Source organism: Pandoraea sp. XJJ-1, assembly GCF_026802345.1.
GTDB classification, from domain to species: Bacteria; Pseudomonadota; Gammaproteobacteria; order Burkholderiales; family Burkholderiaceae; genus Pandoraea; species Pandoraea cepalis.
Genome location: NZ_CP113827.1, coordinates 3,778,999 through 4,005,817, shown reverse-complemented (window position 1 = coordinate 4,005,817; position 226,819 = coordinate 3,778,999). Strand labels below are relative to the sequence as shown.

Sequence of the window (226,819 nt, the reverse complement as noted above, 5' to 3'; positions counted from 1 at the left end):
GCTGTTCTTCGAGAACGTGAAGATCCCGGTCGACCACGTACTGGGCGCGCCGGGCGAGGGCTTCGTGCAAGTGATGCAGGGCTTCGACTTCTCGCGCGCGCTCATCGGCTTGCAGGTGCTGGCCGTCGCCCGCGCCTCGCTCGACGAGACTTGGGAATACGTGGCCCAGCGAGAAGCGTTCGGCAAACCGCTGTCGGCGTTTCAGGGCGTCTCGCATCCGCTGGCGGATTTCGACACGCAGGTCGAAGCGGCGCGTCTGCTCTGTCTTCAAACGCTGTGGCTCAAGGACCGCGGCCTGCCGCACAGCGCCGAGGCGGCCATGTGCAAATGGTGGGGGCCGAAGCTCGCTTACGACGTCATCCATCAATGCCTGCTGATGTTCGGCCATGGCGGTTACGACCGGGGCGTGATGGAGCAGCGTTTGCGCGACGTGCTCGGTTTCCAGATCGGTGACGGCACCGCGCAGATCATGAAGACGATCATCGCGCGCACGCGCGCCGGCCGGCAGGCAGTGCCGGTTTGACCGGCCGGCGGCTGGATGACATCCGCGACAGCATAGGAGACGATGCGATGGAGTTCGATGCGGTATTGCTTCCCCCTCGACGTGAGCACAGTGTGGCGCGCGGCTGGTGGCCCGAGCGCACAATCAACGACGCGCTCGACGCGGCGCTCGCGGCATGGCCCGACAAGGTGGCACTCACGGCGGTCTCGACGGCCACCGGGCAGACCACGCAACTGACCTACGCCGCGCTCGCCGATGCGGCGGAGCGTCTCGCGCTGGGTCTGTTGCGACGTGGCGTCGGACGCGGCGACGTGGTCGCGTGCCAACTGCCCAACGGCTGGCCGTTCGCGGTGACCTACTTGGCCTGCGCCCGTATCGGCGCGGTGCTCAATCCCCTCATGCACATCTTCCGCGAGCGCGAGCTGTCCTTCATGCTGCGCCATGGCGAGGCGAAAGTGTTCATCGTGCCGCAGCAGTTTCGCGGCTTTGATCACGCGGCGATGGCGCGCGCGTTGCAGCACGAGCTTGACGCGCTCCGGCATGTGATCGTCGTCGGGGAGGCTGCCGCAGAGGAGAGTTTCGACGCCGTGCTCATGGCAGGCGAACCTGCGGCGACCGACGCGGAGCGCGCGCAGATGCAGGCGTCGCGCGCGCGTCCGGACGACGTCATGCAATTGATGTACACGTCCGGCACCACGGGCGAGCCGAAGGGTGTGATGCACAGTGCGAACACCACGTTCTCGAACATCGACGCTTACGCGCAGCGCATGCGCCTCGGTTGCGACGACGTGATTCTGATGGGCTCGCCGCTCGCGCACCAGACCGGCTTCATGTACGGCCTGATGATGCCCATCATGCTCGGCGCGAGTGCGGTCATGCTCGACGTGTGGGACCCGTCGAACGCCGTGCGTCTGATCCAGGCGCACGGGGTGACATTCACGATGGCGTCCACCCCGTTTCTCACCGATCTGACCAAGACCGTGGCGGCTGGCGGCGAGACTGTGCCGAGCTTGCGCGCGTTCCTGTGCGCGGGGGCACCCATTCCCGGCCCGGTGGTCGAGCAGGCGCGCAAGGTACTCGGCGCGAAAATCGTGTCGGCGTGGGGCATGACCGAGAACGGCGCCGTGACGCTAACACGCCTGGAAGACGACGACACGCGCGCCTCCACGACGGACGGTTGTCCGCTGCCGGGTGTCGAGCTACGCGTGGTCGACGTAGACGATCATGACCTGCCCACAGGCGAAACCGGCCGTTTGCTCGTGCGCTCGTGTTCGAATTTCGGCGGCTATCTCAAGCGCGCGCAATGGAACGGCACCGACGCCGCCGGGTGGTTCGACACGGGCGATATGGCGTGGCTCGACGCCACAGGCTACGTGCGCATCGCCGGTCGCAGCAAGGACGTGATCATTCGGGGAGGCGAGAATATCCCCGTCGTCGAAATCGAGGCGCTGCTGTACCGCCATCCGGCGGTCGCGACAGTGGCCATCGTGGCGTATCCGGACGAGCGGCTCGGCGAACGCGCGTGTGCGGTGGTGGTGCCGCGCCCCGGGCAGTCGATCGATCTGCCCGCGCTCACCGCTTTTCTGGCGTCGCACAAGGTCGCCCGGCAGTATTGGCCGGAACGGCTCGAAGTGCGCGAGGCGCTGCCGACCACCCCCACGGGTAAGATACAGAAATTCAAATTGCGCGAGATGCTGCAGACGGGCGAGTGAAAGCCCGCACGCGGCGCGGCGTACTTCAAGGATGAAAGGTCGATGACATCGAAGGGACTGGATAGCGAATCGTTCGAGCTGTTGCTCGCCGCGGTGCAACGTTTCATTCGCGAGCGGCTGGTGCCCGCCGAGAACGACGTGGAAGAGCACGACGACGTGCCGGCCACGCTCGTCAATGAGATGAAGGAGATGGGCCTGTTCGGCCTGTCGATTCCCGAGGCATTCGGCGGCATCGGCTTGTCGATGACGCAGGAAGTGCGCGTGGCCTATGAGTTCGGGCAGACGTCGCTCGCATTTCGCTCGGTGTTCGGCACCAACGTGGGCATCGGCTCACAGGGCATCCTGATGGACGGTACCGAAGCGCAAAAGCGCGACCTGCTGCCGCGCGTGGCGAGTGGGGACCTGATCATGTCGTTCGCGCTCACGGAGCCTGACGCGGGATCGGACCCGGCCGCGCTCAAGACACGGGCCGTACTCGACGGCGACACCTATGTGCTCGATGGCGTGAAGCGCTTCATTACCAACGCACCGCGCGCCGGGGCGTTCACGCTGATGGCGCGCACGGGCGGCGAGGGCGCGGGCGGGATCTCGGCGTTCATCGTGCCGGCCGACACGCCGGGCCTGTCGCTGGGCAAGCCCGACAAGAAGATGGGGCAGCGCGGAACGAAGACGTGCGACGTCGTGCTGCAAGGCGCGCGCGTGCCGGCGGCGAACATCATCGGCGGCGAGGCGGGCAAGGGCTTCAAGACGGCGATGAAGGTCCTCGACCGTGGGCGCTTGCACGTGGCGGCGCTGGCGTGCGGCATGGCGCAGCGAATTCTCGACGAGTCCGTGGCCTATGCACGCGAACGCAAGCAATTCGGGCAGCGCATCGGCGACTTCCAGCTCGTGCAGGCGATGCTCGCGGACAGTCAGGCGGAACTGTACGCCGGATGGTCGATGGTGCAGGACTGTGCCCTGCGTTACGACGCGAAGCCCGAAGGCAAGCGCGACGCCGACGTCAGCACGCGGGCCTCGTGCGCCAAGCTGTTCTGCACCGAGATGGTCGGGCGCGTGGCCGATCGTGGTGTGCAGGTGCACGGCGGCGCGGGCTACATCAACGAATACAAGGTCGAGCGCTTCTATCGCGACGTGCGCCTGCTCCGTCTCTATGAAGGCACCACGCAAATTCAACAACTGATCATCGGGCGGGCCCTGATGCAGGACGATTGAGGTCGCGCGCACCGCTGGCGGTGCGCCGAGTCGTACACGCGGCGCATCATGCTGGTGCGCGTGATGTCAGGGCCGCACCGCCTTGCACTGCTGCGGTGCAACAGATTCCACTCGATTTTCGGGCATTTCCCATAGACAAACCACCTGTTCTGCGTTGACCAGCAACGCTTTGTCGAACTTTCTGCGTCACTTGGCACGCTTGTTGCATTAGTGTGTGTGCCAGCGGCAAAGACGTCGCCGGCCATGAATTCCGGTACGGCGTCAGGCGAGAGCGCCTGCGACGTACCCACAGGACAACGGCGTCCCTCCGTGCTTCGGCACGGTCGGACGCCGTTTTGTTTTTCGGGCGCTGCAAGCGCTGCAACAGGAGAAGACAGCATGCGCAAACCTCGTCTGGTCGTCATCGGCAACGGCATGGCCGGCATCCGCACGCTCGAAGAGCTGCTGGAAATCGCACCGCATCAGTACGACATCACCGTATTCGGTGCCGAGCCGCATCCGAACTACAACCGGATCCTGCTCTCGCCGGTGCTCGCCGGCGAGCAGTCGTTCGCCGACATCGTGCTCAATCCGCTCGACTGGTATGCCGAGAAGGGCATCACGTTGCATCTGGGCAAGGAAGTCACGCAGATCGATCGACCGCGCCGTGTCGTGCGTTGCGCCGACGGCACCGAGGCGCCGTACGACCGTCTGTTGATCGCCACCGGGTCCAGCCCGTTCATTCTGCCGGTGCCCGGCAAGGATCTCGATGGCGTGATCAGCTATCGCGACATTCGCGATACCGAGATCATGATCGAGACGGCGAGCATGAAGCGTCATGCGGTTGTGATCGGCGGCGGTCTGCTCGGCCTGGAGGCGGCCAACGGTCTCAAGCTGCGCGGCATGGACGTGACCGTCGTGCATCTGGCCGAGACGCTGCTCGAGCGCCAACTCGACAGTACGGCGGGCAAGCTGCTGCAACAATCGCTCGAAGCGCGCGGTCTCGCGTTCCGACTGTCGCATCAAACGGCAGCGATTCTTGACGACGGCAACGGCAACGTGCGGGCCGTGAAGTTCAGCAACGGCGAAGAAATTGACGCGGACCTCGTTGTCATGGCCGCAGGAATTCGGCCGAATACGACGCTGGCCGAAGCGGCCGGTCTGTATTGCGCCCGTGGCATTGTCGTGTCCGACACGCTGCAAACCTACGATCCGCGCATCTACGCGGTGGGCGAATGCGTGAGCCATCGCGGCGTAGCCTACGGTCTCGTGGCCCCGCTGTTCGAGCAGGCCAAGGTCTGCGCCAACCACCTCGCGCTCATGGGCATCGGCAGCTATCGCGGCTCGGTGCTGTCGACGAAGCTCAAGGTCACGGGCATCGACCTGTTTTCGGCGGGCGACTTTCTCGGCGGCGAAGGCACCGAGGAGATCGTGTTGTCCGATCCCGCGAGCGGCGTCTACAAGAAGCTGGTGATTCGCGACGACAAGCTCGTCGGCGCGTGTCTGTACGGTGACACGGCTGACGGCGCCTGGTACTTCAAGCTGTTGCGCGACGGGCGTGCGCTGGGCGAGTTGCGCAGCAGCATCATGTTCGGCGAGTCGAGTGTGGGCGACGTCGGCACGCAAGGGCAGAACCGCGCGTCGGCCATGTCCGATACCGATGAAGTGTGCGGCTGCAACGGCGTGTGCAAGGGCACGATCGTCAAGGCGATCACCGAGAAGGGCTTGTTCACGCTCGATGAGGTCAAGAAGCATACGAAGGCTGCCAGCTCGTGCGGTTCGTGCGCCGGGCTGTGCGAACAGATCCTGATGAGCACGCTGGGCTCGACCTACGACGCGACACCGAAGGAGAAGGCGGTGTGCGGTTGCACGGATCTGTCGCACGCCGACGTGCGTCGCGCGGTGCGTGAGCATCACCTCACGTCCCATCGTGCCGCCTTCGACTTCCTCGAATGGCGCACGCCCAACGGGTGCGCCACGTGCCGTCCCGCGCTGAACTACTACATGCTCAGCACGTGGCCGAAGGAAGCCGTTGACGATCCGCAAAGCCGCTTCGTCAACGAGCGCGTGCACGCCAACATCCAGAAGGACAACACGTTCTCCGTCATCCCGCAGATGAAGGGCGGCGTGACGAACCCGAGCGAGCTGCGCCGCATCGCCGACGTGGCGGACAAGTACCAGATTCCGATGGTCAAGGTCACGGGCGGTCAGCGTATCGATTTGCTCGGCGTGAAGAAGGAAGATCTCGTAAGCGTCTGGCGCGACCTCGGTATGCCGTCAGGGCATGCCTACGGCAAGTCGATCCGCACCGTGAAGACGTGCGTGGGCAGCGAATTCTGCCGCTTCGGCACGCAGAACAGCACGCAGATGGGCATTGATCTGGAGACCATGCTCGCGAACATGTGGTCGCCCCACAAGGTCAAGCTGGCCGTGTCCGGCTGCCCGCGCAATTGCGCCGAGGCCGGGATCAAGGACGTGGGTGTGATCGCGGTCGACTCGGGGTGGGAGCTGTATGTCGGCGGCAACGGCGGCATCAAGACCGAAGTCGCGCAGTTCCTCGTCAAGGTGAAGACCGCCGACGAGGTCAAGGAGTACACGGGCGCGTTTCTCCAGCTCTATCGCGAGGAAGCCTATTACCTCGACCGCACGGTGCATTACCTCGACCGGGTGGGCCTCGACTACGTGAAGCAACGCGTGGTGAACGATGCCGCCAATCGTCGCGCGCTGTACGAACGGTTGCTCTTCTCGCTCGATGGCCTGCCCGACCCGTGGCAAGCGCGTATCAACGGGGCGCAAGCCAATGAATACCGTCCGCTGACCTCGACCGTGCCGATGAGCGTCGAGCCCGCGACTGCCTGAGGAGAACACCATGACGCAATCCAAACCGATCTGGCTGCATGTCTGCGACGTGGACGCGATTCCGCGCCTGGGCACGCGCGTGCTGACCCATCCGAGCGGCGACATCGCCCTTTTTCGCGCCGAGAGCGACAAGGTTTTTGCGTTGCGCGACAAGTGCCCACACAAGGGCGGTGCGCTCTCGCTGGGCATCGTGCACGGCGAGAAGGTCACGTGCCCGCTGCACGCCTGGAACATTGACCTGACGACCGGCGAAGCCTGCGCACCCGATGTGGGCTGTGCAGAGCGCTTCGCCGTGCGGATCGACGCGGGCGAGGTGTATGTGTCGCTCGACGAGGCGATCGGTACCGAGGTGAGCGCGGCGACGGCTGCCGCTTGACCCGCTACCCCCGCCCCCCTGACCCCTCGCGATTGCCGGAGCCCCCCATGACAACCCTCACGCAAACCACCTGCTGCTACTGCGGCGTCGGTTGCGGCATGCTCGTCGAGAGCGACGGCGAGCGCATCGTCGATGTGCAGGGCGACCCGGCGCATCCGGCGAACTTCGGGCGTCTGTGCAGCAAGGGCATGACGTTGCCGCTCACCGCGCAGTCGCTTGCCGGACGCGTGCTGACGCCTGAGTTGCGCACCACGCGCGACGCCGAGCGCGCGCCCGCCAGTTGGGACGACGCGCTGGAGACGGTGGCGTCGCGCTTCGCCGACGTTATCCGTCGGCATGGCCCGGACGCCGTCGCCTTTTACGTGTCAGGACAGTTGTTGACCGAGGACTACTACGTCTTCAACAAGCTCGCCAAGGGGCTGGTGCGCACCAACAACATCGACACGAACTCGCGACTGTGCATGTCGAGCGCCGTGAGCGCCTACAAGATGGCGCTCGGCGCAGACGGGCCGCCCACCTGCTACGACGATCTCGAAGCGGCCCGCACCGTGCTGTTCGCCGGCAGCAACATGGCCTACGCGCACCCGGTGCTGTTCCGTCGACTCGAAGCGGCCAAGGCGGCCGATCCGTCGATTCGCTGGATCGTCGTCGATCCGCGCCGCACCGATACGGCGGCGATGGCCGATCTGCATCTGGCCATCGTGCCGGGCACCGACGTTGCGCTCTTTCACGGCATGCTGCACCACCTGATCTGGGAAGGACGCATCGACCGGCGCTACATCGACGCCCATACCGAAGGCTTCGATGCCCTCAAGCAGATGCTGCGCGGCTATACCCCGCAACTGGTGGCCGACATCTGCGGCATCGAAGAATCGGCGTTGCGTCAGGCGGCCGACTGGTTTGGCGAGAGCCCGGCGGCGCTGTCGCTTTATTGCATGGGGCTGAATCAATCGAGCCACGGCACCGAAAAAAATCTCGCGCTCATCCATCTGCATTTGGCCACCGCGCAGATCGGACGCCCGGGCGCCGGGCCGTTTTCGCTCACCGGTCAGCCCAATGCGATGGGGGGGCGTGAAGTGGGCGGGCTGGCCACCATGCTCGCCGCGCATCGCGAGATCGGCAACGCGGCGCATCGCGCCGAGGTCGAGCGCCTTTGGGGCGTGCAGGGGCTGTCGGACCGGCCGGGCCTGCCGGCTGTGGAGATGTTCGACGCCGTGCGCGACGGCCGTATCAAGGCGATCTGGATCGCGTGCACGAACCCCGTGCATTCGATGCCGGACAGCGAGCGCGTGCGTGAAGCGCTCGCCGCTGCGGAGTTCGTGGTGGTGCAGGAGGCGTTTCACCAGACCGACACCGTTCCTTATGCCGACGTGCTGCTGCCCGCAACGAGCTGGGGCGAGAAGGCGGGCACGGTCACGAACTCGGAGCGGCGTATCTCGCGCGTGCGGGCCGCCGTCTCGGCGCCGGGAGAGACCCGGGCCGACTGGTGGATTGCCAGCGAGGTCGCCCGGCGTCTTGCACCCAAGCTCGACGCGTCGCCCGAACCGTTCGCGTTCTCGTCCATCGAGGCCATCTTCGACGAGCATCGCGCGCTCACCGTGGGACGCGACCTCGACATCGGCGGTATCGATTACGCGCTGCTCGAGCAGCGCGGACCGCAACATTGGCCGTTTCCGGCCGGCGCGGCGCAAGGCGTTGCGCGCCGCTACGAGGACGGCGTGTTCGCTACGAGCGACGGACGTGCACGTTTTCATGCGTTCGAATATCAACCCGTGGCCGAGCCGATCAATGCCCGCCATCCGCTGCGACTGATTACCGGCCGCCTGCGCGATCAGTGGCACGGCATGAGCCGCACGGGGCGTGTGGGGCAGTTGTTCGAGCACGCCCCCGAGCCGGCGCTCACCATGCATCCGGCCGACGCGGCGCGTCGAAGCCTGCGTGCGGGCGATGTCGTGCGGCTATCGAGCCGTCGCGGCGAGCGGGTGTTGACGCTGGCGGTGAGCGACGACGTCGCCTCGGGCACGGTGTTCGTGCCGATGCACTGGAGCGGGCAGTTTCTCGGCGGCGGGGGCGTGAACGACACGACCCTCGGCGCCGTCGACAAGTATTCGAAGCAGCCCGAACTGAAGCACGCCGCCGTGCGCGTCGATCCGCTCGCACTGCCGTGGCGGGTGGCGGCGGTGCGGCGCGGCGACGCCCTGCAATTGCACGCGGCGGTGCAGCCATTGTTGGCCGAGCGTCGCTTCGCGACGGTGCGTCTGGAGGGCGACGACCGGATCGTGGTCATGGCCGCCGACAGCGAGCCGGACGCCGATTGGCTGGAGCGCCTGCACACGGCGCTGGCTCTGCCGCGCGACGAATCGCTGCTGGAGTATCGCGATGCGCGCCGGTCGATGACCAAACGCGTGGCATGGTGCGACACCTTGATCGATGGCGTGCTGGTGGCGGGCAGTGAAGCCGATGTCGCCGCGTCGACGTCGCTACTCGCGCGTGTTCGCGAAACGTCTCCCTGGACGCGCGCGCGCCATGCGGTCTTCGTGGCCGACAGCGGGCCGGCGGTTCCACGCGATCGCACGGTGTGCCAGTGCAAGTCCGTGACGGCGTCGAGCATCAACGCGGCGATCGGTGCGGGAGCGGACGTCGCACAGCTCAAGGCGAGGCTCGGCTGCGGGACGGTCTGCGGCTCGTGTGTGCCGGAGTTGCAGCGCATGTGCGCGGCGCCGCTCAACGCTGCGACGCAGCCGCGCGCGACGAATGTCGCTTGAGCCCGGGACATGGACAGCGCATCGTGAAGGTACCGACTGGATTTGAATTGGGCGACATGCAGACCATCGAGGAATTGAGGGAGAACGATCATGAACAACGGCAAAGTCACCCTGCTGAGCGCCGGTCCCGGCGCGCTGGATCTGCTGACGTTGCGCGCGGCACGCGTGCTCGGCGAAGCCGACGTGCTGCTCGTCGACGATCTGGCCAATCCGGAGATCGCCACGCTCGCGCCGCAGGCCCGCGTGATTGCCGTGGGCAAACGCGGCGGCTGCCGCTCGACGCCACAGGCGTTCATCGAGCGGCTGATGTGCCGCTTTGCGCGACGTGGCTCGCACGTGGTGCGCGTGAAGGGGGGCGACGCGCTGATGTTCGGGCGTGCGGGCGAGGAAATCTCGGCGCTGCGTCGCGCGGGGGTGCCGGTGGAGATCGTCAACGGGGTGTCGTCGGCGTTCGCGGCGGCGGCCGGTTTGGGGATGTCGCTCACCCATCGAGACCACTGTGCGGGCGTGACGTTCGTCACCGCGCACCGGCAGGACGGCAGTGCCCCCAACTGGGCGGCGCTCGCGGCGACCGGCACCACGTTGGCGATCTACATGGGCCTGCATCGGGTCGAGGAACTGAGCGAAACGCTACTGGCGCATCTCGATGCGGCAACCCCGGCGGGGGCGGTCCAGTGGGCGGGCTCGCCGCAAGAGCGGCGAATGGTCACGTCGCTGGGCCGGCTGGCGGCCGACATTCGCACCGCGGGGTTTGCCAGTCCGACTATCCTGCTCGTGGGCGGCGCGGTCGGTGAAGCGGCGCTCGCGGCGGTCGAACCGAGCACGGCAACGGGTGTCGATGAGAGGGATGCCGCCGCGGACACGGTGCGCGACGTCATCGCCAGAGCGGCCTGATGCGTTGTATCTTCACTACCTATACTGAACAGCGCGTGTTCGATTAGCACAAGAGACGTCGCCGACGGGGCGCAGCCGATGCAGCCCCGCAACGGCGACGCGGATGGAATTTCACTGACCGGCCGAGCGCATTGGCCCCCACGAACTTGCCGAAAACACCGGATGCCGGGGACGTCGATCCTCAGGCCGACACGCCCCGCAAAGCAGCAGCGCCTGCCGCCCCTGTCACGACAGCGGGGGCGCACGGCATGCTGCGCGTGCTGCTCGTCACCGATACCGACAAGCCGATTGGCGAGTTGCGGACTGCGCTCGCGCGTCTGGGGTGCGAGATGCTGGTGGAAGTCGCCAAGCCGCAGGCGCTGCCGCGTGTGGTGGAGAGCGAGCGCCCGGACGTCGTCATCATCGATACCGAATCGCCGTCGCGCGACACGCTGGAACAACTCGCGGTGATGAACGCGGCGGCGCCGCGTCCGGTGCTGATGTTTTCGGCCGACGGCAATCAATCGCTGATTCGTGCGGCCGTCGATGCCGGGGTGACGGCATACTCCGTCGAGGGACTGGCGGCAGACCGGCTCGCGCCGATTCTCGAAGTGGCGCTTGCGCGCTTCGCCCATGAGGAAAAGCTGCGCGCACGACTGGCCAAGGCCGAGACCGAACTGGCCGACCGAAAGCTGATCGACCGCGCCAAGCGGCTGCTGATGGACCGACGCAAGATTTCCGAGCAGGAGGCCTACGCCATCCTGCGCAAACGGGCGATGGATCAGGGCGAGAAGCTCGTCGAAGTGGCGCGCCAGCTCGTCTCGATTGCCGAATTACTGGGATAGACACTGCTCATGTCGACGTCATCATGGTTGACTTCTGACGCGCAATGGCCGGACGGCGTGCCAGAGAAACGTCATCTGCGCGTGGGGTTCATCGCGCTGTCCGATGCGGCGCCGCTGATCGTCGCGAAGCGTCTGGAGCTGGGGCACGAACATGGACTGACCCTGGAGCTGAGCCGCGAGTCGTCGTGGGCGGCCGTGCGCGACAAGCTGCTCACGGGCGAGCTGGATGCCGCGCACTCGCTGTATGGCCTTGTGTACGGGGTGCAGTTGGGCATTGGCGGCCCGCGTGAAGACATGGCCGTGCTCATGGTGCTCAATCGCAACGGGCAGGCGGTGACGGTCACGCCGTCGCTGGGCGAGGCGATGGCGCGCACGGGCGACTTGCGCGCGGCGCTGGCGTCGCTCGGGCGCAAGCCGGTTTTCGCGCAGACGTTCCCGACAGGCACGCACGCGATGTTCCTCAATTACTGGTTTGCCGCGCAGGGCATCGATCCGCTCACCGAGATCTCCAGCATCGTGATTCCCCCGGCGCATATGGTCGCCGCGATGGAAGAGGGCGGGCTCGACGGGTTTTGCTGCGGCGAGCCGTGGCATGCCGTGGCCCAGGCGCGCGGGCTGGGGCGCACGGTCGTGGTGTCGAGCGACATTTGGCCCAATCACCCGGAGAAGGTGCTGGCCTGCCGCCGGGACTTTGTGTCGCGCTATCCGAAAACGGCACAGGCGCTGGTGCGCACGCTGCTCAGCGCGTGCCGCTGGCTGGATATGCCCGGGCATCGGGCGGAAGCGGCGGGATGGTTGGCGGAGCCGGCGTGGGTCGGGGCGCCACGCGACCTGATCGCGGCGCGTCTGCTGGGCGACTTCGGCCGCCTGCAAGGACGGCACGCGTTGCTGCCCGTGAGCTTCTTCGACGAGGGCGTGGTGAATTACCCGCACCCTTCGGATGGCATGTGGTTCATCGCGCAATATCGGCGTTGGGGCATGGTGGGCGATGCGGCGGTGGCCGGTGCCGCGCAAACGGCGGCAGCGGTGAGCCAGACGGCGCTGTTCGAGGCGGCGGCACGTGCCGAGGCCGTGCCGGTGGAGGCCACGCCAGCGCACGAGGTGCTTTGCGACGGCAAGGCCTGGGATGCGGCCGTCGCCGGCGATTTACGCGCGTACGTCGATGGATTCGATATTCGGGCCCGGTGATGTCGACCGGCGTGGCGACCGGATCAGACCTTTTTGACGAATTCCGATTTCAGGCTCATGGCGCCAAAGCCGTCGATCTTGCAATCGATATCGTGGTCGCTGTCCACCAGCCGAATGTTCTTCACCTTGGTGCCCATCTTGATCACGCCGCCCGACCCCTTTGGCTTCAAGTCCTTGATAACGGTCACCGTATCGCCATTCTGCAGAAGGGTTCCGGTGGCGTCGCGATAGACGCGTTCGGTGGGTTCCGTTGATGCGGCAGCCTGGGCCGACCATTCATGCGCGCACTCGGGGCAAATGTAGACACCCCCGTCTTCGTACGTGAATTCGGAGTTGCATTTCGGGCAAGCGGGCAAAGTACTCATGTCGATGGGTCCTGAAAGGCCGACGAAGGCGATCAAAGCGCGAAATTATATCGCGGTCGGCGGATTCGCCCGGGCAGTGGTGTTCCCGCGGCAGGGCGCCGCGATCGCGGTCGGGCTTCGATGACATCCCTAATTGATTCAAGTAACCGGATTACGGACACTCGAACGATCGATAATGCAAATTCGATGTTAGTCCCGCCAACGCCCTCTGTTCGTATTCTATGGTCGACGAGACCCGCTTCCCAATCCGCAAGGAATGCCCCCCGGGCGCCTGTACCTGTGATCGGGATAGCCTCATGCAAGACCCGCACGGTGATCGCCGCCTCCTACTGTTGACGCAGGCGGAGGAGAAACGGCTGATCGCGCGCATCGAAGCCGTGACCAGTTACGCCGATCTGCAACGCGTAGCTGACCTGATGCAGGCCCAGCTCGGGATTTCGCTGCAGATCGCGCCGAGTGTGAACGAAGTCCGGACGGTCCGCGGCATCAGCATTCGGTTGGTGGCCAAACCGGGCCTTTGCCGGAAGCTCCACGCGTCGATTCCCGCCGCCGTTCGCCGATGCCTCGATAGTCGTCCCGGTATCGCCTACGCGATCCTGGATGCGCACGATTTGCTAGGTGGCGGTCAATGACGCCGTGACGGCGGGGCTCAGTCACGCTGGACGGTCTTCCTCGCTTGTCGAGCACGCGCAGGCACAATCAGCGACTTGCGCAAGTTGCGTATCGCAACTATATTGGTTGCGATACGCAACTGATAGGGGGTGAGATATGGATATCGTCGATCTACCTGGCAAGGCTCGCGAAGCGGAGATTCTGGAACTCCGCGACTTCTCGCGTCGACTGGTTCGCGAACTCGGCTTCATGCGAACGACGCTGGCCGACAGCGATCTCGCGCCGTCGGCGGTTCACGCCATCATCGAGATCGGGGCGACGCCCGGAATCAGTGCCAAGGACCTGGGCAACCTGCTGCGGCTGGATAAATCGAACACGAGCCGGCAAGTGGCGAAGCTCGAGGCCAGCGGGCTCGTGAGGCGCACGACGGCAAGCAACGACGCGCGTGCCTCCGAACTCTCTCTGACCGAAGCGGGGCAGCGGCTTCGCAGCAAGATCGACCGCTTTGCTACCGATCAGGTGTCCAGCGCGCTGCGGCGCATCGTGCCCGCGGATCAGGCGGCCCTGGTCCGGGCGCTTGCCCTGTACGCGGACGCGCTCGCACAGGACAACTCGGCCAAAGGCGTGATCGAGGGGGAAGTCTCCGCACAAGTGGTCGAAGGCTATCAGCCGGGGTGTATCGGCGACATTGCCAGCCTGCACGCGCGCTTTTACGCAGAGCACTGGGGGTTTGGCGTGTTTTTCGAGAAGAAGGTGGCAACGGAACTGGCGGCGTTCGCCAGCGGGTTGCCCGCCGACGGCAAAGCGCTGTGGCGCCATGTGGAGAATGGGCGCACGCTGGCCTCGCTCGCGATCGACGGCGACCTTGCTACCGGTGTCGCGCATTTGCGCTGGTTCATCGTCGACGATTCGATGCGTGGGTCCGGGGTTGGGCGGCGTCTGATGGCGCAGGCCATGGCCTTCGTCGACGCGCGCTATCGCGAAACGTACCTATGGACGTTCAAGGGGCTCGATGCCGCGCGGCATTTGTACGAGTCGTTCGGCTTTGCGCTGACCGACGAATCGGAAGGCGAGCAATGGGGGAGCCGGGTTGTCGAGCAACGGTTCTGTCGTCGTGCGGGTAGTGCGCCGTCATAGCGCTCGCGCCCTCAGGCTGCCGGGGGTGGTCCAATGCCGGCGTGCGCCATTTACGATGCATCGGCGGTCCAGGAGCTGCCGCTATCGCGCCGCCACGATCACATGCGCCTGAATTTTGCCAGCGACCGGACCGTTGCCGTGGCGCTGGGCTATCGCCTGCGTTGCCCGCTCGGTGGCGAGTTGAAGCAAGCTGGCGTCGCGCGCTTCGATTTCGTTGCGCAGCGGCGTTCCGAGGCAATAGGCCGTGGCGACGTCGCGCGCCGAGGCCCCGTAACTCACCTTCTCGCGAGTTTCGATCGTCATGTGGACGAACCCGGCGTGGCTTAGGTCCTCCCGGATGCGTGCGACATCGTAATATCCGTGCGGCGTGCGCGCGAGGAATCTTGGCGGGTCGTGCGGAAACAACGCGCCGATGGCTTGAGTGATCTCGTCGGCGAAGGCATTCTCTTCGATGCGATCCCATACGGTGAAGACGAAGCGGCCGCCCGGCGTCAGCATGCGACGCGCCTCGGCATAGCCGGCGGCTCTATCGGGAAAAAACATCGCGCCAAATTGGCAGCAAACGACGTCGAACGATGCATCGTCAAACGGTAGGGCGAGCGCATCGGCCTGCGTCCATTCGATCCGGGCGTCGGTCGGTTGCCTGCCGGCCGCATAGTCGAGCATTGGCTGATTGAGATCGGTGACCACGTAGCGCACGTCAGCGCCGAGCTTCGGCGCGAGCGCTCGCGTGAGCGCACCGCTGCCGGCGGCGGTCTCCAGGATGGATTTGGGCGAGGTGGCAGCGACAATCGCTGCCGTATCCACGGCGTAGGTCTCGAAGATCAACGGCACCATCAGCGTGTCGTAGCACTTCGGAATCGACCCTGCAAATACCTTGTCGGGCTCGAGCATGATGCCCCCTTGAATGCACTGACGATGGCCCCGGGTTACCCAACCGCCTGTTCATTCTAGGCGGACCAAGGCCAGCCCGTTGCCGCATTCGTCGGCGAGAAGGATCACCTGGAATGACAAAAGCCCGTCGACCTTGCGGCCGACGGGCTTTCGAATTTGGTTGCGGGGACAGGATTTGAACCTGTGACCTTCGGGTTATGAGCCCGACGAGCTGCCAGACTGCTCCACCCCGCGTCTGAGAACTGAATAATACGAGAGTTCCGCGCATCGTGTCAAGCATTTATGACATTAAATTTATGGACCTCGGAAAAACATGCGCGACGTGTGCATTTTCGCCGCGTCCCGCGCGCACGCCGTATCACTCGGAAGTGAACGTCGTGGCGGCGCTCACCAGCGGATCGTGGCGCCCGCCTGCACGGAGTGGGCGAGCGACGCCGGGTTCAGGCCGCGCTTGTAGCCGACGTCCAGATCGAGGTCCTTCGTCGGGCTGTAGATCGCGCCGACCAGCGCGTAAGCGGGCTTTGTCCGGGTCGTGGCGTCCGGATTGGTCGCGAGACCGATGTCGGCAACCAGGCGCACAGTGTCCGTCGCGCTGAAAAGCACGGCCGTGGACGCGTTCCACAGGCTCTGTCGGTTGCCGGTGCCGTTGTTGTTCCACGTATAGCCGGCGTTGGCGAGGAATGTCCAGCGATCGAGGTTGTATTGCATCAACAGATTCGCGCCGGTGGTCGCGCGCCCGTTGCCGAGGCCGCGATCCTGGCTGGCCGTCGGCAGCGAGACGAACGGCTTGAGGCCGAGGCTCCACTGATCGGTTTCGAGAAAGCGCCATTTGGCTTGCAACTGGAGGTCGGTGACGCCGCTGGTCCAGCCAGCGCCATCGGGTCGCGTGCGCTGGTAGGGCGCCTGGATGGCGACGTCGAGGTTGGGCATCACACCGTACGTCAGCGTGTTGTTCCATTGTTGCTGGCGGGCGCTCGGCATGGTTATCCACTCGCTGTTCAGCTCGAGTTGCCAGTTGCCGGTGTCCTGTGTGCCGGTGTCGTCCGTTACAAGCGGGTTGGTGGCGTGACCGGTAAGCGGCGCGAGCGCTGCGGCAAGCATCAGAAACTTCTTCATTGAAAACTCCTGCGGGGCGATTGATGTGTCCCGGTGCGAAAGACTGAAAATCCGTCGCGCGGATCGTACGGGGGGCATGTGACACGGTCAACCGAAACCCGCCGAATGTGCGGTATTCGAGATTCGTGTCTTGGGAGCGTTGCTCGTTGACGGGGCTTCGTGGTGGGAGGTAGGGAGGTAGGTAGGGGATAGAGGCGTGGAGACGTGGAGAGGCGCGGAGGTGGAGATGTGAGGGTGAAGAGGCGCACGAAAGGGACGCCGAGGCTGCCTACATCGTGTATCGAGTGGTAGACTTCGGGCCCATTTTTAGCGGGGCCGGGCGCACCGCCGCCGACTCACCATGCAAGCCAGAAGTCATCTCATTTTCGGTATCGGCGCAACTTGGCTGATGCATCGCACCGGGTGGGCCGCCAGCGTCCACGCCTGGCCCTTGACGCTCGTTGGCGCATTGCTGCCCGACATCGATCACCCGAAGAGCATGCTGGGACGCCGAGTCGCACCGGTGTCGCTCTTGGTCTCCGGTCTCTTCGGCCATCGTGGCATGACGCATTCGCTGCTGCTGCCGATCCTGGCGGTCGTGGGCTGCCTGTATGGCTGGGGCCATGTGCCGGCGTGGATGCTTGCGTTGGCGGCCGGATATTTGTCACATCTGCTGGCCGATTGGCTCACGCCGTCCGGCGTGCCGCTGTGCTGGCCGTTGCGAACGCGCTTCCGTTCGCCGCTTTACGTGACGACGGGGTCGGCGGCAGAGTGGTGCGTGGCCGCGGCACTCGCGTTCGCCATGTGGCGATGGTGGTGAGTGCGCACGGACGCGCCGGCGGAATCAGCGGAATCAGTGGTAGCGGCGTCGGCTGACACGGCTAACTCGGCTGACAGGCCCGCGAGTCGGCCCGCGCGGATGTCGGTCAGCGCCAGAACAACGGCGGCTCGTCCATGAGGGCAACCTGTTCGCGAAGCTCCAGGATGCGGTCCTGCCAGTAGCGCTGCGTGTTGAACCAAGGAAAGGCGGCGGGGAACGCCGGATCGTCCCAGCGCCGGGCCAGCCAGGCGCTATAGTGCAGCAGGCGCAGCGTTCGCAAGGCTTCTGTGAGATGCAGCTCGCGCGGGTTGAAGTCGGCAAAGTCCTCGTAGCCGGAGAGGACTTCATCGAGCTGGACCGTCATCTCTTCGCGCGTGCCCGAAAGCAGCATCCACAGATCCTGCATCGCCGGCGCCATGCACGTATCGTCGAAATCGACGAAGTGCGGGCCGGCATCGGTCCACAAGACGTTGCCGCCGTGGCAGTCGCCGTGTACGCGCAGCAGTTTCACGTCTCCAGCCCGCTCGTAAGCGCGCGCGACACCGGCGAGCCCCAGGTCGACAATACTGCGCCAGGCGTCGCGCAGGTCGTTCGGAATGAAGTCGCTCGCCCACAGGTAGTCGACCGGGGTGTGTCCGTACGTGTCGATGTCCAGGGTGATGCGGTGCCGGAACGGCTGGATGGCGCCGACTGCGTGGATACGGCCGAGAAAGCGACCGAGCCAATTGAGCGTGTCGGGATCCTGCAGTTCGGGGGCTCGGCCGCCGCGTCGAGGGAAGAGGGCGAAGCGGAAACCGTTGAAATGGTGCAGGGTCGTGCCTTGCGTCTCGAGCGGGGCAACGACCGGAATCTCCTGATGGGCGAGCGCTTGTGTGAAGGCGTGCTCCTCCAGGATGGCGTCGTCGGTCCAGCGCTGGGGGCGATAGAACTTCGCGATGAGCGGAGGGCCGTCTTCCATCCCTACCTGATAGACGCGGTTCTCATAACTGTTGAGGGCGAGCAGGCGCCCGTCGCTGAAATAGCCAAGCTGCTCGACGGCGGCAATGACGGTGTCGGGCAGGAGGGTGGAGAAAGGATGCGCGGGCGCGGAGGCGTCCTGTGAAAGATCAGTGTTCATGGGCGCTATTGTGCCAAAGGCGGTGCGACGGGCGCCGGTACTCTTCTCTATAGCGTCTGGATACAGATAGGACGCGGTGGGACAGGGACGCGAAAACGCAGAAAATTGCATCGCCTTCAAAAAAGTTTCACAAAGGGCTTGCGCGGTTCGTCGAACCTGTCTAATATTCCGTCTCTCGCAACGACGGCGACGCAGCGAAAGCGGCGAAGCGGTGGGGGCGGCGGGCTGGAAAGCCCGGTGGTTGGTGGTTTTGGAGCTGGTGAGTTGCTACGGCGACGAGCGAAGAAGGCGAAAAAAACTGTTGACGACGACGAGAAGCTGCGACATAATCTTGCTTCTCTGCTGCAGATGCAGCGACGCAGAAAACGAAGCGACGGCGCGGTAAGTGTGCGACGAAGCGAAGTTCGATGCGATTGATCTTTAAAAACTAGACAACCGATAAGTGTGGGCACTCGATGAATAGTGCGTCTGCTTCGGCAGATAAGCTTTAAATTTATTGAGGCTCACATAAGTAATAGGTAAGTTAAGTAATTAACTTGTCAGCATACTTTGAGAGCGACCGGTTCGAGTGATTTATCACGAAAAACCGAAAACAGTAACAGGTTTAAACTGAAGAGTTTGATCCTGGCTCAGATTGAACGCTGGCGGCATGCCTTACACATGCAAGTCGAACGGCAGCACGGGTGCTTGCACCTGGTGGCGAGTGGCGAACGGGTGAGTAATACATCGGAATGTACCTTGTAGTGGGGGATAGCTCGGCGAAAGCCGGATTAATACCGCATACGCTCTGAGGAGGAAAGCGGGGGACCTTCGGGCCTCGCGCTACAAGAGCAGCCGATGTCAGATTAGCTAGTTGGTGGGGTAAAAGCTCACCAAGGCGACGATCTGTAGCTGGTCTGAGAGGACGACCAGCCACACTGGGACTGAGACACGGCCCAGACTCCTACGGGAGGCAGCAGTGGGGAATTTTGGACAATGGGCGAAAGCCTGATCCAGCAATGCCGCGTGTGTGAAGAAGGCCTTCGGGTTGTAAAGCACTTTTGTCCGGAAAGAAATCCTCTGGGTTAATACCTCGGGGGGATGACGGTACCGGAAGAATAAGCACCGGCTAACTACGTGCCAGCAGCCGCGGTAATACGTAGGGTGCAAGCGTTAATCGGAATTACTGGGCGTAAAGCGTGCGCAGGCGGTTTTGTAAGACGGATGTGAAATCCCCGGGCTTAACCTGGGAACTGCATTCGTGACTGCAAGGCTAGAGTATGGCAGAGGGGGGTAGAATTCCACGTGTAGCAGTGAAATGCGTAGAGATGTGGAGGAATACCGATGGCGAAGGCAGCCCCCTGGGCCAATACTGACGCTCATGCACGAAAGCGTGGGGAGCAAACAGGATTAGATACCCTGGTAGTCCACGCCCTAAACGATGTCAACTAGTTGTTGGGGATTCATTTCCTTAGTAACGAAGCTAACGCGTGAAGTTGACCGCCTGGGGAGTACGGTCGCAAGATTAAAACTCAAAGGAATTGACGGGGACCCGCACAAGCGGTGGATGATGTGGATTAATTCGATGCAACGCGAAAAACCTTACCTACCCTTGACATGTACGGAATCCTGCTGAGAGGTGGGAGTGCTCGAAAGAGAACCGTAACACAGGTGCTGCATGGCTGTCGTCAGCTCGTGTCGTGAGATGTTGGGTTAAGTCCCGCAACGAGCGCAACCCTTGTCCTTAGTTGCTACGCAAGAGCACTCTAGGGAGACTGCCGGTGACAAACCGGAGGAAGGTGGGGATGACGTCAAGTCCTCATGGCCCTTATGGGTAGGGCTTCACACGTCATACAATGGTCGGTACAGAGGGCTGCCAAACCGCGAGGTGGAGCTAACCCCAGAAAACCGATCGTAGTCCGGATCGCAGTCTGCAACTCGACTGCGTGAAGCTGGAATCGCTAGTAATCGCGGATCAGCATGTCGCGGTGAATACGTTCCCGGGTCTTGTACACACCGCCCGTCACACCATGGGAGTGGGTTTTGCCAGAAGTAGGTAGCCTAACCGTAAGGAGGGCGCTTACCACGGCAGGATTCATGACTGGGGTGAAGTCGTAACAAGGTAGCCGTAGGGGAACCTGCGGCTGGATCACCTCCTTTCTAGAGCATGCACTGGAAGTTGAGTGTTCACGCTTATCGGTTGTTGACTGCGTAGATCTAAGTCGGGTCTGTAGCTCAGGTGGTTAGAGCACCGTCTTGATAAGGCGGGGGTCGAAGGTTCAAGTCCTTCCAGACCCACCAAACTCTTTCCACCGACGCCTGGTAGAAAGAAATCTGGCTGAGGCAAGGCACAAAAGGCCGCCGCATACATCGGTATGCAAGGTTTTTTGTAACGCCGCATCAGACTGATTTGGGGGGCATAGCTCAGCTGGGAGAGCACCTGCTTTGCAAGCAGGGGGTCGTCGGTTCGATCCCGTCTGCCTCCACCAATTCCTTAGATCGCACATCGATGTCAGTCAAAAGCTTTTACGTCTGTGGTAAATCCCCAAGTGTGAATGTTTTTGAATGACAGCAATGTCATGCAGTATTTGTTCTTTAACAATTTGGAAGAAGTAGTAGTACAACGGAAGCGCGTTAGAGATGGCGCGTGGAAATTGTACGGGTTGTGATTGTATCAACTAGTATTTAAGTGATCGAAAGATGACTTGGAATACGGCACAACGCGAAAACTCAACCTATAGGGAATGTGCCGAAAGACACACTCGTTATAGGGTCAAGCGAATAAGTGCATGTGGTGGATGCCTTGGCGATTACAGGCGATGAAGGACGCGATAGCCTGCGAAAAGTTGTGGGGAGCTGGCAAATAAGCTTTGATCCACAAATGTCCGAATGGGGAAACCCGGCCCTTTGGGTCATCCTAGACTGAATACATAGGTCTAGTGAAGCGAACGCGGCGAACTGAAACATCTAAGTAGCTGCAGGAAAAGAAATCAACCGAGATTCCCAAAGTAGTGGCGAGCGAAATGGGACCAGCCTTCAAGATTTAGCACCGGTGTTATCAAAACGGAATGGAAAGTCCGGCCATAGTGGGTGATAGCCCCGTATGAGAAAACCCTGGTGTGGAACTAAGCTTGAGAAAAGTAGGGCGGGACACGTGAAATCCTGTCTGAAGATGGGGGGACCATCCTCCAAGGCTAAATACTCGTAATCGACCGATAGTGAACCAGTACCGTGAGGGAAAGGCGAAAAGAACCCCGGGAGGGGAGTGAAATAGATCCTGAAACCGCATGCATACAAACAGTAGGAGCCTCGCAAGGGGTGACTGCGTACCTTTTGTATAATGGGTCAGCGACTTACATTCAGTGGCAAGCTTAACCGAATAGGGAAGGCGTAGCGAAAGCGAGTCCGAATAGGGCGTTCAGTCGCTGGGTGTAGACCCGAAACCAAGTGATCTATCCATGGCCAGGTTGAAGGTGCGGTAACACGTACTGGAGGACCGAACCCACTAATGTTGAAAAATTAGGGGATGAGCTGTGGATAGGGGTGAAAGGCTAAACAAACTTGGAAATAGCTGGTTCTCTCCGAAAACTATTTAGGTAGTGCCTCGTGTATCACCTTCGGGGGTAGAGCACTGTCATGGTTGAAGGGTCCATTGCGGATTACTTCGCCATAGCAAACTCCGAATACCGAAGAGTGCAATCACGGGAGACAGACATCGGGTGCTAACGTCCGGTGTCAAGAGGGAAACAACCCAGACCGCCAGCTAAGGTCCCTAAATATTGCTAAGTGGGAAACGAAGTGGGAAGGCTAAAACAGTCAGGAGGTTGGCTTAGAAGCAGCCACCCTTTAAAGAAAGCGTAATAGCTCACTGATCGAGTCGTCCTGCGCGGAAGATGTAACGGGGCTAAGCAATATACCGAAGCTGCGGATGCGAGCTTGCTCGCATGGTAGGAGAGCGTTCTGTAAGCCTGTGAAGGTGTCTTGTGAAGGATGCTGGAGGTATCAGAAGTGCGAATGCTGACATGAGTAGCGATAAAGGGGGTGAAAGGCCCCCTCGCCGTAAGCCCAAGGTTTCCTACGCAACGTTCATCGGCGTAGGGTGAGTCGGCCCCTAAGGCGAGGCAGAGATGCGTAGCTGATGGGAAGCAGGTTAATATTCCTGCACCGTCGTATGATGCGATGGGGGGACGGATCGCGGAAGGTTGTCCGGGTGTTGGAAGTCCCGGTCCCTGCAGTGGAGAAGGCGCTTAGGCAAATCCGGGCGCGTAATTCAAGGCTGTGGGGCGAGTACCTTCGGGTACGAAGCAATTGGAAGTGGTTCCAAGAAAAGCCTCTAAGCTTCAGTCATACGAGACCGTACCGCAAACCGACACAGGTGGGCGAGATGAGTATTCTAAGGCGCTTGAGAGAACTCGGGAGAAGGAACTCGGCAAATTGGTACCGTAACTTCGGGATAAGGTACGCCCTTGTAGCTTGACTGGCCTGCGCCAGGAGGGTGAAAGGGTTGCAATAAACTGGTGGCTGCGACTGTTTAATAAAAACACAGCACTCTGCAAACACGAAAGTGGACGTATAGGGTGTGACGCCTGCCCGGTGCCGGAAGATTAAATGATGGGGTGCAAGCTCTTGATTGAAGTCCCGGTAAACGGCGGCCGTAACTATAACGGTCCTAAGGTAGCGAAATTCCTTGTCGGGTAAGTTCCGACCTGCACGAATGGCGTAACGATGGCCACACTGTCTCCTCCCGAGACTCAGCGAAGTTGAAGTGTTTGTGATGATGCAATCTACCCGCGGCTAGACGGAAAGACCCCATGAACCTTTACTGTAGCTTTGCATTGGACTTTGAACCGGTCTGTGTAGGATAGGTGGGAGGCTTTGAAGCAGGAACGCTAGTTTCTGTGGAGCCGTCCTTGAAATACCACCCTGGTTTGTTTGAGGTTCTAACCTAGGTCCGTAATCCGGATCGGGGACAGTGCATGGTAGGCAGTTTGACTGGGGCGGTCTCCTCCCAAAGTGTAACGGAGGAGTACGAAGGTACGCTAGGTACGGTCGGAAATCGTGCTGATAGTGCAATGGCAAAAGCGTGCTTAACTGCGAGACTGACAAGTCGAGCAGGTGCGAAAGCAGGTCATAGTGATCCGGTGGTTCTGTATGGAAGGGCCATCGCTCAACGGATAAAAGGTACTCTGGGGATAACAGGCTGATACCGCCCAAGAGTTCATATCGACGGCGGTGTTTGGCACCTCGATGTCGGCTCATCTCATCCTGGGGCTGTAGCCGGTCCCAAGGGTATGGCTGTTCGCCATTTAAAGAGGTACGTGAGCTGGGTTTAAAACGTCGTGAGACAGTTTGGTCCCTATCTGCCGTGGGCGTTGGAAGTTTGAAGGGGGCTGCTCCTAGTACGAGAGGACCGGAGTGGACGAACCTCTGGTGTACCGGTTGTCACGCCAGTGGCATCGCCGGGTAGCTATGTTCGGAAGAGATAACCGCTGAAAGCATCTAAGCGGGAAACTCGCCTTAAGATGAGACTTCCCTGGGAACTCGATTCCCCTTAAGGGTCGTTCAAGACCAGGACGTTGATAGGTCAGGTGTGGAAGCGCAGTAATGCGTTAAGCTAACTGATACTAATTGCCCGTGAGGCTTGATCCTATAACCAGTGTGTTTTTCCTGGTGTGAGTGTCGTGCAGTGTGCCGATACAACTCACAACCCAACCAATGTAGTACTACGCTTCTTCCAAATTGGTTTTGTTGAGCCCCGCTCAGCAGAACATACAAGTTATGCCTGATGACCATAGCGAGTTGGAACCACCCCTTCCCATCCCGAACAGGACCGTGAAACAACTCCACGCCGATGATAGTGCGGATACCCGTGTGAAAGTAGGTAATCGTCAGGCTCCCCCTAAAAACCCCTTGCTAACTCGTGTAGCAAGGGGTTTTTGCTTTTCCCCGGCGATAACGCCCAGCCCAGCTTGTCGCGACTGACATCTGTCTGTAGTGGTCTAATCTCCCCGGACACCAATTTAGGCGAAAATACTCGCCACGAAGAGGTGTCTGATGAGCAAGCAACGTCGTACGTTTTCCCCTGAGTTCAAGCGCAGTGCTGCGTCTCTGGTCGTCGACCAGAGCTATAGCCACGTCGATGCCAGCCGGTCGGTCGGGGTCGCGGAGTCGGTTCTGCGCCGTTGGGTTCAACAACTGCACCAGGAACGCCGAGGCATCACGCCTCAGGGTCCTGCAATGACGCCAGAGCAGCAGCGGATCCAGGAACTGGAAGCGCGGGTTGAACGCCTCGAGAGGGAGAAGACCATTTTAAAAAAAGCTACTGCGCTACTGATGTCGGAAGGGATAGAACGTACGAAATAATCGACCAGTTCGGCGACGGCGTTCCGGTAGCCATGTTGTGTGAGTTGTTCGATATACCTCGGTCGTGCTTTTACGCATACAGACATCGTCGAGCGCGAGTTGATGCGGCACGAATGGCACTGCGCAGTCGCGTGCACGAGTTGTTTTGGACCGGCCAGCCTTTCGTAGACATCTTCGAGCCATAATTTATGGCAACCGAGGAGGTCAGTATGAGTGGCAAGCGGTATACGGATGAGTTCAAGATCGAGGCAGTTAAACAAGTGACCGAGCGCGGTCATTCGGTGAGGGATGTGGCACAGCGACTGGGCATCACGACACACAGTCTGTATGCGTGGAAGCTGAAGTTCGGCCAGCCCGATATCGTGCGGCAGACAGAGTTGGATCAAAGCGCCGAGGTTCGGCGACTGAAGGCCGAGCTTAAGCGCGTGACCGAGGAGCGCGACATTCTAAAAAAAGCCGCCGCGTACTTTGCAAAGGGGTAACGGCAAGGTACGCATTCATGCGATCCCATATCGGCGAGTTCTGTCTGAAGTCGATGTGCCGGATACTTGGCGTGCATCGCAGCGGCTATTACGTGTGGCAGCGTCAGGCGGTCAGCGCTCGCAAGCGCGAGGATGATCGATTGCTTGGTCTGATCAAGCACTCCTGGTTGGCCAGTGGTGGCGTCTATGGCTATCGCAAGATTACAGTGGATCTACGTGAGTCAGGCGAGACGTGCAGCCGTCACCGTGTCCATCGGCTCATGAAGGGCGAGGGTCTGCGGGCTGAGGTGGGCTACGGCAGCAAGCCACGTTATCGCGGCGGCCCCGTCGGCGTGGTTGCCAACGTGCTAAACCGCGAGTTCACACCGACTGCCCCGAACCGGGTCTGGGTGACGGACATCACGTACATCCGGACCTACGAAGGCTGGCTATATCTGGCGGCCGTGATGGACCTGTACTCACGCCAGATCGTCGGCTGGGCTGCGCGCTCGACGATGACCAGCGATCTGGTTTTACAAGCACTGTTGGCGGCGGTCTGGAAACGAAAGCCCGGACCCGGTGTCATGGTGCATTCGGATCAGGGCAGTCAGTTCACCAGCGATGACTGGCAGTCATTCCTGAAGGCGCACCACATGGTACCGAGCATGAGTCGTCGCGGTAATTGCCACGATAACGCTGTGGCCGAGAGCTTCTTCAGCGCCCTGAAAAAGGAGCGGATCAAACGACGTATCTACCCGAGTCGGGCAACCGCCACCTCGGACTTGTTCGATTACATCGAAATGTTTTATAACTCGGTTCGTCGGCATGGCTCCGCCGGCGATCTTTCACCGATTGAGTTTGAACGGCGCTACGCGCCAAACGGCTCGTGAGTGTCTATGAAACTCTGGCCGGTCCATTTGTCGAGAGCCGAAGCTCAGCAGGCAGCCGCAGCATCATGGGCATGCTGCGCGAGCAAGGCACGACGATTGGGCGCTTTAAGGTCAGCCGTCTGATGGACGAGCTCGGCTTGATTTGCAAGCAACCTGGCAACCACGCATACAAGCGCGCTACGGTGGAGCGCATCGACATTCCGAACGTCTTGAATCGCGAGTTCGATGTGGCGGCAGCGAATCAAGTCTGGTGCGGCGACATCACGTATTTATGGGCACAGGGGCGCTGGCTTTATTTGGCCGTGGTGTTGGACCTGTTCACTCGCCGCGTTGTCGGCTGGTCATTCTCGACGAGCCCCGATGCCGACCTGGTGGTGAAGGCATTAGACATGGCGTTCGAGCAACGCGGTCGGCCTACGGACTTAATGTTCCGCAGTGACCAGGGCGGTCAATATGTCAGCCGGAAATTCCGTCAGAGACTATGGCGCTATCGAATCAAGCAGAGCATGAGTCGGCGTGGAAATTGTTGGGATAACAGCCCGATGGAACGCCTGTTCCGAAGCTTGAAAACGGAATGGGTGCCGAGCACTGGATACATGAGTGCTGGAGAAGCGCATCGGGACATCAGCCATTACCTGATGCAGCGGTACAACTGGATTCGACCACATCAATTCAATAACGGTGTGGCGCCGGCAGTCGCAGAAGAAAAACTTAACGCAGTGTCCGGGATTGGTTGACCACTACAGTCTGGCTATTGGGACGGAATTCGGTCAGGGTCCCATACTGCAAACTTAAATGCGGGCGTGACGGCGACGGGGCCGAGGGTGCCCCGCAGACGGCGCATTAAGGCGGCCGTTGCCGACCGCCCGCGCTACTGAGCGTCGAACGGCAGCCGATATTGCGCAGGGTCTTCGGGGCGTGGTCGACGGCGACGCAACAGCGCCGCGCTGGGCTTGTCGGGTGCGGGGGCCGGTGGATCTAGCGAGCTGAGGCGAAACGCCGGGCGGCTTAGCGGCAGAACGGCCAGGAGTGCCGCCTTGCCGCGTACCGACGTCGGGATGTCGTCTTCCACTTCGGCCGACTGAGCGCCAGTGACGTCGTATACGACGGTATCGCTCGCCTGATGCAAGGCGGCAAGGCGTCGGCCCAGTAGTCGGTAAATGTCAGGATCAAAGCCGGTCACGGCAGGCAAGGTGTCGACGAAGGCGTCCAACGCGTCACGCGACGTCACAGTGCCCAGATACTGCCAGCGGTCGATCACGTGGTAGTCGACCTCCGAGGTATCGGCGCTGCGTTCTTCAACCGCGATAGGGCCTTCGTACGGCCACGTTTCCAACCGTAGCGTGGCGAGCGCTTGGCGAACGCGCTCGGTGTGCGCGGCGAGCGGCATATCGCCGACGCATACACCATCACAACGCTTGACCTGGTATCCGAAGCACGGCCGGCCGGCGCCCACAGTTTCCAACCCGAGCTGCGCGCAGCACAGACGATGTTCGTCCGCCAGCGTGCGCAGCGCGCTCTGCGCACGCGTGCGCGACGAGAAGGTGCCGTACAAGGCCTCGGCGCCGGCAAAATCGACCGCCTTCGCGCTGACGAGCTCGGGCATGTCGGCATCCGGCGTGAGTTGCCAGCTATAGAGTTGCGAAGCACGGCGCAGTTGACGGTTATGTACCGGCTGCAACTGCTTGACCAGTTGCGACTCCAGCAGCAACGCGCCAAGCTCGCCCACCGTGCAGCGCGCTTCCACACGCCGGATTTCCTGCGAGATACGCAGATCCTTGGCAACCTGATGATCGCTAGAGAAATGTGAACGCACGCGCGCGCGGATGTCGACGCTCTTGCCCACATACAGCAGCGTGTCGCCTTCGCCATAGAAGAGGTAGACGCCGGGGCGGTTCGGCAGGGCATCGATGGCGTCGTCCGGCAACTGCGGCGGCTGGCTCGAACGTTTGGTTACGCGTTGCACCGCCTGCTCGATCAGATCGGGCGTGTAAATCGTGTGAAGCTTTTGCCAGAACTGCCAGAGCAGATCGGCGTCGGCGAGCGCGCGGTGACGGCCCAGCGGGGCGAGGCCGAAGCGGGCGATCAGCGCATCCAGACCATGCCGCGCCGCCGAGGGAAACAGCAGACGCGATAGACGCACCGTGCACAAAACATCGGCTTGGAACGCGATGCCGGCACGCCGGAATTCGTTTTTGAGAAAGCCATAATCGAAGCGCGCATTGTGGGCAACAAACAACTTGCCTTGCAGACGTTCCGCCAATCCGTGCGCCAGCGACTCGAACGACGGCTGACCGCGCACCATCTCATTGGTGATTCCGGTCAGCTGCTGGATGAACGGGGGGATCGGTTCGGCCGGGTCGAGCAGGGTGCTCCACTGTTCCACGCCATGCGGGCCGACTTCGACCACGCCGATCTCGGTGATGCGGTCGCCGAGCGCATTGCCACCCGTCGTCTCCAGATCGACGAAGACCATCGGCGCCGGCAGCGAGCGGGCGAGCGCGTCGGGATCCATCACATCGCGGATCGCGGCGTCATAGGCGTGCTCGATTGCGATGTCCCGCATGTCATCGGTCGCGTTGCGCTTGCGCACTTCGGCCGCGCTCAGGCCGGGCATGCCGGCGCATTGGCGTGCGACGCGATCGGGCGGACGGATCGGTCGGACGGGAACGGCGCCGCGTCGTCGCCAGGCAGGTCGTCACCGGCGAATGCTGCGACGGCGGCACGGAATACCGCCGGTGCCGGGGCGTCGGGCCAGTGCAGATCGACGAGTGCATCGAGCTGCGGTAACGCGCCGTCACGACGCAGCGCCTCGTCGCCGGGCAGGCGCAGCAGCCGCGCCAGCGTCCACGCCTCATGCCGTGCATGCAGGCCAATATCCGCCTCTGCCTCGTCGGCAATGGCGAGGAGCGTGCGCCAGTCAAGCGTCAATGCCGCTGCCGCTTCGCTCGAATTATTCGCTTCGTTCGATTCCTCAGGGGCTGTCGCAACGGCGGCAGTGCGTGCCGATATGGCTTTCGCGGTCCCCGCACGCTGTTGCGCGTAGCGCGCGGCAATCGCTCTCACGATGCCAGCAAGGTCGCGTTCGGCAGCGCTCAGTGCCAGTTGATCCCAGTCGATGGTTTCCATAAGACATTCCTCGATTGGAGGCCATGATACTGTATAAAATCACAGTGCGCGAGTGACGTGACCCGACCGACCCGACGGGGTCGCCGCCGTCGTCGCCGCATGTAATACTTTGCGCCATGCCCACCCTGCGGGAACCCGACCTCGATGTTGACCCTGTATACCTTTGGCCCGTCGTTCGGGCTGCCCGACGCCAGCCCGTTTGTCGTCAAGGCGGAGATGCTGCTCAAGCTCGCCGGACTGCCCTATCGGACGGATCGCAGTGGATTTCGGCATGCCCCCAAGGGCAAGCTCCCCTATATCGATGACGAAGGTGAGATCGTCGCGGACTCCACGTTGATCCGGCTGCACATCGAGCGTAAGTACGGGTTCGATTTCGATGCCGGTCTCACGCCCGAGCGACGGGGCGCCGCGTGGATGTTCGAGAAGGCTGGAGTTGCCCCTGTAACTCAGGACACGCGGACACCGTTAGGTTGATGACACCGCATTACGCCTGAACTCGCGAGGCGAGCGGTATTTCAGGGCTTTGTGCGGATGGCGCTCATTGTAGTGTTCAAACGCGATAGCCAGACGCGAGAGCGCTGTTGGTGCGTCAGACTTGTCCATATAGGCGACGTAATTGTGCTTCATGGTCTTCACGAACGATTCGGCCATGCCATTGCTCTGCGGCGAACGAACCGGCGTGGTCAGCGGCTCAAGACCCAGTTCGCGAGCGAAGCTGCGCGTGCGGTGGTCGATGTAGGCCGAGCCGTTGTCCGTCAGCCATTCAATGGGCTGCGCGGCCTGCGTGGTGCCGAAGCGCTGTTCGACGGCGGCCAGCATCACGTCGCGCACCACATCACCGCTATGCCCGCTGGTCGTCGCTGCCCAGCTAATCGCCTCGCGGTCGCAGCAGTCCAGCGCAAACGTCACGCGCAGCGGCGTACCATCGTCGCACCGGAACTCGAAGCCATCGGAGCACCAGCGGGTGTTGCTGCGGTCCACGGCAACGCGACCGTCATGTCGCCGCTTGTCTCGCCGCACGCCAGGGCGGCGCAGCAGCAACTGATGCTCCCGCATGACCCGATACACGCGCTTGGCGTTGATGCACGGCGCACCGGTCTGCTCCCGACTGCGGCGCAGCAGCGCCCAGACACGCCGGTAGCCGTAGGTCGGCAGATGCGCCACATGGGCCTGAATCTCCTCGACCAGCCCGGCATCATTGGTCATGCGGGCACGGCGACCATCGCGCCAGTCAGACGAGCGAGTTCGCTTCACCGCCACGGCAGAGCGCGCCACGCCGAGAACTTCGCAGACCGTCTTCATCGGTCGTCCCCCGGCAGCAAGGGCGAGCGCGCAATCAGGTTTTTTGAACGGCCCCATTCCACGGCTTCTTTCAGGATTTCGACCTCCAGCGTCTTCTTCCCGAGTAGCCGTTGCAGTTCCTTGATTTCCTTGATGGCGGCGGCCAGCTCAGATGCCGGCACAACGGTTTCGCCTGCCTTCACCGCCGCCAGACTGCCTTCCTGGTATTGCTTGCGCCAGCCGAACACCTGGTTGGCATTGACGCCGTGCCGACGTGCAACGGCCGACACCGACGCTCCCGGCTCCAATGTTTCCTGCACGATGGCGATTTTTTCTTGCGCCGTGCGCCGGCGACGGCGCTCCGGCTCGGTCAGAATTTCGATGCTTTCCACGTAATGACTAGGCTTACTGATAGGCACAAGACTATCCCTTATTTTAAGAGAGTCCTCGTGTCCTCAGATACGTGGGGCCGCTCCAAAGGCGCTGGAAGATCATTTCTATTGGCACGTCGTGCAGGCGCGCTGGTGCGACGACGACAACTTCGCCAAGGGGCCGGCCTCGTTCTTCAAGGCGATTCCCTGGCCGGTGCGCCCACTTGCGCAAGCGTTCATCCGTCGCAAGATTCGCGGCACGCTGCACGCGCAGGGCACCGGGCGCTATACGCCTCAGGAGCAAACGCAACTGCTCAAACGCGGCGCACAGGCGGCGGCCGAATTGCTCGGCGACAAACCCTATTTTTTCGGTGATGCGCCGTGCGGCGCCGATGCCACGGCTTTCGGTTTCATCGGTAGCGCCGCGTCGCCGCATTTCCGCATGGCGCTGCGCGACGAAATCGCAAGCCATCCGAATCTGATGGCCTATGTCGCGCGCATGCGGCGCGAGTTCTTTCGCGACGCGGGCGAAGGCTCGAGCGTTTGAGGCGTAACGTCCGATAGGCAGATCGGCAAATCCGCGATTTCACGACGTCACATCGCCGCGAATTGACATCGACTCTGGAGGCCGACGCCGGGCTGGATCAGCCCGCCTCGGAGGCCGTTTCGTCGCTCGGCAGCACGTCGGAGAGCACGAGGTTGCGCCCGGAAATCTTCGCGGCGTACAGCGCGCGGTCGGCGCGCATGCAGAGCGCCTCGAGACTTTCATTCTCGTGCCACGTCGCCACGCCGCCACTGAGCGTGTATTGACACACGCCAAACGGACCGGCCACCAGATGTCGGCTAGCCTGACTGCGCAGGCGCTCGGCAATGCGGATTGCACCGGGTGTGTCCGTGCCCGGCAGCAGCACGGCAAATTCTTCTCCGCCCAGTCGCCCGAAGACATCGCCTTCGCGCAGGATATCGCGCACGAGCTTCACGAATTCGCGAAGCACCGTGTCGCCGCCCGCATGGCCGTGGGTATCGTTGATCTGCTTGAAATGATCGAGATCGATGACCACGATCGAGAGAGGCCAACCGCGGGCCACCGCCCGTGCCATCTCCTGACGCGCGAGGAGGTCGAAGTGTTTGCGCGAGAGCGCGCCGGTCAGATAGTCGCGGTTCGCGGCCTCTTCGGCGGTGGCGAGCATGGTGTCGTGAATCATCATGACCGCGCCCATCGTCATGGCGGGCATGACAATCGTGCCGATGGTGAGCATCACGGCGTTGAACATCGTGGGCGCGAACACATCAGGGCCGGGGGCCGGCGTCCAGCCGAAGACCACGCCGCGCACGGCATGCCCGATGGCGAACGCCGCAGCGAGGCCCGTGGTCAGCCAATAGTTGTAAGGATGCCGGCGCGGGGGAATATGTCGGGCAATGAGCACGGCCGTGGCCAGCAGCCACGCCGCGTGAAACGTCGAGACGATGACCACGCGTGCCTGTGGGTCGTCGGTGCCGTAACGCCAGAACACGATGGCGGCAGCGAGCACGCCGAGCGATGCGCCCAATGCCGGCCAATGCGGCGAGCGGCCGAGAAAGCGAGCACAGCCCGCGAAGTAAAGCAGCAGACCGCCCGCGAGGGTGACGTTGGCGACAGCAATCGACAGGAAGTCGGGGACGCCGCCGCGCAGCGCAAACAGCGGCAGGGCAATGAGCACCGCAACGTTGGCGAAGCACCACTCGCGAACGCCCGCCACGCGTGAGCGTAGAAGAGACCCCATGATCAGCAACATCATGAAGCTGAGCAGTGAGGTGATCGCGAGCAAAGACGTCGTCAACATGGCGATGACCAGCGGGGGGAAGCGGACATGTGTTGTGCATTGTAATGTACGCCGCTACGCGCGTTACATGCCCAGCACGCCAGTAGAATAGTCGGATCCGTCTTTTTTGTATCAAGGAGTTTGCGTCAATGCCGACGACCCGATCCTATCCGTCAAATCGCGCCCCCCGCTTTCGCCGGCTTCCCATGTTGGCGTTGACCGTCGTGGCCGTTGCCGGTCTTGCCGCGCGCCCGGCGCAGGCGCAGCAAGAGCCGCTGCAGCGCCGCGCAGCCCAGCCGCCACTTTTCTCCAGCCCAGCCAGCAGCGCAAGCGCACCGGCGGCCGATGTCAATCGCGACGTGCGTCCCGCGCTCGAGGCCGCCAATCTTTGGCTGGGACTCACGGACATCAACCGTGGAAAGCAGAGTTGGGAGCAGGCTGCCCCGGTGTTCCAGCGCGCGATCACGGCCGGCGACTGGGCGCAGCGCCTGCAAGCCGCGCGCGAGCCGCTGGGCCGGGTGAAGTCGCGCAAAACCGCGGATGCGGTGTTTACGCGCACCCTGCCCGGGCAGCCGGACGGCGAGTATGTGGTGATTCAGTACAACACAGTCTTTGAGCACAAGGCCGAGGCCCATGAGATGGTGACGATGGTCTTCGGCATCGACAGCCGTTGGCGGGTCGCGGGCTATCTGGTGCGCTGAGGCTGCGCTGGCGGGGCCGCCGGCGGCTGGCCGACGATATCGGCAGATTTACGCCGGTCAGCCCCCCACACGGTGAGCTCTCCCTTAGACGGTGGTGGTGTCGCAGCGCTTTTGCGACGGCGCGGGTCAGAGGTGCTTGTAGTAGAACGTCGTGGCACAGAAGGCCCCGTCGGGCATCAGTGCGAATTTCGGCACGTCGCCCGCGCGTTGCCAGCCGCAGCGCAGATATAGCCGTTCGGCATCGCCGCCAGTCACGGTATCGAGTACGAGCACCTGACGCCCCTCGGCGCTGGCGACCTCGTCAACGGCAGCCATCAATTGCCGAGCCACCCCCAGCCGCCTGGCCGAACGATGAACCAGCATCTTGGCGACGTCCGCTCGATGCGGTTGGTTTTCCGGCAAATCGAGCAACAACTGCACAGTACCGACGATTTCACCATCTTGAGCCGCGTCGGCTTCATGCCGACGGGCGACGAGCAACGCACGCTCACCACGCGCGACGCCTTCAGCCACGTTGCGCCAGAATGCGGTGGCGCGCTCACGTGTAAGCGGTAGCATGAAACTCACCGATGCACCGCCCTCCACGCAGTCGATGAGTATGTCGGCAAGCACATCGATCGCCGCCAAGGCTTGGGCCCCGTCGAGTCGTTGCACGGCGACGGGCGAGGCGACTGATGATAAATCAAGCGACATCACTGTACTCTCCTTGCAGCAACGAACGGTAGCGTGACGAGCCCGACCAGATAGCGTGCAGTGGCCGGCGTGGGATTGTGGAAGCCGATCGGTTGATCGAGCCGCATGGCCAGACAATCGCCAGTGTCGAGCCGCCACGCGACGTTGCCCAGCGTGACTTCGATGGTGCCATCGATGACCCAGATCTGCTGCCAGACCTCATTCTCGCGCGCCCCGGTATCGTAGGCGACGCGCTCACCCGCGAGAAACTGCACTTCGACAAGCTGCAACGGCGACGGCTGCGCCGGCGAAAGGTTGCGTCGCACGTAGCCCGAGTCCGGGTCCGTCCAGACCGGCTGGTCGGCACGGCGTGCGAGCGGCGACGGCGGCGTGTCTTCCCGCGCCCGGTCGTCGAACAACGACGCGAGCGTTACGTCGAGCGCAGTGGCAAGCTTATCGAGCACGTTGGCCGTCGGACTGGTCTGCGCCCGCTCGATGAGCGAGATGCTCGAGCGGCTCACGCCGCTGCGTTCCGCGAGCGTATCCAGCGAATAGCCGCGCTCGCTGCGCAGATCGCGCACACGGCGGGCGATACGTTCGTTAATGTCCATGGTTTCCAGTGTACTGGAAATTAATATCCAGTAAAATGGATGTCATTGTTCACGCCGTCATCCACGGCTTCTTGTTTGCGGGACCCCTCACATGACTTCCTCGCTCATCGTGCGCGACGCCACCGACGCCGACCTCCCGGCTATTCGCGACATCTATAACGACGCTGTCGAGCACACGACCGCCATCTGGAACGAGGTGCTCGTCGACGTGGACAACCGGCGCGAGTGGCTGGCGGCACGCGTGGCGCGCGGGTATCCCGTGATCGTCGCCGAGCGCGACGGCAAGGTCGCGGGATACGCATCGTTTGGCGACTGGCGCGCGTTCGACGGCTATCGTCACACGGTCGAGCACTCCATTTACGTGGACAAGAACGCGCGTGGCGGCGGCGTCGGCGAGACGCTCATGCGCGCGCTGATCGAACGCGCGCGCGCCATCGGCATTCACGTGATGATCGCGAGTATCGAAGCGCAGAACGCACCGTCGATTCGGTTGCACGAAAAGCTCGGCTTCCTTACGGTCGGCACGTTCAGCGAAGTCGGCACGAAGTTCGGTCGCTGGCTCGATCTCACGTGCATGGAATTGCGTATCGAGGCCACGCGCTGAAACGCGCGCCGCCGACCCCGTTCGATGCCGCTATGTCTGAAATGATATAGCGGCATTTCTCATTGGGCATAGGCAACATCACCCGCTTCGAATAACGACTGCCCGCGCCCGCTGCACGGTGTGCATTGGGCGACAGCACATGCGCATTCTCTCGCGGTGCCCCACGGCCAACCTTGTCATTCCTGGACTCGGCGTGTAGCCTTGCTACGTCCGGTGTCACTCATGAAGCGTCTTCTCACCGAACTTCACGAGCGCATCACGGCAGGTGAATGTCACGCATCGTGACCATGCCTCGTGGGTCGAGTCGGCAAGTGTCCGATATCTCGCCCCGGTGATCGTCGCGGTGCCGTTTTGTGCGCATTGGTGTCTGCGCGAGCTTGGTGATCGTGATACATCCCCCCAAAACAAGACGGACGGAACGCTTATGCCGCGCCTGCCAAGAAAGCCCGCTCCTCCCGCGGTTGTGTCGAGCGACGACGCTCGTCACGATACCGCCGCCGAATCTCCCGCGTCTTCCCGAAGCTCCCAGTGTACCGATGGCGCCCCCGGAGTCGCGGTGACGCGTCGCGGGTTTCTCAAGGCGTCGGTGATTGCGGGTATCTCCGTGTATATCGCCCCGTTGGGCAGCCGCGCGTTCGCCGCGCTGTTCGAAGACAAGAACCTCACGCCGGTCGCGTGGGACGCCGTCAAGGGACAAGCGAAGTTCCGTATCGACGGCACGGCCAAGGTGACGGGTGAAAAGATCTTCGCGCGCGACGTGCGCTCGCGCGACATGCCGGGCTGGCCCGTGCAGCAAGCCCATGCCTTCGTGCTGCGCGCGACGCATGCCGACCGCGCATATCTAGGCTTCGACCTCTCGCGTCTGAACGATGGTCTGCAACCCGATCGTGTTGTGACGGCCGACGATCTGGCGCGCGACGGGATCGCGTTCCCCGCATTCTATGGCGACGACATGTTGCTGCCGGCCGGCAAGACGCCGGCCTATCTCGGCCACGCCGTCGCGATCCTGATCTATCGCGACTTCACGCGCTTTCGCTTCGCCAAGGACAAGCTCAAGTTCCATGACGAGATCATTCGCTACGGCGACGTGACGGGCCCGCTCGAGCGCGATCCGTGGGGCAGCTTCCGCTTCGTGCGCGTAGGCGGCAAGACGGCGTATCACGATGACGTCTACTCGAGTCTGAAGGACGCGCCGATCTTCCCGAGCATGATGCGCAAGCATCTGCCCGTGTGGCCGGACGGCAACGACCACGGCAAGCTCGACGAGCAAGGCATGGCCTACGCGGCCAAGATCGGCGAATCGCTCTCGCACCCGCCGGCGAACTGGCTGGTGATGTCGCGCGAGTACCGCACGCAGTCGATCGACACGGCAGCGCTCGAACCCGATAACGCCAACTGCTGGTACGACGCCGCCACGCAGACGCTGCACATGGTGGTGCCCACCCAATCGCCGTCGGAAGTCGCGGAGAACGCGGCGGCCATGGCGGCCAAGGGCCACTTCCCGGTCAAGCGCCTGATCGTCTATCCGTGCTACACGGTGGGCTACGGATCGAAGGATCACTACAACATGCCGTTCTACGGTCTGGCCGCCGCGATGTATGGCGACGGCCTGCCCGTGCGCCTGGCCAACGACCGCTACGAGCAGTTCCAAACCTCGCTCAAGCGTCACGCGTTCACGCTGCGTTATCGTCTCGGCGTCGACAAGGAGAGCGGACTGCTCCAGGCGTTCGCGGCCGACATGGAATGCAACGGCGGCGGGCGGATGAATTTCTCGCCATCGGTGGCGATGGTCGGGGCGACGGCAGCGCAGTCGATCTACTACATCCCGCAAAGCGATCTGGCGAGCGTGGCAATTGCGTCGCGGGCCATCGATGCCGGTTCGGCGCGCGGTTACGGCACGTTGCAGTCGATGGCGGCCACCGAAATGATGATCGACGAGATGGCGGCGCAGCTTGGCGTCGATGCCATCGAGTTCCGTCTCAAGAACGCGCTGCGCTCGGGCATGAAGAACACGCAAGGGGCGATTCCGGCGGGCGCGGTGCGAGTGGATGAGGTGCTCGCTCGCGCGAAACGGCATCCGTTGTGGACGCAGCGCGAAAAGAAAAAAGCGGAGTTCGAGGCGGCGCATCCGGGACGCCGTTACGGGGTCGGATTCGCCTGCGTGCAAAAGGACTTCGGCACCGGTGCTGAGACCTCGTTCGCGCGTGTCGAGATCGACGAGACGGGCAAGATCGCGTTACATCACACGGCCGTGGAGATCGGTACGGGCACGTCGACGTCGCAGGCGGTTGCCGTGGCGAAATGGCTTGGCATGCCGGCCACGGAGGTGCATGTCGCGATCACCGACTGGCCGGAGTTGCCGGTCGTGACGAGCGGCGATCCGTATCTGATGTCGCAGGCCGATCAGGACAGGCTCGCCGCCAATCCGCGTTGGTCGCCGGGATACGCCTCGCCGTCGAGCGCGACGAACTCTGCCTACTACTTCACGCACAGCACGCGAGAAGCGGCGCGGTTGCTCTTCATGCAGGGATTGTGGCCGGCGGCGCTGTCGATCTGGCGTCGCGGCCTCGGCGGCGGACAGGCCGCACCGCTCGTGGTGCGCGCGGAAGACGCACGCTGGGTCGACGGCAAACTCACGGCCGCCGGGCTCGAAGCGCTGCCGTTACCCATGCTCGCGAAGGCGGCGCACGAACTGGGCCTGGTGACCGGAGCGACGGTGCATGTCTTCAATCGTTGGCAGTGGGCCGAAGCGGACTGGGATCTGGGCAACGGCGCGATGCAGCGACTGCCCGTCGATGGCATTGCGTTGCGCTTCGGACAGGGCGGGGCCACGCCGTCGACCGCCACTGCGTCGACGTCGTCCACCGGCTATCGCACCCTAGATCGCAAGCGCGTGTACTACCCGCCGGTGCAGCGTAACAACGCCGCGGTGACTTACTACAGCGCCGTCGGCACGCTCGTGGCGCTGTCGGTGCACGAGGCAACCGGCAAGGTCGAACTGCTCACCCATCATTCCATTGTCGAATGCGGCAACCAGATCTCGCCGCAACTCGTCTCGGGCCAATTGCAGGGCGGTCTCGCGATGGGCATCGGCCATGCGCTGCACGAGTATCTGCCGCTTTATGAAGACGGCCCGGGCAATGGCACATGGAACTTCAATCGGTATCACCTGCCGCGTGCGGTCGACGTCGCCGTGTGGACGCAAACCGGAGAAGTGTTGCCACCGATCTCCGAAACCGACGTTCCGAAAGGCATTGCGGAAGTGGTGATGATTCCCGTGGTTGGCGCGATTGTGAACGGCCTCGCGCATGCGATCGGCCATCGATTTACGACGTTGCCGGTGACACCGGAGAAGATCCAGGAGGTACTGGCATGACAAACGCTTCGAGCACACCGCAGGCCGCGTCGGACGCCACGGCGTCGACGGGCGCGGGACAACCCATGAGCGCGGCGAGTGCGGCAGCGGCACCGCTTACGGCGAATGCGGCGGCAGGCACGGCAGCCCCGGCAAACGGCAAAGCACCGTGGGAGACGTTGCCCGTCACCGTGAAGGTGAACGGTGTGTCGCATGGCCCGATGGACGTGCCGGCCGGTTTGATGATGATCGACTGGCTGCACGAGACCCTGGGCCTGACCGGCTCGCGTCTGGGCTGCGGGCAGGGCATCTGCCACGCCTGCGTGGTGATCGTCGATCACGCCGACGGCAGCAGCGAAACCGTACGCACGTGCATCACCGGGACAAACTATTTCGACGGCAAGACGGTGCGCACGGTGGAAGGCCACGCGGTGCGCGATGCCGACGGCAAGCTCACGCTCGCACCGATCCAGCAGGCGTTTCTCGATCACTTCAGTTTCCAGTGCGGCTACTGCACACCGGGCTTTGTGAATGCTGCAACGGTGTTGATCGAACGTCTGAAGCGCCACCCGGTCGCGCGTGCCGATCTCGAAGCGGCGATCACCGAAGGACTCAACGACCATATCTGTCGGTGCACGGGGTATGTGCGCTATTACACGGCCGTGCGCGATGTCGTGCTCAAGACGCCCGGTTGTATCAGGGATGCGAAATGAGGGGGGACGCCATGCGCCTGAATCGCGCCTCCCGCTGGAGCGCGCGCGCGGCTTGTCTTGTCGCGCTGCTGCTCGTCGCCGCCTGCAACGACTCGACGGTGCCCAAACCACCCAAGCCCGCCCAGCCGCCAATGCCCAAGACGACGGCGGCGCCCGCGCTCGTGACGAGCGGGATGGCTGCGGATGCACCGAGTCCCTCGGCATCGACGGCCAGCGGTGGGGCGGCGGCATCGCCTTCGCCGTCGCCGGTGGCGAAGGCATCGCCCGACCTGATCGCTCGCGGCCAATATCTGGCGCGAGCGGCCGATTGCGCCGCCTGCCACACGAGCGCGAACGGCGCGCCGTTTGCGGGCGGCGTGCCGCTCAAATCGCCCTATGGCACGTTCTACGGCACCAACATCACCCCGGACAGGACAAACGGCATCGGCGGCTGGACCGCCGACGACTTCTACCGCGCGCTGCATGACGGAATGGCCCCGGACAAGGCCCTGTATCCGGCCATGCCGTACACGTCCTATCGGCAGATGACCCGCGCCGACAGCGACGCCATCTACGCCTACCTGATGTCGGTGAAGCCGGCGGCCGTGCCCAATCGAAAGCACGATCTCTCGTTCCCCTACAACGTGCGCCCGGGCATGCGCGTGTGGGACTGGATGTTCCTGAAGGACACATTGCCCGATGCCTCGAAGGGACAGTCCGCCGACTGGCTGCGTGGACGCTATCTCGCGAACGCCTTGGGACACTGTGCCGAATGCCACACGCCGCGCGGCACGTTCGGCCAGCTCGACAGCGCGAAGCCGCTCGGTGGGGCGGCGCTCGCCCGGATTGCCGCGCCCGATCTGACGCCCGACGCCCTGGCAGCACGCGGCTGGACGGTGAAGGATCTGCAGTCGTTCTTCGGCACGGGAATCGCCCCGCAAGGGTCGGCATTCGGCGAGATGTATCCGGTGGTGCATCTGAGCACGCAATACCTCACGCCCGACGATCTGCGCTCGGTTTCGACGTATCTGCTGGGCGACGCGCCTCCCGCGCCGGCCCCACTCCCGGAGCGTCCTGACGCGAGCCAGTTGAAGGCGGGACGCAACCTCTATCTCGCCGTGTGTGCGGGCTGCCATGCGGCGGACGGCACCGGCAAGCCGCATGTGGCGGTGGCGATGCTGGGCAATTCGACGGTGCGTCAGAAGGATCCACGCAATCTGATCGTCGCGATTCTCGACGGCATCGAGCCGCAGCGGTTCCCGGGGCTGGAGGCGATGCAGGACATGCCGGGCTTCGCCCGCCAGTTCACCGACGCGCAGATTGCCGAGCTGAGCAATTACCTGCGTGTGGCCTACGGTGCTCAGCCGGGCGACGTGAATTCCGAGATCGTCAGACAGCTGCGCCAGAAGTGATCCGACGCACTGTCACGCGCAACGGCTTGGCGCATAATGTCGCGCCATGTCCCGCACACAACGTCTCTTCTCATTGATGCAGCTGCTGCGCCGCCACCGCTACCCGGTGGCGGGCGCGGCGCTGGCCGACTCGCTCGGCGTGAGCCTGCGCACGCTCTACCGCGACATCGCCATGCTTCAGGCGCAGGGCGCGCACATCGAGGGCGCGCCAGGGCTGGGCTACGTGCTGAAGCCGGGCTTTCTGCTCCCGCCGCTGATGTTCTCCGAGGAGGAGATCGAGGCCATCGTGCTGGGCTCGCGGTGGGTCGCCAAGCGCACCGACGGCGCCTTGGCCGAAGCCGGCGCGAACGCGCTGGCCAAGATCGCGGCGGTGTTGCCGCCGGACCTGCGCTCGTCGCTCGAGGCCTCGACCCTGCTCATTGCGCCGGGCGAACCGTTACCGCCGACGATCGTCGACATGACGGTCATTCGCGAAGCGATTCGCGCCGAGCGAAAACTCCAACTGTCCTATCGCGACGAAGCGGGTCGCCTGTCCGAGCGTGTCATCTGGCCGTTTGCGCTCGGCTTCTTCGACCATATGCGCATGATCGTCGCGTGGTGCGAGCTGCGCGACGACTTCCGCCATTTTCGCGCCGATCGCATCGAGGCGCTGACGGTGAGCGCGACGCGCTACCCGCGCGGGCGGCGCGCGCTGCTCAAGGCGTGGCGCGAAACGACAGGCAATCGGTGAGGTCCGCCGGCCTTCGCGATGCTTCGCAGGCGCCGGTCGACTGCTGACAAAAATTGACAGTATCGGTTCGTACGATGTGATGCATGACAGTGCACGACGGCACCGCGGATGCGGGGACCGGCCGGGCAAAACGTCATCCATCCCTATCGACAGGAGCGAGTCATGCTGCATCCGAACTTGGTCATTTTGTATGTTTCGAGTCCCCCCGAAAGCGCGGCGTTCTATGCCGAATTGTTCGACCTCGAGCCGGTTGAAGCATCGCCCGGATTCGCGATGTTCGTGTTCCCTTCGGGGATGAAGTTGGGACTGTGGGCGCGCTATGGCGTGGCACCGACGGCCATCGCGCCGCCCGGCGGCAGCGAAATCGTGCTGCCGGTGGCGTCGAACGCCCACGTGGACGCCACGTGGGAGGACTGGAGCGCGCGAGGCATCACGATCCTGCAGGCGCCGACGACGATGGACTTTGGTCGCACGTTCGTGGCGTCCGATCCCGATGGTCACCGGGTGCGCGTGTACAAGCTCGCCGACACGCCGCGATAAGCCGAGCGTGCGGCGGAGGTAGGGGGCGAGGGGGGCGCCAGCGTCGCGGGCCGCCCGCGCCCATCGCCCATCGCCGCGGCGACGCCTTACATCGCGGTGGCGGACTTCACGAGCACGGGCGTGTCGCGATACTGTGCAGGGAACAGACGCTTGAGGTCTTTCACCTTCGGCAGGTCGTTGATGACGATGTACGGATACGTCGGGTGCTCGGTCAGGAAATCCTGATGATAGGTCTCGGCCGGATAGAAGCCCGAATACTTTTCCAGGCGGGTGACGATGGGCTTGCTGTAGACATGCGAGGCGTTGAGCTGCGCGATATATGCGTCGGCGACACGGCGTTGCGCATCGCTCATCGGGAACACGGCTGAGCGATATTGCGTGCCGGTATCCGGTCCCTGGCGATTGAGTTCGGTCGGATTGTGTGCGACGGAGAAATAGATCTGCAGCAGCGTTCCGTAGGACACTTGCTGCGGGTCGAACGTCACTTCCACCGATTCGGCGTGGCCCGTCGCACCGCTGCTGACGGTTTCGTAATCGGCCGTCTTCGCGGTGCCGCCTGCGTAGCCGGACACGGCTTTCGTCACGCCCTTCACATGCTGGAATACCCCTTGCACCCCCCAGAAGCACCCGCCGGCGAACACGGCCGTCTCGGTGTGAGCCCCCGTGGCGGGCTCGTCGAGCTTGGGGGCGGCGATGACGACGGCCGCCTCGGCACCGCCGAAGGCGTACGCGCCAACTTGCCAAACGAGTACCCCGACGGCGGCGGTGCCAAGCAGCAGGCGTCGCACTCGCGAAGCGGGCGTCGTGCGGCGGGGCGATTGGCCTGGCATCTCGTCGCGGGCCTGCGACGGGTGAGTCGGATCGAACGGGTTCATCTGAAAACTCCCGGCGTCGGAGGACGCCTCGATGGCAGCGGTCTTGCGAAGTCGCTGCCGGGTCATTGGGTTTGAGGACGGGGCGCGGCGCTGTCTACCGAACGCCTTCGACCTCAGCCGAAGGTGAACGCGTAGGCCGACACGCCCGGATCGAGAAACTCGATGCTGAACGTACGGTCGCGCACGTCGCCTGACTGGCGCACCAACTGGTACAGGCGCTGGGAGGCGACGGTGCCGGTACCGTCAGCGCCCACGTCGGTGCCATGCGCGTCGCCCGGCGGCTTGCCGTCGACCGTTACGCGAAAGCGCACCGGTTCACCGCCGGCCTTCGGGCCGAGCACGAGATGCAGGTCACGCGCGTGGAAGCGATAGACGATTCGCGCCCCGGCCTGCATGGCGGTGGCCTGCTCCGGCCCCACGCGCCAGTCGCCGGTCAGCGCCCATTGGTTGAGCGACGGCGTTGATGGCGCGCGGTAGTCGCTGGCCTGATCGCGCACGGCCCCGCCGGGGGAGGCGAAGTGCTCCGCGCGCGTGTAGCCGACATAGGTCTCTGGCGAGCGCACGTCGCCCATGTCGGCCGCTTGCTGAATGCCACCGGCCTGCACGTCGGCAATGCCGCTCGCGACCTGCTTCGCTCCGGCCTCGCGCAACAACTGCTGGATCACGCGTTCCGACTCGGCGTAATTGCCTTCGCCGAAGTGGTGGTAGCGCACGCGCCCCTGGGCGTCGACGAAATAGTGTGCCGGCCAGTATTGATTGTGGAAGCCGCGCCAGATGGCGAAGTCGTTGTCGATGGCCACCGGGTAGTCAACGCCCAGATCGTGAACGGCCTTTTTCACGTTGCCGATGTCGCGCTCGAACGCGAATTCGGGCGCGTGCACGCCGATGACGACGAGCCCCTGGTCGCGATACTTCTGCGCCCAGGCTTTGACGTATGGCAACGTGCGCAGGCAGTTGATGCAGGAATACGTCCAGAAGTCGACGAGCACGACCTTGCCACGAAGGGCCTGCGCCGTGAGTGGCGGCGAATTCAGCCATTGCACGGCGCCGTCCAGCGAGGGCAACTGGCCTTCGACCGGCAACGGTGCTGGGGCATCGGCGGTGCCGCGCATCGTCGTATCGCGCACGGGCATCATGGTCGGGCCGGCGGTGTGGCTATCGACGCTCGCGTCGACCTGAGCGGCGGCGCGGCGTGTACCAAGCGCGTCGACGAGCCGCTGCTCGATACCCCCTGTCGACGCCGTCGAGAGTTGCGCCAGCGCGCCGGTGTCGAGCCCGAGGGCGATGGCGGCGACACCCGCGAGCATCAGCCCGCCGAGCCCGCGACGAATCCATTCGCCTGCGCCGAGCGAGCGTTTCATGGTGGCGAAGACGCGTCCGCCGACCAGGAGGGCCAGCCCAAGCGACGTGGCGGCGCCGGCCGCATAGGCGGCGAGCAGCAACGTGGTGCCGACGCTGGCGCCCTGCAGCGCCGCGCCGGTGAGCACCAGCCCGAGGATCGGACCGGCGCAGGGCGCCCAGAGCAGGCCGGTGGCGATGCCAAGCAGGAACGACGCGCCGGGACGGGCCCCCGTGTTCGCATTGCCCGTGGCGGCGCTGCGCCCTTGCGCGGACTGCGACAGACGATCACCCAACGACACGAGCGGATGCGTGAGCCGTTCGGCGAGTTTCGGGAAGAGGAGCGTCGCACCGAACAGGGCAACGAGGGCGAGCGCCAGCCAGCGGCCATACTGGTTCGCCTGCACGACCCAGCTTCCGCCTACGGCGGCGAGCGTTGCCACCAGCGCGAACATCAGCACCATGCCCGCAAGCATGGGCAACACGCTGCGCGAGAACGATTGGCCAGCCCGCGAGAAAACAAACGGCAGTACCGGCAGGATGCACGGACTGACGATCGTCAGAATCCCGCCGAGGTAGGCGAGGATGAGCAAAGTCATGAAGCGCTCCTTGAGCCGCACCCGTTGGCGGGGTGAAGCGGAGGTGGGTAACTCGACGCCGGCGGACGCATGGCGCTCAGGCGGGTTGCGGCTGGAACGTCATCGCAAGGCCGTTCATGCAATAGCGCAGGCCGGTCGGCTTCGGGCCGTCGTCGAACACATGGCCGAGGTGGCCGCCGCAACGTCGGCAATGGACTTCGGTGCGAACCATGCCGAAGGTCGAGTCGGTGTGCGTGCCCACGGCATGGTCCAGAGGCTTCCAGAAGCTCGGCCAACCCGTGTGACTGTCGAATTTCGTGCGCGACGAGAAAAGCGGCAGCGCACAGCCGGCGCAGGCGAACGTTCCGGCGCGGTGTTCGTCATTGAGCGGGCTGGAATAGGGACGCTCGGTGCCCGCCTGACGCAAGATCTCGTACTGGGCGGGCGTCAGACGCTTGCGCCATTCGGCATCGCTGTAGGCGACCTCGAAGTGCTCGGGATCCGTGGCGCGACGGGCATCGTCGGCGTGCGCGGGGCGCATGAGACGCGGCACCAGCCCGGCGGCGACGGCGGCGGCTGCCGCAGTGGCGCTCAGCAGGAACGCGCGGCGCGACAGCGCCGGGGCAGCCTTCGCGGCGTGCGTGCGCGACGGCTTGCGCGGTGGGTTATCGGACAAACGCATGACATCCTCCGGTCAGTAGGGCGATCCGGCGCGGGGCTGGCCCGCCGCCGCGTGTTCAGGGGAGCGCGACGGCCGTGGTTCGGCGCAGCAGACACAGCAGGCGTTCGCGCCGGATCGATAATTGAAGGGTAGTGCGCCGGCGATGGCAAAGTCCTCACGTAAAATTAAACAATTCGTGATACCTCGCGGTGCGGGAACTGCGCACAATGGGGCCTTCAAGACCCACTTTTCCGGGAGCCGTGCCAGCGATGGAATCGCCGCGCCGTGTTTTGCTCGTCGAAGACGACGTGCATATCGCCGACCTGCTCGCGCTGCATCTGCGCGACGAGCGGTTCGAGGTCGTGCATTGCGCCGACGGCGACGAAGGCCTTCGGCGATTGTCCGAGGGGGGCTGGGACGCGCTGGTCCTCGACCTGATGCTGCCCGGCGTCGACGGACTGGAAATCTGCCGTCGCGCGCGGGCGATGACCCGCTATACGCCGATTATCATCATCAGTGCGCGCGCGAGCGAAGTGCATCGTATTCTCGGGCTGGAATTGGGCGCCGACGACTATCTGGCCAAGCCGTTTTCAGTGCTGGAGCTGGTGGCGCGGGTCAAGGCGCTCATGCGGCGGGTCGATGCGCTGGCGCGCAACGCGCGCATGGACGCCGGCAGCCTGGCGATGGCGGGGTTGTTCATCGACCCGATTGCGCGGGAGGCATCGCTTGGCGGCAAGCGGCTCGATCTCACGCCGCGCGAATTCGATCTGCTGTACTTCTTCGCTCGCCAGCCCGGCAAGGTGTTCTCGCGCATGGACCTGCTCAACGCGGTCTGGGGCTATCAGCACGAGGGTTACGAGCACACCGTCAACACACACATCAATCGCCTGCGTGCCAAGATCGAGGCGGATCCGGCGCAGCCCGCGCGTATCCTCACGGTCTGGGGACGCGGCTACAAGTTCGCCAATGACGGTGGGCCCGACACCACGGGTGCCGAGGCGGGAGGCGCATGATGCGTCGCTGGAATCTCACCCTCACGCAGCGCCTGTCGCTGGTATTCGCGGGACTGCTGCTGGTGTGCTGCGGCACGTCGGCGTGGATGCAGGTGCGCGCCAATCGCATGCACGAAGCCGAAGTGATTCAGGGGCTCTCGCGCGGACTGGCGGAGCATATCGCCGCGAATGCCCAGCTCATGGACGCGAACGGCATGAAGCCCGACGCCGTGAGGCGTCTGTTCGGGCAACTCATGGTGGTGAATCCGAGCGTCGAAGTGTATCTGCTCGACATGCAGGGGCGCATTACGGGTCACGCGGCGCCTGAAGGCCATCTGCGGCGCATGCAGGTCGATCTGGCCCCCGTGCATCGGCTGATCGATGGCGAGGCGTTGCCGATCTATGGCGACGATCCCCGTAACGCTGATGTCCGTAAGGTATTCAGTGCCGCACCGCTGCGGGTGGACGGTCGCGAGGTCGGCTACGTCTACGTCGTGCTGGTCGGCGAGGCGCACGACCGCTTCGCGGCACGCGGGGCGACGAGCGCGGCGCTCGATACCGCGCTATGGTCGATCGGCCTGGTGGCGGCGCTGTGCCTGATTGCCGGTCTGGCGGCGTTCGCGCTGATTACGCGTCCGTTGCGCCGCTTGACGGATTCGGTGCGCGAGTTCGATATCGACGCGGCCCCGGTGCCGCTGCCCGCCGTCTCCGCGGATGAACTGGCGTCGCAGCAGGCGCGGCCGAACGACGAGATCGTGGTGCTCGAACGTGCCTTCCGACAGATGGTCGAGCGACTGGGCACGCAGTGGCGCACGCTCACGCGCCAGGATCAGGAGCGGCGCGAACTCATCGCCAACATCTCGCACGATCTGCGCACGCCGCTCTCGTCGCTGCACGGCTATCTCGAGACGCTCTCGCTCAAGGACGCCACGCTCACGCCCGCCGAGCGGCGGCGCTATCTGGGCATCGCCCTCGATCAGAGCCGCAAGGTCGGCGCGCTGGCGCAGTCGCTGTTCGAACTGGCTCGTCTGGAACATGGCTTCGTGCAGCCCGAGGCCGAGCCGTTCTCCGTGACGGATCTGATCCAGGACGTCTTTCAGAAATTCGAACTGAGTGCCGAGTCGCGCGGTGTCGCGTTGCGCGCGCAACTCGCGCCGCAAATTCCCGTTGCGCGGGCCGACCTCGGCCTGATCGAGCGCGTGTTCACGAACCTGCTCGACAACGCGCTGCGCTACACACCGTCGGGCGGTGAGATCACGGTGGCGGTGGCGCCGGTGGGCGCCGACATCGAAGTGTTGGTGAGCGACACCGGTCCCGGCATTCCCGAGACCGCGCGCGAAGGCCTGTTCGAGCGGCCATTCACGGTCGGCGGCGCTCGCCGTGAAGGTGGGCTGGGCTTGCGCATCGTGCATCGCATTCTGCAACTGCACGGACGGCGCATCACGCTGGTCGACACGCCCGGGCAGGCCGGGCGGGGGGCGACGTTCCGCTTTACTTTGCCGACGTGAGTTGGTTGGGCGCCGGGGCAGCCGGCGCCGCGTCGAAGTAGGTCAGCTTGCGCACGAAGACATTGGCGAACGGGTCGACCTTCTCGCCATGCGCGGCGGGCGAGGTGATCACGACGCGCACGATATTGCCGTGCGCGTCGTACTTGTAGTGGTACTCCGACACATGACGCTCGCCCGTGGCGGCGTCGGTGCGGGTCACGCGCGTGAGTTCGTGACGCGGTGAGTATTGCGCGACCTCGTTGTCCCACGCCAGCGCGAGCCATTGACCGTCGATGAGGGCGGCGGCGCCGTTGTCGCGAACGATGCGCTCGCCATCCGGCTTGCGCTCCACGCTGGCGAACGTCCGGTAGGAGACCCGCTTCGGCGCTGGACGCACCTTGCCGTCGGCCGTGACGACCTGACGTGCTGCGTTGGGCGCCGACCATTGACGCGAGAGCGCGAAGCACTCGTCGTCGAACCGTCGCGCCTGCAGGCTGCCCGCGCGGTGAGAATGTGCGCCGTTGGCGGCGGCGATGAGGCTGCGGGTCCATTCCCACTGCCCGTTGTTCTCCTGGCGCACTTGCTCCTTCCACGCGGCGCGACGTCCCGGGCCGTGCACAACCCAGGCGTCGGCGCTCTGCCACTCGACGGGGGCGCCATCGATGCTCTCCAACCGGCCGCTGGCGTCATACGAATAGTGGCCGCGGTCGGTGTTCGCGAGCAGGTGACCTTGTGCGTCGAAATCCATGACGAAGCGATTGCCGTTGTCGAGCGGCCCGACCTTGCCAGTGGCGCGATCGTAGCTGGCGATGAAGCGGGTTTCTTCGATCCGGCGAACGCCGGCGGGAATGCCGCCGAAGTTGCGCATCAAGTCATCCTCCTCGCGTAGCGAGGTCTGCACGCACCACGGCAGCGGCGCGGCCACCTGCGGCGCGTCGGCGGCGGGCGGCGGACTCGTCGGGGCGGGGGGCGACGTGCTGGCGGTTGGCAGGGTCTCCGGTGTGGCCTGCGGCCGGGGACCCGCGCAGCCGGCCAGGGCGGCGGCCAGTGCTGCCAGGGCAAGCGCTGCCCGGACAGGACGGGCGGAAGGAGCTGAACGGATGAGGCGGATGGATGAAACTGACATCATCGGAAGGGTTTGCCGAAGGTATTTTGTCCCGATTGTACCGGCTCCGGGCGACGCACCCGCCGGCATCGCTCGGAACAGTACCTGACGTCGTCCCACACCCGCGCCCATTTCTTGCGCCAGGTGAAGGGCCGGCCGCACGCTTGACACACCTTGCTGGGCAGAAACGCCTTGCCGTGCTGGGTCATTTGGCGGGATCGACACGATCATGAGACACCCAGACAAGCGACGCCGTATCGACCCCCAACGCTTGCGCACGCGCCACAATACGCTTCAGCTCGTCCGCGCCGAGATGCTTCTCCCTCGCGAGAATCCAGCAGTAACCGGTATTCGGCCCCACCACCAGCGCCCAGCGATAGTCGGGGTCGATCGCGGCCACGTGGTAACCGCCGTAGAACGGCCCGAAAAACGATACCTTCAGCGATGCGACAGACGGCGACCCGGTAAACAGCGCCTTGCCGGTCACCGCTTGCCACCGACCGTTCGACGTATCGAAGCCTCGGTTGAGCACGCGAATACTGCCATCTGACTGCGGCGTGTAGGTGGCGGACACGTCCGTCATGCCGCGCTCGAACGCATGGTCGAGGCGAGCCAGTTCGTACCAGCGGCCCTGATAGCGACTCGCATCGAATGGCGACACGGGGGAGACCCCAGGCGGCGGACGCGTATTGGCGCACCCGGAGAGCAGGAGGAACGCGAACGAGAACGAGAGCGCGCTCAGCCACCGCAGCGCGACGGATCGTTTGGCGGGAACAGCGTTGGTCATGGAAGTCCCTGTGTCGGTGAATGGAAAGCCTGTGTTTGCGTCCGTCGTCCATCAAGCACGTTGGCATCGACTATCGGTATGCGCAAGCGTGACCGCCGGCGCGAATTTTCAGGACTCGAGCACATCCCGGAGCTTGGCGAGGCCTCGACGAATCCAGCTTTTGGCAGTGCCCTCCGGTACACCCAGCGTTCGTGCAAGTTCCGTGTAGGTGAAACCGCCGAAGTAGGCGATCGTAATGGCCTGCCGCTGTTGCGCAGAGAGGGCGGTCATTGCCATCGAGAGTCGTTGCTTTTCGCGATCTCTTTCGGTCAGTTCCGGCGGCGGGGCGGAATCCGCAGCGATGGACGACATGAGGGTCTCGTCCAGCGGAATCGGTTGTCGTTTGCGTAGATAGCTGATGGCTCGGTTCCGGGCGATGGTCGACATCCACGGAAGCACGTCGCCGCGTTGCGCATCGAACACCAGACGACGCTGCCACAACGCCATATAGACGTCCTGAAGAATATCTTCGGCTTCGGCGCGATGATGAATCACGCGGAGGATGACGCCGAACAGCACGGACGAGGTGTGCCGGTACAGCTGCGCGAACGCATCCTCGTCGCCGAGCTGGGCAAGCGTCAGCAGACCCGTCAGGTCGGTGCAATCGCCGAGGGAAGGACGAGCCGACACGCGGACGGCACCCGCGCTGTCACCGGCCGCGCTCGAGCACGCACTCGCACTCGCGGGCGCGTTCTTCGACGCGCCACCCGCGACGCCCGAGTCCGTTGGACAAGCGTATTGACTGATGTCGATGGTTGTCATCGCGGCGTCTCCAGGGAGGATGCTGCGGGATCGATGCCTTTGCCTTTACTGCGAGCGGTCGGGCATCAGTGCCAGAAACTCGCGGCGCAACGCGGGATCTTCGAGGAAACGTCCCCGCATGACACTGCTTACCATGCGCGCCCCGTCGTCTTTGGTCCCCCGCCAATGCATGCAGAAGTGGTCCGCCTCCAACACCACGGCGAGTCCGTCGGGGGCGATTTTTTCTTCGAGCAAGTCGGCGATCTGCTTGACGGCTTCTTCCTGAATCTGTGGTCGTGCCATGACCCAATTCAGCAAGCGGGCGTATTTGGACAGACCGGGCAGGTTCGAATTCGCCGCGGGCAAAACGCCAATCCACGCGCGACCCATGATCGGACAGAGATGATGCGAGCATGCGCTCCGCACGCGAAGTGGCCCGATCAGCGTGAGTTCGTTCAGTTGCCCGATGTTCGGGAATTCCGTGACCGCGGGCGGCAGTTCGTAACGGCCCGAGAACACTTCGCGGACGAACATCTTCGCCACGCGCTTCGCGGTTTCACGCGTGTTGTGGTCGTTGTCGACGTCGATGACGAGCGCGCGAAGCGCGTTCTCGATATGCGTCGCGACTTCGCCCTGCAATGTGTCGACGTCGCCTTCGCGCAGGTAGGGGGCGATGTTGTCGTTGGCGTGAAACCGGACACCGGCGTTGCGCAAGCGCTGCCGGACGACTTGCGACAACGGGATGCCCTCTGCGGCACCCTTCGTGATGGCCGGTTGCGAATCGATAATCGCGCCCATGAGGTTCTCCGGAAAAGGAATGCGCCGTTGCGTCTCGCCGTTCAGCGGTCTCCGGGCGTGGTCGCCGGAATGGGCCAGCCTTCGTGCTCAGCCACGGCGGCGAGGGCGGCTTCGAACATGGCAACGGCCTTGTTGGCCGCGTCGCCGAGGTGTCGATGGAGCAGCGCGTCGGCCGGTGAGCGCGACTCGCATTCATCGCTATAACGCTCGAACGCGGCAATCTGCAGCACCAGTTCGGCGAGATGCTTGGGACACTCGCAAGCGATGGTCGTGGAGCGGGAAACCACGCTGATCAGCGTGTCGTTGTCGAACCGGCGTGGCGTCCTGCGCCAGATCCGTTCCTGGTCTTCGTTGCTGGAATCGCTGCGGCGCCACGTCTGCAGGTACTCGGCGAGGAGGTCGTTCGCGTGTAACAAGGCGTTGGGAGCTCGCCTGAGGTTGATGCCTTCCAAGCTCGCCAGTTCAGCCGCCCGAGTCGTGCCGAAGGAATAGACGACGAGCACGTCGTCACACATTAGTCGCTGCGCTGCCGTGACGATAGATAGGACAACGTCTTCGTGGAGTGCCTCAACCCGAATGACGAGGCAGTTCGCAACGGACTCGTTGCCGCCAGGGGAGGGGACATCTTGAACGGTGTCGAGCTGGACGGCATTGACGCCTTTCGGCATCTCAAGCGTCACGCTTTCGCCAAACCCCACGATGAAGAGGTTCGTGTCTCGCATGGGGGCGGTCGTAAGCGCGCGGTCGCTGTCTCCGCTCGCCAATTGTCTCAACTGATCGCCGTCCAAGTGGGCAATCGAGCTGATGGCGTGCCCTCGGTTCACCAGTGCCTTGATCGTCTTCAGACGATGGACATCGACATCGGAATATAAGCGCTGACCCGAGGCGCTGGTGGGCGGTGACACCACGCCATACCGTTGCTCCCAGATACGCAACGTCGCCGCAGGCATGTCGACGAGCTTGGCTGCCTCGCCGCTTCGATACCGTCGAACTGTGTCCACTGTCTCCTCCACCCTGAGGCCGTTGTCGTGCAAAAGCGACTCAATGAGCCGTAAATTAACTCAAATTATATTATGAGTCAATAAAGCAAACTCAATATATGGAATTTGTAATATATGAGTCTAAATATCGACTCGAATTGTCTATCTCCGTCGCCTACGTTCGAAACACGGCGTTGTCGGTATTACGCTGACGGATTGGCACGCAGCTAATTTGCGGTTTTCGATCGTTTGATTTTGGGTTCGGCGCGCCGATGCGTCCCGCGCCCCGCGCCTGATTTACGGACGGCCTCTTCGCCGGGTGTCGAGATTGGGGGCAAGCGTTCGGCGGTCTCACGAAACAGCGACCGTAGCCATGCGATGGCCGGATCACGTTCTTGATACTTGTGCCATTGAAGGTTCTCGGTGAAGGCCGGGATGCCGACAGGGCATCCCAGCACGCGAAGGGGGAAACGTTGCGCCATCTGATGCGCGAGCCGGGAGGGGAGCGTGGCGATGCGCGAGGTACCCACGAGCAACGCGGGTACCAGCGTGAACGTCGGCGCGATCACTGTCTGGCGCCGTGTGCGCTTGCTCGTGGACAGTAAGCGGGCGTCGAAAGTAATGCGACGCCCGCCCCCCCATTCGACACCCACATGAGCGGCGTCGAAGTACTCGTCTTCCGTCAGTCGTTCACCCGCCATTCGGTACTCGGCGCACACGAGACACGAAAACGTGTCGTCGAACAAAGGCTCCGCCGGATGGCCGGCAACCTTGGCGAACTCTGGTGCGATCAGCAGTTCTGCCTCGCCGTTCTCCAGATGCTCGGGCGTCTGCGGACTGATCGCGCGCAAATCGAACTGCATCAGGGGCGCCAGCGTTGTCGCCCGCTTGACCACTTCCGACAGGAACACACTGATCACATAGTCGGACGCCTCTATCGTGAAGCGACGTGTCGATGTCGCAGGATCGAACGTGGGACGCGCGCGCGTGATCGTCTGGATTTGGAGCAGGACGTCCCTCACGGGTTTTGCCAACTCCTCGGCTAGCGGCGTGAGTACCTGCGTTTTTCCCACCGGCACGAGCAACTCGTCCTCGAAATACTCGCGCAGGCGGGACAGCGAGCAACTGGTCGCGGGCTGGCTCAAGAACAAGCGCTCGGCGGCTTTGCCGACGCTGCGAGTGGATAGAAGGGCATCGAGTACCACGAGTTGGTTGAGATCGAGCTTATTGAATCGCATGACCTTTTTGATATTTACGGTGTGGATGCACCGTATTTAAACAATAAATTATATAAATGTCATGCGATACCTATAATCGGCTCAACAGGCAGCCATAGCCTGGAAACCAACAAGCATCACGGAGACATGAACCTATGCAGGCGTATCGTAAGGCGGGCTCGCGGTTTGCCCAGTGGGGGCTGGTCGGCACCTTGACACTGATGACCATGCTGGCCCAGATCGACAAGAACATCCTGGTACTCATGGTCGCGCCGATCCAGCGTGATTTCGGTGTGAGCGACGTGCAAATCAGCTTTTTGATTGGGGCGGCATTTGCGGTGGCCAATATCGTGGTGGGATTGCCGGCGGGCTGGCTGGCCGATCGATTCGACCGTCGTCTGATCATTGCCGCCGGGGTGTTGGTGTGGTCACTGGCAGTCGCGGCCAACGCTGCAGCGACCACCTTTGCCGTTCTGGTGGCCGCGCGCGTCATTGTGGGTGGGGCCGAGGCGTTGATTCCCCCGTCGTCGTATTCACTGATTCGCGACGGTGTGGACGAGGACCGCCGCGCGCGAGCGCTCTCCGTCTATACGATGGCGTTGATGCTTGGCACCGGACTGTCGCTGGTCCTTGGCGGTCCGTTGATGAGCGTGATTCAGTCGTCCGGCATGAACACCATCCCGTTCCTGGGAAATGTGACGGCCTGGCAGATGACGCTGTTCCTGATTGGGTTGGTCGGCGTGCCGATGAGCGTGATGATTTTCCTGAGCAAGGATCCGGGGCGTCAACGCGACGGCGCGACGAACCTGCCGCGGCGCACGCACCACCTCGCCACTTATCTCTGGGCGCATCGCGCCATCTTCGGACCGCTGTTCCTCTTTGTCGTGGCGAACGCCATCATCACGTTCGGCCTTGCGGCGTGGCTGCCAACCGTGATCGTTCGACGCTTTCATCTCGACATGAGGGAGATTGGGCTGATTCAGGGGGCCGTGCTGCTGACCATGGGGCCGCTCGGGCTCTGGTTGGCAGGAATGGCGATGGAGCGCAGAGCGGCGGCGCTGACCAGCGTCGCCCGGGTGGGCATGGTGACGAGTATTGCCGTTGCGGTACTCACGGTGGCGCTGGTGCTGACGGGAACGCTGCAGACGTTCTGGATCGTCGATGCGCTGGTTGTTCTTTTCTCCTGGACCTTCATGTCCGTCACCTCGACGATCGTGGCGCGCGTCGTGCCCACGCAGTCGATCGGCATCGTCATGGCGATCGTGCTCGTGTTGAATGGGTTGCTTGGTCAGGGCCTTTCGCCCACGCTCATCGCCCTCGTCGGGCGACTCCTGTTCGCCGGTAGTACCGATGCCTTGCCCAATGCAATGGCAGTTGTATTCGCCGTGTCAGGGGGGATCGCACTGGTGGCGTCTGCAGCGCTGTATCGGAGTGTGTCGCGTACCGAAAGCGTCATGTCGAACGTTGCGCCGCAAGTGGGTGCGCCTTGATTCGGTCTTGATCTTGCTTAACAACGCACCCGCGTGCGACTGCGCATTGCGACATGCGTGAGGTGGGAAACACAAAACAATAGCCAGGAGACGCTTCAATGAAGCTCGTAAAAATAAAATTTATTAGTACTGCGATATTATTATCGGCAAGCGCATCCATTCATGCTCAATCGAGCGTGACGCTCTCTGGGCTGCTTGGTATGGGTGTTTCGTACACCAGTAACGCCAGCCGAATCGGTGGCGGAGCACTGTGGCAAGCCACCAATACCCACGCCGTGCCGTTCTTTGCGATCTCGGGTAAGGAAGTGATCGACAGCGACACCTCCGCGGTATTCCGCCTGAGCCGCTACGCTTTTCTCAATAACGGAACCGACGCGCCATTCGAGAGCTTCGTCGGGTTGAGTTCCGCGAGCAAAGGTACGTTGACCATGGGTTCGATGTACGACTTGCTGGCCGACCTGGTGCCCTTCACCTCCGAGCGGTTTACGTCACTTCTCGCGACGCATCCGGGAAACCTTGACAGAACGGTCGGCAACGCCCTGAACAACTCGTTCAAATACAAGTCACCCCTCTATGGCGGATTTCAGTTCGGTCTGATGTACGGGATTGGGCAGGCGGGCTCGACCACCAACACGGGCCGCGTCGTCGGTGCCGAAGTGGCTTACACGGCGGGGCCGTGGCAATCCATTGCCGTTTGGGAGTCCGTCAATGGCGTTCCGTATGCGCCGGGGCTCAAATTGGGTGTGTCGCACCTGTACGGTCTGGATTTCACGAAGACGCCTGCGGTATCGGTATTCCAGAACCAGAACACCAGCACGGTGGGCGTCGCGTACGTGAACGACGGCTGGCGCGTGATGGGTAACTACAGCTACACGCGACTATCGGCTGCTGGCGCATCGGCCACGGCGCAATCGATTGATGTAGGCGCCTACAAATACGTGACGCCGCAGACGCGAATTGGCGGTGGCTACTCGTACACAAAACTCGAGTCTTACAAGTGGAATCAGTTTCACGGGCATATCGACTATGCCCTTTCGAAACGCACCAGTCTTTACCTCCTCGGCGTGTTTCAGTTCGCAGGGTCAGGCCAGTTTGCTGTGCTTCGAAATCAACCGCCGGCGTTGGCATCGCACCAGGCGGTGCTTGAGGCCGGTGTCACGCACTTCTTTTAACCGGCAACGTGAACATGTCGGCCAGTTCAGTCTCGGGTTCTGATGGAGAAAATGCAATGCAGTGGGATGTGATTGTTGTCGGCGGTGGCCCGTCGGGTTTGACGATGGCTGCCGAGTTGGCCGGCGCCGGCGTAAAGACGCTTGTCATTGAGCGACGCACCGAAGGCGTGCAGTCGCGCGCAGGCACGATTTTGCCGCGGGTTCTGGAGCTGTTCGATACCCGAGGCATCGCTGATCGACTGATCCGAAAGACGCGTGAAATTGCGGACTATCCGTATCGACCATCGCACATTTGGGCGGGATTCCATCCGATCGAATGGAAGTACCTCGAGACGCGCTTCGGCTTCACGCTGGGTTTGCCGCAGAACAAGACCGAGGAAGTCCTGTGGGAGTGGGCCGCTGAATCGGGAGCGGTGATCCGGCGAGGCGAGGAAGTCCGTGACGTGCGTGAGTTGCATGACGGCGTGGAGCTTGCGCTATCCGATTCCACCGGAAATCTCTCGACGCTGCGCGCCCAGTACGTTGTCGGCGCGGATGGCGGGCGTAGCGTCGTGCGTTCCAAGCTGGGTCTTCCGTTCGACGGGCATTCGGGGACGTTTCGCGGCATTGTTGTCGACGCTGAGCTTGAGGCGCCGTGGCCGGGGGGACGTATCAATGTGGACAACGAGATGGGGTGGGTGCGTGGCTACGTATTCGGCGAAGGCATTACGCGATTCAATATCGTGCATCGTGATCGGCGGCACGCACCGAAGGACGAGCCGGTGACGCTCGATGAGGTGTTGCAGTGCATTCGTGACGTGCATGGCACCGATTACGGCATCAAGGGATACCGCTGGGCTTCGCGTTTCGATGACCAGATGCGCGCGGTGCCAACCCTTCGGCAGGGGCGTGTGTTTCTGGTAGGGGAATCCGCCCGTATTCACTATCCGTCCAGTGGCGTAGGCATGAACTTCTGCTTGCAGGACGCGTTCAACCTTGGCTGGAAGCTGGCCAACGTCATCAACGGCGTGGCGGACGCCAAGACGCTCGACACCTACGATGCGGAACGCCTTCCGGTCATGCGCCGGCTGCTCGAGAGCGTAAAGGCGCAGTGCGCGTTGCAATTCAACTTCGGCCCCGAGGCCGTCGCGCTCAAGCGGCGGATGCAGGAGCACCTGATTCCGCTGCCGGAGGTGCAACGCAAATTGGTGCTCGAACTCAATGGTCTGGAGACGGCCTATCCGTGCGATCCCGGCAGCCATCCGTTGACCGGGCAGCGTTGCCCAGATATCGATCTGGTCCTGCTCGACGGCCGATCGGTGGCGATCACGCAGGCGTTGCGCGAGCGGAAATTCTTGCTGATCGATCTGGACGGCTTTGCACGTCAGTTCGAATCGATCGACGTTGCCGGTCGGCCGGTGAGTGTGCTCAGGGCTCGTGTCGCACGCATTCCTGCGGCGCTCGAAGCCGTCAAGGGATTGCTGGTGCGTCCTGATGGCTATGTCGCGTGGGCAAGCGAGACGTTGGCTCGCGAAGAAGACGTCGACGTGCAACTTGGCAAATGGCTGAAGCGGTGACCCCATGAGCGAACATCGACGATTATTGACGGGCGGCTGGGTGCTGAGCATGGACCCGGCGATCGGCGATCTGCGCGTGGGTGACGTGCTGATCGAGGGGGAGCGCATTCTGGCGGTGGCGCCACGCATTGACGCAGCGGACGCCGAACGCGTCGACGCAAGCGGCATGATCGTCCTGCCGGGGTTTGTCGATACCCACCGCCATACCTGGCAGAGCTGCGTGCGGCATCGCTACGCGGATATCGATCCGCAAATCTACTTCGCCGAAATGCTGGGTGCGAAGGGGGCCGCGTTTCGGCCGGAAGACGTTCACGTTGCCACGATGCTTGGTGCAGTGTCCGCGCTTGACGGTGGCATCACCACGATGCTCGATTGGTCTCATGTCCAGAACAGCCCCGATCACGCGGATGCCGCGATCCTTGGGCTGCGCGAGGCCAACATTCGGGGCGTGTTTGCACATGGCTGGCCGCTAGTGGACGGTGCGTCGTGGATGTTCGACAGTCAGCGGGGGCATCCGGAAGATATTCGCCGGTTGCGAACGCGGTATTTTTCGTCGGACGATCAACTGCTCACGCTTGCCATGGCGGCACGGGGCCCAGAGATGACGCGGCGAGATGTCTGGCTGGAAGATCTGCGCCTTGCGCGCGACCTAGGAATTCGATCGAGCATTCACATGGGGGCGTATGCGCGAAACGCCTCGGTACGTGCGATCGCGCAGATGCATGACGCCGGCGTGTTGGGCGACGACTTGACGTTCGTGCACTGCTGTTTTTCCAGCGCCGACGAGATCGCGATGATGGCGGATGCCGGCGTAAGCGCTTCGCTCGGCGTGCACTGCGAGTTGAACGCACAAGGCATTGGCGATATCCCGTTTGATCGCTTGCTTGCGGTGGGCATCCGGCCTAGCTTGAGCGGCGATACCGAGACCAAATGCTCGGGCGATATGTTCACGCAGATGCGTCATGCCTTCGCGTACTACCGTTCGTGGATGGGCGGGCAACACTCGCGGGTTCAGAACGCGCCCGCAACGCTCTCGATGCGCGAGGTGCTGGAGTTTGCCACGGTGGCGGGGGCGCGCGCCAACGGGCTGGATCACAAAGTCGGCTCGCTGACGCCTGGTAAACAGGCCGACATCATCATGATTCGTGGAGAGGACCTCAACCTCACCCCGGTGTCGGACGCCGTGGGCGCTGTCGTGCTTGCCGCGCATCCGGGCAATGTGGACTCGGTATTCGTCGCCGGGCGCGCAGTGAAGCGACAGGGCCGAATGACCGGTGTCGACCTGAACGTTCTGCGACAGCGTGCTGTTGCGTCCCAGCAATACATTCTTGAATTGAAATGAGTGACGCTAAATTGCCTCAGCCGTTGGACCGCGAGCTGGCGGATCTCGTGTCGGCGATGCGCGCCGCGCAAACGCTCCCGCCATTTTCCGGAACGCCGCAGCAAGCCCGTGAACGTATGCGCCGCGGCATTATGGCAGCGCGTGAACGAAATCCATTGCCGAAGGTCGGCGCGATGGAAGATGCGATCGCCGAGTCTGCGGGGGCGCACGTCCCAGTACGCGTCTACCGTCCCTTGGATGCGAGCGCAGTGATGCCTACGGTGGTGTTTTTCCATGGCGGCGGATTTGTTCTCGGCAGTGTCGAGCTGATGGATGACATCGCGCGCAAGCTCTGCCGCGACATGCGGGCGGTGGTGGTGTCGGTTGACTATCGACTGGCCCCGGAGCATCCGTTTCCCGCCGCACATCATGACGCGTTAACCGCGACGCGCTGGGCGATTCGCCATGTCGCGGCACTTGGCGGGGATCCGTCGCGGGTCGTGCTGGCGGGTGAGAGTGCCGGCGCCAATCTGGCAACGTCGGCGGCACTGTCGTTGCGCGGTTGCGGCGTCGGTATCTCCGCGCAACTGCTCGTTGTGCCCGGCGTCGACATGGCTCGTGACGTCGCGCGCATTGAGGCAAAGGGCATCGACTTCCCGATGCTTTCGCCATCCGACCTGCGAGACATCTCGCGGCTTTATATGGGTTCGGCTATGGCGCGTGCGCGGGAGTTTCCCCCGTCGCCACTGCGCGCTGCCGATCTGCGCGGCATGCCTGCCGCGTTGATCGCGATCGCTGGCCATGACCCGCTACGCGACGAAGGTATTGCCTACGCGCGGCGTCTTGAGGCGGCTGGTGTGCCGGTGCAACTCCTGTGCTTCGAAGACATGTTTCATCCGTTCTTCGGCTTCTTCGAAGCCTCACGTTCGGCGCGTCGCGCCAACGACACCATCTGCCGCGCTTTTTCAGCGTGGCTCGAACAACATGCGCGGCCCCGCGATCTGTGAGCGGGCGCGCCAACCCTAGAGTCTCTGGAGAACACCCATGCGTTATGTATCGTTCGTAAAAAATGGAAAGGCGACGCTGGGCGTTCGCGATGGCGACGCCATTCGCGTGCTCGGCGAGGACACCCTGGAATCGTTGTTGGCGAGCGGGGTCGATCTCGTCTCTCATGGCCGAGCGCAAGCCGGGCAGGAAAAGGTGAGCGCCGAAGGTCTCGTGTATCTCCCGCCGCTTGCCCGTCCCCCCAAGCTCATCTGTGTCGGCCTCAACTACGCTGACCACACGGAGGAAAGCCCCTACGAGCAACCGGATTACCCGACGATTTTTTTTCGCGTTGCAACCAGCCTGGTGGCGCATGAGCAACCGTTGGTGCGCCCGGCAGTATCCGATAGCCTGGGCCTCGACTTCGAGGGCGAAATCGCGGCCGTGCTGGGCAAGGGCGGTCGCCACATCCGCAAGGAGGATGCGCTCGATTGCGTTGCGGGCTACGCGCTCTTCAACGACGGGTCGGTCCGGGAGTACCAGTTCAAGTCGCCGCAATGGACGGTCGGGAAGAATTTCGACGGCACAGGCGCATTCGGTCCCGACCTCGTGACGGCCGACGAGTTGCCACCCGGCGCCAAGGGGCTGCTGCTGGAGACACGTTTGAATGGTGAGGTCGTGCAGTCCGCCAGTACCGACGACATGATCGTCGACGTCGCTCAACTGATCAGCATCGTCAGCCAGGCCATTACGCTCGAACCGGGCGACGTGATCGTGACCGGTACGCCTTCAGGTATCGGCTGGGCACGGACACCGAAACTTCTGATGAAGCATGGCGACCTTTGTGAGGTCAGCGTGGAGGGCATCGGCGTGCTGCGCAATCCTGTCGTTGACGAGGCCATCCGCTAAGGTGTTTCATGAACGATCGACCAACGAGTTGTCGCCGATGATTTCCGAGGAGCGAGTCATGACCGAATTCTCATCGACGCATCCGCGGGCAGCGGTGCATTCCATCGACCATTTCGCGCTGAATGTCCCGTCCATCGACGAAGCCCATCGCTTCTTCGAGGCTTTCGGCCTGACGGTCAACCGCGCCGGACTGCAGGGCGACGAACTCGAGATCAGGGCGACTGACGGCCATCGTTGGGGACGCGTGCTCGCGGGGGAGCGAAAGGAGATGGCATACCTTAGCTTCAACTGCTACGAGGACGATCTCGAGGACCTCCGTGCCCAGACGGTCGCGGCGGGCGCGAGCGTTGTCGCTTCGATGGCTGGAGGGGGCGGTGCCGGTTTTGAGTTCCGAGATCCCGACGGTAATCTGATTCAAGTGCGGGTGGGGCCGAAGACCAGCCCGAATAGCAAGACGGCGAGTCAGGCTGTCGTTGTCCCGGCGGACGCCCGCGGCGCTTGTACTCGGGCGGAGGTGGTGCGGGTGAAGCCGCGACGGCTATCGCATGTGTTGCTTTTTTCGCCAGATGTCCTGCGAGCGGTCTCGTTCTACGAACGCGCGCTGGGTCTTCGTTTGTCAGATAAATCGCTGGATCTGATCGCGTTCACGCACGCGCCGCATGGCTGCGACCATCATTTGGTGGCGTTTGCCAAAAGTCGCTCGCGTGGCTGGCATCATTCGTCGTGGGATGTCGAAGGCGTTGATCTTGTTGGGGAGGGGGCCGCTCAGATGCTGGCCGCCGGCTACGCGAAGGGGTGGGGGACAGGGCGGCATGTGTTGGGGTCGAATTACTTTCATTATGTTGAGGATCCATGGGGATCCTTTTGCGAGTACTCGGCCGACATTGATTTTGTTTCGGCGGGACGAGATTGGCCCGCCGGGGATTTCGCGCCGGAGGATTCGTTGTACCTATGGGGGCCGAACGTCCCGGAGAATTTTATTTGCAACACCGAGGCCCAGGATTGAAGAGACCCATGCCGCCGCAGCCTTGGCGCAGCACATGCCGGCCCTGATGTCGAGATCCATTGAACGTTGAACCGGACGTGTCCTAAAATCAGTGGGTTCCGACTGAGCCTGTCTGCCAATATTGAACTCAAAATTCTCCCAGGTTTGAACTACCCGATATTCGAATCTCGTCGCGTTGAACTTTCGAACCCCTATCCTTGCCCCTTCATCGGTTCCGAGCTTCCCGCAGCCTCCGGATCATTCGGTTGCCACCCCCCACCGAGTGCCTTGAATGCCGCGACCGCTGCGCGCGCCGATTCCGTTTGCGCCTGCACCCGGGCATCCGAGGCGCGCAAGAGGTTGTCGTCTGCCTGCAGCACTTCGACCAGGCTGACGACACCCTTTTGATATGCAGCGAATGAGGCTGCTCGCGCGCGTCCGAACGCGCTCACACCCTGCGCGAGAATGGCAGCCTGCGCTTCGCGCTTGACGAGCGCCGAGAAAGAATTCTCAACGTCCTCCGTTGCGTGCAATACGGTAAGCCGGTAAGCGGCAAGCATTTCGGCTTCCTGTCCTTTCGCCGCATTGATCTGCGCGTTGATTCGGCCAAAATCGAATAGACGCCAGCGCAGCCCCAGCACACCGGCCGCTTGACTGGCGCCGCTACTGAACAGGTTGCCGCTAGCCACTGAGGTGGCGCTCCCAATCAGTCCGCTGAGCGACACCTTGGGGTAATACTCTGCGATGGCCATGCCGATACGCGCGTTCGATGCAGCCAGGCGACGTTCTGCCACAATCAGGTCGGGCCGACGCCTGAGCAACTCGCCAGGCGATCCCGTGCCAGTGATTCGAGGGGCGACCGGGATATCGCCGCCCTCGAGCAGTACCGCCCGGTGCGTGCCGGGCTGTGAACCCAACATGACGTCCAGCGCGTTCATCGCTGCATCGAGCGCTGCCTCAAGGACCGGAATGGATGCCTGAACCTGAGCCAGCGCGCCTTCAGCCTGACTCACCTGGAGGTCGGCCGCCAACCCTTTTCCATAGAGGAGGTTAATGGTCGAGAGCAGATCCTGCTGCGTCTGCAACTGCTTGCGGGCCACCGCTAAACGAGCCTGCAATCCACGAATGGTGATGTAGATGTCCGCAGTCTGTGCTGCCACTGCCAGACGCGTCGCTACCTCGCCGGCCGCTGAAGCCTGATAGTCGGCAAGCGCCGCTTCCCGACCGCGACGCAGGCCACCGAAAACATCCAGCTCCCAGCTCGCGCTGAAATTGGCCTCGTAGTCGTTGCCATAGCGGTCGAAGCCGGGCGTCGAATTCAGGACGCGTCCCAGGGGGGTCTCGACCGACTGGTAGGCCCGCGCGCTCTGGCCGCTAACATTGCCGGACGGCAGCAGCGCGGCGTCCGCCGCGCCGAGTCCTGAGCGGGCCTGCGAGACGCGCGCGGCGGCCTGCGCGAGGTCCAGATTCTGTTCCAGCGCGAGCGTGACGAATCGTGTCAGTTGCGGATCACCAAAACCTGTCCACCACGTGACCAGGTCGGCAGCGACCGTCGCGTGCCGCTGATCCACCGCGGCTTGACCCTGAAACTGCTTTGGCATGGCGACATTGGGTCGGACATAATCTGGACCGACAGCGCAGCCTGTCGAGAGGCTGGCGACGATGACCGCAGCAAGGAAGTGTTTAGGTAGCATAAGCGTCTTCGCGAGGTTTCATTGGTGACTATAATACCAAATAGTCACTAGTTGTCCATTCCTGTATGCTATCCGCATGAAAAACACCATCACTCCCTCCGTCCCCGCGCGCGGCCCAGCCGATCACGAGGTGCGGGACCAGATCGTTGCCGCCGCCACGGAGCACTTCAGCCGGTACGGCTACGAGAAAACGACGGTCTCCGATCTTGCCAAGGCGATCGGGTTCTCGAAGGCTTATATCTACAAGTTCTTCGAATCCAAGCAAGCCATTGGCGAGATGATCTGCGCCAACTGTTTGCAAGAAATCGAACGCGAGGTTCGGGCAGCTATCGCAGACGCAGATCTGCCACCGGAGAAGCTGCGGCGGGTGTTCAAGGTCTTTACCGAAGCCAGCCTCAAGCTGTTTTTCCGGGATCGCAAGCTTTACGACATCGCCGCTTCGGCCGCCACGGAAAACTGGCAGGCCGTGCAAGCCTATGAAGCTCGGGTTCAAAAATTACTTCGCGAAGTACTGCAGGAAGGCCGGCAAAGCGGTGACTTCGAGCGCAAGACGCCGCTGGACGAAACCGTGATGGCGATCTATCTGGTGCTGCGCCCCTACCTCAACCCGCTGCTGCTTCAGTACAACCGCGATACCACCGATGTCGCGCCGGCCCAGTTGTCCAGCCTGGTACTTCGTAGCCTGTCGCCCTGATCGAGATCGCACCTGTGACTATTGACTATATTGGTCACTGGAATCACAATGGAAGCCATCGCCACTCACCGATGGGACTTCCATGTACTCGCGTCGCCTCGCCATCCCCACACTCGCCTGTGCACTGCCGTTTGCGCTAGCGGCCTGCGGCGAAAAACCACTGCCCGATCCGCGCACCCAGGCCCCATTGGTGCGCATGGCTGTCGTGCAACGCGCCATCCCGGCGTCCCGTTCGTTCACGGGGATCGTCGCAGCACGCGTGCAGAGCGATCTGGGTTTCCGTGTTTCCGGAAAAGTGCTGGAACGGCTGGTGGATGCCGGCCAAACCGTCAAACGCGGTCAGCCGCTGATGCGCCTCGACCCCATCGATCTCAAGCTTGCCGCGCGAGCCCGGCAGGAGGCGGTCACCGCCGCGCGAGCGCGCGCGCAGCAGACCGCGCAGGATGAGGAGCGCTATCGCGACCTGCGCGGCACGGGAGCGATCTCGGCTTCGGCCTACGACCAGGCCAAGGCGGCCGCTGATGCCGCCAGGGCGCAGCTCAATGCGGCCGAGGCTGATGCCGACGTGGCGCGCAATGCGACGGGCTATGCTGAGTTGACGGCGGACGGGAATGGCGTGGTGATGGAAACGTTGGCCGAACCCGGTCAGGTCGTCAGCGCCGGACAACCTGTCGTGCGCCTCGCTCACGCTGGGCGTCGCGAGGCGGCCATCCAGCTACCCGAAACCCTGCGTCCCGCGATGGGTTCGGTCGCCCAGGCAACGCTCTTCGGCAGCAGCGGCAGCACCGTGCCGGCGACGCTACGTCAGCTCTCGGATAACGCGGATCCCCGCACCCGGACCTTTGAAGCGCGGTATGTCCTGCAGGGTGAACTCGCCGACGCCCCACTGGGCGCGACGGTGACGGTCCAGATTCCGGACGCACCTTCTGTGGCGCAAGACCGATTGCAGGTCCCGATTGGCGCGGTGCTCGACACGGGCAAAGGCCCGGGTGTGTGGCTGATAAGCGGCGAGCCGGCCAAGGTTGCGTGGCGGCCGGTGACGGTTCTTCACCTGGACGACGACAGCGCTCGCGTGTCAGGTACATTGAAGCAAGGCGACAGGGTCGTCGCGCTTGGCGCCCAATTGCTGCGCGAAGGCGAGCCGGTCCGCGTGTCCGGCCGGGCCGTCGCGATGGCGAGTGAAGGAGCCCGTCCGTGAGCGAAGGCCGATTCAACTTGTCTGCGCTCGCCGTGCGCGAGCGCTCCATCACCCTGTTCCTGATCTGCCTGATCTCTCTGGCCGGACTGGTTTCGTTCTTCAAGCTGGGGCGCGCGGAAGACCCCGCTTTCACTGTCAAGGTGATGACCATCATCACCGCTTGGCCTGGCGCCACCGCGCAGGAAATGCACGATCAGGTCGCAGAGAAAATCGAAAAGCGTATGCAGGAGCTGCGCTGGTACGACCGGACCGAGACTTATACGCGCCCCGGCCTGGCCTTCACTACGCTGACATTGCTCGACAGCACACCGCCTTCGGAGGTGCAAGAGCAGTTCTACCAGGCCCGGAAAAAGATCAACGACGAAGCAGCGAACCTGCCAGCCGGCGTGATCGGGCCTATGGTCAACGACGAATATGCCGACGTCACCTTTGCGCTCTTCGCGCTGAAAGCGAAGGGCGAACCGCAACGCCTGCTCGTGCGCGATGCCGAGACGCTGCGCCAACGGCTGCTGCACGTGCCCGGCGTGAAGAAGGTCAACATCATCGGCGAACAGGGTGAGCGCATCTACGTACAGTTTTCGCATGATCGGCTGGCAACGCTCGGTGTCAGCCCGCAGGACGTGTTCGCCGCGCTCAATGGCCAGAACGCCCTGACGCCCGCCGGCTCCGTGGAGACCAAGGGTCCGGAGGTGTTCATTCGCCTGGACGGTGCCTTTGACAACCTGCAGAAGATCCGGGACACGCCGGTCGTGGCCCAAGGTCGCACGCTGAAGCTGTCGGACATTGCCACCGTTACGCGGGGTTATGAAGATCCGGCGACGTTCATCATCCGCAACAACGGCGAACCCGCACTGCTGCTGGGCGTCGTGATGCGCGACGGCTGGAACGGACTCGACCTCGGCAAGGCGCTGGACAACGAGGTCGGCGTCATCAACGCCGGGCTGCCGCTGGGTATGGGCCTGACCAAGGTCACCGACCAGTCCGTGAACATCAGTTCGTCCGTCAACGAGTTCATGGTCAAGTTCTTCGCTGCGCTGCTCGTCGTCATGTTGGTGAGCTTCGTGAGCATGGGCTGGCGCGTGGGCCTTGTTGTTGCGGCGGCCGTGCCGCTGACGCTGGCCGTGGTGTTCGTCGTAATGGCCGCGACCGGCAAGAATTTCGACCGCATCACGCTCGGCTCGTTGATCCTGGCGCTCGGCCTGCTCGTCGACGACGCGATCATCGCGATCGAGATGATGGTCGTGAAGATGGAGGAAGGCTATGGGCGCGTGGCCGCGTCGGCCTACGCGTGGAGCCACACGGCCGCGCCGATGCTGGCCGGCACGCTCGTGACCGCGGTCGGCTTCATGCCGAACGGCTTCGCGCGATCCACCGCGGGCGAATACACCAGCAACATGTTCTGGATCGTGGGAATCGCGCTGATCGCATCGTGGGTCGTGGCGGTGGTCTTCACGCCCTATCTCGGCGTGACGATGCTGCCGGAGTTCAGAAAGTTCGAAGGCGGTCACGACGCGATCTACAACACGGCCCGCTACAACCGTTTCCGCCAGTTGCTGACACGCGTGATCGCGCGCAAGTGGCTCGTCGCAGGTTCGGTCGTCGGCCTGTTCGTGCTCGCGATTCTCGGCATGGCGATCGTCAAGAAACAGTTCTTCCCGATCTCCGACCGTCCCGAAGTGCTGGTCGAGGTGCAGATGCCCTATGGCACGTCGATCTCCCAAACCAGCGCCGCCACGAAGAAAGTCGAAGCGTGGCTTGCAAAGCAAAAGGAAGCAAAAATCGTCACTGCTTACATCGGGCAGGGTGCGCCGCGCTTCTTTCTGGCGATGGGACCCGAACTACCCGATCCGTCGTTCGCGAAGATCGTGATCCGCACGGACAGTCAGGAAGCGCGCGACGCATTGAAGCAGCGGATGCGCCAGGCCATCGCAGACGGTCTCGCCCCGGAAGCGCGCGTGCGGGTCACGCAACTTGTGTTCGGGCCCTATTCGCCGTTCCCGGTCGCCTACCGGGTCACCGGTCCAGACCCGGACAGGCTGCGCGGAATCGCAGCCGAGGTTCAGCGCGTAATGGAGGGCAGTCCGATGATGCGTACGGTCAATGCTGACTGGGGTACGCGCTCCCCGACTCTGCACTTCACATTACAGCAGGACCGTCTGCAGGCAGTGGGGTTGACGTCCAGCGCTGTTGCTCAACAGTTGCAGTTCCTGCTTACCGGAGTGCCCGTCACCGCCGTGCGCGAGGATATCCGGACTGTGCCGATCATCGCGCGCTCGGCCGGCGATGTGCGGTTCGACCCCGCGCGGCTTGGTGACTTCACGCTAGCCGGAGCGAACGGGCAGCGCATCCCGCTGTCGCAGGTCGGCAAGGTCGAGGTGCGCATGGAGGAGCCAATCATGCGCTGGCGCGATCGCGTGCCGACGATCACGGTGCGCGGCGATATCGCCGATGGCTTGCAACCGCCGGACGTCTCGAACGCGATCACGAAGCAGCTTCAGCCGATCATGGCGAAGCTTCCCAGCGACTATCGAATCGAGGAAGCGGGCTCCATCGAAGAGTCGGGCAAGGCGACGACCGCAATGCTGCCGCTGTTCCCGATCATGCTGGCGATCACGCTGATCATCATCATCTTTCAGGTACGTTCGATCTCCGCGATGGTGATGGTGTTCATGACCAGTCCGTTAGGCCTGATCGGCGTGGTGCCGACGTTGATCCTGTTCCGGCAGCCGTTCGGCATCAACGCGCTGGTGGGCCTCATTGCACTGTCCGGCATTCTGATGCGTAACACACTGATCCTGATCGGGCAGATCCACCAGAACGAGCAGGCGGGACTTGAGCCGTTCCATGCGGTCGTCGAAGCCACAGTGCAGCGCGCACGTCCGGTGATCCTGACTGCGATGGCTGCGATCCTCGCGTTCATCCCGCTGACTCACTCGGTGTTCTGGGGCACGCTCGCCTACACGCTGATCGGTGGAACGTTCGCCGGGACGGTGCTGACGCTGGTGTTCCTGCCAGCGATGTATTCGATCTGGTTCAAGATTCGGCCCGGCAACCCGGCCGCCTCCCCCAAGGGCCGCCACGAGCACGCTTCTGCGCCCGAACCGACGTTGCACGACGCGCGCAGCTAATACGCAATCAATCTACTGTATGGAAGGAAATTGCTATGCCTAATTCCGAAGTGGTCGTTGTCACCGGCGTGTCGTCTGGAATCGGACGCGCGACCGCCGAGAAGTTCGCGAAGCGCGGGTGCCGCGTATTTGGCACCGTGCGCAGCATCGCGAAAGCGGTGCCATTGGCCGGCGTTGAGCTGGTGGAGATGGATGTGCGCGACGATGCTTCCGTTCGAACCGGGATTCATGCGATCGTCGATCGCGCCGGACGTATCGACGTACTCGTCAACAATGCCGGCACGACGCTGATCGGCGCGGTTGAGGAAACGTCGGTTGCCGAAGCTGCGGCGCTGCTCGATACCAACGTATTCAGTATTCTGCGTACGACCCAGGCGGTGCTTCCCTATATGCGGGCGCAACGACGCGGACGGATCGTCAATATCAGTTCGGTACTCGGCTTTTTGCCGGCACCTTACATGGGACTTTATGCGGCGTCCAAGCATGCCGTCGAGGGGTTGACCGAGACACTGGATCACGAGGTGCGCCAGTTCGGCATCCGCGCAACGCTGATCGAGCCGTCCTTTACCCGAACCAATCTCGATGTCAATGCGCCTCAAGCGAGTTCGAATATCGCCGCCTATGACCGCGAGCGTGCGCTTGCATCGGGCGCCGTCGTCGACAGCGTCAAAGGTGCTCCCGCACCCGATGGCGTGGCAAACACAATCGTTGAAGCCGCGCTCGGCAGCTGGCGTATGCGTCGTACGCCCGCGGGTCAGGCGTCGCTCCTGAGAAAATTGCGGCGCTTCATGCCCTCCGGGCCGGTCGATGCCAGCTTGAGGAAAACTTTCGGGCTCGCGTGAACCCTTCCGTCGCCGCGAAGATGTTGTGCGTCGCATCAGCACGCCATGCGACCCTAACACCCGGTTCTCTTAGTGCCGAGTGCTACCGAAGTCGGGGGGACGTCGGGCCTCCGGCGTTACACAAGTCTTCACTCGAGCGGGTCTCGTACGCCCACCGGTGGGCGGGGCACACATGGCGGCTCAACTGGATGCGTATAGGCGCGTCTTTCGCCGCTTCCGTACGGCTTACCGTTGTTCGCGAGAGCCAGCAAAAGTCCACCCGACGTTAGGTTTCTTGTGGGAACACCGCCTGACGCCCATAGCGACCCACCGTACGAACCTCGTAGCGGTTCGTCGCATCGTCAGTAGCAAACGTTTACGCCCGGCAAGGGGGTGGGCTGCGATTGTCCCGTATGTCATTGATTTCATAGGGGTTGTCTCGGCTGTCGATCTGGCGAGTTCAACGTTGAGTGAACAACGTTCAAAATTCAGTGAATCTCGACAACAGACAATTCACCTCCGGGAAAACCCCGCGTCTTGAAATCGTCAAACCCCGTCCCTATAATTAGCACTCGTTGGCGCAGAGTGCTAACGCCATGAATTCACCAAATATGCAAATGTTTGCATATTTAGGTTTTGTCGATCTCACAGAGAGAAAGAGGAGCTTGTAATGAACCTTCGTCCCTTGCATGACCGCGTGATTGTCAAGCGCCTGGACAACGAAACGAAGACCGCATCGGGCATCGTGATCCCTGAAGCCGCCGCTGAAAAGCCGGATCAGGGCGAGATCCTGGCCGTCGGCCCGGGCAAGAAAGACGATCAAGGTAAGTCGATCGCACTCGATGTGAAGGTGGGCGACCGTGTTTTGTTCGGCAAGTACGCCGGCCAAAGCGTGAAGGTCGATGGCCAGGAACTGCTGGTCATGCGCGAAGAAGACATCATGGCCGTCGTGGCCGCCTAAGACTGTCTCCCCCCAGACATCTACGTAAAGTATTCAAGGAGTTAATGCAATGGCAGCTAAAGAAGTCGTTTTCGGCGATGCCGCTCGTGCCAAGATGGTCGAGGGCGTCAACATTCTCGCCAACGCCGTCAAGGTGACCCTGGGCCCGAAGGGCCGCAACGTCGTGCTCGAGCGCAGCTTCGGCGGCCCGACCGTGACCAAGGACGGTGTGTCGGTCGCCAAGGAAATCGAACTCAAGGACAAGCTCCAGAACATGGGCGCGCAAATGGTCAAGGAAGTGGCTTCCAAGACCAGCGACAACGCCGGTGACGGTACCACCACCGCCACGGTGCTGGCCCAGTCGATCGTGCGCGAAGGCATGAAGTACGTTGCCTCGGGCATGAACCCGATGGACCTGAAGCGCGGTATCGACAAGGCCGTTGCCGCCGCCATCGAAGAACTGCGCAAGATCAGCAAGCCCTGCACGACGAACAAGGAAATCGCTCAAGTCGGCTCGATCTCGGCCAACAGCGATACCTCGATCGGTGACTATATCGCCAAGGCGATGGACAAGGTCGGCAAGGAAGGCGTGATCACCGTCGAAGACGGCAAGTCGCTGCAAGACGAGCTGGACGTCGTCGAAGGTATGCAATTCGACCGCGGCTACCTCTCGCCGTACTTCATCAACACCCCGGAAAAGCAAGTCGCGATCCTGGAAAACCCGTTCGTCCTGCTGTTCGACAAGAAGGTCTCGAACATCCGTGACCTGCTGCCGGTGCTCGAGCAAGTCGCCAAGGCTGGCCGTCCGCTGCTGATCATCGCCGAAGACGTTGAGGGCGAAGCCCTGGCAACGCTGGTGGTCAACAACATCCGTGGCATCCTGAAGACCTGCGCCGTCAAGGCTCCGGGCTTCGGCGACCGCCGCAAGGCCATGCTGGAAGACATCGCCATCCTGACGGGCGGCCAGGTCATCGCCGAAGAAATCGGCCTGACGCTGGAAAAGGCCACGCTCAACGAACTGGGCCAAGCCAAGCGCATCGAAATCGGCAAGGAAAACACCATCATCATCGATGGTGCCGGCGAAGGCGTGAACATCGAAGCCCGCGTCAAGCAAATCCGTGCCCAGATCGAAGAAGCCACGAGCGACTACGACCGTGAAAAGCTGCAAGAGCGCGTGGCCAAGCTGGCCGGCGGTGTTGCCGTGATCAAGGTCGGCGCTGCGACCGAAGTCGAAATGAAGGAAAAGAAGGCACGCGTCGAAGACGCGCTGCACGCTACCCGCGCTGCCGTGGAAGAAGGCATCGTCCCGGGCGGTGGTGTTGCGCTGCTGCGTGCTCGCGTGGCCGTGGCCGACATCAAGGGTGCCAACCCTGACCAGGACGCCGGTATCAAGATCGTTCTGCGCGCCATGGAAGAACCGCTGCGCCAGATCGTCGCCAACGGCGGCGAAGAAGCCAGCGTCGTTGTGGCCAACGTGATTGCCGGCAAGGGCAACTACGGCTACAACGCTTCGAGCGGCGAGTACGGCGACCTGGTGGAAATGGGCGTTGTGGATCCGACGAAGGTCACCCGCACCGCACTGCAAAACGCCGCTTCGGTGTCGGGCCTGCTGCTCACGACCGATTGCGCTGTTGCCGAACTGCCGAAGGAAGATGCTCCGATGGCTGGCGGCATGGGTGACATGGGCGGTATGGGCGGCATGGGCATGGGCATGTAAGTCTCGAAAGAGACGGCATGACGGGGGGCGCAAGGCACCCCACCTGCCTCGGTCGCCGGACTTCGTCACGGAATCTTCGATTCGGTGGCGCAAGTCCGCACCGGAAACGGCAACGAATTCTTCGGAATTCGTTGCCGTTTTTTTATGCCTGGGCGATCGGCACGTCGCTGTTGCCGTCGCCGCGTCGCAGACTGGGTACGGCGAGCGGAGTCGTGGCCGCAATCTCATCCTGCATCCACTGCCAGAAGGCGTGAATCGCGCGCTCGCGCGGATGATTTTCCCGCCAGCTCACGTGATATTCGAGGCTCGGTGCAATGCGGACATCGCCAATCTGCACCAGCTCGCCGGATGCGAGCGCATCTCGCACGAGCAAGCTGCGTGTAGTGGCGACGCCTTGTCCGGCCATAGCGGCACGCAGGAGCAACCCGGAGTCGTCGAAAATCGGCCCGCGCGTCGGCTCATGTGGCGTCAGTCCGGCGGCGACCTGCCAATCGCGCCATGATCGATAGGCGAAGCGCAGCATCGGCAGTTTGTGCGTATCGGCCACCGTGAACCCGGGCACACGCGCGATCAGATCGGGGTGGCACACGGCGATCACATAGTCATCGAGCAGCTTGCGCGTGACGAACCCGGTCGCCTCGACCCGTTGATGCCAGATGCCGACGTCGACCGAATACGGATCGGGCGCGGCAATATCCGCGTGAATTCGCACCACCAGATCGATATGGGGCTGCTGTTCGCTAAAGCGGCCCAGCCGAGGAATCAGCCATTGGGCCGCCAAATCGGTCATGACGCTGATTTCCAGACGAACGACGGCGGGCGACACGCCCGACGCCGTGCCCGCCCGGGCTTCAGTCATCGCCTCAATGAGTTCCGACATCCCAACGCGTACTCGCTCGGCCAGACGCGCCCCGACACTGGTCGGGATCATGCGGGCCCCCACGCGACGAAACAGCGCCGTGCCGAGTTGCTGTTCGAGCGAGCGCATGTGATGACTCACGGCGCTGTGCGTCAAATTCAATTCGTCGGCCGCCCGCGTAAAACTACGGTGGCGGGCAGCAGCTTCAAGTGCACGCAGCGATTGGAGGGGAGGGAGGTGAGGAATCATGATGTCAAATTCTACTCACAATACGGGCGCAAAGGTTTCGTTGGCTTCAGGGCGCCGTTCCGCCGACAATCGATACCCGAGCAAATGACTAAGGTATGGCTTCATGTCGAAGGCACTTCGCATCTTCGTCCTGTTCGCCTGCGGATACTTCGTTTCCTACGTGTACCGCGGCGTGAATATTGGGTTTGCGCCGTATATGACGCGCGATCTCGGCCTCTCGTCGGCCGACCTCGGGTTGTTGACGAGCCTCTACTTCCTCGGCTTTGCCGGGGCGCAATTGCCCGCGGGCGTGCTGCTCGACAAGTTCGGCCCGCGCCGGGTGGCGTCGCTGGTGCTGCTGCTCGCGGCTGCGGGCGCCGCGCTGTTCGGACTGGCCCAAGGCGTCGGTGCGCTGATGGCGGGACGCTTGCTGATCGGCGTCGGCGTGTCGGTGTGTCTGGGCAGCGCCTTCAAGGCATTGGCGCAATGGTTTCCGGTAGCACGTCTGCCGCTGCTCAACGGCCTGGTGATGGCCGTGGGCGGCATGGGCGGCGTCGTGGTGGGAACACCGCTCAACTGGCTGCTCGGGCTGACCGACTGGCGCATCGTGTCGTTCGGACTGGCGGCGTTAACCGTTTTCATGTCGGCCGCGCTTTGGTTCGGCGCGCCCGAGAAGCCGGGGTCGCACGCGCAAGGCGGGTTGTCCGAGGCGCTCAAGGGCGTGCGTCAGGTGCTGGGAAGCGGAATGTTCTGGAAAGTGACTTCGCTCTCGGGGATCACGCAGGGCGTGTTCTACGCAATGCAATCGCTATGGATGGCGCCGTTCATGCGCGATGTTGAAGGGCTGTCGGCCTCGCAGGCTGCCTCGCTGGTGTCGGTCGTGGGGCTTGCGATGATGGCCGGGAGCGTGGTGTTCGGTGCGGCCGCGCGCTCGCTCGAACGCCGTGGCGTGAGCGTGTTCGCATTTTCCGGCGCCGGGATGGTGCTGTTCGTCGTGGTGCAGTCGCTGTTGTTGATGCGTGCGCCGATTCCACCGGTCTGGCTTTGGGCCGCCTATGGCATCTTTGGTGGCACGGGCATCCTGTCGTATGCGGTGTTGGCGGAGCATTTCCACGGCACGTTGATCGGGCGCGTCAATACGTCGCTCACGCTCGTCATCTTTCTGTTGATCTTCTTGTGTCAGGTGGGCGTCGGGGCCGTGCTCGGCACTTACGCGGCGCACAGCGCGCAGGCGCATTTCTCCGCTTGGACGGGCCTGATCGCACTGCAAGCGCTGGGGGCAGTGTGGTACTTCTGGCCCCAACGTCAGGGCGCGGGCAAGGTCGCCGCCGCGTGACGCGGCGTGTGTTGACCGTATGGGGCGGTTCGCATAGCGAGCCCGCCATCTTTGGTGTCGGGTGTCGAGGACTCCGCCGCTGGCTTAGTCCTGCGCCACCCAATCGCCCGACTTCCCGCCGTGCTTCTCCAGCACGCGCACATCGGTGATCGTCATGCCGCGATCGACGGCCTTGCACATGTCATAGATCGTCAGCAAGCCGACTTGAACCGCGGTGAGCGCTTCCATCTCCACCCCCGTGCGACCGACGGTTTCGACCTGCGCGCGGCAGTGTACGGCGTTCGCGCCGTCGTCCACCAGAAACTCGACCGTCACACGCGTAAGCGCGAGCGGATGACACAGCGGAATCAGATCGGCGGTGCGCTTGGCGCCTTGGATGGCCGCAATGCGCGCAATACCCAGTACGTCACCCTTCTTGGCCGTGCCGGTGCGAATCAGCGCCAGCGTTTCCGGCTTCATCTGAATGGTGCCGCGCGCCACGGCAACACGATGCGTGCTGTCCTTGCTGCCGACATCAACCATGTGGGCCTGTCCGGCGGTGTCGAAGTGGGTGAGTTCTGCCATGAGTCGATGCTGAGAAGAGGTTGCGATAGTGTCGGGAGACGGTTCGCGAGCGCCTTTTGCGAGCGAAAGGATAGCGCCGTTTCGGATGAATTTTGCCTGTATTGACGACGTTTTGGCGATGCCGCGGAACGTCTGCGTCTGGCTGCTATCATAGCAGCAGCCCTGAATGATCAGCGCCAAGCGGCGCCCATTTCCATGACGCGTTCGTTCCGCTCGTTATGTTCGTTTCGCGCCGCCATCGGCATCTCTCGCCTGATTCCCATGTGTCGCGCGTTCTCATTGCCCGGTCCAGGGCGCCCATCTGGCGCATGATGCGCATGACCTCCATGCCGAAGCCGTCGTCCCAGCCGCCTCACCCCGAGCGCCACGTCGCCCGGTGGCGGCGTTTCATGGCGTTGGCCATGCTGCCCGTAATGACGGCAATGACGTTCGCCGCCGTCGTCATCCCCACCCAGGCGGCCGCGCAGTCGCTCCCGTCCCTCGGCCAGAGTTCTGCCGCGGACTTGTCGCCAGCGATGGAGCGCAAGCTCGGCGAGCGCGTGATGCGGGAGATTCGCGCCGATCCCGATTACCTGTCGGATTTGCTGCTCTCCGATTACGTCAATGCCCTGGGTGGCAAGCTCGTGGCGGCCGCGCACACAGTGGGACTCGACGCCAGTCAGAGTTTCGAATTCTTCGTGGTGCGTGATTCGGACATCAACGCCTTCTCACTGCCGGGGGGCTTCATCGGCATCAACACGGGATTGATCGTCGCGACGCGCACCGAGTCGGAACTCGCTTCTGTGATCGGACACGAGACGGGGCACGTTCTGCAACATCACATCGCGCGCATGCTCGGCCAACAGTCGCAGAACTCGTGGATCGCCCTCGGCGGCATGTTGCTCGGTCTGCTCGCCGGCATCGGGGCACGGAGCCCGGATCTCGGCATGGGAATCGCGATGGGCGGGCAAGGCCTTGCCGTCGATCGGCAACTGCGTTTTTCGCGCGATGCGGAACGTGAGGCCGATCGCGTCGGCTTCCAGTTGCTCCAGGCGGCAGGCTTCGACACGTACGCGATGCCGACCTTCTTCGAGCGTCTGCAACGCGCGGATTCGATCAACGAAGCCGGCGTGCCGGAATATGTCCGGACTCACCCGCTGACGACGGATCGCATCGCCGACATGCTCAATCGCTCGCGCACTGCCGCTTATCGTCAGCCTGTGCAGTCGCCCGAATATGCGTTTGTGCGGGCGCGCTCGCTCGTCTTGCAGCAGAAGTCCGCGAGCGATTACGCGGCGATCGCCGACGCGCAACGCACAGCGATCCGCGCGCAGACCACATCGAATGTGGCGGCGGCATGGTATGCGGTGGCGCTGGCCGAGTTCAAGCAGCGTCGCTGGGTGCCGGCGCGCGAGGCGCTGGAGAAGTCGCGCGCGGCTTTCGGTGGCACGGGGCCGGGTACGCCGAGTCTGGCTGTGCTGGCGTCGGATATCGCGCGCTTGTCGGGCCAGCCGGACGAAGCCTTGCGCGTCGCCGCGCAGGCGCGTGCCGCGTTCCCACTCTCGCAGGCCGCCGATATGGCTTATGCCGATGCCTTGGTCGCCAGCCAGCGGATTCCCGACGCGACGAAGTTCCTTCAAGCGCAGGTCGAGCGCTATCGAAGCGAGCCCATCTGGTGGCGGGCGCTGGCAGGGGCATGGGCCGCGGCCGGCAAGCGGACGCGTCAGCACGCAGCATTGGCGGAACAATATGCGCTGCAAGGGCAATGGATGGCGGCCGTCAGCCAGTTGAAGCTCGCGCGTGAGGCCGGCGACGCCAGCTTTTACGAGATGTCGGTCATCGACGCGCGACTTCACGAGTTCCAGCGCCGCTACAAGGACGACAAGGAAGACGAGAAGGACTTCGGCAAACTGGCCGGATAAGGGGATAAGCGGCGCGTGCTGCGAAGTTGCGTACACTTATTCGCGTGCGAGTTGCGCCGTTGCTTTTAATCTATCGGAAAGCGCCCGCCATGTGAAACTGGCGAAGCGTGAATATCTTGGGGTTTTCGCTATTTTTCGAGTGTCGATCCCAAAAGATCACGGAGAAATTGGAACATCGGAGTTTTCCCATTTGGGTTTCTGACGCACTCCTATTGCATACAACACTTCGATTGGCGAGTATGGCGACACGGTACCGTGCTCGCTTCGCAGTGTGATTTCGCTGCGAACTTTTCGACCAATATTCACTGAATGAGGTGAAGTATGGAGAATTGCCAGTACGAAGTCGTGATAGACAACGAGCGACCCATTAACAAGCCGATTGTTGCTTTAACGAAATGCCGAATCAAGTTTGGCGACCGCGATAACCTGCGCCAATGTGTCGAAGAGATTCGTAAGTCTGATCTTCGGCTGAGCTTGCGGCCAGAGGAGGACGTCCAATACGATTGGCAAAATCCAGTCGGAATTCGGGGGAATACCTTGTACTTTGGCGTGCGCTGGTTTGATGCCAAGTATTTTTCCGAGCATCGGGATGTCTATTTAAACAACATGCATACGCGATTGCTGAAGCAATTTGGTGTCGATTGGGTCGACGCCAATGTCGAGCATTTCGTAGCCGCCCGCTAACATTCGCCTAGTGGCTGCCACGGCCGACGTTCGGTCGTGGTTGCTCTTTGACCTCGCACCGTGTCCCCATTCCGCGTTTACCTGTCGTTGGATTTTCTCCTTGCGGCCTACCTAGGCATGTGGAACGCAATGGTTCCCATCGTATTGCTCGGCCGCTTCGGCACCGCGGGCGTCGTAGCGTACGAGATAGCGCTCGCCACAAGTGCCTTCATCGCGCTGCCGGTGGCGGCTTCATGGACTGAGGGGTTGTCCCGCAGTAAGGTCCTGCGCTGGGCATGTGTGATCATCGTGCTATGCGGCGTGTCGCGGGTGGTGATTGCAAGTGCAACGCATAGCGTCACTTTTTGGATGGTGAATGACATGGTGGCGGTCGCCGCCTTCGCCGTCTTACAACCGCTACTTAGCATCTACCCGGCGGAGCTTGTCGAGAAAGCGCGTGTGTTATCCGCGTTCCGCCTGAAGCGGGTTACGGTCAATCTCGGTCGTATTATCGGGCCGTTGTTCGCCGCCGCCGCCTTACTACTCAGCACTCACCAATACGCTTTGTGGTGTGTTGCATTGTTCGGGGGCGCTTTTCTGCCCCTGCTGTCACGACTTCCAGTACTGCCTTCGATGTCCGGGATCGGGACGTCAGCACCTGCCCCCGCGAGAACATGGTTTCGTCGTGCGTTTGCTGGATTTACACTGAAAATCCGGTTGCCGGCGGAACGCTTCTTCACGCTCTGCGACATGTTGCTGGTTATCGCGACGGCAGGGATCGTTCCGATGCTGATTCCTCAACTCGTTCAACACGCGACACTACCGGACGCGCAGGTCGGTTGGTTGATTGCCGCATTCGTCGTCGGATCGATTGCAGGGGTTGTTGTTTTTCACCCTATCCTCTCCGGCGCACTGCAACACAGGCTGGGTTACATTGCGATTTGGGCGGCGCTGGGCGCTAGTCTTGCCGTGGCAACGGCTGTCGATTCCGTTGCCGCACTGGGTGGGTGCTTGATGTCGGCTGGCGTATTCGGTGCGTGTTTGTCCATGAACGGCATCGATCGGCGGGTGATTGCGATGCCATCTTCCGTGCGGGTTAGAGTCGCGAGCGCAACGCTGCTGGCGGGACAGATGGCGAGCATGCTGTCATTCACACTTTACGGTGCCGCGAACGCTTTGGGCAACATGAGTGGGGGATGGTGGTTGTACGGCGGGCTGGTCTGCATCGCCGGATTGGCGTCGTGTCTCGCGCGTGAACCGTGGAAATTGCTCAGCGAGAACGACGCTGGCGATGGCGTCGAGCGCTTCTATACGAGCCGATATCCCGATGCATTTGGCGAGTCCGCGCCAGTGCGACGAGATGTCGCGGCGTAAGGGCGCATTGACTCACGCCGATTGATCGTCGGCCCGCGGGGTGCGCTCGAACCCATACGTCTGCGGCAGGGTGCCCGCATGGGTCGTCGCGAACGGGAGTGAATCGCCGTTGCGCCAATGCAGCCGCACCGCGCCCTTGGCGTCGGCGGTATCGTCCGACGTTTGCGCAATCTCGAAGGCCTGCGCCAGATCGGACACCTGCGTGAGCAGATCGATGTCGTGATCGTGCAGCAACGCGAGCGGCGCGTTCGGCGTCGATCTCCCATTCTCCTCGCCGCCAGACACCGCCCCCACGAACGCGACGTTGCCGTCCTCGTCGAGCAGACACGCCTGCGGCACGAAAGCATGGCCCAGTTGGTCCGTCAACACCGGTGCGCCGCGACCGTCGTTCGCCGCGGCATCCCACGTCAGCCGGACCACAAACGGGGCGTACGCAAGCGCCACATACACACGTTGCGGCCCATTCTGGAAGTACCACCGCCCGGCGTCGTCGCTGGCGTAATTGCGCGCGATGAACGCGACGAGCGCTGCATGACGAATCGGATCGCCAGCCGTGCCCGCCGCCTGCGCCGCGTCGTCGCGCATGCGCCACTGACCGCGCCGGTCGAGCGCGAGCCAGCCGTAACAATGCGGCACGTTGGGCCACTTGGCCATCGCCTGTCGAACGATTTCATCCATGAGGCACCTTCAGGCCGGAGTCGGCAAAAATTGACGGAAGTAGTCGATGACCGTGTGCGGCATCCATGTCATGCCGCCCGGAAACGGCCCACTCATGAAGCCGACGTGTCCGCCGTGCGCCGGCTGCAGGAGCCGCACGTGGCGACCGACGTCGTCTTCGCCCGGCAACACATTGGCCGGCTGGAACGGGTCGTTGCGGGCATTGATGACCAGCGTCGGCACTTCGATGGCCGGCAGAATCGGCTTGCTCGACGCGCGCGTGTAATAGTCGAAGGCACTGTGATAACCATGCAAGGGGGCCGTCACCACATGATCGAATTCGCCGAGATCGCGCGCGGCCATCATCCGATCGCGGTCGTACAGCCCGGGGTATTGGTCGAGCTTCGCGAGCGCCTTCTTCTTGAGCGTGCCCAGAAAATTGCGCGTGTACACCATATTGAAACCGTGCGAGAGCGCCAGTCCGCCCGCGCGTAAATCGAGCGGCGCCGAAATCGCGCACGCGGCACTCACCACTTGCGCCGCATGCCCCTCGCGCTCGCCGAGCCAGCGCAGCAATACATTGCCGCCCAGCGACACGCCCGCCGCAAAGATCGGGCCGGACGCGTTCGCACGCAAGCGCCGCAACATCCAGTCGACCTCGGTACTGTCGCCGGAGTGATAAAAGCGCGGCGCGCGGTTCATGCGGCCGCTGCAACTGCGGAAGTGGGGAATCACGCCGCGCCACCCCTGCGCTTCGACTTCGCGCATCAGGGTGCGGGCGTAGTGGCTGCCGGACCCGCCCTCCAGTCCATGGAAGAGCACGACGAGCGGTGTCTCCACCAGCCCTTCGGGCGCGGGCGGGGCTTTCTGCGCCGCGGGCGGGGCAACCAGCCAGTCGACATCGACGAAGTCGCCGTCGGGCGTGTCCCACGTTTCGCGACGGAATTCGACGCACGGGCGTCGACCCAGCAGTGCCGGGTAGATCGTCTGACTATGCCCGTCGGGCAGCCACCGCGGCGGCCGGTAATCCAGGGGAAGAAACGTCGCGGGGCGCGCCGTCATCGTCGTACCGCCGCGCTCAGTGCAGCCCGTCCGGACGCGCGTGCATCATCAGGCTGAACTGCTCGACAGCATGCGGCGGCAACGGGCTGGAGTGGATATGGGCGAAGCGCCAGTCGCCCTGCTCGTGCACCAGCACGTAAGTCGTGTGGATGAGCTGGGCGGTCGTCTGGCCGGCGTCTTCCTTGCCGACGCGCATTGCTTCGGTCGCCGTGTGCACGACCGTGCCAACGGTGTCGTACTCGGTCGTATCCAGCGAGTCGATGAGCACCACGCTTTGCGTGAACTGGGCGACCAGACCGTTGCGGATCTGCTCGAGACCGTCCCAGCGGGTGCCGTCGGCGCGAATGTAGCTGACGAAATCCTCGTTCGCCCACAGCGACATGGCGCGATCCGTCTGCCCACGGCGCAGCGCATCGTAAAAGGCCGTGATGGTTTCACTGGCGGCATCGAACAGACGGACAAAACGTGGCATGTGGATTTACCGTTGAGTGTTACCGGAATCGAGCTGAGCGCGCCGCCGTCATGGACCACATCAGCGCTGCGTGAGCAGGATGTTGCGCAAATTCGCGAATACGTGTTCGGGCATCAGCTCATTGAGGCAGCGGGTGTGGCCCAACGGGCATTCGCGGGCAAAACACGGGCTGCACTCCAATTGTAGCCACAGGATATGCGCCTGGTCGGACAGCGGCGGTGTGTGGCGCGGATCGGACGATCCGAACAGGGCAATCTGCGGGCGGCGCAATGCGGCTGTCACATGCATCAGGCCCGAGTCGTTGCTCACCACCGCATTGGCGCGGGCCAGCAGCGCGCACGCCTCGGCCAGCGACGTCTGTCCACACAGGTTGCGCACGAACGGCGCATCGGCGGCGATTTGCTGCGCGAGCGCACCGTCCTTGCCCGAGCCGAGCGCAATGATTTGCGCATACGGGAACGAGCGGCGAACCAACTGAGCCAACTGCGCGAAATGGCCCGGCGGCCAGCGCTTGGCCGGTCCGAACTCTGCACCCGGGCAGAACACCACGAGCGGTACGCGCAGATCAAGGCCGAAGCGCGCGAAGACACGCGCCGACTCGTTCAGGTCGGCGTCGATGCGCGGCGTGGGCAGCGCATCGGGCAACTTGGCCCCGGGCGCGAACGCGAGCGCAGCGTAGTGCCGCACCATGGGCGGCCGCTCGTCTTTGCGCGGATTGGCGTGGCGCACGTTGAGCAGACCGTAGCGGTGCTCGCCCTTGTAGCCAATGCGCAACGGAATGCGCGCCAGCCACGGAATCAGCGACGACTTCAGCGAGTTCGGCAGCACATAGGCGGCGTCGTACCCCTCGTCGGCGAGCACGCTCGCGAGCCGGTAGCGCTCCAGCGGCTGCAACTTGCCGTGCGCGAGGTCGGTGGCGACGACGCGCGAAATCTCCGGCATGCGTTCCAGCACCGGGGCGACCCAGCTGGGCGCGATCGCGTCGATGGTCAGACGCGGATGCAGGCGCTTGAGCAGGGTGAACAACGGCTGCGCCATCAGCGCGTCCCCAATCCAGTTGGGGGCGATCACCAAGGCTTTATGCATCGTGGCGGAGACTCTAAACGTTAAGCGTTGCGAAGATACGGACAGTCAACCGGGCGGTACAGGGCAACCGCAGTCGGCTGCGCCCGGTTGGAGCAACGGCAGCCGGCTCAGTGGTGACCCTTGAGCACGACCCCGGCCTTCACGCGATAACGCGTGCCGCAGTACGGACAGGCCGCTTCGCCATGCGTCACATCGATGAACACGCGCGGATGGGCGCTCCAGGCTTCCATCTTCGGATTCGGGCAATGGACCGGCAGATCTTCGGCGCCGACTTCGACGACCGGCATTTGTTTGACTTCGCTCATGGGGTTCGGACCGTGATGGGTATTCGGACGATTGGGGATTGCATGGCCGGTGCAAAGGACGAAGCCGTCGCCCGCACGCTTACCAAAAGTCGCTATTGTAAAGCAGCCACGGCCCTTTGCGGATGGCTCGCAGCGCCCGCAGCCGCGACGCTTGCCAGTTCCTGTCACCGTCGAAGTCCCGCGTGGCGCGTACGCGACACCTCGTCCGTTGCCCTCGCAAAAACGCCCGGATATGCGCTTTCGACGTGGTAAGTAAATATTTACCCTGGCTATAATGACCGGACGCTCGCCGCCAACGATGACGATATTCAGGAGACACTCCGGCAACCCTGGCGGGCGCTGTGACCGCCAGCGGTCATCATGGGCGTGCCGGGCGCCGTCGGGACCGCTTTGCCCCGCAATGCCAGACACTGCGCCGAACGGCTCGGTGCTCGCCCCCCAAGCCGACCATGCCAATGCTTCGTCTGCCAGCCGCTGAACGTGACGGGTTCAGGGCCGGTTTCCGCATTATTTCGCCGCTGTTGCCAGCCATCTTCTCGTGGGGACTCGTGACCGGGGTCGCCATGGGCAAATCGATACTGACGGTGCCCCAGGCCATCGGCATGAGCCTGATGCTCTATGCCGGATCGGCCCAGTTGGCCTCGTTGCCGCTGTTCGCCGCCGGCATGCCCTTGTGGACGATTCTGCTCACGGTCGGCATCGTCAATCTGCGCTTTGTGATCTTCAGCGCCGCGCTCCAGCCGCATTTCTCTTATTTGTCGCTGCCGCGGCGCATCGTGCTCGGCTATGTCAATGGCGACCTCGGATTCGTGATGTTCATGAACCAGAAGTTCGCGAGCGGCTATGTCCCGGGCAAGGAGGGGACCTACTACGGCATCACGCTCAGCAATTGGGCGGTCTGGCACGTGTCGTCGATTCTCGGCATCCTGCTCGGCGCGCTCGTGCCGGATAGCTGGGGCCTCGCCTTCGCGGGCACGCTCGCCCTCATTCCGATGATGGTTCACACGATCACCAGTCGCTCGACGATGCTGGCGGTCACGCTGGCATCGGTCCTCGGCCTGCTCGCCTTCGATTTGCCGTATCGGCTCAATCTCGTGCTCGGGGTGGTCGGCGCGCTCGCCGCCGGCATGGTTTGCGACGAACTTTCGGCGCGTCAGGCGAAGCGGCTCGCGTTGGCGAATCCCCCCGCGGCCGCGCGCGACGGCGCCCAGCCCAGTCGTTCGGGAGAGCGTCGCTCATGAGTACGGTCGAAATCTGGCTCTCCTTCGTGGCGATGACGGCCATTACCATCGTCACGCGCACGTTCTTCCTGCTCGCGGGAGACCGCGTGACGCTGCCGCAGCGCTTGCAACGCGCGCTGCGCTACGCCCCGGCGGCGGCGCTCGCCGTCATCGTGGTGCCCGAGGTGCTGCTGCTCGATCACCAGTTCTCGCTGCATCTGCACAATCCCAAGCTGGCCGCGGCCGTGGCCGCCACCGGCTGGTTCGTCTGGCGACGCAACATGATCGAGATGATTGTCGTCGGCATGGCCGTCTACACGCTCTGCCGTCTGTTCCTGTAGGCGGAACCCTCGTCGGCCAAAATGGGCATCTGGACGGGCGGATCAGTTAAAATGCATGTTTTTTCCACCATTTATTCCGGATTCTCATGGCTTCCGTCGTACGTCTTTCCGATTTGATCGCCCAGGGTCGCCTGGCAGGCAAACGTGTCTTCATCCGCGCCGATATGAACGTGCCGCAAGACGATGCGGGCCGCATCACGGAAGACACGCGTATCCGCGCCTCGGTGCCGGCCATCCAGATGGCGCTCGACGCCGGTGCGGCCGTCATGGTCACGTCGCATCTGGGCCGTCCGACGGAAGGCGAATTCAAGCCCGCCGACTCACTGGCACCGGTTGCGCAACGCCTGTCCGAACTGCTGGGCCGCGAGGTGAAGCTGATCGCCAACTGGGTCGACGGCGGTTTTGAGGTGGCGCCGGGCACGGTCGTGCTGCTGGAGAACTGCCGCGTCAACAAGGGCGAGAAGAAGGACAACGACGAACTGGCGCGAAAGATGGCCGCGCTGTGCGACGTGTACGTGAACGACGCGTTCGGCACCGCCCACCGCGCCGAAGCCACGACGCACGGCATCGCCAAGTATGCGCCGGTCGCCTGTGCTGGCCCGCTGCTCGCCGCCGAACTCGAAGCGCTCGGCAAGGCGCTGAACGCCCCGGCTCGCCCGCTCGTGGCCATCGTAGCCGGCTCCAAGGTCTCGACCAAGCTCACCATTCTGCAGTCGCTCGCTGACAAGGTCGACCATCTGATCGTGGGCGGCGGCATTGCCAACACGTTCATGCTGGCCGCCGGCCTGCCGATCGGCAAGTCGCTCGCCGAAGCCGATCTGGTCGGGCAGGCCCGTTCGATCATCGACGCGATGGCCGCGCGTGGGGCCTCGGTGCCGATCCCGACGGACGTCGTATGCGCCAAGGAATTCAGCGCGACGGCTGAGGCGACGGTGAAGGCCGCCAGCGATGTGGCCGCCGACGACATGATTCTCGACATCGGTCCGCAAACGGCTGCCAAGCTGGCCGAGCAACTGGCGGGCGCGGGCACGATCGTGTGGAACGGCCCGGTGGGCGTGTTCGAATTCGATCAGTTCGGGCACGGCACCGAGACGCTGGCGCGCGCGATTGCGGCCGCCAAGGGCTTCTCGATCGCCGGGGGCGGCGATACGCTCGCCGCCATCGCCAAGTACGGTATTGCCGACCAGGTCAGCTATATTTCGACCGGTGGCGGCGCGTTCCTCGAATTCCTCGAAGGCAAGACACTGCCGGCCGTCGACGTGCTGCAACAACGCGCCAGCGAGCTCAACTGATCGCGCGGCGCCAGGTGGAGCGGGGCTCGCAGGCCGGTTTTCCGGTCGAAGGCGGGCACGAATGGGGCGGTTTCGATCGGTTTATTGCGAACATCTAAGATCGAATCAAACGATTTCGTACGGACAATACGAACTTTTTGGTTAACCTGTGGCGGCCTAAATGCGCTACAAATCGCTAAGCGCCAGACATGTCGAATGCGCTGTTACCCAAAGAGGATGAAGAGATGGATGTAATGAACCGCTCCACCAAGATCGTCGCCACCATCGGTCCGGCATCGAGCACGCCGGAAGTGCTCTCGCGCATGATCGCCGCCGGCGTCGATGTCGTTCGCCTGAATTTCTCGCACGGCAAGGCGCAGGACCACATCGAGCGCGCCGAGATGGTGCGCGCGGCCGCCAAGGCGGCTGGCCGCGAAGTGGCCATCATGGCCGACCTCCAGGGTCCGAAGATTCGCGTCGGCAAGTTCGAGAACGGCAAGGCCACGCTCGAGGCGGGCGCGAAGTTCATCCTGGACGCCGCCTGCGAAGTCGGTAACGAAGAGCGCGTCGGGCTCGACTACAAGGAACTGCCACGCGACGTGCGCACGGGCGACGTGCTGCTGCTCAACGACGGCCTGATCGTGCTGATCGTCGATCGCGTGCTCGGCAGCGAGATCCATACGACCGTGAAGGTCGGTGGCGATCTGTCGAACAACAAGGGTATCAACCGCCAGGGCGGTGGGCTGACGGCACCGGCGCTCACGGCCAAGGACATGGAAGACATCAAGACCGCGATGGCGCTGGGCGCCGATTATGTCGCGGTCTCCTTCCCGAAGAACGCCACCGACATGGAAATGGCGCGCCGTCTGGCCAACGTGGCCGGCGAGCCTTACGGCATCAAGCCGCTGATGATCGCCAAGATCGAGCGCGCAGAAGCCATTCCGGCGCTCGAAGAGATTCTGGCGGCGTCGGACTGCATCATGGTTGCACGGGGCGATCTGGCCATCGAAGTGGGCAACGCCGCGGTGCCGGGGCTGCAGAAGCGCATGATCAAGCTTGCGCGCGAGATGAACAAGACCACCATCACGGCCACGCAGATGATGGAGTCGATGATCCACAACCCGGTGCCGACCCGCGCCGAAGTCTCGGACGTCGCCAACGCCGTGCTCGATGGTACCGACGCCGTGATGCTCTCGGCCGAGAGCGCCGCGGGCAAGTATCCGGTCGAAACCATCGAGACGATGGCGGCGATCTGCGTCGAAGCCGAGCGCTCGGAGATGGTGGAACTCGATCGCGACTGGCTCGATCAGACTTTTACGCGCATCGACCAAACGATTGCGGCCGGCGCCTTGTTTACCGCGTATCATCTTGGCGCGAAAGCCATCGTGGCGCTCACCGAATCGGGCGCGACCGCGTTGTGGCTGTCTCGCCACAAGATCCATGTGCCGATTTTTGCGCTGACGTCACAGCTCGGCAGCCATCGCAAGCTGGCGCTGTACCGCAACGTCTACGCGATGCGTGCCGACGCCACGCTCGACCGCGATCACGCGCTCAAGCAGGCCGAGCAACTGCTGCTCTCGCGCGGCGTGGTCAAGCGCGGCGACACGATCGTGTTGACCGTGGGCGAGCCGATGGGACAACCCGGTGGTACCAATACGTTGAAAATCGTCCAGGTGGGCCAGGCATGACGAAGGGGGCCGCGCGAGTGCGGCAAGGCGCAAACGCCACGCCGCCCGCGAGCCGTCGTCATGAGGGGCACTTCTGGATCGAGGAAAGATTTGCTTAGTTTTGTGATTCCAAGGAGAACATCATGCCCCTAGTCTCTATGCGACAGCTGCTCGACCATGCCGCCGAAAACGGCTACGGTCTGCCGGCCTTCAACGTCAACAATCTGGAGCAGGTTTCCGCCATCATGGCCGCCGCCGACGAAGTCGGTGCGCCGGTCATCATGCAGGCCTCCGCCGGTGCTCGCAAGTACGCCGGCGAAGCGTTCCTGCGTCACCTGATCTCGGCCGCCGTGGAAGCGTATCCGCACATCCCGGTGGTGATGCACCAGGATCACGGCCAGTCGCCGGCCGTGTGTATGGCCGCGATCAAGAGCGGCTTCTCGAGCGTGATGATGGACGGCTCGCTCGAAGCCGACGGCAAATCGGTTGCCAGCTACGAGTACAACGTCGAAGTGTCGAAGAAGGTGGTCGAGTTCTCGCACTACATCGGCGTGACGGTGGAAGCCGAGCTGGGCGTGCTGGGTTCGCTCGAAACGATGAAGGGCGACAAGGAAGACGGCCACGGCGCCGACGGCACGATGACCCGCGAGCAACTGCTGACCGACCCCGATCAGGCCGCCGACTTCGTGAACCAGACGCAATGCGACGCGTTGGCCATCGCCATCGGCACCTCGCACGGCGCCTACAAGTTCAGTCGCAAGCCGACGGGCGACATTCTCGCCATCGACCGCATCAAGGAAATCCACCGCCGCATTCCGAACACCCACCTCGTGATGCACGGCTCGTCGTCGGTGCCGCAGGAACTGCTCGCCGAGATCCGTGAATTCGGCGGCGACATGAAGGAAACGTACGGCGTGCCGGTCGAAGAGATCGTCGAAGGCATCAAGCACGGCGTGCGCAAGATCAACATCGATACCGACATCCGTTTGGCGATGACCGGCGCGATCCGTCGCTATCTGTTCGAAAACCCGAGCAAGTTCGACCCGCGCGACTACCTCAAGCCGGCTCGCGAAGCCGCCAAGCTGGTGTGCAAGGCGCGCTATCTGTCGTTCGGTTGCGAAGGTCAGGCCGGCAAGATCAAGCCGGTCGCGCTCGAGAAGATGGCCGAGAAGTACAAGAGCGGCGATCTCTCGCAGATCGTGAAGTAAGCACCTGTATCACGGCCATGCGGGGGTTCTCCCGCATGGCTTGCTGCCCGGCCGGGGCGGCGTGGCGCCGACGAGGCAATCCGCTCGAAGGCACACGACGCTCAGGTCGCAGGCCCGGCTTTGGCCAGCACACGCTGGAACAGAAGCCGGGCTTTTTCTTTTGGCATCTGCAATTGAAACTTGCCGCCCAACTCCGAGCGGATCGTGGCGGTCAGCATTTCCACGCCGTCGACGATCAGCGTCATCGGTTCGTTCATATGCTGACGCGAGAAATCACGCATCCGTGCGGTGGCGCTGTCGCGCAGGCTCATCGTGACGACGACCTCGATATCGGCGGGGGCGACGCCGTCTTGCGCCGGGAACTGCAAACCCAACTGTTCGATATCGCGCGCGGCAAACAGGGCGAAACGCGCAATGCCGTCGTCGTTTTCCGGCGTGGCGATCGCCACCAGCCTGGGTAGCGTGGGCCGCTCGGTGGTGTCGGCGGTGGCCGTCGTGCTCGACGTTCCGGATGCCGCGCGCGCCCCACTGGCCCGATGGGCGGGCGCGTGCGCATGGGCCCCGGCAGACGGCGGCGCGGCCGCGTGCGGCGCCGCCGTCTGCGCCCGCACGGGCAGGCTCGCCAGCGCCAGCACGGCGGCGAGGGTTGCGACGCATTGCCCTGCACGGGTTGGCCAGACAACTCCGGGTGTCGATGTGATCGTCATGGCAGCGCCTTGGTTCAGGTGAACGCTTTCATTCTAGGCAACATCCGGCGCGCAGGCAGGCGGGGAAGGCGCCCGCATTGCGACGGTGCAAAACGACAGCGATACGCCGATTCCTGAAGTCCGGTGTGACATCGCGTGGCAGTCTCCGGTGCCCCCCGCCAATCCGCCCATGCCAATGATGGGCCAGCCGGAGATATCGATGCCATTGAATCGCCTTCCCAAGACCGTCGCCTGGTGCCTGGGGCTATCCAGTTCCGAGGAGGCGTCTCGGCCGCCGTCGCGGCGTTCGTCCATGGCGAGGACGATGACCTCCGCCGCGAATCGGGCAGCGTCCTCGCGCGCGCCGCAACGCGGCGCCGATGTGACCGGCGAGGTCCATGCCGCCACACCTGATCCGGTACCCGGGCCGTCGGTGCGCACGGCATCCATGCGATCGATGGCCGCCGACTGGCAGGCTCGCCCGACGCCAACGGCCGACACGCCCGAGCCGATCGCGCTCTGGGGGGCGGATGACCCGGCGCCCGAGTGGGCGAGCGGGGAAGGGGCGGACCCGTGGGTCGAGGCCTATGGCGTGAATACGTCGACGCTCATCCGTGTGGACGGCAAATGTACGCGCTTCGGCCTGATCGAATTGGGCGGGCATCAATTCATCGTGGGTCCGACCGCGACGCCGGCAGAGGCCTCGGTGCTCACCCGCATGCTCAAGACCCATCCGCAGATCGGCGCGATCTTCTGCGTCGAGCCGGGCGCCATGCAGCTTCGTGACGCGCCGGTCGACACGACGAGTGCCCCGGGTTACCACGAGCGCCCGATTGACGGATACATCCTGAGCGTGATGCACGGCGCGCGAGGCGCACGCGGGTCTGCTGCGCCGCAAGCGTCGCCCGTCGGCCTCGACGGCGGACTGTCGCATGTGCAGTTCATGGAGTTCACGGGCATGGAGCGATTCGACGCACAGATTCCCCGCGAGGTGCTATGGCGTGCCGGTCGGGGCGTGGCAACGTTCATGCGAGAGAACCCAGGCAAGATCGCGCTCGTGTGCTCGGAGCGTGGCATTGCGCGTCCAAGCGCCGTGGCGGCCAGCGCGGCGTTGCAACTCCGGTGCGGTGACGCGCACGTGCGTAACGATCTGGCGGCACAAGTGATCGCGCAGCGTTCGGAGGCGAGCGACCACCATATTAACGTCGCCTCGCGCAGCTTCGATCTCATGGCGGAATTTGCCCGATTGCTCAATATGCTGCGCAGCCCGGGGCGAGGGGAGCCGCGCTGGGAGCGCAAAGTGCATCTGCTCCGGCAGCGACTGCCGGAACTGACCGCCGCGCGCGGTGCGGCCATCGACTGGCAGACCGACGCCGGGCGTCGCCGTGCAGCCGATATTCTGGAAGCGAACTTTGACCGCGTCGCCCCGCTGCTTGCCTCGGGCGGCTTGCCGGCCGGCACGGCATTGCTCTGGCTGCGAGACGAAATCCATGCCCTGAGCGGTGTGCGATTCCTGAGTCCGAGCTATGTCGACGGGCACATCGACCGGATCTCTCAAGACGATATCGACCCGGACAGCCCGGACGCCGTGCGCCTGGTGTCGTTCGACGATTACGGGCTGACGTGCGACAACAAGTATTACGAAGCCTCGTCGGTGGCCGGCTGGTATCGGGCGTGCCTGCCTCAAGACGGCTATTTGACGAACCCGATCTCGCGGGTGCCGGTGGTCGCGTTGCTGATCCATGAGGCGGAAAAAGCGCGGCTGGAACTTCGGTTCCGCCACCCGCAGGGGTAAGGGGGCGCGCGTCGGGGGGGAGCCGGCGCGGGACATTGAAGCGAGGGTGAGGGGGCTCGGCGCCACGCCGGACCCACATCTTCGTGAAACGCCGCCCGACGCGCGTATAATTACGCCTTTGCCCTTCCTGATATTGGGTCCCGCCGTGACTACCCCCGCTCCGAACGCCCTGTACGAATCCTCCCTCAAGAGCCTGCCGCTGCTCTCGCGCGGTAAAGTGCGCGACAACTACGCCGTCGGCGACGACAAGCTGCTGATCGTGACGACGGACCGCCTCTCGGCGTTCGACGTGATCATGGGCGAGCCGATTCCGGGCAAGGGCCGCGTGCTCAACCAGATGGCCAACTTCTGGTTCGACAAGCTCGCGCATGTCGTGCCGAATCACCTGACGGGCGTGGCGCCGGAGTCGGTCGTTTCAAGCGACGAAGCCGCTCAGGTCGCCGGCCGTGCGGTCGTGGTCAAGCGCCTCAAGCCGATCCTCGTGGAAGCGGTGGTGCGCGGCTATCTGGCCGGCAGTGGCTGGAAGGACTATCAGGCAACGGGCGCAGTGTGCGGCGTAACGCTGCCCGCCGGTCTGCAAAATGCGCAGCAACTGCCCGAGCCGATCTTCACCCCGGCGGCCAAGGCCGAGCTGGGCGAGCACGACGAGAACATCAGCTTCGACGAGATGGTGAGTCGTATCGGTCGTGAACTGGCCGAGCAGATTCGCGAGATCTCGATTCGTCTGTACAAGGAAGCGGCGGCCTATGCGGCCACGCGCGGCATCATCATCGCCGACACGAAGTTCGAATTCGGTCTGGACGACGAGGGCAAGCTGCACTTGATGGACGAAGCGCTGACGGCCGATTCGTCGCGCTTCTGGCCGGCCGATTCCTACGTCGTGGGCAGCAACCCGCCGTCGTTCGACAAGCAATTCGTGCGCGACTGGCTCGAGACGCAGACGTGGGGCAAGACCCCGCCCGCCCCGAAGCTGCCCGACGAAGTGGTCGAGAAAACGGCCGCCAAATACCGCGAGGCGCTCGAGCGCCTGACCGGCCAGCAACTGGCCTGAGCGGGACGTTGACGACATGAGCGAGAAACAAGCCGTGGCCCCGCGCGTTGGCGTGGTAATGGGGTCCAACTCGGACTGGGAAGTGATGAAGAACGCGGCCGCCGTGCTGGCCGAGTTCGGTGTGCCCTATGAGGCACAGGTCGTCTCCGCGCACCGTATGCCGGACGACATGTTCCGCTACGCCGAAGCCGCGCGCGAGCGCGGACTCGTCGCGATCATCGCGGGCGCGGGCGGTGCCGCGCATCTTCCGGGCATGATCGCTGCCAAGACGTCCGTGCCGGTGCTGGGTGTGCCGGTGCCGAGCAAGTATCTGCGCGGCGAAGATTCGCTGCTCTCGATCGTGCAGATGCCCAAGGGCGTGCCCGTCGCCACGTTCGCCATTGGTGAGGCGGGCGCGGCCAACGCGGCATTGTTTGCGGTTGCGATGTTGGCGGCCGACGACAAGACGCTCGCCGGCAAGCTCGACGCGTTCCGTGCGAAGCAGACCGAAGTGGCGCGCGGCATGACCCTGCCCGCGCTGTAAAAGAACAACACGTCCCTGCGACTGTCAGCGCCTCAACCAAGATGAATTCTGCCTCTGCTGCGCCCGTTCTTCCCGGCCAATGGCTGGGTATGCTGGGCGGTGGCCAACTCGGCCGCATGTTCTGTTTTGCCGCCCAGTCGATGGGCTACAAGGTCTGCGTGCTGGACCCGGACCCGCGCTGTCCCGCCGGTGCCGTGGCCGATCGCCTGATCGTGTCCGATTATCGCGATGAGACGGCGCTCGCCGAACTGGCGTCGCTGTGCCCGGCCGTGTCGACCGAGTTCGAAAACGTGCCGGCGCAGTCGCTCGACTTCCTCGCCGCGTCCACGACCGTGAGCCCCGCCGGGCGCTGTGTCGCGATCGCGCAGGACCGGGTGGCGGAAAAGCGCTTCATCGAAAGCTGCGGCGTGCCCGTGGCCCCGCATCTGGTCATCGAATCGAACGAGGCGCTCGCGGCCATCGGCGACGCGGCCATCGAACGTGTGCTGCCGGGCATTTTGAAGACGGCGCGTCTGGGCTATGACGGCAAGGGCCAGGTGCGCGTGAGTACGGTTGCCGAGGCCCGCGACGCTTATACGGCGCTCGGCGGCGTGCCCTGCGTGCTGGAGAAGCGTCTCGCGCTGGCCTTCGAGGTGTCGGTGCTAAGCGCCCGTGGTGCGGACGGCGCGGTCGCGACCTATCCGCTCGCCCAGAACGTGCACATCGACGGCATTCTCGCGACCACGACGGTGCCTGCGCCCGACGCCGCGCCGGCGCTGGCCGATGCCGCACGCGCCGCGGCCGCCAGGATCGCGGCGCAAATGGATTACGTCGGCGTGCTGTGCGTCGAGTTCTTCATTCTCAAGGACGGCTCGCTCGTCGCCAACGAAATGGCGCCGCGTCCGCACAACAGCGGTCATTACACAATCGACGCCTGTGCGGCCAGCCAGTTCGAGCAGCAGGTGCGTGCGATGGCCGGGCTGCCGCTCGGCGAGACGCGTCAGCACTCGCCCGCAGTGATGCTCAACGTGCTTGGCGACGTCTGGTTCGAAGGCGAGGCCAAGGATCGGCCGCGCCCGCCCGCGTGGGCGGACGTGGTGGCGCTGCCCTCGGCACGCCTGCATCTGTATGGCAAGGAAGACGCCCGTGTCGGTCGCAAGATGGGCCACATCACGTTTGCCGGCGCGTCGCTGGACGAAGCGCGCAAAGCGTGCGTGACGGCGGCGGCAAGCCTCGACATCCCGCTGGAAGACTGAGCGATGACGTCGCCTCAAGCGCCGCACATCGTCATGCCACCGGCAGACGCGATCACGAAGGCCGCCGAACAACTGGCGGCCGGTGAGCTGGTCGCGTTCCCGACGGAAACGGTCTACGGTCTTGGCGGCGACGCGGAGAACCCGACGGCCATCGCGGCCATCTATGCCGCGAAAGGCCGCCCGGCGAATCATCCGGTCATCGTGCACGTCGCCCCAGAGGGCGACCCCGGCTACTGGAGCGACGACGTCACGCCGGCCGCCCGCAAGCTGATGGATGCCTTCTGGCCCGGCCCGCTCACATTGATTCTCAAGCGCGCGCCGCATATCCCCGATGCCGTCTCCGGCGGGCAGGATTCGGTGGGGCTGCGTTGCCCGTCGCATCCCGTGGCGCAGGCACTGCTGCGCGAGTTTGCCCGGATCAAGGGCGGAAGCCGGGGACAAGGCGGTGTGGCCGCCCCTTCGGCCAATCGTTTCGGACAAGTCAGTCCGACGGCGGCGCAGCACGTGCGCGATGAGTTCGCCGGACTGCCGGGGGTGACCATCCACGTGCTCGACGGCGGCGAGGCCGCCGTGGGGATCGAGTCGACGATCGTGGATCTGTCGCGCGGCTTCCCCGCGTTGCTGCGCCCCGGACATATCACGCCCGAGCAGATTGCCGAGGTGCTCGGCGAGATGCCGCGTCTGCCAGGGCAGGACACCGACGCGCCGCGGGCCTCGGGCACGCTCAAGGCGCATTACGCACCGCGCACACCGTTGTACCTGTGCGATGCCGATCAATTCGCGCCCGCGCTGGCGATGCGTCCCGGGGGCGAGCGCGTGGCGGTGGCGGCCTTCGCATCAACGCTTGCCAAGCTGCCCGCCGACGCGTCGGCGTCGGCCGATATCGTGAAGGTCGTGCTACCGGCCACGCCCGCCGCGCTCGCGACCGACCTTTACGCGATGCTGCGCCGGCTCGACCGCGCCAATGTCACGCATATCCTGTTCGAGCGTCTGCCGGACACCCCGGCATGGGCGGCGGTCGGTGACCGCCTGGGCCGCGCAGCAGCGGCATTCGAGCGCGCATAACGCGCAGTGGCGGGCTGGCGAGGCGATCGCGCCTCGTCAACGATCAAGGCGTGTGGCGCGACGCCCCAACGTCCCCAACATTTCCCATATTTCCCGATAATCCGCCGGCCGATGGCGTGACCGTCTGTCCTGCCGCGACTTGTGCCGCCTGCCACGCGCGTCGCCACTCGGGCGGCCCGAACAGCGCCATTGCCTTGTTGCGCCAACCCGGCATCGTGAGCGCGTCGCGCGCCATCGCCTGCCATTCGTGAAATGTCAGCGTGATCGGATTGTGCGTGCGGATCGGATCGACGATGCCGAATTCGCACGGCTCGGCCTCGCTTTCTTCCACGTAAGACCCGAACATCCGATCCCAGACGACCAGTACCCCGGCATAGTTGCGATCGATATAGCGCGGATTGCGCGCGTGATGGGCACGGTGAATCGACGGCGTATTCAGCACGTATTCCAGCCAGCCCAGTTTCGGAATCGCCTGGGTGTGTACGAAGAACTGGAACGCGAGGTTGAGCAGGACCACGCCGACGATCTGTATCGGTGTGAAGCCGATAAGCGCCATCGGCGTCCAGAACAGCCACATGCCCGCGACCGGATACATCAGGCTTTGCCGAAAGGCCGTCGACAGGTTGAGCCGCTCCGACGAGTGGTGCACGACATGTGCCGCCCACAGCCAGCGGATTCGGTGACTGGCGCGATGAAACACGTAGTAGAGAAAGTCCTGCACGACGAAGAGCAGCGCGAAGCCGAGCCATCCGCCCGGCATCGTATAGAGGCGGTGATGGTCGTAGAGCCACGCGTAAAACGGCACGATGAGCAGCCAGGCCAGTTTGTCCGCGCCCTGGTGCATGAGCGCGAGCGTGGCGTTGCTGACCGTGTCCTTCAGGCTGTACATGCCGGGGCGGCGGCGCCGCCAGTACCAGGCTTCGATGCCGATGCACAGCACGAACACCGGCGCGAGCGCCAGCAGGATCAACTCGACGTTCATGACCTCGCGTCTCCTCACGATGGGGTCATCGGAACCGGTGCCCCGGCGTCTTGGCGACGGTGGCACCGATGGAACGTCTATTCTGACGCGAATGGCACGCGACAGCGCGGCGGTTAGAGGGAAACGTCAAATGTGCTCAGGCGAGTCGCCTTTTCAGACGGTGCGCCGCTTCCCCATCAAGGCGCGTTCTCATACACCCACGAAATGAGCGCGTCGTTGAACCCGCGGGCCTGGCTCGCCCGCGGATCGTTCACGAGCGAGACCACCACGTAGATGTTGCCGGAGCGCGAGCCGACATAGCCGGCCACGGCCCCCACATCGTCGAGCGTGCCGGTCTTGATGTGCGCGTTGCCGGCGACGTCGCGATTCATCAGCCGATTGCGCATGGTGCCGTCGACGCCGACCGTCGGCATCGATTCGATGAGCACCTGGGCGGTCGGACTGTTGATGCCGTGTTGCAGCAGACTGGCCAACTCGGTCGCGCTGATACGTTCGATGCGCGACAGACCCGAGCCGTTCTCCACCACGAGCCCCGGCATGGCGAGATCATTTTTGTCGAGCCAGCGGTTCAATACGTCGCGCGAGCGCGTCAGGCTGGCCGGCGTGCGGTTGTTGTCGGCGGCGAGACCCAGCGTCAGAAACAGTTGCCGGGCCATCACGTTATTGCTGAACTTGTTCATGTCGTGCACGACTTCGGCGAGCGTTTGGCCGCGATGCGTGACGAGCAGGTGAGCGCCCGGCGGCACGACGCCCGTACGCACATTGCCGTTGAACTGTCCGCCCGAGGCTTGCCACAGCGCGCGGAAGCCTCCCAGGAAGAATTGATCGCGATCGGGGGCGGCCACGTTCCAGCCCTTGTCCTCGCACGAGGCCGGATACGTGCCCGAGAAGTGCGCGACGTAACTGCCGTCGGCCATCGCGTTCAGCGTGGGGTGAATGCGGGCGAGCCAGTCGCCGCAGTGGCCGGAGCCGGTCGACGACAGGTTGTTTGCCACTTGCAGGTTCGCCAGCGGCGGCAGCACGCCGACCTCGACGGTGCCGTTCGGATTGCCGGTGAAGCTGAACGAAACCGCCTTGAACGAGTACAGCAGGGGATCCGGTGCGACGTTGTACGGCCGGTCGTCACCGCCATCGATGGCACCGGTGTCGCCGATGTCTGCGCTGTAGGCGGAGCGGTCGAGCACGATGTCGCCGTTGATGTTCGTCACCCCGGCGTGGTGCAACTCGGCGACGAACTTCTCCATCTCCTCGGGCACGAGCTTCGGGTCGCCCGAGCCCTTGAAATACAGATTGCCGTTGAGCGTGCGGCCGTCGGATGTGCCGTCGGTGAAGGCTTGCGTGCGCCAGCGATAGTCGGGGCCGAGCGTGTCGAGCGCCGCAATCGTCGTGACGAGCTTCATCGTCGAGGCCGGGTTGCGCGGCACGTTGGCATTGACGGCAAGCAGCGGCGGCCCGATGCGGCCCCGCGTTTGCAGCGGGTTGTCGACCTTCGCGACGATCACGCTCACATGGGCGGCGGGGACCTTGCTGGCTGCGAGCGCGCGCGCCAATTCGGGCGGCAGCGGCGTGGCGCGCGCGGCGCTTGCCGGTACCCTGGGCATCTTCGCGTGCTTGAGCGGCTTCGCCTCGACCGGGCTGCTCACGACCATCGCGAGTGCCAGCGCCGCGCAACACGCGCGAGCGACGTTGCTCATGACGCGGCCCGATGGCGGCGAGTGAAGGGGGCTGCGCAGTGAGCCCGAAAGGTCGGGGGAGCGAGAGGCGCTGCGAAGCAGGCGAGGAACGCGCATGACGGGCGAGGGTCTCCAGTGTTGCGCGCAGCGAAACCGTACGGCCTGAATGCACGACGGGCACAGGCAAGGCGATGCGGACGCGGCGGCGAAGCGAGAAGCGGGTTGCGGGGCCGCGACGTGCGTCTGCCATGCGCGGCCCATGCGTGCCATTGTAAGGCGGTCATGCAACGAACTGTCGCTACAATGGGTCGAATTCCGGCGAGTGTCACGTCAAGGCAACATCAAGCAAGCGCAAACAACGTTGCGTCGGCCGCCAGTGACACGCCCGGAGAGGATCTCAACCGGTGCTCAAGCCATGCGAATTTTGTTGGTGGAAGACGATGCGATGATTGCTACGGCCGTCATGAAAGGACTGCGCCAGGACGGCTGGACCGTCGATCATGTCGGCGACGGTCAGCGTGCGCTCGACGTGCTCTCGCTCGAGTCGTACGACGCGCTGCTGCTCGACCTGGGCTTGCCTCGCCGCGACGGTATCGACGTGCTGCGCACGTTGCGCGCGCGCGGCCAGACGTTGCCGGTGCTCATCGCCACGGCGCGCGATGCGGTGGCCGACCGAGTGAAAGGACTCGACGCCGGCGCCGACGATTACCTTGTCAAGCCGTTCGATCTCGACGAGCTGGCGGCGCGGTTGCGTGCGCTGGTGCGACGTCAGGCGGGGCGCAGCGAGCCGTTGCTGCGTCATGGCGGTATCGTGCTCGACCCCGCGACGCGTCAGGTCACGTGCGGCGGCGCGCCGGTGGGGCTCTCCGCACGAGAATATGCAGTGCTCGAAGCGTTGCTCAATCGGCCGGGCGCGGTGCTGTCGAAGGCGCAACTGGAAGAGCGCATTTATGGCTGGGGAGAAGAAGTGGCGAGCAACGCGGTGGAAGTTCACATCCACGGGCTGCGCAAGAAGCTGGGCGCGGACGCCATTCGTACGGTGCGTGGCGTCGGTTACATGATGCCCGCGCAAACCGGTGAGACGCCGCCTGCCGCCGGCATGACGGCACCGGAGGCGAACTGATGCGCTCGATTCGCCGTCGTCTCCTTTTCGGATTGCTGATCACGCTCGCGGTGGCGCTGCTGCTCGCGGGCATCGCCATCTTCCGCCAGTCGCGCACGGAGGCCAACGCGCTGTTCGATTTCCAGTTGCAGCAAATGGCCCTGTCGCTGCCGGCCGAGCCGTTCTCGAGCGTGCCGGGCGCACACAACGAGTCAGGCGGACTCGTCATCCAGATTTGGAGCCGCAATGGCGTGGAGTTGTACTACTCGCACCCGAGCACGCCGTTGCCGCCGCGCGCGGAACTCGGTTTCACGACCGTGCAGACGCCCGAAGGCGACTGGCGCGTCTATGCGGCGCTCGTGGGCGACAACGTTGTGCAGCTCGCGCAGCCGATGGTCATTCGCGATTCGCTCGCGGTCTCGATGGCGGTGCGCACGCTGTTGCCGCTGGTGGTTGCGATGCCGGTGCTCGCCTTGCTCGTCTGGATCGTGGTGGGGCGCGGCTTGCAGCCGCTGCGTCGCGTGACGAAGGCGCTCGACACGCGTGCGCCGGGGGCGTTGGATGCCTTGCCCGAGGTCGGCTTGCCCGACGAGGTGCGTCCGCTCGTGCGCGCGCTCAATAGTCTGCTCGGCAGACTCGGCGCGTCGCTCGCACAGCAAAAGGCCTTCGTGGCCGACGCCGCGCACGAATTGCGCACGCCGCTCGCCGCGCTGCAACTGCAAGTTCAACTGCTTGACCGTGCCCACACCGACGCGGAGCGGGCCGAGGCGATGCGGGATCTGCGCGACGGCGTGCGACGCGCTTCGCACATGGTGGCCCAATTGCTCACGCTCGCGCGACAGGAGCCGGACGCCGCGCGTGCGGCCGCGGCATTCGTCGAGGTGCCGCTGGCTCCGTTGCTGAGTGAGGTGGTGGCACATCATGCGGCATTGGCGGTGGCGCGAGGGATCGATCTCGGGCTGGACGCTCCCGACGCACTGGCGGCCGTCAGTCGCGTGCACGGCGATGCGAACGCATTGCACACGCTCTTCGGCAATCTGGTCGACAACGCGCTGAAATACACGCCGCGCGGCGGTCATGTCGACGTGCGGCTGGTGGCGGCAACGCCGGCACCGGTCGTGGAAATCGAAGACACTGGGCCGGGCATTGCGCCCACCGAGCGCGAGCGCGTGTTCGACCGGTTCTTCCGCGGCGGTGCGGCATCGGTGGAGGGGGCCGCGCCCGCCCATTCGACGCCGGCGAGCGACGCGACGCAAGACGATGCCGATACCCCGCGTGCGCAGGGCAGCGGCTTGGGGCTGGCGATTGTGCGCAACATCGCGCAGGCGCATGGCGCGCGCGTCGAGTTGTTCGATGCCGCCAACGGCCAGGGGCTTCGCGTTCGCGTGAGCTTCGGCGGCGCGACATCGGCACCGCCGCCTGCGCTTTGATACGTCTGTCGCACGCGATGTCTCTGGCCCTCACCCCCGTGTCACGCTCGTGACCTTGTCATTGTCGATCGTGAGCGTGCGGCGATCCGGGCGGTAGTCGCGCGTCGTCGGCATGGCTCTGCCATCCTGCGTGCCGATGCGCCACGGGCAACCCTGTAGCATCGATTTGGCTTCGCTGAGCGACTTGCCGACGATGGCCTGATCGGCTGGCGCGTCCGGTGTGCAGGCACTGTTTTGGCTCGGCAGCGGCATCGCGTTCGGCATGGAATCGGCCGGGCCTTGTGTTCCCATCCCATCGCCATGGCCGCCGGGCGCGGCGTGCACCGATGCCGCGAAGGCGAGGCACAACGTAGCTCCGGCGCATCCCATCCAGCGAGCGGCGCGGCCATGTACGGACCGGCGATCAAGCGGCGTGTCGATCGTAGACATCATGATTCTCCTGTAGTCGAAGACTCGCGGCGCGGGATCGCGCCACTTCGCCACCGTAGTCAGCGGAACGCATCATGCGCAAGGCGAACCACGCGAGTTGTCCCTCCAAACGCTTGCTGCCGTAACGCATAGCACTCAGTGCAATGCCCGTTGGCAGCCGATGGGTCACTTTTCAGATCGTCTTAAGGTTGCCTTAAGGGAGCCTCTCTACCATCACAGTCATGTCAAACGTGGTGTCAGTCAGGAGAGACTCATGCGGACCTCGAAGCTCACTCGTACGCTGGTTGCCAGCGCTGTGCTCGTCGCGTTGACGGGCGGCTATGTTGCCGGACGTCAGCACTGGCAGGCGCCGCTTGCCTCGGCGATGGTCGCCGACGCCAATGCGGCCAACCCGGCGACGCCAGCCGCCAATGCACCGAACACCCCGAATACCGCGCCACGCATGCTCGTGCCGGACTTCTCGCAACTGGCGGAACAATACGGACCGGCCGTAGTCAACATTAGTGTGACGCACGATGGGAAACCTTCGGCGGGGGGCGGCGCCACGGCGATGCCGATGCCGCCGGGCATGGATCAGAACGATCCGCTGTTCCAGTTCTTCCGTCACTTTTACGGCGCGCCGGGCAACGACGGTGGCGACGGCAGTGGCGATGGTGGCAGCGCACCGACGCGCAGTCTCGGTTCGGGCTTCATCGTGAGCGCGGACGGCTACATCCTGACCAACGCGCACGTCGTGGACGATGCGAGTCAGGTCACGGTGAAGCTCACCGACAAGCGTGAATTCAAGGCGAAGGTCGTGGGCAGCGACAAGGCGAGCGACGTGGCTTTGCTCAAGATTGCCGCCACGAATCTGCCGACGGTGAAAATCGGCGATCCGTCGAAATCGAAAGCCGGTGAGTGGGTGGTGGCCATCGGGTCGCCGTACGGCTTCGACAACACCGTGACGGCGGGCATCGTGTCGGCAAAGGCGCGTGCGTTGCCGGATGAGAACTACACGCCGTTCATTCAGACGGACGTGCCGGTCAACCCGGGCAACTCGGGCGGACCGCTGTTCAACCTGAACGGCGAAGTCATTGGCATCAACTCGATGATCTATTCGCGTACCGGCGGCTTCCAGGGGCTGTCGTTTGCGATTCCGATCGACATGGCGATGAAGGTCAAGGCGCAGCTCCAGCAGTTTGGCAAGGTGAGCCGTGGCCGCATCGGCGTAACGATTCAGGAAGTGAACCAGTCGCTGGCGAAGTCGTTCGGCTTGCCCAAGCCCGAGGGGGCGCTGGTGTCGTCCATCGACAAGAATGGTCCGGCCGCGAAGTCGGACCTGAAGCCGGGCGACGTGATTCTGGCGGTCAACGGCACGACCATCGAGGACTCGGTGCAGTTGCCGGAGAAGATCGCCGATATGCGTCCGGGCGAGAAGGCGACGCTGACCGTCTGGCGCAATGGTGCGAAGCAGGACGTAAGCGTGACGGTGGCGGCGCTGAACGAGAAGAAGGACGTCGCGAGCACGGACGACTCGGCCACGCATGGCCGGCTGGGACTTGCGGTACGCGACCTCTCGCCGGACGAGAAGCGCGCGGCACAGGTGACGCACGGTTTGCTGGTGGCCCGTGTCGGCGGACCGGCCGAGCAGGCGGGCGTGCAGGCGGGCGACATCATCCTGTCGCTCAACGGCACGCCGGTGACGAGTGCGTCGCAACTGAGCGATAAGCTCAAGAAAGCGGGCAATAATGTCGCGTTGCTCGTACAACGCGACGGGCAACAGATTTTCATCCCGGTCGATCTCGGCTAAGCGCCGGGCGAGGCACTCGCGGGATGCCACGCACTACCTTGTGTGCCGGTGCTCGGCAGCGATGGCTTCACGGCTGCCGCGCCACCGGTGCGATCCTGCATCGTGATGTCATGAACGGGAGGTCGAACATGGGGCAACAATGGCAACGCTGGTCGATGGCAGCCGCGACGGCCGCAGCATTGGTCGGAGGGCTTGGCATATCGGTGGCGCATGCGCAGGGCGGCATGCTGCCGCCGTCGATGCAGCAGGGCGACGTGACCTACGTCTCGGGCGGTATCGACAGCGATCAATCGGGGGCCTTCAAGCGCGAAGCGTCTCACTGGCCGCTGTCCATCGAGATGGCGGCTCGCGGCGACGGCGCGAACGAGTACATCGCCGACGCCCAGGTGCAGATCATGCGCGGTAGCAAGACGGTACTCGATGCACGCGCGAAAGGGCCGTTCATGCTGGTGAAGCTGCCGCAAGGCAGTTACACCGTGAAGGCGACGTACGACGGCAAGCCGATGACTAAGAATGTGAAGGTGCCCGCGAAGGGGCATGCAGCGGTAACGTTTCTGTGGCCGCATGACTGATGTGCCGATCGGTCGTGTCGGGTAAAGCGTCACGGAAGACGAGGTAACCCAGGTAGTACTCCGTAGCAACGAGTGAGCGAGTTGCGCCGCCGAAAGGCGGCGTTTTTTTGTTCAATGGAGAGTGGAGGCGGGCGGTCAGCGCGGGGCACGCGTCGACGGTCAAACCATGCCGCGGCACACCGAGGCGTTGTCGACGATGGGCTCGTCGGTCGCGCGCACGGCGAACGTTTGTTTGACGGCGATGCCGTTTTTGATCGCTGTCATCTCGGCGAGAATGGCCACGGCGATCTCTGCCGGGGTGCGCGCACCCAGATGCATGCCGACCGGCCCGTGCAACCGTTCGATTTCCGCCGAACTCAGATCGAACAGCGACAGCCGTTCGCGGCGTCGCGCGTTGTTCACCCGCGAGCCGATGGCGCCGATGTAGAACGCCGGCGACTTGAGCGCTTCGAGCAACGCCATGTCGTCGAGCTTCGGGTCGTGCGTGAGCGTAAGAACAGCGCTGTGCGAGTCGAGTTGACGCTGCACGATGAGGTCGTCCGGCATCTCGCGAGAAAGTTCGGTGCCGGCCACGTGCCATTCGTCTGCGTATTCGCTGCGCGGGTCGCAAACGATCACGTGATAGTCGAGTGCGCACGCCATGCTCGCAACGTACTTCGAGAGTTGCCCGGCACCGATCACCACGAGCCGATGGCGCGGGCCGTGCGAGGTGATGAGGCGCACGCCGTCGAATTCGAGCGGCGGGGTATGGTGCCCGGGGGCGATGCGCACCGCACCGGAGGTCATGTCGAGTTCGCGCACGACGAGGCGGAATCGCGAGATGGCGTCGAGCAGTTCCGGAATGCGCGAGGCGTCGCGCACCGGCTCCAGCACCAGTTGCAAGGTGCCGCCGCAGGGCAGTCCGAAGCGATGCGCTTCCTCGGCCGTCACGCCGTAGCTGGTGAGTTGCGGGCGATCCTGCGGCCAGTCGCCATCGCGCAGCCGGGCGATCAGGTCGTCCTCGACGCAACCGCCCGACACGGAGCCGACCAAATGGCCATCCTCCCGAATCGCGAGCATCGAGCCCACCGGACGCGGGGCGGAGCCCCACGTGCGAACCACCGTGCCCAGCGTGACGAAAAAGCCCGCTCGGGTCCACTGTACGGCGGACTTCAGCACTTCCAGATCGACACTGTCCATCCCACGGTTCCTTGGTCAATACGCGAGCGGTAGCGCATCGGCCAAGGCATGGGCCGCCGTCATGTCACCGCTCGATGTGATGCGCCGAGTATAGCGCGCCTTGGCTTGCGCTGTATCCCACGGGATATTGCGCTTTGCCGTCCCTTTCCGTGACCTTGCGAAGCCTTCTGCAGTGCGCTGCGGACTGCGGGCGAGCGGTCGCGGCGGTGATCTGGCGCGGGGAACTCGTGTCACAATAGTTCGCAGGTCGAGATGACGTCGCGTGACCGACGAGCGACCGCATCACGTTTGGGGAGGGGGCAATGGAGCTACATGACAGACGGCAATTGCCGGTGGCGCGAGACCTCGCGTGGATCGCGCTGAACGACCCGGGCATCCTGCAAGGGTGCATCCCAGGCTGCGAGTCGATCGAGCGGCTCGACGACACGACGTGGACGATCGTCGTGAGCGTCGCGTCGGGTCCGTTGGGCGGTCGTTGGTCGGGCAGGATCACGGTGACGGACGTCACGGCGCCGACATCCTACACATTGAATGTCGACGCCCTGGGCTCGTCTGCCGGACACACACGAGGCAAGGCGACCATCACGTTGCAAGCGCAAGGACCGATGCACACATTACTGACGTATGACCTCACGACGCACCTGGGCGCCGAGTCCGCGCATCTGGACACGCCCCAGGCGCAGGTGGCCGCCCGCAAGCTCGTTGACGAATGCCTCGCGCGGCTGACGGCGGCCATTGCCCCGCATGCCGCAACGTATCCCCCGACTGCCGCCGACGGCGAAGTGGCCGCCGCACTCGCAACCGATGCCGCGCTGCGCGATATGCCGGCCACGCGCGGCAGGCTGGCACGCTGGTGGCCGTGGGCCGTGGCGGCGCTCATTCTGATCGTCGTCTTCCTGTGGGGCGGCCATGCCAGTTGAGCGTCGTCGAGGCAAGGGGGAAGTCGCGCCCGCCGGGGACTCGCCCGCGCGCAGGCGGCGGGCGACGGTTGCGGCGCTGGAGGCACTGGAAGCCGCGGGGAAAGTGCCGGCGCCGGCCGGCGAGGCCGGCTACGACGTGCGCGTGCGCGTGCGTGATGGCGATACGCCAGTGTTCGGGCCCGGGCGCCTGGCGTTGCTGCGGGCCATCGAAGCGACGGGGTCGATTTCCGCCGCCGCACGCCGCATGGGCATGTCGTACCGGCGTGCGTGGCTGCTCGTCGAAGCGATGAATCACGAATTCCGGGAGCCTCTCGTCACCCGACATATTGGCGGTGTGGCCGGGGGCGGCGCGCAGCTCACGCCGTTCGCGCAGAACCTCGCGGCGCACTACGACACGCTCATCAATGAGATCCGTCTGCTGCTCGACGCCCACGTGCCGACGTTCGACGCGTATCTCAGAAGCGGCACGGCGGATGACCCAGAGACCGAATCGGTACCGTCGCATCGCCCTTGATGCCCGGACTCGCCGAGTATCACGAAAACGTTATTTCTCCGTGAGGACTTCGTCACCGTCTTGAAGTGACACTGGCTCCATCGACGCAAACCCAGCGATGGAGGTCTCCATGTCACCCTTGACGAAATCCGTGCCGCCCGCCGCACTGCCCCCCGTGCGAACCGGTCCGGTCCAGCCGGGTTGGCTGCGCGTCACCCATTGGCTGAATGCGTTGGCCGTCCTCGCGATGGTCACGAGCGGCTGGCGGATCTACAACGCGTCGCCGATCTTCGGCTTTCGCTTTCCCAACGAACTCACGCTGGGCGGCTGGCTGGGCGGTGCGCTGCGGTGGCATTTTGCCGCGATGTGGCTGCTGGCGGGCAACGGGCTCGTCTATCTGCTCTTCAATGTGTCGAGCGGACGCCTGTCGCGTCGCTTCTTTCCATTGACGTTGCGCGGTGTGGTGCGCGACGCGTTCGCCGCACTGCGTGGCCGACTCGCCCACGACGATCCCCATCAGTACAACCAGGTTCAACGTATCGCGTATCTGTTCGCGGTGCTCGACCTCGTGCTGCTCGTGGCGTCGGGACTCGCGATCTGGAAGCCTGTGCAGCTTGGCTGGCTCTGCGCGCTGTTCGGCGGATTCCAGGGGGCGCGCTGGGTGCATTTTCTCGCGATGTCGGGCCTGGTGGCATTCGTCGCGATTCATGTCGTGATGGTCGCGCTGGTGCCGCGCACATTGCGCACGATGATTACCGGACGCTGAGTGCGCCGACGACAAGACACGGAGCTGCCATGACCCTCGATCGAAAGCCCAGCCACCTGCCTGCCGACGCACCGGTCGTGCGCGACGGCGAAGCGATTCTCCATGAGGCGCGTGCGCTGATGACGCGCCGCGTGGCCGAGCCCTCGCGCCGCGCATTTCTGACGCGTACGCTGTCGCTCGGTGGCGTGGCGCTGCTCTCGGGCTGTTCGCTGGACGACAACGCGGGTGTCTCGTCGGCGCTCGACACGATCTCGCGATGGAACGATCGTGTGCAGGCCGCCTTGTTTCGTCAGAATGTGCTGGCGCCTACGTTCCCGGCGTCGCGCATCACGCGACCGTTCCCGTTCAACGCGTTCTATTCGATGGACGAGGCGCCCGTCGTCGAGGAAAGCGATTACCAACTGGAGTTGTCCGGCCTCATCGCGGACAAGGCGCCGTGGCCGCTTGACGCCTTGCGCCGTTTCGCCGCCCCGCGCGCGGCCGAACAAATCACGCGTCACGTGTGCGTGGAAGGCTGGAGCGCCATTGGCCGCTGGGGCGGGGTGACGTTCGCCGACTTTCTGCGTCGTATCGGCGCGGACACCACGGCACGCTACGTCGGCTTCAAATGCGCCGACGACTACTACACGAGCATCGATATGCCGACGGCGCTGCATCCGCAGACGCTGCTCGCGCTGACCTATGACGGCCAGACGCTACCCAGGGAATACGGATTTCCGATGAAGCTGCGGATTCCCACGAAGCTCGGCTACAAGAATCCCAAGCATATCCGCGCGATGTTCGTGACCAACACGTATCCGGGCGGGTATTGGGAGGACCAGGGCTACAACTGGTTCGGTGGCAGTTGACGCAACCGCTCGACTGCATGATTGACGGAGCACTTGCGTGACGCTCCGGCAAGGCTCACTCACTCTTTGAGGACTACGGCAATGAAAATGCGATATCTGGCGGTCATGACGATGGGATTGGCACTCGGCACCGGCGCCGCGTTCGCGCAGGACGCGATGAGCAAAGGCGACGCGATGTCCAAGGGCGGCGCGATGAGCAAAGGCGATGCGATGAGCAAAGGCGACGCCATGAGCAAGGACATGGACAAGAGCGGGAAGATGTCCAAGGGCGACGCGATGGGCAAGCACGACGCCATGTCGAAGGGCGGTGCGATGAGCAAATCCGATGCCATGGGGAAGAAGGAAAAAGGCGACGCGATGGGCAAGACCCAGTAAGCCAACTGGCGTAGCACGACAAGCCGACAAGGCGTCGCCCCGAATGTACGTGGCGACGCCTTGCGTCGTTTTGGCGCGACGATTGCGCCGCGTCATTGCCAAGCTTGGGCGCATCAGCGTGTCAGGGCGACTGATTTGATGAGCAGGTACACCTCGCGGCCCGGCGCCAGATGCAATTGGTCGGCAGAGAAGCGTGTGATGCGGGCGCGCAGCACGGTCCCGGCCTTGTCGCCGAGCAGTGTGGCGCCGACTTCCACCGAATCGCCCAGGTCGCGCAGCGTCGCCACGCGTGCGGCCAGCACGTTCAGCACGCTGATGTCGAGCGGCGGCGACGTGGCGATGGCGACGTCGCGCTCGCGCACGAGAATCCGGCAGGCGTCGCCCGCCTCGCCGCTGGCGCGCGGAACACGCAGCCGAACCGTGTCGCTGCCGTTCACGGCCAGCTCGGTCAGGCCGTAGCAGGCATCATGCGCGACGATGCGTGTCTCCAGCACGGTACCCGGGGACTCCGCGGTGCTGTCGAGCGCGTCGCGATGCAGATTGAGCACGTCGGCCGGCGCCCCTTGAGAGATCGTGCGGCCGTCCTTGAACAACACGACCTGATCGGCCAGTCGCATCACTTCGTCGAGCGAATGCGTGACGTAGAGCACCGGCAGCGCCAACTCGTGACGGATGCGATTGAGGTAGTCGAGCACTTCGAGACGCCGCGCGTGGTCGAGCGAGGCGAGTGGCTCATCCATGAGCAGCAGGCGCGGGCACGACAACAGCGCACGGCCAATCCCCACACGCTGCTTCTCGCCACCGGAGAGCGCGCCCGGGCGACGGCCCAGCAAGTGCCCCAGATTCAGCACGTCGACCACGTGTGCAAGCGCAATCGCACCGGTACCGGCGGCGGCGATATCGCGGCGTCGCATCCAGCGGCCGAACAGCAGATTCTGACGCACGGTCAGATGCGGCAACAGGCGCGCGTCCTGAAACACGTAGCCGATGCGCCGGCGCCATGTCGGCAGCGCGACGTCTGCGCTGCTGTCGAACAAGATGTCGTTGCCGACGACGATGCGACCGGCATCGGGCTTGAGCAGGCCGGACACGGCATTGACGACCGTGCTCTTGCCGCTGCCCGATGGCCCGAACAGCGCCGTCACGCCCATGCCCGCGGCGAACTCGGCATCGAGCGAGAAATCGCCGAAGCGATGCTGGAGTCGCACTTCAACCGTCATGACCGAGCGCCTTGCGGTGGCCGAAGCGGATCAGCACCTCGGAGCCGATCAGTGTGGCGACCGCCAGCACGACCGAGATAGCGCACAGGCGCCAGACCATGGCGTCGCCGTCGGGCACCTGCGTGGCCGTGTAGATCGCCAGCGGCAGCGTCTGCGTTTGTCCGGGAATGTTCGAGACGAACGTGATCGTTGCGCCGAACTCGCCCAGTGCGCGCGCGAACGCGAGCACGAAGCCGTGCAATGCGCCGGTCGCGGTGAGCGGCAAGGTCACCGTCAGAAAGGTGAGCCAGGGGCCTGCGCCAAGCGTCTGTGCTGCCTGTTCGAGTTTTGTGTCGGCCGCGTCGAGCGCTTGTCGGATGGCGCGCACGAGCAGCGGGAATCCCATCACGCCCGCGGCCAGCGCCGCGCCTGTCCAGCGAAACGCGAAGGTGAAATGAAACCATTCGTGCAGCAGCTTGCCGATGGCGCCCTGTGTGCCGAACAGCACGAGCAGCGCGAAGCCGACGACCACCGGCGGCAGCACGAGCGGCAAATGCAGCAGGGCATCGAGCAGCGCTTTGCCGGGGAACTGCCGGCGTGCGAGCAGCCAGGCAGCCGCGTAGGCGAGGGGCAGGCTGCACAGCGTGCCCCAGAGGCCGACGCGAAGGCTCAGTTCAACGATGCCCCATTCTTGCGGGGTGAGGTTCATGAAGGATGGGCGGGCGAATTCACGGGCGGGTGAAGCCGAAGCGCTGGAACGTGGCCTGGGCGGCCGGCGTTTGCAGGAATCGGTAGAACGGATCCGCGTCGGCGCGGTTGGCCTGCTTCGTCACCGCCACCGGGTAGACGATCGGGGCATGGCTGTCGGGCGGGAACGTGCCGGCGATGCGCACGCGCTTCTCGGCGTTGGCGTCGGTCTTGTAGACGATGCCGTAGGGCGCTTCGCCACGTGCGACCAGCAACAGCGCGTTACGCACGTTGTCGGCGGCCGCGACCTTGCCTTGCACCTTCGGCCAGAGCCCGAGCTTCTCGAGTGCAGCCTTGCCATAGAGACCCGCCGGTACGTGCGCGGGGTCGCCCATCGCGAGCTTGCCGCTGCCGAGCCTGGTGTCGAGGTCGGTGGCGCCCGGCGTCAGATCGACGTTGCCCGTGGTCGCGGCCGGGGCGATCAGCACGAGCGCGTTGCCGAGCAAGTTGTGACGCGTGCTCGTGTCGATCAGATCGTGCTTCTGCGCGTAGTCCATCCAGTCCTGGTCGGCCGAAATGAATACATCGGCAGGGGCGCCTTTCTCGATTTGACGAGCCAACGTCGAGCTGGCGCCGTAGACGAGCACCGGTGTCTTGCCGGTTTCCTTTGTGTAGGCAGCCGAGACATCGTCGAGCGCGTTTTTCATACTGGCGGCAGCATACACTTGCTGAGCCGCCGCGTGGCCGGCAAACAACAGGCTTGCGCCAACGATGGCGACGCCCAGTGCGCGGTGCAACATCGTGGCGGCTTTGTACGGAGCGTGGGACTTGCGGCGAGCGATTACGACAGTAACGACAGCTTTCACGAACGTGGTCTCCAGCTTAGGTTGGCTCGGCTGACTCGGTATTCGGCGAATGTCGCCGTGAGCCGGCTCATGAATGCAGTCCGGCAGCGAGGCCGGACCACTGGTCGCGCAAGGTGCGCAACGCGTTATGTAGGATTATATATAACGCTGCGACGCTGTACAGGTATACGCCGTATCACGGTGCTCAGATGACCCTCGTAGGGCGCGCGAGAGACCTTTGGGGCGGGCAAAAGGCACACATAGGCGCGCAAAGGCACGTATGGGGGGGGTAAGGCAGCGTAAGGGCGTGTAAGCGCGCCTAGAGGTGCGTAGACGTTCGTCAGGCGGCGCTCGGCGGCGGCTCGCTGCCGGCGCGCAACATCGCGGGGCTCGTGCGCAGCATGTCGAAGAAGCCGTCGACCACGGCATCGCACTCCACGCCGAGGTCGTAGTCGGGCAGGAAGAGCCAGTCCGACATCATGCCGACCACGAGCGCGTGCAACATGATCGCTGCGCGGCGCGTGTCGAGCGCCTGGGGGAGTTGACCGCGCTCGATCGCGCGTTCCATATCTCGCATGATGCGCTGCTTGCCGTCGGCGCACGCTTCGCGCTGACGTTCGAGCACCGACAGCATCTCGTTGGTGTATTCGCACTTGTGAAACAGAATGTCGAGCACGCGACGGCGGCGCTCATTACGCGCCGTCTCCCTGAGCACGAGCTTGCAGATCTCGTGCATGCGCGCCATCGGGTCACCGTCCTGGGGCTCCGTGCATTCCTCGTCGATCATGCGTTCCATCGGCAGACGGATGCGATCCGTCATGGCGTTAAACAGGTCGATCTTGTTCTTGAAGTGCCAATAAATGGCGCCGCGGGTCAGGCCGGCGGCCTCGGCGATGTCGGCGAGCGACGTACGCGATACCCCTTTCTGTGCAAACACCGTCTCGGCGGTGTCTAGCAACAGATTACGGGTCTCGATCGCTTCCTCTTTGGTTCTGCGGGCCATCGTCGTGTCACAGGGGCGGCGGAAATTTGCGAAATGCAGTGGAATGAAACGTAACGAGCGCCGCACATTGATGCGACGCAATATGATTTACATACATTCATGAATGTATCTATAATAGCAGCCGCTTGCTCTATTGCACAGGGAACATTTAAGCTCCTTCGTCTAAGGGAAACACCTCACTGATCCCAGGGAGCGAATTGACCGGGGCGCGCCGCGCGGTTTAGGGCAGGATTCGCCTGCTCACCCGCCGGGGCCCCGGAGCCTGTTCGACGATCTCACATGAGTGCCAGCGCGCGCGGTTCGCCGCGCCGGGGACGTCTTCTTGGCCGCCTTCCGGGCCTGTCTCCGGGGGCCCGCATTCCGGGCCTCAGGCACTTCCGACCCGCCTCTGCGCGACGGGATTGCGGACGGGCCTTTGCCGCCGCAATCGTACGCAACGTACTTGTCATTTTGTTTGACCGCATTCCATTTATCGGGGGCGTATATGCACGTCAAGAGAAGTTCACTGGGGATGGTCACTGCCGTCGCACTCGCGGTGTTGGCCTTGGCAGCATGCGGCAAGAAGCCGCCGCCGCCGCAGGCCATGGTGCCGGAAGTCGGCGTCGTGACGCTGCAATCCCAGAACGTAACGCTGACGACCGACCTGCCCGGACGCACCTCGCCCTTCCGCGTGGCCGATGTTCGCGCGCGCGTCGACGGCATCGTGCTCAAGCGCGATTTCACCGAAGGCGGTGACGTCAAGGCGGGCCAGCGTCTGTACAAGATCGATCCGGCCACGTATCAGGCCGCGTATGAAAACGCCAAGGCAACGCTGGCGAAGGCCGTGGCGAATCAGGCGTCGACGAAACTGCTGGCCGATCGCTACAAGCAACTCGTGGCCGTCGAGGCGGTGTCCAAGCAGGATTACGACAACGCCGTTGCCGCATCGCTGCAAGCCGACGCCGAAGTGCAGGCCGGCAAGGCGGCCGTCGACACGGCGAAGATCAACCTCGGCTACACCGACGTGCCGGCGCCGATTTCGGGCCGCACAGGGTTGTCGCAGGTCACGGAAGGCGCCTACGTGCAGGCAGGGGCCGCCACGCTGATGACGACCGTTCAGCAGATCGATCCGATGTATGTGGACGTGACGCAATCGGCGGCGCAAGGGTTGCGCCTGCGTCGTGCGCTGGCCGAGGGCAAGCTGCAAAGCGCGGGCAAGAACGCCGCCAAGGTGGAACTGACCCTGGAAGACGGCACGACGTACCCGCTCGAAGGCAAGCTGCAGTTCTCCGACATTACCGTCGATCAGACGACCGGCTCGGTGACCGTGCGTGCCATCTTCCCGAACCCGAACCGCGAGTTGTTGCCCGGCATGTTCGTGCACGCGAAGCTGCAGGAAGGCGTGAAGGAGGGCGGTCTGCTCGTGCCGCAGCAGGGGGTCACGCGTGATCAGAAGGGCCAGCCGACGGCACTGATCGTGAACAAGGAAGGCAAGGTCGAGTTGCGTCAGCTTGTCACCGATCGCGCGATCGGCAACATGTGGCTGGTGAGTGCGGGTCTGGCCGCCGGCGATCAGGTGATCGTGTCGGGTCTTCAAAAGGTGCGCCCGGGCGCGCCGGCGAAGGCGGTTCCGGCGCAGTTGCCGGGGGCTGAGGCGCCTGCAGGTGCCAGTGCACCGGCAGCGGCCGCCCCCGCCTCGGGCGCCAAAGCTCAATAACGCGGAGCCTCTTTCATGGCAAAGTTTTTTATCGATCGCCCGATCTTTGCTTGGGTGATCGCGATCGTCATTATGCTTGCCGGTGCGCTTTCGATCCTGAAGCTGCCGGTTTCGCAGTACCCGCCGATCGCCCCGCCGTCCGTTCAGATCACTGCCGTTTATCCGGGCGCTTCCGCACAGACCGTGCAGGATACGGTCACGCAGGTGATCGAGCAGCAGATGAACGGTATCGACAACCTCGAGTACATGTCGTCGACCTCCGACGGCTCGGGTACCGCTCAGATCACGCTGACCTTCGCGCAAGGCACGAATCCGGACATCGCGCAGGTGCAGGTGCAGAACAAGCTGCAACTCGCCACGCCGCTGCTTCCGCAGCAGGTGCAGCAGCAGGGCATCAAGGTCGCCAAGGCGACCAAGAACTTCCTGCTGGTGATCGGCGCGTATTCCGACGACGGCAAACTGACCGACATCGACCTCGCGAACTATCTGGCCGCCAACGTGCAGGATCCGATCAGCCGTGTGAACGGCGTCGGTCAGGTCCAGCTCTTCGGTGCGCAGTACGCCATGCGTGTGTGGGTCGATCCGCAGAAGCTCAACGGCTACAACCTGACGATCCTCGACGTCTCGAGCGCCATCCAGGCGCAGAACGTGCAGGTCTCGGCGGGCGAGCTGGGGGGCGCGCCGGCGGTGAAGGGCCAGCAGCTCAACGCCACGGTGATGGCGCAGAGCCGCTTGCAGACGCCGGAGCAGTTCCGCCAGATCCTGCTCAAGGTCAACAAGGACGGCTCGCAAGTGCGTCTGGGCGATGTCGCTCGCGTGGAGCTGGGCGGTGAATCGTACCAGGTGGTCGCGCGCTATAACGGCAAGCCGGCGGCGGGTCTCGCGGTCACGCTGGCCACGGGCGCCAACGCGCTGCAAACGGCCACGGCGGTCAAGCAGAAGGTGGCGGACCTCGCACAGTACTTCCCGACGGGCATGAAGGCCGACTTCCCGTACGACACCACGCCGTTCGTGAAGATCTCGATCGAGGAAGTGATCAAGACCCTCATCGAAGGTATCGTGCTCGTGTTCCTCGTGATGTATCTGTTCCTGCAGAACCTGCGGGCGACGATCATTCCGACGATTGCCGTGCCGGTGGTGTTGCTCGGTACGTTCGGCATCATGGGCGCGGCGGGTTTCTCCATCAACACGCTGTCGATGTTCGGGCTGGTGCTCGCCATCGGTTTGTTGGTGGACGATGCGATCGTGGTGGTGGAAAACGTCGAGCGGGTGATGTCCGAAGAGGGGCTGAGTCCGAAGGAAGCGACGAAAAAGGCCATGAGCCAGATCGTCGGTGCGCTGGTGGGGGTGGCGCTCGTGCTCTCGGCGGTGTTCGTGCCGATGGCGTTCTTCGGCGGCTCGACCGGCGCCATCTATCGCCAGTTCTCGCTGACCATCGTGGCGGCCATGGCGCTGTCGGTGCTCGTGGCCATCGTGCTCACGCCGGCGATGTGCGCCACGATTCTCAAGCCCATCAAGAAGGGCGAAGTGCATGAGAAGCGCGGCTTCTTCGGCTGGTTCAACCGCACGTTCGACAACAGCTCGAAAAAGTACCAGAGCCAGGTGGAGCGCATTCTCAAGCGCAGCACGCCGTTCCTGATCGTCTACGTGGTGATCGTGGCCGTCGTGGGCTTCCTGTTCGTGCGTATGCCGACCGCGTTCTTGCCTGACGAAGACCAGGGCTACTTCTTCAACCTCGTGCAATTGCCGCCGGGCGCGACGCAGGAGCGTACGCTCGACGTGATGAAGCAGGTCGAGAAGCACTATCTGGAGAATGAAAAGGACGCCGTGCGTTCGATCTTCACGGTGACGGGCTTCGGCTTCAACGGCCGCGGTCAGAACGTGGGTCTCGCGTTCACGATGATGAAGCCGTGGGATGAGCGTCAGTCGGCCGATCTCAAGGTGCAGTCGGTCATCGCACGGGCGTACCGGGCGTTCGCCGGCATGAAGGACGCGATGGTCTTCGCGATCAACCCGCCGTCGGTGCCGGAACTCGGTAACGCAGGCGGTATCGACTTCGAGTTGCAGGATCGCGCGGGTCTCGGCCACGACGCGCTCATGGCCGCCCGTAATCAGTTGCTGGGCATGGCGGCGAAGAACCCGAACCTTGCGAACATGCGTCCGAACGGACTCGACGATACGCCGCAGTACAAGGTGGACGTCGACGAAGAAAAGGCCGCCGCGCTGGGGCTGTCGATTGCCGATGTGTACTCCACGCTCTCGGCGTCCTGGGGGTCGTCGTACGTGAACGACTTTATCGATCGCGGTCGCGTGAAGAAGGTGTACGTGATGGCGGAAGCGAAGGATCGCATGCTGCCGCAGGACATCAACAAACTTTACGTCCGTAATTCGAGCGGGGCCATGGTGCCGTTCTCGGCCTTCGCCACGGGGCAGTGGATTTATGGCTCGCCGCGTCTGGAGCGCTACAACGGGGTGCCTGCCGTGGAAATTCAGGGCATGCCGGCACCGGGCAAGTCGTCGGGCGACGCCATGAAGGCGATCGAGGAAATTGCGAAGCAACTCCCGACGGGTATCGGTCTGGAGTGGACGGGGCTGTCGTTCGAAGAGCGCATCTCCGGCTCGCAGGCGCCGGCGCTCTACGCCATTTCGATCCTGATCGTGTTCCTGTGTCTGGCGGCCTTGTACGAAAGCTGGTCGATCCCGTTCTCGGTGATTCTGGTGGTGCCCTTGGGGGTGTTGGGGGCGTTGCTCGCCGCGACCCTGCGTGGCTTGTCCAACGACGTATACTTTCAGGTGGGTCTGCTGACCACGGTGGGGCTGTCGGCGAAGAACGCGATTCTGATCGTGGAATTCGCCAAGGACCTTCAGGAGCAGGGCCGCACCCTGATGGAAGCGACGATGGAGGCGGTGCGCCTGCGTCTGCGACCGATTCTGATGACGTCAATGGCGTTCGTGCTCGGCGTGTTGCCGCTGGCGATCTCCAACGGCGCGGGCTCGGCTTCGCAGCACGCGATCGGGACGGGCGTGATCGGCGGTATGCTGGCGGCGACGTTCCTTGCGATCTACTACGTGCCCGTCTTCTTCGTGCTGGTGCGCAAGCGCTTTGCGCATGAAGACCTGGACACCGTGGAGCATCCGGAAGCGCGCAAGCCGAACCCGGACGCCACCGAAGGCCCCGCCAAGGAAGGAAACTGAGCTATGAAGCACAAAGCATTGTCGATTGCCTTGGCGGCAGCGTCCCTGGCAGGCTGTACCCTGGCGCCGCATTATGAGCGGCCCGAGGCGCCGGTCGCCACGACGTTCCCCACTGGCCCGGCCTACAAGACGCCTGGCGCGGCAAACCAGAACGGCACCGCGGGCAGCAGTAGCGTGGCGGCGGCCGATTTGGGCTGGCGCGATTTCTTTACCGATCCCCGCCTGCAGAAGTTGATTGAGATCGCGCTGCAGAACAACCGCGATCTGCGCGTCTCGATGCTCAACGTCGAAGCCGCGCGTGCGCAGTATCAGATCCAGCGTTCCGCGTTGCTGCCCTCGGTGGGGGTGGCAGGGCAGGGGTCGGTTCAGCGCACGCCGGGGGACCTGACGTCCTCCGGGCGGGCCAGCATCAGCCGCAGCTACCAGGTAGGCGTAGGCTTTACGTCATACGAACTCGATCTGTTCGGTCGTATCCAGAGCCTGAAGGATCAGGCATTGGAGACGTATCTGGCCAGCGAGGACACGGCCAAGACGGCCCACATCACGCTGATCTCGGAAGTGGCGACGGCCTACCTCACCTGGTTGGCCGATCAGGATCTGCTCAAACTGACGGCCGACACGCTCAAGAGCCAGGAGTCGTCGTATCAGCTGACCAAGCGTAGCTTCGACGTGGGGACGGCCTCGGGGCTCGATCTGCGACAGGCGCAAACGCCGGTCGATGCGGCGCGGGCGAATCTGGCGCAGTACACGCGCCAGGTCGCGCAGGACGAGAACGCGCTCGCGCTGCTCATCGGTCAGCCGTTACCGGCGGACTTACCGCCGGGACGTCCGCTCGACGGGCAAGGCCTGCTCACCGATCTCCCCGCCGGGCTGCCGTCCGATTTGCTGCTGCGTCGCCCTGACGTGACGGCGGCCGAGCACACGCTCAAGGGCGCCAACGCTAACATCGGCGCGGCGCGTGCCGCGTTCTTCCCGTCGATCTCGCTCACGGCGAGCGCGGGGACGGCGAGCGCGTCGCTGGGCAATCTGTTCAAGGGCGGGCAGGGCGCATGGTCGTTCGCACCGACCATCACGCTGCCGATTTTCGCGGGCGGGCAGAATCTGGCCAATCTCGATCTGGCCAAGGTGAAAAAGCGCATCGAGATCGCCAACTACGAGAAGGCGATTCAGACGGCGTTCCGCGAAGTGTCCGACGGGCTGGCCGCACGCGGCACGCTCGACGATCAAATCGCCGCGCAGGAGTCACTCGTCAAGGCGAGCGACGAGAGCTACAAGCTCTCGGACCTGCGGTATCGCAATGGCGTGGATAGTTACCTGAACGCGCTCGTCTCGCAACGCTCGCTGTATGCGGCGCAGCAGACACTGATCGCGACGCGTCTGTCGCGCTGGACCAACCTCGTTACGCTGTACAAGGCGCTCGGAGGCGGTTGGGAGGAGCACACCGCACCGGCCAGCGCCGGGGCGGCATCGGCACCGGCGGCACCCGCATCGTGATCGTGTCGCGAGGCAGGCGCGCGGCGTGATTGGCGCAAATGTCTCGCGACGGTGCAAGGTTTGACGATCGAGACGCCCGGCAATACGCCGGGCGTTTTACGTTCGGGCGTCGTGTTTCGCGGTAAACAAGCTCAGTTCCCGAGAGGTTTAGACGCTGGGTTCTACGCTCGCCCCTACCTGGCATACCGCTTCGTCGATATCCTAGTTCGCGTTGTATTCGCAACACCCCGAGCGTCGACGCGAGCGTTTGCATGACGTTGCCGACGCGACGCGCGGGGCACTTATAAGCTGACCGTTTTTCCAGGGAGAGACACCATGAGCGATCTTCAAACGCGCTTCGACGAGGCCGTAGCCCAATCCAAGGCGCTGCCCGAGCGCCCCGACAATTTCACGTTGCTGCGGATCTACGCGCTCTTCAAACAAGGCACGGAAGGCGACGTGTCCGGTGCGCGTCCCGGCATCACGGATTTTGTCGGGCGTGCCAAGTTCGACGCCTGGGAGATGCTCAAGGGCAAGTCGAAAGAAGAGGCACAGGAAGCGTATGTCGCACTTGTCGATGAGTTGAAGGGATAAGGTTGCCGGGGGCGGCAATGACGCGATGAAGCGGCGTAGAGTCCCCTCGGTACGACGCGCCAACAGACGGCGACTTCGGTCGCCGTTTTTTTATGGGCGTTTGCGTGATGGCGGGCATGCGTTGCGTATGAGCAGTGAGGTGGCGCATGACGGGGCGGGTTTTGCGGCGGTGTCCGATTGGCGTTTCGTCGACCGTGCGCGACGATGGACGCGTCATCAACGAGACGAGGTATCGAACCATGAGACAGGATCGCCGACACCCCATGCGCTTGACCGACCGGCATACGCTTCGCGATGCGTTGACCCATCGCGCCCGGACGCGCTCGCGGCGAGGTCGCGGTATGCCGCCGTTCGACGCGGGCCGAAGCCGGCGGCGGGGAGCGCAGCCCTGGACACCGCCCGCCTCGGTGCCACCGAGGCAGGCGCCGATGAAGGGGCGGCCGCAGTGCGGTGTGCGGCGTAGGGCATTGGCACGGGGCGCGACACTGCTCGACGTCATGTTTGCCGTGCTGGCGCTGACGGCCGGTGCGCAGGGCTTTGCACGATGGCAGGCCGCCGGGGGAATGTCATCTGCCGAACTCGCATCGACGCCGAACGTGACGATGATGGCCTTGCCAGCCCCGGGGGCGGCACTGTCGCGACCCCCAGCGGCGGGCGATGCGTGGCTCGCTCTCGGTCAACCATGAGCGCGCCGCGCGGCGACTGGGGCGATGGCTGGCGCAAACGTCGCATGACTGGCTTCACGTTGCTCGAGGTGGTACTGGCGATGCCGCTGGGCTTGCTGGTCGTCATGGCGGCGACGGCGATCTATCTCGCGGGCATTCGCTTGTGGCGAGTGCAGGCCGAGCGATACGACGTCAACGAGCGCGCCATCTTCGCGCTGACACAGCTCACGCGTGCCGTTGGTATGGCCGGATATCGAAACTGGGACCCGATGGAAGGCGCGATCCGATTGCCCGGGCAAGGGGTGAGAGACTGGCCGTCGCTGCGTGTCGGCGCCGAGTGTGCGCTCACGGCCGACAACTGTTCGCGGTTCGGATGGCAGGGCAGTGCGCTGCTGGAGGTGCAATTTCACGGGGCGGGCTTTTTGCTGGGCAATGGGGCTGTGCACAATTGCGGCGGGTACCGCGTGAAAGCCACGGGACGGCTGGACGAACGTCAACTCAGCATCTTCTATGTGGACAAGGGAGAAGACGCGATTCCCTCGCTTTACTGCCGCTACGGTGAGCGTCAGGCGACGGCGACCGATCTGCGCCGCCCGGAAGTGCTGGTCATGGGGGTGGAGGCCATGTACATCCGATTGGGGTTGCGTGACCGAGGGGCCGGGGGCTTGCGTTGGGTCGCGCCGGGCACGCGGATGCGGAACCGACCCGCGCGCCCGCCGGCCGGCGAGCGGGGATGGGAGAACGTGGCGGCGGTCGCGTTTTCGTTGGTGATGCGCGGGGCGCCGCGTCGCGGTGGCAAGCCGCGGGCAGTGAGCGTGATCGAAGTGTTCGACGCGGCGACCGGCGGTCGTGAGTTCAAGCGACTGGGCAACGCTGGCGACGTCCATTTACATGTGTTCAATGCGGTGGCCTATCGTCGCAACGACGGTGGCGTGGGGGCGGAGGCCGAATGGTTGGCGTCTTCATTGTGATGTGGTTGGCCGCCCTGATGGCACTGGCCGCCTCCGGCATGCAGCATCGCCAATTGGCGAACCGTTTCGTCGCGTACACGAACGATCGTGTCGGGGCGTTTGCCGCAGCCGACAAGGCGCTTGCCGAGGCGCGCGACTGGCTTACCGACGGCGCACAGGCCGCGGAGATCGCGAGCATGTCGGCGTTCGACGCCGGGCCGAATGGGGTGCTGGCGGCGAGCCATCGGGGCGACGTCTGGTATCCAAAACGCGTGCCGCGATGGCGGACAGTCGAGTGGAGTGGCAGTGGAGCGGTCGTCAAACGGCATAAGGCAAGCTACTTCATCGAGCGAATCGCGTTGTCCGCCTATTGGACCGACGACGCAGCAAAGCGCGATGCGTCGGTGCGACGCTATCGGGTCAGTGCGATGGGATGTGGCGACTTGCCCGGGACGCGTGTCTACCTGCAGGCGATCTATGAGGTTCGTCGTCGCGAGCAGGAGGTTCGTCCCGGTGAGGGACGCGGATCGGATGCTTCGCGTTCGTCGTATTCGTCGCGCGCATTGAGTTGGCGCGAGGTGGTGACGTGGCACGACGATGCCGTGGGAAAGTCCACGCACGGCGCTCAGCGTGAGTCTTGCGATGCATCATGATCCGCGGGCGATGTCGGGCATCACGCTGCTGGAGTGTGTTGTCGCGGTGGCGGTGCTTGCCGTGGCGCTGCTGGCGGTCGCGCCTTCCATCGAGGCCGTTCGCCGCCGGGTGGGGGTGGATATCACGGCGCGCGCCTTCCTGGCGTCGATGCAGGCCGCGCGCGCGGAAGCCCTGGCGCGCCACCGGCGCGTGGCGATAGCGCCGCACGATGGCGGGGCGCTGAGCGGCGGCTGGGTGACGTTCGTGGACGAAAATCGGAATCATCGCTTCGACGCGGGGGATCAATTGCTGGCGCGACATGCGCCGTTGCCACCGGGAGTACACATCGAAGCGGACTGGGCGCTGTACTACACGGAAGGGCTGGCGTTCGCGGAAAGCGGTTTCATACGAACCGAGCGCGACAAATGGCTCTCGGGGACGGTGCGGATCGAGGGGCACGAGCGTCGCATCTGCATCACGATCAATGCCTATGGCCGCGCCCGCATGTCACGTCGGTGCGCCGCCGCGCCGCGATGATGCCATGACCGCGCGCCGTCATGCAGTCATGCGGGCGTGGCGTCGAGAAGTGGTGTTGCCGTCATGTCCTGAGGCATAGGGGGCGTGCCCATTACATGACGGGGGGGATGCCGGCGTCGTTCGCGTTGGCGTGGGTGCTGTTTGTGGCGGACGCGGCAGTGGCGTGTGCCGCGTTGGGTTCATCGGCTTGCGGCGCTGACGGCTTCGTCGAGTCCTGCCAGAGCTTGATGCCTTGCCATGCGAGCACGCCGAGGCCGCCCCACTTGAGACCGCGACGAACAACGCGTCCGACGGGGGTATGCGACAAGCCGGTGAGCGCAAGCGAGGCCACCGAGCTGACCAGGGGGTAGCGCTCGAGCAGACCGCCGAGTTTGAGCCCGGAGTTCGCGAGGCCCCCAAGCCCGGCGAACTTCGCGAGGCCGCCCGGCAACAGGTAGCGCACCCAACGGAAATTGCGCAAACGCTCGCGCGTCACGTGCGCGGCCTGGATCAGTTCGGCGCGCTCGACGGCGATGCGCGTGAGCACCAGCTCCTTGCGAATGGCGAGGAGATCGTGGCGCGAGCGTCGTGACGGTCGCGGGCGGCGAGGGCGGTTCGGTTCGAGCGGCACGGGCAGATCTCCTTCAGTCCGGACGCAGCGCGTCGCGATCCTTTTCGAACTCGGCCAGCGTGGCCTCGAACGGCATCGGCGCATCGCGCAGAATGTTGCGCGCACGCACGGCGCACCACCCCGCCAGCACCAGATACACGGCAAAGATGCCGGTCATGGCCTGAAGACGGTAGGTGTCCCAGAAAATCACGATCACCAGCGCGGTGAGCGACACCAGAGCGAGCACGCCGAAGAGCATCGCGGCCAGGCCGAGGAAAGCCACGCCCATCAGGCGCTCCTTCTCCTCGGTCAACTCGATGCCGATCAGTTCGATGCGCGACTGTACGATCTCGAGCAACGCACCGGCGAGGCGCCGCAGCGAAGGCCGCGGCGGGGTCGTGCGATCATTGTCGGTCATGGGGTGGGCTTGGCGGCCCACCTGACCCGTCGCGCCGGTCAGGTGGACTCCGCCTTGGGCAGAGTAGGCGAGGAAGTGACTTGCGTCGGCGTAACTTACTTACGGTTGAGCAGGAGGCCGATCACCACGCCGATGCCGGCGGCAATGCCCACGGCTTGCCACGGATGGTCGTGAACGTAGTCGTCGGTCACGCGCGCCGCCTGCTTGCTCTTCTCCACGACGACAACCTGCACGTCGGAGGCTTTTTCCTTGGCCTGCTTGAGCAGCGCCAGGGCCTTGTCGCTCAGTTCGGAGGCACGCTCACCGGTCGTGTTGGCGGCTTGCTTGAGCAAATCTTCGGCGTCGGCCAATACGGATTTGATATCGGTCATGAACTTCTCCTTGTTGGTAGGGACTTGCGACATGGTCGTTACCCGATTTTGGGAGGAAAATGCGAGAGGGATATGAGTCACATCGTAACGCGTTCAATGCGTCGTTGCCAGAAAACAACGTCCCAACCGCCTTATATTTCGAATAATTATTTGCACCAAATTTTTTATTCGTTCTGGCAAAGGTTAGCATCCTTTAGTCTTTACCCCACTGAGTTGACGGATCTCAAGGAGACTGTAAATGACATTGCGTTTGGGTGACATTGCCCCCGATTTCGAGCAAGACTCGTCGGTTGGCAAAATCAAGTTCCACGAATTTCTCGGCGACAGCTGGGGGGTGCTCTTCTCGCACCCGGCCGATTACACGCCGGTGTGCACGACCGAGCTCGGTCTGACCGCCAAACTCAAGGGTGAGTTCGAAAAGCGCAACGTAAAGGCCATCGCATTGTCGGTGGACGATGCCGAGTCGCACAAAGGCTGGATCAACGACATTAACGAAACGCAGCACACGACGGTCAACTTCCCGATCCTGGCCGACGGCGATCGCAAGGTGTCGCAGCTCTATGACATGATCCATCCGAACGCCAGCGAAACCGTGACCGTTCGCTCGCTGTTCGTGATCGATCCGAAGAAGAAGGTGCGCCTGACCATTACGTATCCGGCCAGCACGGGGCGCAACTTCGACGAAATCCTGCGCGTGATCGATTCGCTGCAACTGACCGATAACTACTCGGTGGCGACGCCGGGTAACTGGAAAGATGGCGAAGACGTCGTGATCGTACCGTCGATCAAGGACGAAGCCGTGCTGAAGGAGAAATTCCCGAAGGGCTACAAGGTCGTGCGTCCCTACCTGCGTCTCACGCCGCAGCCGAACAAGTAATCCGGCTTGCATGTCGGAACGCTGTCGACGAATGTCGACGTTGTTCGACGGACGCTGAAACGGAAAATGCCAGCGCGAGAGCGCTGGCATTGTTGTTTGGTACGCGCCGTCGCCCGGGGGATTGACGGCCCGCGACTTGCGGCCTGAGAAACGACGCGTACCAGACAAGTGCCCTACGCCGCGCGAGCGACGCGCGGTGTAGGGTATCGAACCCATCCAATCGATCGAATCGATCGATTGGATGCGATGCGACGACAATCAGAAGAACGCCTGGATGCCGGTCTGTGCGCGCCCGAGGATCAGGGCGTGAATGTCGTGTGTGCCTTCGTAGGTGTTGACTACTTCGAGGTTCACCAGATGGCGGGCGATGCCGAACTCATCGGAGATGCCGTTGCCCCCGAGCATGTCGCGCGCGAGACGGGCAACATCAAGGGCCTTGCCGCACGAGTTGCGCTTCATGATCGACGTGATCTCGACGGCGGCGGTGCCCTCGTCCTTCATGCGCCCCAGGCGCAGGCAGCCTTGCAGACCCAGCGTAATTTCCGTCTGCATGTCGGCCAGTTTCTTCTGGATCAACTGATTGGCGGCGAGCGGGCGACCGAACTGCTGACGGTCGAGCACATACTGGCGTGCCGTGTGCCAGCAGAATTCGGCGGCACCCAGCGCACCCCAGGCGATGCCGTAGCGGGCCGAGTTCAGGCAGGTGAACGGGCCTTTCAGGCCAGAGACGCCCGGCATCAGATTCTCTTCGGGCACGAACACCTGGTCCATCACGATCTCACCGGTGATCGACGCTCGCAGACCGACCTTGCCGTGAATCGCCGGGGCGGAGAGCCCCTGCCAGCCCTTTTCCAGAATAAAGCCGCGAATCTTCTCCTCGCCACTCTCGTCGGCGAGCTTGCCCCAGACGACGAAGACGTCAGCGATCGGTGAGTTGGTGATCCACATCTTGCTGCCGCTCAACTCATAGCCACCGGCGACCTTCTTGGCGCGCGTGGTCATGCCGGCGGGGTCGGAACCGTGGTTGGGTTCCGTCAGGCCAAAGCAGCCGATCCATTCGCCGCTGACCAGCTTCGGCAGGTACTTCTGCTTCTGCGCTTCGCTGCCGAATTCGAAGATTGGCACCATGACGAGCGACGACTGCACCGACATCATCGAACGATAGCCCGAATCCACGCGTTCGACTTCACGCGCAATCAGGCCGTAGGCCACATAGTTCAAGCCCGGGCCACCGTAGGCTTCAGGAATCGTCGGGCCGAGCAGGCCGATCTCGCCCATCTCGCGGAAGATGGCCGCGTCGGTGCGCTCGTGACGAAACGCCTCGAGCACGCGCGGTGCGAGCTTGTCGTTCGCGTAGGCGGCTGCCGCGTCGCGAATCATGCGCTCCTCGCTGGTGAGCTGCGCATCGAGCAACAGCGGATCTTCCCATTGAAACTGTGCATTGCCTGCCATGACCTATCTCCTCCGATGTTCTCGAAAAATGCGCTGACACAATTCTCGTCGGCCCCGCCTGATCGGCCGGCGGACCTTGCGGCCACCCGAACCCATGACGTGCTACGACTTGACTAAAGTTCCGCAATGCGGAACAATGTTCCAAAACTGAAGTTAGTTTAACACTAAAATTTTTGGCTCGGCAACGGTCACTTGTTGCGCGGGTCGCCCCTTTTTGCTGCGGAGCGCGCGATGGTTGTGGTCAAAACGTCCCTGTCTGCCTTTGCCGGTGCGCCGGCGCATGGTGTGCCGCCGTCACATGACGAGCGCAAGTTCGTCACGGCGCTGGCACGTGGTCTTGAGCTGTTGCGTGCCTTTGGACCTGACGATGTCCTGTTGGGCAATCGCGACTTCGCCGCGCGCACCGGGCTGCCGAAGGCGACCGTCAGCCGGCTGGCCTACACGCTCACTGAATTGGGCTATTTGCGTTACGACGCCGATTTGGGCAAGTACGCGCTCGACGCCGGCGTGCTGGCGCTGGGATATGCCTTCCTGAACGGCACCGACATGCTGACGCTGGCACGTCCGCACATGCGCGCGCTGGCCAAGGAAATGGGGTGTTCCATTTCGCTCGGTTGCCGGGAGGGCATCGACATGATGTATCTCGAGACCATCCGCAGCGATTCGGCGCATCTCACGCTGGGCCTGACGGCAGGATCACGCTTGTCGATGTTGACGAGTTCGATGGGGCGCGTCTACCTGGCGGCCATGACGCCTGTCGAGCGGGAGACGTTACTGGCCGATCTGCACGATGCCTATGACGCGAATCCGACGGCGCTGCGCAATGTCGGTTGGGACGCGCTGAAGTTGGGCGTCGACAAGGGCATCGAGACGTACCGGCGCGAGGGGTGTTGCTATTCGTTTCGCGATTGGCATGAAGGGGTGAACGCGGTCGCGGTGCCGTTGCGCGACGTGAGACAGAACCGATGGCTCGCGATCAGTTGCAGCGGCCCGTCGTCATCGATTCCGGATGCGGTCTTCCGCGAGGAGATCGCACCCCGATTGAAGCAACTCGCCGCGCGCCTCAGTGGGCAGGTGTAAGTCGGTGTAAGTCGGCAAAAGCCGGCAAACGGCGGTGGTCCATCGGGTTGGGGGCCGCCCGCGGCACTCCATTGCCGGTTAAGTCGCGCCGCGGGCGGCCCCCAACCCGATTCGCAACCGCCTTCGACGCGACGACACCCACCAACACGACCCGGCCAACAAAGCCAGAACGACCGCAGTAATGACAGCAGAGACGAGCAGAGACGAGCGGGAACGAGCAGGGGAACGTAGGGGCGCACGATGGCGGTGATTGTCCGTCCCCTGACGTAGCGACTTAACCGGCATTGGAGCGGAGTCAGGGGACGGGCAAGCGCCGCAGCCCTGGGCATGTGACAGGGCTGCGTGCGAATCTATGCGATGGGTGTCATCAGCGCACTGAAAAAAACCTCACAGCAACGTTCGCACATGCCAAAGCTCGGGGAACAGTACGACATCGAGCATCTTGCGCAAGTAGGGGGCGCCATTGGTACCACCGGTGCCTTGTTTGAAGCCGATGATGCGCTCGACCGTCGTGACGTGGCGGAAGCGCCATTGCCGGAACGCGTCTTCGAGATCGACCAGTTCCTCGGCCATCTCGTACAGTTCCCAGTGTTGCGATGGGTTGCGATATACCTCGAGCCATGCGGCCTCGACGGTGGCATCGTGCGGCGTCGGCGTCGTCCAGTCGCGTTCCAGGCGTTCAGGGGCAATGGCAAATCCGCGCCGTGCCAGAAGGCGCACCACCTCGTCGTAGAACGAAGGGGCGCCCAGCGCGGCCTGCACCTGCGCGAAGACATCGGGGCGATGCGAATGGGGCTTCAACATCGCCGCATTCTTGTTGCCCAGCATGAATTCCAGAATGCGGTACTGATACGACTGAAAGCCCGATGAGCTGCCCAGCGACGGGCGCATCGACGAATACTCCGACGGTGTCATCGTCGCGAGAACGCTCCACGCCTGCACGAGTTGCTCGAGAATGCGCGACACGCGGGCGAGCATTTTGAACGCGGGGGGCAGGTCGTCGTTGTGCACCGCCGTACGGGCCGCCTGCAACTCGTAGAGGGCAAGCTTCATCCACAGCTCGCTCGTCTGATGCTGGATGATGAACAGCATCTCGTTGTGGTCGGTCGAGCGCGGATGCTGTGCATTCAGAATTGGATCGAGCGACAGGTAGTCGCCGTAGCTCATGCTCTTCGAAAAATCGAGCTTCGCCTCATGCCATTGCGTGGCATCGGTCGGCGCATCCGCCGGTGCGGACGATGCGTCCGGCGTTGCGTCGTCCGGGCCTTGATGGCCGAACGGGCACCCGCCCGATGCGGGCGTCGTCTGGGCCGGGATGTTCTGCGGGTCGGGCGCGCAGGAAGGGGTCTTGCTCATGCTTATGACTCCTCGCTCAGGTCACCGCGCCGCGGCGACGAAACTCGGGCTTGTCCCACGAACCCGTGGTCAGCACGTCACGCAAAATTTCGACAGAATCCCAGACATCGGCAAAGCTCGTATAAAGCGGTGTCATGCCGAAGCGCATGATGCGCGGCTCGCGATAGTCGCCGATCACGCCGCGCGCGATCAGCGCCTGAATCACGGCGAACCCCTCCGGATGTTCGAAGCTTACCTGCGACCCGCGCGCCGCGTGAGCGCGCGGCGTCACCAGCGTGAGCGGGAATTCGGCGCAACGCGCTTCCACCAGTTCGATGAACAGATCCGTCAGCGCCAGCGATTTGCGACGCAGGGCGTCCATCGAGGTCTGCGCGAAAATATCGAGACCGCACTGCACCAGCGAAAGCGAGACGATCGGCTGCGTGCCGCACAGGTAGCGCCCGATGCCATTGTCCGGCGTGTATTCCGGCTGCATCGCGAACGGCGTGCGATGGCCCCACCAACCCGACAGCGGCTGCCAGAAGGTATCTTGAAGACGCTTGTTAACCCAGACGAATGCGGGGGCCCCTGGACCGCCATTCAGATATTTGTACGTGCAACCCACGGCGTAGTCGGCGTTGGCGCCGTTCAGATCGACAGGCACCGCACCGGCGGAGTGGCACAGATCCCACACGCACAGCGCACCGGCTGCGTGAATCTCGGCCGTACGCGCGGCCATGTCGTACATGGCGCCGGTGCGATAGTTCACATGCGTGAGCAACACCACGGCGACGTCGTCGCCCAGCGCGGCAGGGAGTTCTTCCGGAGAATCGATCAGGCGCAGCGAGTAACCGTCGTCGAGCAGGCGCGTGAGGCCTTGCACGATGTACAGGTCGGTCGGGAAGTTGCTGCGCTCGGAGACAACCACCTTGCGTTGCGGCGCGAGGGTGCGCTGCGCATCAAGGGCGGCGGCCATCACTTTGAAGAGGTTGCTCGACGTGGTGTCCGTCACCACCACTTCGCCTTTGCCAGCACCGACGATGGGGGCCAGGGCGTCGCCCAGCGTGCGCGGCAGCGCGAACCAATCGGCCTCGTTCCAGCTGCGGATGAGACCCACGCCCCATTCGGCCGTAATCACCTCCTGGGCGCGTTGGGCCGAGGCCACCGGGCGCGCCCCCAGCGAGTTGCCGTCGAGATAGATCACGCCGGGCGGCAGATCGAATTGGGCGCGCAGCGCGGCGAGCGGATCGGCCGCGTCAAGGGCTAGGCATTCGTTGCGAGAAGACGTCATGGTTTGCGTTTTGTCAGTGAAAGCAATGCGGAAAATGGAAGTGGTGTGTCCCGCGCTCGGCGCGGTACGTGTCGCTCAAAGCGAGCGCAGCACCGCACGCACCGGACTCGCATCGAGTCGCATGAACTTGAGCGGCAATGCGATGAGTTCGTAATCGGACGGTGCAATGGCATCGAGCACCAGTCCTTCGAGGATCGCCATGCGATGCGCCCGAATGCGGTGGTGGGCGTCCATCGTCTTGCTCTCCTGGGGATCGAGCGACGGCGTGTCGATTCCGACCAACTTCACCCCATGCGCCGCGAGCAGGTCGATCGTCTCGGGCGCGACGGCGCAAAACGCACTGTCCCAGCGAGCGACGGGGGCCTGTGCATACGTGCGCAATAGCACGCGTGGCGGCACGTCTGTCAGGTAGGGGGCCACCCGATCCGGCGTGACGACCGGCGACGCGCCAACGCAATGAATGACCCGGCACGGCCCAAGATAAGTCTCAAGCGCCACTTCCCCGATAAAGGCGCCGTCGTCGTCGTAATGACGCGGCGCGTCGGCGTGGGCGCCCGTATGCGGCGACAGCGTGATGCGCCCGACGTTGACCGGGCAGCCCGGTCCGATCTGCCACACCGACTGTTCCGAGAACGGCGTGTCACCGGGCCAGACCGGCGTGTCGCTCGAGAGTGGCGCGCTGATATCCCACACGCGGCGCTCGACGGGCGTGTTGGCTGGGCGGTGGCGGGGTTCGGTCATGGGTGTGCGCAAAATCGTCAATCGATATGCGCATCTTAGAAGAATTCGCTTCGCAAGTGCTTGCGTATTCGGGGATGGCGAGGCGTGAAATTGATCGAAAAAATCGTATTTTATTAATTTTAGGAAAGAATATTCGACAAGATTGCGAAGTGATCGAATATTCGACGATTCGCCGCGCAAGGCGATCTGCGATTTCGGACGCTGCCGCGCGGTGATCGGAATGCGCCTACACGGGCGTTGCGCCCGCTGTGTCCCTTACGTTCCAGACGGTCCCGACGTCCCCTGCGTCATCTCGTCGATCAACCGGCGCAGGGTCGCTTTGAGCAAGGTGGATTGTTCTGTACCGAAGCGGGCGAGCACGCCGGCTTCGTGACGTCGCGCGCTGGCGAGCAGCGGGGTTACGCGCTCACGTCCGGCCTGGGTGAGCGAGACCATCGACTGGCGGCGGTCCGTGGCGCTCTCGCCGCGCACGACGTCGCCGGTCGCTTCGAGCCGGTCGACGATCTTGGTGAGCGTCGGCTGCTTGGCGAGCACGATGTCGGCCAGTTGATTGATGGTGCGCGCGCGACCGTCGGAGAGCGTGGCGAGAACACGCCACTCCGTCACACCGAGCCCGGCCGCCGCGACTTCACGGTGAAATTCGTCGGACACCAGCGTGCTCGCGCGCGCGAGCAGATAGGCCAGGTAGTCGTCGACGAACGGTGCACCGGCGGCAGACATGAGGCGGCTCAGCCGAGCGACTGCGGCTTGTGGAAGCCACCGGCGTGGAAGATCAGCGGCATGCGCTCGCCAACGTCGGCATGTACGCCGCAACGCTCGACTTCGCCAACAAAGATGACGTGGTCGCCTTCGTCGTAGCGGCTGCGGTTATGACATTCGAACCAGGCCAGCGCACCGTCGAGAACCGGCGTGCCCGACGCAGAGAGCGTATAAGGCACACCCGCAAAACGGTCGCCCTTCATCGTGGCAAAACGCTTGCAGATGTCAAGTTGATCGGACGCCAGCACATTCACGGCATAGTGCGAGTTCTCGCGAAAGACCGGCATGCTGCCTGCGCGCGTGGCAAGACTCCACAGAATGAGCGGCGGCGTGAGCGACACTGAGTTGAACGAACTGGCGGTGATCCCGATAAGCGATCCGTCGTCGGCGCGCGTGGTAATCACGGTCACCCCGGTCGCGAATTGACCGAGCGCATGACGAAAGGCCGTGTTGTCGAAATCTGGCGCTGAGGCGCGTTTGGCGTTCACTGTCCCTGCACTCCCGTCCGGCAAATTTGATCGGGTTGATTTGTATGAATATTCATATACTATGGCACGAACAACAGATCGACAAGACGCATGACGGCCAGCCGCGTGCCAGAGGGGAATGTCCCCGGCAGGCGAGAAGGTCAGACGCTCAGGAGACGATATGCTGATCGAGCGAATCGAGCATAAGTGGATCGACGTATTTGCCGAGACCTTGCGGCGCTGCGGTATCGGACCCGGTGATGTGGTGGCGATTGTAGCCGAAACGCAATCCCGGCCTGTCAACGTGGAATTAGCGCAACTTGCCGCCGAATCGCTTGGCGCCGCGCCATTTCGGCTGGTCGTGCCGAGTCGGCGCGTGAGTGCGCCGGTGCCGGTGCGCTCGACCGGCGCGAGCGACGCGCTGGGTGGGTTGGCGCCCGTCGTCGCCGCGCTCAAGGCGGCCACACTGGTCGTCGACTGCACGGTCGAAGGCCTGTTGCATGCCCCTGAACTGCCCGACATTCTCGGCGGCGGTGCGCGCGTGTTGATGGTCTCGAACGAACATCCCGAAATTCTGGAACGTTGCGCGACCGATCCGGCGCTCGAACCGATAGTGCGCGCCGCGATCAAGCGTTTGCGCGCAGCCGCCCAAATGCACGTCACCTCCGCCGCCGGTACCGATCTGCGCATCGGGCTTCGCGATGCGCGTGTGGGCGGCGTCTGGGGCTGGTGCGCCAAGCCGGGGCAGGTGGCCCACTGGCCGGGCGGTCTGGCGCTGGCATTTCCCGCCGCGCACAGCGTGAACGGACAGCTCGTGCTGGCCCCCGGCGACATCAACCTCACATTCAAGCAATATCTACGCGATCGCATCGCGCTCACCGTCGAAGACGACTATGTCGTCGCCATCGATGGCGAAGGTGTGGACGTCGACCTCATGCGCGACTACTTCGCGGCGTGGGGCGATCGCGACGCCTATGCCGTCTCGCACGTCGGCTTCGGCCTGAACCCTCGTGCCCGCTGGGACGCACTCGCCTGTTACGACAAACGCGATTGCAACGGCACCGAGCAGCGCGCCTTTGCGGGCAACTTCCTGTACTCGACCGGTGCCAACGAAGTGGCGGGACGTCACACGCTCGGGCATTTCGACCTGCCGCTGCGGCGTTGCACGATCGCGCTCGACGGCGACGTCGTGGTGCGCGACGGGCAATTGCAAGGCGAGTTCGCGTCATGACGCGCCTCGTGCCCGCCTGTCGCATCGCCGGTGACGGCCCGCTCACGCTCGTGCTGCTGCATGGCATCGGCGGCAATCGTCACGTGTGGCCCGCGCAATTCGAGATGTTCGTGGCGGCCGGTTATCGCGTGGCCGCCTGGGACATGCCCGGTTACGGCGAGAGCGCCATGCCCGCCGAGGCGACAATGGCGGCGCTGGCCGACCGCTTGCGAACGCTGCTCGACGCGTTGGGGCCCTCGCGTTTCGTGCTCGTCGGCCACAGCATGGGCGGCATGGTCGCGCAGGAGCTGATGGCGCGTGGCGCGCCGTTCACGCGCGATATCGCCGCGCTGATCCTGTGCGGCACGTCGCCCGCGTTCGGCAAGCCCGACGGCGACTTTCAGCGCGAGTTCGTGCGGCAGCGCACCGCCCCGCTCGACGCAGGCAAGACCTTGCGCGAAATGGCTGAAGCCATCGTGCCGGGCATGCTTGGCGACCCATCCGCGACCGCGCGCGCGAGTGCGCACACACTGGCCGTCGATGCGATGGGCGCGCTCACGCCCGCGGCCTACCGCGCGGCGCTCCAGGCGCTGGTCGGTTTCGAACAGCGCGCCGCACTCGCGCGTCTTGCCGTGCCGGTGCTGCTGATCGCCGGTGAGCACGACGCCAACGCGCCGGCGAAAGTCATGGCGCGCATGGCCGACGCCATCCCGGCGGCGCGCTACGTTTGCCTGCCCGGCGCCGGGCATCTCATGAATCTGACGCATCCGGCGGAATTCAATGCCGAGGTGCGCGCCTTCCTCGAATCACTCTAGGAGACCACCGTGGCCTATCAGCCCCCTTCGATCGTCGGCGAGCATCATCCGCTCACGGACAAGCAACGGCGCCTGCTGGCGCTGGCCGAGCAGGTGGGACGCGAGTCGCTCGCGCCGCGCGCCGCCCGCTGGGATCGCGAAGCGTCGTTCCCGTTCGAGAACTACGACGACATGCGCGCCGCCGGTTTGCTGAAGTTGTGCATTCCCGAATCGGACGGCGGCCTGGGCGCCGATTTCGCCACGTACATGATGGTCTCCGCCGAACTGGGCCGCCATTGCGGTGCGACGGCGCTTACGTTCAACATGCACACATGTTCGATGATGTGGACCGGCATTCTCGCCGACGATCTCGACATGACGCCCGAGCAACGCGCCGAGCATGCGCGCTATCGCGAGCATCACTTCGCGCGCGTGATCCAGGACGGGGCGATCTATGCGCAACCGTTCTCCGAGGGCAGCGCGGCCGCGGCGGGCAAGGCGCCGTTCGGCACGACGGCGACGAAAGTCGACGGCGGGTGGAAGATCAACGGACGCAAGATCTTCGCGTCGCTCTCGGGGGCGGCGAACTACTACGGCGCGCTGTGCACCGAAGACAAGCCCGAGTTGTCGATGAAGGACACGTTCTATATCGCGGTGCCCGGCGACGCCCCGGGCGTCACCGTGACCGGCGACTGGGATCCGCTCGGCATGCGCGGCACCGTCTCGCGCACGCTGCTTTTCAAGGATGTGTTCGTTCCCGACGAACTGCAATTGATGCCGCGCGGCGTTTACTATCAGGCCGCCAGCCGTTGGCCGCACATGTTCATGACGCTGGCCCCGACGTACATGGGTATCGCTCAGGCCGCGTACGATTTCACCGTGCGCTATTTGCGAGGGGAAGCCGAGGGCATGGGGGCGCCAGTCAAGCGTCGTATGTATCCGACCAAGCAGATTGCCGTCGCGCAGATGCACATCATGCTCGAGCAGACGCGCGCGCTTTTCCTGCGCGCGTTGCAGGACGGCCGGGCCGACCCGGGCAAGGAGGCGCGTCTGCGCGCCTATGCGGCGCAGTACACGATCATGGAGAATGCCAACGAGCTGTGCCGTCTGGCCATTCGTACGTGCGGCGGACAGTCGATGCTCAAGACGCTGCCGCTCGAACGCCTGTATCGTGATTCGCGTTGCGGTGCGCTGATGTTGCCCTGGACCGCGGAGCTGTGCCTCGATCGCATCGGCCGCGAGGCGCTTTACGAACCGGGCGAGCGCGACGAGTAAGCTACGCACTCACGCCTCACCGTCTCTCTTGTCACGGAGAATCAGTTGACGCCCTTTGTAGAAGCGCTTGCCCGTCACGCACGTGCCACGCCGCAGCGGCTGGCGCTGCGCTGCGGCGTTGGCGACGAAGCGCAGCAGACCGACTTCGCCGCACTTTGGCGCCGCATCGAACGTGTGGGCGGCCATCTGCGCGGCACGTGGCGGATCGCCCCGGGCGAGCGCGTCGCGTGCCTGGGGCTGAACGACGAGCTGCAACTGGCGCTGTTGTTCGCGTGCGCACGTGCCGGCGCCATCTTCCTGCCGCTGAATTTCCGTCTCGCCGTTCCCGAACTGGCGGCCATCGTGCGCCATGCCGGGGTGCGCGTGCTCTGGTCAGACGCGACGCACCGCGACATGGCCCGTCAGATTCGCGATGCGCTCGAAGTCACCGGCGACACCGAGCTGCCGCCACCGGCCATTGCGTCGATCGAAGGGCTGATCGCGGTGCCGTCGATCAAGCCGGTCGATTACCCGGACGTTACCGCCGATGCCCCCGTGTTGCTCGCCTATACGTCGGGCACAACGGGCGAGCCCAAGGGGGCCTTGCACACACAGGCCGGGCTGCTGGCCAACGCCGAGGCCAGTTGGTGGGCGCACGAGATGCGTGCCGAAGACCACGTCCTCTCGACCTTGCCGATGTTCCACGTCGGCGGTTTGTGCATCCAGACGTTACCGGCGCTGTTGCGCGGGGCGAGCGTTACGTTGCATCCGCGCTTCGATCCGGCCGCCTGGATCACCGACGTGGCGAAACATCGGCCGACGCTGTCGTTGATGGTGCCCGCGACAATGCGCGCGGTGCAATGCCACCCGCTATGGCAGACGACCGATCTGTCCTCGTTGCGCGGCGTGATGGCCGGGTCCAGCGTTGTGCCGATGTCGGCCATCGACGCCTTCCATGCGCGCGGCATCCCGCTCGGGCAAGTCTATGGCGCGACCGAGACCGGGCCGGTGTCGATCGCGTTGCGCTTCGGCGAGGCGAAGGCACATCCCGGCACGGTTGGCCGGGCGTGCCCCGGCGTGGAAGTCCGCCTGACCGATGCCGCGGGCCGGCCGGTTCTCGCCGGAGAGGTTGGCGAGATTCTCGTGCGCGCGCCGAATGTGATGCGCGAGTACTGGCGCGCGCCGGACCACGCTTCATTTGAAGGCGGCTGGTTTCACTCCGGCGATCTGGCACGGTTGCGCGACGACGGCTGTTTCGAAGTCGTGGGTCGCAGCAAGGACATGATCATCTCGGGCGGCGAGAACATCTATCCGGCAGAAATTGAAAACGCGCTGGTCGACTGTCCGGGCGTGTTGGAGGCCGCTGTCGTCGGGGTGCCGGATGAGCGATGGGGCGAGGTGCCCGTTGCCGTCGTCGTGTCCGCGTCATCGGCGAGCGCGACGCAACAATCCGTGCTCGATTTCCTCGGCGCACGCATCGCTCGCTTCAAATTGCCGCGACGGGTGGTCATCGTCGACGCGCTGCCGAAGAGCGCCCTTGGGAAAGTACAGAAGCCGATTCTCATTGGCTGGTTATCGGCCGCCTCCGAATCGCAAACGTCGATGCTCGGTCGATAATAAAAAAGATCACCCGGTGTTCGCTGAAAAACGCCGAATCCCTTGTTTCATAAGGGGTTCGGCGTTTTTTTGTGCGTCGCCCGCGTAATGCGTAAGGGAAAATCCCTATGCGTAATCCTTTGGATTGTTACCATCCGGTGGGAATTCAATTTTTTACTTTGGGAATTGCGTCGCAAGATAGCGCCCATGTCGTCATCAACGGGGTAGCCCGCTGATTTCTTTGCTTTCTTTGGCTTTTTAAGACGATGGACACCACCGAAGCGCAATCGGTCTCAGAGCGCGTGTTGCAAGTGCTTGTGACGGTCGCACGTCATGGACGACCGATCGCGGCACGCGAGATCGCCGCGCAAACGAGCTTGCCGCTCTCTACCGTTTACCGCCACCTCGTGCCGCTCAAGAAGTGGGGCCTGGTGCAGGAGCACGCCCATGAGGCGCTCTACGAACCGGGCCCGGTCGGCGTGCAATTGGCGTGGGGTTTCGACCACAACTCGCATCTTGTCACTCAGGCACGCGAAGAAATCGAAGCCCTCGTGCAGCGCACCGGCGAGACCGTGGGTCTGCTGGTCGCCGCGAATGGCCAGGTCGTTTGCCTTGACATGCACGAGAGCGAGCAATCGCTGCGTTGCTCCTTTGCGAAGGGGCGTGCCCACCCGCTGGTGCATGGCGCTTCCGCCAAGGCGCTGCTCTCGTTCCTGCCGCAAGCCACGCGCGAGAGCTTGATCAGCCGACAACTGGCGGGCCAGCCGGTGGCGCAGGAGCGTCTGGTTGCGCAGGTCGAGGAGATCCGCAAGCAGCGGTATGCGGTGTCCGAAAGCGAAGTCGACTTCGGCGTCTGGGGCGTGTCGGCCCCGGTGTTCGCCGCCAAGGAGCGTCTGGAAGGCACCATCACCTTGATGGCGCCGGCCGTGCGTGTGGCTCAGCGCCACGATGAGCTGATTCGCCTCACGTTGGCGGCAGCCGAGCGTATTTCGAATCGATTGCAATACTTTTAACCGGTTATCCGACCGAGACTACACGAAGGAGTCCCAGATGAAATTGCGTCACATCCTGTTCACGATGGCGCTGGCCATCACCTGCTCGAGCAAGGTTTTCGCGGCCGACGACGTGCTGCGTGTCGCCACCGATGCGACCTTCCCGCCGTTCGAATACGTGGAAAACGGCAAGCGTACCGGGTTCGACGTCGAGATGATCGAAGCCCTCGGCAAGGTCATGGGCAAGAAGATCGAGTGGATCGACATCGATTTCAAGGGCCTGATCCCGGCCGTGCTGTCAAAGCGTGCCGACGTGGCTGCATCGGCGATCTATATCACCGACGAGCGCCTGAAGGTCGTGAATTTCACGCATCCGTACTACACCGGCGGTCTGGCGATTCTGGTCAAGGCTGACAACACGGCCATCAAGGAACCGGCCGACCTGAACGGCAAGAAGGTGTCGGTCCAGGTGGGCACGAAGTCGGTGCAGTTCCTGAAGGAAAGCTACCCGAAGGTCGAGCGCGTGGAAGTCGAGAAGAACGACCAGATGTTCGAACTCGTGAAGATTGGCCGCGCCGACGCCGCCGTGACCGGCAAGCCTGCGGCGCTGTTGTACGCCAAGGCGAACCCGGTCGTGAAGGTGCTCGACAAGACGCTGACGGTCGAGCGCTATGGTTTTGCCGTGCGCAAGGGCGACACCGAGCTGACCAACGAGATGAACAAGGCGCTTGAGAAGGTGCGTGCCGACGGCACCTACGCCGCGCTGGTCACCAAGTACTTCGGTGCTGCGAAGTAAGTTTTTCACCAACGTAATGCCAACGTAATACCGGGCGGGTGGATCGTCGCCCCGAATGGGGAGACGGCGCCCGCCGACGCAATAAAGCCGTAGAGCTACTGACGGAGTACGCATGGAACTCGATTTTTCGCCGGTGTGGGCCAACTGGCAAGACCTCGCGCGGGGCGCGCTCGTGACCGTCGAGGTAACGGCCTGCGCGCTGGCGCTGGGCTGCGTGTTGGGTTTGCTGATCGGCATGGGCCGCCTGAACCCGGCGCATCGCATTCGCTACAGCATTTGTACCGCCTACGTCACATTCATTCGCGGTACGCCGCTGCTGGTGCAACTCTTCATTTTGTTCTTCGGCCTGCCGCAGTTCAACATTCTGCTGCCGGCATTCCTGTGCGGTGTACTGGGCCTGGGCATCTATAGCGGCGCCTACGTCTCGGAAATTGTGCGTGGTGCCATCCAGTCGATCGAACGTGGTCAGATGGAAGCCGCCCGCTCGCTCGGCATGCCTTACGGCATGGCCATGCGTTCGGTGATTCTGCCGCAGGCGATCGTGCGCATGATCCCGCCGCTGGGCAATGAATTCATCGCGCTGATCAAGAACTCTGCGCTGGTGTCGCTGCTCACGATTCACGACGTGATGCACGAAGGCCAGAAGATCATCAGCGTGTCGTACCGCTCGCTCGAAGTGTATCTGGCGATTGCGTTTGTCTATCTGATTCTGACCGGCACCACCACGCTGCTGCTGCAGCGCGCCGAGAAGTCCCTGCGTGCCGGAGGTGCCGTGCAATGAACGAAGCGAAGAAGGAATTCGGCGCGCCTATCCTGAAGATCGAAGGACTGGGCAAGGCTTACGGTAGCCTTCAGGTACTCAAGGGCATCGATTTCGAAGTCGATGCGCGCCAGGTGGTCGTTGTCATCGGCCCGAGCGGCTCGGGCAAGAGTACGTTCCTGCGCTGCTGCAACGGGCTGGAGACGGCCGAGCAGGGCACGATCGAGATTGTCGGCCACAAGCTCGTCGATCACGGCAAGATGATGGGCGAGAACGCCCTCAATCAACTGCGCACCGAAGTGGGCATGGTGTTCCAGTCGTTCAATCTGTTCCCGCACTTGACGGTGCTCGAGAACGTGACGCTCGCGCCGCGCAAGCTGCGCGGCATGAAGGCCGCCGAGGCCGAGACACTGGCCCGCGAACTGCTCGCAAAGGTGGGGCTGGCTGCAAAGGCGGATGTCTTCCCCGGCACGCTCTCGGGCGGCCAGAAGCAGCGTGTGGCGATTGCCCGCGCGCTGGCCATGCAGCCGCAGGTCATGTTGTTCGACGAGCCGACGTCGGCGCTCGATCCGGAACTGGTGGGTGAAGTCCTGCAAGTGATGAAGACGCTGGCGAACGACGGCATGACGATGCTCGTCGTCACGCATGAGATGGGGTTCGCACGCGAAGTGGCGGATGTCGTGGTGGTGATGGACCAGGGCCGGATCATCGAAGCCGGGTCGCCCGAGCAGATCTTCACCGCGCCGCGCGAAGCGCGTACGCGGGAGTTTCTGCAAGCGGTTATTGCACGGTAAGGCAAGGCAGGCAAAACGTATGACAATCGATCGAACGGTCTGGCAAGGCCGCGTGGATACCGGTGAAGCCGGCCACACCCTGCGTCTGCATCAGGTGCTGCGCGACTACGACGCGTCGCAGGTCGCGGGTGGCGCCGTTGTGCTGGGGTTTTGCAGTGACGAAGGCGTACGCCGGAATCACGGACGTTTGGGCGCCGTCGCCGGCCCGGACATGCTGCGTCGCGCGCTGGCGAGCTTGCCTGTGCAGGGCTCGCCCGCGGTGTTCGACGGCGGCAATATTGTGTGTGCCGACGGCCGGCTCGAAGCGGCGCAGGCCGCGCTCGGCCATCGCGTGGCCGAGGTGCTGGCGGCGGGCGCCCGTCCGGTGGTACTGGGCGGCGGACACGAGATCGCCTACGGCACATTCCTTGGCGTGGCCGAGCATTTCGGCGACCGCCTGCGCGACGAGCCGATCCTGATCCTCAACTTCGACGCCCACTTCGATTTGCGTGCCCAGCCGAGCGCCAGTTCGGGGACCCCCTTCTGGCAAATCTCGCAGTGGCTCGCGGGCCGTCAGGCGCCTTTCCGCTACGCGTGTCTTGGCGTGAGCCGTTACAGCAATACGGACGCACTGTTCGAGCGGGCGGCGGCGTTGCAGGTGGACTATTGGCTCGATGAGGCCATGTTGGCGCATCGTCTGCCGGAGATGTGTGAACGACTCGATGCAATGCTCGCCGAGGTGAGCCACGTGTACCTGACCATCGACATGGACGTTTTGCCGGGCGAGAAGGCGCCGGGGGTGTCGGCGCCGGCGGCTCATGGCGTGGCGCTCGAAGTGGTCGAGGCGCTGATCGGTGTGGTGCGTCGTTCGGGCAAGCTGCGCGTGGCGGATATCGCCGAGTACAACCCGACGTACGACCGCGACGGTCTCACGGCCCGCGTCGGTGCGCGTCTGCTGCATCCGCTCATCACGCAATTTCAGTGCTAGGTCGTTAGTCATGCGCGGGCGCGACATGCGGGCCGCATAGGGTTATTTGCGCCGTTCACCGGACTTCTGCGCGACAATAGGGCGGGCGATCGAACCATGGATCGCCCGCCCTATTGGTTTGGTGCGCCGCGGCAAAATCATAGTCGACAAGCGAGGTCATGATGACAGAGCAGACGAACTCCCTGAGCAATACCCATATGGAAGTTGCCACGCTGGCCGGTGGTTGTTTCTGGTGCCTCGAGGCCTGCTACCAGCAGCTCGATGGCGTCAAGTCCGTAGTCTCGGGCTACGAGGGCGGTCATGTCGACAACCCGACCTACGAGCAAGTCTGCGAGGGCGAGACCGGTCACGCGGAAGTGGTGCGGCTGACGTACGACCCCGGCGTCGTCACGTTTGAGGAACTGCTGATCGTGTTCTTCCAGATCCACGATCCGACGACCGTCAATCGCCAGGGCAACGACATCGGCACGCAGTATCGCTCCGCCATCTTCTATCAGGACGAGGCGCAGAAAACGGCGGCAGAACATCTCATCGCCGAGTTGATGGCCGAGATGACCTATGCGCATCCGATCGTCACGCAAGTGGTGCCCGCGCAGACGTTCTGGCCCGCCGAAGCGTATCACCAGAATTACTTCCGCCAGCATCCCGATCAGGGCTACTGCGCGTATGTCGTGGCGCCGAAGCTCAAGAAATTCCGCGAGAAGTTTGCGCGCAGGCTCAAGACGGCGGCTTAACGCGGTCCGCGGGCGCTCAACGGGCGTTCGGCGGGCGTTCGGCGGGCGTTGCTCGGGAGGCTTGGCCGACGGACCGTGCCGTTGCGGACCGGGCATCGCCTGGCGCGACTCGCCGCGTAATTCAGCGACGCGCGGGGCGCGCCCGCCGTCGAAGCGCATTGGCGTGTCATCCAACGATACGCACGGGCGCGTCTGCGGTTTCGGCGAACAATATCAGGCAAGGCTCGCCGACGTCGGCGGCATGCGCGTAGGCGGCGTCGAGGCTGTCGAAGTAAAACGCTTCGGCGGCGCGCGGTACCTGTTGCGTGACGATCTCGAAGCGATGGTGATCGAAGCGAATGTCTAGATACGTAACGCTCCCGTAGCACCAAACCACATAGCCAGCAAATGGCAACGTAGCGGGCAGTGGGGGAAGTGCTGGGGGTGGGAGCGTCGCGTGCGGCGCGTCGCCCGACGCCGCAGCGGCCTGCGTCTCCAGCCAGCGTCGATAGTCGTTGCGCACGGGGCGATGTCTCATGGGCGTATCTCCTGATGGGGGCCAACGACGGGCGATGATCGGCAAACGCGGTCAACGACCGGGACACACTCATGATGCCGAGTGCGTATGCCGTTGGGCTAAAGGAGTCTCCGAAAGAGGTATCGGACAACGCCGCGTTCTGGCGAAACGAGGGCGGCGACGCGCGGTGGGGCGGTAGCCGTGTTCGTGAATGTGACTCGATCTGCCGTTGAATTTTCTTCGAAGACAGTTGCCATCGTGGATTTCGCACGGTCGGATCCCCGCCCGCCGGGGCATCGCGGGCGATAGGGCCCGGAAACCCGCGCCGCGCCTAACCGTTCATATGTTCATTAATTTTCACGTAAAATGGCGGCTCCCCTCCATGTAGTCTTCAGGTAGCCCGCCGTGCGCCCCCTGCCTTTTCGCGATGCGTTGATGGCCATGATTGGCATTGCGCTCGTCAACATGCTGGTCGCTCTCGACCAGACCGTCGTCAGTACTGCATTGCCGTCCATCGTCGCCGAACTCAAGGGCTTTGAGTATTACGCCTGGATCGCGAGCATTTACCTGCTGGCCTCCGTCGTGACCGTGCCGGTGTTCGGAAGACTTGGCGATTACTTCGGTCGTCGCCGGTTCGTGATCGCCTCGGTGCTGACCTTTACCGTCGCCTCGGTGCTTTGCGGTCTGGCCCCCAACATGCCGTTCCTCGTTTTCGCGCGCGGATTGCAGGGGATCGGTGGCGGCATGATGGTCGGTACCGCTTTCGCCTCCGTGCCCGACCTGTTCCCGGACGCTCGCTCGCGCGTGCGCTGGCAGGTCGTGATCACCACGGCCTATGGCATCGGCACGGCGGCGGGGCCATCGCTGGGGGGCCTGCTCTCCGAGCATTTCGGCTGGCGCTCGACATTTTTCGTGAACCTGCCGGTCGGTCTGGCGGCGCTGTATTTCGTCTGGCGATACCTGCCCAAGTTTCCGTCGGCACATCAAGGCGACGTGCGCGTCGACTGGCGTGGCGCACTGTGGATCGCCGTCGTACTCGGCGGCTTTCAGGTGTTCATCGAGAACTTACCGGCCCATGGCGTATCGCTCGGGAATGGGCTGTTGATTGCCGGGGTTGCGATCGGCTTCTGGGTATTGCTGCGCACGGAACGGCGCGCCACCCATCCCATCGTGCCGCTCGACATGTTCCGTCACCCGCAGCTCGTGGTGCTCTTCACACTGTCGGTGCTGATCGGCTTCGTGATGTACTCGCTGATCTTCTTCGCGCCATTGCTGTTGCAGGGCGGCTTCGGTCTCAGCCCGCAGGCGGCCGGCTTGATCGCGACACCGCTCGCCGCGTGCATCGCGCTGGGCAGCTTCATCAATACGCCGATCGTGGTGCGCCTGTCGCGTCCGACAAACATGCTGATCCTCGGATTCTGTCTGCTGGCCGTGGCCTCGGCCGGGGTGGGGCTGTCCCATCGCGTGACGTCGCACGGCATGATCGCCCTGATGATGGGCTGCGCGGGCATTGGCATCGGTTTCATCCTGAACAACATGAACGTGTTCGGGCAGGAAATCGCCGGGCGCGAACGTTTCGGCATCACCACCGCGCTGTTGCAGTCGACGCGAATGGTCGGCGGCATGCTCGGCACGACGATTGTGGGCACGCTGGTCAATCACTGGTATGCCAACGGGGTGGCCGGTGTGGTGTCGGGTTACGACGGTACGCCGGCGGCCCATGCCGTCGGGCGCGCGCTCGACCCGCGTATCCTGATCGATCCGGTCCTGCGTGCCGACCTGTTGACCGATCTGCGGGCCATGGGAATCGACGGCATGCCGCTGGTCGAAACCGCTCGCCAGACGCTCGTGAACGCCGTCCACGCGGGGGTGCTGCTCACGGGCATCGCGGCGATTGCCGCCGCATTGCTGGTGCGCCGTATCCGGCAGATTCAGTTTCCCAAGCGACACGATCGCTCGGCCGTGGCCGCACCCGAATAAGCCGAGAACCGTTCGGCGTTGTCCGAACGGACTTCGCCGGGTGTCTGAAAGCCAAAGCATGGGGTGAGAGAACCCCCCGTCAAAATGCCGGCTCGGTCGCGACCTCGTTTACAATGCGCGGTGTTTGCCGGGTGAGCCGGCATCTCCGATTTTTGTGAACGAGGTTTCCATGATCATCAAGCCACGCGTGCGCGGCTTCATCTGCGTCACCACCCATCCTGTCGGCTGCGAGGCCAACGTCAAGCAACAGATCGCGTATGTGAAAGCGCAGGGTGCGATTGCGAACGGCCCGAAAAAGGTGCTCGTGATCGGTGCGTCGACCGGCTACGGCCTGGCCGCGCGCATTACCGCCGCCTTCGGCAGCGACGCCGCAACGCTGGGGGTGTTCTTCGAGCGCGCCGGCAGCGAGACCAAGCCGGGAACGCCCGGTTGGTACAACACGGCCGCGTTCGACAAGTTCGCCACCGAGAAGGGGCTGTACGCGAAGAGCATCAACGGCGACGCCTTCTCCAAGGAAATCAAGGCCAAGACCATCGAGACGATCAAGCAGGATCTCGGTCAGGTCGATCTGGTCGTCTACAGCCTGGCGTCGCCGCGCCGCACGCATCCGGAAACGGGGCAGGTGTTCAGCTCGGTACTCAAGCCGGTGGGCAAGTCGGTGACGTTGCGCGGTATCGATACCGACAAGGAAGTCGTCAAGGCGTCGGTGTTCGAACCGGCCACGCAGGAAGAGATCGACAACACGGTGGCCGTCATGGGCGGCGAAGACTGGCAGATGTGGATCGACGCGCTCGCCGACGCGGGCGTGCTCGCCCCGGGCGCCAAGACCACGGCGTTCACGTATCTCGGCGAGAAGCTCACGCACGACATCTACTGGAATGGGTCCATTGGCGCGGCCAAAAAGGATCTCGACGAGAAGGTGCTGGGCCTTCGCGCCAAACTCGCGGCCAGCGGCGGCGACGCGCGCGTGGCCGTGCTCAAGGCGCTGGTCACGCAAGCCAGCTCGGCCATCCCGATGATGCCGCTCTACCTCTCGCTGCTGTTCAAGGTGATGAAGGCCAAGGGCACGCATGAGGGGTGCATCGAGCAGATCTACGGCCTGTACAAGGACAGCCTGTATGGCGCGACGCCAAAGCTCGACGACGAAGGCCGTGTGCGCACCGATCAGAAGGAGCTTTCGCCCGACGTGCAAGCTGAAGTCGCAGCACTGTGGGACAAGGTGACCGACGAGAACCTGTATGACCTCACGGACTTCGCCGGCTACAAGCACGAATTCCTGCGCTTGTTTGGATTCGAGATCGACGGTGTGGATTACGAGGCCGACGTGAATCCGGACGTGCCGATTCCGCATCTCGTGGCGTAAAGCGTAAGGGCGTTCGGGAGCGTTCAAGCACCTCCCGGGACGTTCAGCCGCTTCGCAGTGCAATCACGATGGCCCGAGTTTGGCGCAGATGCCGGCTCGGGCCATTGTCGTTTTCGCGAGGGGTGCGTGCCGCGTGCCGAGCGTGGCGTGGTTGTGTCTTCACGTCTTCACGTCGTTCCGTCGTCGCATCGGGCAGGCCATCGTCACTCCGCGCTGGCGAGCGACGGTGTCGAAGACAACTCGACGATACGTTCGGCCAACGCGCGGCACGACAGTGGCGACGAGCCTTCGGCCTTGTTGTTGACGATCACGTACACGGGATGGCCAGCGACGGCGTAGTGGGCGGCCAGCGCGGCCAGCACGTCGCGCGTTACCGGGTCGGGATCGACAATCTTGTCGAACGGCGCGTATTTCGCCTTGGCTTGCTCGTAGCGATGGCCACTGTTCAGATTCCAGCGCACCACGAGTGGCCCGGCGCCCGCTTCGTCGAGCATCGCCAGTGCCGCGGCCTGCCGCTCCACATGCGGCATCCGCGCGTGCAGGCCGAGGCAATAGCGCACCCCCAACGGCCCGAGCGAGCGCATGAGACGCGGCGTGAGCAACGCGCCGTCGCGAATTTCCAGTGCGTAGCACGGCCCGGGAGCGGCGAGGCCTTCGGGCGTAGTGTCCCCCTGTGGCAGTGGCGGCAGCGCGGCGAAGAACGCTTCGATACGGTGAATCAGGGCGGGGATGTCGCGCAGCAGATCCGACGGCAAGGGCGACACTTGAAACACCAGCACGCCCGCCTTCGACCCGAGCCCGGTCAGGCACGGGGTCACGAACTGCTCGGCGGCAATTCGCGCGTCGAGAAAGCAGGGGTTCGCGCTCAGGCCTTCGCCTTTTTCTCCGCGCAAGAGGGCGTCGGTCACGACGCTGGGCGCCTTGACCAGGAAGCGGAAGTCCTCCGGCACCTGCTGCGCGTACTTCTGATACTCGACAATCGACATCGGTTTGTAGAACGACCGGTCGATCCCCACGCAACGCAGCACCGGATGGCTCGCATATGCGGTGAGCCCCTGACGCGAGAGCTTGGTGTCGCTGTAGTCGTCGTCCCAGACAATGCCTTTCCAGCCCGGGAACGACCACGACGAGGTGCCCAGGCGAATCGAGCCGGGTAGCCGCTCGCCCAACCGATGCACGTCGCCGGGAAGATCTGCCGCACCGACACCGCCGCGGCGTGTTTGACCGGCGCGAGGGGCGTGGCTTGCTGGTGCCTCGGTGTCGCCATCGACCTGCCTGGCACGTCCGCCTGTCGCGGGATCGTCAGGCGCCGTGCCAAACAGATCGAACTGGCTCATCGGTTCTCGTACATGTAACGGCGCGACCAGGGCAGACGCGTGGCGGATTGACCCGCCTTGCGGCAGACCACCTGATAGAGCGAGACGTGATCATGCTCGAACGCGTACGCGCAGCCCGCCAGGTACACGCGCCAGACGCGGAAGCGCTCTTCGCCCGCCAGTTCGCGCAGACGCGGGGCGTGCGCTTCAAAGCGCTCGGACCAGAGCGCGAGGGTGCGGGCATAGTGACGGCGCAGGCTTTCCACATCACTTGCTTCGAGTCCTCCGCGCTGCATCGATTCGAGCGCGAGGCTGATGTGCGGCAACTCGCCGTTGGGGAACACGTACTTGTCAATGAAATCGCCGCCGCCCATCGCCGTTTCGCCGCTATCCGGATCGGTCGACGTGATGCCATGGTTCATGGCGACGCCGTCGTCCTTAAGCAGCGACGCCATCTTGGCGAAGTAGTCTTTCAGGTTCTTGCGTCCAACGTGCTCGAACATCCCCACGCTGGTGATGCGATCGAACTGACCTTCCACGTCGCGGTAATCCTGGATGCGGATTTCGATCCGATCCGTCAGGCCGAGTTTCCTGACCCGTTCGGTGGCCAGATCGAACTGATTCTGCGACAGCGTGATGCCGACACATTTCGCCCCGAACTTCTGCGCAGCGCGAATCACAAGGGCGCCCCAGCCGCAGCCGATATCGAGCAGTGTCTGCCCGGGCTGCAAGGCGATCTTGGTGAGAATGTGATCGATCTTCTTCTCTTGCGCCGTATCGAGGTCTTCGTCGCCGTTCTCGAAGTAGGCACACGAATAGACCATGTTCTTGTCCAGCCAGAGCTGGTAGAACTCGTTCGACACGTCGTAGTGGAACTCGATCGAGCGCTTGTCGGACTTCTTGCTGTGCGTGTAGTGGCGCACCGCACGTTCCAGCGGGCCGAGCGTGGTGAGGCTGCTGCCGGCGAGGGCGTAACTCATGTCGATGACGTCGACGAGCTTGCCCTCGACGTCGATCTCGCCCTTCACATAGGCCTCGCCGAGATTGTCCAGGCTGGGACTCAACAGACGCGTCACAGCCGCGGGGCCATTGATGCGCAACGTTACGCTGGGGTTATCGAACGCGCCGAAATCGTAGTGCTGTCCATTCCAGAGCGCGAGGCGGATCGGCAGGTTGGAGGATGTCTTGACGCCGCTGACCCAGTTTTCGAGTTTTTTCTCCCACAACATGGATATGCTCCAAGTGTCACCAAAAAAACTTCATTCCGTAGCGCACGGCACAGTGACGTCTCCTCGTCAAACGGGCAGGCAGGCGTACCGCGTCGGCGTCGCCGACATCATGATTACGGGGACAGGCGCGCGACGCGCCAGGATCCGTCGGCAAGCTGGAAATATTTGATGCGATCGTGCAGGCGCGACTCGCGGCCCTGCCAGAATTCGAAGGTCTCCGGCAGGAGCCGGTAGCCCCCCCAATGGGGCGGTCGCGGCGGGGCGTCGCCGAACTGGCGCCGGAATTCCGCCTCGCGTTGCTCGATGATGCTGCGATCCGACACTTCGGCGCTCTGTACCGAGGCCCAGGCCCCCAGACGGGAGCCCACCGGGCGCGAATGATAATACGCGTCGCTCTGCGCTTCGCTCACCTTCTCGACACGGCCCTCGATGCGCACCTGGCGCTCGAGTTCGATCCAGTGGAACAGCAGGCAGCCGTAAGGCGTGGCCGCCAGTTCGCGGCCTTTGCGCGACTCGTAATTCGTGAAGAACGTGAATCCGTTTTCGTCCGCGCCCTTGATGAGTACGATGCGAGCGTCGGGCCGGCCGTCAGGCGTGACGGTGGCGAGCGTCATGGCATTGGGCTCGGGCAGTTGGGCCGCGAGCGCTTGCTCGAACCAGCGTCGGAATTGATCGAACGGGCTGGGCGCGACATCGGTCTCGGAAAGTGAGCCGAGGGCGTAATTTTTGCGCAGGTCCGCGAGAGAAAGCGTCTGGGTCACGACGATCGGTGTCGGTCTGTTGCGGGTGGGGTTGCGACACAGTATAGCGAAGACTCGGCGAACGTGCGCAAGAGGCGATTTGCCGCATTGCCGGCGCATCGATTCTCCGAATGCACCGTGGGACGGGCGATTCGCGTCATGTGCTTGATATTTAAGGAGTGAACTAATGGAGGGTGCGGTTGGCGCCATCCGCGACGTTGCGTGGCGCGGCAGCGACAATTCCCTAGCGCGGGCATGGGCATTGCGTTGACCGAGCGACGGCGACGTGATCGGCATGGGCGGTCAGGGCGTTTCGCGGCCCGGCCCGAACGTCGGGGCCGTGGCCGATGCGCGGGGTTCGCGCTGGCCGCCGGCCGGATTGCCGTTCGCGCCGGGCACCGGCTTGACCGCCGACGGATGGCGGCTGGGGGGACGCTTCAGGCTGGCGAGCAGTTCGCCGCAAGGGCTGTCCTTGCCCGGGCCGAGTTCGAGCAGTGGCACGAGTGCCGTGTACGGCGCGAGCACGCCCAGTGCGATCGCGCCCCCGGCGCGGGCGATCAGCGTGGGGACATTCACGCCGACGTCCGGATGCTTGAATGTGCCCCGCACATAGAGCGGCGAGCGCAAGGACAGGAGGCCGAAGTGCTTCGGCTCGGGCCGGATGGTCAGATTGAAGTGCTCGCGCTTGAGATCGACCTGTCCGGTAACGCCAATGCTCGTGTCGTCGGTGTCGACGACGAACGTACGCGCGTCCATGACACCGTCGCGCACGGCAAAGTCGGCGGCCGCGCATCGCATCTCGATCTGCTTGTCGCCGAAGAGTTTGGTGACGACGATATTACCGACGTTGAGCCCCAGATACTCCAGCAGCAGCTTGCTCATCGAGCCGCGGTCGATCAGTGTCTTGATCTCGCCATTCGACGAGCCGGCCAGCGCGGCAATCGAGTTGCCGGTCGCCGTGAGCGCGGCGTCGCCGTTGACCTCGCCGACGCTCGTCTTCATCAGATTGACGTCCGGCAGCAATTGCTTCATCTGCAGGTGGCGGAGCGAGACCTGCGAATCGACCTTCATCGGCGTGGTCTGCCCGTCGAGCACGAGGGTCGAGGTGATGCGTCCGCCCGCAACGCCGAATTCCAGTGGCCGGAGCGAGAGTACGCCGTCGTCGAGCACGAGATGGGTGACGAGGTTGTCGATCGGCAGGCGTTTGTCCTTGATGATCTTGCGGCCGGTGAACTGCACGTCGGCGTCGATGGCACGCCAGCGATCGGTCTTGAACGGGTCGACCGGCAGCACCTTGTCGGACGGTGGCGCCTTAGGCTTGCCCGTGAGATCGCCGCCGCCCGAAGGGTTCTGTGCGCCGACAAGCGGGCCGAGATCGACCAGCCGCAATTGATTCGACACGACCGCGCCCTGCAGGATATTGCGCGGCTGCCGCTGACGAAAGACCAGGGTGCCGGACAGATCGCTCTGCCCGACCTTGCCCTGGAAGCGTTCATAACGCCACACGCCCGCCGTATGCAGCAGATGACCGTTGGTCTCGTAGGCCGGGGTTTGCGGCAGCAGCACGCCGGTAATCGGATACAGGTCGGCCATCGTCGGCCCGGACAGGCGCAGATGCATGTCGAGCGCGGAGAGCGTGGCCGGATTCGTGAACGTGCCAATGGCTGCGATCTGCGTGCGTCCGATGCGCACGTCGGCATCGAGCGGGAAGGGATCGCCGGTATCTTCGAGTGAGAGCACGTCGCCTGCGCGGGCGTGGCCGGTGACGGCGACCTTGCGAAAGGTGCCTTTGAGCGAAATGCCGATGCCGTAAGGTGCCTGGCCGTCGATGGTGGCGATGTTCGCGTTCAGATCGAGCTGCTGCGGCACGAGATTGGCGTGGACCTCACCGTCTTCGAGAATCAGGCGGCCGATGCGCAGTGTCCACGGCGACGGTTTGCCGTCGCCCTTCGTGAAGGTCCAGTTGTTTTGCCCGTCGGCCCGCTGCTCGATGAGCACCTTCGGCGCGGACAAGGCGACTTCGGGCAGAACCACGTGCTTGTCGAGCAGCGGCAGCCATTCAAGTGAGAACGTGAGCCGGCCCAGCGTGATCATGTTCGGCGTCTGGCTCCACGCAACATTGCCTAACACGATATCATTCGCGATCAGGCGAGGCCGCGGCAGCCAGCGCCCCAGCCCGGGGGCATTGGCGTTCGGGGCCAGCCAGTGCAGCGAGAGGTCGCCCCGGATGTCGAACGGACGACCGGTCGCGGTGCTCACCTCCCGGTTGATGAAGGGCCGGGCGTAGTTCCAGTCAAACCACGTGATGAACGCCGCGAATGCCAGCACGATGGCGACCATCGTGATCGCCAGCCATTTCAAGGACGTTACCCATCGCATCATGAACAGTACCCCGTCGAATATGTTTGCTCCGGTGCCCACTCCGCCACCGGAGGAAGATTTTGACGCCGGCCGCCGTTTCGGCGGCGTCGCGCGTTTGTACGGTAACGACGGTCTCGCGCGCCTGCGTGACGCGCACGTGGCCGTCATCGGCATTGGCGGCGTTGGCTCGTGGGTGGCCGAGGCACTGGCGCGCAGCGCCGTGGGCCGGCTCACGCTCATCGATCTCGATAACGTCGCCGAAAGCAATGCCAATCGTCAGGTGCATGCCCTCGACGGCAACTTCGGCAAGCCGAAGGTGACCGCGATGGCCGAGCGAATCCTGGCCATCAATCCCGCCTGCCAACTCACGCTGGTCGAGGACTTCGTTGCCCTGGACAACCTCGACGCCATGCTGGGCGGCGGCTTCGACTGGGTTGTCGATGCCATCGACAGCGTCCGCGTGAAGACGGCACTCATCGCGTGGTGCGTGGCGCATGCGCAGCGTCTGATCACCGTGGGTGGGGCCGGCGGTCAGATCGATCCGACACGCATCCGTATCGACGATCTCACCCGCACGATCCAGGATCCACTGTTGGCCAAAGTGCGCGCGCAATTACGCAAGCAACATGGTTTTGTCCGTGGGCCGAAAGCCAAGTTCAACGTACCCGCCGTGTACTCGGATGAGCCGTTGCAGTACCCGGAAGCGGCGTGCACCCCCGCTGAAGCGGCGAATGCCGTTGCGGGCCCACAGGGCCTGAACTGCGCCGGTTTCGGCTCGAGCGTGTGTGTCACGGCCACCTTCGGCATGGCGGCCGCCGCTTACGTTTTGAAGCGAATCACGACGCGTGCCGCCTGAAAGCTTCGCTGACGTGCTCCTGTTGTACCAAGGTGTGCACGTCACGTCTGTAACCAAAAGTTACCAATCGAGGCCGATCTCTCGATCGAGACGACGATGTTTCGCCGTCTGAAATGACAATGGCCGGGATGGCTCCCGGCCATTGTCAACGCGGCGTCCACGTTTCTGAATGTCGTTACGGACGACGAGACAACTCGATGACGTGAATCGTTAGCGCAGTTCGCGGCGCAGCACCTTGCCGACCGGCGTCTTGGGCAGTTCCGTGCGGAACTCGATCACGTGCGGCACCTTGTAGTTCGTCAGGTGTTCGCGGCAGAAGTCGACGATGGCCTTCTCCGTCAGGTCCTGCGCCTTCTTGACGATCACGGCCTTCACCGCTTCGCCGGTACGCTCGCTCGGCACGCCGACGACGGCCGATTCGAGCACGCCCGGGCACATGGCCAACACGCTCTCCACCTCGTTCGGGTACACATTGAAGCCCGACACGATGATCATGTCCTTCTTGCGATCGGTGATGCGCACGTACCCTTGTTCGTCCATCGTGCCGATGTCGCCCGTGCGCAGCCAGCCGTCGGGCGTGACGGTCTTGGCGGTCTCGTCAGGGCGGTTCCAGTAGCCCTTCATGACTTGCGGGCCGCGCACACAGATTTCCCCTTCCTGTCCGAAGCCGAGCGCCTCGTTGGCATCGTTGCGGATACTCACCTCCGTCGACGAGATCGGCAGGCCGATGGAGCCGTTGAACTCGCTGCCGAGTGGGTTGATGCACACGGCGGGCGATGTCTCGGTCAGACCGTAAGCTTCGATCAGCGCATGGCCCGTGACCTTCTGCCAGCGCTCGGCCACCGCCCGTTGCACGGCGGCGCCGCCGCCGAGTGCGCATTTGAGTGCGCTGAAGTCGAGTTGGTCGAAGCCCGGGGTATTGAGCAGCCCGTTGAACAGCGTGTTGACGCCGGTCATGAACGTGAACCGCCACTTCCCCAATTCCTTCACGAAGCCGGGCATGTCGCGCGGGTTGGTAATCAGCAGGTTCAGTGCGCCCAGTTGGAGGAACACCAGGCAGTTCGCCGTCAGGCAGAAGATGTGATAGAGCGGCAGGGCGGTGACGATGATTTCCTTGCCTTCCTGGAGTCCCTCGCCGATCCAGGCGCGCGCCTGCAACATGTTGGCGATCATGTTGCGATGCGTGAGCATGGCGCCCTTGGCAACGCCGGTGGTGCCGCCCGTGTATTGCAGGAACGCGATGTCGTCGTGACCCAGTGGCACTTCCTGATGCGTGGCGCGTGCGCCGTTCGCCAGCGCGGTGCGGAACGGCACCGCGTGCGGGATGTGCCACTCGGGCACCATCTTCTTCACGTGGCGCACCACGTAGTTCACGATCCAGCGCTTCGGCGCGGGCACGAGGTCGCCGATGGCCGTCGTGATCACGTGCTTGACCGGCGTGTTGGGCAAGGCCTTTTGCAGCGTGGCGGCGAAGTTCTCGATCACGACGATGGCGCCGCAGCCGGCATCCTGGAGTTGATGCTCGAGTTCACCCGCGGTGTAGAGCGGATTGACGTTGACGACGACCATCCCGGCACGCAGGATGCCGAAGACGGCGACCGGGTATTGCAGCAGGTTCGGCGACATGATTGCCACGCGCGAGCCGCGCTCGAGTCCGGGCAGGCTTTGCAGATACGCGGCGAAGTGGCGCGATTGGCGCTCGAGCTCGGCGAATGTCATCGTCACCCCGAGATTGGTGAACGACGGACGATTCGCGAACTTCCGGCAGCTCTGCAGGAACAGATCGTTCAGCGAACGATACGTGTTGACGTCGATCTCGGCCGGCACGCCGGGCGGATAGCTCTTGAGCCAGACTTTTTCCATGAGCGCCTCCTTGAATATGGTTTTTATCGCATCGTCGTCGCCGGGGGAAGAGCGTAGGCGCGCGGTGCGTGGTTTCGTCGCATTTTTCTTTTGGCCGCGCGAGAGAGGGAGCCGAACCGGTTGTCTTGCCGATCCGGTCTCGCGCGTGCGGCAAACGCGCCCTTCGACGCGCTGCAAAAAGCCGTAGCATACCGTGCTGTCGCGCATGGGCGCACATGGAAAGCCCTGATTCGACGCGGGTTTGCGTGGAGTAATTGCTCTAGCTGCAAAGACTTGCCAGTGCGGATGATTCCGCGCTAATCCCGCATGGAATGCGCGATACGGTAGGGAAATCGGAGTTATGACAAAAGAATTGCAAAAATCACTTGCGTGGTAGGCGGGTTTCTTACATAATTCTGTTCTCACGACGCGGCTGTAGCTCAGTTGGATAGAGTACTTGGCTACGAACCAAGGGGTCGTGGGTTCGAATCCTGCCAGCCGCGCCACTTATTTCGAGGGTCTCCTCACGGGGAGACCCTCCGTTTTTCGGGAGAGTCCTTCCCAGTGACGCGCCGCATGTCATGCACATTCGGCCCGCGTCGATGAGAAGGCGAACCGACAGCAGCAGCATCGCCTGATCGGGTCTCGCGTGTAGTAAATGCGGCTGTAGCTCAGTTGGATAGAGTACTTGGCTACGAACCAAGGGGTCGTGGGTTCGAATCCTGCCAGCCGCACCAACTCAGTTGGTAAAAACGCTCCAGACGCGAAAGCTTCTGGAGCGTTTTTTCATTGGCGCCGCCGAAAAGTACGTTGCCATGCGATGCCCGTCTTGCCTGCGCCGCCCGTCAAGATGACCGCGCCGCCCGATTGTCATCTTGTTCGGCGATGCATCGTATCGCGTGTCCCTTACCCCGTCGTCGAACCCGGCGTCGATCCCACCTGCCATCCCAGACCCAGCGCCTTCTGTAGCGTCACGAACGACTTGAGCAGTTGCGCATCGCCCGCGACCCGGTCCTGCTCGGCGGAAAAGCGCGTGCGTTCGGCATCGAGCCAATCGAGCGTGCTTGCGGTGCCGGCGCGATAACGTTGACGCGTGAGCGTTGCGGCCCGCGTGGCCGAGGCCTCCACACTGCGCAGACGGTATACGTTTTCGCGCTGATGCCCGTAACGTGCCAGTGCCACGTCGGCGTCGCGCAACGCGCTGAGCACGGCACTTTCATACTTCGCCTGCGCCTGATCGCGACCGGCCTTCGCGCCGTCGACGCTCGCCTGCACGCGTCCAAAATCGAGCACATTCCATTGCAGGCGCGGTAGCGTCATCCAGCTGAAGTTGTCTTTACGCACCAGATGGCCCGGATCCAGCGCCGAATATCCGAGTTCGCCCATGATCGAGAGCTTCGGAAACCAGTTGGCCGTTTGCACACCGATCTGGGCGTTCTGCGACGCCAGGCGACGTTCTGCCGCACGGATGTCCGGGCGTGCCTGCAACAACGCGGACGGATCGCCGATGGCGACCGTCTTCGGCACGCTCGGCAAGGCCCTGGGAACCGACAGCTCGGTGTCCAACGCACCCGGCGCACGGCCGGTGAGCAGCGCCAACTGATCGAGCGATTCGATGACGTCCGCTTCGAGCGGCAGCACGCGCGATTGCGTCTGTTCCACCTGCGTGATGAGTCGTTCGACGTCGAGTTCCGACGCGACGCCCCCCGCGCGACGCTGGCGGGTGAGATCGAGCATCTCGCCTTCGAGTTGTGCCGAGTCGCGCACCAGCGCCAGCCGTGCCTGCTGATCGCGCAAGGCGACGTAGGCCTGTGCGACTTCGGCGGCGAGTTGTACGTGGGCGTCCGCGAGATCCTCCGACGCCGCATCGGCGTCCGCGCTGGCGGCCTCGACAGCGCGTCGCGTGCCGCCGAACAGATCGATCTCCCAACTCGCGTCGAACCCGGCGAGATACAAGTCGAGCGGGCCGCGACCACTGCCGCTGCCGCCATTTCCGCCATTGCCGCCAAGCAGGCTCAGATCGGGCGAGCGCGTGCGCAGCGTCGCGAGATCGAGTCCCGCCTTGGGCAGCAGGTCGGCCTGATGATTGCGCAGGCTTGCGCGAGACTGGCGCACCTTCGCCTGTGCCGCGCGGATATCTGGGCTATGGGCGATGGCGTCGTCGATCAGCGCCGTGAGTTGCGCATCGCCAAGTGTCGTCCACCATCGGGCGACCCCCGGCGTATGCGCCGCGATGCCGTCTCCGGCATGCGCATACGTGGCGCCCGTGCGCAGGGCATTGGCCGCCACCTCGGGCGCGCCACGATAATCGGGGCCAACCGTGCAGCCGGTGACGAGAAGGGCGGCCGCGAGGGCCATCGTTCGGATATGCAGCGTCATGATCGGTCAATGTCCGCCCGAACTGAAGCCGGTCGGTTGCTTGAGCAGCAGGGCCAGCGGCACGCAAAGCAGCAGCGCGATCCCCAGTGCATAGAAAGTTTCGGAAAAGGTCATCACGCTCGCCTGCTGCGCGATCTCGGCGGCCAGCTGTGCGGTGGCCTGCAATTGCGCATGCACGCTATCCCCCGTCTGCGCGAAGAAGCTCGCCGCGTTGGCGGCAAGATGCGCCTGACCCAGCGAACTGTTGGCAGTGATCGTCTCGCGCAGCATGGCGTCGTGATAGGCGGTGCGCCGGTCGATCAGCGTACCGAGCAACGCGAGTCCGACGGACCCGCCCAAGTTGCGGGCCATGTTGTACAGACCGGCGGCGTCTCCCGCGTCCTGCGCCTCGACGGCCGCCATCGACGCCTGGTTGAGCGGCATCATCGCGAGCATCTGTCCCACGCCGCGCAGCAATTGCGACATCGTGAAATCATGCCCCACGCTTTGCGCGGTCAGATCGATGTCGAGCATGCAACTGGCGAAGAAGCACAGCAGCCCGAGAATCACGAGCAGACGAATGTCCACGCGGCTGATCAGGCGCGGCAGGAACGGCATCATCAGAAAGGCAGGCAGCCCCGAGAGCAGCATGATGTTGCCCGACTGCTGCGCGTTGTAGCCCGCGATCGTCGCGAGGAACTGCGGCAGCAGATACGACACGCCATAGAGTCCCGCGCCCACCGTGAACACGATGTAGATCACGCTCGCGTAATTCCTGTTACCCAGCAGCGAGAGCTTGACGATCGGTTTCTCCGCCGTGAACTGCGCCACCAGCATCATGGCGATGCCGATGGCCGACACGATCGAGAGCCAGACGATCAGCGGCGAGTCGAACCAGCGTTCGCGCTGTCCTTCCTCCAGCACCACGGTCAGCGTACTCAGGCCGATGGTCAAGCCCACGATGCCCAGCCAGTCTGCCTTGAAGAACGCCTGCAGATGGGTCGGTTCGCGCTTCAGGCCGAGCATGAGCAACGTGACGATAGTCGCCGAGATCGGCAGGTTCAGGAAGAAGCACCAGCGCCAGTTGGCATTCTCGGTGAGCCAGCCGCCGACCACCGGGCCGAGCAGCGGGCCGAGCAGTACGATCAGGCCGAACATTGCCATGCCCACGGGCATCTGGTGGCGGGGCAGGCGCGTGCGGATGATCATCTGCGCTGTCGGAATCATGGCGCCGCCGGCAAAGCCCTGTCCGATGCGGCCGACAATCATCTCGGCCAGACTGCTCGATGCGCCGCACATCATCGAGAAGAGCGTGAAGAAAACGGCGTTGAGCATCAGAAAGCGCCGTAGACCGAGCACGCGCGTGAGCCACGCGGCGAGCGGAATCATGACGATTTCCGACATCAGGTAGCCGGTCGAGATCCAGGTGCCCTCGGTGCCCGACGCACCGATCTGCCCCTGTATTTGCGGCAGGGCGGAGTTGGTGATCGAGATATCGAGCGTGGCCAGCAGGGCGCCCAGTGCGCCGGCCGCCACGGCGATCCAGTCCGACGCCGACGCGTTGCGCGGCGTGGCGGCGTTCGCGGCGACACCGCCTGGGTTTCCCCCGCGTCCGCCAGGTCCCCCATGCCCGCCGCTGCCGGCCGCCACGGCACTCCGCGCCTGGTCGCGCGTCGGCTCGATGGGCAAGGGCGACGGAGACGACGCAAACGACGAAGGCGAAGTGATCGACGATGTGTCCATCGCGCCACGCTCAGCCACGTTGCGCCCCAACGTTTGCCGATGACGGTGCGGCGTCGGCGTTCGACGGCGCGCTGGTGACGGGGCCGACGAGGGCGTTCAGTGGCGCGCTGAGCGCGAGCTGTACCACGGGGTCGCTCGCCCGATCTGCTTGATCGGCCCGACTCGCCTGCTTGGCGGGGGCGGCCGTATCGCGGCGATGGGTGTCGACGTCCGCCGTCACCGACAGGCCCGGCAGCAGCACCGTGCGCAGCGATGCCGGCACGTCGAGCCGGATGCGCACCGGCACGCGCTGCACGATCTTCGTGAAGTTCCCGGTCGCATTCTGCGCGGGCAGCAAGGCGAACTGTGCGCCCGTGCCCGGCGAGAGCGAATCGACCACGCCGTGAATCGGCTGACTCGGCAGGGCGTCGACGTGAACCGTCACCGGCTGGCCGGGCCGCATATGACCCACCTGCGTTTCCTTGAAGTTCGCCGTCAGATACACGTTCTGCACCGGCACGACGGTCAGCAACCGCGTGCCCGGCTGAGCGAACTGGCCCACGCGCACGGCGCGATCGCCGATGCGGCCGGCCAGCGTGCTCTTGACCACTGTGTCGGCGAGATCGAGTTCCGCCTTGCGCGCACTGGCCTGTGCGACCGTCAATTGCGCCTTGGCCTGCGCCAGCGCGGCGTCGAGCGTGTCGGCCTGACGCTCGCTCGCCTGAACGCTGGCTTGATGGCTCTTGAGCGTGGCGTCGGCGCGGGTGCTGGCATTGCGCAGCTCAGCAAGACGCTCGTCGGTTTCCGCGCCGGTGGCCACGAGCGGAGCATAGCGTTTGACCTGACCCGCCGTGTAGCGCGCGTCCGCACGCGCACCGTCGAGTTCGGCGCGCGCTTGCGCGATCGTCGCGGTGTGCTGGGCGCGTTCGGCCTCGGCGCGCGCGACATCGGCTTCGCGTGCCTGCACGGTTGCCTGTGCCTCGTCGAAGGCGGCCTGGTATTGGCGCGCGTCGAGCCGCACGAGCGGCTGACCAACGCTCACCGTTTCGTTGTCGCGCACTAACACTTCCGTTACGTAGCCGCCCACTTTGGGCGCGACAGTCATGCTGTCGGCTTGCAGGTAGGCATCGTCGGTCGACTCGATGAAGCGCGCAACGAACCACCAGTGCGCGCCCCAGCCAAGACCCGCGACGACGCCCACTGCCAGCGCACCCAGCAGAATCGTTTTGCGACGACGGTTGGCCGGCGCCTCGGGCCGGCCCGGCGTCTGCGTGGTCTCGGCGGCTTCCACGGTCCTGGCGGTCGGGGTGTCGGCGTGGCGTGCGATCGGCGGTGTCGAGGTTGTCGGTTTGACCGGTGCTGCGGTTGACATGAGGGAGCCTTCAAATTATTCCGTTTGGCAAAATTATTCCAGTTGATCGATTTGTGTCAAGTGTTATATTTTTGACGAAAGTTTTGGCAAGCAAGGACAGACATGACAGGAACTTCACGCGCCGGGCGAGCACCACGCACGCCTGTGCGAACGCGGCATGCGGTCGACACGGGGTATCAACGTGGTGAGGAAACGCGCGCGCGCATCATCCTGGCGGCGATCAAGTGCTTTGGCGAGTTCGGTTTTGCGGGGGCCTCCACGCGGGACATCGCGAACGAGGCCGGTGTGAACGCACCGGCGCTGCAGTATTACTTCGACAACAAGGAGGGGGTGTACACGGCGTGCGTCGAGTACATCGTGGGTCTTGTCATGGGGCAGATGGGCGAAGCGATCGAGGCGGCCGAGCGCGTGGTGGCCGAACCGGAGGCGACCGACAAGCAGCTTATCGACGCATTCTGCGAGCTGCAGAACCGCAAGGCGGGGTTCATGGAGGAAGTGCCGGAGATCGAGGGTTGGCACATGTTCATGGCCCGTGAGCAGGCAGGGCTTGGACCCGAGGCGGGTTTCAAGGTGTTCCACGAGCGCTTTTCGAGCCGGCTCGCCGCGGTAGGGGCGAACATTGTGACGCGGCTCGCGGGCGTGGCGCCCGACGATGAGGCAATGCGGGTTCGGGCCGTGTGCATCAGTACGCTGGGCATGGCGTTTCGCGTGATGCGCCGCTCTGTCGACAGTTCGATGGGGTGGGCGAGCGAGCCGAATCCCGAACGCAACCGGATGGTGCGCGAGGCGGTGCTCGAACAGACGCGGTACCTGCTGCAACGCATCGTCAAGCAACGCAAGTCGGGTGGGTAGGCACGTCGCAACGCGAAAGCGGCGCGACAGCGGCAATCTCGGAAAACGGCGTTCACGGCCCGGATAGCACACCGTGCCCGGGCTTGGCCGGGCGTTACGAGTTCAACGCAAAAATGGGATTTGCTGGCCATTTGTGGCGGACAACTGGCGGCGATTCGAAGGATCTGCCAGAATCCTGGGGAACTTGATGGATTCTGCCAATGAACCTTGACCTTGCCGATCTGCGTATCCTGCGCCATCTCGAACTCAACGGGCGCATCTCCAACCAGGAGTTGGCGGATGCCGTCGGGTTGTCGCCATCGGCCTGCCTTCGTCGGGTGAAGTTGCTCGAGGATCGCGGGGTGATTTCCGGATACCGCTGCATCGTGGACGCACAGCATATCGGCCTCGAGTTCGAAGCCCTGGTCCAAATCTCGCTGCGCCCCGATGTCGATCAATGGCACGAGAAGTTTCTCGCTTGCGTCCAGAATTGGCCTGAGGTGGTGACCGCACGCATCGTCACTGGCTCGGCCAATTACATCTTGACCGTCAGGGCCCGGAATCTCGCGCATTACTCGGATTTCATCGTGAACGAGTTGTACCGTGCGCCGGCGGTCATGGCGATCCAATCGAACATCGTGCTCAAGACAATCAAGCAAACCCAGTCGCTCGTCGATCTGGTGAAGCAGAAATAAAAATATCGACGATATTCACCAGTTCCCGAAAGACGGTCGGGACTTCCCGGAAGAAGAGACGCAGCATGGCAGTGATTACCACCATTGAGGACTTGCGGGTGCTCGCGCAGCGGCGCGTGCCGCGCATGTTTTACGAATATGTCGATTCCGGCTCATGGACCGAGTCGACGTATCGGGCGAATGCGGCGGACTTTGGCGGGATTGCGTTTCGCCAGCGTGTCGCGGTCAACATCGAGCATCGCAGCACGCGCGCGACGATGTTGGGCGAGCCGGTCGCCATGCCGGTGGCGTTGGCGCCCACCGGCATGACCGGCATGCTGCATGCGGACGGCGAGATTCTCGCGGCGCGCGCGGCCGAGGCGTTCGGCGTGCCGTTCACACTCTCGACTGTTTCGATCTGTTCGATCGAAGATGTGGCCGCGCATACCAAGGCGCCGTTCTGGTTCCAGTTGTACGTGATGCGCGATCGCGACTTCATCGAGCGACTGATTGATCGCGCCAAGGCGGCGGGGTGCTCGGCGCTGATGGTGACGATGGATCTGCAGATCAGCGGCCAGCGCCATCGCGACATCAAGAATGGCCTGTCGGCGCCGCCGAAGCTCACGCTGCCGAACATTGCCAACATGATGACCAAGCCGCGCTGGTGCCTGGGCATGTTGGGCACGCGCCGTCGCACGTTCGGCAACATCGTGGGGCATGCGAAGGGGGTGGACGACATCGGTTCGCTCGCGGCGTGGTCGGCGGCGCAGTTCGACCCTCGCCTGTCCTGGGACGACGTGGCCTGGATCAAGAAGCGCTGGGGCGGCAAGCTCGTGCTCAAGGGCGTGCTCGATCCGGACGATGCGCGCGCGGCGCGCGACGCAGGGGCGGATGCGATCGTGGTGAGCAACCACGGCGGACGTCAGCTCGACGGGGCGATCTCGACGATCCGGGCGCTGCCCGACATTGTCGCGGCGGTGGGACGCGACACGCAGGTGTGGCTCGACGGCGGTGTGCGTTCCGGGCAGGACGTGATCAAGGCGATGGCGCTGGGCGCGAAGGGGACGTTGATCGGGCGACCGTTCCTGTACGGGCTGGGGGCGATGGGCGAGGCGGGCGTGCGTCGCGCGCTGGAGGTCATTGCCAGGGAGATGGACGTGACGATGGCGCTGACCGGTCGCACGAGCATCGAGCGTCTCGACACGTCGATGCTCATCCCGGGAAGCTATCCGACGGGCATTGGATCGTACCTTGTGGAACCCGGCAGGCGGTGAGCCGTCTGTCGTGCCCGTGAGAGAAGCCGCAGCCATCGTGCTGCGGCTTTTTCATTGGCGTAGGGGCTTTCCGATATTCGGCCTGCCGGCTTCCGCTGGACCGTGGCGCCGGCGATGATGCAAGGCATGGGTCAGTCAGCCGTGAAGTGGCGTGACAGGAAATTGCAACAAATTTGTTGTGGTCTCTGTGCGGCAGATACGACAGATTTGTTGTAGTATTGGATTCCATCACGGGTGAAGTATGAAGTACAGCGAATTCCGAAGGTGGCTTCGGCGAGAGGGCGCGACGTTCGAGCAGCACCGTGCCGGATCCAGTCACTTTCGAGTCACGCTCAATGGGCGCTCGACGGTATTCCCGGATCATGGTGCCAAGGAGATGGGGCGCGGACTGGTGGAAGCCATCAAGAAACAGCTCGATCTGAAATAGCGTGAGCTGATCCCCGTGGGTGCAACGAATTGCGAGGCGAACTATGTTGACCTATCCCATTACGCTCAAGCGCGACACGAACGACACGTTGTTGGTCACGTTCCCGGATGTGCCGGAGGCGATTACCGTCGGCGAGAACGAGGCGCACGCGCGTGAGCAAGCGCTTGAAGCGCTTGAGGCGGCGCTGGAGTTTTACTTCGCACAGAAGCGGCCAATCCCGTGGCCGTCGCGTGCGAAGCGCGGGCAGGCCACGATCACGTTGCCAATCATGGCGTCGATCAAGGTGCTGCTGGCGAACGAGATGATCGCGCAGAACGTGCGAAAGGCCGAGTTGGCCCGGCGTATGCACGTCAATCAGGTGCAGGTGGATCGGTTATTGAAGCTCGGCTACGCCTCTCGCCTCGACGCGGTGGAGAACGCGTTTGCCGTGTTGGGCAAGCGGCTGGAGGTGCGCGCGGTATAGCGCCGTCGCGGCGACCGCGCCAAGCTGGCATTCCCAACGACAACGCCCCGCAATCGCGGGGCGTTGTCGTTCAGGCAGACGCGGGTCGATCAATGATGATGCTTGCGATGGCCGTGGCGCTTGCCACGGTAGCCGTAGCCATCGTTGTCGTACGAGCTGGAGCGCGACATGTTGCCGCCGAGCGCGGCGCCGGCGCCGCCGCCAACGGCCGCACCGATCAGGCCGCCCGAGCGTCCGCCCATCGCATTGCCAGCGGCCGTGCCGGCACCACCGCCGAGCGCGCCGCCAACGATGGCGCCCGTGCGCTCGCGACGATTGGACGTGATCGCCCCGCCGGCCCCGCCGCCGACGGCGCCGCCAAGCACTGCACCGGTGCTGCCGCCGAGCGCGCCACCCACGGCCGCGCCCGCCACGCCGCCCAGCGCACCGCCAACGGCATTGTTCATATCACTGGCCGACGCGGCCAGCGAGGTCGTTGCAACCACGGCGGCGATCGCCACCATCGGGAAAATTCGTTTGATCATAGGTCGTGAATAAGATGCGGATGAATGCGGACCCAGTATAAAGACACGCGACCGTGCCGCCGTCACCCCAATGTTTCATGTCTCGTAAGGCCGGTAACAAAATGTTTCAGTGCGTGCGTTGAAAGCGGTTAGCTTTTATGAGGCATCGCCGCCCGTGCGACGCCGCGATGGCACTTTCATCTCGGCCACGTAGCGATATAACTGTGCCGCCGCCGGCGAGAGCGGCCGCGCCTTGCTGCGTATCATTCCCATGCGCCGCGTCACTACCGGATCGACCAGCGGCACGCTCGTGAGCAACGGATGTTCGCTACCCGGCATTGCCATCGTCGGCACGGCCGCCACGCCGAGCCCCGCTTCGACCAGACCGAGCATGGTGGTGACGTGCTGCGTCTCGCAGATGCTTGGCGGGCGCTGGGGCAGTGAGGTGAGCGCTTGATCGAGCAGCAGCCGGTTGCCCGAGACGCGGCCGACACTGATGTAGTCGTATTCGTAAAGCTCACGCCACGTCACCCGCTTTCTGCCCGCGAGTGCATGGTCGCGCCGGCAGGCCGCCACATAGCGCTCCTGCAACAGGAGCTTGAACTCGATGTTCGGCTCCTGGCTGCCGATGAAATTCAACCCGAAATCGGCGTCGCCATTCGCCACCGACGCGAGCACCTCGTTGGCACTTGCGTCGAGCACCGAGATGCGGATGCGGGGAAACGCCTGGTGGTAGCGTGAGATCACCTGCGGCATGAAGTAATACGCGGCCGACGGCACACAGGCAATGGTCACATGTCCGAGGCTCGACGAGGCCACATCGCGAATACCCAGCAGGGCGTTGTCCAGATCGTCCAGAATCCGCTCCGCGTCGCGGGCGAAAGCGCGTCCGACGGTTGTCAGCGCCACGCGCCGCGTGCTGCGCTCGAAGAGCTTGACCCCGAGCGCGTCCTCGAGCTTGTCGATACGGCGCGAGAGCGCGGGCTGCGAGAGATGGATCGACTCGGCCGCGCGGCGAAAGCTCGCCAGTTGCGCCACCGCGCGAAATGCCTGCAAATCGTTCAGATCGAAGTTGATCGCCATGACGTTGGGAGCAGAAAGTCGGGTAGACGCCTCGAGGCACGCCGACGTCCAGCGCACGCCGAGGCTTGGTTGCGATGCGGAGTGTAGCCCGTTACCGCTTGGTAGACGCATCAACATCCTACGATTGATCGCATATGTGCATCAATACTTCCAAAACTTGCAATTCACAAGCCGGGAACTTCCGGCGCACCATTGGCAACTTCTAAAAAGCGCTCATGACGATTCAAACGTCCCTGGCAGAGGCGCATTCCGACGACACATTGGCGGCCCGATCTCCCGGGCTGCCGGCAACACGGAGACAGCGCATGTCACAGCGCCCCAACGACGCGGTTTCGCGTCCCCCCTCGAAAGCCGGCGCGATCCTGCGCGTAACGGCCGGCAACTTCCTCGAGCAGTTCGATTTCTTTCTGTTCGGTTTCTACGCCACTCAGATCTCACACGTCTTCTTTCCGGCGGGCAGCGAGTTCGCTTCGCTCATGATGACCTTCGCCGTCTTTGGCGCGGGCTTCCTGATGCGACCGCTCGGCGCGATTGTGCTGGGCGCTTACATCGATAACGTCGGCCGCCGCAAGGGGCTGGTCACGACACTGGCGATCATGGCGAGCGGCACCGTGCTCATCGCGTTCGTGCCGGGGTACGCCACCATTGGTCTCGCGGCGCCGGTGCTCGTGCTGATCGGACGTTTGCTGCAAGGTTTCTCGGCCGGTGCCGAGCTGGGCGGCGTGTCCGTGTATCTTGCGGAAATCGCCACGCCGGGCCGCAAGGGCTTCTACACGAGTTGGCAGTCGGCGAGCCAGCAGGTCGCCATTGTTGTGTCGGCGGCGCTCGGCTTCACGCTTTCGCTCACGCTCACCGCGCAGCAGATCGCGGCATGGGGCTGGCGTGTGCCGTTCATCGTGGGTTGCATGATCGTGCCGATGATCTTCGCGTTGCGCCGCTCGCTCCAGGAGAGCGAAGAATTCAAGCAGCGCAAGCGTCATCCGTCCTTGGGCGAAGTGTTCCGCTCGATGGCCGCCAACGCCGGCGTGGTGATCGGCGGCACGCTGCTCGTGGCCCTTACCACGACGGCGTTCTACCTGATTACCGTCTACGCGCCGACCTTCGGCAAGAGCGTGCTGCACCTGTCGAGCGCCGATGCGTTGCTCGTCACGCTGTGCGTGGGTGTGTCGAACTTCATCTGGCTGCCGATCGGCGGCATGCTGTCCGACCGCATTGGCCGCCGCCCGGTATTGCTGCTCTTCGCGGGACTGACGCTCGTATCGGCCTATCCGGTGCTCACGTTCCTGGTTCAGGCCCCGAGCTTCACGCGCATGCTGATCTCGCTGCTATGGCTGTCGTTCCTGTACGGCATGTACAACGGCGCGATGATCCCGGCGCTGACCGAAGTCATGCCGCCGGACGTGCGCGTGGCCGGCTTCTCGCTTGCGTATAGCCTCGCGACGGCGCTTTTCGGCGGCTTCACGCCTGCGCTGTCGACTTATCTGATCCACGCCACGGGCGACAAGGCCGCGCCGGGCTACTGGATGAGTATCGCCGCGCTGTGCGCGATTTGCGCGACGCTGGCGCTCTACCGCCGCCGCCCCGGCGGGCAGGGGAGTCCCCGTACTGAACTCGCCGCAGGCTAAGCCACGCGGCAGGCGCGCCCCGTTCGCGGGCGCGCCCGGCAACGCTTCCCCAAACCGGGTGCCGACGCGCATCCATCCCCAAAAGCAAAATTCAGAGAGACACTGCCATGAAAGCCATCGCCCTCCCGGCGCGCATGCGCGCGCCCCGACATCTGCTTGCCGCGCTCGGCGCCGGCATCGCCCTGACCACGCTGCTCGGTGCCACGTCGGCCAGCGCGGAAGACCTGCACGTGATGAACTCCGGCGGCTTCACGGCCGCGTACAAGTTGTTGTTGCCCAAGTTCGAGGCGTCGAGCGGCGATCATGTGGACACCGCGTGGGGGCCGTCGATGGGCAAGGCGCCCGAGGCAATCCCCAACCGTCTGGCGCGTGGCGAGTCGGCCGATGCGGTCATCATGGTCGGCTACGCCCTCGACGGTCTTATCAAGGCCGGTAAGGTGCGCGCGGATTCCCGCGTCGATCTGGCCGATTCGCGCATCGGCGTCGTCGTGAAATCGGGCGATGTGGTGCCCGATGTCAGCACGCCCGAAAAGCTCAAGGCCGCGCTGCTCGCCGCGAAATCGGTCGCGTACTCCGACAGCGCCAGCGGTGTGTACGTCGAGCGCGAACTCTTCAAGAAGCTGGGCATCGTCGACCAGATGCGGGGCAAGAGCGTGATGGTGCAGAAGACGCCCGTGGCCGAAAAGGTCGCTGCCGGCGACTATGCGCTGGGACTGCAACAGGTCAGCGAGCTGCTGCCGGTCAAGGGCGCTGCGTTCGCGGGCAAGATTCCCGAGTCGCTGCAATCGGTCACGCGTTTCGCCGGTGGCGTGCCGGTGAATGCGCCGCATCCGGACGAAGCGAAGAAACTGCTGACGTACCTGGCCGCGCCCGCGGTGGCGAAGGAAGTCGAGTCCACCGGTCTCGATCCGCTGGCACATTGATGTGCCGGTCTTCATTGAAGATATGAACTAACGTGTTGCCTGCGTCGGGGGAGATAATTTTCCCTCGGCATCCTTGGCGGGTTTGACCGACAATGACGCGTCAGACAACGGCGTTGCACAGGACGACGCCACCGCCAAGGAGACCGACATGGCCTCAGCGCCAGCTCAACCCGCTCAGCCGATACAGGCTGCCGATTCGCGTGCCGGCGCAGCCGGCCCCTCGGCCCCCCACGCCCCGCCCTTGAACGAGATCGTCGCGCTCGACGCGCTGGCGTTGTCCGACGCCATTCACACGCGCCGCGTGTCGTGTCGCGAGGTCATGCAGGCGTATCTCACGCACATTGCGCATTACAACCCGGCGGTCAACGCCATCGTGTCCTTGCACGATGCCGACGCCTTGCTTGCGCAGGCCGACGAGCGCGACCAGCAGTTGGCCAATGGCCAGTCCCTGGGGTGGATGCACGGCATGCCGCATGCCGTGAAGGATTTCGCCGCGTGCGCGGGATTTCCCACGCGCAAAGGCTCGCCATTGACGTCGGCGGCGCCCGACACGCAGGACAGCATCGGCGTTGCGCGCATCCGCGCGGCGGGCGCGATCTTCATCGGCAAGACCAACGTCTCCGAGTTCGGATTGGGCTCGCATAGCTACAACCCCGTCTTTGGCGTCACGGGCAACGCTTACGACGCGACGCGCAGCGCAGGTGGCAGCAGCGGCGGGGCGGGCAGCGCGCTTGCGCTACGCATGCTGCCGGTCGCGGATGGCAGCGACATGATGGGGTCGCTGCGCAATCCGGCTGCGTTCGGCAACGTGTATGGCTTCCGGCCGTCGCAGGGCCGGGTGCCCTATGGTCCGGCGCCTGAGTTGTTCGTCCAGCAACTGAGCACCGAGGGGCCGATGGGGCGTTCTGTCGCCGACGTCGCCCAACTGCTCGCCACGCAAGCGGGCTACGACGCGCGCAGTCCGCTTTCCCTGGCGCAGGCGCATGGCGCGGTGCCGTTCGCGAGCGCGTTGCAACGCGACGTCAAGGGATTGAAGCTGGGCTGGCTGGGCGACTATGGCGGCCATCTGCCGATGGAAGACGGTGTGATGGCCCTGTGCGAGGCATCGTTGCGCGACTTCACGGCGATGGGGTGCGAAGTGCAATCTTGTGCGCCCGACTTCGCGCCGGAGCGATTGTGGCAGACGTGGCTCACGTTGCGTCACTGGCTCGTGAGCGGCTCGCTGGGCGAGTTGTATGCCGACCCTGCGCGCCGCGACAAGCTCAAGCCGGAGGCGCAGTGGGAAGTCGAGGGCGGGCATGCGTTACGCGCGGCCGATGTATATCGCGCGTCCGTTGATCGCAGCGAGTGGTATCGCTCGCTCGCGCGGCTGTTCGAGCGTTACGACTTCCTGCTGCTGCCTTCGGCGCAGGTCTTCCCGTTCGACGCACAAATGCACTGGCCGTCGTCCGTCGCGGGCAAGCCGATGGACACCTATCATCGGTGGATGGAAGTGGTGATCGGGCCGACGCTGGCCGGACTGCCGGCGATCAGCGTGCCGGTCGGATTCGATGCGCGCGGGTTGCCGATGGGACTGCAAATCATCGGACCGGCGCAGGCCGATCTCGCGGTGTTGCAACTGGCGCATGCGCACGAGCAGCAAACGCAGTGGGTGCGTCGCCGGCTGCCGCCGATGCTTGCCGGTACCGCGAGGGGGTGATCGGCGGGCAAGGGACGGGCCCGTTCGGCTTACCTTGGGCGGGCGGCGCGTGCCTGCGCCCGTAGCGGGCGCAGCAATTCACCCAGCGCGTTGTGATCGATCTCGTGCATGAGGGCGAGCAGGCGACCGATGTCGCCCGGCGGAAAACCCTCGCGGGCGAACCAGCTCAGGTAATTGCCGGGCAGGTCGGCAATGAGCGTGCCCTTGTGTTTGCCGAACGGCATGGGCGTGGTGACGAGGCGCATCAGCGCGTCGGCATCGAAATCGAAATCGAGCATAAGCGACAGGCGCGAATGGCGCGCGGGCACGAAGAGAGGCAAAGCGTTACGCTACCACATGCGTTCCACCGGGTCGGCCGGGGAGCGCGCCCAACTTTGGGGGTTCGTATGCATCAACGATTGGATGGCCTCGCGGCGTCGGGCGAGTTGCCCGGCCCGGATGGCGAAGCGCTCGATCCGTTGCGCACGTTCGTCGCGGGGCTTTCGCGACTGCTGGCGCGTCATCCCGACGAGACAATGCTGCTCGACGCCGGCGCGGGTCTGCTGGCACCACTCGTCGCATGTGACGACTGGTTGCCCGCCGCGTTCGCGGTGCCACATCCCGAGCACTATCAGCAATACCTGTTGCATTGCGATCCGGCGCAGCGCTTTTCCATCGTGAGTTTCGTTTGGGGGCCGGGGCAGGTCACGCCAATTCACGATCACACCGTGTGGGGCCTGATCGGCATGTTGCGCGGGGCGGAGGATTCGCAGCCCTATCGGCTCGACGCGCAGGGCGTACCGGTCATGACGGGGCCGCCGGTGCGTCTGTCGCCGGGCGATGTGGAGGTGCTCTCGCCGCGGTTGGGGGACATTCACCGTGTGAGCAATGCCTACGCCGACCGGGTCTCGGTGAGCATCCACGTGTACGGGGCGAACATTGGCACCGTGCGTCGCAGCGTGTTCACCGAAGCGGGCGAGCGCAAAAGCTTCATCTCCGGATACGCCAATGCGCAATCGCCGAATCCATAAAGAAAGGCGCCGCAACGTGCCGACGGCCCACGCCACGCGTTCGGGCGCCTTCTGCCACAATAGCTTTCTGGTTGCGCGAATGCGCGAGCCCATCGCGCCGATACGCAAATCGAATCGACGCTTGACGAATTCAAGGAACCACCGTGTCCTCTTTCTCGACCGATGCGCCGTCGCAGACGGCTGCGCCGACTGCCGTTGCTGAAGTCCTCGCTTTCCCCGAACTGACCTATGCCGACGTGCGTGCCGCGCTGCTCGCCCGTGAGGAAATTGCGTTGCTCGACGTTCGCGAAGAAGATCCATTCGCGCAGGCGCACCCATTGTGGGCGGCGAACCTTCCGCTCTCGCGCGTGGAGATCGACGTCTGGGCGCGCATACCGCGCCGCGACACGCGCATCGTCGTCTACGGCGAGCATGGCGGCGAGGATCTGGCGCCGCGCGCTGCCGGCGTGCTGCGCAAGCTTGGCTACACCGACGTCAATTGTCTCGCGGGCGGCCTCGACGGTTGGATCGCGGCTGGCGGAGAAGTCTTTCGCGACGTCAACGTGCCGAGCAAAGCCTTTGGCGAGTGGGTCGAAGGGTTGCGGCATACCCCGTCGTTGTCCGCGCAGGAAGTTCAGGCACTGCTCGATGCGCGCGCCGATGTGGTCGTCGTCGACGCGCGCCGGTTCGACGAATACCAGACCATGAACATTCCCGGCTCGACCAGCGTGCCCGGTGCCGAACTCGTGCTGCGCGTGCGCGAACTCGCCCCGAACCCGGCCACGCGTGTGATCGTCAATTGCGCCGGACGCACACGCAGCATCATCGGCACGCAATCGCTCGTGAACGCCGGTCTGCCGAATCCGGTGGCGGCGCTGCGCAACGGCACCATCGGCTGGACGCTCGCCGGTCAGACACTCGAGCGCGGGGCCGATCGCCGGCCCCCGGCCGTGGTGAGCGACGCTACCCTGAACGTCGCGCGCGCTGGGGCCCGTGCCATCGCCGATCGTGCGGGCGTGCGCCGAATCGCGGTGGGCGACGTGCCCGCACTGAATGCGCCTGGGCGCACCGTCTATCGCTTCGACGTGCGTACGCCGGAAGACTACGCAGCCGGGCACTTGCCCGACTTCGCCAGTGCGCCGGGAGGGCAACTGGTGCAGGAGACCGATCATCATGCGCCGGTGCGTGGCGCGTGGATCGTGCTCGCGGACGACAACGGCGTGCGTGCCGACATGACCGGTTCGTGGCTCGCCCAGATGGGCTGGACCGTCTACGTCGTCGAGCCGCATGGCGACGAGGCGCGCAGTGCCCAGGGCGGATGGCCGTTGCATACGCCGAGCGCGGCCGATGTCGAGACCGTCTCGCCGGCGGTGCTCACGCGCTGGCTTGACGAGTCAGCGCCTGGCCAGATCGTGGTGCTCGACGTCACCTCGGGCGTCAACTACGTCAAACGCCACATTCCGGGGGCGTGGTTCGTCATTCGCGCGCGCCTGGCCGAGGCCTTGCGGGAGATCGGCCCTGCGCAGCGGTACGTGCTCACTTGCGGCTCCAGCTTGCTTGCGCGCTTTGCGGCGGCCGATTTGCGGCGTCTGACCGATGCCGAAATCGTGGTGCTCGACGGTGGCACGCAGGCGTGGATCCAGGCTGGGCTGCCGCTCGAATCGGGACCGACGCGGCTGGCGAGCCCGCGCGACGATCGCTATCGTCGTCCGTACGAGGGCACGGACAATGCTGCCGAGGCGATGCAGGCGTACCTCGATTGGGAGTATGGGCTCGTCGACCAGTTGCATCGCGATGGAACGCACCATTTCCGGGTGGTGTGAGCGAGTCAAAGGGACGCCCGGTGGTGCAGGGCGGAGGGAGCGTTGCGTTGCCGTCAATCGGGGGCAGACGTGGCATACTCCCCACCTTCTGACGCCGCCGCCTGACGCCACGATGTGAACCCGATTCACGCGCGGGCGAACCGGTGCCGACTCGCTTTCGAACCCATCATGCCATTGCAGCGCTTCATTGCCCGCCGACTGGGCGCTCTCACCGAACCGAGCACCCGCATTCCTTATGCCTGGGTGTACCACGAGCCCGACGTATTCCTGCAGCGCACGTCATCGTTGAGCGTTGCCAAAAAATACCTGCATCGTCGCTTGCGTCTTGCGTTGAGCGGGCAGTCGAGCCGAGAGGTGCGTCGGGTGTCGCCGGGTGCGCGCGTGCTGTGGATCTATGGGGGCAAGGCATCGGTCGGTGATGCGGTGATGGATATGTCGGGACGTGCGTTGTTGCGTGGGCGCGAGGGTCCGGTCGATTTGTTGATTACGCCGGGCTTGAAGGGCGTGTTCGAGGGCGACGATATTTTCCGTCACGTGTACGACGATCCGGCGAGTGTGAAGCCGGGCGATTACGACGTCATTGTGTTGCAGGAGTTCAACTATCCGACGCTGCGGCTGAAGCGGAAATATTTCCCGTCGCTGCCGTTTGCGTGTTTGTTCCGATTCTTTCACGGGCCGGACCGCAACCAGACCCAGTTCAGCCTTGCGGCGGTCAACGACGTTTTTTCGCTGGGGTTGGCGTCCGACGACTTGTTCGCGCGCGCCAAGCCTTACTTGCGGCAGGAAACGGCGCTGCCGGCGTCGGTCGTGGGGCAAGTATTGCCGGGGGCGTTCCTGGTGTTGGCGATGGGGGGTGTCGAGCCGCGCCGGACGTATGCGCATTGGCGGGAATTCCTTCAGGCGTATGACATTGCGTACCAGCCGGGGATGCCGGATGGCGTAGTGTTGCTGGGGTCGGGCAATGGTGTGGATGCGGCAAACGCGTTAATGGAGGCGAAATTTGTCCATCTGACGCTGGCATCTTTTGTGGGTCAGTTGACGTTGCGCGAAGCGAAGCGGGTGATTGCGAACGCGGCGTTATTCGTGGGTGCCGATGGTGGGTTGATGCATGTGGCGCACACGACGTTGACGCCGAGCGTCACGTTGTTTGCGAAGGCGGAGCCGCCGTATCTCAGGCTCACACCGGGATGTCAGTCGACGCCGTTGCAGACCGATTCGGATGTGAGTGCGGTGGATGCAGCCGAGTTGGCGGAAACGGTGGTGTCGACGCTGGTGAGCATGCCGACGAGGTGAGGGATGGCGGGGAGGGGGGATGGGAAGAGACGGATCGGGGCCCCTTTCTGCAGCGAGTTGGGTTTATGTCTGAGAGGCGGAAAGGGGCCCCGGTCCGTCGTTGAAGCACTGAAGGGGTACGAAGCAGAGGTACGAAGCAGGGGGCCGCATCAGCGACCACAATCGGCGTCATGCAACACCGAGCAGGCGCCCGATCAAAGCGCCGCGCTATAAATGGCAAATGCATCGGCCTGGGTCACTTCGCGCGGGTTATTCACGAGAAGTCGGGTTTGCAGCATCGCGTCGCTGGCCAGACGGGCGATGTCGGTTTGTTTCACGCCGACTTCGCGCAGCGTGCGGGGGATGGCGGTGTCGACGATCAGCGATTCGATGTGTCGGATGAGGGCATCGGTCTTGGCTTCGTCGCTGCCTGATGCCTTGGCGGGCAGAATCACATCGGCCAGTTCCGCGTAGTGCTGGCTGGCGGCGGGGGCATTGAAGCGCATGACGTGAGAGAGCACGAGCGCGTTCGAGAGGCCATGTGCAACGTGAAAGATGCCGCCGATCGGGTAAGCCAGGGCGTGAACGGCGGCGACCGGCGAATTGGCGAACGCTTGTCCGGCGAACATCGCGCCAACCAGCATGGCTTCGCGAGCGGCGCGATTGTTGCCGTCGTGACAGGCGCTCAGCAGATTGCGCGAGAGTAACGCCAGCGCTTTCACGGCGAGCGTGTCCGAGATCGGATTCTTCAAATGGGCGGACGTATACGCTTCGATCGCGTGCACCATCGCGTCGATGCCTGTGGCGGCCGTGGCCGCGCGGGGTAGACCGAGCGTGAGTTCCGCGTCCAGAATCGCCAGATCCGCAAAAAGCTGCGGCGAGACAACCCCCATCTTCGTCGTTTCGCCTGTCGTCACGATCGACACGGCCGTCACTTCCGAGCCCGTACCGGCCGTCGTCGGCATCTGCACCAGCGGCAGGCGCGTGCCTGTCACCTTCTTGATGCCATACATCTCCTTGAGCGATTGCGCGCCAGGCAGCAGCACCGCAAGCAGCTTCGCCACATCCATCGACGAGCCGCCGCCCAACCCCAGCACGATCTCCGCGTCGGCAGCGCGAGCGCGTTGGGCCGCTTCCAGCACCACATGCTCCGGCGGGTCGGCGATCACATCGTCGATCACCGACACCTGCCAGCCATGCCTGGCGAGATCCGCCAGTGCCGGGGACAGCAAGCCGCTCTTGTGTAGAAAGCCGTCCGTCACCACACACAAACGCGTGCCCGTCGGATATTGCTCGCGCAGCAATGCCCCCAGACGACGCGCTGCGCCAAATTCCACAACGACGGTCGGAACCGTCTGGAAACGAAAAGCGTTCATGGCCGATATCCTCGTGAGACCTTCACTACCGCGTGCGCGACAAGCCTGCCGCGATCTATCCGGTCGATGCGGTTGACGTCGGCGGGCGCCGCGCCGCGCGCCACCGAACGATGCGAGCCTGAGCGTGAGCCTGATCCTGAACCTGATCTGTTACCCAGCCATCACAATTGCAGGCACAGGTACTTCATTTCGAGGTATTCCTCGATGCCATAACGCGACCCCTCGCGACCCACCCCCGATTGCTTGATGCCGCCGAACGGCGCCACCTCATTCGAGATCAGGCCGGTGTTCAGCCCCACCATGCCGTACTCGAGCGCCTCTGCCGTGCGCCATGCCCGTGCGATGTCGCGCGTGTACAAATAAGCCGCGAGCCCGAACTCCGTATCGTTCGCAAAGGCGACGGCGTCCGCGTCGTGCGTGAAACGGAACAGCGGCGCGACCGGACCGAAAATTTCCTCACGCGCCACGCGCATTTGCGAAGTGGCCTCCGCAATCACCGTCGGAGTGTAATAAGTGCCGCCCAGCGCGTGCGCGGTGCCGCCCACCAGCAGGCGAGCGCCGCGCGACTTCGCGTCGTCCACCAGCGCCACGACCTTCTCGACCGCCTTGCCCTCGATCAGCGGGCCGACCACCACGCCGTCTTCCAGACCGTTGCCCACCTTCATGCCCGCCACGCGCTTGGCGAATTTTTCGGCGAAGGCGTCGTAAATGCCGTCCTGAATATAGAAGCGATTCGCACATACACAAGTCTGCCCGCCATTGCGGTACTTCGCCGCGATCGCGCCGTCAACGGCGGCGTCGAGGTCGGCATCGTCGAACACGATGAACGGCGCATTGCCCCCCAGCTCCAGCGACATGCGCTTGACCGTCGGCGCACACTGCGCCATCAGCAGTCGGCCCACCGCCGTGGACCCCGTGAACGACAACTTGCGCACCCCCGGATGCGACGTCAACACACCCCCCACCGCGCGTGCGTCGCCCGTTACCACCTGGAACACACCGCCCGGAATGCCGGCGCGGTGCGCCAGCTCGGCCAGGGCAAAAGCGGAGAGCGGCGTCAGTTCCGACGGCTTCACCACAATCGCGCAGCCCGCGGCCAACGCCGGGGCCACCTTCCGCGTAATCATCGCTGCCGGGAAATTCCACGGCGTGATCGCCGCGCACACGCCGACCGGTTGCTTGAGAGTGACCAGACGCTTGTCCGAGGCGGGCGTGGCGAGCACGTCGCCATCCACACGCTTGGCTTCTTCCGCAAACCACTCGATGAAACTCGCCGCATAGGCGATCTCGCCACGCGCCTCCGCCAGCGGCTTGCCCTGCTCGCGCGTCATCAGATACGCCAGGTCGTCCGTGTTGGCGACCATCAGATCGAACCAGCGGCGCAAGACCGCAGCACGTTCCTTGCCAGTGCGCGCGGCCCACGGCTTTTGCGCAGCTTCCGCGGCCGCGACGGCCCGCGTCGTCTCCGCCGCGCCGAGTTCCGGCACCTTGGCCAGGACTTCACCGGTGGCCGGGTCCAGTACGTCGAGCGTCTTGCCGCTGTCGGACGCAATCCATTGGCCATCGACCCAGGCGAGTGTCTTGAAGAGGGAGGTGTCTTTAAGTTGCATGGCAGTTGGCCGGGCTCGCCGGCAGTTCCGGTTGGGGAAACGACGCACGGCAGTCTCTCGAATTGCCGCTTGCCGTTCCATCTATTGAACGATATTCTATGTATTGAACCTCATTCTACGTAGCGAACGTTTTCCGTGCAACTCAGGGTTTTCCGAAGGCGGCATTCCCATCACTTGCCCGTACCCTACGGGCGGCGTAGCCCGCCCCGATCCATTTCGACCCTTCTGAAGCCGATTTCCGATTCATGCCCAAGCGCAAACTTGATATCCCCGCCAACGAAGCCCGCGACGGCGAACCGCTCAAGACCACCGCGCCCGCTGTGGTGCGCGCCGTACGCATCCTCGATGTGATTGCGGCGGCGGCCGAGCCGATCGCGCTGGCCGATCTGGCGAGGGAGACGGGCGTGCCCAAGAGCACACTGCACGGCCTGTGCGACACGCTGGTCAAGTTGCGGCTCGTGAAGCGCCACGCCAATGGCGGCATGACGATGGGCTCGTACGTGATGGGATGGGCGAATGCGTTCCTGTCGCAGACCCACGTCACCGAAGAATTTCGCGCGGTCTGGGAGGCGTCGTCCGCCTTCGAGCAGGAGACCGTCACGCTGTCTGTGCTCGATGGCACCGACGTGATCTATCTCGCCTGTCACAACGGCAATCGGCCGCTCGGCGTGACCTTCCGCATCGGCATGCGGTTGCCCGCGCCCTACACGGCGACCGGCAAGGCCATGCTCTCGACGCTGCCGGCGGATGAGGCCGCCGATCTGCTCGCCGGTGCCTGGCCCGCGCCGCTCACGCGTGCCAGTGTGGCGACGTATGCGGCGTTGGCCGAAGAGATGGCGCAGGCGCGTCGCGATGGCTACTCGATCGACAACGGGCAGATGCGCGAAGGCATGATCTGCTTCGGCGCACCGGTATTCGATGCGAGCGGTGAGCGCGCCGTCGCGGGGCTCGCCGTCAGTTTCGTCACGAACGACATCGACCTGGCAACGGGCCGGCGCCTCGGGCGCCAGATTCGCGAACTGGCCGATCAGTTGTCGGTACGACTTGGAGCGTCGGCGCGACGCTGAGACATTGCGCCGGTATGGTGCTAACCGTCCTGCGTCCTGCCGCGTTGCTGTCGGACCGGTTGGGAACCCCGTTGGCGATCGATTCCGGAGTGATCCTGGATTGATTTCGAAGTAATTTGAGACCAACTTCCGACGTCACCGGACAAAGAGGCTCGTTTTTCCTTCGGACTTATCCCAAATTCGGCGGCAAAAAAGGCGCGAGTTTGCGCAGGGATCTCGTTGATTTGTGGCGTGGCGAGCCCGTCCAGGGCGCAGGGTTACCGGATCGCCTCGATCCGGAAGGGAGCACGGCCCGACCTGCCGTCAGCGGCGTGCCATCTTCCTGTCAGGTACGTGATGACTGGCCGACAGCGTGGCGTCGCCGTTCGATTGTTATCGTTGGCGGAACAGTCATGTTCGATTCTGCCGGCTATTCCCCTAGGGTTTTCACTGGCATCATTTGGCCTTGACCGATGTCCAGACAAGCCAGCGGAAGCGCGGGGAAGCGCGATCCGGGCGGTGCCATGGGGCGGACATCCATTCGGGAAGCACTACGCCATGTCCAATATCGCAATCGTCTATTACTCGCAAGGCGGCGCGACCGCCATGATTGCGCATTCCGTCGCCCAAGGGGTCAACGACGCCGGTGCGCATGCGCAATTGCTCAGCATCGAGCCGCATCAATTCATCGACGGGCAGTGGCACGACGAGGCCATGCTCATGCGCCTGGCTTCGGCGGACGCCATTATTTTCGGCGCCCCGGCCTTCAAGGGCGGCATCGCCGCGCCGTTCAAGGCGTTTGTCGATGCGACGACCGGCATGTGGCGCCTGCTCGGCTGGCGCAACAAAGTCGCTGGCGGGTTTTCGTTCAGCTATCGTCCCGGCGACGACAAGCGCGACACGCTGGACTACTTCGCGGCGCTCGCCGCGCAGCAGGGCATGTTGTGGGCCGATGCCGACGACGGCGAGATTGCGCCGCGCGCGAGCGCATCCCTGCAACCGCTCGCCAGTTTTCCGGCCGTCACGGCACCCGGAGGGGATGTCGATGCCGCCTACGCGCTAGACCCGGTGGACGTGATCGCCGGCAAGCAATACGGTCGTCATGTCGCGGCGCTCGTCGCGCGTCTGGCCGGCGAGGTGCTCGAGTCACCGGCCGTGCTGGCACGTCGCGCACGCGAAGCGGCCGAGCGCCGACTGTGATCGGAATCGGCAGCGTCTGAGCGCTGTCGATGCGTGTCAGACGGCCGCTCGAATTCAGTTGCTCGGCGCGCCTTGCGCCGGTTCGGCGTGGATTTGCAACACGGCGTCGCGTTTGGCGAGCAGATGCTTGCGCAGGATGTCGCCGAGGCGTTTGCCGTCGTGCTTTTCCAGCGCGTCGATCATCTGCTCGTGCTCGGCAATGGCGCGATCCCATTTGTCCGCGTGGAAGTTCGAGCGAAAACGCAGCGCCATCAACCGGCGGTTGATCGCGACATAGGTCTGGCGCAACGCCCCGTTGCGCGCGGCTTCATTGATGCGATCGTGAATCGCCTGATTGCGTGCGTAATAGCCCGGCAAATCCTGCTGCGCGCGGCACGCGAGCATCGCATAGTGCAGCGCCTTGATTTCGGCCAGCTCGACCGGCGTCATCCGTTCGGCGGCCAACTCGCCTGAAAACGCTTCGAGCGCGCTCATCAGCTCGAACATCTCCCGGATTTCCTTCTCCGTCATGCGGGCAACACTTGCCCCGCGATTCGGCGCAATCTCGATCAGTCCCTCGGCGGCCAGCACTTTGAAGGCCTCGCGCAGCGGCGTGCGCGAGATGCCTAGCGTCTCGCACAACTCCCGTTCATTGAGTTTCACGCCCGGCGATAGCACGCCCTCGATGATGAGCTTGCGCAGGTGCTCGACGACCGTGTCGTGCAAGCGCAGGCGCTCCACTCGGGGAATGTCTGGGGCGGCAATCGTCGACGTGTTTTCCATGCTTTGCATTCAAAATCCGTAAATCTCTATGGTCGTGATTGTAACGTATGGCGCGACGCGCTCGTGTCTCTAGGGTAAACGACTGTATTAAAACGGCTTCCTGCCTCTTGCGAAAGTAGCGTGCTCTGCTAAAGTATTTTGCATGCAAAATTCAAAATAGAATTTTCAAGAGGAGAAAGACGTTCATGCTGAAGCTTGATTTTCATCCCTCGGGCCGCCATTTCCTGCAAATTCCAGGCCCCAGCCCGGTGCCCGATCGCATTCTGCGCGCCATGAGTTACCCGACGATCGATCATCGCGGCCCGGAATTCGGCGCGCTCGGCCGCAAGGTGCTCGCCGACATCAAGAAGATTTTCAAGACCGAGCAGCCGGTGGTGATCTACCCGGCATCGGGCACCGGTGCGTGGGAGGCGGCGCTGTCGAACACGCTCTCGCCGGGGGATTCTGTGCTGATGTTCGAGACGGGGCATTTCTCCACGTTGTGGAAGAAGATGGCCGAGAGTCTCGGCTTGAAGCCCGAGTTCATCGGCCTGCCGGGGACCGACGGCTGGCGCCGCGGGGTGCAGCCCGACATGATCGAAGCGCGTCTGCGCGCCGACACCGGGCACGCGCTCAAGGCCGTGTGCGTGGTGCATAACGAAACCTCGACGGGCGTCACGTCCGACATCGCGGCCGTGCGCCGTGCCATCGACGCGGCCGGACATCCCGCGCTGTTGCTCGTCGACACGATTTCGGGCCTGGGCTCGGCCGATTACCGTCATGACGAATGGGGCGTGGACGTCACCGTCTCGGGCTCGCAAAAGGGACTGATGCTGCCGCCGGGCATCAGCTTCAACGCGGTCTCGACCAAGGCGCTCGACGCCGGTCGCCACGCAAAACTGCCGCGCGCGTTCTGGGGCTGGCAAGACATCATCGAAGCGAACAAGAACGGCTACTGGCCGTATACGCCGAATACGAACCTGCTGTATGGCCTGTCCGAAGCGCTCGACATGATCTTCGAGGAAGGGCTGGACAACGTGTTCGCGCGCCACCAACGCCTGGCCGAAGCCACGCGCCGCGCGGTGCGCGCGTGGGGGCTGGAGATTCAGTGTCAGGACCCGTCGGTCTACAGCCCGGTGCTCACCGGCGTGGTCATGCCGCAAGGCGTGGACGCCGACGACGTGCGCAAGCGCATCTACGAACGTTTCGACATGTCGCTGGGGCAGGCGCTGGGCAAGATTCGGGGCACGATGTTCCGCATCGGGCATCTGGGCGACTGCAACGACCTCACGCTGATGGCAACGCTTTCGGGGTGCGAAATGGGGCTGCGGATGTCCGGCGTGAAACTCGCCGGGTCAGGCGTGGTTGCCGCAATGGACTACCTGGCGCAAGCGCGGGACACGCCGTCGCTCAAGGTGGCCGCCTGAGGCGTCGTCGTCGCAGGGACTGGGAGATGGGGGGCCGCCAACGTCTGGGGCGCCCCTGCAGTGAACGCTTGATCTGTCCTTCAGACGGCACGGGGCCACACCATAGAAGGGCCCCGGCCGCCGCAACACCTTTTGCGCCGCCGGCATGTTGCCGGCGCGCTTCACAGGCTGTTTCAGGAGACATGCAATGAAGCTTTTCAGAGCGACCCGGGTCGTGCTGGTGATGCTATGCGTCATGTATTTCATCACCTATCTCGATCGCGTCAACGTCAGCACGGCCGCGGCCGGCTTCGGCAAGGAATTCAATCTCAACAAGACGGAAATCGGTCTCGTCTTCTCGGCATTTGCCTACCCCTACCTGGTCTTTCAAATCATTGGTGGCTGGGTGAGCGATCGCTTCGGAGCGAAGCGTACGCTGCTCGTGTGCGGTGCGTTGTGGGCGGTCGCGACGATCCTCACCGGCATGGCGGGTGGTCTCGTCACGCTGTTACTCGCGCGCCTGCTGCTCGGCCTTGGCGAGGGCGCCACGTTCCCGGCCGCCACGTCGGCCATGTCGCGCTGGGTCGCCAAGGAGAAGCGCGGCTTTGCGCAGGGCATCACGCACGCGGCCTCGCGCATCGGTAACGCCGTGGCGCCCGCCGTCGTCGTGTTCATCATGGCCACGCATGGCTGGCGTGAGTCGTTCTATCTGTGCGGGATCGTGAGTCTGGTCTGGGTCGCGGTGTGGGGGCTCACGTTTACCGAGCGCCCGCAGGATCATCCGCGCATCACGACCGAAGAACTCGCCCTGTTGCCGCCGGTGAAAGCCAAGCGCGCGTCGTTGCCGTGGGGACCGCTCTTCAAGCGCATGATGCCGGTCACCATCGTGTACTTCTGCTACGGCTGGACGCTTTGGCTCTTCCTGTCGTGGATTCCCCAATACTTCCTGCACAGCTACGACCTCAATCTGAAGAAGTCGGCGCTGTTCGCCTCGAGTGTATTCTTCGCCGGTGTGCTCGGCGATACGTTGGGCGGTATCGTGACCGACAAACTGTACGAGCGCACCGGCAGCCTGAAGCGCGCACGTAGCTGGATGGTGTCGATCTGCATGCTGCTCACGCTGCTCTCGCTTGTGCCGATGCTGTTCACGCACCAACTGTATGTGTCGGTGGCATGCCTGGCGTTCGGCTTCTTCTTCGCCGAGATGACGATCGGGCCGATGTGGTCGATTCCGATGGATATCGCGCCGGAACACTCGGGCACGGCCAGCGGCATGATGAACACCGGGTCGGCACTGGCGGCGATTCTCTCGCCGGTGATCTCGGGGTATCTCATCGATCGCACGGGCAACTGGGAATTGCCGTTCGTCGGCAGCATGATGCTCATGGCCCTCGGTGTCGTGCTGGCCTTCCGCATGCAGCCCGAGAGCAAATTCTCCCTCGACGGCGATGCCGCCGCAGCGAGCAACACCCGTCAGGCCGTCTGACTTGCGCATAACTCCTGCCGGGCCGGCGTCACGCCTGCCCGGCAGGATCGTCTCGCCCCGATTTGCCCTGGGTCCGTCCTGTCCAACACCCGCAACGTCATGAATTCCCAATCGAACTCTCGCGCGAACGCGCATCCGAATCTCGTCGGCCAGCCCGTGCCTCTGATGCCAATGCAGCGCGGTGGCGTTGCGCTCACGCCGTTGCAGGACCGTCTGCGTCGCGAGCTGCGCGGCGATGTGTGCTTCGATCGCGCGAGCCGTGGCCGCTACGCGACCGATGCGTCGATCTATCAAATTTTTCCGATCGGCGTGGTGGTGCCGCGCGATCAGGACGATCTGATCGTCGCCCTCGATATCGCGCGCGACCTGCGCGTACCGGTGCTCGCGCGCGGCGCGGGCACGAGCCAGTGCGGCCAGACCATCGGCGAGGCGCTTGTCATCGACAACAGCAAGTGGCTGGGCCGCGTGGTAGCGTTCGACGCCGTGGCGCGCACGGTCACCGTCGAGCCGGGCATCGTGCTCGATCACCTGAACGCGTGGCTCAAGCCGCACGGCCTGTGGTTCCCGGTGGACGTGTCGACGGCCGCGCAATGCACCGTCGGCGGTATGACGGGCAACAACTCGTGCGGCTCGCGCTCCCTCGAGTACGGCAACATGGTGCACAACGTGCTGAGCATCGATGCCGTGCTGGCCGACGGCGCGCAACTGCATTTCGGCGCGCTCCATTCGCCGCCCACCGACGCCCGCACGCAGGCGATTCTCGCGAGCGTGCACGCCATTGCCATGCGCGAGCGCGAGGAATTGCGCGAGCGTGTGCCGCGCGTGCTGCGGCGTGTCGCGGGCTACAACCTCGATCTGTTCGACTGCCTCAACCCGCGCGCCTATACGGACGACGGCGTCGCCAACCTGTCGCATCTGCTGGTCGGCTCGGAAGGCACGCTGGCGTACAGCCGCCAGATCACGCTCAAGCTCGTGCCGCTGCCGGTGCACAAGACGCTGGGCGTGGTGAACTTCCCCACGTTCTATCAGGCGATGGATCTCACACAGCACATCGTCAAGCTGGGGCCGGTGGCGGTGGAACTGGTCGACCGCACGATGATCGACCTGGCGATGGACAACCCCGCGTTCTGTCCCGTGATCGAGACGGCGCTCGTCGGCGATCCGCAAGCGATTCTGCTGGTGGAATTCGCGGGAGACGACGCCGGCGCGCTGCGTGCCAGGCTCGACGATCTCGCCACGCTCATGGCGGATCTCGGGTTGCCGGGCGTCGTGGTGAAGATGCCCGACGCGGGGCCGCAGAAAGCGCTCTGGGAAGTGCGCAAAGCGGGCCTGAACATCATGATGAGCATGAAGGGCGATGGCAAGCCGGTGTCGTTCATCGAAGATTGCGCGGTGCCGCTGGAACACCTTGCCGAATACACGCGGCGTCTGACCGAAGTGTTCCATCGCAACGGCACCGAGGGCACATGGTATGCGCATGCGAGCGTGGGCACGCTGCACGTGCGGCCGATCCTGGACATGCGTCGCGACGGCGCCGTGAAGATGCGTGCCATCGCCGAAGAGGCGGCGGCGCTCGTGCGCGAATACAAGGGCGCCTATTCGGGCGAGCACGGCGACGGGCTGTGCCGCGGCGAGTGGGTGGCGTGGCAATACGGTCCGCGGCTGAACGCGGCGTTCGGCGAAATCAAGCAACTGTTCGATCCGGACAATCGCTTCAACCCGGACAAGATGGTTCGTCCACCGAAGATGGACACGCGCGAGTTGTTTCGCTTCGCACCCGGCTACGCCGCCCAACCGATCGCGCCCGCGCTCGACTGGACGGCGTGGAACGTACAGCGCAACGCGCTGACCGGCGAGCAGACGGCGCCCGGCACAGGCATCGATGCCACGCACGGACTCGCGTCGGCCGTCGAGATGTGCAACAACAACGGGCACTGTCGCAAGTTCGACGCGGGCACGATGTGTCCGAGCTACCGCGTCACGCGCGATGAACAGCACGTCACGCGCGGACGTGCGAATACATTGCGTCTGGCCGTGTCGGGGCAATTGGGCGAAGCGGGGCTCGCCAGCGACGAAGTCAAGGCGGCGCTCGATCTGTGCGTGTCGTGCAAGGGCTGCAAGCGCGATTGCCCGACAGGCATCGACATGGCGCGCTTCAAGATCGAGGCGCGTCACGCGCGGGCCAAGCGTCACGGCGTGTCGCTGCGCGACAAGTTGATCGCCTATCTCCCGCGCTACGCCCCATGGGCCAGCCGCGTGGGCGGTCTGCTCGATGCGGCGCAGCGGCTGCCGGGCAGCAACGCGGCGAAGCGCTGGCTCGGCCTGGCGCCGGAGCGCTCGCTGCCGGCGCTGAAGGCTTCGTTCCTGGACCATCAGGTGCCGCTGGCGGACCCGAGCGCGGGAGATTCGGCGGGGCTGCGCCAGGTGCTGCTGTTCGTCGACACGTTCAACAATTACATGGAGCCGGAGAACGCGCGCGCCGCGAAGCGCGTGCTCGAAGCCGCCGGGTACACCGTTCACGTGAATCGGCGGGCGGGCGAGCGGCCGTTGTGCTGCGGTCGCACGTTCCTCGCGGCGGGGCTCGTGGATGAGGCGAAGGCGGAGGCGCGGCGCCTGCTCGACGCGCTGATGCCGTTCGTCGAGCGCGGCGTGCCGATCGTGGGCCTGGAGCCGTCGTGCCTGCTGTCGCTGCGCGACGAGGTGCTGAGCTACGGTTTTGGCGATGCGGCCCGCAAGTTGGCCGACAACGCGTTTCTCTTTGAGGAATTTCTGGTTCGTGAGAAGACGGCGGGGCGCTTCGACGTCGCCTGGCGCGCGCTGCCCGACGGTGTGGGCGAAGCCCTGGTGCACGGGCACTGCCATCAGAAGGCGTTCGACGCGTTCTCGCCCGTCACGGCGGTGCTTGGATGGGTGCCGGGGCTGAAGGTATCATCGATCGAATCGTCATGCTGCGGCATGGCGGGCAGTTTCGGATACGAGGCCGAGCACTATGACACGTCGCGAGCGATGTCCGAATTGACGCTATTGCCGGCGGTCAGACAGCGCGGCGAGAATGCCATTGTGGTTGCCGACGGCACCAGTTGCCGGCATCAGATCCACGATGGCGCGCAGACGCAAGCGCTTCATGTGGCATGTGTGCTGGACCGCGCGCTGCCCGCGTGAATGCCGTTTTTTTGCAAATGCCTTTCAAAGGATTGTGATGCCCGATTCGGACAATACGGCTTCGGCCTCTTCGGACTCTTCGGACTCTTCGGACTCTTCGAGCGCCTCCTCCGGGCGTCTTGCGGTGCCGCCGGTCGCCCGTGTGGGAGATTCGCTTGCCCAGGTGGCCACGCCGTCCTTGCTGCTCGATCTCGACGCCTTCGACGCGAACGTCGCGCGCATGGCGAGCGCGGCCGCCGCGCGCGGGGTGGCGGTGCGTCCGCATGCCAAGGCGCACAAGTGCGCCACGATCGCCCAGGCGCAGATGGCGGCGGGCGCGGTGGGCATCTGCTGTCAGAAGCTCACCGAGGCGATTCCGTTCGTCAACGCGGGCATCGGCAGCATCCACATCAGCAACGAGTTCGTTGGCGAAGCCCGTGTGGCGCTGGCCGTGGCGATGGCCGCGCGCGTGACGCTGTCCGTGTGCGTGGACGACGTGCGTCAGGTGGCGCCGCTCGGCAAGGCGGCACAGCGCGCCGGTGTGCGCATCGCGGTGTTGCCCGAGGTCGATGTGGGGCAGGGGCGTTGCGGTGTCGATTCGACGCAGGCGGTGGGCAAGCTGATCGACGCGATCGATCATTACGAAGGGCTGCGCTTCGGCGGGTTGCAGGCGTATCACGGCAGTGCGCAGCATGTCGATGGCTGGCTCGCGCGACGCGACACGGCACGGCTTGCCGCCGATCGTGCGGCGGACTATGTGCGCTTTCTGGAGGCGCGCGGCATCATCTGTCCTGTGGTGACCGGCGGCGGGACCGGCACGGCCGAGTTCGACATCGAGAGCGGCGTTTATACGGAGGTTCAGCCTGGCTCGTATGTGTTTATCGACGGTCATTATGGCTCGCTGGAATGGCGCGGCGACTGGCGCTTTCGTCATGGGCTCTTTCTCGCGTCGACGGTCATGAGCACGGCGCGCGCGGGCATCATCGTTTGCGACGCGGGACTCAAGAGTGTGGCGACCGATTCCGGGTTGCCTCGCTTCTGGTCGTCGCAACAGGCGGGCCAGCCGCAATACCGCACGGCGTCGGACGAGCATGGCGTGCTCGAACTGGCGTCGCCCGACGAGGACGGCGCTCCCTGGCTCGGCGAGCCGATCCTGCTTGTGCCGGGACATTGCGATCCGACGGTCAATCTCTACGACCGATACGTCGCGGTGCGACACGGACGAGTCGAAGGGCTATGGCCTATCGAGGCGCGCGGACTCAGTCAGTGAGCGCGAGCGCGGCATGGCCGATCGGGATGGACGCCGATACGTCGCGTCCGCGCCAAATATTTTGGGGTGGGGGCTTCCCAACCTTCGAAAACCGCGCTATAGTCTCACTTCTTCGCCGTACGGGGGTATAGCTCAGCTGGGAGAGCGCTTGCATGGCATGCAAGAGGTCAGCGGTTCGATCCCGCTTACCTCCACCAAAACGGAAGACTTTATGTCCCCTTCGTCTAGAGGCCTAGGACATCACCCTTTCACGGTGAGTACAGGGGTTCGAATCCCCTAGGGGACGCCAGATTTACCGGCGTGACTCTCGGAGCTTTCCGAAAGCACGACGCTCAATCGGTTGTCGACAAACGCGCTTGGCTTCATCGCCAAGCGCGTTTTGTTTTTCTGCGGTGGATTGCGCGTGCATCCACGGCATGCGATGCGGCAATCGCAGACGCGAACGCACGCAATGGCCGTCGCGCTTAACGCACCGGCGAACTCGCCCGCTTCCCCACCACCGTTTTCCACGGGCGCACGCGCCACGACTTCACCAGTCCATGGGCTACGTAGGGATCGGCGTTCGCAAACGCTTCCGCCGCAGCCGGCGAGTCGCCTTCGAAGAGTAGGGCGGCCGTGTCGACGGGGGATTCCAGGGCGCCGGCCAGGAGCAGTTCGCCGCGTTCGGCCGCTTGCCATGCGAGCGCCAGATGCGCGTCGCGGTACTGACCTCGCCGTTCGAGATAATCGTCGACGAGGTCGTAGGTGAGCAGGTAATGCATGGTCATGCCTCCGTTGAGTTCGCTGCCGTACCGCGTTCATTATCCGCAAAACGCCGACGGCAGGGCAGAGGGCTACGCGTGACGCACCGCTACCCCGTAAGTGCTCACTATGCGTTGGTCCTGCTCCCTCGCGGAAAACGCTTCCCACATCAAGCCGTTGCAATCGGTGCTGCTCGAGTATTCCGGGGCGGCGTCGTCCTCGAAGCCGACGTGTCGCAGTTCTCCGGCGCGTGACGGCGATTGATTGATCGAGAAGTTCAGCAGATCGGTGCGCCACATGGCGTACGCACCCGACACGACAGCCGTTGGCGGCTGACCGAGACGGACCGAATAGTCCTGGATGGACTCGTCGAGATCGCGCACGGCGAGTGCGATGTGGAAGCGCTTCATAGGGTCTCCTGACGGTAAGCATAGCGATGCATCGACGCGGGGCAGTGTGAGTGCCCGCTCGCGTGGCAAGCGGAGCGTCGATGAAGCCCATCATAGAGCGCGTTGGAAGGCCCAGCCAGACGAGCCGCTATCCCGGTATTCAACGTAATGGGGTATGTCGCCGCTCCCGATAGAGCGCCCGACGACAACGCCGGGCGTTACGTGAGCGGGCGCTTACTGGGGCCGCTGGAAATCGTTCTCGATCCACGCGCGGGCGCTGTGGCGCGAGAGCTTGAACGTAGGCGGCACCTTGACCGACGCGACGGTTTCGCCGAAACGGTCGACAGCGCTCAGCACAGCGTGGGGGTCGTAGTCGTCGGGCACGATGTCGAGCGTGACGTCGATGTCGCCGTCGGGGCCGTCGACGCTCACGCGCTTGTGCAACTGGGCGCGCAACTGCTGTTCGTGACGGCGCAGCACTTCGTCGGCCGTTTTCACCAGCGTGTGGAAAGCGCCAACATCGAGCGGCTTCGGATTCTTCTTGTCACGCCCCATGGTCCAGGGACCGACGAGCGCCGGCTCGGATTCGCCGTCCTTGTACATGGCGACCGCCCAGCCGTCGTCGTCCTCGTTCTTGACGACCTTGGCCGTCCATCCGTCGTCGCGCCAAAGGCGGGCGTCGTGGATGGCATCGCCGCTATCGGCGGAGTTCTCGGTCGGAAGAAGGTTGGCGGGGGTGGCAGTCACTGGCGAAGATCGGTGCGTGGGGATGGGCGGATGATGGTGCGAGGCGCGTCGAAGCGCACGGCTGAAGGATGCGATTTTACCGCGTCCGGCCAAAGCGCGGACGCATTCGCTGCGCTGCGTAGGCAAACGCGTGATGCCAGCGTCAACCGCTCACTCGTTGGCGATCGCCAGCGCCACGAGCAGCAGCACTGGCAGCACCACGCACCAGAACCCCGTGCCGTGATACGCGAAGCCGCCGAAAACGGCCCCGACAGCGAACGCCGCCAAGGCGGGAATCATCTTGCGCAGACGCGCTCGCACGGCGTTGTCGTCGCTGCAATGACCGCTCGCCAACTCGACGATATCGATCACGATTTGCGTAGTGTTGCCGGTCATGATCGTGGTGGGGGCCAGATCGGCGAGCACCAGGCGCCCGACGGCATTCTGGATCGCGAGGGCAGCCACGCCGAACATGCCCGACAGAATCGCCAGCGGCGCATCGGCCGAGATGATGGGTTGTGCCGCCATGCCAACGATCATGAAGCCGAGCAGCAGCAACGTTTGCACCACGAGCAGCCGCCGCAGCGGCCGTCGTTCCGTTCGCGAGAAGCGCTGCACCACGAGTTTCACCAGCGCGACGACGATGACGAACACGGGCAGTGCCAACAGTTTGGCCAGCACGCCGACATGGGTGCTCGCGACCAACTGCACGCCGATCATCACGAAGTTGCCGGTCACGTGCGCGGTGAACAGTCCGAACAACGCGATGAAGCCTACGACGTCGATATAGCCCGCCACGAAGGCGAGTGTCATGCCGATGGCCGTGGGTTTGGCAAAGTGGCTCACCCACGTGCGCGCAACGGTGGCGGCCTCGGTCGGCGTGGGGATGTGGCGGGGGGCACCCATGGCAGCTCCTCTGTCGACTTGCATGGCAGGTTTTGCGCATCCGGTTCGGCATGCGAGGCAAGCGCAGGCAGGCACGGTGTGCGAGTGAAGCATATCACCGCCGTATGCGGGACGATCGCGCGGTGACACCGCGCAGCGTCGATCCCGCAGGCGATCGCGTCACCGTTTCCGTGAGGCGTCGGCGTGCCCGGCGAGAATGTTTCGGGGCTGATAGCATGTCTTATCGCACGTTTCGAGTGCGCTCACCGTCATGCCAAACTTCGAGGAGCCTTCCGATGTCGATCTCTCTTTATCGCGCCACCGTCCCGGTCTATCTGCGTGGCCTGACCGTCATGGCCGACTACCTGCAGAAGGCGCGCGCGCATTGCGAAGCGAACGCGCTCGACCCGGCGACGATTCTCAAGGCGAAGCTCGCCCCCGATATGCTCGACTTCGTGGCGCAAGTGCAGCGCGTGAGCGACACGGCCAAGTTCGCGGTCGCGCGAATCACGGGCGTGGAGTCGCCGAAGTTCGACGACAACGAGACGACGTTCGACCAACTGCGCGATCGCGTCGCGAACACCGAGGCGTTTATCGCCGGTATTCTCGAAGATCGATTCGATGGGGCCGAGTCGCGACAGATCACCCTGAAGTTCAAGGACCATCAGACGACGATGGACGCGGTCGACTATCTGTTGAAGTTCGCATTGCCGAACTTCTATTTTCATGTCACGACCACGCACGACATTCTGCGCGCGCAAGGCGTGGCGGTCGGCAAGGCGGATTATCTCGGCCCGTACGAGACGCAGAAAATCTGACCGGCGCGTGCCGATTGGCAGCGCCGGCGGGAAACGCGCCGATGCGGGCTGACTAAAGCCGCCGCGTCAGCGCGTGGAGCCGGCACGATGCAAGCGCCTCTCGTGCATCAGGGAAGGGACGACGGCAGAGACGGCAGACGCGGTTCCATCATGGCGAGCACCGTGCGCGCGGCTTCGTCCGACGAGGCCGGATTCTGGCCCGTGACCAGCCGGCCGTCGCCGACCACATGCGATTGCCAGTTGTCGGCCTTCTCATACAACCCGCCCAGCCGTTTGAGTTCGTCTTCAACCAGGAACGGCACCACGTCGGTGAGACCGACGGCGGCCTCCTCCTCGTTGGTGAAGCCTGTGACGTGGCGCCCCCGTACGAGCGGCTCACCGTTCGCGCTGCGCACCTGACGCAGCACCCCCGGCGCATGGCAGACGAAGCCGATGGGCTTGCCGGCGCGCTCGAAAGCTTCGATCAGACGGATGGAGTTCGGGTCTTGCGCGAGATCCCATAGCGGGCCGTGGCCGCCGGGGTAAAAGACGGCGTCGTAGTCGGTGACCTTGACGTCGGCGAGCCGGAGGGTGTTCGCCAGCGCCTGCTGCGCGACCGAGTCTTCACGGAAGCGTCGCGTGGCATCGGTCTGGGCATCGGGCTCGTCGCTTTTCGGATCGAGCGGCGGCTGGCCGCCTGCGGGGGACGCCAGCGTGACCGCCAGTCCCTCGTCGATGAACACGTAGTACGGTGAGGCGAATTCTTCGAGCCAGAAACCGGTCTTCTTGCCCGTGTCGCCGAGGCGGTCGTGCGAGGTCAGCACCATCAGGATGTTCATGAATCGTCTCCTTGTCGAGTCGGCCATTCGGGCAATTCTACCCGTCATCGGGCACGCTCGCCCGCGACGGGCTCGCGCGCGTCTCTTGTGAGCAAAATTCGCAGAAAGCGGTGATCGAATTCGATTTGCGGAGCATCGGACGTCCGCTATGCTTGTGCGGATGCCGGCACCGCCCGCCGCCATTCAGCCCACGCAAGACCCTACGACCCGGCGGCGACTGCCGTCCTCAGGAGCAAGACATGCAATTGATCGGAATGCTCGATTCCCCCTACGTGCGCCGCACGGCGATTTGCCTGAAGTTGCTGGGCCTACCGTATGCGCATCACGCGCTCTCCGTGTTTCGAACGTTTGACGAGTTTGCCGAGATCAATCCGGTCGTGAAGGCCCCGACGCTCGTGACCGACGACGGCACGGTGCTCATGGACTCCACGCTGATCCTGCAATACCTGGAGACGCTGGTCGATCCGGCGCAGCGGCTTGTACCGAGCGATCCTGCCGAGCGTTTGCGCGCATTGCGCCTGACGGGCCTGGCCTTGGCGGCGTGCGAAAAGTCGGTGCAACTGGTGTACGAGCGCGAACTGCGTCCGAGCGAGAAGCGGCACGTCCCGTGGACCGATCGCGTGCGCAAACAGGTGCATGCAGCCTTTCACGCGCTGGAGGTCGAACTGGCGCAAGTGCCTATCGTGGCAACGCCGGACCGGATCGGCGAGCACGGCGTGACGATCGCCGTGGCATGGCGGTTCCATCACCTGTTGGTGCCGGAACTCGACTTCACGGCCGAGTTTCCGGAAGTCGCCAGCTTTTCCGTGCAGGCGGAAGCGCTCCCGGCGTTTCTCGAAACACCGCCGACCTGACCGACACGGCGGCGGCACACGCCCGGCGCCGGACGGCTTGCCGTCCGGCAGGCGGGGTCAGCTCTTGAGCCGGTAACCGGTCTTGAACATCCAGGCGACGATGCTCAGGAAGACGGCGAGGAAAACGAGCGTCATGCCCAGACTCACCCCGACGCTCACGTCCGCCAGCCCGTAGAAGCTCCAGCGAAAACCGCTGATGAGATACACAACCGGATTGAACAGCGTGACGGTACGCCAGAACGGCGGCAGGATGTGCGTCGAGTAGAAGCTACCGCCGAGAAAGGTGAGCGGCGTGATGATGAGCAGCGGCACGAGTTGCAGTTTCTCGAAGCCGTCGGCCCAGATGCCGATGATGAAACCGAGCAGGCTGAACGTCACGGCCGTGAGCACCAGGAACAACACCATCCATATCGGATGTTCGATGCGCAGCGGCACGAACAACGCGGCCGTGCCGAGCATGATCACCCCGAGCACGATCGACTTGGTGGCTGCCGCGCCCACGTAGGCAATCACGATCTCCATATACGACACCGGCGCGGAGAGGAGTTCGTAGATCGTGCCGGTGAAGCGCGGGAAATAGATGCCGAACGACGCGTTCGTGACGCTCTGCGTGAGCAGCGAGAGCATGATGAGGCCCGGCACGATGAACGCGCCGTAAGGCACGCCCTCGATTTCGGGAATGCGCGAGCCGATGGCCGCACCGAACACCACGAAGTACAGCGAGGTCGAGATGACCGGCGAGATGATGCTCTGCATCAGCGTGCGACGCGTGCGCGCCATCTCGAAGTTGTAGATCGCCCTGACGGCGTAGAAATTCATGGCGCGGCTCATCCTTCTTTCCTGTGCACGAGCGAGACGAAGATATCTTCGAGCGAGCTTTGCGTCGTATGCAGATCCTTCACCGAGATACCGGCGCGTTCCATGTCGCGCAGCAGGGTGGCGATGGACGTCTGCTCGATGTTGGCGTCATAGGTGAAGACGAGTTCGGTGCCGTTGGCGTCGAGCGTGAGGCCGTAGGCAGCCAGCGCCTCGGGCACGGCGCTGAGCGGCTCGGTCAGTTGCAACGTGAGTTGCTTGCTGCCCATGTGCCGCATCAGCTCGGTCTTCTCCTGCACGAGCGTGATCTGCCCGCCGGTGATGATGCCCACGCGATCGGCCATCTCCTCGGCTTCTTCGATGTAGTGCGTGGTGAGGATCACGGTCACACCGGTCTCGCGCAACGAGTTCACGAGACGCCACATGTCGCGACGCAACTCCACGTCGACCCCGGCGGTGGGCTCGTCGAGGAACAGCACGCGCGGCTCGTGCGAGAGCGCCTTGGCGATCAGCACGCGCCGCTTCATGCCGCCCGAGAGCTGCATGATGCGACTGTCCTTCTTTTCCCACAGCGAGAGCGAGCGCAGCACCTTTTCGATGTGCGCCGGATTTGCGGGCTTGCCGAACAGGCCGCGCGAGAACGAGACAGTGGCCCACACCGACTCGAACGAGTCCGTGGTCAGCTCCTGCGGAACCAGCCCGATGGCCTCACGCGCGGCACGGTAGTCCGTGACGATATCGTGACCGTCGACGGTGACCGTGCCCGAGGTCGGACGCACGATGCCGCAAATGGTGCTGATGAGGGTCGTTTTGCCGGCGCCGTTCGGGCCGAGCAGGGCGAAGATCTCGCCGCGCTGGATTTCCAGATTGATGTTCTTGAGCGCCTGGAAACCGGTCGCGTACGTCTTCGACAGATTCTGGATTGAGATCACGGATGGCATGGCGGCGACGATAGCACAGGCGTGAAGAACTTGTTGGGCACGCCGCGCGGGCGCAAAAAAGCGGGCAGCGGGGCCGTCGTCGGCGCCGATACCCGCCCACAGCAACGAAGCGAGCGGCCGGACAAGTGCCCGGCGCGCGCCGATACCTCAGCCCTTCGGCATTTCTTTCGGCACGATCACCATCCAGTTCATGCCGAAGCGGTCCTTGACCATGCCAAACGTCTTCGCGAAGAAGGTCTCGCCGAGCGGCATGTTGACCTCGCCGCCGTCGGCGAGCGCGTGGAAAGCCTTCTCGGCCGCGGCCACTTCAGCGAAGTCGACCGACAGCGAGAAGCCGTCGAACTTGGGCTTGCCGCTCACCATGCCGTCCGAGGCCATCACCATCGAATCGCCGAGGGTGAATTCGCCATGCATGATCTTGTTCTCACTTCCGGGCGGCAGCATCCCCGACGGGCACGGCTCAGGGCTCTCGCCGTAGCGCATGAGCATGCCGCGCTTCGCGCCCAGCACTTTCTCGTAGAACGCAATGGCTTCTTCGCAACGACCTTCAAAAAACAAATAGGAATGGACTTGCATGGAACGCTCCTCTCGATTCGGATAAAGGGGGGGGGCGTGGCGACACCCCGGCAGACAAGGATTACGGTGCGAACGTCATGGGTACCGACGCGTGCTCGTGCACCACGCGCCAGCGACCTTGCGTCTTGCGATAGCCCACGGTCGCGCGCACGGTGGCGCCGTGCGTCTGTCCGTCGGGGCCGGTGTTGCGAACCACATTCACACTGTGGCTGAACGCCAGATCGCCGGCGTGCACGAGATGCCACTGCGTGACTTCGAAATGGATTGGCCCGACCGTGTGGCCGAACCAACCCTCGAGCAGACGGCGATACGCCTCGGTGCCGCGATGCTCGATGGGCGGCATCACGTCGAACACGACGACGTCAGGGTCGTAATGATCGAGCAGCGTGCCGACCGACTTGCTGCGCACGGCGTCGAGCCATGCCGAATGAATCGCCCGAATGGCGGCTTCGTCGCCGTGTGCAGGATACGTCTCAACCATAGTGCCTCCTGATGTAAAGCGAGTGACTTCTGGTGGGGAACGGCAACGGCGACGATACGCCCCTGCCGCCCGGTACATCGAGACATGATGCACCGCAACTTGTCTTTGTGGACAGTGTACACAAACAATAGCAGACATAATGGACACTGTCCACAAGGGGTTGTAATGACTGAACAGGTAACAACGGCCGGCCCGGCGCGCACGACATATCGACATGGCGACCTGCGCCGGGCGTTGCTCGAGGCCGGGATTGCGCTGGCACGCGAGGGCGGGCCGGATGCGGTTGTCTTGCGCGAGGCGACGCGCCGCGCCGGGGTCGTGCCGAATGCGGCGTACCGGCACTTCGCGAATCGTCAGGATTTGCTCGACGCCGTGCGCTCGGCGGCCCTGGCCGAATTGGCGGTGGCCATCGAACTTGAGTTGGCGGCACGGGAGACCTCGGCGCTCGACATGGTTGCGCGCGCCCGCGCCGGGCTGCGTGCTGTCGGCATCGGTTATCTGCACTTCGCTCGCGCGCATCCGGGGCTGTTTCGAACGGCCTTTTCTCCGTCGGAGAATGTGCGTTCGGCGGCCGATCCGGCCAAGGCGGGGGCGAGCGGTCTCAACCCGTTCGAACTGCTGGGGGCGGCGCTCGACGGTATGGTCGCGGCCAAGCTCATCGACGCGGCACAGCGACCCGGCGCGGAGTATCTGGCCTGGGCGGCCGTGCATGGATTGTCCGTGCTGGTCATCGACGGCCCGCTGCGCGATCTGCCCGACGATCAGGTCGACGGGTTGGGGCAGCGCCTCGTCGCAATGGTCGAGCGGGGGCTATCGCAAGGGGGGGAGTGTCAGTGAGGCGCAGACAGCCGCAATGGTCGTCGCGTGGGGCATTTGCCCACCGACTTCAACAGATGGCAACGCAACATTAAATCGCCGTCAGACGTGGTGTCAGTAAGTCGGCGAGCCAGTTCATGAACACCTGGGCGCGCCGGGGCAGGTGACGGCGGTTCGCATACAGCAAGGTGACCGCCAGCGGCTGCGCTTGAAACTCCGGCAGCACGGCTTGCAGCGTGCCGTCGGCCAACAGCCCTCGCACGCCGCTCTCGGGCGCCTGAATCAGCCCGAGTCCGGCGAGGCACGCCGCTTGATAGGCGTCGGCATTGTTCACGGTCAGTACGCCTTCCATTGGCCACTGCGCATAGCGTTCGCCGTCGAAGTATTCCCAGCCCACGGGGCGAGCGCCCAGCGTCGTCGCGTAATGGATCAGTCGATGCGAGCGCAGGTCGTCGAGCGAGCGCGGTATGCCGTAGCGGGCGAGATACGCCGGGCTCGCGACGTTGATCTGCCGCATGTGGCCGAGCGGTCGCGCGATCAGCGTCGAATCGGCGACGGCGCCCACGCGCAGCACGCAGTCGAATCCTTCGCGCACGAGATCGACACGCCGATCGGTGCTCGACAGTTCAAGGCGCAGGGCCGGATGTTGCGCCAAGAAGGCGGGCAGTTGCGGAATGACGGTCGTACGCGCGAGCGTGGCAGGCAAATCGACGCGCAGACGGCCTGTCAGCGCTTCGTCGCGCGCGACGAACATCGTCTCCCACTCTTCCATGTCGGCGAGCAAATCCTGGCATCGCTCAAGGCACGCTTGGCCATCTTGCGTGAGTTGCACGCGTCGTGTGGTCCGATGCAGCAGGCGCGTGCCCAGCTTGGCCTCCAGTTGCTTGATGGCATTGGAGACGCTGGCGCGAGGCAGGCCAAGACTGTCGGCGGCCTGCGTGAAGCTGCCGGTCTGCGTAACACGCACGAAGATGCGCATGGCGTCGAGCTGATGCATGGTAAGCGACGGTCGATCCAATCGTTGATTGTTATGGAAATTTGATCAGTGTAATCAATTATTGCGGGTTTATTGGTGAAATTCGTTGCAATAACCTGTTGAACATACCGCCGCACCTCAACCTGCCGTCTGTCACCGACATCGAACGGCACGGGTGTCGATGGGGTTCAACAGGGCGTTGCCAACCGGCAAGGCCCAACGCCTTCAGGAGAAATACCATGACTCGCAAAATCGTTCTCATCACCGGTGGCAGCCGCGGCCTGGGCCGCGCGTCGGCGCTCGCAGCGGCACGTCGCGGAATCGACGTCATCCTCACCTATCGCAGCCAGCGCGCGGAAGCCGACGCGGTGGTGGCTGAGATCGTCGCGCTGGGTGCGAAAGCCGTGGCCTTGCCGCTCGACGTGTCGGATGCCTCGCAGTTCGGCCCGTTCGCCGCGCAAATCGGGCGCGTGCTGGGCGATGTCTGGCAGCGCGATACGTTCGATTTCCTCGTCAACAACGCCGGAACGGGCTTGCACGCGCCATTCGTCGAGACGACCGAAGCGCAGTTCGACGAGCTCGTGCGGCTGCACCTGAAGGGACCGTATTTCCTCACGCAGACGTTGCTGCCGCTGATCTCGGACGGCGGACGCATCCTGAACGTCTCGAGCGGTCTGGCGCGATTCTCGCTGCCGGGCGCGTCGGCCTACGCGATGATGAAGGGCGGTATCGAGGTGTTTTCGCGCTACCTGGCGAAGGAGTTGGGCGCGCGCGGTATTCGGGCCAATACGGTGGCGCCGGGCGCCATCGCGACGGACTTCAACGGCGGCACGGTGCGTGACAATCAGGGCGTCAATCAGATGGTGGCCGCGAACACGGCGCTGGGCCGCGTGGGCGAGGCCGACGACATCGGCGGCATTGTGGCGGCGCTGCTGGCCGACGAGACCGGCTGGATCAATGCCCAGCGCATCGAGGCGTCGGGCGGGATGTTCGTCTGACGGCCGACGGCCTCATGGGAGCCTCAGTGAGGGGGCGGTGAGGCATCAGTGAGCGGGACGGCGTGAGCGCATCGAACCGGACCAGGCCACGGCGCCGACGATGCACACACCGCCCGCGGCCATCTTGAGCGTGGGCGAGGTGCCGAACAGCGCCCATGCGAAGGCGATGGCGTAGACCGGCTCGAGGGCGATGACGACCGCGGCCTGGCTGGCTTTGACGGTGCGCAGCGCATGGATGAACAGCGTGTAGGCGAGGGCGGTGCACACGACGCCGAGGCATGCGAGCCACCCCCATTGCGTCGCGGGGAGCGACAGTGCCTCGCGCCAGGTGAACGGGCCGAGCACGAGCAGGATGCCGAAGCATTGCCACCAACTGGCCTGCAGCGGCGAGACCTGCGCGCCCAGCACGCGATTGGACAGGGCGATAACGGCGTAGAGGGCGCCGGAGAACACTCCCCACGCGAGACCGACGGTTGCCCCGGCGCGCCAGTCGAACGCCGGGGTGACGAGCGCCAGTCCGACGCACACGAGTGCGATGACGCCCGCGTCGCCCAAGGTGGGGCGCTCGCGACGCAATGGCCATTCAAGCAGGATCACGAACGCCGGGAAGCAGGCGAAGCCGAGCGTGCCGACGGCAACGCCGCCCGCTTTGATCGCCAGGAAGAACGCGAGCCAATGCGCGCCGAGGAGCCCGCCGGCGAGGATGAGTCGCAACGCCGAGGCGGGCGAGAGCCCGCGCCACGGCGCGCCGCCCGCGACCCGCGCGGCACTGCGCATGCCCGCCAGACCTGCGAGGGCAATGACGCTCAGCGCAAGCCACGAAAAGAGGCCGCGACCGAAGACGATCATCGCGCTGCTCGCGGCAATGTGCTCGCCGAACAGTGCCGAAGCGCCGAACAACATGGCCGCGACGTGCAAGGCGATCTGCTGGCCGGCCCCGCCGTGCGGGGGCTGGCCGGCGTCGGACGTCGCGAACGTAGCGGGGGACGCGGCCTCAGGCATCGCCGGAGCGGTCGGGCACCGGGACGGCCGTGGTGTACAAGACCTGCTTGAGCGCGAAACTGGAGCGAATGTTGCGGATGCCCGGGATGCGGGAGAGCCGATCGGTGATGAGCGTCTCGTAGGCACTCATGTCGCTGACCATAACGCGCAGGAGGTAATCGGCGTCGCCCGACATCAGGTAGCACTCCATGACGTTGGGCAATGCGGTGACGGCCGTTTCGAACGCATCCAGACCGTCGCGATTCTGGTTTTCGAGCGTGACGTGGATGAAAACGTTGATGTGCAACCCGAGCCGGGACGGATCGAGCAGCGTGACGCGCTGGCGAATGTAGCCCGCCGCTTCGAGCGCTTTCACGCGCGCCAGGCAAGGCGACGGCGAGAGGTTCACGCGCGAGGCGAGTTCTACGTTGGTGAGGCGGGCGTCCGCTTGCAGCTCCCGCAAAATCTTCAGATCAATGGCGTCGAGGTCCATACCACATTGCACGCGCGCCCCGGATGAGGGTCGGCGGTCCAGTCAATTAGCCGCTCGGTCGGCGACAGTGCCGCAATACTAGCCTATTTGACACGGTTTCCGATGCGCCGGTCAGACCACCGCCCCGAAACCACCGCCGCGGCAACTGTCCGGCAGCGTCGTTTGCCAACATTCCCTTCCTGTATGGGATGGAAATGTTGTATTTCCGTGTTGTCCCGCGACGCCGATCTTCAACACTTGTTGACGATACGTGAACGTTTGTTAATATTCCGATCTTTGAATGAGAATGTTAACGATTCGCATTCAATAAATATTTCAAATCGTCACTCGGGATTTGCAGCATGACCTTCGCTTACCATCACGGCGCCTCGGGGGAGGCTGGCCGCACCGCTACGGGCAACGTCGTCGTTCCCCGAAGCCGTCTGACGCCGCTCGCGCTGGCCGCACTCCTGGCCTTTGTCGCCGCACCGGCCATCGCCCAGTCGATGGCGGCCACGTCCACGGATGGAACGACAACCGACGCCGATGCCCAAGCCACGCTCCAGGCCACAACGGTGACCGGCTCGGCCCTGCGTGAAACGCCGCAGAACCTCAAGCAGCCAGTGCAATCCGGCGCGCTTGGCTCGCGCAGCCAGCTCGATACGCCGTTCTCCACAACGGTGGTCAGCCAGGAGCAGCTCGAACAACGCCAACCCGCGAAGCTTGGCGACGTGTTCTCGACCGACGCCTCGGTGACCGACGGCAGCAACGCCTTCGATGCCTGGGCCGGCTACATCTATGTGCGCGGCATGCCGATCGACTGGCAATCCGGCTTCAAGCTCGACGGGATGCCCGTGATGACCTACGGCGTGACGATGCCGTACGAGCAGTTCGACCGCTTGGAACTGCTCAAGGGGTTGTCCGGTTTCATGTACGGCTTCGTTGCCCCGGGCGGTGTCGTCAACTATGTGACGAAAAAGCCGACGGACGAGCGCATCGCCAGCATCGATGTCGGTTTCCATTCGAACGGCATCTGGCGCGAGCATGTCGATCTCGGGGGGCGTGCCGGGCCGAACGACATGTTCGGCGCCCGGCTGAATTACACGCACGAGGAAGGCCGCACCTATTCGGACGGCAATCTGAATCGCGACACGGTGTCGCTCGCGCTCGACGCACGTTTGACGCCCGACCTGACGTGGAACTTCGGCGCGATGTACCAGGATCGCCGGGCGACAGGCACCACGCCCTCGCTCTCGACGGCGTCCTTCCAGGGCCATCAGTTGCCGGGGCCGATCAATGTGTCGAACGCGAAACTTCAGACGCAGGCCACGCATCTGAACACCATCACGCAGTTCTACACGACCGGCCTGCAATATCAGTTGAATCCGGACTGGAAGGTGTCGGCCAACTTCGGCTACAACAAGTCGACGCGCGACCGTAACGAAGCCACGCTCTATCTGCTCAACGGCGCAGGCGACTTCCGTGGCCTGAACGATCTGGGCGACGAAATCAATACGTTCCACGCGTGGCAGGTGGCGGCCGAGGGCAAGGTTCGTACGGGGCCACTCGCGCACCGGCTCACGTTCGGCTACGCATCGCAGTATCAGACGAACGACTACGCGTATCTGTACAGCCCGGTCACCGCGAACGCGTATGTTCCCTTCTCGACATACTCGGGCAATCTGTACCAGGGGGCGTCGTATCAGTTCTTTGGCGACGGCTCGACGCTCCAGGCGCAACGCGCCAGCGCCATTGAACAGCGCTCGGTCTTCGCCTCCGACACGGTACAGATCACGGATCGACTGTCGGTGCTCGGTGGCGCGCGCTTCACGAACTACAATCAGACGAACGCGCTAGGGATCTCGACCTACTCGACGAACGGTGTGTTCACGCCGACGCTCGCCATCATGTACAAGCTCGCGCCGAACACGATGACGTACGCCAGCTATGTGGAAGCGCTGGAGGCTGGCGAAGTGGTGGGGGCGACCTACGCCAACGCGGGCGCGGTGCTCAACCCGTTCAAGAGCCGTCAGTACGAGGTTGGCGTGAAGACGGAACAGGCCACATGGAGCACGACGGCGGCGCTCTTCCGCATTGAACGGGGTGCGGTATACACGAACAGCGCCAACGCGCGCGTCTCGGATGGCCAGTCGATCTACCAGGGGATCGAGTTGGCGGGGGCGGTGAAGCTGGGGCCACGGTGGACGCTCGGCGCCAGCGCCATGGCGCTCGATAGCTGGTACGCCCGTACGAACGGTTTCGACGGCAACCGGGTGGGCGGCGCGCCGCGCTTCGTGCTCTCGGGCAACGTCGAGTACAAGGTGCCTTACGTGCCGGGTCTGTCGGTCGGGGGCGATATTCGCTACAACGGTCGCACGGCGCTCAATCCGCAGAACTCGCTGACCGTCTCGGGCTATACGTTGATCAACCTCGGCGCAACGTACCGCACGCGCGTCGCAGGCAAGGACGTGACGCTGCGCGCGGCGGTGAGCAACCTGACCAACCGCAAGTATTGGGAATATCAGTACGACAACTACATCAAGCCGGCCGACCCGCGCATGGTCAGCCTGAACGCGAAGATCGACTTCTGAGCGACGTCGGACACCTGGCGAGATTTGGCCATTCATGGAGCAGCGGCTCGCAAGATTCGCTGTTTGTCTTCTTGGGCGCCGTACATGGGAGGGGGTGAAGTGGCGTCCCGGCTATGGCCTTCATTGAAAAAATCCATCGATCGATCCGATAAAACGGCTTGACTATCTATCTACTGATAGATAAAGTTCGTTTCATGAATCGCACACACACATCGCCAACGACACCGACGGTCAAGGAACAACTACTCGAGCATGCGCAGCGGTTCCTGATGACGCGGGGCTACAACGGCTTCAGCTATCGGGACCTCGCTGAGCAAGTCGGGGTCAAGACGTCGAGCATCCACTATTACTTCCCGGCCAAGGAAGATCTCGTACTCGAAGCCATCAAGGCTTACGACGCGTTGATCAAGGAAGGGCTGGCGGGCATCGACGAGGCACTGCCGCCTGCGCAGAAGCTGGCGTTGTACGCGCGAGGATTCGGGCGCATCGCGGCCGACGGGCATCGGATCTGTCTGTGCGGCATGCTGGCGGCCGACATCGAAACGCTGCCGGAGACGGTTCGCGAAGCGGTGCAGCGATTCTTCGCGTATCACGAAGCGTGGTTGGCACGTGTGCTGGCCCAGGGCGTGGCAGACGGTTCGCTCACGCTGACGTCGTCGCCCGATAGTACTGCGCGTGCGCTGTTTGCCGGGTTTCAGGGGAGCGTGATGGCTTCCCGTTTGTTCCGGGCGCCGTCGCGCCTGGAGGATGTGGTGGCGTCGGTGTGCGGCGTCGCTTGAGTTGACGCCGGCTCGCACGAGCCGGCCAGCGGATGTCAGAGGGGTCGTCGGGCCGGAAGGCAACACCGGGAAGGTGTGCCGGGCTGGGGCGATCGAAGTTTGGAAGTGAAATTCTCTACTCACCAGGAGTTCGTTATGTCGATCGAAAAAGTGCTGTACACCGCCCATGCCACCGCGACCGGAGGCCGTGATGGCCGTGCCGTGTCGTCCGACGGCGTGCTTGACGTCAAGCTGGTTGTACCCAAGGAAATGGGCGGCGCGGGCGTTGGCGGCACGAATCCGGAACAACTGTTTGCCGCGGGTTACTCGGCCTGCTTCCTGGGCGCGCTGAAGTTCGTGGCGGGCAAGGAAAAGATTGCGCTGCCCGCCGACACGAAGATCGACGGAAGCGTCGGAATCGGCCAGATCCCGACGGGCTTCGGCATTCAGGCGGAACTGAAGATCAGCGTGCCGGGCGTGGATCGCGCGACGGTCGAAGCGCTGGTACAGAAGGCACACATCGTGTGCCCGTACTCGAACGCCACGCGTGGCAACATCGACGTGACGCTGACGGTGGTCTGAGTTCGTGGCGTTCCCGGTCTCACGCGCAAGCGCGACGCCGGAGAACCCTGCGGCATAAGGCAAGGGCAGCCCGCGGGCTGCCCTTGTTCTTTTGCGACACGGCGCGCGATCCTGTCACTTCGTTTTGACTTCGACCTTGATGCCGTCGGACAGCACGGTGATGGCGCCCGGCTCGACATCGCGTCCGCCATAACGCAATTGCTCGGGTTTGAATGTATAGATCGGATACTGATTGAGTACTTGCTGGGCGAGAGAGCCACCAATGGCCGTCAATTGTTGGTCGTATGCCGGGGGCATGCCGTTCACATCCACACGCTCGACGTTCGGGTTGTCGAGCAACACGGCGCGTTTGACCGGGTCGTATTTCAGCGCGCTCGACAGGCTCAGCACGCCAGCGAGCGGCTGGCCTTGCAGCAAGACGTTCTGCAATTGCGCGTCGATCTGCGTGATGACGCGATTGGCCTGCGGGTTGAAGCCGATTTTCGGATGCGTCAGTTCGACGGACAGCAGTTGGCCGTAGTTGAGCGTGGTCGGGAAGCGCTTGCCGACGGCCGCCTCGATGTCCTGACGTGTCATCGTGTACTCGCCGGTCCAGATGTTGTACGCGGCATTGGCCGGGCGCATGAGCGGGGCGAGCGCAAGGCCGAGGAGCCCCGCCGCCGTCAGGCGCAGCGCGTCGCGGCGCGAGGTCACGGAACTGTCCGAGGTGTCGGTGGGGAGGAGGCGACGAGGCGGGCGGTAAGCGGTCATGTTACGAAGGTCCGAGGGACGGGCACGGCGCGGCCATGCCTGAATCGTCGATGATGATGTGACCCGGACGACGCAGAATCGTTCTGCGTGCGGCAATTGCCCGTGCGAACCGTGTCAATCCGTGCCCACGCACGTTCGTCTTCGCGCAACGGCGCTACCGGCCCGCCAGTTCGATCCGGTTCGATCCAGTTCAATAATGCGGCGGGACTTCATGGCGTGGATTGCCATCGTTCCCCCCCTGTCCCTGCGACTGCATCTGCTGGTACAGCGCCTTGATCTGCTTTTGCAGCAAATCGAGCTGCTGCTCCTGACGCGTGACGATGTCGTTGAGGGTTTCAAGCAAATCTTCCTGAAACGCCGCCTTGACTTCGAGTTCGACGACGCGTGCTTCCAACGATTCCATGAGCTTCTCCGGTAGACGCGGCATTGTAGGCCACCCGGCGATTAGCCTGTCGATGTTGCCTGCGATATGACGCATTCGATTCGCGCCGGGCATAATCGCACGATGAAAACCTTCCTGCTTTATGTCGTCACGGCGGTGGCGGAGATCGTCGGCTGCTATTTGCCCTGGCTGTGGCTCAAGCACGATCGCAGCGCATGGCTGCTTGTGCCGGGGGCGATGTCGCTCGCGCTTTTCGCGTGGCTGCTGACGCTGCATCCGTCGGCGGCCGGTCGTGTTTATGCGGCGTACGGCGGCGTTTATATCAGCGTGGCGATCGTGTGGCTATGGCTCGTGGACGGGGTGCGCCCAACGCCGTGGGACATGGCCGGTGTGGCCATTGCGTTAGCGGGCATGAGCCTGATCGCGTTCCAGCCGCGCTAGTCGCTTCAGTCGCGACTGCCGCCACCGCTCATCTCGCCGGTGCCGGACGGCAGTCCATCGAGCACACGCCGTTCGTTCATGGTGCCGGCGTAGTGATTGCGCTTTTCTTCGTACATCAGCAAATCGGCCCGTTGGGTCGTGGCTTCGAGCCGCTCTCCAGCCTCGCACGTCGCCATCCCCATCGAGAACGAGAGCGCTGTGCCAGGGTAGAACGAGTTGTTCAACTCCACGAGTTGGCGAATGCTCTCGATCAGCGTCGCGCCACTCGTCGCATCGGTGGAGGGCAGCAGCAACGCGAATTCGTCACCGCCGATGCGCGCCGCGATCTGCGGGGCGGTGACCGCTTTGCCCAACACCTCGCCCGCACGGCGCAGCAGCGCGTCGCCTGCGGCGTGCCCTAGCTGATCGTTCACGGTCTTCAGGCCGTTCAGGTCGGCGACGATCACCGTCACCGGATAGGGCCCCTTGCGCTCCAGCCGATTGAGTTCGTCGACATAGAACGAGCGGTTGCGCAGCTTGGTCAGCACGTCGTGCTTGCCGAGGAATTCGAGATACGACTCGGCCTTCTTGCGCGCGGTGATGTCAGTGAGCGCCACGAGCACCAGGTCCCAGCGCGCCTCGTGACCGGGCAGCACCGCGAATTGCAGGTGAACGTTGATCTCGTTGCCATCGAGCGCGTAGTTGACGACTTCGCGCTGCTGGAACAGCTTGTTCTCCCACAGGTCGACCAACTGCTCGCGGAAATTGTGTCGCATGTCGTCGCGGAACACTTCGGGCAGGCGGGCGAGCAGCGAGGCCTTGTCGGGCGCGACGAACATCGCAAGCGTATGGCGATTCACGTCGAGCACGTGGATCTCGGTCATGCACCGTTCCACGAATTCGGGGTGAACGTCGGTAAACGTGCGGAAGTCCGTGATGCCACGCGCACGGGCGTCGTCGAGCAACAACTTGATTGCGCTGAAATCCTCGACCCAAAGCGAGACTGGCGAGTATTCGAACAGCCCGCGTGCGTATTGCTCGCCCATCGTCACGCGCTCGCGGGTGTGTTCGAGTTCGGTCACGTTTTCCAGCGAGATCAGCACGCGTTCCAGCGTGGCTTCGTGCCCGGGCAGGACCGAGCCGTTCAGGAGCACATCGAGACGCCGGCCATCGAGCGTGTAGTTGACCGTCTTGCTCGTGAAGTGTGTACGGCCGTCCCACAACTGGCAAAGCTCTTCGATGTGGGTCTTGAGCATGTCGTCGCGGAAGATGCGCGGCAGGCCGGCCACGAGCGCGTCGAGCGATGGGGCGTTGAACATCGACAACGTTCGTCGATTGACCTTGATGACACGAATGCGCCGCGAGCAAGCGGCGACGTGCGCCGGGTCGATCCTGAAGTGGGCGCGCAGGTCGGTGACCCCTTGCGCGCGCCATTCGTCGAACAGTTGCCTCACACCGCTGAAGTCCTCGAGCCAGAGCGAAACGGGCGCGAGATCGAACATCAGGGCGTCATCGTTGGCGGCGCTGGCCCCGAGCGCATTGCGCGGCAGGGAGGTCGGCTGGGAGGGTACGACGGGCGTGGCGTCCGGCATGAGGCACCTGAGGTCTGCTAAGTCGAGTCAGTCCGCCATTCTACGGGCAAATGCGCGCCACGCCGCCGAGAGTCGGATTAGAGCAACGGCGCACCGGTATCGCGTTTGACTTCTCGCAGCGACAGCATCGATTCGATTGACGAGACGCCGGGCAGGGCGCGCAGCACGTCGCGCGTAAACATGCCGTAATCGTCGAGATCCGTGGCAACCACCTCCAGCAGGTAATCGGCGCTGCCGGAGATGTTGTGGCACGACACGATGCGCTCGATGGCCTGGACTTCGCGCTCGAACTGCTCGGACAGCGCGCGGTCATGCACGGCGAAGCGCACATGCACGAATGCCGTCACGCCCAGCCCCAGCGCGCGGTTCGAAAGTTCTGCCCGATAGCTGGTGATATAGCCCTCGGCTTCGAGCCGTTTCAGACGTCGCGCACAGGGTGTTTCGGACAGCGACACACGTTCGGCGAGCCGGGCGTTGGAAATGCGGCCATCGCGCTGGACGATGGAGAGAATCGCCCGATCGATGGCGTCGAGTTCGTTCATGATGAGTATCCCGCTACGAAAGCTACTACAAAGATGGCATTCCACCACGATCTGCAATTTCCGGAAAGTGTTGCCCTCATCCTTCCGGATTAGGTTGATTGTCGCGGGTGTGACCTCTAACTTGGTGAGACTCCAATGTGAAATGCACTTTATTGGTGAAATAAGCTAAATTATTAAAGAATTGTGAGTGAAAAACGCTGTGTATCGCTCGTTGAATAGCGAGATCATGAGGTTCGTTTCCGCCATTGCGGCCGTCAGGGGAAAATCATGGTTTCGCTGCAGTTGCTCACCGTCTTCGTCGGTGCGTTGATCGTCGTCTACGCGTTGCCGGGCCCGGATATGGCGCTCGTCATGCAGACGAGCATGACGCGAGGGGTGCGGCACGGATTGGCGACGGCGGCCGGCTTGGCGCTGGCGCGTGCCGGGCACGTAACGCTCTCGGCCTGCGGCGTGGCGGCGTTGTTGCGTTCGGCGCCGTGGCTCTTCGAGACGGTGCGCATCGCGGGCGCGATCTATCTGGCGTGGGTGGCGATCCAGATCTGGCGTTCTCCGGCGTTCGGCATCGAGGCCGCGGCCGCGCCGACCGACGCTGCACCGCCGCTCGCGCATGCCGTGCGGCGCGGTGTGCTCTCCAGCGTGCTCAATCCGAAGGCGCTGCTGTTCTGTTCGGTGCTGCTGCCCCAGTTTGTCCGCGCCGAAGCCGGGCCCATGTGGTCGCAGGTGCTCGAACTGGGTGTACTGCTGCTGGTCGTGGGTGCGATCTTCGACGTGACGCTCGCCTTCGGTGCCGCCCGCATCGCCCGCTGGCTGCGCACCCGTCCGCTGGCACAAAAAGTCCAACGCTGGTCGTTCGGCGCGGCGCTCCTGGCGTTCGCCGTGCGCCTGTCGCTGGATTGAAACGCCGGGCCAACGTCCTCAGCTGCCTTCCCTTCCTCTCGATGCACCAATCCGGTGCGTTTCGCTGCGACACGGCAAATGGAGGTGCGACACAACGTCGCACCTCTTGAAATCTAAGAACCTTCCCGAATTGCTGCATTGCACAGCGTTTACCGCCAAACACGTGCCGATCTGCTTTGAAAACGTCGCGCGCGTATGCGTGAGGGCTGCGCGACACATTGTCGCGCCGGTGTGTGTGCGATGTCCGGCCTAATTAAACTTCGGCATAATGCCGCACCGTGATGGAAGTAAAAGACAAGAAGTCGGGCAGTGACTTGAGGTCTTCGGGGCGGCAACCCGCCCCGGTTCCCGTCTTTTCGATGACACAGTCGTCGTAGTTCGGCCGGTGCAATATCGGCGCGGCGACTGCTCCCGTCTCACCTTAACCCTTGCCAACCTCCTGCGACCCTGCATCAGGCCGGTAAGCCCGTGTTGCGCCGTTCGTTGGCCAACTCAACCCTGTCGTGTGACATGAAGAAACACAGAAACCCGCGATTGCTAAGGCTCCTCGCCCTGTGCTCGCCGCTGCTTTTGGCTGGCTGCGACATGGCCGTTCTCAACCCCAAGGGGCAGATCGGAGAAGAGACCAAATCCCTGATTCTCACGGCCACCTGGCTGATGCTGATCGTCGTGATTCCGGTCATCTTGATGACGCTGTGGTTTGCGTGGAAATATCGCGCGAGCAACAAGGCGGCCCGCTACGAACCGAACTGGTCGCACTCCACGGCCATCGAGGTCGTGGTCTGGCTCGTGCCGATCATCATCATTGCGATCCTCGCGCGCATCACCTGGGTCTCCACCCACGAACTCGATCCTTACAAGCCGCTGCAAAGCGATGTGAAGCCGATCACGGTCGAAGTGGTGTCGATGAACTACAAGTGGTTGTTCATCTACCCGGAGCAAGGGATTGCGTCGATCAACGAGTTGGCCGTTCCGGTCGATACCCCCGTGAATTTCAAGATCACGTCGGAATCGATCATGAACTCGTTCTTCATTCCGCAATTGGGTAGCCAGGTCTACTCGATGGCCGGTATGCAGACGAAGCTGCACTTGATCGCCAACCACGTCGGTGCGTACGACGGCATTTCGGCGAACTACAGCGGCGGCGGCTTCTCGGGCATGCGTTTCAAGACGTTGGCGATGACCGACAACGACTTCGAGCAATGGGTGACGAAGGTGCGCGAGTCGAAGAAGGTGCTCGACCGCGACGCCTACGCATCGCTCGTGCCGATGAGCGAGAACACGCCGGTCACGTACTACAGCTCGGTCGACGCGAACCTGTTCCAGTCGATCGTGCACGCCCCGATGGCATCCGGCATGGCCCAGCAGCAGGACGGCCATGAGAACCACGGTGCCATGGACATGAAGGGCATGGACATGAAGATGGACATGAAGGGTGCGGCCAACGACACCGCGACGGCACCGGCCGCCGCGATGACCATGGCCATGGACAATGCCGGCGCGCATGCGATGCACGCCGGTGCGTCTGCGCACGCGCACAAGGAGTAAACAACAATGTCAACGCTGTTTGGCAAACTGACTCTCGAAGCCATCCCGTACCACGAGCCGATCATCGTCGGCGCGGTCGGCATGATGGTGCTGGGGGGGCTGGGCATCATTGGGCTGCTCACCTACTTCGGCAAGTGGAAGTACCTGTGGAACGAATGGGTCACGTCGGTCGATCACAAGAAGATCGGCATCATGTACGTGCTCGTCGCGCTCGTTATGCTGCTGCGCGGCTTTGCCGACGCCTTGATGATGCGTACGCAGCTCATGCTCGCGCACAACTCGCCGGGCATTCTCCCGCCGGAGCACTACGACCAGATCTTCACCGCCCACGGCGTGATCATGATCTTCTTCGTGGCGATGCCGTTCATGACGGGTCTCGTCAACCTCGTGGTGCCGCTGCAGATCGGCGCCCGCGACGTGGCATTCCCGTTCCTGAACACGCTCTCGTTCTGGCTGTTCGTGGCCGGCGCAGCGCTGGTGAACCTGTCGCTGGGCGTGGGTGAATTCGCGCGCACGGGCTGGCTGGCTTACCCGCCGCTCTCGGGCATTCAATACAGTCCGGGCGTGGGGGTGGATTACTACATCTGGGCCTTGCAGATCTCGGGTCTGGGGACGTTGCTCACGGGTGTGAACTTCGTCGTCACGATTCTGAAGATGCGTGCGCCGGGCATGAACCTGATGAAGATGCCGGTCTTCACGTGGACCTCGCTGTGCACGATGGTGCTGGTGTGCGCCGCGTTCCCGGTGCTGACGGTGACGCTGGCGCTGCTATCGCTCGACCGCTACCTCGACTTCCATTTCTTTACGAATGAGTTGGGCGGCAATCCGATGATGTACATCAACCTGATCTGGATCTGGGGTCACCCGGAGGTGTACATCCTGATTCTGCCGGCGTTCGGTATGTTCTCGGAGATCATCTCGACGTTTTCGGGCAAGAAGCTGTTCGGCTACAAGTCGATGGTGTACGCCACGGCTGCGATCATGGTGCTGTCGTTCCTCGTGTGGGCGCACCACTTCTTCACGATGGGCTCGGGTGCCAACGTGAACGCGTTCTTCGGTATCGCGACGATGATCATCTCGATCCCGACCGGCGTGAAGATCTTCAACTGGCTTTTCACGATGTACCGCGGTCGCGTACAAATGACCGTGCCGGTGCTGTGGACGCTGGGCTTCATCGTCACGTTCGTGATCGGTGGCATGACGGGGGTGCTGCTGGCCGTGCCGGGCGCCGACTTCGTGCTGCACAACTCGCTGTTCCTGATTGCTCACTTCCACAACGTGATCATCGGTGGCGTGCTGTTCGGTTACATCGCCGGGATGAACTACTGGTTCCCGAAGGCCTTCGGCTTCAAGCTCGACGAGCGTCTGGGCAAGGCAAGCTTCTGGTGCTGGCTGATCGGCTTCTACCTCGCGTTCATGCCGCTGTACGTGCTGGGCTTGATGGGCATGACCCGTCGCCTGAACCACTACGAAAACGCTGCGTGGCAGCCGTGGCTGATCGCCGCGTGGGTGGGGGCACTGTTCATCGCCGCCGGTATCGGTTTCCAGGTGCTGCAACTGGTCGTCTCGATCAAGAACCGCAAGGCGCTGGCCGACACGACGGGCGATCCCTGGAACGGCCGTACGCTGGAATGGATGACGTCGTCGCCGCCGCAGTTCTACAACTTTGCCGAAGAGCCGCGCGTGCATGACATCGACGAGCTGGCCTATCGCAAGGCCCACGGCATCAAGGGCGATCTGAAGACGAGCTACGCACCGATCCACATGCCGAAGAATACCGGCGCCGGTTTCATCATCAGTGCGTTCTCGCTGGTGTTCGGTTTCGCGGCCATCTGGCACATCTGGTGGCTGGCCATCGTCGGCTTCGTCGGCATGATCGTGACCTTCATCTGCCGCAGCAACGACGATTCGATCGACTACTACGTGCAGTCGCCGGAAGTGGTGGCCATTGAAACGGCTCACCATCAGGCACTGGCCGCAGCAGCAAAGGCTTAATCATGACGAGCGAAGTTCTCAAACACTCTGGCGCGCATGCCGATGCGCATGCGCACGACCACGCGCACCACGACACCGGTGGCAACACGATCTTCGGTTTCTGGGTGTACCTGATGACCGACCTGGTGCTGTTCGCCGGCCTGTTCGCCACCTTTGCGGTGTTGCGTGACTCGTCTGCGGGCGGCCCGACGGGCAAGGAACTGTTCGACCTGAAGTTCGTGCTGGTCGAAACGTTCATCCTGTTGTTCTCGTCGATCACCTATGGCTTTGCCATGGTGGGGCTGCACAACGGCAAGAAGAGCACGGTACTGGGCTGGCTGGCGGTGACCTGGTTGCTGGGTGCCGGGTTTATCGCGATGGAACTGTATGAGTTCCACCATCTGATTCTGGAAGGTGCGGGCCCGAACCGTAGCGGTTTCCTGTCGTCGTTCTTTGCCCTGGTGGGCACCCACGGTCTGCACGTGGCCTCGGGCCTGCTGTGGATGGCCGTGCTGATGTTCCAGATCGGCAAGAAGGGTCTGAACTCGACCACCACCACGCGCCTGCAATGCCTGTCGCTGTTCTGGCACTTCTTGGACGTGGTGTGGATTGGCGTGTTCACGGTCGTGTACCTGATGGGAGCGATGTAAATGAGCAATACGAAATCGGTGCAATCGCACGGCCACGACGCTGGCCACAATGCGGCCGGGGGTAGCCACGGCAGCGTGAAGTCGTACCTGATCGGCTTCGTGCTCGCGGTGATCCTCACGGTCGTGCCGTTCAAGCTGGTGATGGATGGCACGATGCCGCCGTCGACGGTGCTGCCGCTGATTCTCGGCGCGGCCCTCGTGCAGATCATCGTCCATCTGATCTACTTCCTGCACATGGACCGTTCGTCGGAACAGCGCTGGAACGTGATGGCCTTCGCGTTCACGATCCTGATCGTGTCCATCGTGCTGGTCGGCTCGCTGTGGATCATGCACAACGCCAACACACTGATGATGCCGGGGATGTAAGGCTTCTTCAGAACTTGTCTGCGTTTCTTCGGACAAGTGAGAGAAAGGCGGCGCCGGTTTCCGGGCCGCCTTTTTCTTTTTGGGGCGCTTTGGAGGGGCGGCCTTCCAACCGATTTCCGAGCCGACTCGCTAACCGGTTTCGGTGAATGATTCGACGCGTTGCCGGGGGGCACGGGCTTGTGCGTGCCGTTTGGCGCCTCAGTACGCAAAAAAGGCAGTTCGAGTCATCGAACCGCCTTTTTTGCTCACACCTTCCCGATCCGTCGACACCGCCCGCTCATTCACCTCCAACGCCCCCGCAATCCCCCATACCCGCGACGCTTGCCGGTACCCTGACTGCGCTCCACTTTAAAGTCGCTCCGTCAGGGCACCGGCAAGCGTCGCTCACGCATCCTGTCTCACCACCCGCCTTGGTTGTCCCATGGGGGCGTCGCATCGCAATCGTTGACGGATCGGGGGCGGCGGCACGGTTCGCTCACGCGTCCTGTTTTACCAGCCACCTCGGTCGCCCGACGGTGGGCGTCGCATCGTGTGCATTGACGTATCGGGTTGGGGGCCGCCCGCGGTGCGACTTAACAGGCATTGGAGTGCCGCGGGCGGCCCCCAACCCGATTTGCCGCTAACGTTGGAAGCGACCGGGCGCATCAGGACATACGGGCGCATCAAGACATACGGGCGCAACACGGAGCTGCGAGGCGCTACGAGGCACTACGAGACACTACGAACCGATATCAAGCCCACAAAGCCCTATCCGTGCGACGCCGCCTTGTCATCCGGCGGCGTATCCGACGTCGGCGCGGCGAGGATCACCCCGGGCCGCACCGGCAGATCCGGACGAATCCCCAGCAGCGGCAACGCCTGCGATGCAATCTCCGCAAACGCCGGTCCCGCCGCCTGACCACCAAAGTGCTGCGACGCCTTCGGCTCATCCACCGATACCGCAATCACCAGGCGCGGTGCCGACAACGGCGCGATCCCCACGAACGATGCCCGATACTTCGAGTGATCGTATCCGTGCGCGCCCGCCTTGTAAGCCGTGCCGGTCTTGCCGCCAATGCTGTAACCGGCGACCTGCGCCGTCGTGGCCGTCCCGCCCGTATCGACCACGCCCGCCAGCATCTGACGCATTTCAGCCGCCGTGTGCGCGTCGATCACCCGCACGCCCTCGGGCTGCACCGGCGTATCCGGCTTGATGATGGTGATGGGCACGAGCACCCCATCGTTGGCAAAGATCGTGTACGCGCGCGCCAACTGGAACAGCGACGCCGAGATCCCGTAACCGTACGCCATCGTCGCCTGCTCGATCCGCCGCCACGATTTGTACGGACGCAAACGCCCCGATACCGCCCCCGGGAACCCCAGCTTCGGCTGCTGACCCAGTCCGATCTCGGTGAACATGTCCCACATTTCCTCCGCCCGCAACATCGTCGACACCTTGGTCATGCCGATGTTGCTCGACTTCTGAATGACACCCGCCGCCGTCAACACGCCATTCGCGCTGTCGTCGCTGATGGTCGCGCCTTCGAAGACGTATCGCCCGGGCCCCGTGTCAATGAGCGTGGTCGGCGTGAGCCGATGCAGGTCCAACGCCAGCGCCATGGTGAACGGCTTGAGAATCGAGCCCGGTTCGAAGACATCCGTGAACACGCGGTTGCGCAATTGCTCGCCCGTCAAATGCGCTCGGTCGTTCGGGTTGTAGGTCGGCAAGTTGGCCAGCGCCAGCACCTGACCGGACTTGGCATCGATGACGACCGCCATCGCCGCTTTCGCCCCCGTGCGTTCCAGTGCATTCTTCAACGCCTCGTAGGCGATGTACTGCACACGTGTATCCAGCGTCAGGCGAATGTCCTTGCCGTCTCGCGGCGGGCTGGAGTCGTCGAGGTCCTGAATGGTCCGGCCGATGCGGTCCTTGATGACGCGTCGCACGCCCGCCTTGCCCTCGAGCAAGGGCTCCTCGCCCAGCTCCATGCCTTCCTGGCCCTTGTCTTCGACATTGGTGAAGCCCACCACATGCGCCGCGACTTCGCCTTCGGGGTAGAAGCGCTTGTATTCGCTGCTTTCGTACACGCCGGGGATGCCCAGGACTTCCATCTGTTTGCCGATCTCCGGCGAGACCTGACGCTTCACATAGACGAACTTCTTCTCGCCGATGAGCTTGGCGCGCAGTTCCTTCGCGGGAATGTCGAGCAGTTTGCTGGCCTTCTGCAGGGCACTGTCGGACAAGTCGTCCGGCACCTCGGCCGGTACCGCCCAGATGGTGCGCATCGGCAGGCTGGTTGCGAGTACGCGGCCGTCGCGATCCTCGATCTTGCCGCGCACCGCAGGCATGACGATGGTGTGCTCGTATCGCTTTTCACCCTGCGCGATATAGAAACTATTGCCCGGGCCGGCAATCCAGAACGCTCGTGCGACCAGTCCGATGAACGCGAGGGTGATCGTGATGACGACGAACTTGGAGCGCCACATCGACATGCGCGACTGCAATACCGGACTGGAAGCGAACGTAACGTCCTTGGGCTGGCGATTCTTTTGCATGGCGCTCGCGGGGCGGTGAGAGGCGTGAACAGCAATGAGCCCGTCGACAAACTCTGGCTCAGATTCTAGGCGAGATAGCGTAGCACGCAAGTGACTGTTGTAATAGCGCAAAGGCCCCGTCAGACGGGGCTTTCCGGGATTTTTTCGACGGCATGGTCGCCGCCTCTCGAATCGGTGTCGGCAGATAAAACCGGGCGCGGAATGTCTCGCGACATCGCCCTGCGCGCGGCGCACGCCGTGGCGTCACTTTCCCGCGCCGAACCGAACGTCGCCATACCAGGCGTGCGCGCTGGCGTGCGTGTTGTCGCTGTCGGTAAAGATGCCATAGCCGAGCAGCTTGCCCGGCTTCTCCCGGTAGATGCGTTCGTAGTCCGCCGCGACGTTGCGCGAGAACGTTTGCCACTTGCCGAGCGACGCATTGCCGCCCGCCACCACGAGCATCTGCACCCGATCGGTGTGCGGGTTCTGGATGACACCGCCCGGCGCGGCATCGTTGGACCAGATATACATCAGCGTGGCATAGGGCAGGTCTTTGCCCCCCGCCTTGGCGAGCGCCATGGCCGCCCGATCGCCGAACGGCAGCGACGATGTGTTGCCGTCGAAGAAAAACACCAGCCGCGCCGGCGAATCCTCCTTGTCGCCCACCCGGTTGTCGGCGCCCGGGATCGCCTGGTCGACTCTCCAGCGCCATGACACGACGGGCGTCACGCTCAGGTCGACGCCGTCGCCCTGAGCCATGAGCGCCGAGGCAGAGTCGACCGAAGTGGCCTCGATGACGTTGCGCCCGCCATCGACGACGACGGCGTAGGTGGTGAGTTTCTTCCCGCTCACGACCGGCAGGTTTCGCCATCCGGATGGCAAGGCACTGCCCGGCACGGCTTTTGAGAAGAGAAGGGCCTCCGGGGCAGGATCGGCCGCCCGTGCCACCGCCGCGCTCAGGCCGACGGCCACGGCTGTCAGCGCGCCCACGAGCACACGCGTCCCCGCGCGCAGGGGGCCATCACGTCGACACGTCGGGACCCACGAGCGCGCGAGTCGCCCAAGCGGCCCAAGCAAAGCAGAGTGGGATGCGGCCAACTCGGGGACGATCGACATGGAGCCTCCAACGGATTCGGTGGCAACGCAATGCGTCCATCATCCCAGATTCTGCGTGAGGCGGTCCGACAGAAGGGCGGGCGAATCCTGAAGCGTCTTGCGCCGCAACGGTGGACGATGCTCGCTTTTCCGACATCCAGGAGGCGCCGACATGCCATTCGTTTCCCATGCAGCATCCCACCCGGTGAATCCGTTCATGCGCTTGGCCAACGAGGCAGTGAACTGCCTGCATGACGGGGTCCGCGGCGATTTCGCAGGCGCATCCGCGTGTTTGCGAGACAGCGGACTGCACCACCTGCTCAACGACGCATGGCAGAGCGCGTGCCTGGGGTATCAGCGACACGGCGCAGCACTCACCGGGGCCGCTGAGGTGACGTTCGCCTGTGCGCTGAGCGCCGTCACGGTGGGCGCCACGTGCCGATATCTTTGGCCCGAGCTGCGCGCGCTGGAGCGCGCCTGCACTGCGGGCGAGGGCGCGCTGCGCGAGTGGGCGCTCGACACCGATGCGCAACTGCGGCGTCGGACCGTGGAGGAAGTCACGGCCATGCGCCAGTGTCTGGCGGCATTCGACGCAACGCAGACCGCCGCCCATCCCCTGCCACCCACTGCGGTTTCGCAACGCGCCAGCGCAACGACGCGCCGCAAGTTCGCGGAACTGCGCATCGCGGAATCGCTGATTCTGCATCTCGCCGACGCGCCGCAAGCGAGCTTGGCGCAAAGCGACCGAGTCATCGGGCTTTGCCAGTTACTGGCCCATGGCCTGGGTTTCCGGCTGCCCGGCGCCGTCCGGCGCGCGCTCAACCTGAGCGACGACCGTCCCTCGCTGATCCGTGACGATGCTGCCTTCGCGCTGCTGCGCGAACGTCTCGAACCCGATTGGCGACACGATGCCGAGGGCTCGCCGACCTTCAGCGTTCATCCGGTCGACGTGCAACTGTTCGATCCGTTGGAGACGACTGACGATCTCTCGGACGACACGCGAGACGCCCGCGCGATGCTGACCCATCCGGAGGCCCTGCGGCGCGTTCGATCCCGCGTGGTCGCGCTGTTCGCCGCCAGCGTACGCGCTGACTGCGGCGGTGATGGCGACTGGCGAAATCTCGCCGTCCGCGCGCTGAATACCGCCGCGCAGCGCGGGCTGACCTGTGAGCGCGTACTTGACGCCATCGGCGTCGCGACACGCGCGAGTATCAGCGCGCGCTTCGCTTGGCGCTGGACCGACGAACCGTTGCCGCAGGCGGGGGATGTTCTGGTACCGGCGATTCCGATGGACGTTGCGCCATGGATTGCCCGAGTGATGCTCGTGGCCGGAAGGCCTGGAGGGGCCGGCCGGTGCACCCCATGCCCACCCCGTCTTGCGGCGCTGGCACGCGGCGATACGCCCGCGTCGCTGGTGATCGGGTCCACCGACTGGATGCATCTGGTCGACGGGATCGGCGCGTTGGGCCGTGATCACTGGCACGCGTCGTACGCGCAAGTGCGCGAGGCGGGCAGGGGGTGACGTAAGCGGCGGGCGCGACCGCTGCCGCTACAGGTACGCCCCGCCGAGCAAACCCGCGATGCTGCCCGCAGCGAGCCACCACAGCGGATGCACGCGCGTGCGGATGGCGAGCACCGCCACGGCCGCCGTGATCCCGCCGAGCCACCACGATGTCGCCGACGCTTCGACGATCAAGGCCGCACTCGCGGCAACGAGTCCCGCCGTCATCGGCACCAGACCAGCCTGCACAAGGCGACGCCATGGCCGGTCCTTGAAGCGCTCCCACAGGTGCAACACGCCGATCGTGATGAGCGATGACGGCCCGAACTTCGCGAGCGATGTCACGAGCATACCCTGCCAGCCGGCCACGTGCCATCCGACGAGCGGCACGATCATGAGGTTCGGGCCGGGCGCCGCCTGCCCCAGCGCAAACAGTGCGCTGAATTGTTCCGACGTCATCCAGTGATGCAGATCGACGACCTGACGCTCCATCTCCGGCAGGATGGTATTGCCGCCACCGAAGGCCAGCACGGACAACTGCGAGAAGATGAGCGCGAGCGAGACGAGGGTGCCGGTCATTGCGACACCCGCCACGTGGCGTAAAGGGAGATCGGTGTCATCACCAGCATGGTGAGCACGAGCGGCACGCGCAGCACCGCGATGGCGATGAAACACGCCGCCGCCACCGCGGCAAGCACCACGGACTTGCGCAGCGGCCACGAGACTTTCCAGGCGATCTGGATCAACAGCCCGGCAGCGGCCGCTGCGAGTCCGGCGAAGAGATGCCGCACGTGCGGGTCGTGCTGAAAATGCTGATAGATCGTGCCCAGTGCGATCACCACCGCCGACGGCACGGCGATCAGGCCGAGGATCGATGCGAGCGCGCCGCGCCATCCATGAAAGCGCATGCCGAGCGCGACGGACAGATTGATGATGTTGCCGCCGGGCAGAAATTGGCACAGCCCGAGCAAGTCGGTGAATTCGGCGGGCGTGATCCATCGATGCTTCTCGACGATCATCCGACGCGCCAACGGCAGCGCTCCGCCGAACGCGGTCATGCCAAGGCCAAGGAAGCCCAGGAACAAGGCGCGAATGCTTGGGGCGTCGGCAACTGGCGGCGCCGGCGTCGTGGCGGGCAGGCCGGAGTCTGCAGGTGCGGAGGGGGCCGGAAGGCTCATGGCGGGTTCGATCTGAAAACGGGACTGCGGTGGGGGACGCAAGACAGGGGGCCATCGAAGGACGGACAGCACCGATGCCGCGCGCAACCCCTTGAGCGTAGGCGGATTGCGCTATATTGTCCAATATATGGAAGTGACTTGAATCATATCGAATCAATATGGCAAATATCGACGTGCGGTTATTGCGCTACTTCATTGCGGTGGCTGAAACGGGGCACATGACGCGCGCGGCCGAGCGTCTGGGCATCGGACAACCGCCGCTCTCGCAGCAGATCCGGGTGCTGGAAAGCCAGCTGGGCGTGACGCTCTTCGAGCGCCTGCCGCGCGGCATGGCGCTCACCGACGCCGGCCAGGCGTTTCTTGGCGACGCGTACGAGGTCGTGCGCAAACTCGATCAGGCGGTCGACGACGTGCGCCGCGTCGCGGCCGGCATCAAGGGACGGCTGTCGGTAGGCCTGACCAGTTCCGCAGCACTGCACCCGTTCGTGCCGACGGTGATTCGTACCTTCCGAAGCGATGCGCCAGCCGTCTCGCTGATGCTCGACGAGAGCAGTACAAGCGAGCTGCTCGACGGCCTGCGCGACGGGCAACTGGACGTTGCATTCGTACGCCAGCCGCAGGGGGATACCGCGCAGATTGTCTTCGTACCGGTGCTCGAAGAGCCGATGGTGCTCGCGGTCCCGTCGGCGCATCCGCTGGCCCTGACGGGGCGGGCGGGCAAAGCCGCCGTGCCGATGACGGCCATTGCCACGCAGAAGCTGATTTTGTATCGGCGCCGCACCGGGCAGGGGCTGTACGACGCCATCATCGCGGCGTGCCATGGCGCAGGCTTCAGTCCGAACATCGAGCAGGAAGCACCGCGTCTGCTGACGACGCTCTCGCTCGTCGCGGCCGGGTTGGGCGTGTCGGTCGTGCCCGCATCGCTCATGCGCATGCAGGTGGAAGGTATCGTCTACCGGCCGCTTGCGCCCGCGCCACGTGCACCGTTGTTTTGCGCCCACCGCGAAGGCGTGCTCGCCGGGCCGGCGGCGCGACTGCTCTATCACGTGCGCGAGGCCGCGCAGTCGATCGCAGCCGGATGAGGGGGGAAGTCGGAAGAGGCTTGATGCCGTGGGGGGGGCAGCAACGACGCACACTCAGGCCGTCGTGCCCCCCTTTTGCGTGAGCAACGCCTCGATATGCCCGTGCAGTCCCACGTCGCTCCATTCCAGTTCGCCCATGCGCCAGAAGCGCGCGTTGCCCGCGCGATCAACGAGATAGGTGGCCGGCAGCCCGAGCGATCCGAAACGCTTGTAGACGGCACCGTCGGCGTCGAGCAGCACGGTGCCGTCGATGGGAAGTTTGTCGAGGAACGGCTTGACTGTCGCCAGGGGTTCCTTGTAATTCACGGCGACCAGTGCGAGGCCGCGCTGACGGTATCGACGTGCCACCTCGCCCATCGCCGGAATCTCCTCGCGGCAGGGGCCGCACCACGTGGCCCAGAAGTTGAGGATGACCACGCGTCCACGCCATTCGGACAAGGCGTGCGGCCGGCCGTCGAGTCCATCGAGCGTAAAGGCGGGCGTGGCCCCACGCCACGCCGAGAGCGTGCCGCCGGACGTGCCCGCGAGCGCGCTGTCATCGACTTCCGCCGCCCCATTGACCGGCCCGGCGGCCCGCGCCGGTGCGCCGACGCCCCCCAGCGCACCGGCCGTGCCGAGGGCGCCGAGGGTGTGAAGAAAATGACGGCGATGCATGGCGGTGCGCTCCTTCGTGCGTGACGTCAGGCGGTGATTTCGCGGGCGTTCATGCGATAGCGGAAGGTGTCCGGATCGAGGCTGTCAAGTCGGGCGTGCGCCACCTCGCCATTCGGATACATGAGGAACGGCACGGTGCTCTGGCGCGCCGCCAGTGCGCCCGGGGCCTCCGGCAACGCAATGTCCGCGCCGTGATTGAACGCGACCCAGTTCATTTCCCATTGGCCGAAGAGCATCGCACGCGCGGCCCGCACGCGCAGGTCGTCGATCGGCAGACCGCCGGCCACTTCTTCGAGCATGACCTTGCGCACGTCCGCCGGGTCGACCGGCACCCACCCGTAGCCGGCCGCGTAGAACTCGGCGCGGCAATGCTGCGCCCGCGTGACGTCACCTGCCTTGCCCAGACTGTTGAAGCCCCGCCGCGACGTCGCGACGCGCACGCCATAGGCATCGCGGGCGGGGATGCCGACCGAGCGCGCGAGTGCGGTGAAGAGGGCGTTGATGTCGGCACATTTGCCCGCAAGGTTGCCGGTGGTGAGCATGTAGCGCACGTCGCCCGTGCCACAGCCGCGCACAGTGCCTTCGCGCCGGCAGTTTTCCACGATCCACTGATAGATGGCGCGCGCCTTTGCCACATCGCCCGTCTCGCCGCGCGTGATCTTCTCGGCCGTCTCGCGCACGAGGCCGTCGGTCGGCTGGAGCGCTGTCGGCTGGAGATACTGACGCAACACCTCCGGCGATTCGCGCGGGGCGTTGGCCGAGGGCGGCTGCGACAAGTCAACGGATCGATCGCGCGTGGTAAAGGTATTCACCAGCGTGACGGTGCGCGTGTCCTGGGCCGCCCCCTCGGGCCACGCCACCGCGAGCATCGGCACACCGATGCCCGATGCGCCATGCACCATGCGCAACGCGGCATTCGCGCCCGGGGCCTCCCAGCGCGTGCCAAGGGCATGCTGGTAGGTACCGGACGGCGATATCGCCACCGGCAGCCAGACATTCGCCGGGCCTCTCGTGGCGGGCAAGTCGACGCGCGTGGTCAGCTCGAACGTACGCCAGCCGTCGGCCGGGCCCGGCGACGGCGAGTCCGTCGACGCGGCCTGGGCCGCGGTGGGAACGAGTGAAGTGGACAGAACGGAAGCGGGCAGGGCGAAGGCGCCCAGCGAGAGGAAGCGGCGGCGTTGCATGGTGGGGTCCCCTTAGGCGTCAGCGCTCACGGCGCGTAGTGGTTAGGGTGTTGCGATGCTGCGGCAATGGCGTCCCCCCGATGGCGGGACGCGGTGAATCGGTCGCCTCATGCCGTCGACCGCCATTTCGAGACAAATCGACATGCAAAAGCTGCTTCATAATACGTCGACTTTTGGCAAACTGTCGTCATTCCGGGCGCAGCGAGTGCGAATTTCTCGCCGGCGACGCGCCGATCGAGGCTGCCGCACGCCTTGTGACGGGTTCCCGGCCATTCGCAACGCACACCAACGACCATGACCGCAATCGATGCAACCCAAGCGGGCGCCACACCGGCCGCTCCGCGTCTCACTTCGCTCTCGCACGGCGGCGGCTGCGGCTGCAAGATCGCGCCGGGCGTGCTCTCCGAACTGCTCGCCCGCAACGACACGCCGCTGCCGGCACCCGCCGCGCTGCTCGTGGGCACGGAAACCTCCGACGACGCCGCGGTCTACCAGCTCAACGACGAGCAGGCCATCATCGCGACGACGGACTTCTTCATGCCGATTGTCGACGACCCGTTCGACTTCGGCCGCATCGCCGCGACCAACGCCCTGTCCGACATCTATGCGATGGGCGGCAAGCCGATTTTTGCGCTGGCGATCGTCGGCATGCCGATCAACGTGCTGCCACGCGAGACGATTCGCGAGATTCTGCGCGGCGGCGAATCGGTCTGCACCGAGGCGGGCATTCCGATTGCCGGCGGGCACAGCATCGATTCGGTCGAGCCGATCTACGGTCTCGCCGCGCTCGGGGTGGTGCATCCGAAGCGGCTCAAGCGCAACGCCGATGCACAGGCGGGCGACGTACTCGTGCTCGGCAAGCCGCTGGGCGTGGGCGTGATGTCGGCGGCGCTCAAGAAGAACCAACTGGATGCGGCGGGCTATCGCCGCATGATCGACGCCACGACGCGCCTGAACCGTGTCGGCCCGGCGCTCGCGGCATTGCCCGGCGTGCATGCCCTCACGGATGTGACGGGTTTCGGTTTGCTCGGTCACACGCTCGAAATGTGCCGCGGCGCGAATCTGGCGGCGTATCTGCGCATGTCCGACGTGCCGTTGTTCGACGGCGTGCGCGAACTGGCCGACCAGGGATGTATTACTGGCGCGTCTGGCCGGAATTGGGCGTCCTACGGGGCATCGGTCGAGCTGGGGGAGCGGCTGACGACGCGTGATCGCGATCTGTTGTGCGATCCGCAGACGGCGGGCGGCTTGCTGGTGTCGTGCGCGCCCGGCGCGGTCGACGATGTGCTCGCGGTCTTCCGCGCCGACGGCTTCCATGAAGCCGGCATCATTGGCGCCATGCGTCCGGGCACGCCCGGGGTGCGAGTGATCTGACGACGGGCATCGTCGCAACGCGCGCCCTCCCTCGGTGGGCGCGCGCCCGCCACGTCATGCCGCCTGACGGTTTGCCGCCGCGTGATGGCGGCCAATGAACGCGATGATGGCCTCGGCCAGTGGCTGGGGCGCGTCGCGGTGCGGTGAGTGTCCGCACGCCGGCAGCTTCACGACGCTCGCGTGCGGCACATGCGCGGCAATGCTGTCCATCTGCGCCATCGTGCCGTACTCGTCGTCCTCGCCCTGGATCGCGAGCAGCGGCTTCGAGATACTCGCCACCGCGCCGACCAGATTCCACTCGCGAAACGCCGGGTCCAGCCAGATATCGTTCCAACCCCAAAACGCCGAATCGACGTCGTCGTGATAGCGACCAAGCTTCGCGCGCAGGTCGGTCGTCTCGTACACCGTCTTCGTCTTCGCGATGCTCTGCACCGACAGATCCTCGACGAACAGATGGGGGGCGAGCACGACCGCACCGGCGAGCCGGTCGGGGAATGCCGCGCTGAACAGCAGCGCGATCGAGCCGCCGTCGCTATGGCCGACAAGCCACACGTGCCCGGCCTGCTCGGGGCCGACGCCCACCGCGTCGAGAAAGGCGGGCAACACTTCCCGCGCCTGACGGTGCATGAAGTCGACCGGCCATTTCTCGTCGGGCTCACGCGGGGTGGAGCGGCCATAGCCGTTGCGCGAATAGACGAGCCCGCGAAAGCCGCCCGCGTCGCACAACTGCTGCGGCCAGTCTTTCCACATCGCAACAGAGCCCAGCCCCTCGTGCAGGAAGACCAGCAGCGGGGCATCGGCAAGCTCACGGTTGAGCCATCGGTATTCCAGCGAGAGCGGGCCGTGCGAGGCCGTCTCGATCCGGGCGAACTGTACGTCCGACATCGTCTTGTCGTCTCCTAAAGCAACTCGCGCAGCTTGAAGCGCTGCACCTTGCCCGTCGCCGTCTTCGGCAGATCGTCGACGAACACCAACTCACGCGGGTATTTGTGCGGGGCGAGGCGCGCCTTGACGAAGGCCTTCAACTCGGTGGCCATCTCGTCGGTGGCTGCGATGCCGGGCTTGAGCACGACAAAGGCCTGTGTCTTGGTCAGGCCGCCGTCGTCGCGTCCCACGACGCCTGCCTCGAGCACTGCGTCATGCTGCATGAGCACCATCTCGACTTCGATGGGCGAGACGTACTGGCCGCTGACCTTGAGCATATCGTCACTGCGCCCGGCATAGACGTAATACCCATTGGGCAGACGCTGGTACTTGTCGCCGCTCTTGAGCCAGTCGCCGAGGAACGTCGCGCGCGTCTTGTCGCGATTGCACCAATACATGAGCGCTGCGCTCGGGCCCTTGATGTACAGATCGCCGATCTCGCCGTCGGGCACGGGATGACCGTCTTCGTCGCGCAATGCCACGGCGTAGCCCGGCACCGGTTCGCCCGTCGTCCCGTAGGCGACCTGGCCGGCACGATTGGACAGGAAGATGTGCAACATTTCGGTCGAGCCGATTCCGTCGAGAATCTCCGCCCCGAAATGCGCCGTGAACCGTTCGCCGATTTCGCGCGGCAACGCCTCGCCCGCCGACGTGCACAGCCGCAGCGCCACGTCTTCACGGGCCGGCAGGTGCGGCGAGGCGAGAAGGTTGGCGTAGAGCGTCGGCACGCCGTAGAAAATCGTCGGGCGATGCTCGCGAAGCCGTTGTGCCACGGCTTGCGCGGTCGGTCGCTCGGCCATCAGCACGACGCTCGCGCCGACCGAGAGTGGGAACGTCAGCGCATTGCCCAACCCGTAAGCGAAGAAGAGCTTCGCCGCGGAGAAGGCGATGTCATCTTCGCGAATGCCGAGCACGTGGCGGCCATAGGTCTCGGCCGTCCAGTACAGGTTGGCGTGCGTGTGCACGGTGCCCTTGGGCTTGCCGGTCGAACCTGACGAATATAGCCAGAAGGCGATGTCGTCGCCGTCGGTGTCGGCGGGCAGTGCGCTCGGGGGGCCGTCGACCAGGGCGTCGAAGGTCGGCAGGGCGCGCGCGTTGCCCGCCTCGGTCGCGATCGGTTGCGAGACGATGCAGGGCGGCGGCGCCGCGCTCTCGGCCACCTTGTCGAGCGCGGCCTGCACGGTCGGCAGGAGCGCGCCGGACGCAATCACGAGCTGCGCCTTGCTGTGCGAGATCATGTAGGCGTAATCGTCGGCCGTGAGCAAGGTGTTGACGACGACAGGCACCACACCGGCGTACAGGGCGCCGAGAAAGGCGACCGGCAGGTCGATGGTGTCGAGCATGATGAGCAGAATGCGCTCTTCACGATGAATCCCCGCGCGCGCGAGCCCGGTCGCGAAACGTCGGCTTTGCTCGGCCAGCTCGCCATAGGTGAGCGCGCGCGTGTCGTCGAGATAAGCAGTCTTGGCAGCGCGCCCGCGGTTGAGCGCCTCCAGATGCGCGGCGAAGTTGAAGTTCGCCGGCGGTGGGGTAAGTACGGCTTCCATGGTGTCTCCGGTGGATCACCGCACGGCGCACTCGTTGGAGGCGTGCACGCGCGGCGTGAGGACTTGTCGGCGCTCTGGCGGCGCCTGAATGAATCACCTTGACTGCGACGGTTTGCGACGGCCGCTGAAGAACAGATTACGCCTTCGGGAGTTCGACAGCATCCTGCGTGATCGCTTCGATCAGCGCGGCGGGACCCTGAACGGCCGAGCGCACGTGATAGAAGCGCAACGCGCGCAAACCGCCCAGTTCCTCGCCGCCGCCGGCGCGGCCCGGGCCGCCATGCAGCGATTGCGGCATGACGTTGCCGTGGCCCGTCTGTGTCTTCACGACGGATGGGTCGACCGCGTGCACACGGCCGTGTGCGTCGGCCAGCGCGAGGGCGGGCGCGCGCATGGCCACGGCGTCGTTGCTGTACAGCGAGACGACGAGGGAGCCCTGCCCACGTTTGGCCAGCGCGACCGCTTCGTCGAGATCGCGATAGCCGACGAGCGTGGCGACCGGGCCGAAGACTTCGGTGTCGTGCACGCGCTGTCCGCGCGCACCATCGCGCAGGCCGAGCAGCACGGGGGCCACGCATGCGCTGTCGGTACCGGCGTCGACGAAGGCAGTCTCGCGATTGCCGTCGTAGAGGGTTTCGGCTTCCGCCTGCAGATAGGCGATGCCGTCGAGCACGGCGCGCTTTTGCGCCAGAGCGACGAGCGAGCCCATCTTGACGGCCTCGTTGCGCGGATTGCCGACGACCGTCTTGGCCAGACGCTCGGCAATGGCGGCGGCCGCGGCATCGAAGTGCGCGACGGGAACCATCGCGCGCCGAATGGCCGTGCATTTCTGGCCAGCCTTGACGGTCATCTCGCGCGCCACCTCGCGCACGAACTGGTCGAACGCGGCGGTGCCGGGCGCCGCGTCGGGCAGCAGCACGGCGCTGTTCAGGCTATCGGCCTCCACGTTGATGCGCGCCGAGCGTTCGGTAAACGCCGGATGCGCGCGCAGCGTGGCAGCGGTGTCGGCCGAGCCGGTGAAGGAGACCACGTCGAACGGGCCGATCCGGTCGAGCAGACCGGCGGCGCTGCCGCAAATCACCGACAGGCTGCCCGGCGGCAGCAGACCGGCGGCGACCACATCGGCCACCATGCGTTGCGTGAGCCAGGCGGTCGATGTCGCCGGTTTGACGATGACCGGCACGCCCGCGAGCAACGCGCCCGCGGCCTTCTCCCAAAGTCCCCACGCGGGGAAGTTGAACGCGTTGATGAACAGCGCCACCCCCGGTGTCGGACGGAACACGTGACGCACGGCGAACGACGCATCCTTGGCCAACGGCACCGCCGCGCCGTCGAGCAGCGTGTGCGCGTCGCCCAGCGTTGCGCCGAGCTTGGCATACGTCGACAGGGTGTAGATAGCGCCATCGATGTCGACGGCGGAGTCGGTGGCGACCGTTCCTGAATTGGCTGTGGCGATGGCGTAGTAGTCGTCGCGGTTCGCCTGCAAGGTGGCGACAATCTGTGAGAGTCGCTGCGCGCGTTCGCCATACGACAAGGCGCGCAGCGCCGGGCCGGCGACGTCTCGCGCGAAGGCGAACGCGGCGTCGAGATCCAGACCGGCGCTCGATACGAAGGCGAGTGTCTCGCCTGTCACGGGATCGGTGAGCGCGGTGGGCGCGCCACTACCGGCCACCCAATGGCCGGCGACATAGTTTTCCAGCAAGGCAGGGGAGTGCATGAGCATGAACCGGGGGAATCAGGAAGGGGGCAGGCGCCGGATCAGGCACTGCGCGTGAATTCAATGGCGCCGTCTGGCAACAGATACAGCACGAGGGCGCGTCCGTGGGCGACTGTTGGTCGATGGGCTGTGCCGGGACCGTAAACGCACCAGCCCGCCGGGTGTCCGTCGAACGTTGCGCCGGGAGTGAGCGGCATGATCAGATCGATTTCGCCATTCGGATGCGCATGGTGCGGTCCGGCCAGATCGGCCATGTCCACCACGTCGACGGAAAATCCGTGCGTGTCGGGCGTGGGCTTGATGACGCGTCCGTAGCGAATGCCACCGCCTTCGCGGTTGCACAGCCAGCCGTCGGCAACGCCGGTGCGACAGGCGTCGGCAAGTGCTTCGTAACCGGCGGAGCCGGCGCCGTAATGCGCGTTGAGCCAATCGGCGAGGGAGGCGTCGAGGGCGCGGCCATCGAGTTGTCGCGTCAGGTCGGCGATCAACGCCTGAAATTGAGGCACATCCATCCATGTCTCCTGGGGACGTCGATATGACGCCGATCAATGGCGGGACTCGGGATGTCCGGTCCGCGTTTGCTTTTTTATCGGCGCATGGTGAAAATTAGAGCATGCAATTTTGGCTGTCAAGCAATATATTACATGTTACCTGCATTGAGGATCTTGTCTGATGAATAAGAGTGCGCAAGCCGATGGGGTGCCGACGGCGCGAGGCGCCGGTGAGAAAGACCCGTTTCTGGTCGCGCTGGGTGAGCGGGTGCGCACGCTGCGCGCCCGGCGTGGCTTGACGCGCAAGGCGCTTGCGCTGGACGCCGGTGTTTCCGAGCGTCACGTGGCCAATCTGGAGTCGGGTGTCGGTAACGCGTCCGTGCTGTTCCTGCGTCAGCTTGCACAGGCACTAAATTGCACATTGGCCGAAATCGTGGGCGACGAGACGACGTCGTCAGCGGAATGGTTGCTCATTCGGGAAATTCTGCACGGGCGCGACGGCGAGGCGCTCACGCGTGCGCGTCAGGCGCTCAGCGAGCTGTTTGCCGGGAGCGAGCGCGACCCGGATCGGCGTGGCCGCATCGCGTTGATCGGGTTGCGGGGCGCGGGCAAGTCGACGCTGGGCCGCATGCTCGCCGACGACATGCATGTCCCGTTCGTCGAACTCAATCGCGTGATCGAACAACTGGCGGGGTGCCCGCCGTCGGAGATCTACTCGCTTTATGGCGCGAGCGCCTATCGCCGCTATGAGTTGCGTGCGCTCGAAGCCGTCGTGGCCGAGCATCCGCGTGCCGTGATCGCCTCGCCGGGCGGTATCGTGAGCGACGCGGCGACCTTCAACTTCCTGCTCACGCACTGCTATACGGTATGGCTGCAGGCGTCGCCCGAAGAGCATATGAAGCGGGTGGTGGCGCAGGGCGATCTGCGTCCAATGTCGGGCAATGCGGAAGCGATGGACGACCTCAAGCGTATTCTGGCCGGCCGCCAAGACTTCTATGCCAAGGCGGATATGAGCTTCGACACCGGCGGGCGGGTGCTGGCCGACGCCTATCTGCAACTGCGCGGCCGCCTCGCCGTGCAATTGTCGTCAGATTGACCCTCATGGGAATGCAAAATAATTCATTTTTGTTTGGAAAACTAGTTGACGGTGTAGTTGTGCTGCACTATATTGCAATCCAACAAGATCATTATTCGTGTTGGAGGCAATCATGTTCGGCAAACCCCACGTCGACTATCGTACGGATCCCACGCAGTACAAGCACTGGAAACTGAGCTTCGAAGGCCCGGTGGCGACGCTCGCCATCGATATCTCGGAAGACGGCGGCATTCGCGAAGGCTACAAGCTCAAGCTCAATTCGTACGATCTCGGTGTGGACATCGAACTGCACGATGCCGTTCAGCGCATCCGCTTCGAGCACCCGGAAGTGAAGACGGTGGTCGTCACGAGCGCCAAGGACCGCGTGTTCTGCTCCGGTGCGAATATCTTCATGCTCGGCCTGTCCACGCATGCGTGGAAGGTCAATTTCTGCAAGTTCACCAACGAAACGCGCAACGGTCTGGAGGATTCCAGCCGCCATTCCGGTCTGAAGTTCCTCGCCGCCGTGAACGGCGCGTGTGCGGGCGGCGGCTACGAGCTGGCGCTGGCCTGTGACGAGATCTATCTGGTCGACGACCGTTCGTCGTCGGTCT

Annotated in this window: 204 protein-coding genes, 7 tRNA genes, 3 rRNA genes and 3 pseudogenes (2 of these 217 running past the window's edge); 129 read left to right on the top strand and 88 right to left on the bottom strand. The window is 64.0% G+C overall.

The features are described from left to right. From aliB to OYT13_RS18440, 9 genes are all read left to right on the top strand, one after another. Positions 1 to 523, top strand: the end of a protein-coding gene (gene aliB, locus OYT13_RS18480) for a cyclohexanecarboxyl-CoA dehydrogenase (RefSeq protein WP_017233903.1). The gene continues 650 nt to the left of window position 1, outside the view; only the last 523 of its 1,173 coding nucleotides appear in the window; its start codon lies beyond the left edge, outside the window; its stop codon occupies positions 521 to 523. 47 nt (positions 524 to 570) lie between these two features. Continuing rightward, on the top strand, positions 571 to 2,214 hold the full coding sequence (aliA, locus tag OYT13_RS18475) for a cyclohexanecarboxylate-CoA ligase (protein WP_268566776.1): 1,644 nt from the start codon (positions 571 to 573) through the stop codon (positions 2,212 to 2,214). 42 nt (positions 2,215 to 2,256) lie between these two features. Further along, a complete protein-coding gene (locus OYT13_RS18470) occupies positions 2,257 to 3,426 on the top strand; it encodes an acyl-CoA dehydrogenase family protein (RefSeq protein ID WP_017233901.1) in 1,170 nt (389 codons plus the stop codon). 378 nt (positions 3,427 to 3,804) lie between these two features. Next, on the top strand, positions 3,805 to 6,264 hold the full coding sequence (gene nirB, locus OYT13_RS18465; protein ID WP_268566775.1) for a nitrite reductase large subunit NirB: 2,460 nt from the start codon (positions 3,805 to 3,807) through the stop codon (positions 6,262 to 6,264). A gap of 10 nt (positions 6,265 to 6,274) precedes the next feature. Continuing rightward, the gene (nirD, locus tag OYT13_RS18460) at positions 6,275 to 6,640 is read left to right on the top strand and encodes a nitrite reductase small subunit NirD (protein WP_017233899.1); all 366 of its coding nucleotides are present in this window, start codon (positions 6,275 to 6,277) and stop codon (positions 6,638 to 6,640) included. A 47-nt stretch (positions 6,641 to 6,687) separates the two neighbouring features. Then, the gene (locus OYT13_RS18455; protein WP_017233898.1) at positions 6,688 to 9,405 is read left to right on the top strand and encodes a nitrate reductase; all 2,718 of its coding nucleotides are present in this window, start codon (positions 6,688 to 6,690) and stop codon (positions 9,403 to 9,405) included. Positions 9,406 to 9,495: 90 nt separating this feature from the next. After that, the gene (cobA, locus tag OYT13_RS18450; RefSeq protein ID WP_268566774.1) at positions 9,496 to 10,299 is read left to right on the top strand and encodes a uroporphyrinogen-III C-methyltransferase; all 804 of its coding nucleotides are present in this window, start codon (positions 9,496 to 9,498) and stop codon (positions 10,297 to 10,299) included. Between the two features lie 248 nt (positions 10,300 to 10,547). After that, positions 10,548 to 11,123, top strand: coding sequence for an ANTAR domain-containing response regulator (locus OYT13_RS18445; RefSeq protein WP_017233896.1), 576 nt, complete (start codon positions 10,548 to 10,550; stop codon positions 11,121 to 11,123). A gap of 9 nt (positions 11,124 to 11,132) precedes the next feature. Then, positions 11,133 to 12,311 carry a CmpA/NrtA family ABC transporter substrate-binding protein gene (locus OYT13_RS18440; protein WP_268566773.1) on the top strand — a complete coding sequence of 393 codons (1,179 nt, stop codon included), beginning with the start codon at positions 11,133 to 11,135 and terminating at the stop codon, positions 12,309 to 12,311. Between the two features lie 23 nt (positions 12,312 to 12,334). Here OYT13_RS18440 and OYT13_RS18435 read toward each other — a convergent pair whose 3' ends face one another. Continuing rightward, on the bottom strand, positions 12,335 to 12,676 hold the full coding sequence (locus tag OYT13_RS18435; protein ID WP_017233894.1) for a zinc ribbon domain-containing protein YjdM: 342 nt from the start codon (positions 12,674 to 12,676) through the stop codon (positions 12,335 to 12,337). A 296-nt stretch (positions 12,677 to 12,972) separates the two neighbouring features. Here OYT13_RS18435 and OYT13_RS18430 point away from each other — a divergent pair, with 296 nt between their 5' ends. Both OYT13_RS18430 and OYT13_RS18425 read left to right on the top strand, forming a co-directional pair. Further along, positions 12,973 to 13,308 carry a hypothetical protein gene (locus tag OYT13_RS18430; protein WP_017233892.1) on the top strand — a complete coding sequence of 112 codons (336 nt, stop codon included), beginning with the start codon at positions 12,973 to 12,975 and terminating at the stop codon, positions 13,306 to 13,308. 136 nt (positions 13,309 to 13,444) lie between these two features. Then, complete coding sequence (locus tag OYT13_RS18425; RefSeq protein ID WP_261938100.1) at positions 13,445 to 14,425, top strand: bifunctional helix-turn-helix transcriptional regulator/GNAT family N-acetyltransferase; 981 nt, start codon at positions 13,445 to 13,447, stop codon at positions 14,423 to 14,425. 81 nt (positions 14,426 to 14,506) lie between these two features. On the opposite strand, the gene OYT13_RS18420 is transcribed toward OYT13_RS18425, so the two are convergent. The 3 genes from OYT13_RS18420 to OYT13_RS18410 form a co-directional block, all read right to left on the bottom strand. Then, positions 14,507 to 15,319, bottom strand: a complete 813-nt coding sequence (locus OYT13_RS18420) for a class I SAM-dependent methyltransferase (RefSeq protein ID WP_261938101.1) — start codon at positions 15,317 to 15,319, stop codon at positions 14,507 to 14,509. Between the two features lie 157 nt (positions 15,320 to 15,476). After that, a tRNA-Met gene (locus OYT13_RS18415) sits at positions 15,477 to 15,553 on the bottom strand. A 153-nt stretch (positions 15,554 to 15,706) separates the two neighbouring features. Then, positions 15,707 to 16,435 carry a transporter gene (locus tag OYT13_RS18410; protein WP_268566772.1) on the bottom strand — a complete coding sequence of 243 codons (729 nt, stop codon included), beginning with the start codon at positions 16,433 to 16,435 and terminating at the stop codon, positions 15,707 to 15,709. 340 nt (positions 16,436 to 16,775) lie between these two features. Between OYT13_RS18410 and OYT13_RS18405 the strand changes: the two genes are divergently transcribed. After that, positions 16,776 to 17,234 carry a metal-dependent hydrolase gene (locus OYT13_RS18405; RefSeq protein ID WP_017233888.1) on the top strand — a complete coding sequence of 153 codons (459 nt, stop codon included), beginning with the start codon at positions 16,776 to 16,778 and terminating at the stop codon, positions 17,232 to 17,234. Positions 17,235 to 17,340: 106 nt separating this feature from the next. Here OYT13_RS18405 and OYT13_RS18400 read toward each other — a convergent pair whose 3' ends face one another. Then, positions 17,341 to 18,351, bottom strand: coding sequence for a serine/threonine protein kinase (locus OYT13_RS18400; RefSeq protein WP_268566771.1), 1,011 nt, complete (start codon positions 18,349 to 18,351; stop codon positions 17,341 to 17,343). Positions 18,352 to 18,957: 606 nt separating this feature from the next. Here OYT13_RS18400 and OYT13_RS18395 point away from each other — a divergent pair. The 8 genes and pseudogenes from OYT13_RS18395 to OYT13_RS18360 all read left to right on the top strand — a co-directional run. Further along, positions 18,958 to 20,490, top strand: a 16S ribosomal RNA gene (locus OYT13_RS18395). A gap of 64 nt (positions 20,491 to 20,554) precedes the next feature. Then, a tRNA-Ile gene (locus tag OYT13_RS18390) sits at positions 20,555 to 20,631 on the top strand. A gap of 112 nt (positions 20,632 to 20,743) precedes the next feature. Next, positions 20,744 to 20,819, top strand: a tRNA-Ala gene (locus tag OYT13_RS18385). 282 nt (positions 20,820 to 21,101) lie between these two features. Then, positions 21,102 to 23,979 (top strand): 23S ribosomal RNA (locus tag OYT13_RS18380). Positions 23,980 to 24,111: 132 nt separating this feature from the next. After that, positions 24,112 to 24,224: ribosomal RNA gene (gene rrf, locus OYT13_RS18375) — 5S ribosomal RNA — on the top strand. Together the 16S, 23S and 5S rRNA genes with 2 tRNA genes alongside form the textbook arrangement of a ribosomal RNA operon. Positions 24,225 to 24,384: 160 nt before the next feature. Beyond that, positions 24,385 to 24,839, top strand: a pseudogene (locus OYT13_RS18370) (transposase); the annotation flags it as partial. Between the two features lie 63 nt (positions 24,840 to 24,902). Further along, positions 24,903 to 26,044, top strand: a protein-coding gene (locus OYT13_RS18365; RefSeq protein ID WP_181321408.1) for an IS3 family transposase whose coding sequence is annotated in 2 segments (ribosomal slippage) — positions 24,903 to 25,140 and positions 25,140 to 26,044 — 1,143 coding nt in all. Because the reading frame shifts where the segments join, the coding sequence is not laid out codon by codon here. Between the two features lie 26 nt (positions 26,045 to 26,070). Beyond that, a pseudogene (locus tag OYT13_RS18360) lies at positions 26,071 to 26,781 on the top strand (IS3 family transposase); the annotation flags it as partial. Between the two features lie 134 nt (positions 26,782 to 26,915). Here OYT13_RS18360 and OYT13_RS18355 read toward each other — a convergent pair. Continuing rightward, entirely contained in the window at positions 26,916 to 28,661 is a 1,746-nt protein-coding gene (locus tag OYT13_RS18355) for a 3'-5' exonuclease family protein (protein WP_261938103.1), read from the bottom strand. Beyond that, positions 28,649 to 29,173 carry a DUF2471 family protein gene (locus OYT13_RS18350; RefSeq protein WP_017235080.1) on the bottom strand — a complete coding sequence of 175 codons (525 nt, stop codon included), beginning with the start codon at positions 29,171 to 29,173 and terminating at the stop codon, positions 28,649 to 28,651. The genes OYT13_RS18355 and OYT13_RS18350 overlap by 13 nt, the downstream gene beginning before the upstream one ends. A 144-nt stretch (positions 29,174 to 29,317) precedes the next feature. Here OYT13_RS18350 and OYT13_RS18345 point away from each other — a divergent pair. Next, positions 29,318 to 29,599 (top strand): annotated as a pseudogene (locus tag OYT13_RS18345) (glutathione S-transferase N-terminal domain-containing protein); the annotation flags it as partial. A 39-nt stretch (positions 29,600 to 29,638) separates the two neighbouring features. On the opposite strand, the gene OYT13_RS18340 reads toward OYT13_RS18345, so the two are convergent. Further along, positions 29,639 to 30,837, bottom strand: a protein-coding gene (locus tag OYT13_RS18340; protein WP_181762485.1) for an IS3 family transposase whose coding sequence is annotated in 2 segments (ribosomal slippage) — positions 29,639 to 30,522 and positions 30,522 to 30,837 — 1,200 coding nt in all. Because the reading frame shifts where the segments join, the coding sequence is not laid out codon by codon here. A 127-nt stretch (positions 30,838 to 30,964) separates the two neighbouring features. On the opposite strand from OYT13_RS18340, the gene OYT13_RS18335 reads away from it, so the two are divergent. Beyond that, positions 30,965 to 31,372: a glutathione S-transferase C-terminal domain-containing protein gene (locus tag OYT13_RS18335; RefSeq protein WP_268566770.1), complete on the top strand. Its 408-nt coding sequence runs from the start codon at positions 30,965 to 30,967 to the stop codon at positions 31,370 to 31,372. A 97-nt stretch (positions 31,373 to 31,469) separates the two neighbouring features. Here the strand turns inward: OYT13_RS18335 and OYT13_RS18330 are convergent, their stop codons facing one another. Continuing rightward, a complete protein-coding gene (locus OYT13_RS18330) occupies positions 31,470 to 32,648 on the bottom strand; it encodes a GGDEF domain-containing protein (RefSeq protein ID WP_268566769.1) in 1,179 nt (392 codons plus the stop codon). A gap of 128 nt (positions 32,649 to 32,776) precedes the next feature. Here OYT13_RS18330 and OYT13_RS18325 point away from each other — a divergent pair, with 128 nt between their 5' ends. Then, a complete protein-coding gene (locus OYT13_RS18325) occupies positions 32,777 to 33,328 on the top strand; it encodes a DUF4019 domain-containing protein (RefSeq protein WP_083902373.1) in 552 nt (183 codons plus the stop codon). 126 nt (positions 33,329 to 33,454) lie between these two features. Here the strand turns inward: OYT13_RS18325 and OYT13_RS18320 are convergent, their stop codons facing one another. Together OYT13_RS18320 and OYT13_RS18315 are read right to left on the bottom strand one after the other, a co-directional pair. Then, a complete protein-coding gene (locus tag OYT13_RS18320) occupies positions 33,455 to 34,021 on the bottom strand; it encodes a GNAT family N-acetyltransferase (RefSeq protein WP_017235076.1) in 567 nt (188 codons plus the stop codon). Next, positions 34,021 to 34,611 (bottom strand): helix-turn-helix domain-containing protein, encoded by a 591-nt coding sequence (locus OYT13_RS18315; RefSeq protein ID WP_268566768.1) that lies wholly within the window; start codon positions 34,609 to 34,611, stop codon positions 34,021 to 34,023. Before OYT13_RS18315 ends, OYT13_RS18320 begins: the two co-directional genes overlap by 1 nt. A 91-nt stretch (positions 34,612 to 34,702) precedes the next feature. On the opposite strand from OYT13_RS18315, the gene OYT13_RS18310 reads away from it, so the two are divergent. The 6 genes from OYT13_RS18310 to OYT13_RS18285 all read left to right on the top strand — a co-directional run bounded on the left by OYT13_RS18310 (position 34,703) and on the right by OYT13_RS18285 (position 41,944). Then, positions 34,703 to 35,215 (top strand): GNAT family N-acetyltransferase, encoded by a 513-nt coding sequence (locus OYT13_RS18310; RefSeq protein ID WP_268566767.1) that lies wholly within the window; start codon positions 34,703 to 34,705, stop codon positions 35,213 to 35,215. Between the two features lie 556 nt (positions 35,216 to 35,771). Beyond that, positions 35,772 to 38,591: a xanthine dehydrogenase family protein molybdopterin-binding subunit gene (locus OYT13_RS18305; RefSeq protein ID WP_268566766.1), complete on the top strand. Its 2,820-nt coding sequence runs from the start codon at positions 35,772 to 35,774 to the stop codon at positions 38,589 to 38,591. Next, positions 38,588 to 39,283 carry a (2Fe-2S)-binding protein gene (locus OYT13_RS18300; RefSeq protein ID WP_150564873.1) on the top strand — a complete coding sequence of 232 codons (696 nt, stop codon included), beginning with the start codon at positions 38,588 to 38,590 and terminating at the stop codon, positions 39,281 to 39,283. Before OYT13_RS18305 ends, OYT13_RS18300 begins: the two co-directional genes overlap by 4 nt. A 131-nt stretch (positions 39,284 to 39,414) precedes the next feature. Then, positions 39,415 to 40,674: a c-type cytochrome gene (locus OYT13_RS18295; protein ID WP_268567899.1), complete on the top strand. Its 1,260-nt coding sequence runs from the start codon at positions 39,415 to 39,417 to the stop codon at positions 40,672 to 40,674. A gap of 46 nt (positions 40,675 to 40,720) precedes the next feature. Continuing rightward, positions 40,721 to 41,404, top strand: a complete 684-nt coding sequence (locus OYT13_RS18290) for a helix-turn-helix transcriptional regulator (RefSeq protein ID WP_017235071.1) — start codon at positions 40,721 to 40,723, stop codon at positions 41,402 to 41,404. Positions 41,405 to 41,566: 162 nt separating this feature from the next. After that, positions 41,567 to 41,944 (top strand): VOC family protein, encoded by a 378-nt coding sequence (locus OYT13_RS18285; RefSeq protein ID WP_017235070.1) that lies wholly within the window; start codon positions 41,567 to 41,569, stop codon positions 41,942 to 41,944. A gap of 86 nt (positions 41,945 to 42,030) precedes the next feature. On the opposite strand, the gene msrA (OYT13_RS18280) is transcribed toward OYT13_RS18285, so the two are convergent. The 3 genes from msrA (OYT13_RS18280) to msrB all read right to left on the bottom strand — a co-directional run bounded on the left by msrA (OYT13_RS18280) (position 42,031) and on the right by msrB (position 45,276). After that, complete coding sequence (msrA, locus tag OYT13_RS18280) at positions 42,031 to 42,774, bottom strand: peptide-methionine (S)-S-oxide reductase MsrA (RefSeq protein ID WP_039830581.1); 744 nt, start codon at positions 42,772 to 42,774, stop codon at positions 42,031 to 42,033. A gap of 158 nt (positions 42,775 to 42,932) precedes the next feature. After that, positions 42,933 to 44,756 (bottom strand): cytochrome c biogenesis protein DipZ, encoded by a 1,824-nt coding sequence (locus OYT13_RS18275; protein ID WP_268566765.1) that lies wholly within the window; start codon positions 44,754 to 44,756, stop codon positions 42,933 to 42,935. Between the two features lie 76 nt (positions 44,757 to 44,832). Next, positions 44,833 to 45,276 (bottom strand): peptide-methionine (R)-S-oxide reductase MsrB, encoded by a 444-nt coding sequence (gene msrB / locus OYT13_RS18270; RefSeq protein ID WP_369751535.1) that lies wholly within the window; start codon positions 45,274 to 45,276, stop codon positions 44,833 to 44,835. A gap of 389 nt (positions 45,277 to 45,665) precedes the next feature. Between msrB and OYT13_RS18265 the strand changes: the two genes are divergently transcribed. Further along, positions 45,666 to 46,409 carry a response regulator transcription factor gene (locus OYT13_RS18265; protein WP_017231399.1) on the top strand — a complete coding sequence of 248 codons (744 nt, stop codon included), beginning with the start codon at positions 45,666 to 45,668 and terminating at the stop codon, positions 46,407 to 46,409. Beyond that, the gene (locus OYT13_RS18260; RefSeq protein WP_150563500.1) at positions 46,406 to 47,896 is read left to right on the top strand and encodes a sensor histidine kinase; all 1,491 of its coding nucleotides are present in this window, start codon (positions 46,406 to 46,408) and stop codon (positions 47,894 to 47,896) included. Before OYT13_RS18265 ends, OYT13_RS18260 begins: the two co-directional genes overlap by 4 nt. On the opposite strand, the gene OYT13_RS18255 is transcribed toward OYT13_RS18260, so the two are convergent. From OYT13_RS18255 to OYT13_RS18225, 7 genes are all read right to left on the bottom strand, one after another. After that, positions 47,880 to 49,004 carry a hypothetical protein gene (locus tag OYT13_RS18255; protein ID WP_261938110.1) on the bottom strand — a complete coding sequence of 375 codons (1,125 nt, stop codon included), beginning with the start codon at positions 49,002 to 49,004 and terminating at the stop codon, positions 47,880 to 47,882. The two genes, OYT13_RS18260 and OYT13_RS18255, sit on opposite strands and share 17 nt — an antisense overlap. After that, a complete protein-coding gene (locus OYT13_RS18250; RefSeq protein ID WP_150553297.1) occupies positions 49,001 to 49,189 on the bottom strand; it encodes a DUF2256 domain-containing protein in 189 nt (62 codons plus the stop codon). The genes OYT13_RS18255 and OYT13_RS18250 overlap by 4 nt, the downstream gene beginning before the upstream one ends. Next, complete coding sequence (locus OYT13_RS18245) at positions 49,186 to 49,767, bottom strand: lipocalin family protein (RefSeq protein ID WP_268566763.1); 582 nt, start codon at positions 49,765 to 49,767, stop codon at positions 49,186 to 49,188. The genes OYT13_RS18250 and OYT13_RS18245 overlap by 4 nt, the downstream gene beginning before the upstream one ends. A 108-nt stretch (positions 49,768 to 49,875) precedes the next feature. Continuing rightward, a complete protein-coding gene (locus OYT13_RS18240) occupies positions 49,876 to 50,568 on the bottom strand; it encodes a sigma-70 family RNA polymerase sigma factor (RefSeq protein ID WP_261938112.1) in 693 nt (230 codons plus the stop codon). Positions 50,569 to 50,613: 45 nt separating this feature from the next. Next, on the bottom strand, positions 50,614 to 51,345 hold the full coding sequence (gene folE / locus OYT13_RS18235) for a GTP cyclohydrolase I (protein WP_261938113.1): 732 nt from the start codon (positions 51,343 to 51,345) through the stop codon (positions 50,614 to 50,616). Between the two features lie 41 nt (positions 51,346 to 51,386). After that, positions 51,387 to 52,379, bottom strand: a complete 993-nt coding sequence (locus OYT13_RS18230; RefSeq protein ID WP_017231622.1) for a MerR family transcriptional regulator — start codon at positions 52,377 to 52,379, stop codon at positions 51,387 to 51,389. 173 nt (positions 52,380 to 52,552) lie between these two features. Further along, positions 52,553 to 53,563, bottom strand: a complete 1,011-nt coding sequence (locus tag OYT13_RS18225) for a LysR family transcriptional regulator (RefSeq protein WP_268566762.1) — start codon at positions 53,561 to 53,563, stop codon at positions 52,553 to 52,555. Between the two features lie 134 nt (positions 53,564 to 53,697). Here OYT13_RS18225 and OYT13_RS18220 point away from each other — a divergent pair, with 134 nt between their 5' ends. The 7 genes from OYT13_RS18220 (at position 53,698) to OYT13_RS18190 (ending at position 61,980) form a co-directional block, all read left to right on the top strand. Next, entirely contained in the window at positions 53,698 to 55,032 is a 1,335-nt protein-coding gene (locus OYT13_RS18220) for an MFS transporter (protein WP_268566761.1), read from the top strand. Between the two features lie 98 nt (positions 55,033 to 55,130). Then, the gene (locus OYT13_RS18215; RefSeq protein WP_268566760.1) at positions 55,131 to 56,204 is read left to right on the top strand and encodes a porin; all 1,074 of its coding nucleotides are present in this window, start codon (positions 55,131 to 55,133) and stop codon (positions 56,202 to 56,204) included. A 56-nt stretch (positions 56,205 to 56,260) separates the two neighbouring features. After that, complete coding sequence (locus tag OYT13_RS18210; protein WP_268566759.1) at positions 56,261 to 57,760, top strand: FAD-dependent monooxygenase; 1,500 nt, start codon at positions 56,261 to 56,263, stop codon at positions 57,758 to 57,760. A 4-nt stretch (positions 57,761 to 57,764) separates the two neighbouring features. Continuing rightward, positions 57,765 to 59,102, top strand: a complete 1,338-nt coding sequence (locus OYT13_RS18205) for an amidohydrolase family protein (RefSeq protein ID WP_268566758.1) — start codon at positions 57,765 to 57,767, stop codon at positions 59,100 to 59,102. Next, entirely contained in the window at positions 59,099 to 60,088 is a 990-nt protein-coding gene (locus tag OYT13_RS18200) for an alpha/beta hydrolase (RefSeq protein WP_268566757.1), read from the top strand. The genes OYT13_RS18205 and OYT13_RS18200 overlap by 4 nt, the downstream gene beginning before the upstream one ends. A gap of 37 nt (positions 60,089 to 60,125) precedes the next feature. Further along, positions 60,126 to 60,974: a fumarylacetoacetate hydrolase family protein gene (locus OYT13_RS18195; RefSeq protein WP_268566756.1), complete on the top strand. Its 849-nt coding sequence runs from the start codon at positions 60,126 to 60,128 to the stop codon at positions 60,972 to 60,974. Between the two features lie 58 nt (positions 60,975 to 61,032). Beyond that, positions 61,033 to 61,980, top strand: coding sequence for a VOC family protein (locus OYT13_RS18190; protein ID WP_268566755.1), 948 nt, complete (start codon positions 61,033 to 61,035; stop codon positions 61,978 to 61,980). 191 nt (positions 61,981 to 62,171) lie between these two features. Here the strand turns inward: OYT13_RS18190 and OYT13_RS18185 are convergent, their stop codons facing one another. Beyond that, complete coding sequence (locus OYT13_RS18185) at positions 62,172 to 63,653, bottom strand: efflux transporter outer membrane subunit (RefSeq protein WP_268566754.1); 1,482 nt, start codon at positions 63,651 to 63,653, stop codon at positions 62,172 to 62,174. A gap of 76 nt (positions 63,654 to 63,729) precedes the next feature. Between OYT13_RS18185 and OYT13_RS18180 the strand changes: the two genes are divergently transcribed. The 6 genes from OYT13_RS18180 (at position 63,730) to groL (ending at position 72,151) form a co-directional block, all read left to right on the top strand. After that, positions 63,730 to 64,347: a TetR/AcrR family transcriptional regulator gene (locus OYT13_RS18180; protein WP_268566753.1), complete on the top strand. Its 618-nt coding sequence runs from the start codon at positions 63,730 to 63,732 to the stop codon at positions 64,345 to 64,347. Positions 64,348 to 64,429: 82 nt separating this feature from the next. Next, complete coding sequence (locus OYT13_RS18175; protein ID WP_268566752.1) at positions 64,430 to 65,545, top strand: efflux RND transporter periplasmic adaptor subunit; 1,116 nt, start codon at positions 64,430 to 64,432, stop codon at positions 65,543 to 65,545. After that, complete coding sequence (locus OYT13_RS18170) at positions 65,542 to 68,673, top strand: efflux RND transporter permease subunit (protein WP_268566751.1); 3,132 nt, start codon at positions 65,542 to 65,544, stop codon at positions 68,671 to 68,673. The genes OYT13_RS18175 and OYT13_RS18170 overlap by 4 nt, the downstream gene beginning before the upstream one ends. Positions 68,674 to 68,708: 35 nt before the next feature. After that, the gene (locus OYT13_RS18165) at positions 68,709 to 69,515 is read left to right on the top strand and encodes an oxidoreductase (protein ID WP_261938135.1); all 807 of its coding nucleotides are present in this window, start codon (positions 68,709 to 68,711) and stop codon (positions 69,513 to 69,515) included. A gap of 649 nt (positions 69,516 to 70,164) precedes the next feature. Beyond that, complete coding sequence (gene groES, locus OYT13_RS18160) at positions 70,165 to 70,455, top strand: co-chaperone GroES (protein ID WP_017231613.1); 291 nt, start codon at positions 70,165 to 70,167, stop codon at positions 70,453 to 70,455. A gap of 49 nt (positions 70,456 to 70,504) precedes the next feature. Beyond that, entirely contained in the window at positions 70,505 to 72,151 is a 1,647-nt protein-coding gene (gene groL, locus OYT13_RS18155; protein ID WP_017231612.1) for a chaperonin GroEL, read from the top strand. A gap of 142 nt (positions 72,152 to 72,293) precedes the next feature. Here groL and OYT13_RS18150 read toward each other — a convergent pair whose 3' ends face one another. Then, on the bottom strand, positions 72,294 to 73,259 hold the full coding sequence (locus OYT13_RS18150; RefSeq protein WP_268566750.1) for a LysR substrate-binding domain-containing protein: 966 nt from the start codon (positions 73,257 to 73,259) through the stop codon (positions 72,294 to 72,296). Between the two features lie 103 nt (positions 73,260 to 73,362). On the opposite strand from OYT13_RS18150, the gene OYT13_RS18145 reads away from it, so the two are divergent. Next, positions 73,363 to 74,574, top strand: a complete 1,212-nt coding sequence (locus tag OYT13_RS18145; RefSeq protein WP_268566749.1) for an MFS transporter — start codon at positions 73,363 to 73,365, stop codon at positions 74,572 to 74,574. Between the two features lie 84 nt (positions 74,575 to 74,658). On the opposite strand, the gene moaC is transcribed toward OYT13_RS18145, so the two are convergent. After that, positions 74,659 to 75,138 carry a cyclic pyranopterin monophosphate synthase MoaC gene (gene moaC, locus OYT13_RS18140; RefSeq protein ID WP_017231609.1) on the bottom strand — a complete coding sequence of 160 codons (480 nt, stop codon included), beginning with the start codon at positions 75,136 to 75,138 and terminating at the stop codon, positions 74,659 to 74,661. A gap of 413 nt (positions 75,139 to 75,551) precedes the next feature. On the opposite strand from moaC, the gene OYT13_RS18135 reads away from it, so the two are divergent. The 3 genes from OYT13_RS18135 (at position 75,552) to OYT13_RS18125 (ending at position 79,076) form a co-directional block, all read left to right on the top strand. Then, on the top strand, positions 75,552 to 77,039 hold the full coding sequence (locus tag OYT13_RS18135; RefSeq protein WP_369751539.1) for a M48 family metalloprotease: 1,488 nt from the start codon (positions 75,552 to 75,554) through the stop codon (positions 77,037 to 77,039). A gap of 321 nt (positions 77,040 to 77,360) precedes the next feature. Then, positions 77,361 to 77,723, top strand: coding sequence for a hypothetical protein (locus tag OYT13_RS18130; RefSeq protein ID WP_017231607.1), 363 nt, complete (start codon positions 77,361 to 77,363; stop codon positions 77,721 to 77,723). 129 nt (positions 77,724 to 77,852) lie between these two features. Next, on the top strand, positions 77,853 to 79,076 hold the full coding sequence (locus OYT13_RS18125) for a hypothetical protein (RefSeq protein ID WP_268566748.1): 1,224 nt from the start codon (positions 77,853 to 77,855) through the stop codon (positions 79,074 to 79,076). Between the two features lie 12 nt (positions 79,077 to 79,088). Here the strand turns inward: OYT13_RS18125 and OYT13_RS18120 are convergent, their stop codons facing one another. The 5 genes from OYT13_RS18120 to OYT13_RS18100 all read right to left on the bottom strand — a co-directional run bounded on the left by OYT13_RS18120 (position 79,089) and on the right by OYT13_RS18100 (position 82,658). Further along, on the bottom strand, positions 79,089 to 79,754 hold the full coding sequence (locus OYT13_RS18120; RefSeq protein ID WP_261938141.1) for a DUF2946 family protein: 666 nt from the start codon (positions 79,752 to 79,754) through the stop codon (positions 79,089 to 79,091). Between the two features lie 9 nt (positions 79,755 to 79,763). Continuing rightward, a complete protein-coding gene (locus OYT13_RS18115) occupies positions 79,764 to 80,795 on the bottom strand; it encodes a YheT family hydrolase (RefSeq protein WP_268566747.1) in 1,032 nt (343 codons plus the stop codon). Positions 80,796 to 80,811: 16 nt separating this feature from the next. After that, positions 80,812 to 81,267 carry a nuclear transport factor 2 family protein gene (locus OYT13_RS18110; protein WP_017231603.1) on the bottom strand — a complete coding sequence of 152 codons (456 nt, stop codon included), beginning with the start codon at positions 81,265 to 81,267 and terminating at the stop codon, positions 80,812 to 80,814. Between the two features lie 60 nt (positions 81,268 to 81,327). Then, the gene (gene waaF / locus OYT13_RS18105) at positions 81,328 to 82,353 is read right to left on the bottom strand and encodes a lipopolysaccharide heptosyltransferase II (protein ID WP_017231602.1); all 1,026 of its coding nucleotides are present in this window, start codon (positions 82,351 to 82,353) and stop codon (positions 81,328 to 81,330) included. Between the two features lie 107 nt (positions 82,354 to 82,460). Next, positions 82,461 to 82,658 carry a zinc-finger domain-containing protein gene (locus tag OYT13_RS18100; RefSeq protein WP_010808463.1) on the bottom strand — a complete coding sequence of 66 codons (198 nt, stop codon included), beginning with the start codon at positions 82,656 to 82,658 and terminating at the stop codon, positions 82,461 to 82,463. Positions 82,659 to 83,113: 455 nt separating this feature from the next. Between OYT13_RS18100 and OYT13_RS18095 the strand changes: the two genes are divergently transcribed. The 5 genes from OYT13_RS18095 (at position 83,114) to fba (ending at position 88,365) form a co-directional block, all read left to right on the top strand. Continuing rightward, positions 83,114 to 83,899, top strand: coding sequence for an AzlC family ABC transporter permease (locus OYT13_RS18095; RefSeq protein ID WP_017231601.1), 786 nt, complete (start codon positions 83,114 to 83,116; stop codon positions 83,897 to 83,899). Then, positions 83,896 to 84,219 (top strand): AzlD domain-containing protein, encoded by a 324-nt coding sequence (locus OYT13_RS18090; protein WP_017231600.1) that lies wholly within the window; start codon positions 83,896 to 83,898, stop codon positions 84,217 to 84,219. Before OYT13_RS18095 ends, OYT13_RS18090 begins: the two co-directional genes overlap by 4 nt. Positions 84,220 to 84,305: 86 nt before the next feature. Then, the gene (locus OYT13_RS18085) at positions 84,306 to 85,511 is read left to right on the top strand and encodes a phosphoglycerate kinase (RefSeq protein WP_017231599.1); all 1,206 of its coding nucleotides are present in this window, start codon (positions 84,306 to 84,308) and stop codon (positions 85,509 to 85,511) included. Positions 85,512 to 85,744: 233 nt separating this feature from the next. After that, a complete protein-coding gene (gene pyk, locus OYT13_RS18080; RefSeq protein WP_150563483.1) occupies positions 85,745 to 87,178 on the top strand; it encodes a pyruvate kinase in 1,434 nt (477 codons plus the stop codon). Positions 87,179 to 87,300: 122 nt separating this feature from the next. Continuing rightward, positions 87,301 to 88,365, top strand: a complete 1,065-nt coding sequence (fba, locus tag OYT13_RS18075) for a class II fructose-bisphosphate aldolase (protein WP_026131529.1) — start codon at positions 87,301 to 87,303, stop codon at positions 88,363 to 88,365. Positions 88,366 to 88,466: 101 nt separating this feature from the next. Here the strand turns inward: fba and OYT13_RS18070 are convergent, their stop codons facing one another. Then, positions 88,467 to 89,000: a hypothetical protein gene (locus OYT13_RS18070; protein ID WP_261938143.1), complete on the bottom strand. Its 534-nt coding sequence runs from the start codon at positions 88,998 to 89,000 to the stop codon at positions 88,467 to 88,469. Positions 89,001 to 89,376: 376 nt separating this feature from the next. Between OYT13_RS18070 and OYT13_RS18065 the strand changes: the two genes are divergently transcribed. The 5 genes from OYT13_RS18065 to OYT13_RS18045 all read left to right on the top strand — a co-directional run bounded on the left by OYT13_RS18065 (position 89,377) and on the right by OYT13_RS18045 (position 94,720). Continuing rightward, positions 89,377 to 90,846 carry a hypothetical protein gene (locus tag OYT13_RS18065; protein ID WP_268566746.1) on the top strand — a complete coding sequence of 490 codons (1,470 nt, stop codon included), beginning with the start codon at positions 89,377 to 89,379 and terminating at the stop codon, positions 90,844 to 90,846. 145 nt (positions 90,847 to 90,991) lie between these two features. Next, the gene (locus OYT13_RS18060; RefSeq protein WP_017231847.1) at positions 90,992 to 91,897 is read left to right on the top strand and encodes a phosphoribosylaminoimidazolesuccinocarboxamide synthase; all 906 of its coding nucleotides are present in this window, start codon (positions 90,992 to 90,994) and stop codon (positions 91,895 to 91,897) included. A gap of 16 nt (positions 91,898 to 91,913) precedes the next feature. Then, on the top strand, positions 91,914 to 92,420 hold the full coding sequence (gene purE / locus OYT13_RS18055) for a 5-(carboxyamino)imidazole ribonucleotide mutase (RefSeq protein ID WP_150563480.1): 507 nt from the start codon (positions 91,914 to 91,916) through the stop codon (positions 92,418 to 92,420). 41 nt (positions 92,421 to 92,461) lie between these two features. Beyond that, positions 92,462 to 93,655, top strand: a complete 1,194-nt coding sequence (locus tag OYT13_RS18050) for a 5-(carboxyamino)imidazole ribonucleotide synthase (RefSeq protein ID WP_268566745.1) — start codon at positions 92,462 to 92,464, stop codon at positions 93,653 to 93,655. A gap of 3 nt (positions 93,656 to 93,658) precedes the next feature. Further along, a complete protein-coding gene (locus OYT13_RS18045) occupies positions 93,659 to 94,720 on the top strand; it encodes an L-threonylcarbamoyladenylate synthase (RefSeq protein WP_268566744.1) in 1,062 nt (353 codons plus the stop codon). A gap of 43 nt (positions 94,721 to 94,763) precedes the next feature. Here the strand turns inward: OYT13_RS18045 and OYT13_RS18040 are convergent, their stop codons facing one another. Together OYT13_RS18040 and dacB are read right to left on the bottom strand one after the other, a co-directional pair. Continuing rightward, on the bottom strand, positions 94,764 to 95,702 hold the full coding sequence (locus tag OYT13_RS18040; protein ID WP_268566743.1) for a sterol desaturase family protein: 939 nt from the start codon (positions 95,700 to 95,702) through the stop codon (positions 94,764 to 94,766). Positions 95,703 to 95,878: 176 nt separating this feature from the next. Then, complete coding sequence (dacB, locus tag OYT13_RS18035; protein ID WP_261938146.1) at positions 95,879 to 97,396, bottom strand: D-alanyl-D-alanine carboxypeptidase/D-alanyl-D-alanine endopeptidase; 1,518 nt, start codon at positions 97,394 to 97,396, stop codon at positions 95,879 to 95,881. 394 nt (positions 97,397 to 97,790) lie between these two features. Between dacB and OYT13_RS18030 the strand changes: the two genes are divergently transcribed. Together OYT13_RS18030 and OYT13_RS18025 are read left to right on the top strand one after the other, a co-directional pair. Beyond that, a complete protein-coding gene (locus OYT13_RS18030) occupies positions 97,791 to 98,498 on the top strand; it encodes a response regulator (RefSeq protein WP_017231841.1) in 708 nt (235 codons plus the stop codon). Continuing rightward, positions 98,498 to 99,907: an ATP-binding protein gene (locus OYT13_RS18025; protein WP_017231840.1), complete on the top strand. Its 1,410-nt coding sequence runs from the start codon at positions 98,498 to 98,500 to the stop codon at positions 99,905 to 99,907. Before OYT13_RS18030 ends, OYT13_RS18025 begins: the two co-directional genes overlap by 1 nt. Before the next feature lie 30 nt (positions 99,908 to 99,937). Here OYT13_RS18025 and OYT13_RS18020 read toward each other — a convergent pair whose 3' ends face one another. Further along, positions 99,938 to 100,339, bottom strand: a complete 402-nt coding sequence (locus OYT13_RS18020; protein ID WP_157211327.1) for a hypothetical protein — start codon at positions 100,337 to 100,339, stop codon at positions 99,938 to 99,940. 250 nt (positions 100,340 to 100,589) lie between these two features. Between OYT13_RS18020 and OYT13_RS18015 the strand changes: the two genes are divergently transcribed. Both OYT13_RS18015 and OYT13_RS18010 read left to right on the top strand, forming a co-directional pair. Then, positions 100,590 to 102,125: a DegQ family serine endoprotease gene (locus OYT13_RS18015; RefSeq protein WP_017231838.1), complete on the top strand. Its 1,536-nt coding sequence runs from the start codon at positions 100,590 to 100,592 to the stop codon at positions 102,123 to 102,125. 128 nt (positions 102,126 to 102,253) lie between these two features. Then, positions 102,254 to 102,697, top strand: coding sequence for a carboxypeptidase regulatory-like domain-containing protein (locus OYT13_RS18010; RefSeq protein ID WP_017231837.1), 444 nt, complete (start codon positions 102,254 to 102,256; stop codon positions 102,695 to 102,697). A gap of 159 nt (positions 102,698 to 102,856) precedes the next feature. Here the strand turns inward: OYT13_RS18010 and OYT13_RS18005 are convergent, their stop codons facing one another. Further along, complete coding sequence (locus OYT13_RS18005; RefSeq protein ID WP_150563473.1) at positions 102,857 to 103,876, bottom strand: XdhC family protein; 1,020 nt, start codon at positions 103,874 to 103,876, stop codon at positions 102,857 to 102,859. A 302-nt stretch (positions 103,877 to 104,178) separates the two neighbouring features. Between OYT13_RS18005 and OYT13_RS18000 the strand changes: the two genes are divergently transcribed. From OYT13_RS18000 to OYT13_RS17980, 5 genes are all read left to right on the top strand, one after another. Then, positions 104,179 to 104,796: a CoxG family protein gene (locus tag OYT13_RS18000; RefSeq protein WP_268566742.1), complete on the top strand. Its 618-nt coding sequence runs from the start codon at positions 104,179 to 104,181 to the stop codon at positions 104,794 to 104,796. Then, on the top strand, positions 104,786 to 105,310 hold the full coding sequence (locus tag OYT13_RS25185; RefSeq protein WP_327198100.1) for a winged helix-turn-helix domain-containing protein: 525 nt from the start codon (positions 104,786 to 104,788) through the stop codon (positions 105,308 to 105,310). The genes OYT13_RS18000 and OYT13_RS25185 overlap by 11 nt, the downstream gene beginning before the upstream one ends. A gap of 109 nt (positions 105,311 to 105,419) precedes the next feature. After that, the gene (locus OYT13_RS17990; RefSeq protein ID WP_268566741.1) at positions 105,420 to 106,055 is read left to right on the top strand and encodes a cytochrome b/b6 domain-containing protein; all 636 of its coding nucleotides are present in this window, start codon (positions 105,420 to 105,422) and stop codon (positions 106,053 to 106,055) included. 119 nt (positions 106,056 to 106,174) lie between these two features. After that, complete coding sequence (locus OYT13_RS17985; protein ID WP_442796498.1) at positions 106,175 to 106,903, top strand: molybdopterin-dependent oxidoreductase; 729 nt, start codon at positions 106,175 to 106,177, stop codon at positions 106,901 to 106,903. Positions 106,904 to 106,984: 81 nt separating this feature from the next. Then, entirely contained in the window at positions 106,985 to 107,278 is a 294-nt protein-coding gene (locus OYT13_RS17980) for a hypothetical protein (RefSeq protein ID WP_017231648.1), read from the top strand. Between the two features lie 113 nt (positions 107,279 to 107,391). On the opposite strand, the gene modC is transcribed toward OYT13_RS17980, so the two are convergent. The 4 genes from modC to OYT13_RS17960 all read right to left on the bottom strand — a co-directional run bounded on the left by modC (position 107,392) and on the right by OYT13_RS17960 (position 111,012). Then, positions 107,392 to 108,498: a molybdenum ABC transporter ATP-binding protein gene (gene modC, locus OYT13_RS17975; protein ID WP_268566739.1), complete on the bottom strand. Its 1,107-nt coding sequence runs from the start codon at positions 108,496 to 108,498 to the stop codon at positions 107,392 to 107,394. Continuing rightward, positions 108,488 to 109,186 carry a molybdate ABC transporter permease subunit gene (modB, locus tag OYT13_RS17970; RefSeq protein WP_017231650.1) on the bottom strand — a complete coding sequence of 233 codons (699 nt, stop codon included), beginning with the start codon at positions 109,184 to 109,186 and terminating at the stop codon, positions 108,488 to 108,490. The genes modC and modB overlap by 11 nt, the downstream gene beginning before the upstream one ends. A 19-nt stretch (positions 109,187 to 109,205) precedes the next feature. Further along, complete coding sequence (modA, locus tag OYT13_RS17965) at positions 109,206 to 110,030, bottom strand: molybdate ABC transporter substrate-binding protein (protein ID WP_232424484.1); 825 nt, start codon at positions 110,028 to 110,030, stop codon at positions 109,206 to 109,208. 319 nt (positions 110,031 to 110,349) lie between these two features. Beyond that, positions 110,350 to 111,012, bottom strand: a complete 663-nt coding sequence (locus tag OYT13_RS17960) for a TetR family transcriptional regulator (RefSeq protein ID WP_026131538.1) — start codon at positions 111,010 to 111,012, stop codon at positions 110,350 to 110,352. Between the two features lie 484 nt (positions 111,013 to 111,496). Here OYT13_RS17960 and OYT13_RS17955 point away from each other — a divergent pair, with 484 nt between their 5' ends. The 8 genes from OYT13_RS17955 to OYT13_RS17920 all read left to right on the top strand — a co-directional run bounded on the left by OYT13_RS17955 (position 111,497) and on the right by OYT13_RS17920 (position 120,755). Continuing rightward, complete coding sequence (locus tag OYT13_RS17955; protein WP_026131539.1) at positions 111,497 to 112,708, top strand: efflux RND transporter periplasmic adaptor subunit; 1,212 nt, start codon at positions 111,497 to 111,499, stop codon at positions 112,706 to 112,708. A gap of 15 nt (positions 112,709 to 112,723) precedes the next feature. Then, positions 112,724 to 115,903, top strand: a complete 3,180-nt coding sequence (locus tag OYT13_RS17950; protein ID WP_017231654.1) for an efflux RND transporter permease subunit — start codon at positions 112,724 to 112,726, stop codon at positions 115,901 to 115,903. Between the two features lie 3 nt (positions 115,904 to 115,906). After that, entirely contained in the window at positions 115,907 to 117,397 is a 1,491-nt protein-coding gene (adeC, locus tag OYT13_RS17945; protein ID WP_017231655.1) for an AdeC/AdeK/OprM family multidrug efflux complex outer membrane factor, read from the top strand. A gap of 315 nt (positions 117,398 to 117,712) precedes the next feature. Further along, positions 117,713 to 117,970 carry an acyl-CoA-binding protein gene (locus tag OYT13_RS17940; protein ID WP_017231656.1) on the top strand — a complete coding sequence of 86 codons (258 nt, stop codon included), beginning with the start codon at positions 117,713 to 117,715 and terminating at the stop codon, positions 117,968 to 117,970. A 428-nt stretch (positions 117,971 to 118,398) separates the two neighbouring features. Next, a complete protein-coding gene (locus OYT13_RS17935; protein WP_268566738.1) occupies positions 118,399 to 118,656 on the top strand; it encodes a hypothetical protein in 258 nt (85 codons plus the stop codon). Continuing rightward, positions 118,653 to 119,606 (top strand): PilW family protein, encoded by a 954-nt coding sequence (locus OYT13_RS17930; protein ID WP_174975148.1) that lies wholly within the window; start codon positions 118,653 to 118,655, stop codon positions 119,604 to 119,606. The genes OYT13_RS17935 and OYT13_RS17930 overlap by 4 nt, the downstream gene beginning before the upstream one ends. Then, complete coding sequence (locus OYT13_RS17925) at positions 119,585 to 120,238, top strand: hypothetical protein (RefSeq protein WP_268566737.1); 654 nt, start codon at positions 119,585 to 119,587, stop codon at positions 120,236 to 120,238. The genes OYT13_RS17930 and OYT13_RS17925 overlap by 22 nt, the downstream gene beginning before the upstream one ends. Next, complete coding sequence (locus OYT13_RS17920; protein WP_174975146.1) at positions 120,228 to 120,755, top strand: GspH/FimT family protein; 528 nt, start codon at positions 120,228 to 120,230, stop codon at positions 120,753 to 120,755. Before OYT13_RS17925 ends, OYT13_RS17920 begins: the two co-directional genes overlap by 11 nt. Before the next feature lie 91 nt (positions 120,756 to 120,846). Here the strand turns inward: OYT13_RS17920 and OYT13_RS17915 are convergent, their stop codons facing one another. From OYT13_RS17915 to OYT13_RS17905, 3 genes are all read right to left on the bottom strand, one after another. Continuing rightward, positions 120,847 to 121,365, bottom strand: coding sequence for a DUF3318 domain-containing protein (locus tag OYT13_RS17915; protein ID WP_261938153.1), 519 nt, complete (start codon positions 121,363 to 121,365; stop codon positions 120,847 to 120,849). A gap of 13 nt (positions 121,366 to 121,378) precedes the next feature. After that, positions 121,379 to 121,762, bottom strand: a complete 384-nt coding sequence (locus tag OYT13_RS17910) for a phage holin family protein (RefSeq protein ID WP_017231662.1) — start codon at positions 121,760 to 121,762, stop codon at positions 121,379 to 121,381. 95 nt (positions 121,763 to 121,857) lie between these two features. Beyond that, complete coding sequence (locus OYT13_RS17905; protein WP_026131540.1) at positions 121,858 to 122,166, bottom strand: DUF883 family protein; 309 nt, start codon at positions 122,164 to 122,166, stop codon at positions 121,858 to 121,860. Positions 122,167 to 122,371: 205 nt separating this feature from the next. Here OYT13_RS17905 and OYT13_RS17900 point away from each other — a divergent pair, with 205 nt between their 5' ends. Beyond that, entirely contained in the window at positions 122,372 to 123,010 is a 639-nt protein-coding gene (locus OYT13_RS17900) for a peroxiredoxin (RefSeq protein ID WP_017231664.1), read from the top strand. Positions 123,011 to 123,268: 258 nt separating this feature from the next. On the opposite strand, the gene OYT13_RS17895 is transcribed toward OYT13_RS17900, so the two are convergent. After that, positions 123,269 to 124,462: an acyl-CoA dehydrogenase gene (locus OYT13_RS17895; RefSeq protein WP_268566736.1), complete on the bottom strand. Its 1,194-nt coding sequence runs from the start codon at positions 124,460 to 124,462 to the stop codon at positions 123,269 to 123,271. A 231-nt stretch (positions 124,463 to 124,693) separates the two neighbouring features. Between OYT13_RS17895 and OYT13_RS17890 the strand changes: the two genes are divergently transcribed. After that, positions 124,694 to 125,542, top strand: coding sequence for an IclR family transcriptional regulator (locus OYT13_RS17890; RefSeq protein WP_261938154.1), 849 nt, complete (start codon positions 124,694 to 124,696; stop codon positions 125,540 to 125,542). Between the two features lie 387 nt (positions 125,543 to 125,929). On the opposite strand, the gene kynA is transcribed toward OYT13_RS17890, so the two are convergent. From kynA to OYT13_RS17865, 5 genes are all read right to left on the bottom strand, one after another. Next, the gene (gene kynA / locus OYT13_RS17885; protein ID WP_268566735.1) at positions 125,930 to 126,898 is read right to left on the bottom strand and encodes a tryptophan 2,3-dioxygenase; all 969 of its coding nucleotides are present in this window, start codon (positions 126,896 to 126,898) and stop codon (positions 125,930 to 125,932) included. 16 nt (positions 126,899 to 126,914) lie between these two features. Then, on the bottom strand, positions 126,915 to 128,168 hold the full coding sequence (gene kynU / locus OYT13_RS17880) for a kynureninase (protein ID WP_017231668.1): 1,254 nt from the start codon (positions 128,166 to 128,168) through the stop codon (positions 126,915 to 126,917). A gap of 75 nt (positions 128,169 to 128,243) precedes the next feature. Continuing rightward, positions 128,244 to 128,909: an arylformamidase gene (gene kynB / locus OYT13_RS17875; protein WP_017231669.1), complete on the bottom strand. Its 666-nt coding sequence runs from the start codon at positions 128,907 to 128,909 to the stop codon at positions 128,244 to 128,246. 255 nt (positions 128,910 to 129,164) lie between these two features. Further along, positions 129,165 to 129,629 (bottom strand): MarR family winged helix-turn-helix transcriptional regulator, encoded by a 465-nt coding sequence (locus tag OYT13_RS17870; RefSeq protein ID WP_017231670.1) that lies wholly within the window; start codon positions 129,627 to 129,629, stop codon positions 129,165 to 129,167. Between the two features lie 8 nt (positions 129,630 to 129,637). Next, positions 129,638 to 130,156, bottom strand: coding sequence for a flavin reductase family protein (locus OYT13_RS17865; RefSeq protein ID WP_017231671.1), 519 nt, complete (start codon positions 130,154 to 130,156; stop codon positions 129,638 to 129,640). Between the two features lie 160 nt (positions 130,157 to 130,316). Between OYT13_RS17865 and OYT13_RS17860 the strand changes: the two genes are divergently transcribed. From OYT13_RS17860 to msrA (OYT13_RS17815), 10 genes are all read left to right on the top strand, one after another. Continuing rightward, complete coding sequence (locus tag OYT13_RS17860) at positions 130,317 to 131,366, top strand: peptidase M29 (protein WP_268566734.1); 1,050 nt, start codon at positions 130,317 to 130,319, stop codon at positions 131,364 to 131,366. Continuing rightward, positions 131,363 to 132,160: an alpha/beta fold hydrolase gene (locus tag OYT13_RS17855; protein ID WP_261938155.1), complete on the top strand. Its 798-nt coding sequence runs from the start codon at positions 131,363 to 131,365 to the stop codon at positions 132,158 to 132,160. Before OYT13_RS17860 ends, OYT13_RS17855 begins: the two co-directional genes overlap by 4 nt. Before the next feature lie 9 nt (positions 132,161 to 132,169). Further along, complete coding sequence (locus OYT13_RS17850) at positions 132,170 to 133,414, top strand: acyl-CoA dehydrogenase family protein (RefSeq protein ID WP_268566733.1); 1,245 nt, start codon at positions 132,170 to 132,172, stop codon at positions 133,412 to 133,414. A 45-nt stretch (positions 133,415 to 133,459) separates the two neighbouring features. After that, positions 133,460 to 135,010: a class I adenylate-forming enzyme family protein gene (locus OYT13_RS17845; RefSeq protein ID WP_268566732.1), complete on the top strand. Its 1,551-nt coding sequence runs from the start codon at positions 133,460 to 133,462 to the stop codon at positions 135,008 to 135,010. A gap of 245 nt (positions 135,011 to 135,255) precedes the next feature. Further along, on the top strand, positions 135,256 to 136,002 hold the full coding sequence (locus OYT13_RS17840; protein ID WP_017235005.1) for an IclR family transcriptional regulator: 747 nt from the start codon (positions 135,256 to 135,258) through the stop codon (positions 136,000 to 136,002). Positions 136,003 to 136,039: 37 nt separating this feature from the next. Further along, positions 136,040 to 136,777: a transporter substrate-binding domain-containing protein gene (locus OYT13_RS17835; RefSeq protein WP_017235006.1), complete on the top strand. Its 738-nt coding sequence runs from the start codon at positions 136,040 to 136,042 to the stop codon at positions 136,775 to 136,777. A gap of 112 nt (positions 136,778 to 136,889) precedes the next feature. Continuing rightward, on the top strand, positions 136,890 to 137,558 hold the full coding sequence (locus tag OYT13_RS17830) for an amino acid ABC transporter permease (protein ID WP_017235007.1): 669 nt from the start codon (positions 136,890 to 136,892) through the stop codon (positions 137,556 to 137,558). Beyond that, complete coding sequence (locus tag OYT13_RS17825; protein ID WP_017235008.1) at positions 137,555 to 138,331, top strand: amino acid ABC transporter ATP-binding protein; 777 nt, start codon at positions 137,555 to 137,557, stop codon at positions 138,329 to 138,331. The genes OYT13_RS17830 and OYT13_RS17825 overlap by 4 nt, the downstream gene beginning before the upstream one ends. Before the next feature lie 19 nt (positions 138,332 to 138,350). Continuing rightward, positions 138,351 to 139,298 carry a formimidoylglutamase gene (hutG, locus tag OYT13_RS17820; RefSeq protein ID WP_017235009.1) on the top strand — a complete coding sequence of 316 codons (948 nt, stop codon included), beginning with the start codon at positions 138,351 to 138,353 and terminating at the stop codon, positions 139,296 to 139,298. Positions 139,299 to 139,456: 158 nt separating this feature from the next. Then, positions 139,457 to 140,032, top strand: coding sequence for a peptide-methionine (S)-S-oxide reductase MsrA (gene msrA, locus OYT13_RS17815; protein ID WP_232424681.1), 576 nt, complete (start codon positions 139,457 to 139,459; stop codon positions 140,030 to 140,032). 166 nt (positions 140,033 to 140,198) lie between these two features. On the opposite strand, the gene OYT13_RS17810 is transcribed toward msrA (OYT13_RS17815), so the two are convergent. Further along, positions 140,199 to 140,549 (bottom strand): hypothetical protein, encoded by a 351-nt coding sequence (locus OYT13_RS17810; RefSeq protein ID WP_017235011.1) that lies wholly within the window; start codon positions 140,547 to 140,549, stop codon positions 140,199 to 140,201. A 420-nt stretch (positions 140,550 to 140,969) separates the two neighbouring features. Here OYT13_RS17810 and OYT13_RS17805 point away from each other — a divergent pair, with 420 nt between their 5' ends. Further along, complete coding sequence (locus OYT13_RS17805) at positions 140,970 to 142,508, top strand: MFS transporter (protein ID WP_026132158.1); 1,539 nt, start codon at positions 140,970 to 140,972, stop codon at positions 142,506 to 142,508. Positions 142,509 to 142,677: 169 nt separating this feature from the next. Further along, positions 142,678 to 143,871 carry an enoyl-ACP reductase FabV gene (gene fabV / locus OYT13_RS17800; RefSeq protein WP_017235013.1) on the top strand — a complete coding sequence of 398 codons (1,194 nt, stop codon included), beginning with the start codon at positions 142,678 to 142,680 and terminating at the stop codon, positions 143,869 to 143,871. A 203-nt stretch (positions 143,872 to 144,074) separates the two neighbouring features. On the opposite strand, the gene OYT13_RS17795 is transcribed toward fabV, so the two are convergent. From OYT13_RS17795 to OYT13_RS17780, 4 genes are all read right to left on the bottom strand, one after another. Then, positions 144,075 to 145,208: a DUF72 domain-containing protein gene (locus OYT13_RS17795; protein ID WP_261938158.1), complete on the bottom strand. Its 1,134-nt coding sequence runs from the start codon at positions 145,206 to 145,208 to the stop codon at positions 144,075 to 144,077. Then, positions 145,205 to 146,416, bottom strand: coding sequence for an SAM-dependent methyltransferase (locus OYT13_RS17790; protein WP_261938159.1), 1,212 nt, complete (start codon positions 146,414 to 146,416; stop codon positions 145,205 to 145,207). The genes OYT13_RS17795 and OYT13_RS17790 overlap by 4 nt, the downstream gene beginning before the upstream one ends. A 113-nt stretch (positions 146,417 to 146,529) precedes the next feature. Continuing rightward, the gene (gene pdxH, locus OYT13_RS17785; RefSeq protein WP_017235016.1) at positions 146,530 to 147,177 is read right to left on the bottom strand and encodes a pyridoxamine 5'-phosphate oxidase; all 648 of its coding nucleotides are present in this window, start codon (positions 147,175 to 147,177) and stop codon (positions 146,530 to 146,532) included. 282 nt (positions 147,178 to 147,459) lie between these two features. After that, the gene (locus tag OYT13_RS17780) at positions 147,460 to 149,538 is read right to left on the bottom strand and encodes an AsmA family protein (protein ID WP_254441004.1); all 2,079 of its coding nucleotides are present in this window, start codon (positions 149,536 to 149,538) and stop codon (positions 147,460 to 147,462) included. On the opposite strand from OYT13_RS17780, the gene tcdA reads away from it, so the two are divergent. Continuing rightward, positions 149,537 to 150,373: a tRNA cyclic N6-threonylcarbamoyladenosine(37) synthase TcdA gene (gene tcdA, locus OYT13_RS17775; protein WP_442796421.1), complete on the top strand. Its 837-nt coding sequence runs from the start codon at positions 149,537 to 149,539 to the stop codon at positions 150,371 to 150,373. The genes OYT13_RS17780 and tcdA overlap by 2 nt on opposite strands. 210 nt (positions 150,374 to 150,583) lie before the next feature. Here the strand turns inward: tcdA and OYT13_RS17770 are convergent, their stop codons facing one another. Further along, a complete protein-coding gene (locus OYT13_RS17770; protein WP_017235019.1) occupies positions 150,584 to 152,236 on the bottom strand; it encodes a long-chain-fatty-acid--CoA ligase in 1,653 nt (550 codons plus the stop codon). A gap of 408 nt (positions 152,237 to 152,644) precedes the next feature. Between OYT13_RS17770 and OYT13_RS17765 the strand changes: the two genes are divergently transcribed. Then, positions 152,645 to 152,721 (top strand) — tRNA-Arg (locus OYT13_RS17765). A 154-nt stretch (positions 152,722 to 152,875) separates the two neighbouring features. Beyond that, a tRNA-Arg gene (locus OYT13_RS17760) sits at positions 152,876 to 152,952 on the top strand. A gap of 169 nt (positions 152,953 to 153,121) precedes the next feature. On the opposite strand, the gene OYT13_RS17755 is transcribed toward OYT13_RS17760, so the two are convergent. The 3 genes from OYT13_RS17755 to OYT13_RS17745 are packed head-to-tail and all read right to left on the bottom strand — an operon-like array spanning position 153,122 to position 157,667. Continuing rightward, positions 153,122 to 154,594 (bottom strand): efflux transporter outer membrane subunit, encoded by a 1,473-nt coding sequence (locus OYT13_RS17755; RefSeq protein ID WP_017235020.1) that lies wholly within the window; start codon positions 154,592 to 154,594, stop codon positions 153,122 to 153,124. A 6-nt stretch (positions 154,595 to 154,600) separates the two neighbouring features. Next, entirely contained in the window at positions 154,601 to 156,316 is a 1,716-nt protein-coding gene (locus OYT13_RS17750) for a DHA2 family efflux MFS transporter permease subunit (RefSeq protein WP_261938161.1), read from the bottom strand. Positions 156,317 to 156,326: 10 nt separating this feature from the next. Continuing rightward, positions 156,327 to 157,667 carry an HlyD family secretion protein gene (locus OYT13_RS17745; RefSeq protein ID WP_261938162.1) on the bottom strand — a complete coding sequence of 447 codons (1,341 nt, stop codon included), beginning with the start codon at positions 157,665 to 157,667 and terminating at the stop codon, positions 156,327 to 156,329. A 102-nt stretch (positions 157,668 to 157,769) separates the two neighbouring features. Here OYT13_RS17745 and OYT13_RS17740 point away from each other — a divergent pair, with 102 nt between their 5' ends. The 5 genes from OYT13_RS17740 (at position 157,770) to OYT13_RS17720 (ending at position 161,336) form a co-directional block, all read left to right on the top strand. Next, positions 157,770 to 158,519, top strand: coding sequence for a CerR family C-terminal domain-containing protein (locus tag OYT13_RS17740; protein ID WP_150563442.1), 750 nt, complete (start codon positions 157,770 to 157,772; stop codon positions 158,517 to 158,519). 200 nt (positions 158,520 to 158,719) lie between these two features. Next, positions 158,720 to 159,193 (top strand): Lrp/AsnC family transcriptional regulator, encoded by a 474-nt coding sequence (locus OYT13_RS17735; protein WP_017235024.1) that lies wholly within the window; start codon positions 158,720 to 158,722, stop codon positions 159,191 to 159,193. A gap of 65 nt (positions 159,194 to 159,258) precedes the next feature. Continuing rightward, a complete protein-coding gene (locus OYT13_RS17730; RefSeq protein ID WP_268566731.1) occupies positions 159,259 to 160,446 on the top strand; it encodes an alpha-hydroxy acid oxidase in 1,188 nt (395 codons plus the stop codon). A gap of 241 nt (positions 160,447 to 160,687) precedes the next feature. Beyond that, positions 160,688 to 160,873, top strand: coding sequence for a type II toxin-antitoxin system HicA family toxin (locus tag OYT13_RS17725; RefSeq protein ID WP_017235026.1), 186 nt, complete (start codon positions 160,688 to 160,690; stop codon positions 160,871 to 160,873). Positions 160,874 to 160,916: 43 nt separating this feature from the next. Then, entirely contained in the window at positions 160,917 to 161,336 is a 420-nt protein-coding gene (locus tag OYT13_RS17720) for a type II toxin-antitoxin system HicB family antitoxin (RefSeq protein WP_017235027.1), read from the top strand. An 89-nt stretch (positions 161,337 to 161,425) separates the two neighbouring features. Here OYT13_RS17720 and OYT13_RS17715 read toward each other — a convergent pair whose 3' ends face one another. Next, positions 161,426 to 161,860 (bottom strand): hypothetical protein, encoded by a 435-nt coding sequence (locus tag OYT13_RS17715; RefSeq protein WP_150563440.1) that lies wholly within the window; start codon positions 161,858 to 161,860, stop codon positions 161,426 to 161,428. Positions 161,861 to 161,995: 135 nt separating this feature from the next. Continuing rightward, positions 161,996 to 162,922, bottom strand: a complete 927-nt coding sequence (locus OYT13_RS17710) for a LysR family transcriptional regulator (protein ID WP_150563439.1) — start codon at positions 162,920 to 162,922, stop codon at positions 161,996 to 161,998. Positions 162,923 to 163,227: 305 nt separating this feature from the next. Between OYT13_RS17710 and OYT13_RS17705 the strand changes: the two genes are divergently transcribed. The 3 genes from OYT13_RS17705 to OYT13_RS17695 all read left to right on the top strand — a co-directional run bounded on the left by OYT13_RS17705 (position 163,228) and on the right by OYT13_RS17695 (position 167,169). Next, positions 163,228 to 164,547, top strand: coding sequence for an MFS transporter (locus OYT13_RS17705; protein ID WP_268566730.1), 1,320 nt, complete (start codon positions 163,228 to 163,230; stop codon positions 164,545 to 164,547). Between the two features lie 134 nt (positions 164,548 to 164,681). Beyond that, complete coding sequence (locus OYT13_RS17700) at positions 164,682 to 165,470, top strand: substrate-binding domain-containing protein (protein WP_026132209.1); 789 nt, start codon at positions 164,682 to 164,684, stop codon at positions 165,468 to 165,470. A 148-nt stretch (positions 165,471 to 165,618) separates the two neighbouring features. After that, positions 165,619 to 167,169 carry an amidase gene (locus tag OYT13_RS17695; protein WP_254441002.1) on the top strand — a complete coding sequence of 517 codons (1,551 nt, stop codon included), beginning with the start codon at positions 165,619 to 165,621 and terminating at the stop codon, positions 167,167 to 167,169. 29 nt (positions 167,170 to 167,198) lie between these two features. On the opposite strand, the gene OYT13_RS17690 is transcribed toward OYT13_RS17695, so the two are convergent. Continuing rightward, positions 167,199 to 167,447 (bottom strand): DUF3820 family protein, encoded by a 249-nt coding sequence (locus tag OYT13_RS17690; protein ID WP_026132211.1) that lies wholly within the window; start codon positions 167,445 to 167,447, stop codon positions 167,199 to 167,201. A gap of 108 nt (positions 167,448 to 167,555) precedes the next feature. Between OYT13_RS17690 and OYT13_RS17685 the strand changes: the two genes are divergently transcribed. From OYT13_RS17685 to OYT13_RS17675, 3 genes are all read left to right on the top strand, one after another. After that, complete coding sequence (locus OYT13_RS17685; RefSeq protein WP_268566729.1) at positions 167,556 to 168,179, top strand: cysteine dioxygenase; 624 nt, start codon at positions 167,556 to 167,558, stop codon at positions 168,177 to 168,179. A gap of 221 nt (positions 168,180 to 168,400) precedes the next feature. After that, positions 168,401 to 169,981: a rhodanese-related sulfurtransferase gene (locus tag OYT13_RS17680; RefSeq protein WP_268567897.1), complete on the top strand. Its 1,581-nt coding sequence runs from the start codon at positions 168,401 to 168,403 to the stop codon at positions 169,979 to 169,981. A gap of 168 nt (positions 169,982 to 170,149) precedes the next feature. Beyond that, positions 170,150 to 171,274, top strand: coding sequence for a glycosyltransferase family 9 protein (locus OYT13_RS17675; protein ID WP_268566728.1), 1,125 nt, complete (start codon positions 170,150 to 170,152; stop codon positions 171,272 to 171,274). Positions 171,275 to 171,468: 194 nt separating this feature from the next. On the opposite strand, the gene OYT13_RS17670 is transcribed toward OYT13_RS17675, so the two are convergent. Together OYT13_RS17670 and OYT13_RS17665 are read right to left on the bottom strand one after the other, a co-directional pair. Beyond that, complete coding sequence (locus tag OYT13_RS17670) at positions 171,469 to 172,629, bottom strand: iron-containing alcohol dehydrogenase (protein WP_261938166.1); 1,161 nt, start codon at positions 172,627 to 172,629, stop codon at positions 171,469 to 171,471. A 161-nt stretch (positions 172,630 to 172,790) separates the two neighbouring features. Next, positions 172,791 to 174,239 (bottom strand): NAD-dependent succinate-semialdehyde dehydrogenase, encoded by a 1,449-nt coding sequence (locus OYT13_RS17665; protein WP_268566727.1) that lies wholly within the window; start codon positions 174,237 to 174,239, stop codon positions 172,791 to 172,793. 245 nt (positions 174,240 to 174,484) lie between these two features. Between OYT13_RS17665 and OYT13_RS17660 the strand changes: the two genes are divergently transcribed. Together OYT13_RS17660 and OYT13_RS17655 are read left to right on the top strand one after the other, a co-directional pair. Next, a complete protein-coding gene (locus tag OYT13_RS17660; protein ID WP_261938167.1) occupies positions 174,485 to 175,306 on the top strand; it encodes an IclR family transcriptional regulator in 822 nt (273 codons plus the stop codon). Between the two features lie 537 nt (positions 175,307 to 175,843). Then, the gene (locus OYT13_RS17655; RefSeq protein ID WP_268566726.1) at positions 175,844 to 176,485 is read left to right on the top strand and encodes a flavodoxin family protein; all 642 of its coding nucleotides are present in this window, start codon (positions 175,844 to 175,846) and stop codon (positions 176,483 to 176,485) included. A 54-nt stretch (positions 176,486 to 176,539) separates the two neighbouring features. Here OYT13_RS17655 and OYT13_RS17650 read toward each other — a convergent pair whose 3' ends face one another. Further along, positions 176,540 to 177,256, bottom strand: a complete 717-nt coding sequence (locus OYT13_RS17650; protein WP_017235232.1) for a GntR family transcriptional regulator — start codon at positions 177,254 to 177,256, stop codon at positions 176,540 to 176,542. A 176-nt stretch (positions 177,257 to 177,432) separates the two neighbouring features. Between OYT13_RS17650 and OYT13_RS17645 the strand changes: the two genes are divergently transcribed. The 6 genes from OYT13_RS17645 (at position 177,433) to OYT13_RS17620 (ending at position 184,818) form a co-directional block, all read left to right on the top strand. Then, positions 177,433 to 178,653: a pyridoxal-phosphate-dependent aminotransferase family protein gene (locus tag OYT13_RS17645; RefSeq protein ID WP_150563431.1), complete on the top strand. Its 1,221-nt coding sequence runs from the start codon at positions 177,433 to 177,435 to the stop codon at positions 178,651 to 178,653. A 187-nt stretch (positions 178,654 to 178,840) separates the two neighbouring features. Next, on the top strand, positions 178,841 to 180,118 hold the full coding sequence (locus OYT13_RS17640; protein ID WP_017235234.1) for an MFS transporter: 1,278 nt from the start codon (positions 178,841 to 178,843) through the stop codon (positions 180,116 to 180,118). A gap of 165 nt (positions 180,119 to 180,283) precedes the next feature. Next, on the top strand, positions 180,284 to 183,280 hold the full coding sequence (locus OYT13_RS17635; RefSeq protein ID WP_268567896.1) for an FAD-binding and (Fe-S)-binding domain-containing protein: 2,997 nt from the start codon (positions 180,284 to 180,286) through the stop codon (positions 183,278 to 183,280). Positions 183,281 to 183,443: 163 nt separating this feature from the next. Further along, positions 183,444 to 184,529 (top strand): DSD1 family PLP-dependent enzyme, encoded by a 1,086-nt coding sequence (locus OYT13_RS17630; protein ID WP_261939850.1) that lies wholly within the window; start codon positions 183,444 to 183,446, stop codon positions 184,527 to 184,529. A 121-nt stretch (positions 184,530 to 184,650) separates the two neighbouring features. Then, positions 184,651 to 184,726: transfer RNA gene (locus OYT13_RS17625), tRNA-Ala, on the top strand. A 16-nt stretch (positions 184,727 to 184,742) separates the two neighbouring features. Beyond that, a tRNA-Glu gene (locus OYT13_RS17620) sits at positions 184,743 to 184,818 on the top strand. 175 nt (positions 184,819 to 184,993) lie between these two features. Here OYT13_RS17620 and OYT13_RS17615 read toward each other — a convergent pair. From OYT13_RS17615 to OYT13_RS17600, 4 genes are all read right to left on the bottom strand, one after another. Continuing rightward, complete coding sequence (locus OYT13_RS17615; protein ID WP_026132214.1) at positions 184,994 to 185,290, bottom strand: YciI-like protein; 297 nt, start codon at positions 185,288 to 185,290, stop codon at positions 184,994 to 184,996. Positions 185,291 to 185,362: 72 nt separating this feature from the next. Further along, entirely contained in the window at positions 185,363 to 185,680 is a 318-nt protein-coding gene (locus OYT13_RS17610; protein WP_017235239.1) for a hypothetical protein, read from the bottom strand. Positions 185,681 to 185,893: 213 nt separating this feature from the next. Beyond that, a complete protein-coding gene (locus OYT13_RS17605) occupies positions 185,894 to 186,406 on the bottom strand; it encodes a hypothetical protein (protein ID WP_017235240.1) in 513 nt (170 codons plus the stop codon). Between the two features lie 150 nt (positions 186,407 to 186,556). Then, the gene (locus OYT13_RS17600; protein WP_017235241.1) at positions 186,557 to 187,291 is read right to left on the bottom strand and encodes a YoaK family protein; all 735 of its coding nucleotides are present in this window, start codon (positions 187,289 to 187,291) and stop codon (positions 186,557 to 186,559) included. 275 nt (positions 187,292 to 187,566) lie between these two features. Between OYT13_RS17600 and OYT13_RS17595 the strand changes: the two genes are divergently transcribed. Continuing rightward, positions 187,567 to 188,088 carry a DUF1993 domain-containing protein gene (locus OYT13_RS17595; protein ID WP_017235242.1) on the top strand — a complete coding sequence of 174 codons (522 nt, stop codon included), beginning with the start codon at positions 187,567 to 187,569 and terminating at the stop codon, positions 188,086 to 188,088. Positions 188,089 to 188,195: 107 nt separating this feature from the next. On the opposite strand, the gene OYT13_RS17590 is transcribed toward OYT13_RS17595, so the two are convergent. Further along, positions 188,196 to 188,906: a type 1 glutamine amidotransferase domain-containing protein gene (locus OYT13_RS17590; protein ID WP_017235243.1), complete on the bottom strand. Its 711-nt coding sequence runs from the start codon at positions 188,904 to 188,906 to the stop codon at positions 188,196 to 188,198. A 239-nt stretch (positions 188,907 to 189,145) separates the two neighbouring features. On the opposite strand from OYT13_RS17590, the gene OYT13_RS17585 reads away from it, so the two are divergent. Then, the gene (locus OYT13_RS17585; RefSeq protein ID WP_017235244.1) at positions 189,146 to 189,760 is read left to right on the top strand and encodes a glutathione S-transferase family protein; all 615 of its coding nucleotides are present in this window, start codon (positions 189,146 to 189,148) and stop codon (positions 189,758 to 189,760) included. A gap of 57 nt (positions 189,761 to 189,817) precedes the next feature. On the opposite strand, the gene OYT13_RS17580 is transcribed toward OYT13_RS17585, so the two are convergent. The 4 genes from OYT13_RS17580 to OYT13_RS17565 form a co-directional block, all read right to left on the bottom strand. Next, a complete protein-coding gene (locus OYT13_RS17580) occupies positions 189,818 to 190,579 on the bottom strand; it encodes an ABC transporter permease (protein WP_026132215.1) in 762 nt (253 codons plus the stop codon). 8 nt (positions 190,580 to 190,587) lie between these two features. Beyond that, entirely contained in the window at positions 190,588 to 191,517 is a 930-nt protein-coding gene (locus OYT13_RS17575; RefSeq protein ID WP_039830619.1) for an ABC transporter ATP-binding protein, read from the bottom strand. 147 nt (positions 191,518 to 191,664) lie between these two features. After that, on the bottom strand, positions 191,665 to 192,093 hold the full coding sequence (locus OYT13_RS17570) for a VOC family protein (RefSeq protein WP_017235247.1): 429 nt from the start codon (positions 192,091 to 192,093) through the stop codon (positions 191,665 to 191,667). A 61-nt stretch (positions 192,094 to 192,154) separates the two neighbouring features. Then, complete coding sequence (locus OYT13_RS17565) at positions 192,155 to 192,574, bottom strand: YybH family protein (protein ID WP_017235248.1); 420 nt, start codon at positions 192,572 to 192,574, stop codon at positions 192,155 to 192,157. A gap of 165 nt (positions 192,575 to 192,739) precedes the next feature. On the opposite strand from OYT13_RS17565, the gene OYT13_RS17560 reads away from it, so the two are divergent. Next, a complete protein-coding gene (locus OYT13_RS17560; protein ID WP_017235249.1) occupies positions 192,740 to 193,411 on the top strand; it encodes a TetR/AcrR family transcriptional regulator in 672 nt (223 codons plus the stop codon). A gap of 70 nt (positions 193,412 to 193,481) precedes the next feature. On the opposite strand, the gene OYT13_RS17555 is transcribed toward OYT13_RS17560, so the two are convergent. After that, complete coding sequence (locus tag OYT13_RS17555; RefSeq protein ID WP_017235250.1) at positions 193,482 to 194,387, bottom strand: LysR family transcriptional regulator; 906 nt, start codon at positions 194,385 to 194,387, stop codon at positions 193,482 to 193,484. Positions 194,388 to 194,605: 218 nt separating this feature from the next. Here OYT13_RS17555 and OYT13_RS17550 point away from each other — a divergent pair, with 218 nt between their 5' ends. Continuing rightward, positions 194,606 to 195,364: an SDR family NAD(P)-dependent oxidoreductase gene (locus tag OYT13_RS17550; protein WP_268566725.1), complete on the top strand. Its 759-nt coding sequence runs from the start codon at positions 194,606 to 194,608 to the stop codon at positions 195,362 to 195,364. Positions 195,365 to 195,409: 45 nt separating this feature from the next. Here OYT13_RS17550 and OYT13_RS17545 read toward each other — a convergent pair whose 3' ends face one another. Both OYT13_RS17545 and OYT13_RS17540 read right to left on the bottom strand, forming a co-directional pair. Beyond that, positions 195,410 to 196,366: a DMT family transporter gene (locus OYT13_RS17545; RefSeq protein WP_261938170.1), complete on the bottom strand. Its 957-nt coding sequence runs from the start codon at positions 196,364 to 196,366 to the stop codon at positions 195,410 to 195,412. Beyond that, entirely contained in the window at positions 196,359 to 196,838 is a 480-nt protein-coding gene (locus tag OYT13_RS17540) for an Lrp/AsnC family transcriptional regulator (RefSeq protein ID WP_017234283.1), read from the bottom strand. Before OYT13_RS17540 ends, OYT13_RS17545 begins: the two co-directional genes overlap by 8 nt. Before the next feature lie 341 nt (positions 196,839 to 197,179). On the opposite strand from OYT13_RS17540, the gene OYT13_RS17535 reads away from it, so the two are divergent. From OYT13_RS17535 to OYT13_RS17525, 3 genes are all read left to right on the top strand, one after another. Next, a complete protein-coding gene (locus tag OYT13_RS17535; protein ID WP_268566724.1) occupies positions 197,180 to 199,408 on the top strand; it encodes a TonB-dependent siderophore receptor in 2,229 nt (742 codons plus the stop codon). A 194-nt stretch (positions 199,409 to 199,602) separates the two neighbouring features. Beyond that, on the top strand, positions 199,603 to 200,187 hold the full coding sequence (locus OYT13_RS17530) for a TetR/AcrR family transcriptional regulator (protein ID WP_026132008.1): 585 nt from the start codon (positions 199,603 to 199,605) through the stop codon (positions 200,185 to 200,187). 135 nt (positions 200,188 to 200,322) lie between these two features. After that, positions 200,323 to 200,748, top strand: coding sequence for an organic hydroperoxide resistance protein (locus OYT13_RS17525; protein WP_017234280.1), 426 nt, complete (start codon positions 200,323 to 200,325; stop codon positions 200,746 to 200,748). Positions 200,749 to 200,862: 114 nt separating this feature from the next. Here the strand turns inward: OYT13_RS17525 and OYT13_RS17520 are convergent, their stop codons facing one another. Continuing rightward, a complete protein-coding gene (locus OYT13_RS17520; protein WP_017234279.1) occupies positions 200,863 to 201,441 on the bottom strand; it encodes a DUF1439 domain-containing protein in 579 nt (192 codons plus the stop codon). A 247-nt stretch (positions 201,442 to 201,688) separates the two neighbouring features. Continuing rightward, positions 201,689 to 201,901, bottom strand: a complete 213-nt coding sequence (locus OYT13_RS17515) for a SlyX family protein (protein ID WP_017234278.1) — start codon at positions 201,899 to 201,901, stop codon at positions 201,689 to 201,691. A gap of 102 nt (positions 201,902 to 202,003) precedes the next feature. Between OYT13_RS17515 and OYT13_RS17510 the strand changes: the two genes are divergently transcribed. Further along, complete coding sequence (locus OYT13_RS17510; RefSeq protein WP_026132006.1) at positions 202,004 to 202,321, top strand: YnfA family protein; 318 nt, start codon at positions 202,004 to 202,006, stop codon at positions 202,319 to 202,321. Positions 202,322 to 202,326: 5 nt separating this feature from the next. Here OYT13_RS17510 and OYT13_RS17505 read toward each other — a convergent pair whose 3' ends face one another. Both OYT13_RS17505 and OYT13_RS17500 read right to left on the bottom strand, forming a co-directional pair. Next, positions 202,327 to 203,892 carry a sensor domain-containing diguanylate cyclase gene (locus OYT13_RS17505; RefSeq protein ID WP_268566723.1) on the bottom strand — a complete coding sequence of 522 codons (1,566 nt, stop codon included), beginning with the start codon at positions 203,890 to 203,892 and terminating at the stop codon, positions 202,327 to 202,329. 77 nt (positions 203,893 to 203,969) lie between these two features. Then, entirely contained in the window at positions 203,970 to 204,434 is a 465-nt protein-coding gene (locus OYT13_RS17500; protein WP_017234275.1) for an Lrp/AsnC family transcriptional regulator, read from the bottom strand. A 267-nt stretch (positions 204,435 to 204,701) separates the two neighbouring features. Between OYT13_RS17500 and OYT13_RS17495 the strand changes: the two genes are divergently transcribed. The 5 genes from OYT13_RS17495 to OYT13_RS17475 all read left to right on the top strand — a co-directional run bounded on the left by OYT13_RS17495 (position 204,702) and on the right by OYT13_RS17475 (position 209,869). After that, a complete protein-coding gene (locus OYT13_RS17495; RefSeq protein ID WP_017234274.1) occupies positions 204,702 to 205,331 on the top strand; it encodes a LysE family translocator in 630 nt (209 codons plus the stop codon). A gap of 510 nt (positions 205,332 to 205,841) precedes the next feature. Further along, a complete protein-coding gene (gene cyoA / locus OYT13_RS17490; protein ID WP_083902321.1) occupies positions 205,842 to 206,879 on the top strand; it encodes a ubiquinol oxidase subunit II in 1,038 nt (345 codons plus the stop codon). Between the two features lie 15 nt (positions 206,880 to 206,894). Continuing rightward, entirely contained in the window at positions 206,895 to 208,874 is a 1,980-nt protein-coding gene (cyoB, locus tag OYT13_RS17485; protein ID WP_026132005.1) for a cytochrome o ubiquinol oxidase subunit I, read from the top strand. 2 nt (positions 208,875 to 208,876) lie between these two features. After that, complete coding sequence (locus OYT13_RS17480; protein WP_017234270.1) at positions 208,877 to 209,503, top strand: cytochrome o ubiquinol oxidase subunit III; 627 nt, start codon at positions 208,877 to 208,879, stop codon at positions 209,501 to 209,503. Then, a complete protein-coding gene (locus OYT13_RS17475) occupies positions 209,504 to 209,869 on the top strand; it encodes a cytochrome o ubiquinol oxidase subunit IV (protein ID WP_017234269.1) in 366 nt (121 codons plus the stop codon). It begins immediately after the preceding gene. A 747-nt stretch (positions 209,870 to 210,616) separates the two neighbouring features. On the opposite strand, the gene OYT13_RS17470 is transcribed toward OYT13_RS17475, so the two are convergent. Both OYT13_RS17470 and OYT13_RS17465 read right to left on the bottom strand, forming a co-directional pair. After that, positions 210,617 to 212,404, bottom strand: a complete 1,788-nt coding sequence (locus OYT13_RS17470; RefSeq protein ID WP_017234268.1) for a peptidoglycan D,D-transpeptidase FtsI family protein — start codon at positions 212,402 to 212,404, stop codon at positions 210,617 to 210,619. 243 nt (positions 212,405 to 212,647) lie between these two features. Next, positions 212,648 to 213,499 carry a DUF3047 domain-containing protein gene (locus tag OYT13_RS17465; protein ID WP_268566722.1) on the bottom strand — a complete coding sequence of 284 codons (852 nt, stop codon included), beginning with the start codon at positions 213,497 to 213,499 and terminating at the stop codon, positions 212,648 to 212,650. A gap of 151 nt (positions 213,500 to 213,650) precedes the next feature. On the opposite strand from OYT13_RS17465, the gene OYT13_RS17460 reads away from it, so the two are divergent. Continuing rightward, positions 213,651 to 215,000, top strand: coding sequence for a hypothetical protein (locus OYT13_RS17460; RefSeq protein WP_268566721.1), 1,350 nt, complete (start codon positions 213,651 to 213,653; stop codon positions 214,998 to 215,000). A gap of 27 nt (positions 215,001 to 215,027) precedes the next feature. On the opposite strand, the gene OYT13_RS17455 is transcribed toward OYT13_RS17460, so the two are convergent. Together OYT13_RS17455 and OYT13_RS17450 are read right to left on the bottom strand one after the other, a co-directional pair. After that, positions 215,028 to 215,558, bottom strand: a complete 531-nt coding sequence (locus OYT13_RS17455; protein WP_017234266.1) for a chromate transporter — start codon at positions 215,556 to 215,558, stop codon at positions 215,028 to 215,030. Next, on the bottom strand, positions 215,555 to 216,157 hold the full coding sequence (locus OYT13_RS17450; RefSeq protein ID WP_261938175.1) for a chromate transporter: 603 nt from the start codon (positions 216,155 to 216,157) through the stop codon (positions 215,555 to 215,557). The genes OYT13_RS17455 and OYT13_RS17450 overlap by 4 nt, the downstream gene beginning before the upstream one ends. Before the next feature lie 158 nt (positions 216,158 to 216,315). Between OYT13_RS17450 and OYT13_RS17445 the strand changes: the two genes are divergently transcribed. Continuing rightward, positions 216,316 to 217,239 carry a LysR family transcriptional regulator gene (locus OYT13_RS17445; protein WP_017234264.1) on the top strand — a complete coding sequence of 308 codons (924 nt, stop codon included), beginning with the start codon at positions 216,316 to 216,318 and terminating at the stop codon, positions 217,237 to 217,239. Positions 217,240 to 217,293: 54 nt separating this feature from the next. Here OYT13_RS17445 and OYT13_RS17440 read toward each other — a convergent pair whose 3' ends face one another. Next, the gene (locus tag OYT13_RS17440; protein WP_017234263.1) at positions 217,294 to 217,893 is read right to left on the bottom strand and encodes a TlpA family protein disulfide reductase; all 600 of its coding nucleotides are present in this window, start codon (positions 217,891 to 217,893) and stop codon (positions 217,294 to 217,296) included. A 26-nt stretch (positions 217,894 to 217,919) separates the two neighbouring features. Continuing rightward, a complete protein-coding gene (locus OYT13_RS17435; RefSeq protein WP_017234262.1) occupies positions 217,920 to 219,077 on the bottom strand; it encodes a transglutaminase-like domain-containing protein in 1,158 nt (385 codons plus the stop codon). Between the two features lie 294 nt (positions 219,078 to 219,371). Between OYT13_RS17435 and selD the strand changes: the two genes are divergently transcribed. Continuing rightward, entirely contained in the window at positions 219,372 to 220,451 is a 1,080-nt protein-coding gene (gene selD, locus OYT13_RS17430) for a selenide, water dikinase SelD (RefSeq protein WP_017234261.1), read from the top strand. Positions 220,452 to 220,505: 54 nt separating this feature from the next. On the opposite strand, the gene OYT13_RS17425 is transcribed toward selD, so the two are convergent. From OYT13_RS17425 to OYT13_RS17410, 4 genes are all read right to left on the bottom strand, one after another. Continuing rightward, on the bottom strand, positions 220,506 to 221,336 hold the full coding sequence (locus tag OYT13_RS17425; RefSeq protein ID WP_268566720.1) for an alpha/beta fold hydrolase: 831 nt from the start codon (positions 221,334 to 221,336) through the stop codon (positions 220,506 to 220,508). Between the two features lie 14 nt (positions 221,337 to 221,350). Further along, entirely contained in the window at positions 221,351 to 222,922 is a 1,572-nt protein-coding gene (locus OYT13_RS17420) for a benzoate-CoA ligase family protein (RefSeq protein ID WP_268566719.1), read from the bottom strand. Positions 222,923 to 223,058: 136 nt separating this feature from the next. Next, a complete protein-coding gene (locus tag OYT13_RS17415; protein WP_261938177.1) occupies positions 223,059 to 224,645 on the bottom strand; it encodes a 3,4-dehydroadipyl-CoA semialdehyde dehydrogenase in 1,587 nt (528 codons plus the stop codon). Between the two features lie 35 nt (positions 224,646 to 224,680). After that, positions 224,681 to 225,151 (bottom strand): DUF4863 family protein, encoded by a 471-nt coding sequence (locus OYT13_RS17410; RefSeq protein WP_017234257.1) that lies wholly within the window; start codon positions 225,149 to 225,151, stop codon positions 224,681 to 224,683. Between the two features lie 160 nt (positions 225,152 to 225,311). On the opposite strand from OYT13_RS17410, the gene OYT13_RS17405 reads away from it, so the two are divergent. Together OYT13_RS17405 and boxC are read left to right on the top strand one after the other, a co-directional pair. Continuing rightward, a complete protein-coding gene (locus OYT13_RS17405) occupies positions 225,312 to 226,226 on the top strand; it encodes a helix-turn-helix transcriptional regulator (protein WP_017234256.1) in 915 nt (304 codons plus the stop codon). 112 nt (positions 226,227 to 226,338) lie between these two features. After that, positions 226,339 to 226,819, top strand: the 5' end (the start) of a protein-coding gene (gene boxC / locus OYT13_RS17400; protein ID WP_268566718.1) for a 2,3-epoxybenzoyl-CoA dihydrolase. 1,175 nt of this gene lie beyond the right edge of the window; only the first 481 of its 1,656 coding nucleotides appear in the window; it begins with the start codon at positions 226,339 to 226,341; its stop codon lies beyond the right edge, outside the window.

Bases quoted from the DNA above. Each gene is read 5' to 3' on its own strand.
- aliA (WP_268566776.1), top strand. From the start codon at position 571: ATGGAGTTCGATGCGGTATTGCTTCCCCCTCGACGTGAGCACAGTGTG.
- OYT13_RS18470 (WP_017233901.1), top strand. From the start codon at position 2,257: ATGACATCGAAGGGACTGGATAGCGAATCGTTCGAGCTGTTGCTCGCC.
- nirB (WP_268566775.1), top strand. From the start codon at position 3,805: ATGCGCAAACCTCGTCTGGTCGTCATCGGCAACGGCATGGCCGGCATC.
- nirD (WP_017233899.1), top strand. From the start codon at position 6,275: ATGACGCAATCCAAACCGATCTGGCTGCATGTCTGCGACGTGGACGCG.
- OYT13_RS18455 (WP_017233898.1), top strand. From the start codon at position 6,688: ATGACAACCCTCACGCAAACCACCTGCTGCTACTGCGGCGTCGGTTGC.
- cobA (WP_268566774.1), top strand. From the start codon at position 9,496: ATGAACAACGGCAAAGTCACCCTGCTGAGCGCCGGTCCCGGCGCGCTG.
- OYT13_RS18445 (WP_017233896.1), top strand. From the start codon at position 10,548: ATGCTGCGCGTGCTGCTCGTCACCGATACCGACAAGCCGATTGGCGAG.
- OYT13_RS18440 (WP_268566773.1), top strand. From the start codon at position 11,133: ATGTCGACGTCATCATGGTTGACTTCTGACGCGCAATGGCCGGACGGC.
- OYT13_RS18435 (WP_017233894.1), bottom strand. From the start codon at position 12,676: ATGAGTACTTTGCCCGCTTGCCCGAAATGCAACTCCGAATTCACGTAC.
- OYT13_RS18430 (WP_017233892.1), top strand. From the start codon at position 12,973: ATGCAAGACCCGCACGGTGATCGCCGCCTCCTACTGTTGACGCAGGCG.
- OYT13_RS18425 (WP_261938100.1), top strand. From the start codon at position 13,445: ATGGATATCGTCGATCTACCTGGCAAGGCTCGCGAAGCGGAGATTCTG.
- OYT13_RS18420 (WP_261938101.1), bottom strand. From the start codon at position 15,319: ATGCTCGAGCCCGACAAGGTATTTGCAGGGTCGATTCCGAAGTGCTAC.
- OYT13_RS18410 (WP_268566772.1), bottom strand. From the start codon at position 16,435: ATGAAGAAGTTTCTGATGCTTGCCGCAGCGCTCGCGCCGCTTACCGGT.
- OYT13_RS18405 (WP_017233888.1), top strand. From the start codon at position 16,776: ATGCAAGCCAGAAGTCATCTCATTTTCGGTATCGGCGCAACTTGGCTG.
- OYT13_RS18400 (WP_268566771.1), bottom strand. From the start codon at position 18,351: ATGAACACTGATCTTTCACAGGACGCCTCCGCGCCCGCGCATCCTTTC.
- OYT13_RS18355 (WP_261938103.1), bottom strand. From the start codon at position 28,661: ATGCCCGGCCTGAGCGCGGCCGAAGTGCGCAAGCGCAACGCGACCGAT.
- OYT13_RS18350 (WP_017235080.1), bottom strand. From the start codon at position 29,173: ATGGAAACCATCGACTGGGATCAACTGGCACTGAGCGCTGCCGAACGC.
- OYT13_RS18330 (WP_268566769.1), bottom strand. From the start codon at position 32,648: ATGTTGACGACGTCTTTGCTCGCGATCACCTCACTGCTCAGCTTCATG.
- OYT13_RS18325 (WP_083902373.1), top strand. From the start codon at position 32,777: ATGCCGACGACCCGATCCTATCCGTCAAATCGCGCCCCCCGCTTTCGC.
- OYT13_RS18320 (WP_017235076.1), bottom strand. From the start codon at position 34,021: ATGTCGCTTGATTTATCATCAGTCGCCTCGCCCGTCGCCGTGCAACGA.
- OYT13_RS18315 (WP_268566768.1), bottom strand. From the start codon at position 34,611: ATGGACATTAACGAACGTATCGCCCGCCGTGTGCGCGATCTGCGCAGC.
- OYT13_RS18310 (WP_268566767.1), top strand. From the start codon at position 34,703: ATGACTTCCTCGCTCATCGTGCGCGACGCCACCGACGCCGACCTCCCG.
- OYT13_RS18300 (WP_150564873.1), top strand. From the start codon at position 38,588: ATGACAAACGCTTCGAGCACACCGCAGGCCGCGTCGGACGCCACGGCG.
- OYT13_RS18295 (WP_268567899.1), top strand. From the start codon at position 39,415: ATGCCCAAGACGACGGCGGCGCCCGCGCTCGTGACGAGCGGGATGGCT.
- OYT13_RS18290 (WP_017235071.1), top strand. From the start codon at position 40,721: ATGTCCCGCACACAACGTCTCTTCTCATTGATGCAGCTGCTGCGCCGC.
- OYT13_RS18285 (WP_017235070.1), top strand. From the start codon at position 41,567: ATGCTGCATCCGAACTTGGTCATTTTGTATGTTTCGAGTCCCCCCGAA.
- msrA (WP_039830581.1), bottom strand. From the start codon at position 42,774: ATGCCAGGCCAATCGCCCCGCCGCACGACGCCCGCTTCGCGAGTGCGA.
- OYT13_RS18275 (WP_268566765.1), bottom strand. From the start codon at position 44,756: ATGACTTTGCTCATCCTCGCCTACCTCGGCGGGATTCTGACGATCGTC.
- msrB (WP_369751535.1), bottom strand. From the start codon at position 45,276: ATGCGCCCCGCGCACGCCGACGATGCCCGTCGCGCCACGGATCCCGAG.
- OYT13_RS18265 (WP_017231399.1), top strand. From the start codon at position 45,666: ATGGAATCGCCGCGCCGTGTTTTGCTCGTCGAAGACGACGTGCATATC.
- OYT13_RS18260 (WP_150563500.1), top strand. From the start codon at position 46,406: ATGATGCGTCGCTGGAATCTCACCCTCACGCAGCGCCTGTCGCTGGTA.
- OYT13_RS18255 (WP_261938110.1), bottom strand. From the start codon at position 49,004: ATGATGTCAGTTTCATCCATCCGCCTCATCCGTTCAGCTCCTTCCGCC.
- OYT13_RS18250 (WP_150553297.1), bottom strand. From the start codon at position 49,189: ATGACCCAGCACGGCAAGGCGTTTCTGCCCAGCAAGGTGTGTCAAGCG.
- OYT13_RS18245 (WP_268566763.1), bottom strand. From the start codon at position 49,767: ATGACCAACGCTGTTCCCGCCAAACGATCCGTCGCGCTGCGGTGGCTG.
- OYT13_RS18240 (WP_261938112.1), bottom strand. From the start codon at position 50,568: ATGACAACCATCGACATCAGTCAATACGCTTGTCCAACGGACTCGGGC.
- folE (WP_261938113.1), bottom strand. From the start codon at position 51,345: ATGGGCGCGATTATCGATTCGCAACCGGCCATCACGAAGGGTGCCGCA.
- OYT13_RS18225 (WP_268566762.1), bottom strand. From the start codon at position 53,563: ATGCGATTCAATAAGCTCGATCTCAACCAACTCGTGGTACTCGATGCC.
- OYT13_RS18220 (WP_268566761.1), top strand. From the start codon at position 53,698: ATGCAGGCGTATCGTAAGGCGGGCTCGCGGTTTGCCCAGTGGGGGCTG.
- OYT13_RS18215 (WP_268566760.1), top strand. From the start codon at position 55,131: ATGAAGCTCGTAAAAATAAAATTTATTAGTACTGCGATATTATTATCG.
- OYT13_RS18210 (WP_268566759.1), top strand. From the start codon at position 56,261: ATGCAGTGGGATGTGATTGTTGTCGGCGGTGGCCCGTCGGGTTTGACG.
- OYT13_RS18205 (WP_268566758.1), top strand. From the start codon at position 57,765: ATGAGCGAACATCGACGATTATTGACGGGCGGCTGGGTGCTGAGCATG.
- OYT13_RS18200 (WP_268566757.1), top strand. From the start codon at position 59,099: ATGAGTGACGCTAAATTGCCTCAGCCGTTGGACCGCGAGCTGGCGGAT.
- OYT13_RS18195 (WP_268566756.1), top strand. From the start codon at position 60,126: ATGCGTTATGTATCGTTCGTAAAAAATGGAAAGGCGACGCTGGGCGTT.
- OYT13_RS18190 (WP_268566755.1), top strand. From the start codon at position 61,033: ATGACCGAATTCTCATCGACGCATCCGCGGGCAGCGGTGCATTCCATC.
- OYT13_RS18185 (WP_268566754.1), bottom strand. From the start codon at position 63,653: ATGCTACCTAAACACTTCCTTGCTGCGGTCATCGTCGCCAGCCTCTCG.
- OYT13_RS18180 (WP_268566753.1), top strand. From the start codon at position 63,730: ATGAAAAACACCATCACTCCCTCCGTCCCCGCGCGCGGCCCAGCCGAT.
- OYT13_RS18175 (WP_268566752.1), top strand. From the start codon at position 64,430: ATGTACTCGCGTCGCCTCGCCATCCCCACACTCGCCTGTGCACTGCCG.
- OYT13_RS18165 (WP_261938135.1), top strand. From the start codon at position 68,709: ATGCCTAATTCCGAAGTGGTCGTTGTCACCGGCGTGTCGTCTGGAATC.
- groES (WP_017231613.1), top strand. From the start codon at position 70,165: ATGAACCTTCGTCCCTTGCATGACCGCGTGATTGTCAAGCGCCTGGAC.
- groL (WP_017231612.1), top strand. From the start codon at position 70,505: ATGGCAGCTAAAGAAGTCGTTTTCGGCGATGCCGCTCGTGCCAAGATG.
- OYT13_RS18150 (WP_268566750.1), bottom strand. From the start codon at position 73,259: ATGATTCCTCACCTCCCTCCCCTCCAATCGCTGCGTGCACTTGAAGCT.
- OYT13_RS18145 (WP_268566749.1), top strand. From the start codon at position 73,363: ATGTCGAAGGCACTTCGCATCTTCGTCCTGTTCGCCTGCGGATACTTC.
- moaC (WP_017231609.1), bottom strand. From the start codon at position 75,138: ATGGCAGAACTCACCCACTTCGACACCGCCGGACAGGCCCACATGGTT.
- OYT13_RS18135 (WP_369751539.1), top strand. From the start codon at position 75,552: ATGACGGCAATGACGTTCGCCGCCGTCGTCATCCCCACCCAGGCGGCC.
- OYT13_RS18130 (WP_017231607.1), top strand. From the start codon at position 77,361: ATGGAGAATTGCCAGTACGAAGTCGTGATAGACAACGAGCGACCCATT.
- OYT13_RS18125 (WP_268566748.1), top strand. From the start codon at position 77,853: ATGGTTCCCATCGTATTGCTCGGCCGCTTCGGCACCGCGGGCGTCGTA.
- OYT13_RS18120 (WP_261938141.1), bottom strand. From the start codon at position 79,754: ATGGATGAAATCGTTCGACAGGCGATGGCCAAGTGGCCCAACGTGCCG.
- OYT13_RS18115 (WP_268566747.1), bottom strand. From the start codon at position 80,795: ATGACGGCGCGCCCCGCGACGTTTCTTCCCCTGGATTACCGGCCGCCG.
- OYT13_RS18110 (WP_017231603.1), bottom strand. From the start codon at position 81,267: ATGCCACGTTTTGTCCGTCTGTTCGATGCCGCCAGTGAAACCATCACG.
- waaF (WP_017231602.1), bottom strand. From the start codon at position 82,353: ATGCATAAAGCCTTGGTGATCGCCCCCAACTGGATTGGGGACGCGCTG.
- OYT13_RS18100 (WP_010808463.1), bottom strand. From the start codon at position 82,658: ATGAGCGAAGTCAAACAAATGCCGGTCGTCGAAGTCGGCGCCGAAGAT.
- OYT13_RS18095 (WP_017231601.1), top strand. From the start codon at position 83,114: ATGCTTCGTCTGCCAGCCGCTGAACGTGACGGGTTCAGGGCCGGTTTC.
- OYT13_RS18090 (WP_017231600.1), top strand. From the start codon at position 83,896: ATGAGTACGGTCGAAATCTGGCTCTCCTTCGTGGCGATGACGGCCATT.
- OYT13_RS18085 (WP_017231599.1), top strand. From the start codon at position 84,306: ATGGCTTCCGTCGTACGTCTTTCCGATTTGATCGCCCAGGGTCGCCTG.
- pyk (WP_150563483.1), top strand. From the start codon at position 85,745: ATGAACCGCTCCACCAAGATCGTCGCCACCATCGGTCCGGCATCGAGC.
- fba (WP_026131529.1), top strand. From the start codon at position 87,301: ATGCCCCTAGTCTCTATGCGACAGCTGCTCGACCATGCCGCCGAAAAC.
- OYT13_RS18065 (WP_268566746.1), top strand. From the start codon at position 89,377: ATGACCTCCGCCGCGAATCGGGCAGCGTCCTCGCGCGCGCCGCAACGC.
- purE (WP_150563480.1), top strand. From the start codon at position 91,914: ATGAGCGAGAAACAAGCCGTGGCCCCGCGCGTTGGCGTGGTAATGGGG.
- OYT13_RS18050 (WP_268566745.1), top strand. From the start codon at position 92,462: ATGAATTCTGCCTCTGCTGCGCCCGTTCTTCCCGGCCAATGGCTGGGT.
- OYT13_RS18045 (WP_268566744.1), top strand. From the start codon at position 93,659: ATGACGTCGCCTCAAGCGCCGCACATCGTCATGCCACCGGCAGACGCG.
- OYT13_RS18040 (WP_268566743.1), bottom strand. From the start codon at position 95,702: ATGAACGTCGAGTTGATCCTGCTGGCGCTCGCGCCGGTGTTCGTGCTG.
- dacB (WP_261938146.1), bottom strand. From the start codon at position 97,396: ATGAGCAACGTCGCTCGCGCGTGTTGCGCGGCGCTGGCACTCGCGATG.
- OYT13_RS18030 (WP_017231841.1), top strand. From the start codon at position 97,791: ATGCGAATTTTGTTGGTGGAAGACGATGCGATGATTGCTACGGCCGTC.
- OYT13_RS18025 (WP_017231840.1), top strand. From the start codon at position 98,498: ATGCGCTCGATTCGCCGTCGTCTCCTTTTCGGATTGCTGATCACGCTC.
- OYT13_RS18020 (WP_157211327.1), bottom strand. From the start codon at position 100,339: ATGATGTCTACGATCGACACGCCGCTTGATCGCCGGTCCGTACATGGC.
- OYT13_RS18015 (WP_017231838.1), top strand. From the start codon at position 100,590: ATGCGGACCTCGAAGCTCACTCGTACGCTGGTTGCCAGCGCTGTGCTC.
- OYT13_RS18010 (WP_017231837.1), top strand. From the start codon at position 102,254: ATGGGGCAACAATGGCAACGCTGGTCGATGGCAGCCGCGACGGCCGCA.
- OYT13_RS18005 (WP_150563473.1), bottom strand. From the start codon at position 103,876: ATGGACAGTGTCGATCTGGAAGTGCTGAAGTCCGCCGTACAGTGGACC.
- OYT13_RS18000 (WP_268566742.1), top strand. From the start codon at position 104,179: ATGGAGCTACATGACAGACGGCAATTGCCGGTGGCGCGAGACCTCGCG.
- OYT13_RS25185 (WP_327198100.1), top strand. From the start codon at position 104,786: ATGCCAGTTGAGCGTCGTCGAGGCAAGGGGGAAGTCGCGCCCGCCGGG.
- OYT13_RS17990 (WP_268566741.1), top strand. From the start codon at position 105,420: ATGTCACCCTTGACGAAATCCGTGCCGCCCGCCGCACTGCCCCCCGTG.
- OYT13_RS17985 (WP_442796498.1), top strand. From the start codon at position 106,175: ATGACGCGCCGCGTGGCCGAGCCCTCGCGCCGCGCATTTCTGACGCGT.
- OYT13_RS17980 (WP_017231648.1), top strand. From the start codon at position 106,985: ATGAAAATGCGATATCTGGCGGTCATGACGATGGGATTGGCACTCGGC.
- modC (WP_268566739.1), bottom strand. From the start codon at position 108,498: ATGACGGTTGAAGTGCGACTCCAGCATCGCTTCGGCGATTTCTCGCTC.
- modB (WP_017231650.1), bottom strand. From the start codon at position 109,186: ATGAACCTCACCCCGCAAGAATGGGGCATCGTTGAACTGAGCCTTCGC.
- OYT13_RS17960 (WP_026131538.1), bottom strand. From the start codon at position 111,012: ATGGCCCGCAGAACCAAAGAGGAAGCGATCGAGACCCGTAATCTGTTG.
- OYT13_RS17955 (WP_026131539.1), top strand. From the start codon at position 111,497: ATGCACGTCAAGAGAAGTTCACTGGGGATGGTCACTGCCGTCGCACTC.
- OYT13_RS17950 (WP_017231654.1), top strand. From the start codon at position 112,724: ATGGCAAAGTTTTTTATCGATCGCCCGATCTTTGCTTGGGTGATCGCG.
- adeC (WP_017231655.1), top strand. From the start codon at position 115,907: ATGAAGCACAAAGCATTGTCGATTGCCTTGGCGGCAGCGTCCCTGGCA.
- OYT13_RS17940 (WP_017231656.1), top strand. From the start codon at position 117,713: ATGAGCGATCTTCAAACGCGCTTCGACGAGGCCGTAGCCCAATCCAAG.
- OYT13_RS17935 (WP_268566738.1), top strand. From the start codon at position 118,399: ATGAAGGGGCGGCCGCAGTGCGGTGTGCGGCGTAGGGCATTGGCACGG.
- OYT13_RS17930 (WP_174975148.1), top strand. From the start codon at position 118,653: ATGAGCGCGCCGCGCGGCGACTGGGGCGATGGCTGGCGCAAACGTCGC.
- OYT13_RS17925 (WP_268566737.1), top strand. From the start codon at position 119,585: ATGGTTGGCGTCTTCATTGTGATGTGGTTGGCCGCCCTGATGGCACTG.
- OYT13_RS17920 (WP_174975146.1), top strand. From the start codon at position 120,228: ATGCATCATGATCCGCGGGCGATGTCGGGCATCACGCTGCTGGAGTGT.
- OYT13_RS17910 (WP_017231662.1), bottom strand. From the start codon at position 121,762: ATGACCGACAATGATCGCACGACCCCGCCGCGGCCTTCGCTGCGGCGC.
- OYT13_RS17905 (WP_026131540.1), bottom strand. From the start codon at position 122,166: ATGTCGCAAGTCCCTACCAACAAGGAGAAGTTCATGACCGATATCAAA.
- OYT13_RS17900 (WP_017231664.1), top strand. From the start codon at position 122,372: ATGACATTGCGTTTGGGTGACATTGCCCCCGATTTCGAGCAAGACTCG.
- OYT13_RS17895 (WP_268566736.1), bottom strand. From the start codon at position 124,462: ATGGCAGGCAATGCACAGTTTCAATGGGAAGATCCGCTGTTGCTCGAT.
- OYT13_RS17890 (WP_261938154.1), top strand. From the start codon at position 124,694: ATGGTTGTGGTCAAAACGTCCCTGTCTGCCTTTGCCGGTGCGCCGGCG.
- kynA (WP_268566735.1), bottom strand. From the start codon at position 126,898: ATGAGCAAGACCCCTTCCTGCGCGCCCGACCCGCAGAACATCCCGGCC.
- kynU (WP_017231668.1), bottom strand. From the start codon at position 128,168: ATGACGTCTTCTCGCAACGAATGCCTAGCCCTTGACGCGGCCGATCCG.
- kynB (WP_017231669.1), bottom strand. From the start codon at position 128,909: ATGACCGAACCCCGCCACCGCCCAGCCAACACGCCCGTCGAGCGCCGC.
- OYT13_RS17870 (WP_017231670.1), bottom strand. From the start codon at position 129,629: ATGTCTGCCGCCGGTGCACCGTTCGTCGACGACTACCTGGCCTATCTG.
- OYT13_RS17860 (WP_268566734.1), top strand. From the start codon at position 130,317: ATGCTGATCGAGCGAATCGAGCATAAGTGGATCGACGTATTTGCCGAG.
- OYT13_RS17855 (WP_261938155.1), top strand. From the start codon at position 131,363: ATGACGCGCCTCGTGCCCGCCTGTCGCATCGCCGGTGACGGCCCGCTC.
- OYT13_RS17840 (WP_017235005.1), top strand. From the start codon at position 135,256: ATGGACACCACCGAAGCGCAATCGGTCTCAGAGCGCGTGTTGCAAGTG.
- OYT13_RS17835 (WP_017235006.1), top strand. From the start codon at position 136,040: ATGAAATTGCGTCACATCCTGTTCACGATGGCGCTGGCCATCACCTGC.
- OYT13_RS17830 (WP_017235007.1), top strand. From the start codon at position 136,890: ATGGAACTCGATTTTTCGCCGGTGTGGGCCAACTGGCAAGACCTCGCG.
- OYT13_RS17825 (WP_017235008.1), top strand. From the start codon at position 137,555: ATGAACGAAGCGAAGAAGGAATTCGGCGCGCCTATCCTGAAGATCGAA.
- hutG (WP_017235009.1), top strand. From the start codon at position 138,351: ATGACAATCGATCGAACGGTCTGGCAAGGCCGCGTGGATACCGGTGAA.
- msrA (WP_232424681.1), top strand. From the start codon at position 139,457: ATGATGACAGAGCAGACGAACTCCCTGAGCAATACCCATATGGAAGTT.
- OYT13_RS17810 (WP_017235011.1), bottom strand. From the start codon at position 140,549: ATGAGACATCGCCCCGTGCGCAACGACTATCGACGCTGGCTGGAGACG.
- OYT13_RS17805 (WP_026132158.1), top strand. From the start codon at position 140,970: ATGATTGGCATTGCGCTCGTCAACATGCTGGTCGCTCTCGACCAGACC.
- fabV (WP_017235013.1), top strand. From the start codon at position 142,678: ATGATCATCAAGCCACGCGTGCGCGGCTTCATCTGCGTCACCACCCAT.
- OYT13_RS17795 (WP_261938158.1), bottom strand. From the start codon at position 145,208: ATGAGCCAGTTCGATCTGTTTGGCACGGCGCCTGACGATCCCGCGACA.
- OYT13_RS17790 (WP_261938159.1), bottom strand. From the start codon at position 146,416: ATGTTGTGGGAGAAAAAACTCGAAAACTGGGTCAGCGGCGTCAAGACA.
- tcdA (WP_442796421.1), top strand. From the start codon at position 149,537: ATGAACAGTACCCCGTCGAATATGTTTGCTCCGGTGCCCACTCCGCCA.
- OYT13_RS17780 (WP_254441004.1), bottom strand. From the start codon at position 149,538: ATGATGCGATGGGTAACGTCCTTGAAATGGCTGGCGATCACGATGGTC.
- OYT13_RS17770 (WP_017235019.1), bottom strand. From the start codon at position 152,236: ATGGAAAAAGTCTGGCTCAAGAGCTATCCGCCCGGCGTGCCGGCCGAG.
- OYT13_RS17755 (WP_017235020.1), bottom strand. From the start codon at position 154,594: ATGACGCTGCATATCCGAACGATGGCCCTCGCGGCCGCCCTTCTCGTC.
- OYT13_RS17750 (WP_261938161.1), bottom strand. From the start codon at position 156,316: ATGGACACATCGTCGATCACTTCGCCTTCGTCGTTTGCGTCGTCTCCG.
- OYT13_RS17745 (WP_261938162.1), bottom strand. From the start codon at position 157,667: ATGTCAACCGCAGCACCGGTCAAACCGACAACCTCGACACCGCCGATC.
- OYT13_RS17740 (WP_150563442.1), top strand. From the start codon at position 157,770: ATGACAGGAACTTCACGCGCCGGGCGAGCACCACGCACGCCTGTGCGA.
- OYT13_RS17735 (WP_017235024.1), top strand. From the start codon at position 158,720: ATGAACCTTGACCTTGCCGATCTGCGTATCCTGCGCCATCTCGAACTC.
- OYT13_RS17730 (WP_268566731.1), top strand. From the start codon at position 159,259: ATGGCAGTGATTACCACCATTGAGGACTTGCGGGTGCTCGCGCAGCGG.
- OYT13_RS17725 (WP_017235026.1), top strand. From the start codon at position 160,688: ATGAAGTACAGCGAATTCCGAAGGTGGCTTCGGCGAGAGGGCGCGACG.
- OYT13_RS17720 (WP_017235027.1), top strand. From the start codon at position 160,917: ATGTTGACCTATCCCATTACGCTCAAGCGCGACACGAACGACACGTTG.
- OYT13_RS17715 (WP_150563440.1), bottom strand. From the start codon at position 161,860: ATGATCAAACGAATTTTCCCGATGGTGGCGATCGCCGCCGTGGTTGCA.
- OYT13_RS17710 (WP_150563439.1), bottom strand. From the start codon at position 162,922: ATGGCGATCAACTTCGATCTGAACGATTTGCAGGCATTTCGCGCGGTG.
- OYT13_RS17705 (WP_268566730.1), top strand. From the start codon at position 163,228: ATGTCACAGCGCCCCAACGACGCGGTTTCGCGTCCCCCCTCGAAAGCC.
- OYT13_RS17700 (WP_026132209.1), top strand. From the start codon at position 164,682: ATGCGCGCGCCCCGACATCTGCTTGCCGCGCTCGGCGCCGGCATCGCC.
- OYT13_RS17695 (WP_254441002.1), top strand. From the start codon at position 165,619: ATGGCCTCAGCGCCAGCTCAACCCGCTCAGCCGATACAGGCTGCCGAT.
- OYT13_RS17690 (WP_026132211.1), bottom strand. From the start codon at position 167,447: ATGCTCGATTTCGATTTCGATGCCGACGCGCTGATGCGCCTCGTCACC.
- OYT13_RS17685 (WP_268566729.1), top strand. From the start codon at position 167,556: ATGCATCAACGATTGGATGGCCTCGCGGCGTCGGGCGAGTTGCCCGGC.
- OYT13_RS17675 (WP_268566728.1), top strand. From the start codon at position 170,150: ATGCCATTGCAGCGCTTCATTGCCCGCCGACTGGGCGCTCTCACCGAA.
- OYT13_RS17670 (WP_261938166.1), bottom strand. From the start codon at position 172,629: ATGAACGCTTTTCGTTTCCAGACGGTTCCGACCGTCGTTGTGGAATTT.
- OYT13_RS17665 (WP_268566727.1), bottom strand. From the start codon at position 174,239: ATGCAACTTAAAGACACCTCCCTCTTCAAGACACTCGCCTGGGTCGAT.
- OYT13_RS17660 (WP_261938167.1), top strand. From the start codon at position 174,485: ATGCCCAAGCGCAAACTTGATATCCCCGCCAACGAAGCCCGCGACGGC.
- OYT13_RS17655 (WP_268566726.1), top strand. From the start codon at position 175,844: ATGTCCAATATCGCAATCGTCTATTACTCGCAAGGCGGCGCGACCGCC.
- OYT13_RS17650 (WP_017235232.1), bottom strand. From the start codon at position 177,256: ATGCAAAGCATGGAAAACACGTCGACGATTGCCGCCCCAGACATTCCC.
- OYT13_RS17645 (WP_150563431.1), top strand. From the start codon at position 177,433: ATGCTGAAGCTTGATTTTCATCCCTCGGGCCGCCATTTCCTGCAAATT.
- OYT13_RS17640 (WP_017235234.1), top strand. From the start codon at position 178,841: ATGAAGCTTTTCAGAGCGACCCGGGTCGTGCTGGTGATGCTATGCGTC.
- OYT13_RS17635 (WP_268567896.1), top strand. From the start codon at position 180,284: ATGCCAATGCAGCGCGGTGGCGTTGCGCTCACGCCGTTGCAGGACCGT.
- OYT13_RS17615 (WP_026132214.1), bottom strand. From the start codon at position 185,290: ATGCATTACCTGCTCACCTACGACCTCGTCGACGATTATCTCGAACGG.
- OYT13_RS17610 (WP_017235239.1), bottom strand. From the start codon at position 185,680: ATGAAGCGCTTCCACATCGCACTCGCCGTGCGCGATCTCGACGAGTCC.
- OYT13_RS17600 (WP_017235241.1), bottom strand. From the start codon at position 187,291: ATGGGTGCCCCCCGCCACATCCCCACGCCGACCGAGGCCGCCACCGTT.
- OYT13_RS17595 (WP_017235242.1), top strand. From the start codon at position 187,567: ATGTCGATCTCTCTTTATCGCGCCACCGTCCCGGTCTATCTGCGTGGC.
- OYT13_RS17590 (WP_017235243.1), bottom strand. From the start codon at position 188,906: ATGAACATCCTGATGGTGCTGACCTCGCACGACCGCCTCGGCGACACG.
- OYT13_RS17585 (WP_017235244.1), top strand. From the start codon at position 189,146: ATGCAATTGATCGGAATGCTCGATTCCCCCTACGTGCGCCGCACGGCG.
- OYT13_RS17580 (WP_026132215.1), bottom strand. From the start codon at position 190,579: ATGAATTTCTACGCCGTCAGGGCGATCTACAACTTCGAGATGGCGCGC.
- OYT13_RS17575 (WP_039830619.1), bottom strand. From the start codon at position 191,517: ATGCCATCCGTGATCTCAATCCAGAATCTGTCGAAGACGTACGCGACC.
- OYT13_RS17570 (WP_017235247.1), bottom strand. From the start codon at position 192,093: ATGCAAGTCCATTCCTATTTGTTTTTTGAAGGTCGTTGCGAAGAAGCC.
- OYT13_RS17565 (WP_017235248.1), bottom strand. From the start codon at position 192,574: ATGGTTGAGACGTATCCTGCACACGGCGACGAAGCCGCCATTCGGGCG.
- OYT13_RS17560 (WP_017235249.1), top strand. From the start codon at position 192,740: ATGACTGAACAGGTAACAACGGCCGGCCCGGCGCGCACGACATATCGA.
- OYT13_RS17555 (WP_017235250.1), bottom strand. From the start codon at position 194,387: ATGCATCAGCTCGACGCCATGCGCATCTTCGTGCGTGTTACGCAGACC.
- OYT13_RS17550 (WP_268566725.1), top strand. From the start codon at position 194,606: ATGACTCGCAAAATCGTTCTCATCACCGGTGGCAGCCGCGGCCTGGGC.
- OYT13_RS17545 (WP_261938170.1), bottom strand. From the start codon at position 196,366: ATGCCTGAGGCCGCGTCCCCCGCTACGTTCGCGACGTCCGACGCCGGC.
- OYT13_RS17540 (WP_017234283.1), bottom strand. From the start codon at position 196,838: ATGGACCTCGACGCCATTGATCTGAAGATTTTGCGGGAGCTGCAAGCG.
- OYT13_RS17535 (WP_268566724.1), top strand. From the start codon at position 197,180: ATGACCTTCGCTTACCATCACGGCGCCTCGGGGGAGGCTGGCCGCACC.
- OYT13_RS17530 (WP_026132008.1), top strand. From the start codon at position 199,603: ATGAATCGCACACACACATCGCCAACGACACCGACGGTCAAGGAACAA.
- OYT13_RS17525 (WP_017234280.1), top strand. From the start codon at position 200,323: ATGTCGATCGAAAAAGTGCTGTACACCGCCCATGCCACCGCGACCGGA.
- OYT13_RS17515 (WP_017234278.1), bottom strand. From the start codon at position 201,901: ATGGAATCGTTGGAAGCACGCGTCGTCGAACTCGAAGTCAAGGCGGCG.
- OYT13_RS17510 (WP_026132006.1), top strand. From the start codon at position 202,004: ATGAAAACCTTCCTGCTTTATGTCGTCACGGCGGTGGCGGAGATCGTC.
- OYT13_RS17505 (WP_268566723.1), bottom strand. From the start codon at position 203,892: ATGCCGGACGCCACGCCCGTCGTACCCTCCCAGCCGACCTCCCTGCCG.
- OYT13_RS17500 (WP_017234275.1), bottom strand. From the start codon at position 204,434: ATGAACGAACTCGACGCCATCGATCGGGCGATTCTCTCCATCGTCCAG.
- OYT13_RS17495 (WP_017234274.1), top strand. From the start codon at position 204,702: ATGGTTTCGCTGCAGTTGCTCACCGTCTTCGTCGGTGCGTTGATCGTC.
- cyoA (WP_083902321.1), top strand. From the start codon at position 205,842: ATGAAGAAACACAGAAACCCGCGATTGCTAAGGCTCCTCGCCCTGTGC.
- OYT13_RS17480 (WP_017234270.1), top strand. From the start codon at position 208,877: ATGACGAGCGAAGTTCTCAAACACTCTGGCGCGCATGCCGATGCGCAT.
- OYT13_RS17475 (WP_017234269.1), top strand. From the start codon at position 209,504: ATGAGCAATACGAAATCGGTGCAATCGCACGGCCACGACGCTGGCCAC.
- OYT13_RS17470 (WP_017234268.1), bottom strand. From the start codon at position 212,404: ATGCAAAAGAATCGCCAGCCCAAGGACGTTACGTTCGCTTCCAGTCCG.
- OYT13_RS17465 (WP_268566722.1), bottom strand. From the start codon at position 213,499: ATGTCGATCGTCCCCGAGTTGGCCGCATCCCACTCTGCTTTGCTTGGG.
- OYT13_RS17460 (WP_268566721.1), top strand. From the start codon at position 213,651: ATGCCATTCGTTTCCCATGCAGCATCCCACCCGGTGAATCCGTTCATG.
- OYT13_RS17455 (WP_017234266.1), bottom strand. From the start codon at position 215,558: ATGACCGGCACCCTCGTCTCGCTCGCGCTCATCTTCTCGCAGTTGTCC.
- OYT13_RS17450 (WP_261938175.1), bottom strand. From the start codon at position 216,157: ATGAGCCTTCCGGCCCCCTCCGCACCTGCAGACTCCGGCCTGCCCGCC.
- OYT13_RS17445 (WP_017234264.1), top strand. From the start codon at position 216,316: ATGGCAAATATCGACGTGCGGTTATTGCGCTACTTCATTGCGGTGGCT.
- OYT13_RS17440 (WP_017234263.1), bottom strand. From the start codon at position 217,893: ATGCATCGCCGTCATTTTCTTCACACCCTCGGCGCCCTCGGCACGGCC.
- OYT13_RS17435 (WP_017234262.1), bottom strand. From the start codon at position 219,077: ATGCAACGCCGCCGCTTCCTCTCGCTGGGCGCCTTCGCCCTGCCCGCT.
- selD (WP_017234261.1), top strand. From the start codon at position 219,372: ATGACCGCAATCGATGCAACCCAAGCGGGCGCCACACCGGCCGCTCCG.
- OYT13_RS17425 (WP_268566720.1), bottom strand. From the start codon at position 221,336: ATGTCGGACGTACAGTTCGCCCGGATCGAGACGGCCTCGCACGGCCCG.
- OYT13_RS17420 (WP_268566719.1), bottom strand. From the start codon at position 222,922: ATGGAAGCCGTACTTACCCCACCGCCGGCGAACTTCAACTTCGCCGCG.
- OYT13_RS17415 (WP_261938177.1), bottom strand. From the start codon at position 224,645: ATGCTCATGCACTCCCCTGCCTTGCTGGAAAACTATGTCGCCGGCCAT.
- OYT13_RS17410 (WP_017234257.1), bottom strand. From the start codon at position 225,151: ATGGATGTGCCTCAATTTCAGGCGTTGATCGCCGACCTGACGCGACAA.
- OYT13_RS17405 (WP_017234256.1), top strand. From the start codon at position 225,312: ATGAATAAGAGTGCGCAAGCCGATGGGGTGCCGACGGCGCGAGGCGCC.